Source organism: Paraburkholderia caballeronis, assembly GCF_900104845.1.
Lineage (GTDB): Bacteria > Pseudomonadota > Gammaproteobacteria > Burkholderiales > Burkholderiaceae > Paraburkholderia > Paraburkholderia caballeronis.
On the sequence record NZ_FNSR01000001.1, the window covers coordinates 2,798,372 to 3,026,900 of the forward strand.

A 228,529-nucleotide genomic window follows, 5' to 3' on the forward strand; every position below is an offset into this window, starting at 1 on the left:
GGCGTTGCGGTCGAACAGCCGCAACAGCCGGATGGCCTGGAAATAGGCAAACCGCTCGCCGTGCGCGAGCAGTTCGCCCTTCACAGAAGCGTCTGCTGCCCGAGTCTCGGCGGCCATTTGAAAAGCATCCCCGAAAGAGAGTCCTCCAGCTCGACGCGCGTATAGGAATTGATCCCCGCGTAATCGGCCAGAAAGTGTTCGAGCACGCAACCGAACAGATACAGGTCGCCGATGCCCGCGTAATAGTCCTGGCGGCACCGGATGCGGATGCACTGCCCGCGCAGCACGCCGCCGCGTCCGACGAGCCGCGTCTCCGGGCTCGCGGTGACGCTCTGGATGCCGTCGATGCGGCGCCGGTTCGCCGCCGCCGCGCCCTGCTCCTGGCGGTCGCCGTGCACGTAGAGGTTCAGCATGCCTTGCAGCGTCGGCGCGTCGGCGATCGACAGGAAGTTCAGCGACACGTGCGAGATCAGGCGCCACAGCATCGCCTCGCCGGTCGGCGGCTCCTGCGCCGGCGTGACCGGACGGATGTTCCGGAACGATAGACGGTCGGGCGACGTGCTGGTCGGCTGGCTGATGTCGCCGAGCCGCAGGCTCTCCGGCAGCGACCGGTTCGTGCAGGTGATGCGGATCGACAGCGTCTCCGGCTCCAGCGCGTCGCCCGGCGGATAGTTCAGCGACAGGAACGTCTCGTTGCCGCGCCCGACCGTCGCCTGCCGCTGCGTCGCGCGATAGCTGAGCTTCGCGCCGCGCCCGTCGTGCCGGTACAGGCCGAACGGGTAATACACCCGCTCCTGCGCCGCGCCTTGCTGGTAGCCGACGACCTGGTCGATCGAATAGACGCGGTAATGCGCGCGGTCCCGGCCCTCGGGCACCACCCGGTACTCGCTCGCGCGATGCTCGTGGCTGATCGGATCGGCCGCGTGCTCGAACAGGTTGATCGCGGGCGTCACGTTGATCATCACGCTGCCGGCGCGAATCTCCGGCATCCATTCGGGCAGCCGGTCGAGCGTGATCGACACGCTGAACGCCGTGCCGTTGCCGCGGCGCGTCCAGCCCTGCAAACCCTCGATGTCGACGAACAGGAATTTCTCCGGCTGCACGAAGAACTCCTGCAACCGCTGGTAGCCCTGGAACGCATGGCTCGGATACGGCAGCATCGCGTCGTCGAAACCGGACACGCGCAGGCAGCGCGGACCCGGCGCGAAATGCTCGCCGCCGCCGGACAGGCATACGGCCGTCACGTGATGGGTCAGCAACAGCAGCAGCCGGGTCGCGTCGCCATAACCGCCGCCGAGAAAGAGGCGCAGGCGGTCCGCCTGCCACTGCGACAGGTCGAGGCCCTGCAACGCGAAGTCGAGCACGAGCACGGGCGCGGTCCCCGCCTGGCTCTGCACGCTGACCTGCGTGAGCTGCAGCGGCTGCACGTCGAGGTCCGCGGTGGTGCGGAACCGGCACGGCGTGCCGTCCACCGGCAGCGACGCCAGTTCGGTCCCGGCCGGCACGCGCGCCGGCTCGGCGAGCGGTCCCTTCGGCGTGAACGCGATCATCGTGGACGCCGGCACCGGCCGCAGATAATGCGGAAACAGCAGGTTCGCCAGTTCCTGGACGAACTCCGGAAACTCGTCGTCGAGCTTCTGGCGGGTCAGGCCCGTGAGGAACGCCACCCCTTCGAGCAGACGCTCGACATCGGGGTCGGCCGACGTGCCGGACAGCATCGGCGCAAGCGCCGGGTTGTGCTGCGCGAATTCAACCGCCAGTCCCTTGAGCTTGTTGAGTTCGTCTTCGTAGTAGCGATTGAACATGAAACCAGCGGGACCGGGGCGGTTAATAGTGATGCGACGAGACGATCTCGACCTTGCCGCTCGACGCCACCGAAGTGGAAAGCTGCAACGGGATGTCGCGCGCGTCGACCTCCAGCCGCCCCTCCAGCGAGAAGCGGATCGACAGCACGTCGGTGCCCTCGTGACTGAGCACGACCTTCGGCGACTTGAGGCGCGGTTCGTACTTCAGCACCATGCGGCGGATCTCCTCCTCGATCTCGCGAGTGGACCCCGCCGCCATGCCGCCCGCGAGATTGGTGAAGTCCGGCACGCCGAACTGAGGATCGATCTGCACGCTGCCCTGCCTCGTGTTGAGCAGACGTTGCAGATGATCCATCACCGAGCGCACCAGGATATCGACCTGGGTCTGGTTCGTGCGGCCTTCGGCGATCTCCCAGTGGGCGATGCGTTCGAGCAGCCGACGTTCCCTCACGATATCCTCGCGCGCAGGCCGGTCAGGACTTCGGCGCGAGCCAGGAGTCCTCGGCCTCGATGCCGTCCGGATCGAACGTCCACGTGACCTTCTCGTAAGTGAACGAGATGTCCTCCATGTGGCCCATCTGCTGGTTCGCCTGCGACAGGCAGTTCGGCGTCCACGCGCGGATGTTCGTCAGGATCGCGTTCGACAGCTTCACGGTGTAGTACTTCTCTTCCGTGCCCTTCGGCGAGATGCGGTAATACTCCAGCGTCACGTCCTTCATCTGCTCGCCCGACGTCAGCGCCTGGAACAGCTTCGGCGACGACTTGTCGATTTCCTTCGTCAGCGTCATCGGCAGGTGGACGCGCTTGCCGGTCGGCAGGCCGGTCTGCGGGCTCTTCGGGATCTCGATCGTGTGATCGACCGCCTGCACGAGAATCTTCCCCTCGTGACCCTTGATCTTCGTGGACCCTTCGATCTTCCCCTGGTTCTGTCCTTCGAGGACGAGATAACACGGCATCGGCATGGTCGTTTCTCCTGCAACAGGTTGATTGTGATTCGATGCACCGTGGTCCGGTGCTCCCGCACGGCGCGGGCCGTGCGTAAAAACCATCTCGGGCAATTCATGCGAATCCCCCGCGACACCGGCGCACGTTATTTCTTGTCGAGCTTGCCGACGAGCGACAGCGTGAACGACGCGCCCATGTACTTGAAATGCGGGCGCACCTTCAGATCCACGCGATACCAGCCCGGATCGCCTTCGACGTCGGCCACGGTGATCTCGGCCTGGCGCAGCGGTCGGCGGCTGCGGACCCCTTCGGCCGGGTTGTCCATGTCGGCGACGTACTGGCGGATCCACACGTTCAGCTCGCTTTCGAGATCGCCGCGCTCCTTCCACGTGCCGATGTTCTCGCGCTGGATCACCTTGATGTAGTGCGCGAGGCGGCTCACGACGAACATATACGGCAGTTGCGTGCTGAGCTTGTAGTTAAGCTCGGCCTCCTTGCCTTCCTTGCTGTTGCCGAAGAACTTCGGCTTCTGCGCGGAATTCGCGGAGAAGAACGCCGCGTTGTCGCTGTTCTTGCGCATCGTGAGCGCGATGAAACCCTGCTCGGCCAGTTCGAACTCGCGCCGCTCGGAGATCAGCACCTCCGTCGGGATCTTGTTCTGCAACTCGCCCATCGACTCGTACGTGTACACCGGCAGATCGTTGACCGCGCCGCCGCCCTGCGGCCCGATCACGTTCGCGCACCAGCGGTAGTCGGCGAAACTCTCGGTGAGGCGCGACGCGAACGTGAACGCCGCGTTGCCCCACAGGAACTGGCCGTTGCCGCCGGACACGTCCTCGGTATAGCTGAACTTCTTCGCCGGCACCGTATCCGGGCCATACGGCACGCGCAGCAGGAAATGCGGCAGCGTGAGGCCGATGTAACGCGCGTCTTCCGTCTCGCGAAACGAGTTCCACTTCACGAACTGCGGCCCTTCGAATACCGACGACAGGTCCTTCAGGTTCGGCAACTGGTCGAACGAATCGACGCCGAAAAACTGCGGGCCCGCCGCCGCGATGAACGGCGCATGCGACATGGCCGACACGCTCGCCGCGTACTGAAGCAGCTTGATGTCCTGGCCGCCCGGCCCGAATTCGTAGTTGGCGACGATTGCGCCGAACGGCTGGCCGCCGAACTGGCCGTACTCGGCCGTGTAGAGATTCCGGTAGAGGCCCGACTTCGTGATGTCGGCCGCGTCCTGGAAATCGTCCAGCAGCTTCGACTTGCTGACGCTCAGCAACTGGAGCTTCACGTTCTCGCGGAAATTCGTGCGGTCCACGAGGAATTTCAGCGAGCGCCACGCCGATTCGAGCCGCTGGTAATCCGCGTGATGCAGGATCGCATCGACCTGCGCGCACAGCTTGCGGTCGAGGTCGGCGATCATGCCGTCCACCGTCGCCTGGGTGACGCGCTCGACGCTGCGCTGCGGTTCGAGCAGTTGCGAAATGAAGGCCTGAATGCCCTGCTTCGTGATCGAATACGCGTCGTCGCCCGGCTTGATCCGCGCCGATTCGATCAACTGGTCAAGCAGCGAGTCGCCGCCCGCTTCGGCAGGAGCGGCGGCCGCATCCTGTTGTTTTTGCTCTTCGCTCATGGATGGTCTCTCGCGCGCGATCAGTTGTTGTCCTGGATGCCGAGTTCCGACAACAGGCGTGCGCGCACGCCCTCGTCGCCGATCAGCTCCTGGACCTTCCTGCGGAAATCGGGGATGTTGCCGAGCGGCCCCTTGAGCGCTTTCAGCGCATCGCGCAGCGCGATCATCTGGCGAAGCTCCGGCACCTTGTCGACGAGCGCGTCGGGCCCGAAGTCGTCGATGGAATCGAACTTCACGTTGACCGCCAGCACCGAGTCCGGCCCGGCGCTGCTGTCCAGCCGGTTCGGCACGCTCAGGTCGAGCGACAGCTTCTGCGCCTTCAGGACGTCGTTGAAATTGTCCTTGTTGACATCGACCGGCTTCATTTCCTCGATCGGCGTATCGTCGTCGCGCAACGTGTAGTCGCCCAGCACGAGCAGCTTCAGAGGAAGTTCGACTTCGGCCTTGGCATCGCCGGTGGCCGGGCGATACACGATATTGACACGCTCCTTCGGAGCGACGGATCCATCAGAAGCCACAGTGGTTCTCCTCAAAGGAAAAAAAGCCGGAGCAGGAACAACGTCAACACAGCCCGGATCGACGCAGCGATCCCGCAGTCGATCAATCGCGAAAATCGCGAAACGGCCGCGCCCGATCACGTCTCGACTTCGAATCGCGCAGGCCCGGAAGCACCAGCAACTCGACCACGCCGAGCAGCAGCACGACAAAAATCACCAGCGCCACCAGCGCCACCAGGCAGAAGATCGCACCCATCGGGCTGCCTGCCTCGCGACGTCGAGCGCATTGCGGCGACACCGTCGACTGCTTTCCTGTCCACGCAGAGCCAGGCGGCGCAAACGTCGGTGCTGAATGGCGGCTACGTTAAGCCCATGCCAGGCGCACGTCATTACTACTTTGGTAGCGGCCTACTACTTTGGTATTAGGGCGGTCTTGCCAAAGTCCGGCATCCGGTGTTCCATACGCTCCATGAAACAGAATCCGTCCGCTCCGAATCCCGCCTGCGATTCGCTCGACGCCGAAGTCGTCGCCACCGCGATACGCGAGCATCAGCGCAACCAGCCGATCGCTTTGCTGGCGAGCGCCGGCGCGCCGGTTTTCGTGATCCTGGAAGTCGCGCCGATCGCGCCGGCCGCGATCTGGGCGAGCTGGCTCGCCGTGATGGCCGCCCAGGTGGGCGTGCGCATCCTGTTTCTGCTGATCTGGTTGCGCGAGAAACCTGGCACCCGCGCGATGGGCCGCTGGGGCCGCTGGGCGGTATGGAGCCAGTTGGCGTCGGGCATCGCGTGGGGCGGCGGGGCGGTCCTGCTCAACCCGGCCGGGGCCATGGAACAGCAGTTGTTCCTGACGCTGATCGTTTCGATGCTGGCGACGACTTCGGGCGGCGCGTTCGCGACGGTGCGCAACGCGTTTCTGGCTTTCTACCTGCCGTGCATGCTGCCGCTGCCGTTCATGCTGTTCTTCATCGGCGGCAGCGCCGGCTGGCTGACCGGCATCATGCTGCTGCTCTACTCGTTCTTCTTCGCGCGCTTTTCGCTGCGCACCAACCGCAACATGCTGGAATCCATCCGGCTGCGGCTGGAACAGACGCTGCTGGCCCAGGCACTGGCCGACCGCACCGCCATCGCGGAAACCGCCGTCGCGGACAAGTCCCGCTTCCTCGCCTCCGCCAGCCACGACCTGCGCCAACCGATGCACGCACTGACGCTGTTCGTCGAGGCGCTGAAATCCGCCGACACCGCAGCAGCGCGCGACGGCCTCGTTCACAACATCGAGCAGTCGCTGATGGCGATGGATTCGCTGTTTCTCGCGCTGCTCGACGTGTCGAAACTGGATGCGGGCGTGGTGCGGCCGTCGCTGACGGATCTGCCCGCGCAGACGTTGCTCGACCGCGTCGCGCTCAATTTCACCGGGCCGATGGCGTCGAAGGGGCTGCGCCTGACCGTGCTGCCCTCCACCGCGTGGGTGCGCGGCGATCCGGGGCTGTGCGAGCAGATGCTCAACAACCTGGTGTCCAACGCGCTGCGCTATACGCAGACCGGCGGCGTGCTGGTCGGCTGCCGGCGCGACGGCGCGGACGTGCGCTTCGTCGTGTACGACACCGGCATCGGCATCGAGGCGTCCGCGCTGAACGAAGTGTGGAAGGAGTTCGTGCAGATCGGCAACCCGGAGCGGGATCGCCGCAAGGGGCTCGGTTTGGGGCTCGCGATCGTGCGGCGCATCGCCGATTTGCTCGACGCGCCGATTTACGTGCGTTCGCAACCGTCGCGCGGCTCGGTCTTCGGGTTTTCGCTGCCCCGCGCGCGGCCCAGGGCGAACTTCGGCCCGTGCGCGCCGGTATCGGTCGACACCGTGGACACGACCGTGCTCGCCGGGTGCTTCGTCGCGGTGCTGGACGACGAAATCCACATCCGCGAGGCGATGCTGGCGCTGCTGCGCAGTTGGGGCGTGGAAGTCGCCGCCGCGCACACCTGCGCGGCGCTCGTCGAACTGCTGAACGCGGCGGGTCGCGCGCCGGACGCGCTGATCTGCGACTACCGGCTGGCCGGCGGGGCCAGCGGCATCGACGCGATACACCGCGTGCGCGACGAATTCAACGACGACATCCCCGCGCTACTGGTGACCGGCGACACCGCGGCCGACCGTCTGATCCAGGCCGAGGCCAGCGGCCTGCCGCTGCTGCACAAGCCGGTGAAGCCGCAACAACTGCGCCGCACGCTGGCGGCGATGATCCGGCAGAGGACCTACCGCGCGCCGCTAATGCCGAACTGACGGGCCTGCACCACGGCCTGGGTGCGGCTGACGACGCCGAGCACCTTGAAGATGGCGGTCACATGAACCTTGACAGTGTTTTCGGCCAGATCGAGCCGCTGCGCGATTTCCTTGTTGGAAAGCCCTTCGCACAGGCCCTGGAGCACCTGCCGCTGGCGCAGCGTGAAGCCGTGTTCGTCCTCGCGTCCGTTGGCATCGGCGGATGCCGACGCCAGACCGGCGAACGCTTCCAGCATGGAGGCCGGAATGTAGCAGCCGCCGTCGAGCACCTGCCGCAGTGCGTTCTGGAGTTCCTGCGGGCGCAGGGATTTCGGCACGAAGCCGCGCGCGCCCGCCGCGATCGCGGCTTTCGCGTCGGACGCCTGCTCCGACGCCGACACCATCGCGATGGGCGTGCTGGGCAGCAACTGGCGCAGCAGCGGGATGGCGGCGATGCCGTTCATGCGCGGCAGCGCGTAGTCGATCAGCACGAGGCGCACGACGGACGCCATCGCCACTTCCAGGGCCGACTGGACGTCGCCGACGCCGACGATGTGCGCATCCGGCATCAACCCGTGCAGCAGCGGACACAGCGCTTCGCGGAACAGCGGGTGGTCGTCGATGATGAGCAGGGTGGGTTTGGCAGGAGGAATCTTCACCACAGCATAATTTCGTGACTTTCCAGCAGTCTGTCGGACGATGGGCCTCGCGCGTCCGTTGTGGAACGCCGGCGCGCGGGCGATCGGTATGCGTAATCGTTTGCTTAACGGCAGAAGGTGGAGATACTTGAGGGAGGTGGGGTGCCAAGCGCCTCGACTCGGTGGCATTCGAGCCCACGCCCGATGCCAATCCGGCAGCGTCGGGCCTGGATGGCCAGCCGCGCAAACGCTCGGGCAAATCGCTTGCGGACAAGAGCAACGCTGACAGTGCGTTATTGGCGGCGCAAAAATTCACTATTGGTCATCATGCTATCCGCCGGGCCGTTCGTTATGCTTCGTCATCACGCGGCCGAAGCCGCGCGAGGGATGGGCCGCCGGGTTTCGCGACTGCGTCGTGCACCCCCTGCCCTACAACCGCGTCGGCCCACGCTTCGAGCGTTCGTTCAGCGCGGACACGCAGGCCTGCATCAAGGGGCGCGGAACGCTGCGTGAAGCGGAAAGCCTCGAATCGAAGATCCGGTCGATCATGCAGAACGGGTCGCGACCGGCGTACTACCTGAAGTGCGATCTCGCGAACTTCTTCGTCAGCATCGACAAGCGCGTGCGGCTCGATCTGCTGCTGGCGAAGATCCCCGAGCCGTTCTGGCGCGCGCTGACCGAGACCGCTGATGCACGATCCACGGGCCGACTTCGCCCACCGCGGCGACCCGGCGCGGATGAATCTCGTGCCTCTGCAAAAGCGCCTGCTCGGCCAGCTCGCCCATCTCGGGCTACCGATCGGCAACCTGTCGAGCCAGTTTTTCGCGAACGTCTATCTCGACGTGCCCGACCCGCACGCGAAGCACCAGTTGCGCGCGCGGCACTATGTCCGCTACGTCGACGACTTCGTGTTCCTGCACGAGTCGGCCGGCTGGCTGAACGCAGTGTTCGCCGACGTGACGGCGTTCCTGCCCGAGCGCCTCGGCCTGCAGATCAATCCGCGCAAGACGATCCTTCAGCCGATCGACCTCGGCGTCGACTTCGTCGGTCAGGTGATCAAGCCGTGGCGCCGCGAGACACGCAAGCGCACGCGCAACGAGGCGTTGGGCCGGATTGCCGCAACGCCGGCCACCGACCTGATGCAGGTCGCCAATTCCTGTTTCGGCCTGCTACGACCGGCGACCGCCAGCCATCACGATCGCGCCACGCTCGCGAATGGTCTGCGCCCGCGTGGCCATGCTGTCGATGCGGCGTTCACGAAGATCTATTGGGGCTCCGCATCGGGGGTTGACTGAAATGCGAGTCGGCCAACCTGTGAGCATGTTTCTCTGCAAACTCAAGGGCCTCGGCTTCGTCGGCAAACTCCAGGGCCCCGTCGATCTTGCGCTCTTCAGCCGGAGCAACGCCGTGATTTGTTTCGATGATCCAGTTCGTCCATCCATTCGGAGTGCGGATGGCATGGAAGACGTACTCGAAGTCACCGATGCGGAAATGATTATGGTCCACGTCGCACCCTCCAAAGTTGACTACGTAATTGGACAGTACCACAACGCTTGTCCGGTGCAATCAGACCCATCAATCCCTTCATTGCGAGACAGGCATGAGCGACGTCCCGGAACATCTGAACTGCTCGCAGGCGCGCGCTGCAGCTGTTCGCAAGCGACCAGTAGCCGCAGCGTTACCGCAGGTTTCTTCCAGGCCGACTGAGCGCGGCATCTATGCATGGATCGCTGAAGCACCCGGCAATGTCCAGGCTCCATTAGCAGATGCTGCGCGGGCCGGGCCGACGACGACGGTTCTGCTGGATGGCAGCGCATTCACGGTCGGGAGCCTGCCACTTTCGAAAGAGCACTGGCTGTATGCACCGCGCTGCGAGGAGTGGGACGAGGCGCGCGATACGACCGCCGATACACCCCATCCGATCCTAACGCACAGGCAGCGCGATGCCGTCGTCGCGGCCGTGCGCTATGCCGTGCGCGGCGCGACGATGTGCGGCAAGGAGGCGGACTTCGATCCGGATGCACTCGTTCAGAACGCTGTCTATGCGCTGTTCTAGCCGACGACGCCGCTCCCGCGCAGCAGGCGGTATCACTGGCGGACCATGCGCGCGATGCGGCACGGTGTCGGTGGCTGCGTGACACGCGGGCCGATGCGACCGATTTTCGGTATGCCTCGCTCGAAATCTACATTCCTGTTCCGAAGCGCGACCCGGATGCGACGCCCCGGCAACATGCCGAATGCGTCGATGCCGCCATCGACGCCGCCCCGCAATCCCATTCCGAAGGAACCCGTAATGCTAAATTCAAGGCACGCATCGGCAGAGAGATACCGAAGGAAGGCATGACGCGCGTCGTGTTTTCGATCCGCACATCGCGCGGCAATCGCCTTGAACTCGATGGCGTATATGACGAGACAGTGGCCTCGCGCGGCGCGTGCAGGCGAAGCACGGCGCGTACTATTTTTTTGCGCCGGCGCCGACACGCAACCCATGGACCGGCAAGATCCAGACGTGGATCCGGTTGTGCTCGATCGCCGACGGCGAGCCCGAGAGGTATTCGAAGCTCGGCGAGCGGATCGGCAACAGGAAGCTCGTCGATGGGACGATGCCCAGCCTGTGCGAGGCCTGGAAGGACCGCAAGCTGGGGCGATACAGCGATGAAGTGCAGAAGGAATACAAACGCATGGCCGATGCGATGGCGGCCGCCTTTGAGGACTACACTGTCGCGCAAGTGACGACGAAGGACTGCGCCGACTTCCTGCGCGACGACTTCAAATCGAAGCACAACACCGCGCAGAAATACGCGAACGTGTTGCGCAAGATGTTCAGGTTCGCGATCAGCGAGCGAGGCTTTGGGCAGGACAACCCGTGCGACCAGCTCGACCTGTCCGACTACCAGACGAAGCGCCGCGAGGTGCTGCCGGCGCACGACGCGATCAAGGCGATCCGCGATGCCGCGCTGATTGGGAAGGACGGTCTGCCGACGGAGTCAGGGCCGATGTCCAGTGCATCGTCGACATGTCGTACCTCGTGTGGCAACGCGCGATCGACGTGCGCACGCTCCTTGAAGCACGGATCGGCCTCACGGCAATCCGGTTCAAACCGTCGAAGAAGGCGACCAGGAGCGGCAAGGTGCTGGACGTCGAGATCACCCCACAGATCCGGGCCGTGATCGAGCGGGCCAAGGCGATCAAGAAGAAGTATCAAATCATCAGCCCGTTCCTTTTTCCGACGCAGAAAGGCGGCGCGTATTCGAAGACCTAGCTGCACTCGATGTGGCGCCGCGCGAAGGAGCGCGCCGGCGTGAGCGTCGGGATCCAGTTCAAGGACCTGCGCGCACTGGGTGCGACAGACGCCGCGAAGGCCGGCAAGGGCCGCGCAGAAATACCGACGCGCCTCGCTCACACCACTAAAAACCGCTGTACGTACGCCCAACGTTGACGCAATAGAAAAAACCCGCACAGCATTGAACTGTGCGGGTTCTATTCTGGTCGGGGCGAGAGGATTTGAACCTCCGACCACCTGCACCCCATGCAGGTACGCTACCAGGCTGCGCTACGCCCCGAAAGCGTGAGAGTATAACAGACCCTCGCGCCGTTTAGAACCGCGCCGCAGCCGCAAAAACCGCTGGCGCGCAACGCGTTCAATGTCCGAGCACATCGAGCACATGCAGCAGATCCTTGCGCAACTGATCGACGTCCACCGTCGCGGTCGTCACCGGCGTCGCGGCTTCGTCCGCCGCTTCCTGCTCCGCCGGCTCGCCGATCACCGCGCCGTGCGAATCGAGCCGGTTGCGCGCGCCGTTTATCGTGAACCCCTGCTCGTACAGCAGTTCGCGAATCCGCCGGATCAGCAGCACTTCGTGATGCTGATAGTACCGGCGGTTGCCGCGCCGCTTGACCGGCTTCAACTGCGTGAACTCCTGTTCCCAGTAACGCAGCACATGAGGCTTCACGCCGCACAGCTCGCTCACTTCACCGATCGTGAAGTAGCGCTTCGCGGGAATCGGAGGCAAGACGACCTTTTCGATTGTCGATGTCATCGCCGGTTTGCCGTCGTGGTGGTTGCGGAATCGCGCGCTGCTGCAGGGTAACGTTTGCGTTCGCGTCGAGACAACCGACGCGCATGCGCCGTATCAGCGCTCAGCGGCCGTAGCTCGCATCGGCGCCGTTCTCGACCAGCGCCTTCAGCTTCTGGCTCGCATGGAACGTGACGACCCGACGCGCGGCGATCGGAATCGCCTCACCCGTCTTCGGATTGCGGCCGGGACGCTGCGGCTTGTCGCGCAACTGGAAATTGCCGAAGCCCGACAACTTCACGCTGTCGCCGCTTTCAAGCGCATCGCGAATCACCTCGAAGAACGCCTCGACCATGTCCTTCGCCTCCCGCTTGTTGAGCCCGACATTGTCGAACAGCAGTTCCGCGAGTTCGGCTTTGGTCAGCGTGGGCGTTTCCGTCGAAGCGGCCGCCGATGCGGCCGGAAGATCGCGAGTCATGGCGCTACGCTGTGCCGCAAGAAGGGCTTCGAAATCACTCGAGTTCATTTCGTTCATCTATCTATGAAATGGCGCAATCCGGACACGTGGGCCGCATCCGGAAATCCAGCTTTACGCGAGAAACCTCGCATCATCCGCGCAAACGGGCGCCATACACTCGAGCCAGGCGATCCACCAGGGACTTGATGGCCGCATCGACCGTTTCGTCCTGAAGGGTTCCGCCAGTATCTTGCAAGGTCACCCGGAAGGCAAGGCTTTTCTCGTCTGCGCCAAGTCCGGAAGTGTTTGATTTTGCACGAAATTCATCGAAAAGTGCAACCTTTTGGACGATCCGGCACGCATCGTCCGTAAGCCCCTTTCCGATCTCGTCCAGCAGCGCCTGAACCTCGATCTTCTGGTCCACGACGAGCGCGATGTCGCGCCGCACCGGCGGGAACTTCGACACGTCGGATGGCACCGGCAGCGCACGCGCCATCAGCGCGTCGGCCTCGACTTCGAACAGGATCGGCGCATGCGGCAAGTCGTACTTCTGCATCCAGCGCGGATGCAGTTCGCCGATCCAGCCGACCGCGCGGCCATCGACTTCGACGCGCGCACTGCGTCCCGGATGCAGCGCCGGATGCTCCGCCTTCACGAAACGCGCGGCATTTGCCGCACCGAGCGGCGCGAACAACGCTTCGAGATCGCCCTTCATGTCGAAGAAATCGACCGCGCGCGTCGGCGCGCCCCACTGCTCTTCGAGCGCCGGGCCATACGCGAGCGCGCCGATCATCTTCGGCTGTGCGAAACCTTCGACGCTCATCTCGCCGGCCTTGATCGCCGGGTCATGCAGGAACACGCGGCCCGCCTCGAACACGCGGATGCGATCCGCGCGACGGTTCAGGTTGTAGCGCAGCACGTTGATGAGGCTGCCGAACAGCGTCGTGCGCATCACCGACAACTGGCTCGCGATCGGGTTCAACAGACGCACCGGCTTGTCGTTGCCCGCGAAGTCGCGCTCCCACTCTTCGTCGACGAAACTGAAGTTCACCGTCTCCGCGTAGTCGCGCGCGGCGAGCGCGTGACGGATCGCGTGAATCGAACGCTTCGTTTCGTGGGTCGCGCGCATCTCGCTCTTCGCGACGGGCGGACGCGCCGGAATCTTCTCGAAGCCGTAAATCCGCGCGACTTCTTCGATCAGGTCTTCCTCGATCTCGATGTCGAAGCGATACGGCGGCGGCGTCACGCTGAACGTGTCGCCGTCGTCGCCGGCCTGGCGCTCGAACGGCAGGCCGAGGCGCGTGAAGATCTGCGCGATCTCGTCGGCCGAAATCGCGACGCCGATGATGCGGTTTGCGCGCGCGACGCGCATCGTCACCGGCTCGCGCTTCGGCACGTTCAGCGTCTGGTCGTCGACCGGGCCGGCGCTGCCGCCGCAGATGTCGATGATGAGCTGCGAGATGCGCTCGATGTGCTCGACAGTCGTGGACCAGTCGACGCCGCGCTCGAAACGATGGCCCGCATCGGTCGAAAAATTGTAGCGGCGCGAGCGGCCGCGAATGCTGTCCGGCCACCAGAACGCGGCCTCGACATAGATGTTCTTCGTGTCGAGCGACACCGCGGTGCTGTCGCCGCCCATGATGCCGGCAAGACTCTCGATCTCGCGATCGTCGGCGATCACGCCGACCGTCCCGTCGACTTCGACGGTGTTCCCGTTCAGCAGCTTCAGCTGCTCGCCGGGGCGGCCCCAGCGCACGTCCATCGAGCCGTGGATCTTGTCGAGGTCGAACACGTGCGACGGACGGCCCAGTTCGAGCATCACGTAGTTCGAGATGTCGACGAGCGCGGAGATGCTGCGCTGGCCCGAGCGTTCGAGGCGCTCGACCATCCATTGCGGCGTCTTCGCATGCGCATCGACGCCGCGGATCACGCGGCCCGAGAAGCGGCCGCACAGATCCGGCGCGGACACCTTGACGGGCAGCTTCTCGTCGAGCGTCGGCACGACCGGCGTGAACACGGGCGCCTTCAGCGGCGCGCCGGTGATCGCGGCGGTCTCGCGCGCGACGCCGAACACCGACAGGCAGTCCGCCTTGTTCGGCGTGAGCTTGATTTCGAAGATCGTGTCGTCGAGGTTCAGCGTGCGGCGGATGTCTTCGCCGACCGGCGTGTCGTCGGGGAGAATCAGCAGGCCGCTATGGTCCTCGGACAGCTTCAGCTCGCGCGCGGAGCATAGCATCCCCTGGCTCTCGACGCCGCGCAGCTTCGACAACTTGATCGCGAACGGCGCACCGCCCTCTTCGGCCGGCGGCAGTTGCGCGCCGACGAGCGCGACCGGCACCTTGATGCCCGGCTTCACGTTCGGCGCGCCGCAGACGATGTTCAGCGTCGCGCCGGTGCCCGCATCGACCTGGCACACGTTCAGCTTGTCCGCGTCCGGGTGCTTGACGACTTCGAGCACCTTGCCGACGACGATCTTCGACGTCGGCGGCGCGGCCGGACGCAGCCCTTCGACTTCGAGGCCGGCCATCGTCAGCGCGTGCGCGAGCTCGTCGGTCGACAGTTGCGGATCGACGAAGGTTCTCAGCCAGGATTCAGGGAATAACATTTGATTTACGTTCCAGACAGGTTATGACCGTCGCGGCGGCCTGCGCGCGATGTCGCGCAGGGATTCGCGCCGCGTGCTGCTGCCGTGCGCGGGCGTCTCGAATCAGGCGAACTGGCGCAGGAAGCGCAGATCGTTTTCGAAGAAGAGACGCAGGTCCTGCACGCCGTAGCGCAGCATCGTCAGACGTTCGAGGCCGCTGCCGAAGGCGAAGCCGATGTACCGCTCCGGGTCGAGGCCCATGTTGCGGATCACGGTCGGATGCACCTGGCCCGAGCCGGAAATTTCGAGCCACTTGCCGGCGTTCTTGCCCTGCTCGAACATCATGTCGATTTCGGCGGACGGCTCGGTGAACGGGAAATACGACGGACGGAAGCGCACCTGGATGTCGTCGCGCTCGAAGAACTTCTTCAGGAAGTCGGTGTAGACGCCCTTCAGGTCCGCGAAGCTGATGTTCTCCTCGATCCACAGGCCTTCGACCTGGTTGAACATCGGCGAATGGGTCGCGTCACTGTCGACGCGGTACGTGCGGCCCGGCACGATCACCTTGATCGGCGGCGTGTGCGTGCGCGCGTAGCGCACCTGCATCGGGCTCGTGTGCGTGCGCAGCAGCAACTGCCGACCGTCCGCATCCTTGCCGTCGATGTAGAACGTGTCCTGCATCGAGCGCGCCGGATGGTTCTCCGGGCTGTTCAGCGCGGTGAAGTTGTACCAGTCGGTTTCGATCTCCGGACCGTCCGCGACGTCGAAGCCGATCGAGCCGAAGATCTGCTCGACGCGCTCCCATGTGCGCATCACGGGATGCAGGTTGCCGGACCCGGTGCCGCGGCCGGGCAGCGTGACGTCGATCGCTTCGGCCGCGAGGCGCTGGTTCAGCAGCGCGTCGGCGAGCGCCTGACGGCGCGCGTTCAGCACCGCCTCGACCTGCTGCTTCGCGACGTTGATGCGCGCGCCTTCGGTCTTGCGCGCTTCGGGATCGAGCTTGCCCAATCCCTTCAGCAGTTCGGTCAGCGCGCCGGACTTGCCGAGAAAACGCGCCTTCTCGTTTTCGAGCGTGTTGGCGTCGGAGGCCTGTGCGAAGGCGCTTTGCGCGTCGGCGACAATCTGGTCCAGATCCATTGATCCCATTTTTCAACGTCAGTGTTTGAGTCAGTGGCGGCGTCCGGAGGCGCCGCCGGAAGCGAGACACGAGAAGCACGAAGTGGCTCGACCAACAAAAACGGGGCTCGGTGAGGAGCCCCGTTTTTGTTGCAGCGTCACCGAAACGACCGGATGTTCGCTGCAACGAACCACGCAGTGCCTGAATCAGGCTGCAACGGCGGCTTTCACCTGCTTGACGATCGCAGCAAAAGCAGCCTTGTCGAACACCGCCATGTCGGCCAGCACCTTGCGGTCGAGTTCGATCGACGCCTTCTTCAGGCCGTTGATGAACACGCTGTACGTCATGTCGTGCTGACGCACCGCCGCGTTGATACGCGTGATCCACAGTGCGCGGAACACACGCTTCTTGTTGCGGCGATCGCGGTAGGCGTACTGGCCCGCGCGCATGACCGCCTGCTTGGCGATGCGATAGACGTTATTGCGACGGCCGCGGTAACCCTTGGCCAGCTTGATGATCTTCTTGTGGCGGGCCCGTGCGGTAACCCCACGTTTGACTCGAGGCATGTTTCGCTCCTTTGAGTGTGAGTTGAGGTTACGCGAACGGCAGCATTGCGCGCACGGAGTTCAGATCGGAATCATGAACAGCCGTTGCGCCGCGCAGATGACGCTTGTTCTTGGTGGTCTTCTTGGTCAGGATGTGACGCTTGAAGGCTTGACCGCGCTTGACGGTACCACCCGGACGCACCACGAAGCGCTTCGCAGCGCTCTTCTTGGTTTTCATCTTGGGCATGACAAACAACTCCATTATTTGATGGACATGGGTGTGCGGTCGGCTATGCGGATAACCGCTTCGCCCTTGAAACCGCCCTTCGAAACCCACTCCACTTGGTATCGCAGACGGCCATGCTGCCGGCCGCCGCTATCAGGAAAAACGCCCGTTTGCCGCACTCTTCGTGCCGCGCGCGGGCGCCGTTCCGGAACCTGCAATCCGCTTCGCCGGTACGGCGAAGCGCACAACCTTGTTGATCCTGCTTTGGTGATCCTGCCTCACCCGCCGTGCGTCCGCGGACGCACGGCGCGTGCTTACTTCTTTTTCTTCGGCGCGAGCACCATGATCATCTGGCGCCCTTCCATCTTCGGCATCTGCTCGACCTGGCCCACCTCTTCGAGGTCGGTGCGCAGACGTTCGAGCATCCGCATGCCGATTTCCTGGTGAGCCATTTCGCGGCCCCGGAAACGCAACGTGATCTTCGTCTTGTCGCCGTCTTCGAGGAAGCGAACGAGGTTGCGCAGTTTGACGTTGTAATCGCCGTCATCGGTACCCGGGCGGAACTTTACTTCCTTCACCTGGATGACCTTCTGTTTCAGCTTCGCCTCGTGCTGCTTCTTCGCCTCCTGGTACTTGAACTTGCCGTAGTCCATCAAGCGGCAGACCGGCGGCACCGCCTGCGGCGCAATTTCAACCAGATCGACGTCCTGTTGTTCCGACATGCGGAACGCATCGGCCAGTTTCACGATGCCCAACGGCTCGTTCTCGATTCCGACGAGACGCACCTCGGGTGCAGTAATTTCACCGTTGATGCGATGCGACTTATCAGTAGCGATGTTACGTTTCCTCTAAAGATTAAAAAAACGAGCCGCGCTGCCGCAGTGGCTTCACCTGAACGACTGCACGTCTTCGCGCAGACGCTCAACGAACGCATCGACCGGCATTACGCCCAGATCGACGCCGCCACGGGCACGCACGGCTACCGTTTGTGCATCACGCTCCTTGTCGCCGACAACCAGCAGGTACGGGACCTTTTCGAGCGTGTGCTCGCGTATTTTATAGCTAATTTTCTCATTGCGCAAATCACTCTCCACTCTAAGCCCTTGTTTTTGCAACGTTTGGGCCACAGTGGCGGCATATTCGGCCTGACTTTCGGCGATATTCATCACGACCGCCTGCATCGGCGCGAGCCAGGCGGGCATCGCACCGGCATGGTGCTCGATCAGAATGCCGAGGAAACGCTCCATCGAACCGAGGATTGCCCGGTGCAGCATGATCGGGCGGCGGCGGCTGTTGTCCTCCGCCACGTATTCGGCGCCAAGGCGCTCCGGCAGCACCATGTCGAGCTGCAGCGTGCCGCACTGCCACGAGCGGCCGAGCGCGTCCTTGATGTGGTACTCGACTTTCGGGCCGTAGAACGCGCCTTCGCCCGGCAACTCTTCCCACGTGATGCCGCAGGCCGTCAGCGCGTCGCGCAGCCCCTGCTCCGCGCGATCCCACGTTTCGTCCGTGCCCGCGCGCGAATCCGGCCGCAGCGACAGCTTCACGTCGATGTGATCGAACCCGAAATCCTTGTACACGCTCATCGCGAGCGTATTGAACGCGATCGACTCGCGGATGAACTGGTCTTCCGTGCAGAAAATGTGCGCGTCGTCCTGCACGAAGCCGCGCACGCGCATCAGCCCGTGCAGCGCGCCCGACGCTTCGTTCCGGTGGCACGAGCCGAACTCCGCGTAACGCAGCGGCAGGTCGCGATACGAACGCAAGCCGTGATTGAACACCTGCACGTGGCCCGGACAGTTCATCGGCTTGATCGCGTAGTCGCGCTTCTCCGACTCCGTCGTGAACATGTTCTCGCGATAGTTCTGCCAGTGGCCCGACGCTTCCCACAGCGAGCGGTCCATGATCATCGGCGTCTTGATCTCAAGATAGCCCGCATCGTTGATGCGGCGACGCATGTACTGCTCGACCTGCTGCCACAGCGTCCAGCCGCGCGGATGCCAGAACACCATGCCCGGCGACTCGTCCTGCATGTGGAACAGGTCGAGCTGCTTGCCGAGCTTGCGGTGGTCGCGCTTCCCGGCCTCTTCGAGCATGTGCAGGTACGCGTCCTGGTCTTCCTTCTTCGTCCAGGCCGTGCCGTAGATCCGCTGCAACTGCTCGTTCTTCGCGTCGCCGCGCCAGTACGCGCCGGCGACCTTCATCAGCTTGAAGACCTTCAGCTTGCCCGTCGACGGCACGTGCGGGCCGCGGCACAGGTCCGTGAAGCCGCCGTGCGAATACAGCTTGATTTCCTCGGCGCCCGGAATCGACTCGATGATCTCGGCCTTGTACTTCTCGCCGATGCTCTTGAAGTAATCGACCGCCTCGCCGCGCGTGACGACGCGGCGCGTCACCGGCTCGTCGCGCTTCGCGAGTTCCTGCATGCGCTTTTCGATCTTCTCCAGATCCTCGGGCGTGAACGGCCGGTTGTACGCGAAATCGTAGTAGAAGCCGTTGTCGATCACCGGCCCGATCGTCACCTGCGCTTCCGGATACAGTTCCTTCACCGCGTACGCGAGCAGGTGCGCCGTCGAGTGGCGAATGATGTCGAGTCCGTCCGGGTCCTTGTCCGTGACGATCGCGAGCGACGCGTCGCGGTCGATCAGCGTCGACGTATCGACCAGTTCGCCGTCGAGCTTGCCGCCGAGCGCGGCCTTCGCGAGTCCCGGGCCGATCGAGGCCGCGACTTCGGCGACGGTCACCGGATGATCGTACTGTCGAACCGAACCGTCGGGCAGACGTATCGAAACCATTGCTTCCTCCAAAAGTGCCGGCGACGGCACGTCGAACATCGAGTTCAGAAACTGGCCCACGCGGAACTCAGGGCAAAAGCCGAGGGGCGAAAAAAATGCGGCCCCGCTTTCGAGGGGCCGCATTCACTTTTCAAACCAGACTGCAAGGGCGAAAGAGGTCCTCGACTAGCGTCGCTCCGAAGTGGTTTCGGTGAACGTTCGCGGTGTCATAACCGTATTCGCCCTGATGCGCCGAGTGTCGGAGTATCTTTCTACTCGCTGAACCCCCGGCAGAGCCGAGGCTTCGATTTCGTTGGTAGGCTCGATTGGACTCGAACCAACGACCCCCACCATGTCAAGGTGGTGCTCTAACCAGCTGAGCTACGAGCCTAGAGAAGCCGAGAGTATAGCGAGCCTGGGAAAACCCTGCAAGCCCTTTCGAACTCCGGCGCATCGGGCCGCCGCCGTCAGCCCTTGCGCGACGCGCGCACGACGCCGGTCACCTCGCCGAGCAGCGCGCACGCGCGCTGGACCTGCGCGGAGTTCGACACCTCGACGGTGAACTGCATGTACGCGGCGTTGCGGCGCGACTGCGTCTTCACGCCGATCACGTTCATCTTCTCGCGCGCGAACACTTCGGAGATGTCGCGCAGCAGCCCCTGGCGGTCGGTCGCCTCGATCATCACGTCGACCGGATACACCGATTGACCGCGCCCGCCCAGCACGTCCGCGGACCACGTCGTCTGCAGCACGCGCTCCGGCGCGCGCTCCGCCATCCGCAGGAACGTCGGGCAGTCGGCGCGGTGGATCGACATGCCCTTGCCGCGGGTCACGAACCCGCAGATGTCGTCCGGCGGCGCCGGCCGGCAGCAGCGCGCAAGCTGCGTCAGCAGCGCGTCGACGCCGACCACCAGCACCCCGGTCGATGCGCCGTGCGCGACGCTCGCGCCGCTCGCGCGCTTTGCCAGTTGCTCGGGCGCCTGCTCCTCCGGCTCCGGCGCCGGCGCGTCGTGCAGCGCCTGCTCGACGTTGCGCAGGCTGAACTCTTCCTTGCCGACCACCGCGAACAGGTCGTCCGGCGTCCGGAAGCCGAGCTTCGCCGCAAGCTGATCGAGGTTCACCGACGTGCGGCCCTCGCGTTGCAGCGTCTTTTCGACCATCGCGCGGCCGTTCGCGATGTTCTCCTGCGACTCGATCGCGTTGAACCACGCGCGCACCTTCTGCCGCGCGCGCGGGCTGTGCAGATAACCCAGCTGCGGATTCAGCCAGTCGCGCGACGGGCCGCCCTCCTTCACCGCGACGATCTCGATCGTCTGGCCGTTCTGCAACGGCGTGTTGAGCGGCACCATCGCGCCGTCCACGCGCGCGCCGCGGCAGCGGTGCCCGAGTTCGCTGTGCAGGTGGTACGCGAAATCGACCGGCGTCGCGCCGCGCGGCAGCGCGATCACGCGCGCCTGCGGCGTCAGCACGTAGATCTGGTCGTCGTCGAGCGTCGCGTGGCGCAACTGCTCCCACGGCTGCTCGCTGTCCGATACGTCGTCCTTCCACGCGAGCAACTGGCGCAGCCACGCGATCTTCTCGTCGTAGCGGCCGGTCGCGCTGACCTGCCCGCCGTAACCGCGCGCGCCCGCTTCCTTGTAGCGCCAGTGCGCGGCGACGCCGTACTCGGCGAACTGGTGCATCTCCTGCGTGCGGATCTGCACTTCGAACGCGCGGCCGTCGTCGCCGATCACGACCGTGTGCAGCGAACGATAGCCATTCGGCTTCGGCCGCGAGATGTAGTCGTCGAACTCCTTCGGCACCGGCTGCCACAGGTTGTGCACGATGCCGAGCACGGTGTAGCAATCCTTGATGTCCGGCACGATCACGCGGAACGCGCGCACGTCGTAGAGGCGCGAGAAGTCGAGATCCTTGCCGCGCATCTTGCGCCAGATGCTGTAGATGTGCTTCGGCCGTCCGCTGACCTCGGCGTCGATGTTCGCGGCGGCCAGTTCCTGCCGCAGCCGCTCGATCGCCTGCGTCACGTACGCCTCGCGCTCGACGCGCTTCTCGTCGAGCAGCTTCGCGATCCGCTTGTACGTCTGCGGCTCCTCGAAGCGGAACGCCAGATCCTCCAGCTCCCACTTCAGCTGCCAGATGCCGAGCCGGTTCGCGAGCGGCGCGTAGATTTCGAGCGTCTCGTGCGCGATCTCCGGCGCCGGCGTGATCTTCGCGGCCGCGTAATAGCGCAGCGACTGCAGCCGCGACGCAAGCCGGATCAACACGACGCGAATGTCCTGCGCGAACGCGAGCAGCATCTTGCGCAGCGACTCGACCTGCGCGCGCCGCGCGGACTGCGCGTCGCGCGCGTCCTCGGGCGCGTTCTGCGTGACCCGCAGGCTCACGGTGCCGAGCCGCAGCAGCTTGCGCACGTCGAATACCAGCTTCGCGACTTCGTCGCCGAAGCGCGCGGCGATCGCCTTCTCCGGATCGTCCAGATGCGGCGGCACGTTGAACAGCGCCGCCGCGAGCACCGCCGGCGGATCGACGTTCAGCGTCTGCATGATCGACGCGGTGCCCTGCGCGTGGTCGATCACCGCCTCGCCGGTGGACAGGCGCGCGTCGCCCGCGTGCTCGCGCACGAACGCGAGCGCGTCGTCGAGCGACGGCAACAGGGCCGGCGGCGCGGGAACGGACGGAACGGTGTCGCTACTCATGAGGCAAGGCCCGCCGCCGAAACGGCCGGGCAACAGACGGGAAGAACGGTGGCGGCAGCGCCGTTAGCCGCGCTGCGCAGCGACGACGACGATCTCGACGAGGCACGCGGGATTCGCGAGCTTCGCCTCGACGGTCGCGCGCGGCGGCGTGGCGCCCTGCGCGACCCATCCGTCCCAGACCGCGTTCATGCCGGGGAAGTCCTTCATGTCCGCGATGTAGATCTGCACCGACAGCAGGTGCGACTTGTCGCTGTTCACTTCCGCGAGCAGGCGGTCGATGTGGCCGAGCACCTCGCGGGTCTGGCCGGCGATGTCCTGCGTCGTGTCCTCGGCGATCTGGCCCGCCAGATAGACGGTGCCGTTGTGGACAGCGATTTCCGAAAGACGCGGACCGACGTGGTGACGAATGACTGCCATGAAAACATTCCTGTTGAGGTGGGGCCGGCGGTGCGCGCGCCGGCTAATCTCATATTATGACGCGTCGGCGGGGGCGCCGTCGAAGAAACGGCGCGCGACGTCGATCTGCTCGACCGCCAGAAACGCCGGCGCATGGCCGACGCCTTCGATCTCGACGCTCGACACCCGCTGCCCCGTTTCGACCATTTTCGCGACGGTTTCGCGCGACAGCAGGTCCGATTCCGCGCCGCGCACGACCAGCACCGGTCCTTTGATCGCCGCGAACGCGCGCCACAGGAACGCCTCGCCGGCCGCATTCTGCTCGGGCGTGACTGCGGCAAAAGGCTGCGCGATGCGCGGGTCGTAGCGGAAGCGCCATGCGCCGTCGACCTCGTGCAGCAGCGGCGTGTTGATCTCGCGCCATTCGTCGGCGCTCAGCGGTCCGAACGAGCGTGCGAGTTGCGCCGCGCGGTCGATGCCGTCCTGCTGCGTCGAAAACCGCTCGTCGTTGCCGAGATAACTGCCGATGCGTTCGAGCGACACCGGCTCGATGTGCGGACCGACGTCGTTCAGCACCATCCGGCCGATCGGCGCGTCGGGCAGCCCGGCGAGCGCCATGCCGATCAGGCCGCCCATCGACGTGCCGAACCAGTCCACGCGCGCGACGCCGAGCCGCGCGATCAGCGTGACCATGTCCGCGACGTACTGCGCGATGCCGTAGCCGTTCGGATCGGCGAGCCACGACGACAGCCCGCGCCCGACGACATCCGGGCACACCACCCGATAGCGGCCCGACAGCGCGGCCGCGAGCCGGTCGAAGTCGCGGCCCGAGCGCGTGAGGCCGTGCACGCAGACGAGCACGCGCGGGTTGTCGCGCTCGCCCCATTCGGTATAGGCGACGCGGTGCAGCCCCGACGGGCTGATGCACTGGACGAACTGCTGGCGCGGGGTGCTGGAAAAAGCGGCGGACGAAGCGGCGGACGAAGCGGACGTGGCGGTCATCGTGGAGTCCTTGCAGGAGAATGCTGACGAAGGCTGACGAAGGCTGACAAAACGGCCGGTCGATTGTAAACCGCTTTGCCGCGGCGAACCGGCGGCGGCCTCCCGGCGCCACGCTGCACCCAAAAAACAAACGGGCGGGACCTGCGTCCCGCCCGCCGCCGGCGACGCATGCGGCCGGCCGCGAACGGCCGCCGCAGCGCGCGTTCGTCAGTTCACCGCGCTCACGTCGAGCGGCGCGCCGGTCTTCGCCTTGATCTCGTCAACCGTCACGCCCGGCGCCAGTTCCGTCACCTTCAGGCCCGCGTCGGTCACCTCGATCACGCCGAGGTCCGTGATGATGACGTCCACGACGCCGACGCCGGTCAGCGGCAGCGTGCACGCTTCGAGGATCTTGTGCTGGTCGCCCTTCGCGACGTGCTCCATCAGCACGACGACGCGCTTCACGCCCGCGACCAGATCCATCGCGCCGCCCATCCCCTTGATCATCTTGCCCGGGATCATCCAGTTCGCGAGGTCGCCGGTCTTGCTGACCTGCATCGCGCCGAGGATCGCGAGGTTGATGTGGCCGCCGCGGATCATCGCGAACGAGTCCGCCGACGAGAAGATCGACGAACCCGCCAGCGTCGTCACCGTCTGCTTGCCCGCGTTGATCATGTCCGCGTCGACTTCGTCGTCGGTCGGGAACGGGCCGATGCCGAGCAGGCCGTTCTCCGACTGCAGCCACACTTCGACGCCGGCCGGCACGTGGTTCGCGACCAGCGTCGGCAGGCCGATGCCGAGGTTCACGTAAAAGCCGTCCTGCAGTTCCTTCGCCGCGCGCGCGGCCATTTCGTCACGATTCCAGGCCATGGTCATTCTCCTTTCGCGCGGACGGTGCGTTGTTCGATGCGTTTTTCCGGGTGCGCATTCAGCACGATGCGCTGCACGAAGATGCCCGGCGTATGGATCTGGTCCGGATCGAGTTCGCCGTTCTCGACGATCTCCTCGACCTCCACGACCGTGATCTTGCCGGCCATCGCGCACATCGGGTTGAAGTTGCGCGCGGTGCGGCGGTAGATCAGGTTGCCCGACTTGTCCGCCTTCCATGCCTTCACGAGCGCGACGTCGGCGGTCAGCGAGTGTTCGAGCACGTAGTGGTTTTCACCGAACTGGCGGGTTTCCTTGCCTTCGGCGATCAGCGTGCCGTAGCCGGTGTTCGTGAAGAACGCCGGGATGCCCGCGCCGCCCGCGCGCAGCTTCTCCGCGAGCGTGCCCTGCGGCGTGAATTCCAGTTCGAGTTCGCCGGACAGGTATTGCCGTTCGAACTCCTTGTTCTCGCCGACGTACGACGAGATCATCTTCTTGATCTGCCGCGTTTCGAGCAGCAGGCCGAGGCCGAAGCCGTCGACGCCCGCGTTGTTGCTGATGCAGGTGATGCCCTGCACGCCCGTGTCGCGCAGCGCGGCGATCAGCGCCTCCGGAATCCCGCACAGCCCGAAGCCGCCGACGGCGAACGTCTGCCCGTCGCTGACGATGCCATCGAGCGCGGCAGCCGCGCTCCCATAGACCTTGTTCATCTGTGTGTCCCTTCCTCGTATGGAAATCCGAAACCGGTTCGGCGCGCCCGGACGGCGGACGGCTGCGGCGCGTCCCGACACGTCATTCTAGCCACCCGCCGCCGGCACTGCCGTGGCACGGGTCCGCGACGCGCCCGCGCCGTATTCCGGATGGGTGCAAAGGGTACGCTGCGCGCGCGATACGGCACAATACGCAAAACTACATAAAGTCATACCCGCATCGCCCGCCATGGCCGCACACGCTCCGCTCGACTATCAGACCGCCTTTCATCTCGCCCCCGTCGGGCTCGTGCTGTCGCGCGACCGCATCATCGAGGACTGCAACGACCAGCTCGCCGCGATCTTCCGCTGCGCGCGCGACGCGGTGATCGGCCGGTCGTTCCAGGTGCTGTATCCGTCGGCGGACGAATTCGAGCGGATCGGCGAGCGGATTCCGCCGATCATGACCGCGCACGGCAGCTATGCGGACGACCGTATCATGAAGCGCGCGGACGGAGAACTGTTCTGGTGCCACGTGACCGGCCGCTCGCTCGACCGCGCCGATCCGCACGCAGCGGGCGTCTGGACCTTCGAGGACCTGAGCGCGACGCGGCGCGTCGCGGTCGAACTGACGCCGCGCGAGCGCGAAATCGCCGCGCTGCTCGTGACCGGCAAGACCAGCAAGCAGATCGGCCGCATCCTCGACATCAGCTCGCGCACGGTCGACGTATATCGCGCGCGGCTGATGCGCAAGTACGACACCGGCAACGCAACCGAATTGATGCAGCGGCTGCTCGGCCAGTGAGCCGATGCGCCGATCCCGCGCGACGCGGCCCGCCTGGCGAGACGCGGTCAGATCTTGACGAGCGGCGCCTGTTCGATCGTCGTGCGCAGCAGGTCCGGCATCGGCACCGACTTGCCGGCCGCGTAGTCGACCCACACGCAGCGGGCGTTGCCGCGCGCATACAGCGTGTCCGGGTCGTCCGCGCGGCGCAGTTCGAAGCCCGTGTCGAAACTGCTGCGGCCGGGCTGGCCGACCGTCATCCGGCATACGATGTCGCCCGGGTAGTGCAACTGCTTGAGGAATTCCATCGACGCGTTGACGATCACCGGCCCCTGCCCTTCGCCGTTGCCGCCGCCGATTCCGACGTGCTCGAACCACGAGATGCGGACCTGTTCCATGTAGCGGAAATAGACCGTGTTGTTCACGTGGCCGAACGCGTCCATGTCGCCCCAGCGGATCGGCATCGACATCTCGAATACAGGATGGTAATCAGTCATCGAACTTCTTCTTGCGGATAAAAAAATGCGCCGAGTCTGACGTCTGACAGACAGCGAGCGGGCCGCGCCGGTCAGGCCAGCCCGAAGCCGTCGTCTGCGGCGATGACCGAGCCGTTGATGAACTGCGACTCGTCGGCGGCCAGCAGCAACAGCAGACCGTCCAGGTCCTCGGGTTTGCCGACGCGGTGGCGCGGCAGCATCGACATCAGCTTCTGCCCCTGGTCGGTCGTCCAGTGATGGTGATTGATCTCGGTGTCGATGTAGCCCGGGCAGATCGCGTTCACGTTGATCCCGTAGCGGCCCCACTCCAGCGCCATCGACTTCGTCATGTGCACGACCGCGGCCTTGCTCATCGAGTACAGGCCGATCTGCGGCAGCACGCGCAACCCCGCCATCGACGCGATGTTGATGATCCGGTACGCCGGCTTCGCGCCCCCACCGTTGCCGCGCATCATCATCCGTTTCGCGACTTCCTGCGCGACGAAAAAAGCGCCGCGCGTGTTCGTGTCGAACACGTATTCGAAGTCCGCGGGCGTCACCTCGGCGAGCTTCTGCGTGGTCGACACGCCCGAATTGTTCACGAGGATGTCGATCGTGCCGGCCTCGGTCTCCGCGTGCGCGACCGCCGAGCGGATGCTCTGGTAGTCGGTCACGTCGAGCGACACCACATGCGCGGCGCCGCCGCTCGCCTCGATCTCCGCGCGCAGTTCCTTCAGACGCTCGACGCGCCGGCTCGCGAGCACGACCTTCGCGCCCGCCTGCGACAGCACCTGTGCGAAGCGCTTGCCGAGACCGCTCGACGCGCCCGTGATCATCGCCACCTTGCCTTCCAGATTGATCGAACGGCCCATTACGGTTTTTCCTGGTTGAACCTGCAACGTAGTGCGGAAGCCGGGCATCGACGCGACGCGCTTTGCGCCCGATGCTCGCTTGAAACAGAACGACCGTGCTAATCTCTGCGTCTCGGGTTGCGGCCCGGAGGACCTTCCCGGACAATACGAACCCGAAAAAAGTATTCTAATGGCAAGAGGAGCTTTGATGACCCCCGCAAGTCTTTTGGAGCAATACGGCCCGCGCGAATCGATGGAATACGACGTGGTGATCGTCGGCGGCGGCCCGGCCGGGCTGTCGGCGGCGATCCGCCTGAAGCAGTTGGCGCAGGACAAGGGCGTCGAAATCGGCGTGTGCGTGCTGGAAAAAGGCTCGGAAATCGGGGCGCATATCCTCTCCGGCGCGGTGATGGACCCCCGCGCCATCAACGAACTCATCCCCGACTGGAAGGAAAAAGGCGCGCCGCTCACCGTGCCCGTCACCGAGGACCGCTTCCTGTTCCTGTCGGAGACCAGCGCGAAGCCCGTGCCGAACTGGGCGCTGCCGGACAACTTCAAGAACCACGGCAACTACGTCGTCAGCCTCGCGAACGTCACGCGCTGGCTGGGCCAGCAGGCCGAGGCGCTCGGCGTCGAGATCTTCCCCGGTTTTCCCGCCGCCGAAGTGCTGTACAACGATGACGGCTCCGTGAAGGGCGTCGCGACCGGCAACATGGGCATCGGCAAGGACGGTCAACCGACCGAAAACTTCCAGCTCGGCATGGAACTGCACGCGAAGTACACGCTGTTCTGCGAAGGCGCGCGCGGCCACCTCGGCCGCCAGCTGCAGGAGAAGCTGAAGCTCAACCGCGACGCGGACCCGCAGGTGTACGGCATCGGCATCAAGGAACTGTGGGAGATCGATCCGGCGAAACACCAGCCCGGCCTCGTGATCCACACCGCCGGCTGGCCGCTCGACTCGCAGACCTACGGCGGCTCGTTCCTCTATCACATCGACAACAACCAGGTGATGGTCGGCTTCGTCGTCGGCCTCGGTTATACGAATCCGTACCTGTCGCCGTTCGAGGAATTCCAGCGCTACAAGACGCATCCGGAAATCCGCAAGTTCCTCGAAGGCGGCAAGCGCGTGTCGTACGGCGCGCGCGCGATCACCGCCGGCGGGCTGATGTCGCTGCCGAAACTGGTGTTCCCGGGCGGCGCGCTGGTCGGCGACGACGCGGGGTTCCTGAACGCGTCGCGGATCAAGGGTTCGCACGCGGCGATCAAGACCGGCATGCTCGCGGCCGAAGCGGCGTTCGACGCGGTGCAGGCCGGCCGCCAGAACGACGAACTGGCCGCGTATCCGGAGGCGTTCAGACAGTCGTGGCTGCACGGCGAACTGTACCGCGCGCGCAATTTCAAGCAGTGGATGAGCAAGGGCCTGTATCTGGGCACGCTGATGGTCGGCATCGAGCAGAAGCTGCTGGGCGGCAACGTGCCGTGGACGCTGCATCACCAGCACCGCGACCACGAGATGCTGAAACCCGCGTCGCAGAGCAAGCCGATCGAGTATCCGAAGCCGGACGGCAAGCTGACGTTCGACCGGCTGTCGTCGGTGTTCATCTCGAACACGAACCACGAGGAGAACCAGCCCGCGCACCTGACGCTGAAGGACGCGAGCGTGCCGGTGGACGTGAACCTGCGCACCTATGCGGGTCCGGAGGGACGTTACTGCCCGGCCGCCGTATACGAGTTCGTGAAGAACGACGACGGCAGCGAGCGCCTCGTCATCAACGCGCAGAACTGCGTGCACTGCAAGACCTGCGATATCAAGGACCCGACGCAGAACATCGTGTGGGTCACGCCCGAGGGCGGCGGCGGGCCGAATTATCCGAACATGTGAGACTCACTCACGCCCATGAAAAAACGCCGCGTCACGCGGCGTTTTTCGTGGCGGCTCAAGCGCGCAAATTCACGCGCGCCGGCCTCATTCGTCGCTCGCCGCGATCTTGGGCGTCATCACCACGACGTCGCCGCACTGCGCGCGATGGCGCAACGCATGGTCGATCAGCACGAGCGCGAGCATCGCCTCGGCGATCGGCGTCGCGCGGATGCCAACGCACGGATCGTGGCGGCCGAACGTCTCGACAGTCGCCGCATCGCCCGCCTTGTCGATCGAGCGGCGCGGCGTGCGGATGCTCGACGTCGGCTTGATCGCGATCGACACGGTGATGTCCTGCCCGGTCGAGATGCCGCCGAGCACCCCGCCCGCGTGATTGCCGTGGAAGCCGTTCGGCGTCAGTTCGTCGCCGTGCTGCGAGCCGCGTTGCGCGACGCTCGCGAAACCCGCGCCGATCTCCACGCCCTTCACCGCGTTGATGCCCATCATCGCGTGCGCGATGTCCGCGTCGAGCCGGTCGAACAGCGGCTCGCCCCAGCCGACCGGCACACCGCTCGCGACGACGTTGATCCGCGCGCCGATCGAGTCGCCGTCCTTCCGCAATGCGTCCATGTACGCTTCGAGCTGCGGCACGACCTCCGCGTTCGGCACGAAGAACGGGTTCTCCGGCACGTGCTTCCAGTCGACGAACGGCACGTCGATCTCGCCGAGCGAGCGCATGTAGCCGCGCACCTCGACGCCGAAACGCTCGCGCAGCCACTTCTTCGCGACCGCGCCCGCCGCGACGGTCGGCGCGGTGAGCCGCGCGGACGAACGGCCGCCGCCGCGATAGTCGCGAATCCCGTACTTCTGCCAGTACGTGTAGTCCGCATGACCCGGGCGGAACGTCTCCGCGATGTTGCCGTAGTCCTTGCTGCGCTGGTCCGTGTTGCGGATCAGCAGCGCGATCGGCGTGCCGGTCGTGAGGCCTTCGAACACGCCGGACAGGATCTCGACCTGGTCGGCTTCCTGGCGCTGGGTCACGTGGCGCGACGTGCCGGGCTTGCGGCGGTCGAGTTCGAGCTGGATGTCGGCTTCGGCCAGCGACAGGCCCGGCGGGCAGCCGTCGATCACGCAGCCGATCGCGGGGCCATGGGACTCGCCGAAGGTGGTGACGGTGAAAAGCGTACCGAGCGTGTTGCCGGACATGGCGGTCGTCCAAAGTAAAACGGGGAATCCGTGATTATGCCAGTCCGGACGGGTTGCCGCGTGGCGCGGGCCGCGCGGCGGCCGTCAACGCCGCCCTATCGTCGCGCCCCGCGCAACGCCGCCACCGCCTGCTGCAACCGGTCCAGCGTCGCCGTGTCCGGATCGAGCGGCTCGCCCACCGCGAGCGTCAACCGGCTGGTCAGCCCGCGTCCCACCGCCCGCTCCAGCCCGGACGCCGCGTGCCGCGAGAACACGCTGCCCCACAGCCCGCGCAGCGCCATCGGCACGACCGGCACCGGAGAACGCTTCAGGATTTCGATCACGCCATGGCGGAACGGATTCAGTTCGCCGGTGCCGGTCAGCTTGCCCTCGGGGAAGATGCACAGCAGTTCGCCGTCCGCGAGCGCGCTCGCGCACTGGTCGTAGGCGGCCGCGAGTCGCGCCGGATCTTCGTGCGCCGGCGCAACCGGAATCGCCTTCGCATGACGGAACACCCAGCCCGCGAACGGCGTGGCGAAGATCCGGTGATCCATCACGAAGCGGATCGGCCGCGGGCTCTCGGCCATGATGACGAGCGCATCGACATAACTCACGTGGTTGCAGACCAGCACCGCCGGCCCCCGCGCCGGAATCCGCTCCGCGTGCACGACGCGGATCCGGTAGACCGTATGCACGAGCAGCCACGCGACGAAGCGCAGCAGGAATTCCGGCACCCGCGCATAGATGTACGCGGCGACCACGACGTTCAGCAGCGCGGTCGTCAGGAACAGGCCCGGAATGCCGACGCCCGCCGCGGTCAAGCCGATCGCCATCAGCGCGGACAGGATCATGAACAGCGAATTCAGGATGTTGTTCGCGGCGATGATCCGCGCGCGATGGCTCGGCTCGCTGCGGCTCTGGATCAGCGCGTACAGCGGCACGCTGTAGAAGCCGCCGAACATCGCGAGCAGGAACAGGTCCGCGAGCACGCGCCAGTGCGCGGACGTCCGCAGGAACTCGCCGACCGACAGCAGATGCCCCGCGCGCGGCAGCGCATGGCTCGCGAAAAACAGGTCGATCGCGAACACGCTGATGCCGATCGAGCCGAGCGGCACGAGGCCGATTTCGAGGCGGCGTTTCGACAGCCGCTCGCACAGCAGCGAACCGATCCCGATGCCGAGCGAGAACATCGCGAGCAGCAGCGTCACGACGTCCGCGTCGGCGGACAGCACGTCCTTCGCGAAGTTGAAGAACGACGCGAGGAACGTCGCGCCGACGAACCACAGCCACGAAATGCCGAGCAGGCTCAGGAACACGGTGCGGTCGCGATGCGCGAGCTTCAGGTTGCGCCACGTCTCGCTGACCGGGTTCCAGTTGATCGTCAGGCCCGGCTGCGACGGCGCGCACGGCGGCACGAACGACGACGCGAAGCGCCCGGCTACCGCGACCGCGATGCAGATGCCGCCGAGCCACACCGCGCCGCCCGCGGTGCCGGCGCGCGCGCCGATCCCGGCGGCCAGCCCGCCGACGATCGTGCCGACGAGAATCGCGACGAACGTGCCCATTTCGACGAGCCCGTTGCCGCCGACCAGCTCGTGCTCGTCGAGGTTCTGCGGCAGATACGCGTATTTGACCGGCCCGAACACGGTCGAATGCACGCCCATCAGGAACGTGCACGCGTACAGCAGCGGCGCGCTGTGCAGCCAGAAGCCGGCCGCGCCGACCAGCATCACCGCGATCTCGAAGGTCTTGACCCAGCGCGTCAGCAGCGCTTTGTCGTACTTGTCCGCGATCTGGCCGGACGTCGCGGAGAACAGCAGGAACGGTGCGATGAAGATCGCGGAAATCATAAACGCGGCCGTCGCCGGATCGACGCCCGAGAAGCGCGCCGCCTGGTACGTGACGAGCGACGTGAAGCCGATCTTGAACACGTTGTCGTTCATCGCGCCGAGGAACTGCGTCCAGAAGAACGGCGCGAAACGGCGCTCGCGCAGCAGCCGGAACTGCGACGGGTGCTCGCCGTCGGCGCGGGCCGCGCGGCGCGCGGCGGGAATCGGACGATCGCTCATGGAAAAAGAAAAACGGGAACTCGATGATGCGCGACCGGGCCGCGCACATGAAAAAGCGCGCCTCACGCGCGCTTTTTCTTGATCTTCGACAGCGGGCGGCCCGAGGCCGCGCCGCCGTCCGACAACGGGCTTACTGCGCTGCCGGACGCTGTTCGTCGTCTGGCCAGTCGCGAATATACGCCTTCAGCATGCGGTTCTCGAAACCCTGCTCCTCGACGACGGTCTTCGCGACGTCGTAGAACGAGATCACGCCCATCAGCGCGCGGCTGTCCATCACCGGCAGATAACGGACGTGGTGTTCGAGCATCATCCGCCGCACTTCGTTGACGTCGGTTTCCGGCGTGCAGGTGATCGGATGGTCGTCCATCACCTTGCGGATCGTCGTCGAGCCGACGCTGCCGCCGTTCGTGCGCAGCGTCAGGATGATTTCGCGGAACGTCAGCATGCCGACCAGATCGCCGTACTCCATCACCACCAGCGAGCCGATGTCGCGCTCGGCCATCGTGTTGACCGCGTCGTGCAGCGACGTATCGGGCGTGACCGTGTACAGGGCGTTGCCCTTGACCTTGAGAATGTCGCTGACGCGCATGATGTGTCTCCTGACGACGCTGGCGGGATTGTGGGAGATGGGGAAGAGAGAGATACCTGTTTTCGATCCTAGCGGAAAGGCCGACAAAAGGAAAGCGACCGGATTCGCCGCGCCGGCCCGAAAAAACAAGCGCCATCAGGGTTTATGCAGATCCCCAACGCGCGATCCGGCGGCGCTGCCGATGTTACGATGCCCGCACCACCGACCCCTTGCCGGCCCGCCGGGGCCGCGCCGCCACGATGCCCGACACCCGTTTCGACACGCTCGCGCTGCACGCGGGCGCCGCGCCCGACCCCGCGACCGGCGCCCGCGCGACGCCGATTTACCAGACCACGTCGTTCACGTTCCGCGATGCGGACCACGCGGCCGCGCTCTTCAACATGGAGCGCGCGGGCCACGTGTATTCGCGGATCTCGAACCCGACCGTCGCCGTGTTCGAGGAGCGCGTCGCCGCGCTCGAAGGCGGCGCGGGCGCGATCGGCACCGCGAGCGGCCAGGCCGCGCTGCATCTCGCGATCGCGACGCTGATGGGCGCGGGCTCGCACATCGTCGCGTCGGGCGCGCTGTACGGCGGCTCGCACAACCTGCTGAACTACACACTGCGCCGCTTCGGCATCGAAACGACGTTCGTGAAGCCGGGCGACCTCGACGCGTGGCGCGCGGCGCTGCGGCCGGATACCCGGCTGCTGTTCGGCGAGACGCTCGGCAACCCGGGCCTCGACGTGCTCGACCTCGGCGCCGTCGCACAGATCGCGCACGAGCACCGCGTGCCGCTGCTGGTCGATTCGACGTTCACGACGCCGTGGCTGCTGCGACCGTTCGATCACGGCGCGGACTTCGTGTATCACTCCGCGACGAAGTTTCTCGGCGGCCACGGGACGACGATCGGCGGCGTGCTGGTCGACGGCGGCACGTTCGACTTCGACGCGTCGGGCCGCTTTCCGGAACTGACCGAGCCGTACCAGGGTTTTCACGGAATGGTGTTCGCGGAGGAAAGCACGGTCGCGCCGTTCCTGCTGCGCGCGCGCCGCGAGGGTTTGCGCGATTTCGGCGCGTGCCTGCATCCGCAGGCCGCGTGGCAACTGCTGCAGGGGATCGAGACGCTGCCGCTGCGGATGGAGCGGCACGTCGCGAACACGCGGCGGATCGTCGAGTTTCTCGCCGCCCACGACGCGGTCGAGTCGGTCGCCTACCCGGAACTGCCGGGCCATCCGGACCACGCGCTCGCGAAGCGGCTGCTGCCGCGCGGCGCGGGCGCGGTGTTCAGCTTCGACCTGCGCGGCGACCGCACGGCGGGCCGGCGCTTCATCGAGGCGCTGTCGCTGTTCTCGCACCTCGCGAACGTCGGCGACGCGCGCTCGCTCGTGATCCACCCGGCGTCGACGACCCATTTCCGGATGGACGCCGCCGCGCTCGCGGCGGCCGGCATCGCGGAAGGGACGATCCGGCTGTCGATCGGGCTCGAAGACCCGGACGACCTGATCGACGACCTGAAGCGCGCGCTGAAGGCGTCGCAGAAGGCTTCGGCGGGCGCGCCGGCGGCGAAGCCCGCGGGCGAGGAGGCGCGATGATCGTCGAGGTCCACGGCAAACCCGTTTATGCCTACACCGGCGGCCAGCCGTTCGACCGGACGCGGCCGGTCGCGGTGTTCGTGCACGGCGCGGAGCACGATCACAGCGTATGGGGATTGCAGTCGCGCTATTTCGCGAATCACGGTTTCGGCGTGCTCGCGGTCGATTTGCCGGGCCACGTGCGCAGCGCCGGGCCGGCGCTCGCGAGCATCGGCGGACTCGCCGACTGGCTCGCGGCCCTGTTCGACGCGTTACAGGTGCCGCGCGCGTTCGTCGCCGGGCACAGCATGGGCTCGCTCGTCGCGCTGGAATTCGCCGCGCGCCATCCGCAGCGTGCGACGCGCATCGCGCTCGTCGCGACCGCGTTCCCGATGACGGTGTCGCCCGCGCTGCTCGACGCCGCCCGCGAACGCGAGCCGGACGCGATCGCGCTCGTCAACCAGTGGTCGCATTCGACGCTCGCCGCGAAGCCGTCGAGCCCCGGCCCCGGCTTCTGGCTGCGCGGCGTGAACCAGCGGCTGATGGAGCGCGTGTCCGCGCGCGGCGAGCCGCAGTTGTTCCACACCGACTTTGCCGCGTGCAACGACTACGCGGACGGCCTCGCGAGCGCGGCGAAGGTGCAATGCCCGGTGCGGCTGATCGTCGGCCGGCGCGATGCGATGACCCCGCCGCGCGCGGCGCGCGCGCTGTCGGATGCGTTCGCGGCTGCCGGCGTGCCGGTCGATACGGTGACGCTCGACGCGGGCCACGCGCTGATGACCGAGCAGCCGGACGCGACGCTCGACGCGCTGTATGCGTTTGCGACGGAACGCGGGAACGCTCGCTGAGGCGGCATAGGCGGCGAGCGTGTCGCCAGCTACTGACGGCTTGCGGCTTGCGGCTTGCGGCTTGCAGCTTGCGGGCAGCATCGACCGATGCATCCGCTGCGCCGACGCTACATGTCGGCCATTCGGCGCGATTGCACGCCCGTTCCGGTAGCCGGACAATGAAATCCATCGATTCCGCTGCCTGGCGCGACACAACGACCCGACACGCGGCAAGGAGACGACGATGAGCCAGGAGACCCGCACCGACCATTTCGCGAGCTTCTCGCAGTTCTATCCGTTCTACCTGAACGAGCACCGCCATCCGGTATCGCGGCGGCTGCACTTCATCGGCACGCTCGGCGTGATCGGCTGCGTCGCGATGGCGATCGCCACCGGCGACGGGTTATGGCTGCCGGCCGCCGTCGTCTGCGGTTACGCGTTCGCGTGGGTCGGCCATTTCGCGTTCGAGAAGAACCGTCCGGCCACGTTCCGCCATCCGGTCTACAGCCTGATGGGCGACTGGCGGATGTTCGCGGATATCTGCCGCGGGAAGATTCCGCTGTAGCGCAGCGGCGTTGGAATCTGCCGCCGGGACATCTGCCCGGCCTGCCGGCTACGCTGCCTGATGCGGCATCGACGGGCTCGCCTGCCCGTCGTCGGAAACGGCCTGCGCGAGCTGCCGCCGCGCGGCCAGCAGCGACGCGAGCGACACGGACAGCTTGTCGTTGTCGAGCGCTTCGAGCAGCGTCTGCGCGTCGACCCGGGTCGACTTCTGGTTCAGTTGATATGCGAGTTCCCGGCGGTCGATCACGAAGCGCCCGAACACGCGCGCGACCGGAATCCGCGCCGGGTTCGCGATCAGCAGGAAACGCGTCTTGCCGCCGCCGTCGGACTCCAGCCGCCCGACCAGCCCGTCGTCTTCGAGCCCCTGCAACAGCCGCGTGACGGTCGCGAGGTCGCGCCGCATCGTCCGCGCGAGATAACTCGCGGTGCAGCCCGGCCGCCCGGCGTCGCGCGCGTGGGTGAGCCGCGCGAGCAGTTCGAGCGCGTCGAGCAGGTCGCTGCCCGGAAAGCTCGGCCGGCTGAACTGGCCGGTGCGGATCTCCGGCAGCGCGGACGCGATCATCGCGCCGACCAGCGTGATGAACCAGCTCAGATACATCCACAGCAGGAACATCGGCGCGGCCGCGAACGCGCCGTACACCGCCGTGTAGGTCGGAATGCGCCGCACGTAGTAGCCGAACCCGCGCTTCGCGAGTTCGAACGCGATCGCCGCCGCGATCCCGCCGACCGCCGCGTCGCGCCACTCGACGCGGCAGTTCGGCAGGAACACGTACAGCAGCGTGAACGCGAACGCGGTCAGCGGCAGCGTCGCGGCCGCGAGCGCCCATTCGAACATCGCGGACAGGTTCTGCTCGCTCGCCAGTTGCAGCGAGCGCGTGAACAGATACGACGAGATCGACAGGCTCACGCCGATCAGGATCGGCCCGAGCGTCAGGATCGCCCAGTACACCAGCACGCGCTGCGCGAACGGCCGCGGCTTGCGCACGCGCCAGATCAGGTTGAACGCAGACTCGACCGTCATCATCGTCATCACCGACGTGACGAACAGCACGATCATCCCCATCGTCGTCAGCCCCTTCGCCTTCGACGCGAACTCGTTCAGGTATTTGAAGATCTGGCTGTTGATCTGCGCCGGCATCAGATGATCCGCGAGGAACGCCTGCAGCGACGTCTGGAACGACGCGAAGATCGGGAACGCGGTGAACAGCGCGAACGCGACCGTCGCGAGCGGCACGAGCGACAGCAGCGTCGTGAACGTGAGACTGCCCGCGACCTGCGGAATGCGGTCCTCGCCACTGCGCTCCGCCGCGAAGCGCAGCAGCCGCTTCACGGTGTCCAGATCGATTCGAACCCTCGACAACACATCCATTGGCCTGCCTTCGTCGAACGGTGCGCGCCGCATGTGCGCGCAACCCAGCCCCTATAATATCCCGTCCACCGACGCCGCCTATGAAACCCATACTCGTGCTTTATTACAGCCGCCACGGCGCGACGCGCGAACTCGCGCTCGCCATCGCGCAGGGCGTGGACAGCATCCCCGGCGCCGAGGCGCGCGTGCGCACCGTGCCGCCGGTTTCGACGGTCTGCGAAGCGACCCAGCCCGATATCCCGTCCGACGGACCGCCCTACGCGGAACTACGCGACCTCGAAGAATGCGCGGGCCTCGCGCTCGGCTCGCCGACGCGCTTCGGCAACATGGCCGCCGCGCTCAAATACTTCCTCGACGGCACGACGCCGCAATGGCTGTCCGGCGCGCTCGCGGGCAAACCCGCGTGCGTGTTCACGTCGACCGGCAGCCTGCACGGCGGCCAGGAGAGCACGCTGCTGTCGATGATGCTGCCGCTGCTCCATCACGGCATGCTGATGGTCGGCATCCCGTACACGGAAACCGCGCTGACGACCACGCAGACCGGCGGCACGCCGTACGGCGCGTCGCATTACGCGCGCGCGGACGCGGCGGGACGCGGCATCTCCGCCGACGAAAAGGCGCTCGCGTTCGCGCTCGGCGCTCGGCTCGCGCGCACCGCGGCGGCGCTCGGAGAACGGCGGCCGTGACCGGCGCGAGCGCCGACCCGACGAGCGCCGACGTGGCCGCGCGCGGCGTCGCGTCGAACCGCGCGGCCGCGCTCGGCGCGGCCGTGACGCTCGCGGCGCTCGCGCTGCTGTGCGTCGCGTGGGAATGGCGGCTCGCGCCGCTGCGTCCCGGCGGCACCGCGCTCGTGCTGAAGGCGCTGCCGCTTCTGCTCGCGCTGCCCGGCGTGCTGCGGCGGCGTGTCTATACGCTGCAATGGGCGTCGATGCTGGTGCTGCTGTACCTCGCGGAAGGCATCGTGCGCGGCATGACCGACCGCGCGCCCGGCAACCGGCTCGGCTGGATCGAGGCGGCGCTCGCGGCGGCGTTCTTCGTCTGCGCGCTCGCGTACGTCGCGCCGTTCAAGCGCGCCGCGCGTCAGACCCGGCGGCGCGGCACATGATGCGCGGGTTGCATCGCGAACGCGGATGGACCGGCGGCATGCGATGGCCGAAGCCAACCGCGTCCCCGCTCGATCGATGCCGCCACGACGCAGCAATGCCTGTTACCCCGACGCCGTCATCGAAGAAACGATCGGCATTGCAAGATCGGGCGCCCAACAGCAACGGCCTCCGCTCTCGCCCACTTCCGGCCGTCGCTGCCGCACTGCCCATGCCCGCCCCGCGCGTGCGCGCGGCGTGGCACACTGCACGCACCGCCCTGTCGCGCACCGCGCGTGGCCTTTCAGCCAGCCGTTCGCCGTCGCCGGCCCCGCTGCCGGCGACGCTCCCTACACCATGAACCAGCCCAACGACCTCCGCTCCACGCTCGAACCGTTCCTCGCCGCCTGCGCCGCCGCCATCGGCGCGCCGCACGTGCTGACCGACCCGCACGACACCGCGCCGTACCTGACCGACTGGCGTCGCCGCTACCAGGGCGCCGCGCGCGCGGTGCTGTGCCCCGCGACCACCGACGAAGTCGCGGCGCTCGTGAAACTCGCGGTCGAACACCGCGTCGCTATCGTGCCGCAAGGCGGCAACACCGGCCTCGCGGGCGGCGCGACGCCCGACACCGGCGGCCGCGAAGCCGTGCTGAGCCTGCGCCGGCTGAACCGCGTGCGCGAGATCGATCCGCACAACAACACGATCACCGTCGAAGCCGGCGTGATCCTCGCGGACGTGCAGGCGCGCGCCGCCGACGCCGGCCGGCTGTTCCCGCTGTCGCTCGCGGCGGAAGGCAGTTGCACGATCGGCGGCAACCTGGCGACGAACGCGGGCGGCACCGGCGTGCTGCGCTACGGCACGACGCGCGAATTGTGCCTCGGCGTCGAAGTCGTCACACCGCAGGGCGACGTGTGGGACGGCCTGCGCGGGCTGCGCAAGGACAACACCGGCTACGACCTGCGCGACCTCTACATCGGCGCGGAAGGCACGCTCGGCATCATCACCGCGGCCGTGATGAAGCTGCACCCGCAGCCGGCCGCGCGCGTCACCGCGCTCGCCGCGCTCGGCTCCGCGCACGCGGCGCTCGACTTCCTGTCGCTCGCGCAGCGGTTCGCCGGGCCGCTTCTGACCGGCTTCGAACTGATGTCGGATTTCTGCCTGCAACTGGTCGGCCGGCATTTCCCGCAACTGCGTTATCCGTTCGACGGCCGCCACGCGCAGATCGTGCTGCTCGAACTGTCGGACAGCGAAAGCGAGGAGCACGCGCGCGCGCTGTTCGAACGGCTGATGGAAACCGCGCTCGAAGCAGGGCTGGTCGCGGACGCGGTGGTCGCGGAAAGCCTCGCGCAGTCGCAGGCGTTCTGGAATCTGCGCGAGCACATCCCGCTCGCGCAGGCGCAGGAAGGGCTGAACGTGAAGCACGACATCGGCGTGCCGATCTCGCGGATCGGCCACTTCATCGAGGAAACCGACGCGGCGATCGCGGCCGCGGTGCCGGGCGCGCGGATGGTCACGTTCGGCCATCTCGGCGACGGCAACCTGCACTACAACGTGCAGGCGCCCGAGGGCGGCGACGCGAAGGCGTTCCTCGCGGAGAACGAGTCAACGCTGAACCGGATCGTGTACGACAGCGTGAACCGGCACCGCGGAACGATCAGCGCGGAACACGGCCTCGGGCAACTGAAGATCGACGAGGCCGCGCACTACAAGAGCGCCGTCGAACTGCAACTGATGCGCGCGCTGAAGCAGGCGCTCGATCCGCTGAACCTGATGAATCCGGGCAAGGTGCTGCGCTGAGCGCGCGGCATCGCGACGAGAGGACGACGCCTTGAAGATCCGCGTGCTGTCAGACCTGCATCTGGAAAACGACGAGCCGGACGCGATCCCGCACGCGGACGCCGATCTCGTCGTGCTCGCCGGCGACATCCACAATCACGCCCTCGGGCTGCGCTGGGCGGCGGAAACGTTCGATCCGCGGGTGCCGGTCGTATATGTGCCGGGCAATCACGAATATTACGACGGCGAGTTCGGCGCGCTGGAAACCGCGATGCGCGACGCCGCCGCGCAGACCGACCACGTGCATTTCCTGAACAACGCGGCGCTGGTCGATCCTGCTGGCCGCTGGCGCGTGCTCGGCACGACGCTGTGGGCGGACTTCGCGCTGTTCGGCGCGGACGACGCGACGCGCGGCGCGGCGATCGCGGCCGCGCGACGCGTGATGCTCGACTTTCGCGGGTTGATTCAACTGTCGTGGCCCGGCGGGCCGAACGACGCGCCGTCGCGCGACTTCGCGCCGGACGACTCGCTCGCGCTGCATGCGCAATCGCGCGCGTGGCTGGAAACGGAACTCGCGAAGCCGTTCGGCGGCAAGACGATCGTCGTCACGCACCATGCGCCGCATCGGCTGAGTCTTGCCGGGCGTTACGCGGACGACCTGGTGTCCGCGGGGTTCGTCAGCCACCTGCCGGAACTGGTGCGCGCGCCGGTCGCGCTGTGGGTGCACGGTCACACGCACACGTGCTTCGACTACGAGGCGGACGGCACGCGCGTGGTCTGCAATCCGCGCGGCTATCGGGACCGGCGCACCGGGGAGCCGGAAAATCCGGCGTTCAGCTGGACCCGGGTGGCGGAAATCTGAACGGCGGCCGGGCGGCCGCCGTCATGAACGCGCCGGAACGGTCGGAGCGGCGGTTATCCCGGCTTCAGCGGCGCGCGGCCGTGTTGTCGCGGAACGGCCGCGACCGCAGCGCAACCGGCTGCAGTTGCGCGCGGCGCATACGCAGCAGATCGCGCGACGCCGCGATGCCGATCAAGCCCATCATCACGGCGATGCCGATCATCAGATGCGTGTCCATGAATGTCCTCGGAGGTCTGGCGGAAGAAACATCGCGACGGAAGTTGCCGCGTAGTTCCGACACGTTATCAAAGCGTCCGCCGCCGAGGCGTAAGGAAGTGTTGCGGCGCACGAATCGTGTAACAGGCTGTCACGGCGAACCGCCGCGGCCTGCCGCGAACCGCACCCCGCCGCTCAGGTCCGCGCGAATTTGCGCAGCTCGGTCTGATCCGCTGCGAGCGTCGCCGGAATCTGTTCGCGCAGCAGTTCGACCCACGTGCGGATCTTCGCGTCGAGATACTGGCGCGACGGATACATCGCGTACACGTTCATCTCCTGCGACTTGTACCCCGGCAAGAGCCACACCAGTTCGCCGCTGCGCAGCCCGCTGATCGCCGAGTAGATCGGCAGCAGCCCGATGCCCATCCCCTCGCGCACCGCGACCGCGAGCGCCTCCGCGACGTTCACCTGGAACGTCGGCGCGCCCAGTTCGATCAGTTCCTCGCCGTCCGGCCCGCTGAAGCGCCACTGCGCGCTCGGGGACACCGGCGTCACCATCTGCAGGCACGTGTGGCCCACCAGGTCCGACGGCTTCTGGGGCACGCCATGCTGTTCGAGATACGCCGGCGACGCGCACGCGATGCTGAACGCGCTCGCGAGCCGCTGCGACACGAAGCCGGAATCGGGCAGATCGGTCGCGAGCACGAGCGCGACGTCGTAGCCTTCGTCGAGCAGGTCCGGCATCCGCTGCGCGAGCGTCAGCTCGACGTGCACGTCCGGATACTGCTGCTGGTAGCGGCCGACCGCCGGCACCACGTAGTGCTGACCGAAACTCGTCATCGCATGCACTTTCAGCTTGCCGGACGGGCGCGCATGCGCGTCGCCGGCCTCGGCCTCCGCCTGATCGACGTACGCGAGAATCTGCTCGCAACGCTGAAGGTAGCGCTCGCCCGCCTCGGTCAGCGCGATGCGCCGCGTCGTGCGGTTCAACAGACGGGTGCGCAGATGCGCCTCCAGATCGGAGACCGCGCGCGACGCATACGCCGTGGTCGTATTCAGATGCTGGGCAGCGCCCGTGAAGCTGCCCGCTTCCACGACACGGACAAATACACGCATGTTTTGAAGCGTATCCATAACCATCCCCTGTCAGACGGACGGATTGTTACATATTTCGCAAGACCAATTGTCTCAAAAAACGTAAGAATGCCTTGCACCTTTACTGGTTATTCGGCAATAGATCAAAAAATATAATGGCGCCCTGTGATCTATAGCCAATAAGGGAGTAAATCGTGCAGTCTCCGGTACGGCCTGGGCTTGCCGCGCTCACGGTTTTTACGCTGTCGTTGATAATCGCCGGATGCGCCAGTACCGGGGGCATCGCACCGCAGGCAAAAAGCGCCGATGCGTCGGCGCTCGATGCCGGTTCCGCGATCCGCGCCGCCAATGCGGACGCGCAATGGCCCGCCAGCGACTGGTGGCGCGGTTATGACGACCCGCAACTGAACGCGTGGATCGAAGCCGCGCAGGCCGGCAATCCGTCGCTCGCGATCGCGCAGGCGCGCGTGCGGGAGGCCCGCGCGATGGCCGGCGTCGCCGCGGCGGGCCTGCTGCCGCAGATCGGCGGCAACATGTCGATCCAGCGCCAGCACTGGTCGGACAACGTCTTCTACGGCCCCGGCCCGCTCGCCGACGCGAATACGTGGAACAACACCGCGTCGCTCGGCCTGTCGTATCACCTCGACCTGTGGGGCCAGGACAAGAACGCCGCCGAACGCGCGCTCGACGCCGCGCACGCGAGCGCCGCCGATGCGCGCGCGGCGCAACTCGAACTCGAAGTGAACGTGACGCGCGCGTACATCGACTTCGCGATGAACTACGCGCTGCTCGACATCGCGAAGCAAACGCTCGCGCAGCAGCAAAAGATACTCGCGTATGCGCAGCGACGCCTCGCGGGCGGCATCGGCACGCAGCTCGAAGTAAGCCAGGCCGAGACGCCGCTGCCCGAATACGAACGCCAGATCGACGCGCTCGACGAAGCGATCGCGCTCGGCCGGAACCAGTTGGCGGCGCTCGCCGGCAAGGGGCCGGGCGCCGGCGACACGATCACGCGCCCGCAACTCGTGCTCGCGGCGCCGGCCGGCCTGCCGTCCACGCTGCCGGCCGAGCTGATCGGCCATCGCCCGGACATCGTCGCCGCGCGCTGGACCGTCGCCGCGCAGGCGCGCGGGATCGACGTCGCGAAGGCCGAGTTCTATCCGAACGTGAACCTGCTCGCGTCGATGGGCGGCTACGCGGCCGCCGGCCCGCTGTTCCAGTTCCTGAAGTCGATGAGCGGCAGCTGGACCGGCGGCCCCGCGTTGTCGCTGCCGATCTTCGACGGCGGCCGGCTGCGCGCGCAGCTCGGCGCGCAGTCCGCCGCATACGACATCGCGGTCGACCAGTACAACCAGACCATCGTGACCGCGCTGAAGGAAATCGCGGACCAGGTGGTGCGGATGCGCTCGCTCGCGACCCAGGACGACGACGCGCACCGCTCGGTCGCCGCCGCGAAACGCAACTACGATCTCGCCGAAGAAGGTTTCCGGCGCGGCCTGACCGACTACCTCAACGTGCTCGTCGCGCAGAACCAGTTGCTGCGCGCGCAGGAAGGCGTCGCACGGATTCAGGCGGAGCGGCTGACCGCGCACGCGTCGCTCGTCGCGGCGCTCGGCGGCGGCGCGATCGATCCGTCCGCCGGCCCGACCGACGCGGAGCAGTTGCCCGCGCACGGCAAGCCGTCGCGCGCGCTGCCGCCGATGCCGGCCGCGCTGCTGGCGCCGCCGTTGCCGGACACCGCACGCTAGGGCGACGCGCATGCAAGCCTCCCCGTCCACTCCCCCGCGCACCGGCGGCGCGGCGCTCGCCGCCGCGTTTGCCGACTGGGCGCGCACCGACGGCCTCACGTGGATCTACATCGCGAAGGCGATCGGCGCGGGCCTGCTCGCGCTCGGCATCGCGATGAAGCTCGACCTGCCGCAGCCGCGCACCGCGATGACGACCGTGTTCATCGTGATGCAGCCGCAAAGCGGCATGGTGTTCGCGAAGAGCTTCTACCGGATCTGCGGCACGCTGGTCGGCCTCGTCGTGATGCTCGCGCTGATCGGCCTGTTCGCGCAGCAGCCGGAACTCTTCATCGTGTCGACCGCGCTGTGGGTCGGCATCTGCACGGCCGGCGCCGCGCGCAACCGCAACTTCCGCTCGTACGGCTTCGTGCTCGCCGGCTACACCGCCGCGCTGATCGGCATCCCGGCGTCGCAGCACCCGGACGGCGCGTTCATGTCCGCGCTCACGCGCGTCGCCGAGATCGTCGTCGGCATCCTGTGCTCGGGTTTCGTCAGCGCGGTAGTGTTTCCGCAGTACACCGGCGAGCTGATGCGTTCGACGGTGCGCCGTCGCTTCTCGTCGTTCGTCGAATACGTCGCGGCGGCGCTCGCGGGCCGCATCGACCGCTCGCGGATCGAGGCGACCAACGCGCGTTTCATCGCGGACGTCGTCGGCTTCGAGGCCGCGCGCAGCAGCGCGATCTTCGAAAGCCCGGACGCGCGGATGCGCGGCGGCCGGCTCGCGCGGCTGAACAGCGAGTTCATGTCCGCATCCACGCGCTTTCACGCGCTGCACCAGTTGATGAACCGGCTGCGCGACGCAAGCTCGTCCGCGACGATCGACGCGCTGGAGCCGTATTTCCGCGAGATCGCGCCGCTGCTCGCGAAGGGCGGCGAACCGGTGCTGACCGCCGCCGACGCCGCGCACGTGTCCGCGCAGTTGCAGGAATACCAGGCGGCGCTGCCGAAGCGCGTGCGCGCGACGCGCGCGGAACTCGAACTGCGCGCCGACGCGCGGATGCTCGACTTCGACACCGCGACCGAGCTGCTGTACCGCTTCGTGCACGAGATGTACGAATACGCGTCCACCTACGCATCGCTCGCGGTCGATTCACACGAGCGCGAACGCTGGATCGGCCGCTATCAGCCGAAGACGAACCTGTTGTCGGCCGCGGTCGCCGGCGTGCGCGCGGCGATCGTGATGACGCTGCTCGGCGCGTTCTGGATCGCGACCGCGTGGCCGAGCGGCACCAACCTCGTGCTGAACGCGGCGGCGACCTGCGCGCTCGCGTCCGCGTCGCCGTTCCCGTCGCGCACCGCCGCGCAGATGGCGGTCGGCACGATGCTCGCGTCGCTGGTCGGGATGGTGCTGACGTTCGGCGTGTTCCCGCACATCGACGGCTTCGCGATGCTCGCGCTCGCGCTCGCGCCGGCGCTCGCGTTCGGCGTGTACCTGACCACCCGGCCGCGCTACGTCGGCTACGGGATGGGCTACTGCATCTTCCTGTGCTTCCTCGCCGGCCCGGACAACCTCGTCCACTACGACCCGGGCGCGTACATGAACGACGCATTCGCGCTGGTGCTTGCGATGATCGTGTCGGCGGCCGCGTTCGCGGTGTTCCTGCCGCCGTCCACGCAGTGGATGAAGAAGCATCTGCTCGGCGACCTGCGCGGCCAGGTCGTGCAGGCGTGCCGCGCGCGGCTCGCGCGGGTGCGCAATCACTTCGAGAGCGGCACGCGCGACCTGATGTTCCAGATCAACGCGCTGTCCGCGAACGAGCCGCAACTGAAGCGCGACACGCTCGCGTGGCTCTTCTCCGTGCTCGAAGTCGGCAACGCGGTGATCGACCTGCGCGGCGAACTCGCGACGCTGCCGCCGCATCCGCGCTACGCGGCGCGCACCGCGTGGCGCGAGGCGATCGGCGCGATGCTCGACGCGGTGAGCCGGCTGTTCGCGAAGCCGGGCCGCGACCGCTATCGCCAGACGCTCGCCGCCAACGACGCGGCCACCGTCTACGTGCAGCAACTGCTGCAGAGCTTCGATCCGCCGCGCGAAGAGCGCCGCCAGTTGCAGCGGATCCTGAGCCATCTGCATTTCGTGCGCACCGCGCTGCTCGATCCGCAGTCGCCGCTGCCCGCCGCCGGCGCGCACGGCGGCCATCGCGACGGTGGACGCGGCGCCCAGCAAGGAAACCATCATGCCTCGTGACGTTGCGTTCCTCGACGCCTACATACCCGCGATCGTGCTGCTGTTCATCCTCGGCGCCGCGATCACCTGGGTGCTCGACTCGCTCCTCGCCCGCACCGGGCTGTACCGGGTCGTCTGGCACCCGTCCCTGTTCCGCGTGAGCCTGCTCGTGGTGGTGTGCTGCGTGCTCGGGCTCGCCGTTTACCGTTGATCGGATCATGACTATTCGAAACATCATTGGCTTCATCGCGACGGCGGTCATCTTCGTCGTCGCCATCCTGATCGGGCGCGTGCTGTGGATCCACTACATGGACGAGCCGTGGACCCGCGACGGCCGCGTGCGCGCCGAAGTGGTCAACATCGCGCCGGACGTGTCCGGCTACGTGGTCCAACTGCCCGTGCGCGACAACCAGTACGTGAAAAAAGGCGACCTGCTGATGCAGATCGACCCCGCGCACTACCAGATCGCCGTCGAGCAGGCCCAGGCCGCCGTCGCCGCGCGCAAGGCCGAACTGACGATGCGCCTCGACGACGCGAAGCGCCGCGCGGACATGGACAGCCTCGTCGTGTCGAAGGAAGCGCGCGAGAACGCGTCGCACACCGCGAACGCCGCGCAGGCGCAGTACGAACAGGCGCTCGCCGCGCTCGACGCGGCGAAGCTGAACCTCGACCGCACCCGCGTCGTCGCGCCGGTGGACGGCTACGTGACGAACCTGCAAGTGTTCAGGGGCGACTACGCGACGGCCGGCGCGCCGAAACTCGCGGTCGTCGACGAGCATTCGTTCTGGGTCTACGGCTACTTCGAGGAAACCAAGCTGCCGCGCGTGAAGGTCGGCGACAAGGCACAGATCCGGCTGATGAGCGGCGGCACGCTGCGCGGCCACGTCGAAAGCATCTCGCGCGGCATCTACGACCGCGACAACCCGCAGAGCCGCGAACTGCTCGCGGACGTGAACCCGACGTTCAACTGGGTGCGCCTCGCGCAGCGCGTGCCGGTGCGCATCCACATCGACGAGGTGCCGCCCGGGATGCTGCTCGCCGCCGGCATCACCTGCACCGTCGTGATCGAGCCGGGCACCTGACGCACCGCCGTCGTCGCCCTCTCCGCCCGCAAAAGGAGCGCCGTCCGCGCTCCTTTTGCCGTTTACGCGCGGCTCGCGCCGCGTCAATGCGACAGGCGGACACGCGGGAGAACCCGCGTTGTCCGCGCGCGTTGCAGTGCACTATGCTGCGGAAAACCAGAACACAGACCATCCGCCCGCACCGGAGGACGCTTCAGATGCCCAGCTACCGCGACTTTCACCGGGAGTCGATCGACGACCCGGAAGGCTTCTGGCGCCGCGAGGCGGCGCGCATCCATTGGGAGACCCCGTTCAGCGACGTGCTCGACCGCTCGAACCCGCCGTTCGCGCGCTGGTTCTGCGGCGGCCGCACGAACCTGTGCCACAACGCGGTGGACCGCCACCTCGCGGCGCGCGCGCAGCAGGACGCGCTGATCTACGTGTCGACGGAGACCGGCATCGAGCGCCGCTACACGTACGCGAGCCTGCATGCCGAAGTAAACCGGATGGCCGCCGTGATGCGCTCGCTCGGCGTGAAGCGCGGCGACCGCGTGCTGATCTATCTGCCGATGATCCCCGAAGCCGTGTTCGCGATGCTCGCGTGCGCGCGGCTCGGCGCGATCCATTCGGTGGTGTTCGGCGGCTTCGCCGCGCCGAGCCTCGCCGCCCGCATCGACGACGCGCGCCCCGCGCTGATCGTCACCGCCGACGCCGGCGCGCGCGGCGGCAAGGTGATCGACTACACGCCGCTCGTCGACGAGGCGCTCTCCCGCGCGCAGCACGCGCCCGCGCAGGTGCTGCTGATCGATCGCCAGCTTGCGCCGGAACGGTTGAAGGCGCCGTACATCGTCGATTACGAACCGCTGCGCGAACAGTATTTCGACGCGCACGTGCCGTGCGAATGGCTCGAATCGAACGAGCCGTCGTACGTCCTGTACACGTCCGGCACGACCGGCAAGCCGAAGGGCGTGCAGCGCGACGTCGGCGGTTATGCGGTCGCGCTCGCCGCGTCGATGGAATACATCTTCGAGGGCCGCCCCGGCGACGTGATGTTCACCGCGTCGGACATCGGCTGGGTGGTCGGCCACAGCTACATCATCTATGCGCCGCTGCTCGCCGGACTGACGACCGTGATGTACGAAGGCACGCCGGTGCGGCCGGACGGCGGCATCTGGTGGCGGCTCGTCGAGCAATACCGGATCAACCTGATGTTCACCGCGCCGACCGCGATCCGCGTGCTGAAGAAGCAGGACCCGGCGCTGCTGCGCGCCGCCGACCTGTCGAGCCTGCGCACGCTGTTCCTCGCCGGCGAGCCGCTCGACGAGCCGACCGCCGCGTGGATCGGCGACGCGCTCGGCAAGCCGGTCGTCGACAACTACTGGCAGACCGAGACCGGCTGGCCGATGCTCGCGATCCAGCGCGGCGTCGAGGCGCTGCCGCAGAAGCTCGGGTCGCCCGGCGTGCCGGTGTACGGCTACGACCTGCGGCTGCTCGACGAGCATACCGGCGAGCCGTGCGCGAGCGGCGACAAAGGCGTGATCGCGCTCGGCTATCCGCTGCCGCCGGGGTGCATGTCCACCGTGTGGGGCGACGATGCGCGCTTCGTGAAGACGTACTGGCAGAGCGTGCCGGGGCAGCACGTGTATTCGACGTTCGACTGGGGCGTGCAGGACGACGACGGATACGTGACGATCCTCGGCCGCACCGACGACGTGATCAACGTTGCCGGGCATCGGCTGGGGACGCGCGAGATCGAGGAGGCGCTGTCGAGTCATGCCGCCGTTGCCGAGGTGGCGGTGGTCGGGGTCAACGACGCGGTGAAGGGACAGGCGGCGATCGCGTTTGTGGTGCTGCGCGATGCCGGGGCGGTGGACGATCCGGATGCGGCGAAGAAGCTCGAAGCGGCGCTCGCGGCGACCGTCGACCGGCAACTCGGCGCGATCGCGCGACCAGCGCGCGTGCACTTCGTTTCGTCGCTGCCGAAAACGCGGTCGGGCAAGCTGCTGCGGCGGGCGATTGCGGCGCTGGCGGAAGGACGTGATCCGGGGGATCTGCCGACGATCGAAGATCCGGCGGCTTTGGTGCTGATTCGGGAGGTGGTGATGGGGCGTGGGTGAACGCGCGGGGGTGTCGCGGAAGATGCGGGCGTCGGTGCGGGAATGACCGCGCCAGCTGCGATATTTCCGGCTGATGCGGCTAACGTTTCGCTGTGAGGCGTTCTGTCGTTTCTGCGGTATGGGTTCGCTGATGGAGGTCGCGAGGCGGCCAATTTCGGACCGTTCGCGAACGTCCGTTTTCGAGTCGCGCATATCATGCGGGAAAACGATTCTGGGCGGGCTACGCTTCCTGGACTACTCTTTTGCGTGCAGATGCGCGCCTCTCTTCCATAAACCGCCCTTCGGTGCTGATCGGGCCCGGGCAAAGCGCCACTGTTTCAGGGCAGGAAGAGAATCGATGTACGGAACGAACGGCGCTGCCCTGAATGGTTGGAGTTTGTGCTATGAACGGCAAAACCCTCTTGACCAGCATGCTGTTACTGGGATTATTCTGCTCCGCGTTGCCTGCATTTTCTCAGTCATCTCCGCCAACGTCCGACACTGCAAAACAAACCGAAGCGCTGGTCGACAAAGCTGCCGCGTTAATTGACAGCAAAGGCAGGGCCGCGTTTTCCGAGTTCAGAATCAAAGGCAGCGAGTGGTTCCATGAGGATACTTATCTGTTCGTATACGACCTGAACGCAAATGTCTTGTTGAACCCGGCCTTCCCAGCCCGGGAAGGGACGAACGTCCACGGCCAGAAAGATTCGAACGGCAAGCTGTTTCATGATGCCATGATCGAGACGGCCAAAACGGCAGGATCAGGCTGGGTCGACTACATGTTCTTAAGACCAGGGCAGACTCAGCCATCGCATAAATGGACCTATGTGAAGTCAGTCACGATTAACGGAGTTCCAGGTCTGGTGGGTTCGGGCTTCTATTCGGAGTAGATTCCGGCGAGCCTCGGTTGGCCCGTGCAGATGGCACTTATCATTCGAACGTTGAACGACTGCTTTCGGCCTTCGAATTCCACGGTTTGTACTTCCGCTTAGGGACGTTCTGCGACCGCCGGCAGAGGCACATACAGTTTCCTCCTTCATCATCGCGTCCATCGGCCTCGACGACACGGCGCATGGCCCGCACACCATGCGGCGGACAGAGGCTTCGCTGAGTTTGAAACTACGATCCGGTATCCCGGCATCGAGGTAGACGATACGCCAGAAATGGCGAAAGAAACGAAGGTCTGACGCAACAGCCGGCGGGCGGTCGCTCGCCGGCCCACCTCTGCCGATCACGGCTCGCCAGGACCATGCTGTTGATGCCATCAGGAATGGCGCTAGTGGCAATACGGCTCATCGTTACCTCGTAATACCGCTCGCCGGCGCGACGCCTGGCCCCACTAAGGTCTTCAGGGGCAATCAGCGTCGATTTCCCAGACCATCGACATACGCGGTGCAATCAGCGCAGTAACCGTTAGAATTGCGGCTTTAGCGCGGAATACGCCATGTCTTTTGCCTCGCTTGGCCTGATCGATCCCTTGCTGCGTAATGTGCAGGACCTCCATTACCAGACGCCTACGCCGGTGCAGGCCAAGGCGATTCCTGCCGTGCTCAGCGGCAAGGACGTCATGGCCGCGGCACAGACCGGCACGGGCAAAACGGCGGGGTTTGCGCTGCCGCTGTTGCAACGGCTGGTGCAACACGGCCCGGCGGTGTCCAGCAACCGCGCGCGTGTTCTGGTGCTGGTGCCCACGCGTGAACTGGCCGAACAAGTGCTGCAAAGTTTCATCGGTTACGGCAAAGGCCTCGATTTACGATTCCTGGCCGCCTACGGCGGCGTGAGTATCAACCCGCAGATGATGAAGTTGCGCAAAGGCGTGGATGTGCTCGTTGCCACGCCGGGCCGTTTGCTGGATCTCCATCGCCAGAACGCAGTGCAGTTCGATCAGGTACAAACGCTGGTGCTGGATGAAGCCGACCGCATGCTGGATCTGGGCTTTGCGCGCGAACTCAACGCCGTCTTCGCAGCGTTGCCCGCCCAGCGCCAGACGCTGCTGTTCTCCGCCACGTTTACCGACGATATCCGCGCCATGGCGGCGGGCATTCTGCGCGGCCCGGTCAATATCAGCGTCAGCCCGCCCAATGCCACGGCCAGCAAGATCAGGCAGTGGGTGGTGCCGGTGGATAAAAAGAACAAGCCGGACCTCTTCATGCACCTTGTGGCTGAGAACAACTGGGAGCACGCGCTGGTGTTCGTCAAAACCCGCAAAGGCGTGGAATACCTGGCGGCCATGCTGGATGAAGCGGGTTATGCGGTCGACACCATCCACGGCGACAAACCGCAGCCCGCGCGCCTGCGTGCGCTGGAGCGCTTCAAGACGGGCGAAGTCAATATGCTGGTAGCCACCGACGTGGCTGCGCGCGGGCTCGATATCGACGACCTGCCGCTGGTGATCAATGTCGATCTGCCGATCGTGGCGCAAGACTATGTGCACCGTATTGGCCGCACCGGCCGCGCGGGCGCCAGCGGCGTGGCGGTGTCCCTGGTGTGCGCCGATGAAGCGCCGCTGCTGGCCGCGATTGAAGCGCTGATCCGGCAAACGCTGCCCCGTGAAGAAGAGCCGGGGTTTGAAGCCGAACACCGCGTGCCGCAAACCAGCGCAACGGGCGAGATTATCAAGAAACCCAAAAAACCCAAGAAGCCCAAAGTGCCGCAAGCCGCGCCGGGCGCCATGCAGATGCCCGGCAAAAAACCGCGCCCGCAAAGTAGCGAAAACAACCGCAGGCCTGCGGCGCAGCGCGCTGTCGCCGCAGGTAAAGGCACGAGCTTGTCCGGCGGCAATCCATTCAGCGTGCAAAAGCCACGCAGCAAACCCGCCAGCAAGCCTGTCGCGGGTTCACGCAAGCCAGCCGGCAAACCCGCCGGTGGTCGTGGCAAACGTCAACCCTGACTGTGAAACACGATTAATGATGATTCAATCACTCCGAGAGCAGTGGCTTTCGAAAATCCCTGGTAATGTGCTTGCGGGCCTGACTTCGGCGTTCGCCCTTGTCCCTGAATGCATCGCCTTTGCGCTGGTCGCGCAGGTGAATCCTCTGATGGGACTTTACGGCGCCTTCATAATCTGCTCGTTGACCGCCATCTTTGGCGGAAGACCCGGAATGATTTCGGGCGCCGCCGGCTCGATGGCTGTCGTCATCGTCGCGCTCGTTGTTCAGCATGGCGTCCAATACCTTCTGGCCACCGTTGTCCTGAGCGGCGCGCTGATGATGCTTTTTGGACTATTGCGTCTGGGCAAGCTGATTCGCATGGTGCCGCATCCGGTGATGATCGGATTCGTGAACGGCCTGGCCATTATCATCGCGATGGCACAACTGGAACATTTCAAGCGGACGACGCCTCAAGGCAGCGTATGGCTGCAAGGGACACCGTTATGGGTCATGTGCGCCCTGGTTGGGCTGACGATGCTGATCGTCTACCTTCTCCCCCGCATTACCAAAACTGTCCCACCGGCCCTTGTCGCCATCATCAGTGTCGGACTGCTCAGCCAGTTCATGCATTTGCCGACGCGAACCCTGGGGGACATGGCGCATATCGCGGGTGCGTTCCCGGCTTTTCATCTGCCGCAGATACCGTTCGACCTTGAGACCTTTCGGATTGTCTTTCCTTACGCGCTGCTCATGGCCGTGGTGGGTTTGCTGGAAACCCTGCTGACGTTCAATCTCACCGACGAGATTACCGAAACCCGCGGACGCCCCAATCGCGAGTGTCTCGCTCTCGGTGCGTCAAATGTCGTTTCGGGCCTGTTCGGCGGCATGGGCGGCTGCGCGATGATCGGTCAAACCATGATCAACCTGAGTTCGGGCGGACGCAGCCGTCTGTCGGGAGCGACGAGCGGCGTCATGATCCTTATGTTCATTCTCTTCCTGTCTCCGCTCATCGAGCGGATTCCATTAGCCGCGCTGGTCGGGGTTATGTTTGTTGTCGCACAGCAGACTTTTGCATGGGGATCGCTTCGGATACTCGGTAAAGTTCCGCGGAGCGACGCCCTGGTGGTCATCGCGGTGACGATTATTACCGTTTTCACCGATCTGGCGATTGCCGTACTTTGCGGCATCGTCATAGCCGCATTGAACTTCGCCTGGCAGCACGCGCGCGAAATACGCGCCGAGGTAAAAAGCAGCGATGACGGCACGCGGACCTACGCCCTGCATGGCACCTTGTTCTTCGCATCCACCGCGAATTTCCAGGAGCTTTTCCAGCCCCAAACGGATGCACAGGAAGTCATCGTCGATTGCCGACATTTGCATGTCGCGGATCACTCCGCAATCGTCGCTTTTGAGACGCTGAGGGACCGCTATCAAAAGACAGGGAAGTGTCTGCGATTTGCAAATTTATCGGCTCGCAATCGGCATATTCTCGAACGGGCTGGCGTTTCCCTGATTAACGGCTGACGCAGGCCAGGCACAAGTTGGCATACTCGTTGTGCCTTGAAAAGGATCATGCCGAACGGCCCGGAAGGGGTGCGGATTCAACCGCCGCCTTCACCGTCCCACGCCATTTCACCGCGATCCGGACGCCCGCCCATACCCCGCCAGAAACCGCTTCAAAATCCCCGTGGAATAACTACCCGCCAGTTCCGCGAGAAACGACTCGAACGAAGCACTGGCGTGCTCGTCGGCCGTATCCGAAATCGTCCGCACGACCGCGCACGGCACGTCGTACTCGTGACAAACCTGCGCGATCGCCGCCCCTTCCATCTCGACCGCCAGCGCCTCCGGCAGCAACGACCGCAGCGCCCCGACTGCCTGTGCGCTCGCGACGAACTGATCGCCGCTGATCACCAGCCCGCGATGCACGCGCGGCGTCGCCGTGTTGAACCGCGCCGCCAGCGCCGCCCCCTCTTCCGCGATGAACCGCTCGCACGCATCGGCCAGCGCGGCCGCCAGCATCGCATCCGCATCGAACCTCGCGCGCCCGAGCAACGGAATCTCGAAGCACGGAAAGAGCGGCGACGCATTCATGTCGTGCTGTAGCAGCGTGTCGCCGACCACCACGTCGCCGATCCGCACGTCCGGCCCGACGCCGCCCGCGACGCCGGTGAACACGATCGCATCGACGTCGAACGCATGGATCAGCGCGCTCGCGGTCGCGGCGGCCGCGACCTTGCCGATCCGCGCGAGCGTGACGACACACGGCGCGCCGTGCACGGTGCCGACGTGATAGTCGCGCCGGCCAAGCGTATGCGTGACGACGCCCGACCCGGCGCGCATCGCCGCGAGCAGGTCGCCCAGTTCCTCGGGCAGCGCGGCGAGCACGCCAAGCGGACGCGCGGGCGCAACAGACGGAACGTTCATCGCTGGATCTTCCCCGTATCAGTATCGGTATCGTGATCGATCGCGCGCGCGGTCACCGCGGTCACTCGACCGGCTGCAGTTTCGCGACCGCGAGCGCGAGCCACTTCTCGCCGTGCCGCTTGAAGCGGACCTGCGCCTTCGCATCGGTGCCGCTGCCTTCGAGCGCGGTGATCGTGCCTTCGCCGAACTTCGTATGGAACACCTGCTGGCCGACGCGGAAACCGGTCTCGGCCGCGCGCTGCTCGTTCGCGAACGCGGGCAGCGGCGCGGACGACTCCACGTAGCTGTCCCGGCTGGCGCCGCGATCCGGCCGCGAAAACCAGTCGCGCCCGTAACCGGCGTTGTCCGACCGCCCGCCCCAACGCGCCCCCGCCTCGACCTTCGGCGTGAGCCACTTCAGCGTTTCCTGCGGCAGTTCGTCGAAGAAGCGCGAGCGCACGTTGTAGCGCGTCTGCCCATGCAGCAGCCGGCTCTGCGCGAACGACAGATACAGCCGCTCCTTCGCGCGCGTGATCGCGACGTACATCAGCCGGCGCTCTTCTTCGAGGCCGTCCGCTTCCATCGCGCTGTTCTCGTGCGGGAACAGTCCTTCTTCGAGACCGGTGATGAACACCGCGGTGAATTCGAGCCCCTTCGCCGCATGCACGGTCATCAGTTGCACTGCATCCTGGCCCGCCTGCGCCTGGTTGTCGCCGGCTTCGAGCGACGCGTGCGACAGAAAACCCGCGAGCGGCGTCATCAGGTCGGGGTTCTGCGCGGGATCGGTGATCGCGGGCGCGTCGAGCACTTCGATCTCGCCGTCGTCGGACACGATCTCCGGCGCGGCGGTCGCGCCCGGACGCAGCGGAATCGAGCGCGCGGGCGTATCGAGCCCGTAACCCTCCTCGCTGACGAACGCGGTCGCCGCGTTCACGAGTTCCTGAAGGTTCTCCAGCCGGTCCTGCCCTTCGCGCTCGTTCTGATAGAACTCCGCGAGGCCGCTCATCCGCACCGTGTATTCGACGGTTTCCGGCAGGCTCATCTGCTGCGTCTCCGCGCGCATCCTGCCGACCAGCGTCGCGAACGCCGCGAGGCTCGATCCGGCCTTGCCCGCGACATACGGCACGGCCGCCGCCATCGAACAGTTGTAGAGACGCGCGGCGTCCGCGAGCTGTTCGAGCGAACGCGCGCCGATCCCGCGCGCCGGGAAGTTCACGACGCGCGCGAACGCGGTATCGTCGTTCGGGTTGTCGATCAGCCGCAGATACGCGAGCGCGTGCTTCACTTCCTGACGCTCGAAGAAGCGCAGGCCGCCGTACACGCGATACGGAATGCCGACGTTCACGAGCGTGTGCTCGATCGTGCGCGACTGCGCGTTGCTGCGGTAGAGCACCGCGACCTCGTTGCGCGACAGCCCGGTGTTGATCAGCGCGCGAATCTCCTCGACGATCCAGCCGGCTTCCTGCGAATCGGTCGCCGCCTCGTACACGCGCACCGGCTCGCCGTGGCCCGCGTCGGTGCGCAGGTTCTTGCCGAGCCGGTGCGCGTTGTGCTCGATCAGCCGGTTCGCGGCGTCGAGGATGTAGCCGTGCGAGCGGTAGTTCTGTTCGAGCTTGATCAGGTGCTTGACGCGAAACTCTTCTTCGAAGTCGCGCATGTTGCCGACGTTCGCGCCGCGGAACGCATAGATCGACTGGTCGTCGTCGCCGACCGCGAAGATCGCGTTGGCCGGCCCGGCGAGCATCTTCAGCCACGCGTATTGCAGCTTGTTGGTGTCCTGGAACTCGTCGACGAGGATGTCGCGAAAACGCGCCTGGTAGTGCGCGCGCAGCGGCGCGTTGTACGCGAGCAGTTCGTAGCAGCGCAGCAGCAGTTCCGCGAAATCGACGACGCCCTCGCGCTGGCACTGCTGGTCGTACGCTTCGTACAGTTCGACGAACTTGCGGTTGAAGTTGTCGGTGACGTCGACGTCCTTCGGGCGCAGCCCCTGCTCCTTCGCGTTGTTGATGAAGTATTGGAGGTTCTTCGGCGGATATTTCTCGTCGTCGACGTTCAAGCCCTTCATCAGCCGCTTGATCGCGGAAAGCTGGTCGGCGGTGTCGAGGATCTGGAACGTCTGCGGCAGGCCGGCGTCGCGGTAGTGCGCGCGCAGCATCCGGTTGCACAGCCCGTGGAAGGTGCCGATCCACATGCCGCGCGTGTCGATTGGCAGCAGCGCCTGGAGGCGCGCCATCATCTCGCGCGCGGCCTTGTTCGTGAACGTGACCGCGAGCACCGTCGCCGGCGACGCGAGCCCCTGCTGGATCAGCCACGCGATGCGCGTGATCAGCACGCGCGTCTTGCCGCTGCCGGCCCCGGCCAGGATGAGCGCCGGTTCGTTCGGCAACGTGACGGCGGCGAGTTGTTCGGGGTTCAGGTTCGCAAGCAGTTCGGGCATGGAGAGCGGGCGGTGGGCTTTCGGGGCGCGGAACGCGCGTGGACGGTCGGGTGCAGGCCGACATTATAAGTCGCGGGGAAAGGCGGCGGTTTTCGGTCCCGCGAGGCGCGGCCCGGTTCGGGCCGGGCGGCGTCGAACCAGCATCGAAGCCGCCTCGAAGCCACCTCGAAGCGGCGCAAAAGCACCGGCCGCGCGCCGCCGTCGCGGCCGCGAACGGGCCGCGGAAGCCGCCCGCCGGCACGCGCCGCGCCGCATGCGAGCGGCTTCGCGCCCCGCTTCCCCTTATAATTGAACGCTTTCCGCATCCATTTTCGGCAGATTCCACCCATGAGCGACAGCAGCAGCACGCTAGCGAAGAGCTTCGAGCCCCAGACGATCGAGGCCCAATGGGGTCCCGAGTGGGAGCGTCGCGGCTACGCCGCGGCGACCTTCACGCCGGGCCGCAACAATTTCTCGATCCAGTTGCCGCCGCCCAACGTCACGGGCACGCTGCACATGGGCCACGCGTTCAACCAGACGATCATGGACGGCCTCGCGCGTTATCACCGGATGCTCGGCGACAACACGCTGTGGGTGCCGGGCACCGACCACGCGGGCATCGCGACGCAGATCGTCGTCGAGCGCCAGCTGGACGCGCAGAAGGTCTCGCGCCACGACCTCGGCCGCGAGAAGTTCGTCGAGCGCGTGTGGGAATGGAAGCAGCAGTCCGGCTCGACGATCACGAACCAGGTCCGCCGCCTCGGCGCGTCGATCGACTGGTCGCGCGAATACTTCACGATGGACGACAGGATGTCCGCCGCCGTGCGCGACGTGTTCGTGCGCCTGTACGAACAGGGGCTCATCTATCGCGGCAAGCGCCTCGTGAACTGGGACCCGGTGCTGATGACCGCGGTGTCCGACCTCGAAGTCGCGAGCGAGGAAGAGAGCGGTTTCCTGTGGCACATCCGCTATCCGCTCGCGGACGGCTCGGGCCAGTTGACGGTCGCGACCACGCGTCCGGAAACGATGCTCGGCGACACGGCGGTGATGGTGCATCCGGAAGACGAGCGTTACGCGCACCTGATCGGCAAGACGGTGAAGCTGCCGCTGACCGGCCGCGAAATCCCGATCATCGCGGACGACTACGTGGATCGCGAATTCGGCACCGGCGTCGTGAAGGTGACGCCCGCGCACGACTTCAACGACTACCAGGTCGGCCAGCGCCACGGCCTGCCGCAGATCGAGATCCTGACGCTCGACGCGAAGATCAACGACAACGCGCCCGACAAGTATCGCGGGCTCGACCGCTTCGACGCGCGCAAGCAGGTCGTCGCGGACCTCGAAGCGCTCGGCGTGCTCGACTCGGTGCAGCCGCACAAGCTGATGGTGCCGCGCGGCGACCGCACCGGCGTCGTGATCGAGCCGATGCTGACCGACCAGTGGTTCGTCGCGATGAGCAAGCCCGCGCCCGATGCTACGTTCGGTACGTTCAACCCGGGCAAGTCGATTGCCGAAACCGCGCTCGACGTCGTGCGCAACGGCCAGATCAAATTCGTGCCGGAAAACTGGACGACGACGTACTACCAGTGGCTCGAAAACATCCAGGACTGGTGCATCTCGCGGCAACTGTGGTGGGGGCATCAGATCCCGGCCTGGTACGGCGAAAACGGCGAAATCTTCGTCGCGAAGACCGAAGACGACGCGCGCGCGCAGGCCGCCGCGAAGGGCTACACCGGCGCGCTGAAGCGCGACGACGACGTGCTCGACACGTGGTTCTCGTCGGCGCTCGTGCCGTTCTCGTCGCTCGGCTGGCCGCAGGACACGCCGGAACTCCGGCACTTCCTGCCGTCGTCGGTGCTGGTGACGGGTTTCGACATCATCTTCTTCTGGGTCGCGCGGATGGTCATGATGACCACCCACTTCACCGGCAAGGTGCCGTTCGACACGGTGTACGTGCACGGCCTCGTGCGCGACGCCGAGGGCCAGAAGATGTCGAAGAGCAAGGGCAACACGCTCGACCCGATCGACATCGTCGACGGCATCGACCTCGAAACACTGGTCGCGAAGCGCACGACCGGCCTGATGAACCCGAAGCAGGCCGCGACGATCGAGAAAAAGACCCGCAAGGAATTCCCGGAGGGCATCCCGGCATTCGGCACCGACGCGCTGCGCTTCACGATGGCGTCGATGGCCACGCTCGGCCGCAACGTGAACTTCGACCTCGCGCGCTGCGAGGGCTACCGCAACTTCTGCAACAAGCTGTGGAACGCGACCCGCTTCGTGCTGATGAACTGCGAAGGCCACGACTGCGGCTTCAGCAAGCCGGGCGCGTGCGAGCCGGGCGACTGCGGCCCGGGCGGCTACACCGACTTCTCGGCGGCCGACCGCTGGATCGTGTCGCTGCTGCAGCGGGTCGAGGCGGACGTCGCGAAGGGCTTCGCGGACTACCGTTTCGACAACGTGGCTAACGCCCTGTACAAATTCGTCTGGGACGAATATTGTGACTGGTACCTTGAACTCGCGAAGGTGCAGATCCAGAACGGCACGCCCGCGCAGCAGCGCGCGACGCGCCGCACGCTGCTGCGCGTGCTGGAAACGGTGCTGCGGCTCGCGCATCCGGTGATCCCTTTCATCACCGAGGCGCTGTGGCAGAAGGTGGCCCCGCTCACCGACCGCTACCCGCAAGGCCAGGCCGAAGGCGAAGCGTCGATCATGGTGCAACCGTACCCCATCGCGGAGCCGGGCAAGATCGACGAGTCCGCCGAACAATGGGCGACGGACCTGAAAGCGGTGATCGACGCGTGCCGGAACCTGCGCGGCGAAATGAACCTGTCGCCGGCGACGAAGGTGCCGCTGCTCGCGACCGGCAACGCCGAACGGCTGCAGACGTTCGCACCGTATGCGCAGGCGCTCGCGCGGCTGTCGGAGGTGCAGATCATCGCCGACGAGGCGGCGCTCGACGCGGCGTCGGATGGCGCGCCAATTGCTATCGTAGGAACAGACAAGCTCGTGCTGAAGGTCGAGATCGACGTCGCGGCCGAACGCGAGCGCCTGTCGAAAGAGATTGCACGGCTCACCGGCGAGGTGACGAAGTGCAACGCGAAGCTCGGCAACGAGAGCTTCGTCGCAAAGGCCCCGCCTGCTGTCGTTGAGCAGGAGCAGAGAAGGCTGGCAGAATATCAGGCCACGCTGGGCAAGCTGGCCGCGCAGCTCGCGCGGCTGCCTGCCTGACCGCCCCGCTCGGGCAATCAATGCAGTGACGCGCGGCGCATACGGGAGCGCCGCCGCGTCCCCGCCAGGATCAGGGTACAGACATGCTAAAAGTGACAAAAGCGGTATTTCCGGTTGCGGGCCTCGGCACACGCTTTCTGCCGGCGACCAAGGCGAGCCCGAAAGAGATGCTGCCTATCGTGGACAAGCCGCTGATCCAGTACGCCGTCGAGGAAGCGATGGCGGCCGGCATCACCGAGATGATCTTCGTGACCGGGCGCAGCAAGCGGGCGATCGAGGACCATTTCGACAAGTCGTACGAGATCGAGGCCGAACTGGAGGCGCGCGGCAAGGACAAGCTGCTCGAACTCGTGCGCAGCATCAAGCCGAGCCACGTGGACTGCTTCTACGTGCGCCAGCCGGAGGCCCTGGGTCTGGGCCACGCGGTGCTGTGCGCGGAGAAGCTGGTCGGCGACAACCCGTTCGCCGTGATTCTCGCGGACGACCTGCTGTACGGCCAGCCGCCGGTGATGCAGCAGATGATCGAGGTGTTCGACCACTATCACAGCTCGGTGATCGGCGTCGAGGAGATCCCGCCGGCGGAAACGCGCTCGTACGGGATCGTCGACGGCAAGGAATGGGAAGACTCGATCATCAAGCTGTCGGGCATCGTCGAGAAGCCGGCGCCGGAGGTCGCGCCGTCGAATCTCGGCGTCGTGGGCCGCTACGTGCTGAAGCCGAGGGTCTTCGAACACATCCGCGCGCTGAAGCCGGGCGCGGGCGGCGAGCTGCAACTGACCGACGCGATCCAGTCGCTGCTCGCAGACGAACAGGTGCTCGCATACAAGTACCACGGCACGCGTTTCGACTGCGGCAGCAAGCTCGGGTATCTGAAGGCGACCGTGGAATTCGCACTGCGGCATCCGGAAGTCAGCGCAGATTTCGCCGAGTATCTGCGCACCCGCTCGCCGGTGCTCGCCGGCTGACGCGCGTCGTTCGCACCGGGTTCGCGCGGCGAAGCCCGCGGCGGCACCTACAAAAAACGGCCCGCGCAATGCGGGCCGTTTTGCATGCGCGGCCCGGAACGGCCGGGCGCGCGCGGATAGGCGACGCGATGCAATGCGATGCGATGCGCGGCCGGCTCAGCGGCGGCGCATCAGGAAGACGAACGTCTTGTCCTGCTGCGAGCTTTCGACGATCTCGTTGCCGGTCTGCTTCGCGAACGCGGCGAAGTCGCGCTGCGAACCGGGGTCGGTCGCGAGCACCTTGAGGATCTGGCCGCTCTCCATGTCGGCAAGCGCCTTCTTCGCGCGCAGGATCGGCAACGGGCAGTTGAGCCCGCGCGCATCCACTTCCTTGTGAACCTGAATCTGCATTGCCGCTGGGTCCTTCTGGTGATTCCGGGATTCCGGATCACGCCCGCGCCGTCGTGCGGGCGTCGTTGTGAACGCATTGTGAACGTTTTAGCGTCGATTCTACCGCAGCCCGTCCTCACGCTCACGGCGCCGCTACAGCACGACCGCCTGCCCGCCATGCAGCGATTCGCGCAGCGCGCAGCCGATCCGCGTCGCTTCGAGCGCGTCCGCGAGCGTCGCGCCGGGCGGCTCCGGCGGCTCGCGACCGGCCGCCACGGCGGCACGCCGCGCCTGCACGGCCGCGACGAACGACTGCGCCTCGATCAGGAACGCGTCGTCGAAGCGGTCGAAGAACGTCGGCGTGCATTCGCTGCGGACGCCCGCCGCATCGTAAATCTCCACCCGATTCGCGCGCGGAATCCGGCCGACCGTCAGCGCGCCGGCCGTGCCGATCACTTCGCTCGACGTATCGTTGCCGTGCGCCATCGTCCTCGATGCGTAGAACATCGCGAGCCGGCCGCCTTCGAACTCGCAGATCGCGACGCCGTTATCGACGTCGCCCGTCTGTCGAAGCCCTTCGTGCAGCGCGATCGCGCCGGCCGCGTACACGCGCGTCGCGCGCGGCCGGCCGAGCAGCCAGCGCGCGACGTCGATGTCGTGCACCGTGCAGTCGAGAAAGATCCCGCCGGACGTCGGCGCGAAACGCACGAAAAAGCCGTCCGGATCGTTCAGGTCGCAGGTCTGCGAGCGCACGAGGAACGGCCGGCCGATCGCGCCCGCCCGCACCTTCGCGTAAGCGTCCTGATAACTCGGATCGAAGCGGCGCATGAAGCCGATCGTCACCTGAAGATGCGGATAACGCGCAGCGTCCGCCGTCACGCGCTCGCACTCAGCGACGTCGAGCGACAGCGGCTTTTCGCAGAACACGTGCTTGCCCGCGCGCAGCGCATCGACGATCTGCTGCGCGTGCAGCGCGGACGGCGTCACGAGCCACAACGCGTCGAGCGTGGCGTCCGCGACGAGCGCCGCGTAGTCGTCGTAGCGGCGCGCGCCGGGCAGCGTTTCGCGCGCCCATGCGAGGTCGGTGTCGAGCGGACTGCACACGGCCGCGAGCGTCGCGCCCGGCACGCGGTGCGCGAGGTTCAACGCGTGCCGCCGCCCGAGCCGTCCAAGGCCCGCCATTCCGACGCGCAACACCGGGGGCGCGAATGCGTCCGATGCAGCGCGGCTGTCTGTCTGCGTCATCCTCTGTCTCCCGCGGATGGGTCGTGCGAACGGTCACGGCGCAGGCCGCCCCGCCGCCCTCGCTTCATCGCCACGGCAGCGGCCTACCCCGCCGCGCCGACTTTCACCGCGCGCCCCTCGCGCCACGACAGCGCCGCGGCCTCCGCCAGTTCGAGCGCCTTCAGCCCGTCGGCGACCGTCGTGCGCACCGGCGTCCCCTGCATCACCGCCGAGTAGAAATGCTCGATCTCGTGCGCATACGCCGCGCGATACCGTTCGAGAAAAAACGCCTCCGGCACGTCCTGCGACACCGCCGTCTTCGACCACCCGACCACCTCGGTCGGCCGCACGTTCCCCGCTTGCAGCATCCCGTGGCTGCCGAGCACCTCGAAACGCTGGTCGTAGCCATACGCGGCGCGCCGCGCGGTGTTGATCTGGCACAGCCGCCCGCGTTTCGTGCGGATCGTCACGGCGGTCGAATCGATGTCGCCCGCGTCCGCGATCGCCGGGTCCGACAGGCAGCTGCCGGTCGCGTGCACGGTGTCCGCGTCGTCGTCGAGAATCCAGCGGAAGATGTCGAAGTCGTGGATCAGCATGTCCTTGAAGATGCCGCCCGAGCGCCGGATGTAATCGACCGGCGGCGCGCCCGGGTCGCGGCTCGTGACGATCAGCATCTCCGGCGTGCCGATCTCGCCCGCGTCGAGCCGCGCCTTCAGCGCCGCGAACGTCGGATCGAAGCGCCGCTGGAACCCGATCATGCAGACGACGCCCGCGCGCGCCACCGCGTCCGCGCACTGCCGCGCGCGCTCGATCGCGAGATCGACCGGCTTTTCGCAGAAGATGTGCTTGCCCGCCGCGGCCGACTTCATGATGAGTTCCGAGTGCGTGTCGGTGCTGGAGCAGATCACCGTCGCGCCGACCGACGGGTCGCCGAACGCGCCGTCCACGTCGGCCACCTGCGCGCCGTGGCGCGCCGCGAGCGCGGCGGCCGCGTCGCGGTCCACGTCGACCACGTAGCGCAGCCGCACGCCCGGCTGGCGCGCGAGATTGGCCGCGTGAATCCGGCCCATGCGTCCCGCGCCGAACACGGCGAAGTCGAGGGTCTTGCCGGCTCCTTCAGTCATCGTATCCTCCGGTATCCGTCGATTCCTCGACGTTCAGTTCGAGCCGGTACGCAAGCGCGATGAAAAGCGCCTGGCACAGGCAAAAGGTGCTGGTCAGCGAGCGGAACGCGAACGCGCTCCCCTCCTTCACGTACAGTTGCGCGTTCGCGTGGCGCGCGAGCGGCGACAGCCGGCTGTCGGTGATCACGAGCGTCTTCGCCTGATGCTGCTGCGCGACGCGCAGGCAATACTGCGTTTCCTTGCCGTACGGCGCGAAGCTGATCGCGATCACCACGTCGCCCTTTTTCACGCCGCGAATCTGCTCGTGATACATGCCGCCGAGGCCGGACACGAGATGCACGCGTTTGCGCGTGTGCTGCAACGCATAGACGATGTAGCTCGCGACCGGGAACGAGCGCCGCACGCCGATCACGTAGATGTTGTCCGCCTGTTCGAGCATCTTCACGGCCGCGTCGAACTGCGCGTCGTCGAGGCCCGCTTCGAGTTCGTCGAGCCCGCTGCGGCACGCGCCGATGAATTCGCGCGCGACCGCGCCGCCGGTGTCCGGACTCGCGTTGCCGGCCTTCTCGTCGATCAGCCGGCGGATGCGCTGCTGATAGCTGCTTGCCGACGCCCCCTGCCCCGCATACGCCTGGCGAAACACCGCCTGAAGATCGGAGAACCCCGAAAAGCCGAAACGCTGCGCGAACCGCACGACCGCCGACGGATGCACGCCGCAGCGCGTCGCGATGTCGCTCGTGCGATCCATCATCACGCTCGCGCGATTCTGCTCGATGTACGTCGCGACGCTCTTCAACTGGCGCGGCAGCGATTCGTAGTCGCGCGCGATCCGCTGCATCAGTTCGTCGACGCCTTCGACGGCGTCGGTCGTGTCATCCACCATGTCCGCTTTCCTTGCTTTTTGCTTGCCGTCGCGGCGCGGCCGCAGCGCCGCCCGACGTTGCGAATTATAGGCAGGCCCGGCCTGATTGGAACAGATTTTCCATTTTTATTCACAATGAAATTTCCATTGCACCCCCTGTGCGGATCGCCTAATCTTGTCGATGAGAGAGACGCTGCGCGGCTTTCGCGGTCGTCCCGCTCGACCCGGCTTGACCCGCTTGAATCCAATAACGACAGACCGAGAAAGGTGGAGACATGAGACATCGCAAGGGCAAGACCCTGCTCAGGAGGCTGGCCGCGGCGCTCTCGCTGGCGGCGGGAGTCGGCGCGGCGCTGGCGGCCATGCCCGCGCGCGCGGCCGATGCGCATTTCGTGCTGATCAGCCACGCGCCGGACTCCGACTCGTGGTGGAACACGATCAAGAACGCGATCCAGCAGGCCGACGACGACTTCAACGTCCAGACCGACTACCGCAATCCGCCGAACGGCGACATCGCGGACATGGCGCGCCTGATCGAACAGGCCGCCGCGCGCAACTACGACGGCGTCATCACGACGATCGCCGACTTCGACGTGCTGAAAAGCTCGATCGGCAAGGTCACCGAAAAGAAGATCCCGCTCGTCACGATCAACTCCGGCACCGAGGAGCAGAGCGAGAAACTCGGCGCGATCATGCACATCGGGCAGCCCGAATACGTGGCCGGCCACGCGGCCGGCGAGAAGGCGAAGGCGGCCGGCGTGAAGTCGTTCGTCTGCGTGAACCACCTCGCGACGAACACCGTGTCGTTCGACCGCTGCCGCGGCTTCGCGGATGCGATCGGCGTGAACTACAAGAGTTCGACGATCGATTCCGGCACGGACCCGACCGAGATCCAGGCGAAGGTCAGCGCGTATCTGCGCAACCATCCGGACACCGGCGCGATCCTGACGCTCGGCCCGGTGCCGGCCGCCGCGGCGCTGAAGGCGGTCCAGCAGATGGGGCTCGCGGGCAAGATCAACTTCTACACGTTCGACTTCTCGGACGACATCGCGAAGGCGATCCGTGCGGGCACGATCCAGTTCGCGATCGACCAGCAGCCTTATCTGCAAGGCTACATTCCGGTCGCGGTGCTCGCGATCGTGAGGAAGGAGCACACGACCGATCCGGTGAAGATCCGGCAGATTCTCGAAGCGAATCCGAAGTTCAAGCAGCGGCTCGATACGTATGGGCTTCAGCCGTCGTATGGGCCGCGCAACATTCGCTCGGGGCCGGGGTTCATCACCAAAGAGAACCTGGACAAGGTCGTGAAGTATGCGGGGCAGTATCGGTGATGCGGTGGTTGGGTGGCGGCGCGGATGGATCGAGATGCGCCGCCGCCCGGCGTGGAATGGGAGCAGGCATCGGTGTGCGAGGCGGGCGCGCCGCTGTATGGCATGGGACCGGAGCAGACGCCTCAGTGCCAACGGCCGTGCCGCTGCGCGGCATGGGACCAGAGTAAGCGCTGAAGCGCTAACTCTGGTCGACACGCTAACTCTGGTCGACCGCTTTGCATGGGACCGGAGTAAGCGCTGAAGCGCTAACTCCGGTCGACACAAGGAGACATCATGGGAATAGCCGGCAAGCATTTTCCGTCTCACGTTCACGACAACGACGCGCAATCCTCTCCCGCGTCGTCATCCGGTTCAGGCGCAAGCGACGAACGCATGCGCGGCGAATCGCGCTTCGGCCGCCTCCTCGGCCGCCCCGAATTCGCCGCCATCTCCGGCACGGTGCTGATCTTCGCGATCTTCGCCATCGGCTGGGGCGGCTCCGGCATGTTCGACCTCGACGGCATGATGAACTGGTCGCAGGTCGCGGCCTACCTCGGCATCCTCGCGGTCGGCGCGTGCCTGCTGATGATCGCCGGCGAGTTCGACCTGTCGATCGGCTCGATGATCGGCTTCTCCGGCATGATGGTCGCGATCCCGACGATGTACTTCCACTGGCCGGTCTCGCTCGCGATCCTGTTCGCGTTCGCCGCGTCGATCGCGCTCGGCGCGCTGAACGGCTACCTCGTGATGCGCACGCGGCTGCCGTCGTTCATCGTCACGCTCGCGTTCCTGTTCATCCTGCGCGGCCTCACGCTCGCGCTGTCGATCATGTTCGCGGACCGCACCATCGTATCCGGCGTCGGCGACGTCGCGCAGGCCGACTGGCTCACGAACCTGCTCTTTCACGGCGTCGCGTTCCACGACCTGTTCCGCGCGCTCGCGCATCTCGGCGTCGGCCGCTTGCTCGACAACGGCGAGCCGCTCGTGCGCGGCGTGCCGAAGGTGATCCTGTGGTGGTTCGCGCTCGTCGCGATCGGCGCGTTCGTGCTCGCGAAAACGCGTTACGGCAACTGGATCCTCGCGGTCGGCGGCGACGCGAACGCCGCGAAGAACGTCGGCGTGCCGGTCAAGCGCGTGAAGATTTCGCTCTTCATGCTGACCGCGTTCTGCGCGTGCCTGTTCGCGGTGCTCCAGGTGTGCGACATCGGCTCGGCCGCCGCCGATCGCGGCTTGCAGAAGGAGTTCGAGGCGATCATCGCGGCGGTGATCGGCGGCACGCTGCTGACGGGCGGTTACGGCTCGGTGATCGGCGCGGCGTTCGGCGCGCTGATCTTCGGCGTCGTGCAGATCGGCATCACCTACACGAGCATCGATTCGGACTGGTTCCGCGTGTTCCTCGGCCTGATGCTGCTGATGGCCGTGCTGTTCAACCACTACGTGCGCCGCCGCGTCGCGCAGTCGTAACGACAACGGGAGCCCGCCATGTCCGACACGCCCGCCACCCCGAACGACGCCGGCACGATTCTCGCGCTGGAGAACGTCAGCAAGTTCTTCGGCAAGGTGATCGCGCTGAACGGCGTCACGCTGCGCCTGAGACGCGGCGAAGTGCACTGCCTGCTCGGCGACAACGGCGCCGGCAAATCGACGCTGATAAAAACGCTCGCCGGCGTGCACGCGCCGTCGTCCGGCCAGTATCTGGTCGACGGCAAGCCGGTGCGTTTCGACTCGCCGAAAGACGCGCTCGACCTCGGCATCGCGACCGTCTATCAGGATCTGGCGCTGGTGCCGCTGCTGTCGGTCGCGCGCAACTTCTTCATGGGCCGCGAGCCGCAGAAAAAGCTGTTCGGCCTCGTCAACGTGATGGACCTCGACGCGAGCGCGCGAATCGCGCGCGACAAGCTCGCAGAGATGGGCATCCACGTGCGCGACCCGCATCAGGCGATCGGCACGATGTCCGGCGGCGAGCGCCAGTGTCTCGCGATCGCGCGGGCGATCCACTTCGGCGCGCGCGTGCTGATTCTCGACGAGCCGACCGCCGCGCTCGGCGTGAAGCAGAGCTTCAACGTGCTGAAGCTGATCCACAACGCGCGCGCCAAAGGCATCTCGGTGATCTTCATCACGCACAACGTGCATCACGCGTATCCGATCGGCGACTCGTTCACGCTGCTCAATCGCGGCCGCTCGCTCGGCACGTTCACGAAGGACACGATCAGCAAGAACGAGGTGCTCGACATGATGGCGGGCGGCGCGGAGATGCAGAAGATGATCGCCGAACTCGACGGCGCGACGATCTGAGCCGCGCGCCGGCACGCAACGACTTACCGAGGAACGTTCATGGCTTCTACCCGCAACCTCCCGCCGGACGCCGCGAGCCCGCCCGCGTCCGGCGCCGCTCCGCGCTTCGCGCCCGGCCGCAGCGTCGACGTGATCTGCCTCGGCCGCCTCGCGGTCGATCTGTACGCGCAGCAGGTCGGCGCACGGCTCGAAGACGCGGCGACGTTCGCGAAGTATCTCGGCGGCTCGTCCGCGAACATCGCGTTCGGCTGCGCGCGGCTCGGGCTTGCGTCCGCGATGCTCACGCGCGTCGGCGACGACCACATGGGCCGCTTCCTCACCGACACCCTCGCGAACGAAGGCTGCGACGTGAGCCGCGTGCGGATCGACCGCGAGCGGCTGACCGGCCTCGTGCTGCTCGGCCTGAAGGACCGCGACACGTTCCCGCTGATCTTCTATCGCGAGAACTGCGCGGACATGGCCGTCGATGAGGACGACTTCGACGAGGCGTTCATCGCGTCGTCGAAGGCGTTGCTGATCACCGGCACCCACCTGTCGACCGGACAGGTGAACCGCACGAGCCGGCGCGCGCTCGACTACGCGCGCCGCAACGGCGTGCGCACCGTGCTCGACATCGACTACCGGCCGGTGCTGTGGGGGCTGACGGCAAGAGCCGACGGCGAGACGCGCTTCATCGCGAGCGAAGGCGTGAGCGCGCATCTGCAACGGCTGCTGCCGCTGTTCGATCTCGTGATCGGCACCGAGGAGGAATTCCGGATCGCGGGCGGCCAGGACACGCTGAGCGCGTCGCTCGCGGCGGTGCGCGGCGTGACTCGTGCCACCCTCGTCGTGAAGCGCGGGCCGCTCGGCTGCCAGATCGTCGAGGGCGACGTCCCGGCGTCGCTCGACGATCTGCCGGTGCAGCGCGGCGTCGAAGTCGACGTGCTGAACGTGCTCGGCGCCGGCGACGCGTTCGCAGCCGGTTTCCTGTCCGGCTGGCTGCGCGACGCGCCGCTCGAAGACTGTGCGCGCGCCGCGAACGCGTGCGGCGCGCTCGTCGTATCGCGCCACGGCTGCGCGCCCGCGATGCCGACGCCGGCCGAACTCGACTACTTCCTGCGCGAAGCAGCCGTCGATCCCGAGCGGATGCGCCGCCCGGACCGCGACGCGACGCTCGCGCGGCTGCATCGCGTGACGCCCGCGCGCACGCGGCGCGACGAAGTGCTCGGCTTCGCGTTCGATCACCGCAATCCGTTCTTCGAACTCGCGCAGCAGACCGGCGCGGACGAAGCGCGCATCCCGCACCTGAAGAACCTGTTCGTCGAGGCGGTCGCGCAGACCGAAGCGGCGCTCGGGCTGCAAGGCCGGGTCGGCGTGCTGATCGACGACCGCTACGGCCAGGACGCGCTGAACGCCGCGAGCGGGCGCGGCTGGTGGATCGGCCGGCCGGTCGAGCTGCCGGGCTCGGTGCCGCTCGTGTTCGACCACGGCCGCTCGATCGGCACGACGCTCGCCAGCTGGCCGCTCGAACAGACGGTGAAGTGCCTCGTGCAGTTTCACCCGGATGACCCGGCCGAGTTGCGCATCGAGCAGGAAGCGCAATTGCGCGCGCTGTACGACGCGACGCAGGCGAGCGGCCACGAACTGCTGCTCGAAGTGATCCCGCCGAAACGCGACGGCCTGCCGAACGCGCCGGACACCGTGTATCGCGCGTTGAAGCGGCTGTACAACATCGGCCTCTATCCGGAGTGGTGGAAACTGGAACCGATGGATGCCGCGCAGTGGCGCGCGATCGACGCGCTGATCGCGGAGCGCGATCCGTATTGCCGCGGCGTCGTGCTGCTCGGGCTGTCCGCGCCGGTCGACCAACTCGCGGACGGCTTTCGCGCGGCGGCCGCGTCGCGCACGTGCCGCGGCTTCACGGTCGGCCGCACGATCTTTCACGAACCGGGCCACGCGTGGCTGGCGGGCCGCATCGGCGACGACGAACTGATCGCGCGCGTGCGGCGCACGTTCGAAACGCTGATCGCCGCGTGGCGCGCCGCGCACGATGCGCATCGGGCGCAGAGCGCCGACCCCGCGCGCGAGGAGAAAGCCGCATGAACCAGCGCATCGTCACCGGCGCGCACGACACGGCGGCGACGCCCGCGTCCGCCGCCGCGCACGGCCATACCGTGCGCCTCACCGCCGCGCAGGCGCTCGTCCGTTATCTGGCCGCGCAGCGCGTCGCGTCGCAGGACGGCACGAGCCGCACCGAGCCGCTGTTCGGCGGCGTGTTCGCGATCTTCGGGCACGGCAACGTCGCCGCGATGGGCGAGGCGCTGTATCAGCACCGGCACGAACTGCCGACGCTGCGCGCGCACAACGAACAAGCGATGGCGCACAGCGCGATCGCGTATGCGAAAGCGCACTTCCGCCGCCGGATGATGGCCGTCACCACGTCGATCGGCCCCGGCGCGACCAACCTCGTGACCGCCGCCGCGCTCGCGCATGTGAACCGCCTGCCGGTGCTGCTGCTGCCCGGCGACGTGTTCGTGTCGCGCGCGCCGGACCCGGTGCTGCAACAGGTCGAGGACTTTCACGACGGCGGTCTGTCCGCGAACGACGCGCTGAAGCCGGTGTCGCGCTACTTCGACCGGATCGTGCATCCGGCCCAGTTGCTGACCGCGCTGCCGCGCGCGCTGCGCGTGCTGACCGACGCCGCGCTGTGCGGGCCGGTCACGCTCGCGTTGCCGCAGGACGTGCAGGCCGCGGCCTTTGACTATCCGGTCGAGTTCTTCGCGCCGCGGCTCGTCGCGTTCCATGCCCCCGCGCCGTCGCGCGTCGAAATCGACGCCGCGCTCGCGCAGTTGCAGCGCGCGAAACGGCCGTTGATCGTCGCGGGCGGCGGCGTGCTGTATGCGCGCGCGTCCGAGACGTTGCAGGCGCTCGCGGCCTCGCGCGGGATTCCGGTCGCGGAGACCCAGGCCGGCAAGGGCTCGCTCGCGTGGGACGATCCGCTGAACGTCGGCGCGCTCGGCGTGACCGGCTCGACCGCCGCGAACGCGCTCGCGCGCGGCGCGGACTGCGTGCTCGCGGTCGGCACCCGGTTGCAGGACTTCACGACCGGCTCGAACTCGCTGTTCCCGCATGCGCGCGTGATCGGCGTCAACGCGAACGGCTTCGACGCGCTGAAGCACGGCGGCCTCGCCGTGCAGGCCGACGCGCGGCTCGCGCTCGCGGCACTCGCGGGCGAACTCGGCGGCTGGCACGCCGACGCGAACTGGACCGCCCGCGCGCTCGCACTGGCGAACGAATGGCGGACCACCGTCGAGCGCGTGACGCACGCGCCGCAGCAGCCCGACGTACTGCCGTACGACGCGGACGTGATCGGCGCGGTGCAACGCTCGGGCAGCCGTTCGGCGGACGACGACATCGTCGTCTGCGCGGCCGGCACGCTGCCCGCCGAACTGCACAAGCTGTGGCGCGCGGGCCGGCCCGGCGCGTATCACGTCGAGTACGGCTACTCGTGCATGGGCTACGAGATCGCGGGCGGCCTCGGCGCGAAACTCGCGCGGCCCGAACGCGAGGTGATCGTGATGGTCGGCGACGGCAGTTATCTGATGATGAACAGCGAGATCGCAACGTCGGTGATGCTCGGCGCGAAGCTGATCGTCGTCGTGCTCGACAACCGCGGTTACGGCTGCATCAACCGGCTTCAACAGGCGTGCGGCGGCGCGCCGTTCAACAACCTGTTCGACGACTGCGCGCAGGGGCCGCTCGGCGCGCCGCGCATCGACTTCGCCGGACACGCGCAGGCGCTCGGCGCGCAGGCCGAGCACGTCGCGAACGTCGCGGAACTCGAAACCGCGATGCAGCGCGCGCGGGCCGCGACCCGCACCTGCGTGATCGTGATCGACACCGATCCGGCGCGCACGACCGACGACGGCGGCTGGTGGTGGGAAGTCGCGGTGCCGGAAGTGTCGCCGCGCCCGGCGGTGCGCGACGCACGCGCGCTCTACGATGCGCAGCTTGCCGCGCGCGGGCGCGGCGAGCCGTTGCCGGGCGTAGCCGCGCCCGGCGACAACAGCGACGAGACCTGACCCGCCACGCCCCACGGACGACTTCGCGATGACCCCATTCGACGTACGCATCGGCATCAACCCGCTGTCGTGGATGAACGACGACCTGCCGTCGCTCGGCGGCGAAACCCCGCTCGACGTCGCGCTGACCGAGGGGCGCGCGATCGGCTACGAAGGCTTCGAACTCGGCAACAAGTTTCCGCGCGAGCCGCACGCGCTGAAGGCGCTGCTCGCGCAATACGGCCTGTCGCTGGTATCGGGCTGGTACTCGGGGCGGCTCGCGCGGCGCAGCGTCGCCGACGAAATCGCCGCCGTGGACGCGCACCTCGACCTGCTCGCGCAGAACGGCGCGACGGTGATGGTGTACGGCGAAGTGGCCGACTCGATCCAGGGCGCGCCGCGCCCGCTGTATCAGCGGCCGCGCTTCTTCGGCGACGCGCAGTGGGACGACTACGCCGCGCGCGTCGATGCGTTCGCGCGGCACACGCTGTCGCGCGGCGTGCGGCTCGCGTATCACCATCACATGGGCGCATACGTGGAGACGCCGGCTGACGTGGATCGATTGATGGCGCGCACGAGCGACGCGGTCGGCCTGCTGTTCGACACCGGCCACATCGCGTTCGCGGGCGGCGATCCGCTCGCGGTGCTCGACGCGCACGCCGCGCGGGTATGCCACGTGCACTGCAAGGACGTGCGGCCCGCGGTGCTGAAGATCGCGCGCAACCGCAACTGGAGTTTCCTCGACGCGGTGCTCGCAGGCGCGTTCACCGTGCCGGGCGACGGCGCGGTCGATTTCGCGGCCGTCATCGCGCGGCTGAAACAGCATGGCTATCGCGGCTGGCTCGTCGTCGAGGCCGAACAGGACCCGGTCGTCGCGCCGTCGTTCGAATACGCGCAGAAAGGCTATCGCACGCTGCGCGCGCTCGTCGACGCGCCGCCCGGCTCGTCACCGGATGCAACGCAGGAGGCAGCATGAGTCTCATCGTGAAGGCGTCGCGCGAAGGCCAGACGATCGCGCGCGTCACGCCCGCCAGCGCGGGCTGGCGTTATGTCGGCTTCGCCGCGTACCGGCTGGACGCCGGCGAAGTCGTGTACGTGAACGAAACCGCGCGCGAAAGCTGCATCGTCGTGCTGACCGGCGCGGTGGACGTCGAGGCCGGCGACCAGCGGTGGTCGAGCCTCGGCTCGCGCGACAGCGTGTTCGAGGACGCCGCGCCGTATGCGGTCTACCTGCCGCCCGGCGTGAAGGCGACCGTGCGCGCGTCGCGTCCGGCCGAACTCGGCGTCGCGAGCGCGCCCGCGACAGGCGCGCTGCCCGCGCGGCTGATCGAGCCGTCGCAGATGAAACGCTCGACGCGCGGCAAGAGCCTGAACACGCGTTACGTGTGCGATATCCTGCCCCAGACCGAGCCGGCCGAATCGCTGCTCGTCGTCGAGGTGCGCACGCCGTCCGGGCATGCGTCGAGTTATCCGCCGCACAAGCACGACGCGGACCGCGCGCCGCAGGAGACCGCGCTCGAAGAGACCTATTACCACCGGCTGAATCCGCCGCAGGGTTTCGCGTTCCAGCGCGTGTACACCGACGCGCGCGACCTCGACGAAACGATGGCCGTCGAAAACCATGACGTCGTGATGGTGCCGCGCGGTTATCACCCGGTCGTCGTGCCGTATGGCTACGACTCGTACTACCTGAACGTGATGGCAGGGCCGCGCCGCGAATGGCACTTCCATAACGATCCGGCGCACGAGTGGATCGTCGAGCGGGATGCGCGATCGTAATGCTGCTGGTGTGACGGCCGGCGGATGCCGGTTCGCCTGATCTTTATCGCAGAGGTTCCCCGAATCATCCATTGCCCATTCCCTACCCTCGTGGTCGCCCGTTAGTTTGGTCATCCCAAACGACCACTGAGGGATTCGGAATGTCATACCAGACGGACCCGGACGGCGTGCGCGTGGTGCTGAGCGCGCCGCAACTGGCGGCGGTACTGGCCGGCGCGTCGATCAGCCCGACGGAGATGCTTTCCAACCGGCTGTGGGGCGGGTTGCAGGTCGTCGGCGGCGTGCTGGAAATGGTCGGCGCGGGCGCGTTGTGTGTGCTGCCCGAGCCGACGATGGTCAGCAAGGCCGGCTGCATCGTGTTCGGCGTGCATGGCTCGGACACGGCCGCCGCCGGGTTGCGGCAGGTCTGGACCGCTCAGGACACGGCCACGCTGACGCAGCAAGGCGCGGCGAAGCTGGCCGAAGCAATGAGGGCCAGCCCCGATCTGGCGAACAGCATCGGGCTGTCGCTGGATATCGCGGTGCCGTTCGGCTTCGCGGGATCGATCAATGCGGCGCGCGCGACGCGGGTCGCGATGGGCCGCGTCAGTCTTGAAATGCACGAGGCGAAGGCGGGGGGCCGGGTGGGTGGGCATACGCTGCGCAAGCATGTTGGGAGGACCGAAGCTCAGTTGCGGGAGAGGCTCCGGCTTGAGCCGACGCGACGCGTGGTATCGTCCTTCACGGATATTGAGCAGGCGGAATGGGCCATATCGGAGACGATGCGTGCAAATACCTTGAGAATCAAGGCGTGGGCTAGCTCACCGACAGACAACCTGGTTTTGAATAAAGACGTTGGACGAAAGATTGGCCATGCAATAATCAGAGAATCAGGGAGACTGGTAAATTCAAGCAGGGTTGTCGTCGTTCTAAAATACGAGACCCATAACGGGATGCCATACTACATTCTTACCGCCATGCTTGATGCGCAGACCAATATCGAAACGGATTAAATGAAATACGAAAATCTGAATCAGCTCATCAGAGGTCGCTTTAATGAAGATTTCGATTTATGGGGAAACTCCATTCCAGAACTGGTTTTGTCCTTCAAAAATGGATGCCCCAGGTCCATGATTGATGCAACCGCATTCGAAATAGATCAATTCAAAACTGACAACGCCGGGAATCTGGACGCGGCTTTCGAAAGGGAATTTGGCAAACAATGCAGCCCGCCCCTATGGGGCCACACGACCGACTCGTTTCTCGAAGAATTGAAACGACTCTTAAGCGAATAGCCGATCTCCACCACACCGGCACCCTGGCCTCTGAAATCGTGAAAACCTGGTCACCCGATCAGAAGCTTTTCAGTTCGTCATGAAAAAACATGCGCTGCGGATAAGCAGCATGGGCGAAAGTGCCCGTAGAAGGCCTGGATCTGGCCAGAGATGTCCTGAAATACGGTCGGCTGACAAGCTTGATTCGCTCCCGTTTTCACGAAAATCGACCTCCTTGGAAACTCGGTGGAAGAACTGGTTGCGTCCTATACCGAAGCGATGCCGAGGAGTTACATCGACGCGATCGTATCCGACATCGATTCGTTTAAATCCGACCATGCGGAGACACTGGACGCTGAATTCCGGAAGCGGTTCGGCCGCCAGTTCGATCCCGTGTTGTGGGCTTATACGACGCTATCTTTTCTGGACGAGTTAAAACGACTCTTGAGCGATTGACCCGCTTTTCGTGACATCCAGACCGAATGAATATCGACAGATACCCCACACTTTCGAGATTTATCCAGAATTATTTTGGAGAAGACTTTGAACTATGGGGAAATACGATCGAGGAAATCTTTGCGCTATATATGAGCGAAAGCGATCCGGCAGCACGTTCGATGCTGGAACAAGACATTGACAGCTTTCGCCGCGGCCATTCCCGCGACCTCGACGCCTCCTTCAAGGCTGCCTATGGACTGGCTTTCAACCCTGTGCCGTGGGGCCACACGACCGCTTCATTTCTCGAAGAATTGAAGCGACTTTTAAGCGAATAGCCGGCCTTCGCCGCGCATTCGAACGACCATAAGCCAGGGAAGCCGCCAACCGAACCCGCGTCAGCGGCCCCCACACCCTCTCACGCCAACTGAAACTTCCCGACAAGCCGCTTCAACGCCTTGGCCTGATCGTCGAGCGAGTGCGCGGCCGCGCTCGCCTGTTCGACGAGCGCCGCGTTCTGCTGCGTGCCCGAATCCATCTGCAGCACCGCGCGGTTGATCTCCTCGATGCCGGACGTCTGCTCCAGCGACGCAGCCGAAATCTCGCCGATGATGTCCGTCACGCGTTTCACCGCGCGCACCACCTCGTCCATCGTCTGCCCGGCGTCCTGCGCGAGCGTCGAGCCGTTGCCGACGCGCTCCACCGACGCGCTGATCAGTTCCTTGATCTCGCGCGCGGCCGCCGCGCTGCGCTGCGCGAGGTTGCGCACCTCGCCCGCGACCACCGCGAACCCGCGCCCATGCTCGCCCGCGCGCGCCGATTCGACCGCCGCGTTCAGCGCAAGGATGTTGGTCTGGAACGCGATCCCTTCGATCACGCCGATGATGTCCGCGATGCTCTTCGCGCTGTCGTTGATCTGGTTCATCGTCGCAACCACGCGGCCGACCGCCTGGCCGCCCTTCTCGGCGATCTCCGACGCGTTGGTCGCGAGCTTGCTCGCCTGCGCGGCGTTGTCCGCGTTCTGGCGCACCGTCGACGTCAACTGCTCCATGCTGCTCGCGGTGCGTTCGAGCGCGCCGGCCTGATCCTCGGTGCGCTTCGACAGGTCGAGGTTGCCGGTCGAGATTTCGCCGGCCGCGGACGCGATCGCCTCCGCGCTCGCAGCGATCTCGCCGACCGTCGTGGAAAGGCCGTTCTGCATCTCGCGCAGCGCGTACAGCATGCTCGACGAGTCGCGCCGGTCCAGCGCGACCGGCTGCGCGAGGTCGCCCGCCGCGATGCGGCCGGCGATCGCCTTCGCATACGCGGGTTCGCCGCCGAGCTGCTTCGCGAGCCGGCGCACGACCCACTCGCTGACGACGAACGCGATCACGAGCAGCGCGACGGTCATCGCGGCGATCATCACGAACGACGAATGGTAGATGAACGACGACGCCTCGATCGTCGCCTGCGCGGCGGTGCCGCGTTCCGCGACGATGTGGTCGACCTGCGCTTCGAGCTTGCCGGTTTCGACGAGCAGCGACACGTCCTGCATCGCGACCTGCCAGCCCATCTGCGTGAGGTCGAGCGGCTGCGCCTTCATCAGCGTGACGAAGTCGCGCAGATGGCCGCTCCACGTCGCGATCGCGGCCGTGAAGCGTTTCTGCTGATCGGCCGCCGCCGCATCGGCCTGCGGCACGTATTTCTGCACCGTGCCCAGTTCGATGTTCAGCGCGGCGAGGCTCTTGTCGATGTCGGCGCCGAGTTCGTCGCGCTCTTTCGCGGTGGTCGCGGTGAGCAGCATCTTCTGCGCGCGGCTCGCGCGCAGCATGTGGCCGCGGACTTCCTCCGCCGCGCGGCTCGCGACGAAGCCCTGGTCGTAGATCGATTGAGTGGAAGCGTTGAGCCGGCTGATCTGCGCGAGCGAGAATGCGCCGATCGCCAGCGTGCCGACGAGCACGATCGCGAACGCGACACGCAGCAGCGCCTTGACGGACAGCCCCGCGCGCTCGCGCTTGCGCGCGGCGTTGCGACTCCGGCGTGACGGCGCCTTGGCCGTCGAAGGTGCGCTGTCGGAAACGAAACCAGCGCGTTCGCCGGCCCCAGAAATAGCTTTCATCTTGTGTAGTCCCCTGCTTGTGGCCTGGCGCGCCGGCCGACGTCCGTTGCGCGCCGCAATCCGTACCCTGCGAGAAACGCGCGGCGGCGACCCCCGTCGTGCCGACGCCCCGCATGGTCCGGTTCCCCTTCGCGCGACGCTTCGTGGGCGCGCGCTCGCGGCAATGGGCTGATTTATACACGTACAAAATGTTGCTGTCGAAATCACCGATGCGCGGTGTCGACATTTCGGTGCAAAAAAAATCCAGTCAACATAATTTCGCCCCAAAACCGGGCATCCGTGCACGCAACCCTGTCCGGTTCTCGACAAAATATGTCCGTCCGATTCGAGCAGGACACATTACACTCCCGCTCACAACTCCTATACATGACCCGTTCACGCCGTTCCGCATCCGCGCGGCCCCGCGTGACACCACTCTTTCGTACCGACAACATGGAAACGAGCCTCGACAAGGGCGCCCTCGCCGGCGCCACCCCGGCGTCCGTTGCGCCGCCGGCCGCCGCAAGCGGCATTCCGCGCACCGTCTATTCCGTTCTCGGCGCGATCAGCTTTTCGCACCTGCTGAACGACATGATCCAGTCGCTGGTCCTCGCGCTGTATCCGATGTTCAAGAGCGGCTTTTCGCTGTCGTTCGCGCAGGTCGGGCTGATCACCGCGACCTACCAGATCACCGCGTCGCTGCTGCAGCCGTTCATCGGCGTTTATACCGACAAGCGGCCGATGCCGTACTCGCTGCCGGTCGGCATGGGCTTCACGCTGTGCGGGCTGCTGCTGATGTCGGTCGCGCCGACGTTCGGAATCCTGCTCGCCGCGTCCGCGCTGATCGGCTGCGGTTCGTCGGTGTTCCATCCGGAGTCGTCGCGCGTCGCGCGGATGGCGTCGGGCGGCCGCCACGGCCTCGCGCAGTCGCTGTTCCAGGTCGGCGGCAACGCCGGCTCGGCGATCGGGCCGCTGCTCGCGGCCGCGTTCATCGTGCCGCACGGCCAGCGCAGCATCGCGTGGTTCTCGGTCGCCGCGTTCGTCGGCATCGTCGTGCTGACGCAGATCGGCCGCTGGTACCGCAGCCACCCGACGACGCGCAAGGCGCGCCCGACGGCGGAGCGCGCCGCGCTGCCGAAGCGCCGCGTCGCGCTCGCGATCGGCGTGCTGCTGCTGCTCGTGTTCTCGAAGTACTTCTACCTCGCGAGCATCAACAGCTACTTCACGTTCTATCTGATGGACCGCTTCCAGCTGCCGGTGCAGGCCGCGCAGATCCATCTGTTCCTGTTCCTCGCGGCCGTCGCGGCGGGGACCATCGTCGGCGGCCCGATCGGCGACCGCATCGGCCGCAAGTACGTGATCTGGGTGTCGATCCTCGGCGTCGCGCCGTTCACGCTGCTGCTGCCGTACGCGAACCTGTTCTGGACCGGCGTGCTCAGCATCGTGATCGGCCTCGTGCTGGCGTCCGCGTTCTCCGCGATCCTCGTGTACGCGCAGGAGCTGATTCCGGGCAAGGTCGGGATGGTCGCGGGCCTGTTCTTCGGCCTCGCGTTCGGCCTCGGCGGGATCGGCGCGGCGGCGCTCGGCCACATGGCGGACGCGACCGGCATCGCGCACGTGTACAAGGTCTGCTCGTTCCTGCCGCTGATCGGCGTGCTGACGGTGTTCCTGCCGGACGTCGAAGGCAAGCGGCTGCGGCGCGGGTGACCGGCTGGCCCGCCACGGCGGGTCGGACGACGGCCGGTTGCCTTGCGGGGCGCCGGCCGTTTTTGTTGATGGTTCGGGCGGCGGAGCTTGACGAAACGCGTGATGGCTAACGGCAGTTCCCGTCGCGTGAGGCCGTTGCTTCGTCGTCGCGGCGAGAACCGCCGCGTCGCCGCGCAGCGAACCGGCGATGGCATCGGCACCCGATCCACCAACCCGCTGCGCGCGGTCGCCCCCTTCGCCGCCGCGAAAATCACCGCGTCGCCAGGCGGTAAGCGGGCAACGACACCAGCACTCGATTCACCACCCCAAATGTGTGAAGCAGTTGCTTCTTCGGCGTCACGAAAGCCACTGGCTCACCGCGCGGCGAGCCGGCGACGACGCCCGCCTCCGATCCGCTAACCCACCCCAAGCCAGTCGCGCACGACGTCGTCGCGCGCCGCAAGCTGCGCCGGCGTGCCGTCGAACACGATCTCGCCATGCCCCATCACCGCGACGCGGTCCGCGAGGTCGTGCGCGAGCGCGAGCCGCTGCTCGATCAGCAGGACCGCGACGCCGTGCGTCCGCAGCGCGGCAAGACATTCGCCGACGCGCGCGGCCGCCTGCGCGGCGAGCCCTTCGGTCGGCTCGTCGACGATCAGCAGATCCGGATCGCCGACCAGCGCGCGGGCGAGCGCCAGCATCTGCTGCTCGCCGCCCGACAGCACGCCGGCCCGCGCCGCGCGGCGCTCGCGCAGCACCGGAAAAAGCGCATACGCGTCGTCGCGCGCGAAACGCGGCGTCCGCCGCCCGCGCGGACGCGGCGCGATACCGAGCAGCAGATTCTCGTCAACGGTCAGCGCGGGAAACACGTCGCGCGTCTCCGCGACGTAACCGATGCCGAGCCGCGCGATCTCGAACGGGCGCAGCCCGTCGAGGCAACGGCCCGCAAAACGCCGCTCGCCGCGCGCGCGGACCATCCCCATCAGCGCCTTCGCGAGCGTCGAGCGGCCCGAGCCGTTGCGGCCCGCGAGCGCGACCGTCTCACCCGCGCCGATCCGCAGATCGACGCCGTGCAGCGCCTCGCTCGCGCCGTACCATGCGCGCAGTCCGCGGATCTCGACGAGCGCGCTCATCGCCCGAACCCGCTGCCGAGATACGCGTCGCGCACCGCGTCGTTCGCGCGGATTTCAGCGGGCGCGCCGGTCGCGATCACGCGGCCCTGTACCAGCACCGACACGCGGTCCGCGAGGCCGAACACCGCGTCCATGTCGTGCTCGACCATCAGCAGCGTCCGGCCGGCCGTCGTCGCGCGGATCAGGTCGATCGCGCGCGCGGCCTCCGCGCGGTTCATCCCGGCGGTCGGCTCGTCGAGCAGCAGCGTGTGCGCGCCGCCCGCGAGCGCGAGGCCGAGGTCGAGCGCGCGTTGCTCCGCGTAACTCAACATGCCGGCCGGACTGTGCGCCGCGTGCTGCAGGCCGATCGCGGCAAGCACGTCGTTCGCGCGCGCATCGACGAGCGCCGAGCCGAACCAGCGGCGCCACGCGCGCACGCCGTCGCGGCGCGCGGCCAGCACCGCGCAGCGCAGGTTGTCGAATACCGACAGGCGCGGGAACACACTGGTCGTCTGGAAGCTGCGCGCGAGACCGCGACGGCTGATCGCGACCGGCGACAGCCGCGTCGCGTCCGCGCCGTTCAGCTCGATGCGGCCGGCGCTCGCGCGGCGCTCGCCGGCGATCAGGCTGAACAGCGTCGATTTGCCGGCGCCGTTCGGGCCGATCAGCGCGTGGCGCTCGCCGGCGCGGACTTCGAGGTCCACGCCGCGCAGCACCCATGTGTCGCCGAAACGTTTTTCGACGCCTCGGAGTTGCAATGCGGGGAGTACCGTCATTGGCGGCCCTCCGTCGCTTCGAACGCGCGCATCACGAGCACGACGCGCCGTACGGCAAACGCCGCGACGACACCGCACCCGACGAGCACCGCCGACAACACGCCCGCCACGCCGGAAGTCATCGCGGCGAAACCCGCACCCGCGTCGCCGTAGCTGTCGCCGAAGCGGACCGCATACGCCCACTGCACGGCCGGCACCAGCGCGCCCAGTGCGGCCGCGACGGCCAGCGCCGCCCATGCCCACAACGTCGCACAACGCCGCCAGCCATGCCGGGCGAGCAGTTCGCGCTGCCGCAACGCCAGGCCCGCGAGCCCGTCCGGCGCAGCCAGCACGACCACGACGAAGAACAGTCCGACATACAGCATCCATGCGCGCGTGACGCTCGCGATTCCGACGCTGAACGCCACCCACACCAGCGCGCCGAGCACCGGCCCGAGGAACGACGCCGCGCCGCCGGTGACGGTCGCGATCAGCACCGCGCCCGAGCGCGCGATGCCGACGCTCTCCGACGCCGCGAGTTCGACGTTGATCAGCGCGAGCGTGCCGGCGACACCCGCGAAGAAGCCGCTCCCGACGAGCATCGCGGCGCGCACCCGCGCGGGCGAACAGCCGAGCGCCGCCGCGCGCACCGGGTTGTCGCGCACCGCGTTCACGAGCCGCATGAACGGCGTGCGCGTCAGCGCGAACAGCGCGACGCTCGCAAGCACGCACCATGCGGCGATCACGCCATACGCTTCGCGGTCCGGGCCGAACGTCCAGCCGCCGAGCGGCGGCCCGCTCGCGCGGTCGATCGCGACGCCCGCCTCGCCGCCGAACCAGTCCGGCAACGCCCACGCGGCCGCGGCGACGAGTTCGCCGAGGCCGAGCGTAATCATCGCGAACGCGGTGCCGGCGCGGCGCGCGGCGACGAGCGCGGTCAGCGCGCCGAACACCGCGCCGCCCAGCCCGCCGACGAACGGCAGCAGCGGCAACGCGACCGGATAGTGGTTGAAGCACTGCGCGGCGACCAGCGCGCCGAGCCCGGCCGGAGCCGCATGGCCGAACGACAGCAGCCCGGTTTCGCCGAGCAGCAGGTTGTACGACAGCGCGAATACGATCATCGTCGCGGCCTGGGCGAGCGCGGCGAGCAGCCAGCCCTGCGGCGCGTGCGTGTCCGAGGCGAGCGCCGATACCAGCGGCGGCGCGCCGAGCAGCAGAACGAGGAGCGTGGCGAGCGCGGCACAACGCACGCTGGCGCGCGGCGGCGGGCGGCGAGCCGGCACGGGCGGATTACGCATCGTCGCCGCGCTGTCCGGCGAGGCCGCGCGGTCGCACCGCGAGCACCGCGACCAGCAGCAGATACGGCAACAGCGGCGCGGCCTGCGCGAGCGTCAGCGCGCCCCACGCGGGCGGCAACGCCACCCCCCCACGGGCAGCGAGACCGCCGAGCGACGCATCGCTGGCCGCCGCGAACGTCTGCGCACAGCCGACCGCCAGCGACGCGACGAACGCCCCGCCGAGCGACCCGAGCCCGCCGACGACCACCACGACGAACACGATCGAGCCGACCGACTCGGCCATCGCCGGCTCGACGACGAACAGCGGCGCGGCGACCGCGCCCGCCAGCGCCGCGAGCGCGGTGCCGAGCGCGAACACCAGCGTCAGCACGCGCGGCACGTCGTGGCCGAGCGCCTCGACCGCCTGAGGATGCGTGAGCGCCGCGCGCACGACGAGCCCCGCTTTCGAGCCGCGCAGCACGACGGCGAGCGCCGCGAGCATCGCGATCGCGACGGCCATCGCGAACGCGCGATAACGGCCGAACGTCGCGCCGCCGAGCGCGAACAGCGGACCGTCAAGCACGGCCGGCACCGGCGCGGCGAGCGGCTGGAGTCCCCACGCGAGTTTCACGAGTTCGCCGATCACGTACGCCGCGCCGAACGTCAGCAGCAGCGCGTTCAACGGTCCGCCGCGCAGCCGTACGCGCCGCAGCAGCGTGGTTTCGAACACCGCGCCCGCGACGCCGGCCGCGAGCGGCGCGAGCACCAGCGACCAGCCGAAGCCGGTGAAGCGCGCGAGCGACACGCCGAGATACGCGCCGGCCATGTAGAAGCTCGCATGCGCGAAGTTCAGCACGCCGAGCATGCTGAAGATCAGCGTGAGCCCGGCGGACAGCATGAACAGCAGCAGCCCGTAGCTGACGCCGTTCAGCGCGTCGATCGCGAATGCGTACATGGGGCGCGGCCTGCTTGCGGGTGACGGTCGATCCGTCGGGAATCGCCGGTCACGGCGACGGCGGCGCGACGACGAGCGGCGCGAGCGCCGCGCGCAACGCGTCCGGCAGCGCGGCGACCGGGCGGCGCGTCGCGCGATCGACGTACACGTGCACGAAATGCCCCTGCGCGGCCGGCTGCACGGCGTCCTCGCGAAACAGCCCGACCTCGTAGCGCACGCTCGACGTGCCGAGCCGCGCGACCCGCAGCCCCGCATCGACGCGCTCCGGGAACGCCAGCGGCTCGAAGTAGCTGCACTGCGTCTCGACGACGAGGCCGATCGTTTCGCCGTGCTCGATGTCGAGCGCGCCCGCGCGGATCAGATACTCGTTCACGACGGTGTCGAAGTAGCTGTAATAGACGACGTTGTTCACGTGGCCGTACACGTCGTTGTCCATCCAGCGGGTCGTGATCGGCAGGAAATGAGGGTAGGCGGCGCGAGGGATGACGACAGATCGGTTCATTGGAGCGGCTCCGTTGGCGATGGCAGGACGGACGGGAAAACGCGGCGCGGCGCCGGCGACACGCGCGAGCGCATCGGTGGCCGCGTTATTGCCCCGGTCGCTCGACGAACTCGAACGGCAATCCGCGGCGGCGCATCCATTCGCCGAGCGCCTGGCCGGTGCCCGCCCGCCACGGCCGCAGCTTCGCGGGCTCGACGAGCCGGTATTCGACCAGTTCGGGCGACAGCGCGATCGTGCCGGACGCCCTCACGTGATACGCGATGATCAGTTCGTTCTTGCGGATGAATTCGTACACGCCGATCAGTTCGGTGCTTTCGGCGCGCAGCGACGTCTCTTCGAGGACTTCGCGCGCGATGCCCTGCTCCGGCGTCTCGCCGTTTTCGAGGAAGCCGGTGATCAGCGCGAACATCCCTTCCTGCCACGCGGCGTTGCGGGCGAGCAGGATGCGCCCTTCGTATTCGACGATCGCCGCGACGACCGGCAGCGGATTGTCCCAATGCACGTAGCCGCAACTCGTGTCCGGACAGGCCATGCGGATACGGCCGCCTTCATGCTCGGGGTCCGTGCGCGGCGCGAGCCGCGTTGCACAGCGGGGGCAGAACTGATAGTCGCTCATCGTTGTTGTTGTGTCGTGGAAGCGCCGGCGATCGCGCCAGTCGGGAGAGCGGCTATTTTAGAGTGGTATCGGCGGATGCGTGCGGCCTCGCCTGGCGCGGGGCGGCGGGAAATTCGTCCGCGTTGCGAACGGCCGCTGCGGGTCGCGGGTGAAGATGGCAAAGCCGTTCGTTGTGCGATGGCTCGCTGCGGCGGTGGGGTCATCGGCAAGCGCCCGCCAGGGTGCCAGCGGTACGGCGTCACTCGGCCAGTCCCGATGACCTGTCGCCTGGCTAACGCCGCTTGTCACCGGACGCGTGTGGAGAGTGTCCACACCCATGCCGCCGTTGTCGGCCAGCGCGCGCAACACGTCGTCGGTGCTGTTGCGCCGGCGCGAAAACAGCGAGCCGGCGTTCGCATGGGTGATCGCGACCGGCTGCTTCGAGAACCGGATGGCTTCGAGCGTCGATCCCTGCAAACGGCGCTGCCCCGTTTTGGCGAAGCCGTTCCATCCCGCTCACCGGTTGACCGCCCCGCGAGCGACCGCGACGCGCCACACCAGCCCCACGGCTCCGGCCACCAGCGCGATCGCCGCGAGCCACAGCGACGGCGAGAACGAACCGGTCGAAGCCGCCAGCGGCGCGGCCACGAGCGGCCCGGCGATCTGGCCGACGCCGTACGCGGCGGTCGCGTAACCCATCAACCCGGCCGCGCGCTCGCCGCGCAGCAGGCGCGCCTCGCGCATCGCGAACAGCGTGATCGCGGTGAACGGCAGCCCGATCAGCACGCTGCCGAGCGAGAACCCGGCGGCGGTCGGCCAGACGATCCCCAGTCCGATGCCGGCCGCCTGCAGCACGTAACACGCGGCGAGCAGCGAGCGGTTGTCCCAGTGCAGCGGCAGCCGCGCCGCCGACAGCGCGCCGACCACCAGCGCCGCGCCGAACATCGGCCAGAACAGATCCGGCCACGCGGAGCCCGGCAGCGCATGACGGGCGATCACCGGCAGGAACGTCGCGGTGATGATGTAGCCGAAACCCGGGATCGCGTACAGCAGCACGAGCCAGAAGGCGTCCGCGCGGTTCGGATGCGCAACGGGCTGAGCGCGCGACGAGACCGCTGCGGCCTGCTTCGCGAGGTTCTTCGTTTGCGGGTCCTTTGCGCCGTGGGACAGCGCGGCCGAATCCGATCGATGTGCGGCCGGGAAGGCCGCCCCGGCCCCTGTCGAACCGGCCGCCGCGCCTGGCATCGCGGTTCCGGAGGCATTCGCAGTCGCGGCAGATGGCGGACCGTTAGTTGCACCTGGAGCGACCGACGCGATCGCAGCCGCGCCGTCCCCGAACACCGGCCACACGACCGCGACGATCGCCGCCGACACGACGCCGAACCCGATCCACCCGACCGAAGCGCCGAAACCGCCCGCGACGCCGACGAACAGCCCGGTCCCGACGATCCCGAATCCCGGCCCCGTGTAGATGACGCCGCTCCATGGCTGCGCGCCGAGTTCCGCGAGCCGCCGCAGCCCCCACTGCGACGCGAACACGAACGCCCACGCGCTGACGATGCCGCCAATGAAGCGCACGATCCCCCATACCCAGAACTGATGCGCGACGCCCATCGCGAGCGTCAGCAGCACGGTCGCCGCGAGGCTCGCGCGGACGACCTTCGCGGGCGCGATCCGCAACGCCGCACAACTGACCGCGCCGACGAAATAACCGGCGTAGTTCAGCGACGCAAGCCAGCCGCCGTGCCGCAGATCGAGTCCGCCGCCGTGCAGCATCAGCGGCAGCAGCGGCGTGAACGCGAACCGGCCGACGCCGAGCGCGACCGCCATCGCGGCCATGCACGCGAGCGCCGCCGGCCGCACGGCATGCGGGTGTGGGTGTGGGCGGCTTGCGAGCCGCATCGAAGCCCGCGACGCGAAATCGTTCATGGTCGAAAAAACACTCCGAGTTTGATCGGGATATCCGTGGAGGGTAGCCGCCCCGACCAATCACGAAAAATGAATTAAGATGAACGAATCCATCATGGAGAGAGAATCATGGATCTCGCCGCCCTGTCGATCTTCCGCGCGGTCGTCCGCGAAAACGGCGTCACGCGCGCTGCCGCGAAGCTGAACCGCGTGCAGTCGAACGTGACGACGCGGATCAAGCAGCTCGAAGAGCAGCTCGGCGTCGAGTTGTTCATCCGCGACGGCCGCCGGCTCGTGCTGACGCCGGCCGGCACCACGCTGCTGCCGTATGCGGAGCGCCTGCTCGCGCTCGCGGACGAAGCGCGCCACGCACTGAAGGCCGGCCAGCCGGCCGGCCGGCTGCGGCTCGGCACGATGGAGAGCGTCGCGGCGACGCGGCTGCCGACGGTGCTCGCGCGCTACCACCAGCAGTGGCCGGACGTGACGCTCGAACTGGAAACCGGCACGAGCGGCCGCCTGATCGACCGGGTGCGCGAGTTCGAGGTGGATGCGGCGCTGGTCGCGACGCCGCTCGACGGCCCGCCGGCCGGCCCGCTGTTCGAATTTGCGCCGATCTACCGCGAGGAACTCGTGATGCTGACGCCGCGCGGCCACAAGCCGATCCGCCGGCCGCAGGACGTCGCGCTGTCGACGCTCGTCGCGTTCGAGCGCGGCTGCTCGTACCGCAGTCATATCGAGAAGTGGTATCTGCGGCACGGCATCCGGCCGCTGCGGGTGCTGGAGCTGGGTTCGTATCACGCGATCATCGCGTGCGTCGCGGCGGGCGCGGGCGTCGCGGTCGCGCCGCGCTCGGTGCTCGCGCTGCAACGCAATTTCGACGAAGTGGCCGTGCATTCGCTCGGCGATTTCGGGATCATCGACACGCTGCTCGTGTGGCGGCGCGGACACTTCTCGCCGGCGCTCGACGCGCTGCGCGGCGCGCTGATCGAGCATGGCGGGCAGGACGTGGTGCCGGCCGCGCGCGAAACGGAACCGGCTACCGGGATCGCGCCGCACGACGGCGCGGAGAACGCGGGGCTGCAAACAGCCTGAGCGCGAACGACGCGAGGCGGGTCGCGGCTCGAAGCAGCGCTCGCACCGCCGTTCGACTGCGGCGGCCCGGCTTGGCGGCCATCGCCGCGCGCCGTGCCGTGCCGTGCAACAGCGCACGACCCGGTTCTCGCTGCCGGTCGATGCTACGAGCGAACCCAGGCCCACGAACCCGGGCAATGAACCCACATCGCAACGGTCGGCCGCCCTCCGGTAAAGCAGCAACAAAAAAGGCCGTCCGCACGACACGGACAGCCTTTCCACTAACCTACCATCACGACGCGGCGCGATCCCCTGCGCCGCAACGACCGCTTAAAGCAGCGCCTCGACCCAGCCCTTCACGCCCGCGAGCGCGGCCGGCAGGTTCGCCGGCTCGGTGCCGCCGGCCTGCGCCATGTCCGGGCGGCCGCCGCCCTTGCCGCCGACCTGCTGCGCGACGAAGTTCACGAGTTCGCCCGCCTTCACTTTCTTGCTCGCATCCGGCGTCACGCCGGCGATCAGGCTGACCTTGCCGCCGTCGACCGCCGCAAGCACGATCGCCGCGCTCTTCAGCTTGTCCTTCAGCTTGTCCACCGTCTCGCGCAGCGTCTTCACGTCCGCGCCGTCGAGCGTCGCCGCCAGCACGTGCACGCCCGCGATCTCGACCGCCTGGCCCGCGAGTTCGTCGCCCTGGCTCGACGCGAGCTTCGACTTCAGCGCGCCGAGTTCCTTTTCGAGCGACTTCAGCTGGTCCTGCACCTGCGCGATCCGCTGCGTCAGTTCGGCCGGCTGCGTCTTCAACGCGGCCGCAGCCGCGTTCAGGCGCGCGTCCAGTTCCTGCACGTAGCGCACCGCGTTGTCGCCGGTGATCGCCTCGACGCGGCGGATGCCCGCCGCGACGCCGCCTTCCATCACGATCTTGAACAGGCCGATGTCGCCGCTGCGCTGCACGTGCGTGCCGCCGCACAGCTCGCGCGAGAAACCGAGGTCCAGCACGCGCACTTCGTCGCCGTACTTCTCGCCGAACAGCGCCATCGCGCCGCCCTTCACCGCGTCGTCGAACGGCATCACGCGCACGATGCCCGGCGCGTTCGCGAGCACTTCCGCGTTCACGATCTCCTCGACGCGGCGAATCTGGTCGTCGGTCATCGGCGCGTTGTGCGCGAAGTCGAAGCGCGTCTTGTCCGGATCGACGAGCGAACCCTTCTGCTGCACGTGCGCGCCGAGCACCTCGCGCAGCGCCTTGTGCATCAGGTGCGTCGCCGAGTGGTTGCGCGCGGTGCGGGCGCGGCGCACCACGTCGATCTCCGCCTTCACGACGTCGCCGATCTTGAGCGTGCCCTGCTCCAGCGTGCCGTGATGGCCGGTCACGTCGGCCTGCACCTTCTGCGTGTCGGTCACCGCGAAACGCACGTCCGCGTTTGCGATCACGCCCTGGTCGCCGACCTGGCCGCCCGACTCCGCATAAAACGGCGTGTGGTCCAGCACGACGACCGCCTGCTGGCCGCGCGCCACCTCGTTCACCGACGAGCCGTCCACGTACAGCGCGACGACCTTCGCGTCGTCGAACACGATCTCGTCGTAGCCGTGGAACGTCGTTTTCGCGCCCGAGTATTCGAGCCCCTGCGCCATCTTGAACTTGCCCGCCGCGCGCGCCTGCTCGCGCTGACGCGCCATCGCCTCGTCGAACGCCGGTTCGTCCACCGACATGCCGCGCTCGCGGCACACGTCCGCGGTCAGGTCGAGCGGGAAGCCATAGGTGTCGTGCAGCTTGAACGCGAGTTCGCCGTCGAGCACCTTGCCGCCCTTCGTGTCGAGATCCGCCAGCGCGCCTTCGAGGATCGACATCCCATGCTCGATCGTCTCGAAGAAGCGCTCCTCTTCCTGGCGCAGCACGTCGGTCACGCGCGCCTGCGCGTCCTTCAGTTCCGGATATGCGCCGCCCATCTGCTCGACGAGGTCCGCGACCAGCTTGTGGAAAAACGCGCTCTTGCGGCCGAGCTTGTAGCCGTGGCGGATCGCGCGGCGCACGATCCGGCGCAGCACGTAGCCGCGCCCTTCGTTGCCGGGAATCACGCCATCGACGATCAGGAACGAGCACGCGCGGATGTGATCGGCGATCACCTTCAGCGAGTTGTTCGCGAGGTCGGCCACGCCGGTTTCGCGCGCGGCCGCCTTGATGAGCGCCTGGAACAGGTCGATCTCATAGTTGCTGTGCACGTGCTGCAGCACCGCCGCGATCCGCTCCAGACCCATGCCGGTGTCGACGCACGGCTTCGGCAGCGGCGTCATGTTGCCCTGCGCGTCGCGGTTGAACTGCATGAACACGAGATTCCAGATCTCGATGTAGCGGTCGCCGTCTTCTTCCGGCGATCCCGGCGGGCCGCCCCACACGTCCGGACCGTGGTCGTAGAAGATTTCCGAGCACGGGCCGCACGGACCGGTGTCCGCCATCTGCCAGAAGTTGTCCGATGCGTAGCGCGCGCCCTTGTTGTCGCCGATGCGGATGATCCGTTCGGTCGGCACGCCGACTTCCTTCGCCCAGATGTCGTACGCTTCGTCGTCTTCCTGATAGACGGTGACCCACAGCTTGTCCTTCGGCAACTGGTAGACGACGGTCAGCAGTTCCCACGCGTAGTGGATCGCGTCGCGCTTGAAGTAGTCGCCGAACGAAAAGTTGCCGAGCATCTCGAAGAACGTGTGATGGCGCGCGGTGTAACCGACGTTCTCCAGATCGTTGTGCTTGCCGCCCGCGCGCACGCTGCGCTGCGCGGTGGTCGCGCGGCCGTACGGGCGCGTCTCGGTGCCGAGGAACACGTCCTTGAACTGCACCATCCCCGAATTGGTGAAGAGCAGCGTCGGATCGTTGCCGGGAACGAGGCTCGACGACCGGACGATCGTGTGGCCCTTCGATTCGAAGAACTTGAGGAATTTCTCGCGGATTTCAGCGGCTTTCATGGCGTGCGTCAGGGACGTTCTCGTATTGGCTTGGCGGGTCGATCCGTCCGGCGTTCGGCCGGACCACCCTTCACTTCGTTCGTCGCGCCGCGGCCCGGCAGCAGGGCAGGCAACCCGCCGCAACGCGGACGATAAGCGGTTGATAATCGGCCGATTATACGGGATCGCCGCACGATCGCGGCAGGCGGCGCTTCGGGCCGAGGGTCGGCATGCGCCGGGCAGGAAATCGCCGATGCGCGCTCCACAAACGCCAACACAGAACCCCCAAACGTTCCGCAGAGCGAAACCTTGTACCGTAAATTGCGATGCCGCGCGCGGATCGCGTAAGATGGGCGACCGGCCGGCCCATAGCGGCTGCGCCGGCGACCCGACAACGATGCGAAGCGACACGGAACAACCGCCATGGGCGCACTTAGCCACATCCGCGTACTCGACCTGACCCGCGTGCTCGCGGGTCCGTGGTGCGCGCAGACCCTCGCCGACTTCGGCGCGGACGTGATCAAGATCGAGCGCCCGGACGCTGGCGACGACACCCGCCACTGGGGGCCTCCGTATCTGAAGACGCCGGACGGCGAGGACACGCGCGAGGCCGCGTATTACCTCGCGGCGAACCGCAACAAGCGCTCGGTGACCGTCGACATCGCGACGCCCGAAGGCCAGCGGATCGTCCGCGAACTGGCGGCGAAAAGCGACGTCGTGCTGGAAAACTACAAGGCCGGCCAGTTGAAGAAGTACGGGCTCGACTACGAGTCGCTGCGCGAAGTGAAACCCGACCTCGTCTACTGCTCGGTGACCGGTTTCGGGCAGACCGGGCCGTATGCGTCGCGCGCGGGTTACGACTTCATCGTGCAGGGGATCGGCGGCTTCATGAGCATCACCGGCGAGCGCGACGCGCTGCCGGGCGGCGGCCCGCAGAAGGCCGGCGTCGCGATCGCGGACCTGATGACCGGCATGTACTCGACGATCGCGGTGCTGACCGCGCTCGCGCATCGCGACCGCACCGGCGTCGGCCAGTACATCGACATGGCGCTGCTCGACGTGCAGGTCGCGATGCTCGCGAACATGAACTCGAACTACCTCGCGAGCGGCAAGCCGCCGGTCCGCTGGGGCAACGCGCATCCGAACATCGTGCCGTACCAGACGTTCCAGACGAGCGACAGCTGGATCATCGTCGCGGTCGGCAACGACGGGCAGTTCCGCAAGTTCGTCGACGCGGGCGGCCGGCCCGACCTCGCGGACGACGTACGCTTCGCGACCAATCCGGAACGCGTGCGCCATCGCGATACGCTGGTGCCGATCCTCGCGGAGATGGTCAGGACGCGCACGAAGGCCGACTGGATCGGCGCGCTCGAAGCGGCCGGCGTGCCGTGCGGGCCGATCAACGATCTGGCCGAGGTGTTCGACAACGAGCAGGTGGTCGCGCGCGGGATGCAGGTGGATCTGCCGCATCCGTCCGGCGCGACGGTGAAGCTCGTGCGCAACCCGATCCGGATGACGGAGACGCCGCCGCGCGTCGAAAGCCATCCGCCGACGCTCGGCGAGCACACCGACGCGGTGCTGCGCGACGTGCTCGGCTTCAGCGACGCGCAGATCGCGGAACTGCGCGAGCGGCGCGCGATCTGATCGAACCTTGTCCGTGCTCACGAACCGGCGGGTTGACCGCCGGTTCGTGGTTGGCTCTCCCACCCGCGATCTAACGCCGAGCCACAACGCCTGCCGGCGATATCGCCGCGCGCGGCCTGATAAAACTCAGCCGCCCGTTCCTGACCGGTCGCCCCGCCCCAACGAAGCGAGCCACGCCAGCCCCTGCGGCCAGTCGCCCAAGCCGCTGTCCGCATTGATGTGGCCGCGCGCGCCGAGGTTCTCCCAGCCGCTGCCCCATGCGCTCGCGCAACGCTGCGCGAACGCGACCCCGCCATACGGATCGTCGCTGCTCGCGACGACGATGCTCGCGAACGGCAGCGTGTCCAGCGGCACCGCGCCGTAACCAGTCGCAGTCGCCGGGAACTGCGGACCGTCCGGGTCCGGCACCGCGACCAGCAGCGCGCCGTCCACCTTCGCGATCTGCTCGCGAGCGCCGTCGCGCAACGCCCAGCAGGCGATCGTCAGGCATCCGAGGCTGTGCGCGGCCAGCAGCACGCGGCCGTTCGCAGCCGCGACCGCCGCGTCGAGCGCGCGGCACCACGCGTCGCGGTCCGGGTGAAGCCAGTCCGGCATCCGCACGCGGCGAAAGTCCGCGTGCAACGCTTCCCAGCGCGTCTGCCAATGGCCTTCGCCCGAATCGAGATACCCCGGCACCACCAGCACGCTGCGTTCGTTCATCGCTTCGCTTCCTTCATGTCGTCTTGCCCGCGGAGGTCCCACAGATGCCGCGGTGCGTTGCCCCACGCCGCGCGAGGGCTGCCCGGGCGGATCGCGTCAGGTAGAATGGACCCCATCTGTCGGGCGCGCAGCGCGCCCGCGAACGATTTTCCCCTTTTCGCATGAATACCGAACGCAACGACGCGCCCGCGGCATCCAATTTCATCCGCAACATCATCGACGACGACAACCGCTCCGGCAAGTGGGGTTCGCGCGTCGAAACGCGCTTCCCGCCGGAGCCGAACGGTTATCTGCACATCGGCCACGCGAAGAGCATCTGCCTGAACTTCGGCATCGCGAAGAGTTATGGCGGCGTGTGCCACCTGCGCTTCGACGACACGAACCCGGAGAAGGAAAGCGTCGAATACGTCGAGTCGATCATCGACGCGGTGAAGTGGCTCGGCTTCGAGTGGAAGAAGGACGACCGCGACTATCTGTTCTACGCGAGCGACTACTACGACAAGCTGTACGCGTTCGCGGAACTGCTGATCCAGCGCGGCAAGGCGTATGTCGACAGCCAGACCGCCGACGAGATGCGCGCGAACCGAGGCTCGCTGACCGAGCCGGGCAAGCCGTCGCCGTATCGCGACCGTTCGCCGGAAGAGAACCTCGACCTGTTCCGCCGGATGAAGGCGGGCGAGTTCGATGAAGGCGCGCACGTGCTGCGCGCGAAGATCGACATGGGTTCGCCGAACATCAACATGCGCGACCCGGTGATCTACCGGATCCGCTTCGCGCATCACTACCGGACCGGCGATACGTGGTGCGTGTACCCGATGTACGACTACACGCACTGCATCTCGGACGCGCTCGAAAACATCACCCACTCGCTGTGCACGCTGGAGTTCGAGGACCATCGCCCGCTGTACGACTGGGTGCTGAACGAACTCGCGGACGCCGGCGTGTTCACGCGGCCACTGCCGCAGCAGATCGAGTTTTCGCGGCTGAACCTCACGTACGCGATCACCAGCAAGCGCAAGCTGCTGCAACTGGTGACCGAAGGCCACGTCGACGGCTGGGACGATCCGCGGATGCCGACCATCGTCGGCCTGCGCCGCCGCGGCTTCACGGCGGAAGGCATCCAGTTGTTCTGCGAGCGCATCGGCGTGACGAAGGTCGATTCGTGGATCGACATGAGCGTGTTCGAAGGCGCGCTGCGCGACGACCTCGACGACAAGGCGCCGCGCACGGCCGCGGTGCTCGATCCGCTGAAGCTCGTCATCGACAACTTCCCGGAAGGCCACACGGAGGAATGCAGCGCGCCGGTCCATCCGCATCATCCGGAACGCGGCCTGCGCACGTTCCCGATCTCGCGCGAACTGTGGATCGAGCGCGACGATTTCACCGAGACGCCGCCGAAGGGCTTTTTCCGGCTGTTCCCGGGCAACAAGGTGCGGCTGCGCTATGGCTATGTGATCGAGTGCACCGGCGCGGACAAGGACGAGAACGGCAACGTGATCGCGGTCCACTGCAACTACTATCCGGACAGCAAGTCGGGCACCGACGGCGCGAACAACTACAAGGTGAAGGGCAACATCCACTGGGTCAGCGCGGCGACTGCGTGCCCGGCCGAAGTGCGGCTGTACGACCGCCTGTTCCGCGAACCGCAGCCGGATGCCGGCGGCCGCAACTACCTTGAGGCGCTGAATCCGGATTCGAAGCGCATCGTGCAGGCGTATCTGGAACCGGGCGCGCGCGACGCGGCGGCGGAAGACCGCTATCAGTTCGAACGGCACGGCTACTTCGTCGCGGATCGCGTCGATTCGAAGCCGGGCAAGCCGGTGTTCAACCGGATCGTCGGCCTGCGCGACAGTTGGGGTAAATAAGCGCCTCGCCGCTTCGCCGCCAGAATGAAAACGCCCGCGTGCCATACACGCGGGCGTTTCTGCATTCAGAGCCGGCGATGCAGGTCCGCGAGCGACAGCGTCGTCTGGAACAGCCGCGCAAGGCTGCGGCTCGCGTACTGATCCACTTCGACGGGCAACGTCCAGCGGTACGCGTCCATCTCGGGAATCATCACGCCGTCGCCATGGCGCGGGAACAACGACGTGCACGTGCAGCGCGACAGGTCCAGTTCGTCGCCGGCCGCGCGCGCGGCGAACAGGTACAGATCCTTGTCGCGCCGGTACACGAAGCGGCCGAGATCGACGAGCCGCGATTCACTGAGCAGCAGCCCGGTCTCCTCGACCATCTCGCGCAGCGCGGCCTGGATTTCGGTCTCGCCGTCCTCGCCCTGCCCCTTCGGGATGTCCCAGTGATTCGTGCCGGTCGCATGCGCGAGCAATACGCGGCCTTCGGAATCGAGCAGCACGATGCCGCACGACACGATCTTGTCCTTCACCATCCGCGCGCTCCCGCCGCCTCCCGGTTCAGCTTCCGCGTTCAATGCGTCCTCTGGAAGACCCGTTCGCCGCTGCCTTCGCTGCAGAAACGCGGACGCAGCGTCATCGACTGTCCGCGGGCGCTCTGCACGACGGTCGTGTCGCGGCCAGTGCGGTTGCCGTCGTGCGTGGTGTGATCCGGCGTGACCGTCGCGTCGACGCGCCTCCCGCGACGCCGCCCTTCGCTCGACCACTGCGCCGCTTCGCCGTCCGCCTTCCGGTCCAGCGCGCCGCGCAGCACCTTCGGCAGCGCGTCATGGTCCTGCCGCTGCATCGCCGCGACCGGGGTGTCGCGCAGAAAGGAGAGATTCACCGCCTGCGCGGCACTCGCGCTCGCGGACCGCCGCACGGCAGCCGTCACATGGAGCGCGGCTCGGGTTCGCATCGTCTGCATCGGGCATTCTCCGTCGCGGGATGTCGGGTCAACGCTGAGTCGTCGCTGAGAATAGCACGATGCCCGCCGGCGGCTTTTGCCGCGCGGACCGCCGGAAAACGACAGGGCCGGCCGTCGGCATAACGAGGGCCGGCCCTGCTTCACGCCGCGTCGAGGTCCGTCAATGCGCGGCCGGTTGCCAGCCGTCGGTCAGCGTGTTGAGGAACGCGAGCACGTCCTTGATCTCCGCATCGCTGAACACCGGCGCGTCGCCGGGCTTGCGGTCGAACGGCGGATCGGTGTTCAGGTTCGCCCAGTAGCGGCGCGGCAGGTCGTCGAACTTGCGCACCTTGCCGCCGACCACCGGATAGAACTCCGACGGGTTCGTGTCGCGCCGCGCATAGAAGCGCAGCACGTCGTCGAGCGAGTGATAGATGCCGTTGTGGAAGAACGACTTCTTCAGCGCGACGTTGCGCAGCGTCGGCGTGCGGAACAGCCCGCAGTATTCGTCCTCCTTGCGGTCGGTGCGCTCGGGACCGCACACGCCGAGGTCGAAGAACTTCGGATCACGGTTCGCGGCGATCGCGTGATTGCGCGGCACGCCGATCGCGATCAGCCCGAAATCGCTGAACTGCGGCGGCGCGCCGGTCTTCGTCGGCTGACTGATGTGGCAGCTCGCGCAGTTGCCCTTCGTCTCGTCGTTGAAAAGCTGCAGACCGTGCAGTTCCGCGTCGGTGAGTTTCGCCTTGCCGTCGAGCCATGCGTCGTACTTGCTCGTGTACGGCTCGAACACCTGCGGCGTCTGCTCGAACGCTTCGAGCGACTGCAGCACGGCCTTGAAGGTCGCGTCGTCGTTGTCGAATACCGCGCTGCCGAACGTCTTGCGGAACTCGTCCGCATACGGCGCCGCGCGCACGGCCGCCGCGACCTTGCCCGGCGTGCTGCCCATCTCGAACGACGACAGGATCGGGATGCGCGCCTGATCCGACGCGCGGTTCACGCGGCCGTCCCACGTGAGGCCGCCGGTCGGGCCGGCATCGACGCTTTCGTCGCCGTCGTCGTCGGAGTCGTGATAGTGCAGCGTGAACTGCGGCACGGAACGCAGATACATCAGCGTCGGCACCGCACGCAGCCCCTGGCGATGCAGGTCGCCGCCGCCGAGCTGCACGGACAGCGCATTCGCCGGCGTAAACGCGTTGCCCGGACTATGACAGGAAGCACACGACAGCTTTCCCGATCCTGACAGCGACGGGTCGACGAACATCTGCTTGCCGAGCGCCGTCATGTGACGCACGGCCTCGAACACTTCCGCGCGGCTCTGGCCGCCGACCTGCGTCGGCGGCTGCGCGAGCCCGTGTTGCGGATCTGGCGCAACACCCGCGGCCGACGCCGGCGCTGCCTGCGCCGCCGGCAAAACCCCGTCACTGCGGCCGTCACAGCCCATCAGCACCAGCGCCGCGCATAGCGCCGCCAGTCCCATCGCCTTTCTTGCGTCACCCCGCACCGTCATGATTTTGCGCTTTCGATGTTTTGAGAACGGGCTGAGGTTATGACGCAAGTGTGTCAACTCAATGACGAATAACCTTCCAATAAATATTCAACTTCCCGACGTTTTATCTGACTTCTTAAGCGCAACGTAATTTATTACACAGTCCTGTCAAATTGCGCAGCGAAACTTCGCTCCGCCAGTCACCTGTAAGGCGGCGGGTTTCCCACAGCGAAAGAGAGAGATGAGACCGATGAAGAAAAAACTGATCCACGCGACGCCGATCGCCGTCGCGGCCGCGGCGCTGGCGCTGTCCGGTTGCGGCGGCAACGACGACAACCCTCGCCCCAGCATCTCGACGATCAAGAACATCGTCGTGATCTATGCGGAAAACCGCAGCTTCGACAATCTGTACGGCACGTTCCCGGGTGCGAACGGCCTGCAGAACGCAACCGCCGCGAGCAAGCTGCAGCTCGACCGCAGCGGTCAGCCGCTCGCGACGCTGCCGGTCGCCTGGGGTGGCCTCACGCAGCCGAAGCAGAGCGTGACCGTGACCGAGGCGCAGACGGCCAACATGCCGAACCAGCCGTTCTCGATCAACGATCCCGCCGGCCTGAACGTGCCGCTCAACATCGCGACGCGCGACCTGTATCACCGCTTCTACGAGAACCAGATGCAGATCGACGGCGGCAAGAACGACATGTTCGTCGCATGGGCCGATTCGGGTGGTCTCGTGATGGGCAACTACATCACGAACGCCGACACGCTGCCGCTGTGGAAGGTCGCGCAGAAGTACACGCTCGCCGACAACTTCTTCATGGGCGCGTTCGGCGGCTCGTTCCTGAACCACCAGTGGCTGGTCTGCGCGTGCACGCCGACGTTCCCGAACGCGCTCAACATGAACGCGAAGACCTCCGTGTCGGCGGTCGAGAACGACGGCACGTCGCTGACGCTCGACCCGACCTCGCCGGCTTCGGCGATGGACGGCAAGCCGCTGTTCAAGAACTCGGGCAACCTGACGCCTGACCTGTACGCGGTGAACACGATGCAGCCGCCGTACCAGCCGAGCGGCAACGCGCCGGCGGACGGCGGCGATACGGCGCTGGCCGATCCGAACCCGGCCGCCGGCACGACGCTGCCGCCGCAGACGGCGACCCACATCGGCGACCTGCTGGACAAGGCGAACGTGTCGTGGGCATGGTACGGCGGCGCATGGGGCGCGGCGGTCGCGGCGCGCCAGAGCGGTCAGTGGACTTCGGTGACGGCGGGCAACCTGACCGTGCCGAACTTCCAGACGCACCACCAGCCGTTCAACTACTTCGCGGATCTCGCGCCGGGCACGGAAGCGCGCGCGAAGCACCTGCTCGACGGCGGCATGGACGGTTCGGAGTTCATCAAGGCGATCGACGCGGGCACGCTGCCGCAGGTCGCGTTCTACAAGCCGCAGGGCAACCTGAACGAGCACGCGGGTTACACCGACGTCGAGTCGGGCGACCAGCACATCGCGGAGGTGATCTCGCACCTGGAGAAGAGCCCGCAGTGGAAGAACATGGTCGTGGTCGTCACGTACGACGAGAACGGCGGCTTCTGGGATCACGTGTCGCCGCCGAAGGGCGACCGCTGGGGTCCGGGCTCGCGGATTCCGGCGCTGGTGGTGTCGCCGCTCGCGAAGAAGGGTTTCGTCGATCACACGCAGTACGACACGACGTCGATCCTGCGCCTGATCACCCGCCGCTTCTCGCTGCCGATGCTGCCGGGTCTGACGAACCGCGACGAGAAGCTGAAGGCCAACGGCGCGCAGCCGATGGGCGATCTGACTAACGCGCTGGATATTGCGCTTTGAGGGTGAGGTAGCAGGTTCGCGGTGCGCCTTGGGGGGGGTGCCGTTTTGAGGGCAGCCTTCGGGCTGCCTTTTTTGCTTTTGCTTTGGACGCGCGCCTGACGGGAATCGCAGTGAGGCGCCTGTCGATCGGCTGCGACTCGACTACCCTATAGTATGGCCCTGCGCGTTGCCGGCATCGCTGGCGTCCCCTACCTTTCGCAAGGCCGGCTTGTGGCTCGGCCGAATGGCGGCTTTCTTTGGAGAGACGGGATGGAGGATAACGCGGCGCCCCTGACCGACGAACTGGCAAATCTGCTTGAGCGGGTGAAGCCGTTTGCCGAACGAACGTGTTCGATCTGCGGGTTCCGCGGCTATTTCGGGAATTGCGGCCGTCCGCCGAGAATCGATGCCCTTTGCCCGGCGTGCGGGTCGATGGAGAGGCACCGGCTGTTCTGGTTGTGGTACGCGAAAAACGACGACAAGCTGCTCGCGCCGGTTTTGCATTTCGCGCCCGAGGCCATTCTTGAGCGTGAATTCAGGAAGAAATCCGGCTCCATGCCAGGCGCTTACAGAACGGCGGATCTATACGGCGTAGCCGACCTCAAGCTCGATATCGAAGCCATCGACGTCGAGAGCGAAAGCGTCGGGACAGTGATCTGCAATCACGTGCTCGAACACGTCGACGACCGATTGGCGCTCGCGGAGATTCACCGGATACTCATGAACCACGGCGTACTCATCGCGTCCGTGCCGCTCATCGAAGGATGGGAACAGACCTACGAGAACGATGCGGTAACGACAGACGCGCAGCGCGACCTCCACTTCGGGCAGGCCGATCACGTTCGATACTACGGCCGTGATTTCAGGGATCGGTTGTCGGAGGCGGGCTTCGTTTTTGAAGAAGTAACAGCGGACGGAGCCAGCGTGGTGGAATTTGGACTGCTTCGCGGCGAGAAATTTTTTATCTGCCGAAAGGCGGAAACGGAGCAACACCATCGGGACGCCGGGCTGGTTACCAGGCTAAAACGCTGGCTGCGCAGCAGGGCATGGTGACCACGAACGTCGTGCAGGTGGGCGAATGCCAGCCGTCCGACGATGCAGGAACTGGCGCGGCAGGAGGGACTCGAACCCGAAGCGCGCGAACGCGCGACTGGAATACAGCCGCTGTGAGCAGTCGCGGTTCGTGATGCCGCCTCGAATCAAACGTGCCGCGAGCGGCCTGCAGCGGCATGCGTCGGGTGGGGGCATCGAATCTCTGGCGTTTCGCAAGACGGAAAACCGACCGTTCCCTCACGCAGACAAAAAATCGTCCGATAGACGCCTCCCGGAAATCAAATAGGAAATCAAACGCTGAAACCCTTATCCAGCATGGCTTTGCTGGATCTTTGAATTCCGTTTGATTAACGAGCGCTGCAACAGCCTTTAACATGGAGCATCGCGCCGAGCCGCCGCGGCTTCGACGATGAGGCGAAAGCTCGTCGAATCAAATCGAGGCACGGTAGCGGCTAAGCTGGTATCACTTCATCGGCGGCTTGCCGGCCGCCGCGAGCTTTGCGTCGAGAGCTGCGCGCCGCTGACGCGCCTTCTCTGGCTGAACATAGAAGAAGTCAAAAAGCTCTTCCAGTACGTCGAGGTTCCACTCCGCCTCTTCTGGCTCGACCGGCAAGATCTGACCGGTACTCGTATCCTTCATTGGATGCGCCGCGAAATTTCCGATATTGCGAATAGCATCAATGTTCTCAGCGACGCCGGTGGGCAACTTCCCGGAATCGATCACCGCTTGAATCGCCTCGGCTAGGTTGTATTGCGTGTACCCGTGCTCGCGCAGGATCGTCTGAAGACACCGGCGACTAAGCGCCGCTGAGGCCTTCGAGCTAGCTTGAATCGTGGCGCTTGCTTCTTAATAGTCTTCAGCGACATGCGACGGCACTTCTGCCGGCGCTGGCGGCCGGCCAGTCGAGGCGGGATAGGCCATGAATGGAAGGATTTCCGGCTTTGAGCCCTTACTCGCATCGAGAAAAACGATTGCCTCTTTGCACGATGGGCATGTCATGTAAGCCGCAGTCCAATACCGACCGCCAATTTGCTCGTGCCGCGTACCGCCGCCCGCAATGCCATACGTATTCAGGCAATCAGACGAAAATCCAGCGTGGATCTCCACCAAGCAATGCGGACACTTCATTTTTGTCGCCCCCGGGAGCTTGTTTTTCGGAAAGAAAATCCTGCAGCAGCCTTCCAAAAAATTCAACCGCGTCCGAAGCGTTGGTGTCGTATCGATCGCGGGTAAACGCTACTCGTTGATTGGCTGCGATTCCTTCTACATTAATTCAGCAGCACAACTATAACCGGAGGTGGCAATGGCTACGGGTAAAAAGGATGCGTCACTGGCAAGCAAGCAGCTGTCAAACAAGAAGAGCACGCCGGCACAGAAGTCCGTTGCAGGTTCCGATCTGAGTCAAGCAAAAAAATCTAAACCTGCTCCAGCAAAGAAAAAGTGAGATTTCCAGGGGGATTGACGAAATCGGGTTACACGGGGGTTACACGCGCGTCTGATAGCAAAAAGCCCGGCTGGCAAAACCGGGCTAATTGCTTGAATTCATTGGCGCGGCAGGAGGGACTCGAACCCCCGCCCCTCGGCTTAGAAGGCCGATGCTCTATCCAGCTGAGCTACTGCCGCGCGATGCATACGCGCGCCATCGCGACGCGCGCCCCGCCGGGCGGCGCGCAAAAGCGCACCGCAACGGGCGCTGGATTATACCGCGATCGGCCGGACCGCTTAAGCCGCCGGCGGCTGGTGCAGCATGAACCAGCCGAGGCACAGCGCGCCCGCGATCACGCAGTACACGCCGAACGACGCAAGCCGTCCGCGCCCTTCGAAATAACGCATCAGGAACCGCACGCTGAGCCACGCGGCGATGCCGGTCAGCACCCCGCCGACGAGCGCCGTCGTCAACTGGTCGCGCGCATGGAACAGCTTCGGCAGTTCGAGCACGCCGGCCGCGAAGATGATCGGCGTGCCGAGCAGGAACGAAAACTCCGCGGCCTTTTCCGCGGTCAGCCCGGCCGCGTTGCCCGCGATCATCGTCAGGCCGCTGCGCGAAAAGCCGGGGATCAGCGCGCCGATCTGCGCGAGGCCGACGAAAAACGCCTGCCGGAACGTGAGCTTCTCGGGCGCGCGATGCGCGCGCGAGCGTTGCAGCCGGTCGCCGAACCACAGCAATACGCCGTTCACGATCAGCGCGAACGCAACGATGCGCAGGTCGTGAAAAAGCGCTTCGAGCCGCTTTTCGAGCACGAGGCCGACGATCCCGGCCGGAATCGTGCCGATGATCAGCGCCCACATCATGTGGCCTTCGTCGTTGCGGCGGCCGCCGAGCGACGCGAAGAAGCCGCGGATCAGCGCAACCCAGCGTTCGCGGAAGTACCACAGCAGCGCGACCGCCGTACCGAGATGCAGCGCGACGAGGAACGGCAGCAGCTGCGGCGCATGCTTGTCGATGTGCATGCCGAACAGCGCCGGAACGAGCAGCGTGTGACCAAGGCTGCTGACCGGAAACAGTTCGGTGACGCCTTGCAGCACGCTCAGAAAAAGCAGGAACCAGAGACTCACGCGGAATCCTCGTAATGGGTGGACATGGCGCCGGACCGCCGCGGGGCGGAGCGTCGAAGCGCACCGATTATGCCTGGGCCGATTTGCAGCGCCAAGCGCCGAAGCGGTTTTGTCAAAAAAATTACCGTGCCGCAACAAAGTGGCATGGAACGGGGAAACGGCGCGAAGTCCGCGAGCACGACCGCCGCCCGCGCATCGGACGATGCGCGGCGGATAGACAGGATTCGGGAAGGGAGACTGCCGGGACGCGGTGAGCGCGGAGAACCTAACGCTTCACGCGATGAAAGAAGTAGGCGCTGCTGCCGACGAACAGGCCGAAAAGCGTCAGTCCCATCGCCATTGCCAGATCCATGATGCCTCCCGTGCGGAACGACGCCGTCCGCGGATCGCGGCAGACGATGCGCGAATTATCCGCCGTTCTGTGCGCCGGCCAACACTCGCGCTTTCCCGACGAAGGGTTTTCACGCATCGGAAAGCAGCGCACAATCCGCCTGCTGCGCTGTCCGTCTTTCGCTCGCCGCGGCGCGACGCGCGGACGCCGGCGCCCTACTGACTCTCTCGTGCACGACGCCATGGATTCACTTCCCCAGCAGGACCTCCTCGATCTCTCGTTCGGCCCTTCGACGCTGCGCCTCGCTCCGTGGGCCGGCGGCCGGCTGATGTCGTGGCACGTCGACGGCGACGCGGTCATCTACTGGCCGGAGCACGCGAACTGGGACGAGCCGGGACGCGTGCGCGGCGGCAATCCGCTGCTGTTTCCGTTTCTCGCGCGTCATCGCGTCGACGGTGAACTCGGCCGCTGGCGCGACGCGGAGGGCGTGATCCGCGACATGCCGATGCACGGCTTCGCACGCGACCTGCCGTTCGAGGCGAAGGTCGACGACGACGGCCGTGGCGTGCGGATGACGCTCGTCGATACGCCGCAGACGCAGGCGAGTTATCCGTTCAATTTCCGTTTCGACGCGATGTACCGGCTCGTCGAGGAGCGCACGCTCGAAGTCGAGCTGACCACGACGAACACCGGCACGGTCGCGCTGCCGTGGTATGCGGGCCATCACTTCTACTTCGCGCTGCCTCACGCGCTGCGCGGCGAGACGACGGTGGCACTGCCGCCGACCGTGCGCCGGCATCAGCTGCCGGACGGCAGGATCAGCGATCCGGAGCCGGGCGAGCCGCACTACGCGCTCGACGACCCGCGCATCTACGACCGCTTTCATTGCCTCGAACGGACGCCGCCCGCCGAGCCGGTGCGGATGGTCACGCCGGCGCTGAAGCGCGTCATCACGATCGACCTCGATCGGCCGGGCTCGGTGCCCTGGTACGCGGTGACGACGTGGACCGAGAAGCCGGAATCCGACTTCCACTGCGTCGAGCCGTGGCTCGGGCTGCCGGACGCGATCCACAACGGCCTCGGTCTGCGCTGGCTCGCGCCGGGCGCGACCGAAAGCGCGATATTGCGCATCGCCGTCGGATCGACGGACTGACTGCCGGACTGGCAACCGGCTGACCGCGGGGCGCATCGACGCGCGCGGTGCGACATGCCGCGCGCCACCGGTGCCGATCGGGACCGCTCGACAAGCCTTCGGCGCGCGCGCCGGGTTGCGCTGTCGCACATGCACAACCGGGCAAGCGTTTGCTGCAACGCAGAACGGCTAAAATCAGACGTTTTCCTGTGCCGCCGTCCCGGAGCGAATTACCGGACCGGCGGCCGGTAGCGTACTGCGAGGTTCAAGTTGGCAAAAACAATCGGACGGGGAATCGGGCGGCTCGCGTGTGCGGCGCTCATCGCGTTGCTCGCGGCGTGCGGATCGGCGCCGGTCGGCCCCGGCTACTATCGCGTCGAACGCGGCGACACGCTCAGCAAGATCGCGCGCAGCAACCGGCAGTCGGTGCAGAGCATCGTCCGCTGGAACAATCTGTCGAACCCCGACGCGATCGAAGTCGGTCAGGTGCTGCGCGTCGCGCCGCCGGCAGGGACAGTCAGCGCGACCGCGACGCCCCGCCCGGCGCCGCGCGGCAGCGCGCCGCCGTCCAGCGCGCGCGAACCGGCGGTCGCGGATACGCCCGCGCCGGGCGGCGCTCCGGCGACGTCGATTTCGCTCATATGGCCGACGAAAGGCCAGGTGGTCCGCAATTTCGACGGACGCAATTCGAAGGGCATCGACATCGTGAACGCCGCGGGGACGCCGGTCGTCGCGGCGGCGGGCGGCACCGTCGTCTATGCGGGCAACGGCCTGCGCGGCTACGGCAACCTGCTGATCGTCAAGCACAACGCGGACTACCTGACCGCGTATGCGCACAATCGCGCGCTGTTCGTAAAGGAAGGCGAAGCGGTGTCACAAGGGCAGAAGATCGCCGAGATGGGCGATACGGACAACGATCGCGTGATGCTGCATTTCGAGTTGCGCTACCAGGGACGCTCGGTCGATCCCGCGCGCGATCTTCCTGCGCGTTAAACATTCGACGCCCGATCGACGGACGAAAAAAAAGCCCGGCGTGAGCCGGGCTAACGGGGGTTCGGCGCATATCGGCAAAGGACCGGTTTACCATGCGCCGAATCGAAATCTATCAATACCGATACCCGCGTGCAATCTTTTAATTAGCGCCAAAATGTGACGCGGCGCACGGATTAATCGGGATACGCAAATGGACTCTACTATTGGACACGCTTTGACCGGCATTTAATGCGGTTTTAGCGCTCAGCGCAGAGTTTTAGATGCTGGCGGCAACGATCCGCCGATCGCGAGATCTCCCTGGCCAGCCGGGGAGCGGTGATGCTACCAGTGAAACGACGCACTGGTTTGTGCCGGATCTGTCTGGACAGGATGCACCAACAGGATTTTCCTCGCGCGGTTTTGTGGGGAAGCGCACCTATTACGTCCATACTCGGCGACAGCCGGACGTATTTTGACGGCCATTAATCCCGACGTTATCCGGAAAGCCGTTATTTAAAACGTATTAATATTATTGAACCCGACTGTCGAGATCGCTATCAATGTCGGCACGGCATCGGTTCGCGCGGCTGACGCCCGGTCGATGGTTTATAGTATCGGCCGCTGACCGATTCCCCACGACCATGACTTCTAGCGACGCGAACCCCAGCGCGCTCTACGCCAAACTGCTTGGCGAGACCGCGAAGATCGACTGGCAGGATCTCGAACGTTTTTTTGCGCAGGGCAAGCTGCTGTCCGTCGCCCGCGACCTCGATCTCGTCAGCGTCGCGGAAGCGATCGCCGGCGACGACAAGGATCTCGTGACACGCTGGCTCGCGTCCGGCCTGGTGGAACGCATGCCGGCCGAAACGGCCGCCGGCTACGCCAATCGCAAACCGGAGCTTTGGGCGGTCGTCGTGTCGCCGTGGATCTGCGTGCAGGAACGTAGTTGAGCAGGCGCCTCGCGACCGCACCGGCAGGCTGGCATCGACGCGTGTTGCAGCTTGCGTTTCCGATCGTCCTCGCGAACCTGACCCAGCCGATTCTTGGCGCCGTCGATACAGCCGTCGCCGGCCATCTGCATAGCGCCGCCGACCTCGGCGGCGTCGCGTTGGGCGGCCTGTTCTTCAACTTCGTGTTCTGGGGTTTCGGCTTCCTGCGAATGGGCACGACGGGGCTCGTCGCGCAGGCGTTCGGCGCCGCCGACCCGAACGCATTACGCGCGAACGTGGTCCGCGCGCTGCTGCTCGCGTTCGCGATCGGCGCGGTCGTGCTCGTCGTGCAGACGCCGTTGATCCACTATGCGCTCGCCGCGATCGGCGGCAGCGACGAGGTGCAGCGCAATGCCCGTGTTTACAGCGCCGCGCGGATCGGTTCGGCGCCGTTCGCGCTCGCGAACTACGTGGTGCTCGGGTATCTGCTCGGCACGCAGAGGGTCCGCATCGCATTGGCGACGCAGGTGTTCGTCAACGCGGTGAACGTCGTTGCCGTGCTCGTCTACGTGTATGTGTTCGGGTGGGGCATCGCCGGCATCGGCGCGGCGACCGCTACCGCCGATACGCTCGGTTTCGTGTTCGGCGCGGGGGTACTGTGGTATGCGAGGCCGCGCGGACTATCGCCTCTGCGATTGGCGACGGTTGTCGATCCCGCTGCGCTGAAGCAGTTGGTCGCGATCAATCGGGACATTTTCCTGCGCACGATGTGCCTGCTCGGTTCGTTCGGATGGTTCGCCCATCTCGGCGCCCGGCAGGGCGACGCGATCCTCGCCGCGAATGCGCTGCTGCTGAACTTCCAGACGTTCATGGCATATGGACTGGACGGCTTCGCGCATGCAGCGGAGGCGCTGGTCGGCGCGGCGATCGGCGCGCGCAACCGCGATGCGTTTCAGCACGCGGTCAGGGTGACGATGTTCTGGTCGGTTATCGGGGCGGCCGCTTTTACGATCGTCTATTGGGTCGGCGGAGCATGGATCATCGACCGGCTCACCGATCAGGAGCCCGTTCGTACCGCGGCACGAACGTTCCTGCCGTGGGCCGCACTGTCGCCGGTAGTGTCGGTGTGGGGCTTCCTGCTCGACGGCGTGTTCATCGGCGCGACGCGCACGCGCGAACTGATGCAGGCGATGGCCGTGTCGCTCGGCGTCTTTCTGGTCGCGTCGTGGCTGCTAGTTGCGCCGTTCGCGAATCACGGGCTGTGGGCTGCACTACTCGTGTTCATGGCATCGCGCGGACTTGCGCTGTCCCCGCTGTTGCCGCGCATCGCGGCGGCGATCCGGGTTCCGGCGGCAGGTATGCAGTAAGCGCTTCGCGATTAGCGAGACGGCTGATCGTCCAACATCGTCGGCGGGCGGTCGTCGGTCGGCACGCCGTGATAGTCGGGCGGATCCTGCGGCGGGGAATGATGGCGCGACGCGCTGGAATCGGCGGCGCATCCGCTCACCAAGGCCGCAATCGCGGCGGCAAACAACATTCTTTTCATCAAGCGGGCTCGTTGAGTAGTTTCGGGCGATTTCGCGTCCACGCCTCTCGCGTGTCCTAAGATAGGAGCGTGGCTGCAACCGAAGGAGGCTGCCATGGATTCGGAAACAATTGCGGGCCTGGCCGGCCTTGGCGTCGGACTACTGGTTCTGATCGGACTATCGGTGTTCGAATCGCGACAGTACCGGCGAGAACATGGCGGCGAAGGAATGATGCATCACTGGCTGGCCGAGCATCACGTCTTCGAGCGCATCCGACGCAAGCATTGATCTTCGGACCTGAACCGCAGAACATCCCTGTTTTACAGGTCCCGGTCGTTTGTCTGCCGGAGTGTTTGCTTTTTCGCCCGCCCCCTCTGCGCGAGCAGGGATGCTGTGTCTGAGACAAGGCTGTGAGGTCGGTTTTTTCGTGCGTAAACGCCGAACCCCGACCCTCCGTTGGGTGGAGAGGCCGGGGTATCGGGGACAGCATGAGGAGCCTGACGATTACCTACTTTCACACGGGCAATCCGCACTATCATCGGCGTGGAGTCGTTTCACGGTCCTGTTCGGGATGGGAAGGGGTGGGACCGACTCGCTATGGTCATCAGGCATGACGGGTTGCTGCGTCGCGGTTTGGGGTCGCGCCACAGCCAATCTGGAAGAAGCGTAAAGAGTGGGGGTTGTGATGTTCTGCACAACACGTTCTCAACTTGCGGCGCATCCCGCTGGGGGATGGGTCCGGCCGGGTGCTGAGGCACCGGCCATGACCGACACACCTGTTATAGGATCAAGCCTTACGGGCAATTAGTATCAGTTAGCTTAACGCATTACTGCGCTTCCACACCTGACCTATCAACGTCCTGGTCTTGAACGACCCTTCAAGGGGCTCGAAGCCCCGGGGAAGTCTCATCTTGAGGCGAGTTTCCCGCTTAGATGCTTTCAGCGGTTATCTCTTCCGAACATAGCTACCCGGCGATGCCACTGGCGTGACAACCGGTACACCAGAGGTTCGTCCACTCCGGTCCTCTCGTACTAGGAGCAGGCCCCCTCAAACTTCCAGCGCCCACGGCAGATAGGGACCAAACTGTCTCACGACGTTTTAAACCCAGCTCACGTACCTCTTTAAATGGCGAACAGCCATACCCTTGGGACCGGCTACAGCCCCAGGATGAGATGAGCCGACATCGAGGTGCCAAACACCGCCGTCGATATGAACTCTTGGGCGGTATCAGCCTGTTATCCCCAGAGTACCTTTTATCCGTTGAGCGATGGCCCTTCCATACAGAACCACCGGATCACTATGACCTGCTTTCGCACCTGCTCGACTTGTCAGTCTCGCAGTCAAGCACGCTTATGCCATTGCACTATCAGCACGATTTCCGACCGTACCTAGCGTACCTTCGTACTCCTCCGTTACCCTTTGGGAGGAGACCGCCCCAGTCAAACTGCCTGCCATGCACTGTCCCCGATCCGGATAACGGACCAAGGTTAGAACCTCAAACAGATCAGGGTGGTATTTCAAGGACGGCTCCACGACAACTGGCGTTGCCGCTTCACAGCCTCCCACCTATCCTACACAAACCGGTTCAAAGTCCAATGCAAAGCTGCAGTAAAGGTTCATGGGGTCTTTCCGTCTAGCCGCGGGGAGATTGCATCATCACAAACACTTCAACTTCGCTGAGTCTCGGGAGGAGACAGTGTGGCCATCGTTACGCCATTCGTGCAGGTCGGAACTTACCCGACAAGGAATTTCGCTACCTTAGGACCGTTATAGTTACGGCCGCCGTTTACCGGGACTTCAATCAAGAGCTTGCACCCCATCATTTAATCTTCCGGCACCGGGCAGGCGTCACACCCTATACGTCCACTTTCGTGTTTGCAGAGTGCTGTGTTTTTATTAAACAGTCGCAGCCACCAGTTTATTGCAACCCCTTCACCCTCACGGCGCGAGCCGCTCAAGCTACAGGGGCGTACCTTATCCCGAAGTTACGGTACCAATTTGCCGAGTTCCTTCTCCCGAGTTCTCTCAAGCGCCTTAGAATACTCATCTCGCCCACCTGTGTCGGTTTGCGGTACGGTCACTGTGAAACTGAAGCTTAGAGGCTTTTCCTGGAACCCCTTCCGATTGCTTCGCTCCCGAAGGAGCTCGCGCCACACCCTTGAATTCCGTACCCGGATTTGCCAGGGTACCTTCTCCAATGCAGCGACCGGGACTTCCAACACCCGGACAACCTTCCGCGATCCGTCCCCCCATCGCATTTCACAATGGTGCAGAAATATTAATCTGCTTCCCATCAGCTACGCATTTCTGCCTCGCCTTAGGGGCCGACTCACCCTACGCCGATGAACGTTGCGTAGGAAACCTTGGGCTTACGGCGAGGGGGCCTTTCACCCCCTTTATCGCTACTCATGTCAGCATTCGCACTTCCGATACCTCCAGCACACTTTCCAGTGCACCTTCGCAGGCTTACGGAACGCTCTCCTACCATGCGTGCAAGCACGCATCCGCAGCTTCGGTAACTGGCTTAGCCCCGTTACATCTTCCGCGCAGGACGACTCGATCAGTGAGCTATTACGCTTTCTTTAAAGGGTGGCTGCTTCTAAGCCAACCTCCTGACTGTTTTTGCCTTCCCACTTCGTTTCCCACTTAGCCAATTTTAGGGACCTTAGCTGGCGGTCTGGGTTGTTTCCCTCTTGACACCGGACGTTAGCACCCGATGTCTGTCTCCCGTGATTGCACTCTTCGGTATTCGGAGTTTGCTATGGCGAAGTAATCCGCAATGGACCCTTCAACCATGACAGTGCTCTACCCCCGAAGGTGATACACGAGGCACTACCTAAATAGTTTTCGGAGAGAACCAGCTATTTCCAGGTTTGTTTAGCCTTTCACCCCTATCCACAGCTCATCCCCTAACTTTTCAACGTTAGTGGGTTCGGCCCTCCAGCACGTGTTACCGTGCCTTCAGCCTGGCCATGGATAGATCACCTGGTTTCGGGTCTACACCCAGCGACTGGACGCCCTGTTCGGACTCGCTTTCGCTACGCCTGCCCTATACGGTTAAGCTCGCCACTGAATGTAAGTCGCTGACCCATTATACAAAAGGTACGCCGTCACCCCTTGCGAGGCTCCGACTGTTTGTATGCATGCGGTTTCAGGATCTGTTTCACTCCCCTCCCGGGGTTCTTTTCGCCTTTCCCTCACGGTACTGGTTCACTATCGGTCGATCACGAGTATTTAGCCTTGGAGGATGGTCCCCCCATCTTCAGACAGGATTTCACGTGTCCCGCCCTACTTGTCGCATACCTAGTTCTTCCATGCCGTTTTCGTCTACAGGGCTATCACCTGCTATGGCCGCACTTTCCAGAGCGTTCGACTAACGGTACAGATAAAGAATGCAGGCTGATCCCATTTCGCTCGCCACTACTCTGGGAATCTCGGTTGATTTCTGTTCCTGCGGCTACTTAGATGTTTCAGTTCGCCGCGTTCGCTTCACATGGCCTATGTATTCAGCCATGGATACTCCATTCGGAGTGGGTTTCCCCATTCGGACATCTCCGGATCAAAGCTTGTTTGCCAGCTCCCCGGAGCTTTTCGCAGGCTACCGCGTCCTTCATCGCCTGTGATCGCCAAGGCATCCACCACATGCACTTGTTCGCTTGACCCTATAACGGGTGGGCCTCTTTCGAAGCCGCTCCGCTACAGGTTGAGTTTTAGCGTTGTGCCGTATTCCAATCCGTCTTGCGACGGCCTTGAGATACATCGATACAATCACAACCCTGATTCTCTACTCACACCCATCTCTAAGTGCTTTCGATGAATCTCTTTACTACTTCTTCCTGATTGTTAAAGAACGACAGCCGATAATCAGCTGACTGGCTCAGTCGCCAATGCGCAATGCCCTGAACAGGACACTGTGCACTGATGACTGATGGACAGACCTTGGTGGAGGCAGACGGGATCGAACCGACGACCCCCTGCTTGCAAAGCAGGTGCTCTCCCAGCTGAGCTATGCCCCCCGTGTCTTGCGTACACACGCGGGAGACTGTGGCTCGCACCCTCCGGACCAGGATGGTGGGTCTGGCTGGATTCGAACCAGCGACCCCCGCCTTATCAAGACGGTGCTCTAACCGACTGAGCTACAGACCCCCGGGTCTGTCCTTCTCTCTACAGCCGACAAGTGTGAGCGCTCTGACACGTGAACCGCGCATAGCTCTGGAAAGGAGGTGATCCAGCCGCACCTTCCGATACGGCTACCTTGTTACGACTTCACCCCAGTCATGAATCCTGCCGTGGTGACCGTCCTCCTTGCGGTTAGACTAGCCACTTCTGGCAAAACCCACTCCCATGGTGTGACGGGCGGTGTGTACAAGACCCGGGAACGTATTCACCGCGGCATGCTGATCCGCGATTACTAGCGATTCCAGCTTCACGCAGTCGAGTTGCAGACTGCGATCCGGACTACGATCGGTTTTCTGGGATTGGCTCCCCCTCGCGGGTTGGCGACCCTCTGTTCCGACCATTGTATGACGTGTGAAGCCCTACCCATAAGGGCCATGAGGACTTGACGTCATCCCCACCTTCCTCCGGTTTGTCACCGGCAGTCTCCCTGGAGTGCTCTTGCGTAGCAACTAGGGACAAGGGTTGCGCTCGTTGCGGGACTTAACCCAACATCTCACGACACGAGCTGACGACAGCCATGCAGCACCTGTGTTACGGCTCCCTTTCGGGCACCCCCGGCTCTCACCAGGGTTCCGTACATGTCAAGGGTAGGTAAGGTTTTTCGCGTTGCATCGAATTAATCCACATCATCCACCGCTTGTGCGGGTCCCCGTCAATTCCTTTGAGTTTTAATCTTGCGACCGTACTCCCCAGGCGGTCAACTTCACGCGTTAGCTACGTTACTAAGGAAATGAATCCCCAACAACCAGTTGACATCGTTTAGGGCGTGGACTACCAGGGTATCTAATCCTGTTTGCTCCCCACGCTTTCGTGCATGAGCGTCAGTATTGGCCCAGGGGGCTGCCTTCGCCATCGGTGTTCCTCCACATCTCTACGCATTTCACTGCTACACGTGGAATTCCACCCCCCTCTGCCATACTCCAGCGATGCAGTCACCAATGCAGTTCCCAGGTTAAGCCCGGGGATTTCACATCGGTCTTACATCACCGCCTGCGCACGCTTTACGCCCAGTAATTCCGATTAACGCTCGCACCCTACGTATTACCGCGGCTGCTGGCACGTAGTTAGCCGGTGCTTATTCTTCCGGTACCGTCATCCACCCCCGGTATTAGCAGGGATGATTTCTTTCCGGACAAAAGTGCTTTACAACCCGAAGGCCTTCTTCACACACGCGGCATTGCTGGATCAGGGTTGCCCCCATTGTCCAAAATTCCCCACTGCTGCCTCCCGTAGGAGTCTGGGCCGTGTCTCAGTCCCAGTGTGGCTGGTCGTCCTCTCAGACCAGCTACGGATCGTCGGCTTGGTAGGCCTTTACCCCACCAACTACCTAATCCGCCATCGGCCGCCCCGTTAGCGCGAGGCCTTTCGGTCCCCCGCTTTCATCCACAGATCGTATGCGGTATTAATCCGGCTTTCGCCGGGCTATCCCCCACTAATGGACACGTTCCGATGTATTACTCACCCGTTCGCCACTCGCCGCCAGGGTTGCCCCCGCGCTGCCGTTCGACTTGCATGTGTAAGGCATGCCGCCAGCGTTCAATCTGAGCCAGGATCAAACTCTTCAGTTCAAACCTGTTACTGTCTTTCGGTTCCAGTGATCTCTCACCGGAGCCGGTCGCTCACTCAAAGTGCTGACAGATTCCACCCCCGTTTCTCAACGGGCGTGAAACCCACCTTTACTTTCGTGCGAGCGCCTTGCTGCTGATACTTTTGCTGCACCCCCTCCCGAAGGAGAGGATGTCGCGCAGTCCGCATCGAGCGCCCACACTTATCGGCTGTAAATTTTTAAAGATCGCGTCACACTCAACCCCGGAAAACCACTCACTACCCGGCGTTTCGTGCGTTGCTGCGTCAGCAGCAGAGAAACGAGATTATGCAGACCGTTCAGCTATCCGTCAACAGGTTTTTTTACTTCCCTCAACCCGTCACGCTCACCGCTCCTGCGTCCGCAAAGGCCTCTACATAAGGCCTTCCCGTCTCCCCGCATCCCCTTGCGGAAATGCGAAAGACCGCGATTCTAGACACCGCCGCCCCTTCGTGCAAGCGGTTTTTGAACGGCCCCATCGGCACCACATGCTTGTGCATTAGCGCAGGGACGGCCCCTATCCGCGCCGCTTTGCGTCCATAAGCGATGCTGCATCCGGAACGGACTAAAATAGCGAGTTCACCGAATCTCAACTCCCGGATTTATGCGCTCGCGAATCGCCAAACGCCTTCCCCCTGACGCCGACAAACTGGTCGGTCTGTCGCTCGCCCTGTTCGCTTCGGGCAGCCGCACCGAAGACCGCTTCTGGGAGGCGAAGCTCGACGCGCTTCTCGCCAGGATCGTGCGCAACGGCAACCAGACGACGCTCGACGCGGCGCTCGACCACTTGCAGCAGAACCATCCGGATGCCTACGGCGCACTCGCCGACATGGCCGAAACGCATAGCGAGTCGTTCGTCCTCGAGCACCAGGGTCAGCCCTACGAGGCGCTGCTGGTCGCCGCGCCGGTGCTCGCATGGACGCGTTACGTGATCCCCTCCGGCCCGCTGAAGACCGACGCGGCCGACGCGCTGCGCGCGCATCTGCAGGCCCACGTGCTCGCAAACGGCACGCACGTCGCGATGGCGCCGTATCTGTACAGCATCGACCAGTTGCCGCGTCATCACGTCGAAACGTGGCGGCTCGCGCAGCAGCTCGCCCAGGCCGCGCTGGGCGGCGGCAACGCGAAGATCAGCACCGGCGAGCTGCCCGAAACGTCGCCGATCCTCGCCGACCCGCGCTTCCTGCTCGCGGTCGTCGCCGCCCCGACCGGCGCGCCGCTATTCCGCTGGCAGGAAGAAGAGCACGGCGCCCGCATCGAGCGCGGCCAGTGCCTCGAACAGTGGGCGAACCAGGGCGGCGCGAACCTCGCGCTCGTGATGCCCGGCTGCGAATTCGAATGCCTGCTGCCGGACGCGTACTACTCCGCATGCCGCGACGCCGACGAACGCGTGCGTCCGCACACGATCCGCACCGCGGTGCGCTATCTGCTCGACACGATCGGCGGCGCCGCGCAGGACCTGCGCGCGGTCGTCGCCGGATTCGGCGAGCGCCGCATCGACGAATACCGGATCGGCTTCACGCGGCGCGGCAGCAACGACGTGCTGTATGGCGTGGTCTGGCCGCTCTACGGCCGCGAGAACGGCGACGCGGAGATCGACGAGGAACCGCCGGAGGAAAATTCCAGCGAAGGCCCGCTCGAAGAGATCGTCGCACTGCTGAAGGAAACCGGCGTCACCGAAATTCGCCGTCACGCGGGCCGCTTCGAGCCCGAGTATTGCGACGACTGCGGCGTCCCACTGTATGCCGATCCGCTAGGGGAAATCGTGCATGCGGAAATGCCTGAGGACGCCGAGCCGGTGCAGCCGCACTTTCATTGATTCCTACGACGCCGTCGTACCGTCCCGCCGCAGAGCGGGATTTTTTTGGCCTATGTCCTATACCGTCTGGACAGGCCGCCCTTCTCCGGGCTTTTTGCCATCATGATGCGGATGGCTCGTGCGGCGACGTCTGCGCCGCACGAGCGAGGCAGGACCATCTTCACAAACCATGATGAGAGGAGGGCAGGTTATGCGGTTCGCAATTCTCAATCCGGACGCCGAACGCCGTGACGGGCTGAAGGCGCTCTTGCGGCAAATCGACCGGCGCGCGCGCTTCAACGAAGCATCCGATTGGCGCGGCGCCGATCGCGCGATGCAACGTTTCCCCACCAGCCTGCTGGTGATCGACTGGCACGACGGCATCCGCCCCGGCGAACTGCGCGCCTTCACGACGAAACATCCGGACGTGCCGGTCGCCGTGCTGGTGGACAACGCATCGACGCCCGCCCTCGTGCGCGAACTGCTCGGCGAAGGCGCGCACGGCGTGATCCGCCGCACTACCGACTCGCCGCTGATCGTCAAGCTCCTCGAAGTCACGCTGCTCGGCGGGAGTCACGTGCCGGCCGACGTGCTGCATCCGGTAGCGCCACCCGTGCCTCCGCCGAGGCGCTTCGGCGCATCCGCCCGCCCCGCGCGCAAACCGCTGTTGACGAGCACGCTGTCGCCGCGTCAACAGCAGATCATGCGCTGCGTCCACATGGGCAGCACGAACAAGATGATCGCGCGCACGCTCGGCATCAGCGAAGGCACCGTGAAGATCCATCTCGCCAGCATCTTCCAGCAGCTCGGCGCACCGAACCGCGCGGCCGCGGTCGCCATCTACAATGGCTGGCTGTCGAGCCAGTTGCAAGTGCTGCACGCGCAATGGGATCATCCGCCGAAGCCGGAGCACGGCCAGCGCGGCCCGGTGCCGTTGCGGCGCCGCGGCACTCCGGCGTTCCGCTATCCGTTGCGGGCAGACGACACCGCCAACGCGTTACCGGTCGCGGCCGAACCGACGCCGCCGTTCGGCGAGCCCGAGCCGGCGGGCGACTAACGCGCGGATGCGCACGCGGCGGAACCTGCCGCAGGGGAGCGCCGGCACGCCACGTGCGTACACGTTTTATCGCCCAACGAGTAATATGAAGCACATGGGGTTCCTCTATACGCCGCTTCCGCTGTGGGTCGCCATCGGTGGCTGGATTGCCGCCGCGGGGCTGCTCGCGCTCGCGTTATGGCGCAACCCCTTCAAACGCCTCCAGGATGCGACGCTGCAGCACGTGTGGCTCGCGATCATCGTCGCGGTCGCAGTGCTGTGGGCCAGCAACGCATGGCTGGAAGACGGCACCGTGCTGCATCTGCTCGGCGCGACGCTCGTGGTCACGCTGTTCGACTGGGCGCTCGCGCTGGTCGCAATGGCCGCGGTCGTCGTGCTCGCGGCGCTCGTGTTCGACTCGCCGTGGGACGGCATCGCGCTGACGTTCCTCGTGTTCGGCGCATTTCCGGTCGGCGTGTCGGCGCTGCTGCAGCGCGCATGCATCGCGTGGCTGCCGCGCAACCTGCTGATGTTCATCGTCGGGCAAGGCTTCGTGTCGCCGGCGATCGCGGTGTCCGCCGCCGCGTATCTTGCGCTCGGCATGCATGTCGAGCTGACCGGCGGGTCGATGCTCGCCGTGCCCGCCGGTTATGCGTTCAGCGTATTCCTGCTCGCGACCGGCGAAGCCTGGTTCACCGGCATGGCTACCGCGCTGATCGCCGTCTATCGTCCCGCATGGGTCACGACCTATGACGTGCGGCGCTACCGGCTCGGCGGCCCGCGAACCTGACACCGCCGACAGCAAGCCGCCCGCTCCAGCGCCCGATCCGGGCCGTTCTTGCCGCCCCCTCGCGATATCCGCCTCTGACGCGGCCCACGTCGCGCACGAAATAATGCCATCCGGATTGAACTCATCACGGTGACACGGCCTCTTACTAAGCCGAACGCTTAATACCCCTCCTCCCGACAGATGGACCGCAACAAAGCAATCCACCGGTCGCTGACAGCGGCCGGCCGCGCCGTCGCATGCGCCACGAGTTTCCTGCTCGCCTCCGCGTTGCCCGCCTTCGCCGCCCAGCTCGACCAGCACAACGACCTCGTCAGCACGTACATCACGCAGATGCACGCCGATCCGCTCGTCGCGGACTGCGCCGCGCACGGCAACTTCGTCGCCGGCACGTCGAGCGTGCTCGACCATGTCGAATTCCGTCCCGAATCGTTCGACAGCACGCACGCGACGATCACGCCATGGAACGATTCGTTCGACGAAGGCAAGCAGCGCGTCAAAGTCGATACGGTCGTCTCCGTCGACGGCGTCGGCATCCCGCAGAACAGCAACGATCCGCCGCTCGACCTGAAATTCCGCTGCGGCTACGTCGGCAGCCAGATGCTCGCGTTCAGCTGGAACGACCCGGTCCCGCCGGCTCGCGCGCGCAGCGAGAGCGCGCCGGCCGCGCGCGGCGGCGCAGCGGTGCGCGGTCGGCATCATGCGGCCGGCGGCAAGGTCAAGAAGAACGCCGCGGGCAAGGGCACGAAAAAAGCGGTGACCGGCAAGGGCGCGCGCAAGCCGTCGTCAGGTGCGTCGAGCGGCAAGAGCAGGAGCCTCGCGACCAAAGCCACCGTCAAGAAGTCGACGAAAAAAGCCGCACCCGCGAAGAAGAAGTCCTGACCATCGTCGCCCGCCCGAAAAGCCGGTGCAACTGAAACGCACACGGCGGCGCCGGCTCGAACCGCGGGCCGCCTCAAACGACAAGGGGGAAACGGCCGATGCCGTTTCCCCCTTGTTTCGTCTCCGGTCGCCGCGCGATGCGCGGCGCGTCGACGCCGCTACGCGAACGTGTCGACGTGATGCAGGATCGCCTGCAGCATCGCGGCCCCCAGCGCCGCGCTTCGCTCGCCGCTCCAGCCAACCCGCTCGTCCGGCAGGTTCGCGTTGTCCTTGAACGGCATCTCCAGCGTCAGCGACAGGCAGCCGAACTCGTTGCCGATGTACTTCGACGCAAGCTTCAGCGCATCCTCGCGATAACGGCTCGCCGCGTACCCGTGCACGTCCTGGAAGTCCGGGCTCGCGACCTTGAACGCGTCGATGAACGCCTTCTGCTCGCGCCCCTGCTGTTCGGTAAAACCCGGCAGCATCTCGGAGCCCGCGACGAACACATACGGCAGCCCTTCGTCGCCGTGAATGTCGAAGAACAGGTCGCAGCCGGTCGCGTGAATCGCGTCGCGCACCGCGAGCACTTCCGGGCTGCGCTGCACGTCCGGCCCCATCCATTCGCGGTTCAGGTTCGCGCCCGCCGCATTGGTGCGCAGATTGCCGTGCACGCTGCCGTCCGGATTCATGTTCGGCACGATATGGAACACCACGTTGTCGTAGAGCCGGCGCGCAACCGGATCGCCGGCCCAGTCGCCCCAGCCGGCGAGCCGCTTCACGAGCCCCTCGACGAACCACTCGGCCATCGTCTCGCCCGGATGCTGGCGCGCGATGATCCACACGTTCTTCTTCGGCGCGCCGTCCTCCAGCATGCCGAGCGTCAGCAACGTCATCGGCCGTCCTTCGACCGTGCGGCCCAGTTCGGTCAGCGTCGCGTGCGGCAACTGCTGCACCGCGCCGGCGAATGCCGCGTGGCGCTCCTCGCTGTACGGCTCGAAGTACGCGTAGTAGATGCTGTCGAACTCCGGCGTGTGGTCGATCGTCAGCGCGCGGCCGTCGTACGACGTCGGCACGCGAAACCAGTTCACGCGGTCGTAGCTCGCGACCGCCCGGTAGTCGCGCCAGCCGTCCGGGAATGCACACGCGGACGCATTCTCGAACGTCATCACGCAACGCTCGTCGCGCGCGCCGGTCAGCCGGAAATAGAACCACTGCGCGAACTCGGCCTGACTGTCCTTGCGCACGCGCAGCCGGATGTCGTGGGCGCGCTCGCACGACAGCACGTCGATCGCGCCCGCGTCGAAATTGCTGGTGATCGAAAGCGTCATCGGAAACTCCTCGTCAATCGGCCACGCGCCGACGGAACACATAGGTCGAGTCGTTCGACGCGTCGGCGTCGAACGCATACCCTTCCGCGTCGAAGCCCTTCAGCGCCTCCGGCTCCGCAATCCGGTTCTCGACCGCATAACGCGCCATCAAACCGCGCGCGCGCTTCGCATGGAAGCTGATGATCTTGTAGCGACCGCCCTTCCAGTCCTCGAACACCGGCGTGACGACCGGCGCATCGAGCCGCTTCGGCTTGACCGCCTTGAAGTATTCGTTCGAGGCGCAGTTGACCAGCACGCGCGACGCCTTCGCGTTGTGTTCGAACTGCGCGTTCAGCGCGTGCGTGATGCGCTCGCCCCAGAACGCGTACAGATCCTTGCCGCGCGCGTTCTCGAAGCGCGTGCCCATTTCGAGCCGGTACGGCTGCAGCAGATCGAGCGGCCGCAGCAGTCCGTACAGCCCGGACAGCACGCGCACGTGCTGCTGCGCGTAGTCGAGATCCGTCGCGGACAGGGACTTCGCATCGAAGCCTTCGTACACGTCGCCGTTGAACGCAAGCACCGCCTGCTTCGCGTTCTTTTTGCTGAAGCGCGGCGACCAGTCCGCGTAACGCTGGAAATTCAGCCGCGCGAGCGGATCGGAAATGCTCATCAACACCGCGATCTGCTGCGGCGACAGACGGCGCAGACCGTCGATCAGCTCGGCTGCGTCGTCGACGAAAGCGGGAATCGTGTGGGTGTCGATGTGTGCCGGGGTGTCATAGTCGAGCGATTTGGCCGGCGACAGAACGATTATCATAGAGGCTCGCAGGCACGCCCGAAGGTAAGTCCCGCTGGAGAATCCAGCGGACGTCGTGCCCGATGTTCAGAGGTTCAAAGGCGAAAGCCCGATTGTAGCGAATGTCACGAATGACCGGTTTCGATGCCCAGCCGCCCGCACTGCCCGTCGTGCTCGATTCGAACGTGTGGATCGACATCCTCGTGTTCGACGATCCGCACACGCGGCCGATCCTCGCCGCGCTCGAACGCGGCGCGCTGCGTGCGCTGATCGACGCGCGCTGTCTCGGCGAACTCGCGTACGTGCTCGACTATCCGCAGTTCGTGCAGCGGCGCGTCGACAAGGCCGCCGCGCTCGCGACGGTCGCGCGGCTCGCGCAGCAGATCGAGCCGCCCGCCGCCGCACCCGACGCGAAACCGCTGCCGCAATGCAAGGACCGCGACGACCAGAAGTTCCTCGAACTCGCGCACGCGGGCGGCGCCGCATGGCTCGTGTCGAAAGACCGCGCGGTGCTGAAGCTCGCGAAGCGGATCGCGCGCGACTTCGGCTTCCGGATCGCGGAGCCTGCGCCGTTCGTCGCGGCCTGCGCGCTGACGGCCGCCGAACCCGCGACCGCCGCATGACGGCGGCGCGCGCTTCTGCGCGGTAAAGCACTCCGAAGCACGGCAAATCTGCCATCCACAGCAACGCAACCCCCTTCCCCAACCTCACCACGCCCTAAAAAAGCGCCGCCGAAACACCGCGCCCCCACCGCCGATGCGGCCCGCCCGCGAACTCCGGTGCAGAATTGCCTACAATCAGGCTTTCCGTTCCGATCCGCACACCGCCCCATCGCGCCATGAATGCACCGCATCCGCAGCACGACACGCCGCACCGCCCGCTTACGCCGTCGTTCCCGTCCCGTCTGCCGGACGTCGGCACGACGATCTTCACCGTGATGAGCGCCCTCGCGACCGAAAAAGGCGCGGTCAACCTGGGCCAGGGATTTCCCGACTTCGGCTGCGACCCGCGCATCGCCGACGCGGTCGCGCAGGCCATGCGCGACGGCCACAACCAGTATCCGCCGATGGCCGGCGTGCCCGCGCTGCGCGACGCGATCGCCGGCAAGATCGCGAATCTGTACGGCCGCCGCTACGATGCGAACACCGAAATCACCGTGACCGCCGGCGCGACCCAGGCGCTGCTGACCGCGATCCTGTGCGCGGTGCACCCGGGCGACGAGGTGATCGTCGTCGAGCCGACCTACGACAGTTATCTGCCGTCGATCGAACTCGCGGGCGGCAAGCCGGTGTTCGTCACGCTCGAAGCGCCGGACTACGCGATTCCGTTCGACCGCCTCGCCGCCGCGATCACGCCGAAAACGCGGCTGCTGCTGATCAACACGCCGCACAATCCGACCGGCCGCGTGTGGAGCGCGCAGGACATGCAGCGGCTTCAGGAGATCGTGCGCGACACCAACGTGCTGATCCTGTCCGACGAGGTCTACGAGCACATGGTGTACGACGGCGCGCCGCACGAAAGCGTCGCGCGTTATCCGGACCTCGCCGCGCGCAGTTTCATCGTGTCGAGCTTCGGCAAGACCTATCACGTGACCGGCTGGAAGGTCGGTTACGTCGCCGCGCCCGCGCCGCTCACCGCCGAGTTCCGCAAGGTCCACCAGTTCAACGTGTTCACCGTGAACACGCCGATGCAGGTCGGCCTCGCGCAGTATCTGCAGGACCCGAGGCCGTATCTCGACCTGCCCGCGTTCTATCAGCAAAAGCGCGACTACTTCCGCGCGGGCCTCGCGAACACGCGCTTCCGGCTGCTGCCGTGCGAAGGCACGTATTTCCAGAGCGTCGATTATTCGGCGATCAGCGACATGCCCGAGGCCGAGTTCTCGAAGTGGCTGACGACCGAGATCGGCGTCGCCGCGATTCCGGTGTCCGCGTTCTATCACGAGCCGCACGAGTCGGGCGTCGTGCGCTTCTGTTTCGCGAAGCAGGAAAAGACGCTCGCGACCGCGCTCGACCGGCTCGCGCGGCTCTGACCGGCGCGAGGCGCGCGATGAGGCGGCGAACGGCCTCGCGTCCCTCTTCATCGCGCGACGTCGCGGCGCGCCATGCGCGCGCCGCCAGTCATCCCCCGCCTCACCCCATTCCCGTTTTCCCGAAACGCGCGCGATGTCGTCCGCACATCCATCGCCTCGCGCGCATCTCAGAAATGCACGGTCGTGCTATTGTAGTGCCACTCAGGAGACGCCCCGCCCCATGACTGCCCGTCAGTACCTCATCGACACCCTCGGCATCGTCGGCGCCGGCGCAATGGGCCGCGGCATCGCGCAGATCGCCGCGCAGGCCGGCATCGCGGTCAGGCTGCACGATGCGAACCCGCAGGCCGTCGCCGCCGCGCATGCGTATCTCGCGGACACGTTCGCGAAGCTGGTCGCGAAAGGCAAGCTCGACGAAACCGCCGCGAACGCGGCGCTCGCACGCGTAACCGGCGTCCACGCGATCGGCGAACTCGCCGGCTGCGGCCTCGTGATCGAAGCGATCGTCGAGAACCTCGACGCGAAACGCGCGCTGTTCCGCGAACTGGAAACCGTCGTCGTCGGCCATTGCATACTCGCGTCCAACACGTCGTCGCTGTCGATCACCGCGATCGCCGCCGCGTGCACCGACCCGTCGCGCGTCGTCGGTTATCACTTCTTCAACCCGGTGCCGCTGATGAAGGTCGTCGAGGTGATCGACGGGCTGCGCGGCGACCCGGCGGCCGGCGATGCGCTGATGGACGTGTCGCGCCGGATGGGCCACACGCCGGTGCGCGCGAAGGACATGCCCGGCTTCATCGTGAATCACGCGGGCCGCGGGATGAACACCGAAGGGCTGCGCGTCGTCGGCGAAGGCGTCGCGAGTTTCGCGGACGTCGACCGCATCATGCGCGAACAGGCCGGCTTCCGGCTCGGCCCGTTCGAACTGCTCGACCTGACCGCGCTCGACGTCTCGCATCCGGTGATGGAGTCGATCTATCACCAGTTCTACGAAGAGCCGCGCTTCACGCCGTCGCCGATCACCGGCACGCGGCTCGCGGGCGGACTGCTCGGCCGCAAGAGCGGCGAGGGCTTCTATCGCTACGCAAACGGCAAGCCGCAGATTCCCGACGAGCCGCCCGCGCCAGCGACGCTGCCCGCGCGCGTCTGGGTGAGCCGCCGCGATCCGCGCGCGCGCGACGCGGTGCTCGCGCTCGCCGCGCAGGCCGGCGTGCCGGTCGACGACGGCGCGACGCCGGCCGCCGACGCGCTGCTCGTCGTCACGCCGCTCGGCCTCGACGCGACGGCCGCCGCGCTCGACGAACAACTCGACGCGCGCCGCGTCGTCGCGCTCGACACGCTGTTCCCGCTCGACGTCGCCAGGCGCCGCACGCTGATGACGACGCCGGCGACGACCCGCGCCGCGCGCGACGCGGGCCACACGCTGTTCGCGGCGGACGGCGTGCCGGTCACGGTGATCCGCGATTCGACCGGCTTCGTCGCGCAGCGGATCGTCGCGACGATCGTCAACATCGGCTGCGACATCGCGCAACGGCGGATCGCGTCGCCGCAGGACATCGACCTCGCGGTCACGCTCGGCCTCGGTTATCCGCACGGCCCGCTCGCGCTCGGCGACCAGCTCGGCGCGTCCACGATCCTGACGATCCTGCGCAACATCCACGCGACGCTCGGCGACCCGCGCTACCGGCCGTCGCCGTGGCTCGCGCGCCGCGCGCAGCTCGGCCTGTCTCTCACCCAACCCGATGCAACCGACCTGAACGAGGAACCGCAATGAGCGCCGAACTCCTGAGCGAGCGCCCCGAGGGCCACGAATCGACGCTCGTGCTGACGCTGTCGAACCCCGGCGCGCGCAACGCGCTGCACCCGGACATGTACGCGGCCGGCATCGAGGCGATCGATGCGGCCGAGCGCGACCCGTCGCTGCGCGCGATCGTGCTGACCGGCGCGGACGGTTTCTTCTGCGCGGGCGGCAACCTGAACCGGCTGCTCGAAAACCGCGCCAAAGACCCGTCCGTGCAAGCCGAAAGCATCGACATGCTGGCCGGCTGGATCACCGCACTGCGCGAATCGAGGAAACCGGTGATCGCCGCCGTCGAAGGCGCGGCGGCCGGCGCGGGTTTCTCGCTCGCGCTCGCGGCCGACCTGCTGATCGCCGCCGACGACGCGAAATTCGTGATGTCGTATGCGCGCGTCGGCCTGACGCCGGACGGCGGCGGCTCGTGGTTCCTCTCCCGCGCGCTGCCGCGCGCGCTCGCGGCCGAACTGATGTTCGAAGGCAAGCCGGTCGGCGCGCCGCGCCTTGCCGAACTCGGCGTCGTGAACCGCGTCGCGAAGCACGGCGACGCGCTCGACGCCGCGCTCGCCTGGGCCGACGACCTCGCGAAGATCTCGCCGAATTCGGTCGCCCGGATCAAGGGGCTCGTGAACGTCGCGAACGAGCAGCCGCTCGCCGCGCATCTGGTCGCGGAGCGCGACAGCTTCGTCGCGTCGCTGCATCACCGCGACGGGCTCGAAGGGATCACCGCGTTCCTCGAAAAGCGCCCGCCGGTGTATCGCTAAACCCGCCACCGCACGAGCCACCACACGAGCCACCGAACGAGCCGCACGATGAGCGAATTCCAGTTGCCTGCGCGCCGCCGCATCTTCCTGATGCGGCACGGCGACGTCACGTACTTCGACGACTCGGGCCGCGCGATCGACCCGGACACCGTGCCGCTGAACGAGCACGGCCGCGAGCAGGCGAGCGCCGCGGGCCGGGCGTTCGCCGCGCAGGACATCCGCTTCGACCGCGTGATCGTCAGCGGCCTGCGGCGCACCGTCGAGACCGCGGAGCGCGTGCTCGAAGAGACCCGCCAGATCGTCGAGATGGAAGTGCAGCCCGCGTGGCAGGAGATTCGCGGCGGCCGTCTCGGCGCGATTCCGGCCGAGCAGATGGAGAACGCGTTCCTGCGCGTGTTCGACGGCGTGGTGCCGGAAAGCACGCAGTTCCTCGGCGGCGAGACCATCGGCGAGTTGCTCGACCGCGTGCTGCCGCAGATGGATGCGCTGCGCGCCGATCCGTCGTGGGACACCGTGCTGCTGGTGCTGCACGGCGGCGTGAACCGCGCGCTCCTGTCCCACGCGATCACGGCCGGCGGGCGCGCGTTTTTCGGCCATCTCGCGCAGGCGACCGGCTGCATCAACGCGCTCGACGTCGGCGCGGCGCCGCACGACTGGGTGGTCCGCGCGCTCAATCACGCACCGCCGTCGCCGCTGCATCGCGACGTGCGCAACACGACGATGGAAATGCTGTACGCGCAATACGTCCGCTACCGCCCACGCAACTAGCGCGACGCCCCACCACGGAGGAGACAATGGCGCAAGCCACCCCGCAAGGAGACACCCCACCCGCCCCGCAGACCGACTACTCGGCGTTCGAGGGCACCCGGCCGGTCACCGGCGCGCAGCGTTTCGACACCGACGCGCTCGCCGCGTGGCTTTCGGCGCACGTCGACGGTTTCGCCGGCCCGCTCGCGGTCGAGCAGTTCGCGGGCGGCCAGTCGAACCCCACGTTCAAGCTCGTCACGCCGTCGCGCACGTGGGTGATGCGCGCGAAACCCGGACCGAAGGCGAAGCTGCTGCCGTCCGCGCATGCGATCGAGCGCGAGTACCGCGTGATGGACGCGCTAGCGGCAACCGACGTGCCGGTCGCGAAGATGGCCGCGCTGTGCGACGACGAAACCGTGATCGGCCGCGCGTTCTACGTGATGGAGTTCGTCGAGGGCCGCGTGCTGTGGGACCAGGCGCTGCCCGGCATGACGCGCGACGAGCGCGCGGCGATCTACGACGAGATGAACCGCGTGATCGCGGCGCTGCATGACGTGTCGCCGGCCGACGTCGGCCTCGCCGACTACGGCAAGCCCGGCAACTACTTCACGCGGCAGATCGACCGCTGGAGCCGCCAGTACCAGGCGTCCGAGACCGAACCGATCGACGCGATGCACCGGCTGATCGAATGGCTGCCGCAGCACGTGCCGGCCGACGACGGCGCGCGCGTGTCGGTCGTCCACGGCGACTTCCGGCTCGACAACCTGATCTTCCATCCGACCGAGCCGCGCGTGCTCGCGGTGCTCGACTGGGAACTGTCGACACTCGGCGACCCGCTCGCGGACTTCGCGTACCACTGCATGGCGTGGCACGTCGATCCCACGCAGTTTCGCGGCATCGCGGGTCTCGACTGGCACGCGCTCGGCATTCCGGACGAAGCGGCCTATGTCGCGCGCTACTGCGAGCGCACCGGCCTCGCGATCCGCGGCGACTGGAACTTCTATCTCGCATACAACATGTTCCGGATCGCGGCGATCCTGCAAGGGATCATGAAGCGCGTCGCCGACGGCACCGCGTCGAGCGCGCAGGCGCTCGACGCCGGCCACCGCGCGAAGCCGATGGCCGAACTCGCGTGGCGCTATGCGCAGAAGGTCCGCTGACGCCCTTTTCCGAACCGCTCACTATCACGCCCCATCCCTAGCGAGGCAGACAGATGAACTTCGATTACACCCCGAAAGTGCAGGCGCTGCGCGAGAAGCTGCTCGCGTTCTTCGACGAACACATCTATCCGAACGAGGCGACGTTCGCCGCCGAGGTCGCGCGCAACCGCGCGAACGGCAACGCATGGGTGCCGACCGGCATCATCGAGACGCTGAAGGAGAAGGCGCGCGCGGCGGGCCTGTGGAACCTGTTCCTGCCCGCATCCGAACGCGGCGCGGGTCTGACGAACCTCGAATACGCGCCGCTGTGCGAGATCATGGGCCGCGTGCCGTGGGCGCCCGAGGTGTTCAACTGCAATGCGCCGGACACCGGCAACATGGAGACGATCGAACGCTACGGCACCGACGCGCAGAAGCGCCAGTGGCTCGAACCGCTGCTGCAAGGGCAGATCCGCTCCGCGTTCCTGATGACCGAGCCGGAAGTCGCGTCGTCGGATGCGACCAACATCCAGACGCGGATCGCGCGCGACGGCGACGACTACGTGATCAACGGCCGCAAGTGGTGGTCGTCGGGCGCGGGCGATCCGCGCTGCGCGGTGTACATCGTGATGGGCAAGACCGATCCCGATGCGCCGCGCCACACGCAGCAGTCGATGATCCTCGTGCCGTCCGACGCCGCCGGCATCGCCGTGCGCCGGCCGCTGACGGTGTTCGGCTACGACGACGCGCCGCACGGCCACATGGAGATCACGCTCGAAAACGTGCGCGTGCCGGCGTCGAACATCCTGCTCGGCGAGGGACGCGGCTTCGAGATCGCGCAGGGACGTCTCGGGCCGGGCCGCATCCACCACTGCATGCGGCTGATCGGCCTCGCGGAGCGCGCGCTGGAACTGATGGCGAAACGCGCCCTGTCGCGCGTCGCGTTCGGCAAGCCGGTCGCGGCGCAGACCGTCACGCAGGAGCGCATCGCCGAGGCGCGCTGCATGATCGAGCAGGCGCGGCTGCTGACGCTGAAAACCGCGTACATGATGGACACCGTCGGCAACAAGGGCGCGCGCGGCGAGATCGCGATGATCAAGGTGGTCGCGCCGAACATGGCGTGCCAGGTGATCGACTGGGCGATGCAGGTGCACGGCGCGGCCGGGATGAGCGACGATTTCCCGCTCGCTTATGCGTACACGTCGGCGCGGACGCTGCGGTTCGCGGACGGGCCGGATGAAGTGCATCGCAATGCGATCGCGAAGCTCGAACTCGCGCGCTATCTGGATGCGGACGCGGCGGCGCGGGTCGAACTGCCGGTCACGCGGTCGTAGCGAGGGTACCGAAGACGGGCGGCCCGCTTGCTGGCAGCGGGCCGGTTCCGTGCGATGCCCCGCAACGAAGCGATGCTGACTACAGCTGCGCTTCGATGGCGGCCTTGTCGATCACCGACCAGACCTGCGCGATCTTCCGTTCACGAAACGTATAAAACACGTTCTCCGCGAAGGAGATTCGCCGGCCGCCGATCGCGAGGCCGAGAAAACGGCCGCTGGGCCGGCAATCGAACGCGAGCCGGCTCGCGACGAAAGGCGGCTCGGTCACCAGCAACCCGATCACGAAACGCAGGTCCGGTATCTCGCGCACGTCCCGTTCCAGCATGTCCCGATAGCCTTGCAGGCCGATCGGCCTGCCGTTGTGGATGACGTCGCCGGCGACGAACCGGCCGAGCGACGGCCAGTCCCGTTCGTTCAGGCAGTCCAGGTAATCGCGGTAAATGCGGCTCAGGCTCGGCTCGCTCATGATGGGCTCCCGCCGTCTCACGGCTCGGATCAACCGTGATCGTAGACCCGAAGCGAACGGCGTGCAGGCCGCCGGAATCCCCTTCTCCATCGCCCCATCGACGGCAAGTCACGGAACAGTCACTCTGGGTGGCTACCGTGAATCTCGGTACGCGGGCCTCGGCCGCGCGCCGCCCGATCCGCCCGATGAGCCCGGCAAGCCGAAGCGAACGCGCGCGAGCGCCGCCCGACGGCGCGGCGACAGGACCACGGCAACGAACGCTGGAGCTTCCCGCAATGAACGCGACACCCGAAACAGCAAGCGACGTTTCCTGGCCGCCCCGGCTCGCGCAGGTGAAACACGAAGTCGAAGCGTTGCGGCATGCGGCCCTCGCGGCGGAACAGGAATTCAGCGCCGAGATCGCATCGACGGCTCCGACGCTGCGCGACAGCGCCGTCAACCTCGCCCACTACCTCGCGGTGCGCCGCCACGACCTGCGCGCCCTTCAGGACGAGCTGGCGCGCCTCGGGCTCAGTTCGCTCGGACGCATGGAGGCGCACGTGATGGCGTCGCTTCAGGCCGTGCTGCGGGTGCTGCATGCGCTGCTGGGCGAGCCGGCGCCGGCCGACGTCGTCGACGATTCGCCGGTCACGTTCGACAGCGGCCCGGCGCTGCTCGCGCTGCACACGAAAGCGATCCTCGGTCTCGCGCCGCACGGACGCGAAACCCGCATCATGGTCACGATGCCCGGCGAGGCGGCCGATGCGCCGGATCTGATCCGGAAGCTGCTCGATGCCGGCATGGGAATCATGCGAATCAATTGCGCGCACGATTCGGCGCCGGTCTGGGAACGGATGGTCGGGCATCTGCGCGACGCGGAGCGCGCGTCGGGCAAGCGGTGCCGGGTGTCGGTCGATCTCGCCGGCCCGAAGCTGCGCACCGGTCCGATCGCCCCCGGACCGGCCGTCGTCAAGCTGCGGCCGGTCCGCAATGCCGTCGGGCAGGTGACCGAACCCGCCCGCGTGCGGCTGGTCGCCGGCAGCGGTCAACCCGACGCGAAAGTGCCCGCGATCCCCGTCGAACCGGCGCTCGTCGACAACGCCAAAGCCGGCGACACCCTCGTTTTCGCCGACGCGCGCGGCCGCAAGCGGGTGCTTCGCGTCACGGAGGTCCGTTCGGGCGAGTGCCGGTGCGAGACCGCCAAATCGGCCTACCTCGTGCCCGGCACGAGCCTTGCGTTGCGGCGCAAGCGAACGTCGATCGCGCACGGCGAAGTGGGCGCGCTGCCCACGGTCGAACAGTGGATCGCATTGCACGTGGGCGACACGCTGGACGTCGTGTGCGGCGACACCCCCGGTCGCGATGCGATCCACGACGGCGCGGGGCGGGTGGCCGAACCGGCCTTCATTTCGTGCGCGCTGGCCGAAGTGTTCAGCGGCGCGCGCGCCGGCCAGCCGATCCTGTTCGACGACGGCAAGATCCACGGCGTGATAACCGACGTCGCCGCCGACCGGCTGCGGGTGGAGATCACCGGGGCCGCAGGAGGCGCGGCGAAACTCCGGTCCGAAAAGGGCATCAACCTGCCGGACTCGGAACTGCCGCTACCGGCCCTGACGACAAAGGACATCGACGACCTCGCGTTCGTCGCGAAGCACGCGGACGCGGTCGCGATGTCGTTCGTGCAGCGGCCGGAAGACATCGACGACCTGCTGCGCGAGATCGGCGAACTCGACGCGCAACAACTCGGCATCGTGCTGAAGATCGAAACGAAAACCGCGTTCACGCGGCTGCCGGATCTGTTGTTCAGCGCGATGCGGCATGCGCCGGTCGCGGTGATGATCGCGCGCGGCGATCTCGGCGTGGAGGTCGGCTTCGAGCGGCTGTCCGAGGTGCAGGAGGAGATGCTGTGGCTGTGCGAGGCGGCGCACGTGCCGGTCATCTGGGCCACGCAGGTGCTCGAATCGCTGGCGAAAGGCGGCATGCCGTCACGCGCGGAAGTCAGCGATGCGGCGATGGGCAGCCGCGCCGAATGCGTGATGCTGAACAAGGGGCCTTATATCCTCGAAACGCTCGGATTCCTGACGGACGTGCTCGGCCGGATCGAGGAGCATCATCACAAAAAAACGCCGCGCCTGCGCAAGCTGCGGGTGGCCAGCGGTCATGCGTCGGCGGAGTGACGCAACAACGCGAAGACGGTCGGATACGAGCCCGCCCCTAGCCCGCCTCGACCCGGTTGCGCCCCGACTGCTTCGCCCGATAAAGCGCCCGGTCCGCGCGTTTCATCAGCGTATCGACGTCGCGCTCCCCGGCGTCGCGCGTGACCACGCCGATGCTGACGGTGAACGGAATCGGCTTCAGATGCCACTCGTGCGCGAAGTCCTGCTGCTCGATGCGCCGCCGCAGCGTTTCCGCGATCGTATGCGCGAGCCCCGCATCCGCGCCGGGCAGCGCCGCGACGAACTCCTCGCCGCCCCAGCGCGCGAACAGATTCGCTTCGTGCGTCATCGACATCCCGACTTTCGCGAGCACGCGCAGCACTTCGTCGCCCGCATCGTGACCATGGCTGTCGTTGATGTTCTTGAAGAAGTCGATGTCGAGAATGAACACGGACAGAACGTCGTCGGTGCCGAGCACGTTGTCGATGAACGCCAGAAACTCGCGGCGGTTCGGCAGGCCGGTCAGCGCATCGGTGACGGCCTGCTTCTTCAGCAGTTCCATCTGCCGCGCGCGATCGGTGATGTCGCGGACGACCGCCGTGAATTCGGTCACCCCGTTCACGTCGATCTTCGCGATCGCGATTTCGACCGGAATGATCGAGCCGTCGCGATGCTGTCCGTACACGCTGTTGCTCTCGTCCATGCGCGGCGGCGTCGTCTGCCGCAGTTCGGTCAGCGTCGAATCCGCGAACTGCTGCACGTTCCGCGCGTGGTGCGCGCGAAACTGTTCCGGCAGCAGCATTTCGACCGGCCGCCCCAGCACCTCGGCCGCCGTATAACCGAACAGATTCTGCGCGGCGCGATTGAACAACGTGATGTGGTGCCGCTGATCGATCGCGACGATCGCGTCATACGCCGAATCCACCACCGCGCGATAACGCGATGCGCTGACGTCGGGTTCGCGCGTCTGCGACGTTGCCGGTGCGATGGGGAAGCCCGTCACGAACACGGTCGCATCGTTCGCACGCGCGGCCGGCTTGAGCGACACGCGCCACCGCTGCGCGCCGTCGCAAAAGTCGCACGTCCGCGCGCCGCCGGACGTCAGGCATTCGTCGAGCTTTTCCCGCAACGCAAGCCGCGCATTCTCTGGAACCAGCGCATCGAACGGAATCGGAAAGGTCGGCTTGTCCGCATGCACGGCGCCAGTCATCTGGAAAAAAGCATCGTTGCACGCGGTGACGACAAGCGCGCCGCGCTCGTCGCGCCCGACGACGGCGATGCTTTCCGCGAACTCGTTCGGGTTGTTGGGCCAATCGGACATGGTCTCACCTTGCGGGAGCATTACACTGCGCCGGTTCAGTATGCTGGGAACCATTGTTGCATAACAGTCTGACGGTATTCGCAGCACCGGGCTATTTCGCCTATACGGCCAGGCTGGATCAGCAGATGCCGGACCCGCATCCGCAATCGCGCGGATCAGCGGCGCGCCCTCACCCTTCCACGAAGATCGCCATGACCTTCCTGCACGTCGCGTTGAACGGCGATCGGCGACGACGCAGTTGCATCGGTGCAAGCGGGCGCTGATTCGATCCACGGCAGGTTCACCACGGCTACGACGGCTCGTGCCGGGCCGTGAACCGGCGCGCGCTCGCGCCCGGGCATGGCATCAGAACCGGGATGGAAGACGTGACGGCGCGGCCGGACGGCCGCGCGGCGCGAGAGCAATGCCGAACGGGTCGAAGCCGCCAGATCGTTGATCGCGAATCCCGTCTCGCATGACTGAACGGCTGCGTCGGCATGGTCCGCCATCCGCATCGCGGGACCGGGACAAGCCGTCCCGCCGCAGCCAACCCCCAGCCCGCTACCGATAGTTCACGAAGTTGATGATGTCGTTCAGGAACCACGGCAGGATCAGTTGCGTATCGGGGTAGCGGGTGCCGACGCTGAGCCGCGGCGGTCTCGACGCGGCGTCGCCGGTGTGCAGGATGTAGGTATCCGTATCGTCCGGCCCCGGCCGCGCGGCCTGATAGTCGGCGGGCGGCCGCGACGGCGCGCAGCCGGCGAAAACGAACACGACGAGGACCGCGGCAACACGAAAAGACTTCATGACGGTGAGTTCCCGAAACGTGACGTGACCTGAGCGCATCGTTACACAGAGTCGACCCGGTCGCGCGCTGCGCCGCCCTCGTCCGCCGGTTTCGGCCACTCGCCGAACTGCAGCGCCGCAAGCTGCGCATAGAGCGGCGAACTGCGCAGCAGCTCGGCGTGACGCCCCTGCGCGACGATGCGGCCCTGCTCCATCACGACGATGCGGTCGGCCTGCTGCACGGTCGCGAGACGATGCGCGATGACGAGCGTCGTGCGGTTCTGCGCGGCGTTGTCGAGCGCCGTCTGCACGAGCCGTTCGCTGGCCGCGTCGAGCGCGCTGGTGGCTTCGTCGAGCAGCAGGATCGGCGGATTCTTGAGGATCGCGCGCGCGATCGCGATGCGCTGGCGCTGCCCGCCGGACAGCCGCACGCCGCGCTCGCCGAGAAACGTGTCGTAACCTTCCGGAAGCGCGTCGATGAAGCCGTCGGCCGCGGCCATCGCGGCGGCGCGCCGCACCTGCTCCAGCGTGGCGTCGGGCGTGCCGTAGCGGATGTTGTCGAGCACGCTGCCCGAAAAGATCACCGACTCCTGCAATACGACGCCGATCGCGTGGCGCAGATCCGCGAACGACGCCTGCCGCGTCGAAACGCCGTTGATTACGATGTCGCCCGCCTGCGGGTCGTAGAAGCGCATCAGCAACTGGAACACGGTGGTCTTGCCCGCGCCGGACGGCCCGACCAGCGCGACGTGCTCGCCCTCGCGCACGTCGAGCGAAAAGCCGGCCAGCGCGGCGATGCCGGGCCGGGACGGATACGAAAAACTCACGCCGTCGAAGCGGATGCCGTCACCGCGCGCGGGCAGCGGCACGGTGCTCGCCGCTTCGACCACCGGCGAGCGCGAGGCCAGCAGTTGCAGCAACCGCTCGGTCGCGCCGGCGGCCCGCTGCAGGTCGCCCCATACTTCGGCCACCGCGCCGACGGCGCCCGCCGTGAACACTGCGTAAAGGATGAACTGCGACAGTTGCCCCGCCGTCATGCGCCCGGCCAGCACCGCCTGCGCGCCGAGCCACAGCACGAACACGATCGCGGCGAACACCAGCACGATCACCACGGCGGTCAGCCATGCCCGCGCGCGGATGCGCGTCAACGCGGTGTCGAACGCGGCTTCGACCGCATTGCCGAAGCGCCGCGCCTCGAAGGTTTCCTGCGTGTACGACTGCACGGTCGGCATCGCGTTGAGCACTTCGCCGGCCAACGCGCTCGCGTTCGCGACCTTGTCCTGGCTCGCGCGCGACAGCCGCCGCACGCGCCGCCCGAACAGCACGATCGGCGCGACCACCACGACCAGCGTCGCGATGATGTAGCCGGACAGCACCGGACTCGTCACGACCAGCATCCCGACGCCGCCGGTCATCAGGAAGAAGTTGCGCAGCCCGAGCGACAGGCTCGTGCCGACCACGGTCTGGATCAGCGTGGTGTCGGTGGTGAGCCGCGACAGCACCTCGCCGGTCTGCGCGGTCTCGAAGAACTGCGGACTCATCCGCATCACGTGGTCGTAGACCGACCGGCGCAGATCGGCCGTCACGCGCTCGCCGAGCCACGACACGAGATAAAAGCGCAGCGCGGTCGTGCCGGCCAGCACCAGCGAAACGATGAACAGCGCGACGAAATAACGGTCGATGTGGGTGCGGTCGCCGCTCGCGAAACCGCGGTCGATCAGGTATTTGAACGCGACCGGCAGCGCGAGCGTCGCGCCCGCCGACGTCACGAGCGCGGCGAACGCGAGCGCCCAGCGCCCCGCATACGGCCGCAGGAACGGGAACAGCGCGAACAGCGGGCCGATGCGTTTGGCGGGGGTGGCGGGCGCGGCCGCCGTGGCAGCGGACGACGCGGATGCAACATCAGGCATGGAGATTCCCGGGCCGGTCGAAATGGGTTGATTGTGCCAGTCCCGCGATCCGGAGGCCGGTCGCAGGCGGGGGGCGGCGCGGGTCGGCCGCCGTCATGCGAAGCGGTCCTCTCCCGACGCCGCCTGTTCCCGCGGCGGCCGCCGGCGCGCCAGCCGCGCGGCGGCTTCCAGCACCGACACGCCGGCCGGCGTGAGCGCCGGCCGACGCAGCTCGCCGGACGGTCCGCCGGACAGCGGTTCGAACGAGATCAGCCGGCAGCCGAGCAGCGTGTCGAGTTCGATGCGCGTCATGTCGATCTGGTCCGGCGCGTGGCGGACCAGCATCAACGTAGCCAGTTCATGAGGGCTCAACATGGTCATTTCCGTGGACTCCATGGAGGGCATGCGGTTGCGGTCGATGCGGGCGGCGCATGCGCCGCCGCTGCGTGACCGCATCGGCATGGAACGGTGTCCGGCGCGCGGACACGGCTGAACGGTTCGCGCGGAGCTAACGCACCCGAACGAGCGTGACCGCATGCTCGGGGCACGCCGACACGCACAACCCGCACGCGCGGCACGCATCGGCGCGCGGCGCATACGCGACCTTCATCCCGTGCACGCGCAGCCTGAACCGGTGCAGCGGCCCGAGCTTCCGATAGTCCGCCGGGTCGATGCGGCGGATGTCGAACACGTTCTCCGGACAGACGATCGCGCAGTCGGCTTTCCCCTCGCAGCGCGCGAAATCGACGGACGGCGCGATCACGCCGGGCGGCTGCCTGCAGACCGCATCGCGGGTCATGCGCCGCGCTCCCCGTTCGGGCGCGAGTCCGGCTGCGCGTTCGAATTCGAATCATGCGCGGCCGCGTCGCGGAGCCGGTCGCGCTCCTCCTGCGTCATCCGCTGCCAGCGCTGCCATTGCCGGCGGTCGCGGCAGCCGCCATGCCCGCGGAATCCGCCGAACAGGATGCGGCTCAGCACCAGCAGCCCGATCGCACGCGGATAGTCGATCGCATGCGCGCCGACGACGAGGTCGGGCACGATCCAGTTCCACAACCTCATGACGATCGCGCCGAGCACGGCGATGACCACCACCAGCAGCAGCGCCTTCGCAAAAAATTTCCGGCGACATCTCATACGCTTCTCCTTCGGTTCATATCCCGAACCCGTCGTATGCCGACCGCAGGCGCTCGCGCAGATGCAGCACGGCGTAGCGCTTGCGGCCCAGCAATGTGTTGATGCTCGTCCCCGTGGACTCCGCCATTTCCTTGAAGCTGCGGCCGTCGAGTTCGTGCGCGATGAAAATCTCGCGCTGGTTCGCGGGCAGTTCGTCGAGCGCGGCGCGCAGCGCATCGAGCAGCGCCGCGCGCGCATACGCGGCCTCCGGCCCGGCGTCGGGCGACGGCAGCGCGAGGTCGAGCCGGTATTCGCCGTCGGCGGCATCGGGCAGCGGCGCTTCCCTGCGCTTGCGGAAGCGGTCGACGATCCGGTTTCTCGCGACGCGAAACAGCCACGCGCCGACCTGCTCGATCGGGTCCGGCAGCCGGTACGCTTCGACCAGTTCCTCGAACACGTCCTGAAGGATGTCGTCGGCCTCGTCCTGATCGATGACCCGGCGGCGGATGAAATTGCGCAGCCTCGGGCGCTCGCGCGCGACGGTGTCGGCGATTTCGCGATCCTGCGCGGTCAGCGGGCTCGGGGTGGGCGGCGGTTCCATACCCGTGTTGACGATCCGGGAAGGAAAATATTGTGGCGCGGGCGGCCACGCCGCCGGATTTTATTTATCGGGCGCGCGGGAAGAGGGTTCAGCAGACGGCTACAGCACGCCGGACTTCCACACCATCTGCGCGGCAGCGGCCAGCACGAACAGCAGCACCACGATCCGGAAGGCCGTCGGCGGCAGCTTGTCCCGCACCGGCCGCACCAGCAGGATGCCGGCCACGACCGGAATGCTCGCCGCCGCCGAGATCAGCAGGTCGCTCGCGCTCGCATGATTGCCGCTGCCGCCGAACGCGGCGATCAGCGTGACGATCGACACCACCAGGATGATCGCGATCTGCTTCGTGAAGGTCTTGCCCGTCGCGCCGGTCGCGATCAGATACATCGCGAGCAGCGGCCCCGGAATCGACGCGATGCTCTCCATCAACGCCGCGCCGAAACCCAGCACGAAGCCGACCGGCTTCACCCACGCGGGCGACAGCGTCAGACGGGGCGACGCGAGCAGCAGCAGCGACGCGACGATCAGAAACGCGCCGGCGACGGCCTGCGCGCGATGCGGCGCGAGCGAAACCAGCACCACCACGCCGACGATGTTGCCCAGCACCGTGCCGACGAGCGGCGCCGCGATCCGGCGCACCGTCTCGCGCATCTGGCCGCCTTCGAGCGCCTGCGGAAGGTTGCCGAGAATGATCGGCATCGACAGCAACAGCACGGCCTGCTTGATCGGCAGGAACTGGCTCAGGATCGGCATCGCGACCAGCGGCACGCCGATGCTGACGATGCCCTTCACCATCCCGCCGAGCACGAGCGCGGCGACGAGGCCGAGCAGTTGATGCGAACTGAGCGCATGCAGGCTGGACGCGAGCATGCCTTGCGAAAGGTCGAGATCGAACATGGTGTGATGGGCGCTTCGGTCCCCGGCGTGGGGCTCGTTTTTTGAAATCTTCTGCTTCTGTGCGAAGCGAAGCGGGGGCGAACGTCGTTTTGGGCTGCTACCGATGACGGATACGGCAGCGGCCGCTTCGGCGCGGTTCGGTTTCCGGTGGTCCGGGCGAGAGTGTGCCACATCGCGCGACATGGCGATGGCGCAGCCCTGAGACTTCGCCGGCCGGGGCGCGGCGGCCCGATAGCCGCTTTCCGACGGCTCAAAAGAAAAGGCGCCGCCCGCCACCGCGAGCGACGCCCGGTTCGATCCGCTGTCAGCGGTCCGGAATCAGAAGTAATGCCGCGTCAGGAACTCCGCGACACAGGCCGGCCGGTCGCCGCCGTCGCGCTCCAGCGTCACGTTCCACAGCACCTGGATGCCGCCGTCGCCCGCATCGCCGGCTTCGGCGACTTCGAACCGCGCGCGCACCCGCGCGCCGACCGGCACCGGCGACGTGAACCGCACGCGGTTCAGCCCGTAGTTCACGCCCATCCGCTGACGGATCTGCACGGTCTGCGCGAGCAGCACCGGTATCAGCGATAGCGTCAGGAAGCCGTGCGCGACCGGGCCGCCGAACGGCGACTCGCGGCGCGCGCGCTCCGCATCGACGTGGATCCATTGATGATCGCCGGTCGCATCCGCGAAACCATGCACGCTCGCTTCCGACACGTCGCGCCAGCCGCTGACGAGCGGCTGGGCGCCGACCAGCGCGCGCAGCGCGTCCGCGTCGCCGATCGACGTCAACGCGCCCGCGCTCATGCGGCACCGCCCGGATGACGCAGCCCGAACAGCGCCTTCGAGCGCACAGTGATGACCGTCTCGCCGTGCTGGTTCACGCCCTGCCATTGCGTCTCGACGATCCCGCGATCCGGCTTGCTCGCGGACACCCGCTTGCCGAGGATCACGTTCGTCATCGTCAGCGTGTCGCCGACGCGCACCGGCCTGTGCCAGCGAATCTCGTCGACGCCCGGCGAGCCGAGCGACGTCGAACCCTTCAGCACGTTGCGCACGAGCATCCCCATCATCACCGAACACGTGTGCCAGCCGCTCGCGGCGAGCCCGCCGAAAATCGACGCAACGCCCGCCGCCTCGTCCACGTGGAACGGCTGCGGATCGAACTCCGACGCGAACCGCACGATCTCGTCGCGCGTGAACGTATGCGAGCCGACCTCGTAAGCCTTGCCCACTTCCAGATCTTCGTAACTCACACCCATTGAATCCTCCCGTCGCGGCGAACCGGCGTCACGCGGCCGCCTGCGCAAAGCCGGGCAAGCCGGCGAAACGTTCCAGATGATGATCGACGTCGCCGAGCGTCGTGTCGATGATCGCGAGCCGCTTGAACAGATGCGCGGCCGCGACCTCGTTCGTGACGCCCATTCCGCCGTGCAGCTGCACCGCCTGCTGGCCGACGTAACGCGACGCCTGGCCGACGCGCACCTTCGCGGCCGACACCGCGCGGCGGCGCTCGTCCGGCCGCTCGCTACTGTAGCGTGCGGCCGCGAGATAGGTGAGCGAGCGCGCCTGCTCCGCGTGGATCAGCATGTCGGCCATCCGGTGCTGCAACGCCTGGAAACGCGCGATCGGCACGCCGAACTGCTGGCGCGTCTTCGTGTATTCGACGCTCGCGTGGTTCAGCGCGTCGAGCGCGCCGACCGCTTCCGCGCACAACAGCAGCGCGCCGTAGTCCGCGATGCGCTCCCACGTGAGCGCGCCGGTCTCGGCCCCGCCGAGACGGCGCGCGGGCGTCGCGTCGAACGTCAGCGTCGCCGCGCGCTGGCCGTCGATGGTCCGGTAGCCGGTCACGCCTGCGCCGTGCGCATCGCGCGCGACGACGAACAGCGCGACGTCGCCGTTCAGGCGCGCCGGCACGATCCAGTAGTCGGCCTGCGCGCCGTGCTGCACGACCGACTTCGCGCCGGACAGCACGAAACCGTCGCCATGCGGCGTCGCCACGGTGTCGATCGCGAACAGGTCGTAACGCGCGTGCGGCTCGTGGAACGCGACGGCCAGCCGGGCCTCGCCCTGCGCGACGCGTTCGAGCAGTTGCGCGTTGTCCGGCTGCGCCGGACCCGCGAGCTTCAGCGCCTCGACGCCGACCGCCGTCGCCCAGTACGGCTCGACGACCAATGCGCGGCCGAGTTCCTGCATCACGACCAGCAGGTCGAACGGACCGCCGTCGAAACCGCCCTGATCGGCCGGCACCGGCAGCGCGGTCAGGCCGAGTTCGGCGAACGCGCGCCAGTGCGCGGCGGATACGCCATCGGGCGTCGCGACGATCGCCTGGCGCGCGTCGAACGCATAGTTGCGGTCCAGATAACGACGCAGCGCGTCGGCCAGTTGCTGCTGCTCATCGGTGAAGTTGAAGTCCATGCGCCGCTCCTCAAAGGCCGAGCATCATCTGCGCGATGATGTTCTTCTGGATTTCGTTCGAGCCGCCGTAGATCGACGTCTTGCGGTAGTTGAAGTAATACGCGGCGAGCGGCGCGGCGTCGTCGTCGCCGCTCGCCGCATGGTCGTGCTCGCCTTCGAGGAACGGCACGTCGAACGGCGCGGCGAGCGGCCCGATCGCATCGACCATCAATTCGGTGAGCGCCTGCTGCACCTCGGTGCCCTTGATCTTCAGCATCGACGCTTCCGGACCGGGGCCGCGCCCGCCCGCTTCGTTCGCGACGACGCGCAACACCGTCACTTCGAGCGCCATCAATTCGATTTCGAGCGACGCGACGCGCGCGGCGAACAGCGGATCGTGCAGCAGCGGCCTGCCGTTCTTCTTTTCCCGCAACGCGATCTGCTTCAGGAACGCGAGTTCGCGCTTCGACTGGCCGACCCGCGCGATACCGGTGCGCTCGTGACCGAGCAGATATTTCGCGTAGGTCCAGCCGCGGTTCTCGTCGCCGACGAGGTTTTCGACCGGCACCTTCACGTCCTCGAAGAATACTTCGTTGACCTCGTGGTCCTCGTCGAGGGTGATGATCGGACGCACGGTGATGCCGGGCGTCTTCATGTCGATCAGCAGGAACGAGATGCCCTCCTGCTTCTTCGCGGCGGGATCGGTGCGCACGAGGCAGAACATCATGTCCGCGTGCTGGCCGAGCGTGGTCCACGTCTTCTGGCCGTTCACGACGTAGTGGTCGCCGTGGCGCTCCGCGCGCGCGCGCAGCGACGCGAGATCGGAACCCGAACCCGGTTCCGAGTAGCCCTGGCACCACCAGTCGTCGCCGGCCAGAATGCGCGGCAGGTAGTAGCGTTTCTGCGCGTCGTTGCCGTACTTCATCAGCACCGGCGCGACCATCGACACGCCGAACGGCAGCACCGGCGGCGCGCCGATCCGCGCGCACTCCTCGTCCCAGATATGGCGCTGCGTCGCGTCCCAGCCGGGGCCGCCGTACTCGACGGGCCACGCGGGCGCGGACCAGCCGCGCGCGCCGAGCAGCTTGTGCCAGCGCGCGAGATCGTCGCGGGTCAGTCGTTTGTGGTTGAGAACCTTGTCGCTCAGCTCGGCGGGCACGTTGGCCGCGAGCCAGGCGCGGATGTCGGCGCGAAATGCGTCGTCAGCGGCGGAATAATCCAGATCCATGCGCGGTTGTCTCCTCGCCGCGGCCAGCAGCCGCCGCGACAGACGGACCGCTTATTGCAGCGGACCCTTCAGCGCGGCGGGAACGGGCAGCGGCATCACGTCGATGCCTTCTTCGACGAGGGCTCGCGCATCGTCCGCCGAAGCCACTCCGCGGATGTTGCGCGCCGGCGCTTCGTTGTAGTGAATGCGCCGGGCTTCCTCGACGAAACGGTCGCCCACGTTCTCGGTCTTTTCCAGTACCTCGCGTATCACGCGCATCGCGTGCGCCTGCCACAACGCGGCGTCCTGCGGTGCGGGCTTGTCGCCCGCGCCGGACAGGTTGAGCCGAGGCGCGGAAGGCAGACGGTTCACTTCGGTCGCACCGCAAACCGGGCATTCGACCAGCTTGCGCGACAACTGCGATTCGAATTCTTCGGCCGAAGCGAACCAGCCTTCAAACCGGTGACCGTCCGGGCACTGTAAATCGAGGACCTTCATGTGGAATCGGGGCTTGCGTGTGAGTTTAGCGCAATCTGCGAATTTGTGAACGATCGTTCGAAAAATTTGCGCGTGCCGACTTTATGCGGCGCGACCGCGATTGTAGCGCCGTGCGCGAAGCGCCGCTGACGCGTCAAAAGAGGTGTCCAGATGCGACGACGGCGGCTCAACGAGCCGCCGTCCTTTACCCGCCGCGCGTCGTTACGCCTATGCCTGCGCCGGTTCGCCGAGCGGCCACGCGCCGGACAACACCTTCTCCAGCCAGAACGTGCCGATCACCGTCTTCACGTCGCTGATCCTGCCGGTGCGCACCCATTCGATCAGGTCCGACGGCGTCGCAGTGAACACTTCGAGGAACTCGCCTTCGTCGAGCTTCGCGTCGCCAGCGGTCAGCCCGCGCGCGAGATAGATGTCGATGAACTCGGTCGAATACGAGATCACCGGATGGATGCGCGTCAGGAAGAAATATTCGCGCGCGGTGTAGCCGGTTTCCTCGCGCAGCTCGCGTTTCGCGCACGCGAGCGTGCCTTCGGCCGGATCGAGCTTGCCGGCGGGAAACTCGGTCATCACGCGGCCGAGCGGATAACGGAACTGGCTTTCCATCAGCACGCGGCCGTCGTCGAACAGCGGGATCACCATCACCGCGCCCGGATGCTGCACGTACTCGCGCGTTGCGTGCTTGCCGTCCGGCAGTTCGATCACGTCGCGCTTCAAGGTCAGGAAATTGCCGCGGTATGGCGTCGAGGTCTCGATGCACTTCTCGGTGAGCGCGGCGTCGTGATCCGGAATTTCAGCAGCCATGTTCGCCTCTGAGGAACTGCGGTGGGTGTCACCGAAGCGGTGATGACCAAAGGTGCCGGCCGCGTGTCACGCGACGCGGCGCTTGACCAGATATTGCCAGGCGAAGCCCGGAAACGCGAACACGACGAACAGGCTGAACGTGATCGCGTAGAACTGCCAGCCCTGCTCGAAACGGTTGCCGGCTTGCGCTTCGAGCAGGAAGCCGAACGCGCCGACGACGAAATACAGCACGATCAGTTCGGCGATGCGCCACCACGCGCTTTTCTTCTGCGCGCGCAGCGGCACGACGCCGAACAGCCGCTGGTTCGCGAACGGCAGGTTCGCGCCCACGAGCGCCAGCAGCACGATGAACCAGCCCGCCGCCGACATGCTTACAGCGGCAGCGTATGGGTGACGGCCTGCAGGCACAGCGTCATCAGCGGACCCGGCACGATGCCGAGCACCAGCACCGCGACGCCGTTCAGCGTAAGCAGCGCGCGGTTGCACGCATGGCCTTCGATCGGCGCGGTGTCCAGCGGCGCATCGAAGTACATCAGCTTCACGATGCGCAGGTAGTAGAACGCGCCGAACAGCGACGTGATCACCGCGAGCACCGCGAGCCACGTGAGGCCCGCGTTCATCGTCGCTTCGAGCACCGCGAGCTTCGCGTAGAAGCCGACCGTCGGCGGGATGCCGGCGAGCGAGAACATGATGATCATCATCACGAACGCGAACACCGGGCTGCGCTGGTTCAGCCCCTTGAGGTCGTCGAGCGTCTCCGCCTCGAAGTCGCGCCGCGCGAGCAGCATCACGACGCCGAAGGCGCCGAGCGTCGTGATCAGGTACACGATGCTGTAGAACATCGCCGAGCTGTACGCGCTCGCGGCCGACGCCGCCTTGCCGTCCACGATGCCGGCGACGAGGCCGAGCAGCACGAAACCCATGTTCGAGATCGCCGAGTACGCGAGCATCCGCTTCACGTTGCGCTGGACGATACCGGTGATGTTGCCGACGATCAGCGACAGCGCCGCGAGAATGATCAGCATCTGCTGCCAGTCCACCGCGAGCGGCAAGAGGCCCATCACGAGGAACCGCACCGCCCACGCGAACGCGGCGACCTTCGGTCCGCCGCCGGTCAGCAGCGTCATCGCGGTCGGCGCGCCCTGATAGACGTCGGGCACCCACATGTGGAACGGCACCGCGCCCATCTTGAACGCGACGCCGGCGACGACGAACACCACGCCGAACAGCAGCACCACGTCGTTGATGTGGCCGGATGCGATCGCCTTCAGCACTTCGTCCAGTTCGAGCGCGCCGGTCGCGCCGTACAGCATCGAGATGCCGTACAGCAGGAAACCGGACGCGAGCGCGCCGAGCACGTAGTACTTCATCGCCGCCTCGTTCGACTGCGTCGCATCGCGGCGCAGCGCGATCACGGCGTACAGCGACAGCGACATCAGTTCGAGGCCGAGGTACAGCGTGAGGAAGTTGTTGCCGGAGATCATCACGATCTGGCCGAGCAGCGAGAACATCCCGAGCAGGAAGAACTCGCCGCGGAACAGGTCGCGGTCCTCCAGATACTTGCGCGAGTACACGATCGACACCGCATACCCGAGCGACACCACCGCCTTCATCGCGCTCGCGAACGGATCGACGACGTACATCCGCGAGAAGTAGTAGTACACGTGCGGATCGAACGCCTGAACCGCAAACCAGATGCCGGCCACCACTGTGGAAAGCAACGCGATGAAATAGGTCGTGCGCCGGCCGGCCGGTCCGGCGAACGTGTCGTTGAGCCACGCGACGACGACGGCGGCCATCACCAGCGCGTCGGGCAGCAGGGAGTTCATAGTGGTGTAGGTCATGGTTTCCTGGTACTCCAGCCGGTGTTACGGGGACACCGGCAGCTTCGACTGCGCGACGTGGGTGAGGAGGTTATCCACGGAAACGTGCATCACGTCGGTAAAGGGCTTCGGATAGATGCCCATGAAGAGCGTCAGCAGCGCAAGCACCGCCAGCATCAGGTACTCGCGGCAGTTGATGTCCTTCAGTTCGCGCACATGGTCGTTGGCGATCGCGCCGAAGTACACGCGCTTGTACATCCACAGCGTGTACGCCGCGCCGAGAATCAGCGTGAACGCCGCGCCGAATGCGATCCAGAAGTTGAACTGCACCGCCGCGAGGATCACCATGAATTCGCCGACGAAACCGGACGTGCCCGGCAGCCCGCAGTTCGCCATCGAGAACAGCATCGCGAGCGCCGCGAACTTCGGCATCGTGTTCACGACGCCGCCGTAGTCCGAGATCTGGCGCGAGTGCATCCGGTCGTACAGCACGCCGATGCACAGGAACATCGCGCCCGACACGAAGCCGTGCGAGATCATCTGGATGATCGCGCCTTCCATGCCGAGCTGGCCGAACATGAAGAAACCGAGCGTGACGAAGCCCATGTGCGCGATCGACGAATACGCGACCAGCTTCTTCATGTCCGACTGCACCATCGCGACGAGGCCGATGTAGATCACCGCGATCAGCGACAGCGTGATGATGACCGGCGCGAGGAAGTGGCTTGCGTCCGGCGCGATCGGCAGCGAGAAGCGCAGGAAGCCGTATGCGCCGAGCTTCAGCATGATCGCCGCCAGCACGACCGAGCCGCCGGTCGGCGCCTCGACGTGCGCGTCCGGCAGCCACGTGTGCACCGGCCACATCGGCACCTTCACCGCGAACGCGAGGAAAAACGCGATGAACAGCAGGATCTGCGGCGTCATCGGGATCTTCGCGGCCTGCCACGTCGCGAGGTCGAACGTATGCGTGTCCGTGTACAGGTACAGCAGCGCGACCAGCATCAGCAGCGAGCCGGCCAGCGTGTAAAGGAAGAACTTGAACGCCGCGTACACGCGGTTCGGGCCGCCCCACACCCCGATGATGATGTACATCGGGATCAGCGTGGCCTCGAAGAACACGTAGAACAGCAGGCCGTCGGCCGCGCAGAACACGCCGATCATCAACCCGGACAGGATCAGGAAGGCCGCCATGTACTGCGCGACGTTCTTCGTGATCACCTCCCAGCCGGCGATCACGACGATCACCGTGATCAGCGCGGTGAGCACGACGAGCCACATCGACAGGCCGTCGACGCCGAGGTGGTACGTAATGTTGAAACGCTCGATCCAGACCGACTTCTCGACAAACTGGAGATCGGCGGTGCTGGCGTCGAAACCCGACACCAGCGGTAGCGTCACGAGAAAACCAAGCACCGAACCGACTAACGACAGCCACCGGGCCGTCGCCGGGTTCCTGTCGGAACCCACTGCAAGAACAAGAGCGCCGAATACGATCGGCAACCAGATTGCAATACTGAGAATCGGAGTTGTGTGCATGCGTTTCCCTCGCCTTATTTGCCGCCGAGCGTTACAAACAGGGTCAGGAGCCCCAGCATCCCGATGATCATCGCGAACGCGTAGTGATAGATGTAGCCGGATTGCAGGAAGCGGATCACGCCCGCAAACCAGCCGATGAACTTCGCGCTGCCGTTGACCACGCCGTCGATGACCACGACGTCGCCCTCTTTCCACAGACCACGGCCGATCGCAAGCGCGCCCCGCGCGAAGACGATTTCGTTGATCTTGTCGATGTAATAGGCGTTCGACAGCAGCTTGTGGACCGGCGCGAACGTGCGCTGCACGGTAGCCGGCAGATCGGGACGCAACATGTAGAAGAACCACGCGACGACGACGCCAGCGAGCGCGAGCCACACCGGCAGGCCCGCGACCGAGTGGACGCCCATCGCGGCCCAGCCGGAGAACTCCTCGGCCATTTCGCCGAGCGCCGGGTGGTTCGCGCCGATGAAGATCACCTTGTCGGACGCGACGCCGTTCTGGAAGAAGCTACCGTACAGCAGCGGCCCGACCGCGATCGCGCCGGCGATCACCGAGGGAATCGCGAGCAGCACGAGCGGCACCCAGATCACCCACGGCGATTCGTGCGGCACGTGTACGTGATGATGGTCGTCGTGACCGCCGTGATGGGCCGCCGCTTCGGCGCCCATCGGCGACTCCGGATGCTTCGGCTTGCGGAAGCGCTCTTCGCCGTGGAACACGAGGAAGTACATGCGGAACGAGTACAGCGCCGTGACGAACACGCTCGCGACGACCGCGAAGTACGCGAAACCCGAGCCCGGCAGATGCGACAGCTTCACCGCGTCAATGATCGAGTCTTTCGAGTAGAAGCCGGAGAAGAACGGCGTGCCGATCAGCGCGAGCGAGCCGATCAGCGACGTGATCCAGGTGATCGGCATGTATTTACGCAGGCCGCCCATGTTGCGCATGTCCTGGTCGTGATGCATGCCGATGATGACCGAACCCGCGCCGAGGAACAGCAGCGCCTTGAAGAACGCGTGCGTCATCAGGTGGAAGATCGCGACCGGGTAGGCGGACACGCCGAGCGCGACGGTCATGTAGCCGAGCTGCGACAGCGTCGAGTACGCGACCACGCGCTTGATGTCGTTCTGCACGATGCCGAGGAAACCCATGAACAGCGCGGTGATCGCGCCGATCACGACGATGAACGACAGCGCCGCTTCGGACAGTTCGAAGAGCGGCGACATCCGCGCGACCATGAAGATGCCGGCCGTCACCATCGTCGCCGCGTGGATCAGCGCGGAGATCGGCGTCGGGCCTTCCATCGAGTCGGGCAGCCACACGTGCAGCGGGAACTGCGCGGACTTGCCCATCGCGCCGATGAAGAGGCAGATGCACGCGACCGTCAGCAGGTTCCACTGCGTGCCGGGGAACGTCAGCGACGCGAGTTCGTGGCCCTTCGCGAACACGTCGTTGTAGTTCAGCGAGCCGCCGTACGCGAGCAGCAGACCGATCCCGAGCAGGAAGCCGAAGTCGCCGACGCGGTTCACGAGGAACGCCTTCATGTTCGCGTAGATCGCGCTCTCACGCTGGAAGTAGAAGCCGATCAGCAGGTACGACACGAGGCCCACCGCTTCCCAGCCGAAGAACAGCTGCAGGAAGTTGTTGCTCATCACGAGCATCAGCATCGAGAACGTGAAGAGGGCGATGTACGAGAAGAAACGCTCGTAGCCGTCGTCGTCCGCCATGTAGCCGATCGTGTAGATGTGCACCATCAGCGACACGAAGGTCACGACGCACATCATCAGCGCGGTCAGCGAGTCGACGAGGAAACCGACCTCGAATTTCAGTCCGCCGACGGACATCCACTCGTACACGGTCGCGTTGAAACTCGCGCCGCCGAGCACGTTGAAGAACGTGATCACGGACAGCACCAGCGCGACGGCGACGCCGAGTATCGTGACCGAGTGCGCGCCTTTGCGCCCGATCGTCTTGCCGAACAGCCCGGCAATAAGGGAACCGGCGAGCGGCGCGAGCGGGATCGCCAGCAACAGGTTTTCGTTCAATGTCGTTGCCATAACAGCCTACCCTCAGGTTAACCTTTGAGCTGATCCAGATCCTCGACATTGATCGTGTCGAGGCTGCGGAACAGGGTTACCAGAATTGCCAGACCGATCGCCGCTTCGGCTGCCGCAACGGTCAGCACGAAGAAAACGAATATCTGGCCATGTGCGTCGCCCAGGTAATGGGAGAACGCGACAAAGTTGGTGTTCACCGCAAGCAGCATCAGTTCGATCGCCATCAGGATGATGATGACGTTGCGGCGGTTCAGAAAAATGCCGACGATCGAGATCGCAAACAGGATCGCGCCGAGCACGAGGTAATGGGCAAGGGTCAACATGGATTCTTCTCCTCCCCGGTTCAGCGGTTCGCGCCGGGGGCGGTTTCGTTCGTGGCCGGCTCCGCGGGCGCTTCCGGTTCTTCCTTCACGGCCTGCATCTTCACGATGCGCACGCGGTCCTCGCGGCGGACGTGGACCTGCTTCGACACGTTCTGCTTCTTGCTGTCCTTCGGCTCGCGCACGGTCAGCGCGATCGCCGCGATGATCGCGACCAGCAGGATCAGGCCGGCGACCTCGAACGCGAAGATGTAGTCGGTGTAGATGATCTTGCCGATCAGGTGCGTGTTCGACATCGCGTTCGCGGCGGCGGCCGACGTGTCGTGCACCGGCGTCGTGGTGCCGCCGAAGCCGTGCCACAGGATCAGCGCGGTCTCGACCACGATGATCGCGCCGACCACCGTCGCCATCGGCACGAAGCGTTTGAAGTCGCGGCTCAGCACGTCGACGTTGATGTCCAGCATCATCACGACGAACAGGAACAGCACCATCACCGCGCCGACGTAGACGAGCACCAGCAGGATCGCGAGAAATTCCGCTTCCAGCAGCATCCAGATCGCGGCCGCATTGAAGAACGCGAGCACGAGGAACAGCGCGGACGCGACGGGGTTCCGCGAGGTGATCACCTTCAGCCCTGACAGCACCAGCAGCAGCGCGAAGATGTAGAACAGTACGGTCGTGAATTCCATGATTACCGGTTCGTCGTTAGGCCATCGTGAAGCGGGTCGCGCAACGTTGACTGGCGGCCAGACCAGCCCTCGCCGCGCCGCGGCCGGCCCGGACCGCGGGCCGATGCAGCGTCAAACTGAAACTCAACGGTACGGTGCATCCGCTGCCTTGTTCGCCGCGATCTGCGCTTCGTAGCGGTCGCCGACGGCCAGCAGCATGTCTTTCGTGAAATACAGGTCGCCCCGCTTTTCACCGTGATATTCGAGGATGTGCGTCTCGACGATCGAATCGACCGGGCAGCTTTCCTCGCAGAAACCGCAGAAGATGCACTTGGTCAGGTCGATGTCGTAACGCGTCGTGCGGCGCGTGTTGTCCGCGCGCACGTCCGACTCGATCGTGATCGCGAGCGCCGGACACACGGCCTCGCACAACTTGCACGCGATGCAGCGCTCTTCGCCGTTTTCGTAACGACGCAGCGCGTGCAGGCCGCGAAAGCGCGGCGACATCGGCGTCTTTTCCTCCGGGAACTGCACGGTGACCTTGCGCTTGAACGCATAGCGTCCGGTCAGCGCGAGTCCCTTCAGCAGTTCCGTCAGGAAGAACGTCTTGAAGAAATTCTGGATAGCGTTCATGGTCTCTCGCCCTTCCTTATTTCCAGATACTCAGCGGCGACATGTACCAGAAGCCGATGACCACCAGCCACACGACGCACACCGGAATGAACACCTTCCAGCCGAGACGCATGATCTGGTCATAGCGGTAGCGCGGGAACGTCGCGCGCGCCCAGATGAACACCGACAGCAGGAAGAACACCTTCAGCACGAGCCAGAACACGCCCGGGATGAACGACAGGAAGCCGAACGGCGCGCTCCAGCCGCCGAGGAACAGCACCGAGGCGAGCGCCGAGATCACGATCATGTTGATGTACTCGGCGAGGAAGAACAGCGCGAAGCCCATCCCCGAGTAGTCGATCATGTGACCGGCGACGATTTCCGACTCCCCTTCCACCACGTCGAACGGGTGGCGGTTCGTTTCGGCGATGCCCGAGATGAAGTACACGACGAACATCGGCAGCAGCGGCAGCCAGTTCCACGACAGGAAGTTGAGGCCCCAGCCCGCGAAGATGCCGCGCTCCTGCGATTCGACGATGCCCGACAGGTTCAGCGTGCCGGACACCATCAGCACGACGACGAGCGCGAAGCCCATCGCGATTTCGTACGACACCATCTGCGCGGCGGCGCGCATCGCGCCGAGGAACGCGTATTTCGAGTTCGACGCCCAGCCCGCGAGAATCACGCCGTACACGCCGATCGACGAGATCGCCATCACGTACAGCAGCCCCGCGTTGATGTCGCCGAGCACCGCGCCCGCCTGGAACGGGATCACCGCCCACACGGCGAACGCCGGCACGACCACCATGATCGGCGCGATCATGTAGATCCAGCGGCTCGCCTGCGCGGGCTGGATCACTTCCTTCAGCAGCAGCTTCAGCACGTCGGCGATCGGCTGCAGCAGGCCGGCCGGACCGACGCGGTTCGGGCCGAGCCGCACGTGCATCCAGCCGATCAGCTTGCGCTCCCACAGGATCAGGTACGCGACGCACAGCAGGATCACCACCGCGACGACGAGAATGCGCACCAGCGCCCAGACCGTGGGCCATGCCACGCCGAGTAGCTGGCTGCCGCCTGCATTGATCGTATCGAACAAGCTCATTTACGCCTTCTCCACCAGCAGTTCACCGAACAGGCTGCCGAGCGCCGCGCCGACCGGCGTCGCCGCCGACACGCGCACCGCCGTCGGCGCAAGATTCGCATCGCGCACGGCCGGCGCGGTCGCCGACAGGTCGCCCTGGCGCACGCGCACCGCGTCGCCGTTCTTCAAACCCAGCTGGTCGAACAGCGCGGCCGGCAGGCCGATCGTGTTCGCGGCGCGGGCCGCCATCGTCAGCTGCAGCGATTCCGCGCGGCGCACGACCGGGTCGGCGTGGTAGATCGGCACGTCGGCGACGCGCTCGAAGCGGCCTTCCGCCGCCTTCGCGAGCGTGCCGCGCGTGAGCGGCGCACCGGCCTTGTTCGACAGGCGCGCGTCGAGGCTGCCGTCGCCGAGCGCCTTGCGGCGCACTTCGTCGGCGGTGTCGTAGTCGAAGCCCGGCGCGTTCAGCAGCGTGCCGAGCACGCGCAGCACCTTCCACGCAGGGCGCGTCTCGCCGAGCGGGCGCACGACGCCGTTGAACGTCTGCACGGTGCCTTCCGCGTTCACGAGCGTGCCGGACGTCTCGGTGAACGGCGCGACCGGCAGCAGCACGTCCGCGTAGTCGAGGCCGGTCTTGAACGGCGACAGCACCGCGACCATTTCGGCGTGGCCGAGCGCGGCGCGCGCGGCGGCCGGGTTCGCGGTATCGAATTCCGGTTCGACGTTCAGCAGCAGATAACCCTTGCGCGGCTGCTCGAACGCCTCGCGCGCGTTCAGGCCGTCGCGGCCCGGCAGCGTGTCGGCCAGATAACCGCCGACCGTGTTGCCCGCTTCGGTCAGGAACCCGAGCGTCGCGCCGGTGGTTTCGGCGATCCATTCAGCCGCCGCATGCACGCGCGAGAAGTCCGGATGCTGGACCGCCGAGTTGCCGAGCAGCACGTAGCGGCGCTCGCCGCTCGCGAGCGACGCGGCGACCTGCTTCGCGGCGTCCGACGCCTGCGCGCCTGCGAACGCGTCCGGCAGCGCGACGCCGCGCGCCTGCGCGACCGCGGCCGCGATGCCGGCGAGTTCGTCGAGCCACGCGGACGGCGCGGCGACGATGCGCTGCGAATTCGGGATCAGCGAGTTGTCGGCCGTGGCCTGCAGCATCGTGATCTGCGCGCCGCCCTTCGCGGCCTGGCGCAGACGCGCGGCGAACAGCGGATGGTCGCGGCGCAGGAACGAGCCGATCACGAACGCGGCGTCCGCGTACGACAGGTCGGCGATCTTCGTGCCGAGCCACGGCGCGCCGGTCACCGGCGCGGAAAAGTCGCTCTGGCGCAGGCGGAAATCGACGTTCGGCGTGCCGATCGCGTTCGCGAGCTGCTTGAGCAGGAACAGTTCCTCGACGGTCGCGTGCGGGCTCGCGAGCGCGGCGATCGCGCTTTCGCCGTGCTGGTCGCTGATGCCCTTGATGCCCTTCACCACGTAGTCGAGCGCCGTCTGCCAGTCCGTCTCGATCCACTCGCCGCCCTGCTTGATCATCGGCTGCGTGAGACGGTCTTCGGCGTTCAGCCCTTCATACGAGAAGCGGTCCTTGTCCGAGATCCAGCATTCGTTGATCGCTTCGTTCTCGAACGGCAACACGCGCATCACGCGGTTGTTCTTCACCTGCACGACGAGGTTCGCGCCGGTCGAATCGTGCGGGCTCACCGACTTGCGGCGCGACAGCTCCCACGTCCGCGCGGAAAAGCGGAACGGCTTGCTCGTCAGCGCGCCGACCGGGCACAGGTCGATCATGTTGCCGGAGAGTTCCGAATCGACGGTCTTGCCGACGAACGACGTGATCTCCGAATGCTCGCCGCGGCCGAGCATGCCCAGCTCCATCACACCGGCGATCTCGTCGCCGAAGCGCACGCAGCGCGTGCAGTGGATGCAGCGCGACATCTCTTCCATCGAGATCAGCGGGCCGACGTTCTTGTGGAACACGACGCGCTTCTCTTCGCTGTAGCGCGACGCCGACTTGCCGTAGCCGACCGCGAGATCCTGCAGCTGACACTCGCCGCCCTGGTCGCAAATCGGACAGTCGAGCGGGTGATTGATCAGCAGGAACTCCATCACGGCTTGCTGTCCCTTCACCGCCTTGTCGGACATCGTGCGCACGACCATGCCGGCCGACACCGGCGTCGCGCACGCGGGCACGGCCTTCGGCATCTTCTCGACATCGACGAGACACATCCGGCAGTTGGCCGCGATCGACAGCTTCTTGTGATAGCAGAAGTGAGGAATGTACGTGTCGACCTTCGTCGCAGCCTGGATCACCATGCTGCCTTCGGGCACCTCGACCTTCTTGCCGTCTATTTCAAGTTCAACCATGATGGTTAATCGTCCCTAACCTGTTACCGCTCAGTGGTTCGCCGGTTCACCTGCCGCGCCGCCATGCAGACCCATGCGCGCGCGGCACGTCTCACGCGGCAACCGTTTCCGACGCCGCGTGCGAGCCGGCATGATCGCCGGTGAGGCAACGCTTGTTGGCGACGTGATATTCGAATTCGTCCCAGTAGTGCTTGAGCATCCCGCGCACCGGCATCGCGGCCGCGTCGCCGAGCGCGCAGATCGTGCGGCCCATGATGTTCTCCGCGACCGAGTTCAGCAGGTCCAGGTCTTCCTTGCGGCCGAGGCCGTGTTCGATGCGATGGACGACGCGGTACAGCCAGCCGGTGCCTTCGCGGCACGGCGTGCACTGGCCGCACGACTCCTCGTAGTAGAAGTACGACAGACGCAGCAGCGAGCGGACCATGCAGCGCGTGTCGTTCATCACGATCACCGCGCCGGAGCCGAGCATCGACCCCTGCTTCGCGATCGAGTCGTAGTCCATGTCGGTCTGCATCATCAGGTCGCCCGGAATCACCGGCGCCGACGAGCCGCCCGGAATCACCGCCTTCAGCTTCCTGCCGCCGCGCATGCCGCCCGCGAGTTCGAGCAGCGTCGCGAACGGCGTGCCGAGCGGCACTTCGTAATTGCCCGGACGCTCGACGTCGCCCGACACCGAGAAGATCTTCGTGCCGCCGTTGTTCGGCTTGCCGAGTTCGAGGTAGGTCTGCGGACCGACCGTCAGGATGAACGGCACCGCGGCGAACGTCTCGGTGTTGTTGATCGTGGTCGGCTTGCCGTACACGCCGAAGCTCGCCGGGAACGGCGGCTTGAAGCGCGGCTGGCCCTTCTTGCCTTCGAGCGATTCGAGCAGCGCGGTTTCCTCGCCGCAGATGTACGCGCCATAACCGTGGTGCGCGTTCAGCTCGAAGCTGAAGTCCGTGCCGAGGATGTTCTGGCCCATGTAGCCCGCCGCGCGCGCTTCATCGAGCGCCGCTTCGAAGCGGCGGAACACTTCCCAGATCTCGCCGTGGATGTAGTTGTAGCCGGCGGTGATGCCCATCGCGTACGCGCCGATCGTCATGCCCTCGATCACCGCGTGCGGGTTCCAGCGCAGGATGTCGCGATCCTTGAACGTGCCCGGCTCGCCTTCATCCGAATTGCAGACGAGGTACTTCTGGCCCGGAAACTGACGCGGCATGAAGCTCCACTTCAGGCCGGTCGGAAAACCCGCGCCGCCGCGGCCGCGCAAACCCGACGCCTTGATGTCGGCGATCACCTGCTCGGGCGGAATCTTCTCTTCGAGAATGCGGCGCAGCTGCTTGTAGCCGCCGCGCGCAACGTAGTCTTCCAGATGCCAGTTGTCGCCGTTCAGGCCGGCGAGAATCAGCGGTTTGATGTGACGGTCGTGCAGGGAAGTCATTTCGAAAGCTCCTCCAGCAGCTGGTCGATCTTCTCGCGGCTCATGAAGCTGCACATGCGGTGATTGTTCACGAGCAGCACCGGCGCGTCGCCGCACGACCCCATGCATTCGCCCTCTTTCAGGGTGAAGCGGCCGTCAGGCGTGGTCTCGCCGAAGTCGATGCCGAGTTTCTGCTTCAGGTATTCGGCGGCGCTTTCCGCGCCGCCGTCCGGGCCAAGCTGGCACGGCAGATTCGTGCAGAGCGTGATCTTGTACTGGCCGACGGGGCTCGTCTCGAACATCGTGTAGAAGGTCGCGACCTCCTGCACGGCGACAGGCGGCATGCCGAGATAGTCGGCGACGAACTGCATCAGTTCGGGCGACAGCCAGCGATGCTCTTCCTGGGCGACGGCCAATGCCGCCATCACGGCGGACTGCTTCTGATCGGCGGGGTACTTCGCGATCGCACGATCGATTTCTTTCAGGCCTTCAGCTGAGATCATTTTCAGACACGACTCTTTCAATTCCTACCGAACGAAAACCTGTCGCGCATCGAGCGTTGCTGCTTGTGCTGCTTGTTGCGACAGACGTGGCGTTCCCGGCATGCGGTGCGGCGCGCGTGCACTTGAGCACCGCGCGCCGTTGCGCCGGCGCCGCTAGCGGTCGATTTCGCCGAACACGATGTCCTGCGTGCCGATGATCGTCACCGCGTCGGCAATCATGTGGCCGCGCGCCATTTCGTCGAGCGCGGACAGGTGTGCGTAGCCCGGCGCCCTGATCTTCAGACGATACGGCTTGTTCGCGCCATCCGACACCAGGTAGATACCGAACTCGCCCTTCGGATGCTCGACGGCTGCATACGCTTCGCCCTCGGGTACATGGAAGCCTTCCGTAAAGAGCTTGAAATGGTGAATCAGCTCTTCCATGTTCGACTTCATGTTCACCCGCGACGGCGGCGCGATCTTGTGATTGTCGATCATCACCGGGCCGGGATTCTTCCTCAGCCACTCAATGCACTGTTTCGCGATCCGCGTCGACTGGCGCATTTCTTCGACGCGCACCAGATAACGGTCGTAGCAGTCGCCGTTCACGCCGACCGGAATGTCGAAGTCCATCTGGTCATAGACTTCGTACGGCTGCTTCTTGCGCAGGTCCCACTCGATGCCCGAGCCGCGCAGCATTGCGCCGGTCAGGCCGAGTTGCAGCGCGCGTTCGGGGCTCACGACGCCGATCCCGACGAGGCGCTGCTTCCAGATCCGGTTGTCGGTGAGCAGCGTTTCGTACTCGTCGACGCAGTTCGGGAAACGCGTGAAGAAGTCGTCGATGAAATCCAGCACCGAGCCCTGGCGCGCGTCGTTCATCCTCGCGATCGCCTTCTCGTTGTGGATCTTCGACGCCTTGTATTGCGGCATTGCGTCAGGCAGATCGCGATAGACGCCGCCCGGACGGTAGTACGCGGCGTGCATCCGCGCGCCCGACACCGCCTCGTAGATGTCCATCAGGTCTTCGCGCTCGCGGAACGCGTACAGGAACACCGCCATCGCGCCGACGTCGAGCGCGTGCGAGCCGATCCACATCAGGTGGTTCAGCACGCGCGTGATCTCGTCGAACAGCACGCGGATGTACTTCGCGCGAACCGGCGGCTCGATGCCGAGCAGCTTCTCGATCGCGAGCACGTAACCGTGCTCGTTGACCATCATCGACACGTAGTCGAGACGGTCCATGTACGGCACCGACTGGATGAAGGTCTTGCTCTCGGCGAGCTTCTCGGTCGCCCGATGCAGCAGACCGATGTGCGGGTCCGCGCGCTGGATCACTTCCCCGTCGAGTTCGAGCACGAGGCGCAGCACGCCGTGCGCTGCCGGGTGCTGCGGGCCGAAATTGAGCGTGTAGTTTTTGATCTCTGACATGCGACCCTCTCAGTGTTTCCTCAGACCGCCGTAGCGGTCCTCGCGAATCACGCGAGGCGTGATTTCACGCGGCTCGATCGTGACCGGCTGATAGACGACGCGCTTCTGCTCCGGGTCGTAGCGCATTTCGACGTAACCCGACACCGGGAAGTCCTTGCGGAACGGGTGGCCGATGAAGCCGTAGTCGGTCAGGATGCGGCGCAGGTCCGGGTGGCCTTCGAACACGATGCCGAAGAGGTCGAACGCTTCGCGCTCGTACCAGTTCGCCGAGTTCCAGATGTCGACGAGCGACGGCACGATCGGCACGCCGTCGTCCGGCGCGAACACGCGCAGACGCACGCGCCAGTTGTTCGCCAGCGACAGCAGCTGCGACACCGCGGCGAAGCGCGGACCTTCCCACGCACCGTCGCCGTACGTCTGGTAATCGACGCCGCACAGGTCGATCAACTGCTCGAAGCGCAGCGCGGGATTATCGCGCAGGTCTTTTGCGACGCCGAGGAGATCGCCCGCTTTCACGACCAGCGTCAATTCGCCGAGCGCCTCGGTCAGGCTCACGATGCGCGCACCGAGGGCCGTTTCGAGGTTCGCTTTCAGGGTCTCGAGTTTGCTTGCCATATTGTGGGGGAAGGCGCGTGGCCTTTATTGACGGGCGATGGTGCTGGTGCGGCGGATTTTCGCCTGCAGCTGGATGACCCCGTAGACCAGGGCCTCCGCGGTCGGCGGACAGCCCGGCACGTAGACGTCGACCGGCACGATGCGATCGCAGCCGCGCACGACCGAGTACGAGTAGTGGTAATAACCGCCGCCGTTCGCGCACGAACCCATCGAGATCACCCAGCGCGGTTCGGCCATCTGGTCGTAGACCTTGCGCAGCGCGGGCGCCATCTTGTTGCACAGCGTGCCGGCGACGATCATCACGTCCGACTGGCGCGGACTGGGACGGAACACCACGCCGAAGCGGTCGAGGTCGTAGCGGGCCGCGCCCGCGTGCATCATCTCGACCGCGCAACACGCCAGACCGAACGTCATCGGCCACAGCGAGCCGGTGCGCGTCCAGTTGATCAGCTTGTCAGCCGTGGTGGTGACAAAGCCTTCCTTCAAGACCCCTTCGATACTCATGTGTTTTCTACTCCAGACGGGCGACCAGCCGTGTCGCCCATGCTAACCGGCGATTAACCCGTCATTCCCAGTCGAGACCACCTTTCTTCCAGATGTAGGCAAAGCCCAGCAGGAATTCGAGCAGAAAGATCATCATCGCGAGAAAGCCGCTCCATCCGATATCGCGCAGGGCGACGCCCCACGGGAACAGAAAAGCCGTCTCAAGGTCGAAGATGATGAAGAGGATGGCCACGAGGTAGTAGCGCACGTCGAACTTCATGCGCGCGTCTTCGAACGCTTCGAAGCCGCACTCGTACGGCGAATTCTTTTCGCTGTTCGGCCGGTTCGGACCGAGGATCTTGCCGATGCTGACCAGCGCTATGCCCAAACCGGTGCCCACGAGGAGGAACAACAAGACGGGGAAATAGGCTGCGAGGTTCAAGACTATCCTCAATCGGTTGGTTCTGGGTTCCGCAGGAACTTGTTACGCTCCGCGGCAGTTACTTCACACTTCGCGCTGCGAACAATAAACAAACACGACGTCAGAAGCAAAAAATGCCAGCCGAAGCTGAAGCAAGCGGCTGGCATTAAGATAACATTGGTGCCGACGGCGAGACTCGAACTCGCACAGCTTTCGCCACTACCCCCTCAAGATAGCGTGTCTACCAATTTCACCACGTCGGCACTGTCTGCAATCCGGGAAAACAATTTATTGAAACCCGCGAATCGCTTCAAGACTTGAATTCTAACCCGGCCACGCGGTTTGTTCAACGCACAAAAAGCGTTTTGTTTGAAAATTTTATTTCGGCACATCCTGGCCCGGACCGCTTGCGGCCGCAGCCGGCGAAGCCGCCACAGCAGGCGATGCCGCCGCAGGCACCGCCGCTGCAGCCGGAGCCGCAACGGGTGCTGGCGTTGCTGCACCGAGCACGCCAGCCGAAGGCTTCGCATGATACGAACCGAGGTAGGTCAGCGCAAGCGTCGATACGAAAAAGACCGTTGCAAGGACCGCCGTGGTGCGCGACAGGAAGTTCGCGGAACCGGTCGCGCCGAAGAGGCTGCCCGACGCGCCGCTGCCGAACGCCGCGCCCATGTCCGCGCCCTTGCCGTGCTGAAGCAGCACGAGGCCGATCACCCCGAGCGCCGACAGCAACTGGACCACGATAATCAACGTTTTCAAATACAGCATCACACTCACCTGAGTCCTTGTTAAGCACGCGACCCCGAAGCGGGCATATCGCGCGCACGAAGCCTCGCGCCGGATCGCGAGAGGCTTTAGCTCGCGGAATCCGCGACCGCCGCAGCGGCCGCGCAGATCGCGAGAAAATCCGCATCCTTCAGCGACGCACCGCCGATCAGCCCGCCATCGATGTCGGGCTGACGGAACAGTTCGACCGCATTGTCAGGCTTCACGCTGCCGCCATACAGCAGCGGCACGTCCGCCACCTGCGCACCCTTTGCCGCGAGACGCTCGCGCAGGAACGCATGCACCTCCTGCGCCTGCTCCGACGTCGCACTCTTGCCGGTGCCGATCGCCCACACCGGCTCGTACGCGACGACGATGCGCGCAGCGTCGTCCGCCGACAGCACCGCGAGCACCGCGTCGAGCTGCGCGCCGACGACGTCGCGCGTCGCATCCGCTTCGCGCTGCTCCAGCGTCTCGCCGACGCACACGATCGGCGTCAGCCCCGCGGCAAGCGCGCGCTGCGTCTTCGTCGCGACGAGTTCCGGGCTTTCACCGTGGTAAGCCCGCCGCTCGGAGTGACCGACGATCGCATACGCCGCGCCGAATTCGGCGACCATTTCGGCCGCGACTTCCCCGGTGTATGCGCCCTGTTCGTGCGCGGACACGTCCTGCGCGCCCCACGCGACCGGGCTGCCGTCGAGCAGCGCCTGCGCCTGCGGCAGATAAGGGAACGGCACGCAGACGCCGACGCGCACGTCCTGCGGCAACGCCCGCGCACCCTGCGCGACGTGTTGCAGCAGCACGGCGTTGCCGGCAAGGCGGCCATGCATTTTCCAGTTACCGACTACCAGCGCGGGGCGTTGATTCGACATGTGCTCCAGGTGCCGTTTAAAGCGGACGCAAAACGCGCAATTTTACTTCGCGAAAGCGAAGCGGGTCAAACCGGCCCGCTTCGCACACAGGGACGCCGTCAAGCCGCCGCGGTCCAGTCGAGCACGATCTTGCCGATGTGTTCGCTGCTTTCCATCAGCGCGTGCGCGTCGGCCGCTTGCGCGGCCGGGAACACGCGGTACAGGACCGGCTTCACGCGCCCGTCCTCGATCAGCGGCCATACGCGCGCCTTCAGTTCGGCCGCGATCCGCGCCTTGAACTCGACCGGGCGCGCGCGCAGCGTCGAACCGGTGACGGTCAGCCGCCGCCGCATGATCTCGCCGAGATTCACCTCGGCCTTCGAGCCGCCGAGCGTCGCGATCATCACGATGCGCCCGCCGTCCGCGAGCGCCGACAATTCGCGCGGCAGATAACCGCCGCCGACCATGTCGAGAATCACGTCGACGCCGCGGTCGTTCGTCAGCGCCTTCACGACCTCGACGAAGTCCTCGCTGCGATAATTGATCGCGCGGTCCGCGCCCAGCTCTTCGCACGCGCGGCACTTGTCGTCGGTGCCGGCCGTCGCGAACACGCGAAAACCGAGCGCATGCGCGATCTGGATCGCGGTCACGCCGATCCCGCTCGATCCGCCCTGCACCAGCAGCGTCTCGTTCGGGCCGCCTTCGCCCGCGCCGAGCGCGGCGCGCTGGAACACGTTGCTCCAGACCGTGAAGAACGTCTCGGGGAGCGACGCCGCCTCGATATCGGACAGCCCCGCCGGCACCGGCAGGCACTGCGCGAGCGGCGCGGCCGCGTACTCCGCGTAACCGCCGCCCGCGATCAGCGCACACACGCGGTCGCCGATCTTCAGCCCGAACGGGTTCTGCTTCGGATCGATCGCGCCGCCGACGATCTCGCCCGCGACTTCCAGCCCCGGCAGATCCGACGCACCCGGCGGCGGCGCATACGAGCCCTTGCGCTGGAACACGTCCGGACGGTTCACGCCCGATGCCGCCACCTTGATCAGCACCTCGCCGGCCTTCGGTTCGGGCGTCGGCCGTTCGGCCAGCTTCAGCACGTCCGGCGCACCGAATTCGGTAATCTCGATTGCCTTCATCTGCGTCTCCCAGGTCTGGATGGCATCGGACTCGCGGCACGCCGCAAACCCGGTGCGATCCATCCTGTATGAAAAACGGCCGGCGCGCCTGCGGCGCTGCCGGCCGTTGCTGCTTACCGCATTACTGCTGCGGCTCGCCGTTCGAGGTCGCCTCGTTCAGCAGCGCCTTCGCGGACAGGCGCACGCGGCCCTTTTCGTCCGTCTGGATCACCTTGACCTTCACCTGCTGGCCTTCCTTCAGATAGTCGTTGATGTCCTTGATGCGCTCGTTCGCGATCTCGGAGATGTGCAGCAGACCATCCTTGCCCGGCAGCAGGTTCACGATCGCGCCGAAATCCAGCAGCTTGAGAATCGTGCCTTCGTACACCTGACCCACTTCGACTTCGGCGGTGATGTTCTCGATACGCTTCTTCGCCTCGGCCATCCCTTCGCTCGACGTGCTCGCGATCGTCACGACGCCGTCGTCCGAAATGTCGATCGTCGTGCCGGTCTCTTCGGTCAGCGCGCGGATCACCGAACCACCCTTGCCGATCACGTCGCGGATCTTCTCCGGATTGATCTTGACGGTGATCATGCGCGGCGCGAACTCCGACAGTTCCGTGTTCGTGCCCGGCACCGCGCTCGTCATCTTGCCGAGGATGTGCATGCGGCCTTCCTTCGCCTGCGCGAGCGCGACCTGCATGATTTCCTTCGTGATGCCCTGGATCTTGATGTCCATCTGCAGCGCCGTGACGCCGTCGGCCGTGCCCGCGACCTTGAAGTCCATGTCGCCGAGGTGGTCCTCGTCGCCGAGGATGTCGGTCAACACCGCGAACTTGTTGCCTTCGAGGATCAGGCCCATCGCGATGCCCGCGACGTGCGCCTTCATCGGCACGCCGGCGTCCATCAGCGCGAGGCAGCCGCCGCACACCGACGCCATCGACGACGAACCGTTCGACTCGGTGATTTCCGACACGACGCGGATCGAGTAGCCGAATTCGTCGGCGCTCGGCAGGCACGCGACCAGCGCGCGCTTCGCGAGACGGCCGTGGCCGATTTCACGACGCTTCGGCGAGCCGACGCGGCCCGTTTCGCCGGTCGCGAACGGGGGCATGTTGTAGTGGAGCATGAAGCGGTCGCGGTACTCGCCTTCGAGCGCGTCGATGATCTGCTCGTCGCCCTTCGTGCCGAGCGTCGCGACGACCAGCGCCTGCGTCTCGCCGCGCGTGAAGAGCGCCGAGCCGTGCGTGCGCGGCAGCACGCCGGTGCGGATCTCGATCGGGCGCACCGTGCGCGTGTCGCGGCCGTCGATGCGCGGCTCGCCGTTCAGGATCTGCGAACGGACGATCTTCGCTTCGAGGTCGAACAGGATGTTGCCGACGGTCGCCTTGTCGGCCGCCGCGCTGCCCGTTGCCGCCGCTTCGGCTTCGAGCTTCGCGGACGTCGCCGCGTACACTTCCTTCAGCTTCGTCGAACGCTGCTGCTTGTCGCGCAGTTGATACGCGGCGAGCAGTTCGTTCTGCGCGATGTCGGTCACGCGCGCGATCAGCGCCTCGTTCTTCGGCGCCGGCTGCCAGTCCCACTCCGGCTTGCCGCCTTCGCGCACCAGTTCATGGATCGCGTCGATCGCGACCTGCATCTGCTCGTGGCCGAACACGACCGCGCCGAGCATCACGTCTTCCGGCAGCTGGTCGGCTTCCGACTCGACCATCAGCACCGCGCGCTCCGTGCCCGCGACGACGAGGTCGAGGCGCGAAGCCTTGATCTGCGAGCGGGTCGGGTTCAGCACGTACTCGCTGTTGATGTAGGCCACGCGAGCCGCGCCGACCGGGCCGTTGAACGGCAGACCCGAGATGGCCAGCGCCGCCGACGCGCCGATCAGCGCGGGGATGTCGGCCGGGATTTCCGGGTTGATCGACAGCACGTGCACGACGACCTGCACTTCGTTGTAGAAGCCTTCCGGGAACAGCGGACGCAGCGGACGGTCGATGAGGCGCGAGATCAGCGTCTCGCCTTCGGACGGACGGCCTTCGCGACGGAAGAAGCCACCGGGGATCTTGCCGGCCGAATAGGTCTTTTCGATGTAGTCGACGGTCAGCGGAAAGAAGTCCTGGCCCGGCTTCGCCGTTTTCGCGCCGACGACGGTCGCGAGCACGACGGTGTCCTCGACGTCGACCAGCACGGCGCCGCCCGCCTGACGGGCGATCTCACCGGTTTCGAGGCGCACGTTGTGCTGGCCCCACTTGAATTCCTTCACCACTTTATTGAACATGGTCATGGTCACTCCTTACCTTACTCATTGCATTGTTATGTCGCGCGTCCGGTTGCGCTGCGAAGCGCCCCGGACGACGCGGCAAGTCCCGGACCGGGGCCGCGCGGATAGAGGAGTGTTATGCCATTCCAGCGGATCGCACGGACGCGCGGCGAACGCTGCGGCGCGTCCGTGCGATCCGCTGGAATGACACAAAGCTCTGCCCTCGAAGCCCCGACCGTGCTTGTACTGCGTGCTGCTTGCCGGGCGGCGCGCGTCGCACGAAGCGCGCCGTTCAAAAACAAAATGCCTGTATCAGCGGAACTGACACAGGCATCTTTCTGAAAGACCTGCCGGTTACTTGCGCAGACCCAGCTTTTCGATCAGTGCGCGATAACGGTCAGCGTCCTTGCCCTTCAGGTAGTCGAGCAGCTTGCGACGACGGCTCACCATGCGCAGCAGGCCGCGGCGGCTGTGGTGGTCCTTCCCGTGGGCCTTGAAGTGAACGGTCAGTTCGTTGATGCGGGACGTGAGCAGCGCCACCTGGACTTCGGGGGAACCCGTGTCATTGGTGCCACGCGCGAATTGCGCGACGACGTCGGACTTCTTGATATCTGCTACGGACATTTGAGTTTCCTTTAAAACAAACGGGCGGTCACGGAAGAAAGGCCGTGCCGTGGGGTTACAACGAGTCGCGTATTGTAGCACAGTCGATTGGGGCCGCGAACCGGGTGGGATGGGCGCGTCGCAGGGGCCGGTCAGACTCCTTTCGGCAACGCCCGTACCTCGCGGCACGACGGTTCGACAGCCCCAGTTACGGCCGCTTCATCCGGCACACCGTCGCCGGCGCGGTGCGTTCCGCCGGCAGCGCTAGCACCGTGCGGAATCCGTAGCCGGAACCCTCGTTGTCGAACCGCACGCGAGGCGTACCCGCCTTGTCCATCTGCATCACGTACAGCGGCTGGATCACCTGATGATCGTCCGCGCGCATCTGCATCGGATGGAAGCCGTTGTCGAAGCGCATCCCCTCCAGCGCCCGCGCAACGGCGTCCGGCTGCGCGCTGCCCGCCTTCGCGATCGCCTGCGCGAGCATCTCGACGAGCATTTCCATCCGCAGCACCGGATAGTCGTCGCGCGCTTCGGGAAAGCGCGCGCGATACGCCGCGTACCATGCGTCCGACGCCGCGCCGCCCGCGTTCGGGTGCCAGTCGGCAACCGCGTACACGCGCTTCACGCCCGCCTCGCCGAGCGCGGCCGGCGCGCCGAGGCTGTTGCCGTAGAACGTGTAGAACTTCGTGTCGAGCCCCTGCTCGCGCGCGGCCTTCACGAGCAGCGTCAGGTCGCTGCCCCAGTTGCCGGTGATCACCGCGTCGGCGCCCGCCGCGCGGATCTTCGCGAGGTACGGCGCGAAATCCTTCACGCGGCCGATCGGGTGGAATTCGTCGCCGACCACCGCGATGTCAGGCCGTTTCGCCGCGAGCGCCCCGCGCGCGAGCGCGCTGACGTCGTGGCCGAAGCTGTAATCCTGGTTCAGCAGATAGACCTTCTTCACCGACGGATCGGCGGCGATCACGTCCGCGAGCGCGTCCATCCGCATCCCGGCGTGCGCGTCGAAGCGGAAGTGCCAGAAGCTGCAGCCCGCGTTGGTCAGCGCCGGATCGTCGGCCGAATAGTTCAGGAACAGTTCGCGGTTGTCCGGCTCGCGCGCGTTCTGCCGGTCGATCGCGGTGACGAGCGCCGCCGCGACCGCCGAACTGTTGCCTTGCAGCACGAAGCCGATCCGGCGATCGGCGGCCGCGCGCAGTTGCACGAGCGCCGCCTCGGTGCTGCCCTTGCTGTCGAGCACGACCAGTTCCAGCGGATGACGGCCGTCCGGCAGCGCGACGCCGCCGCGCGCGTTGACCCGCTCGACGCCGAAGCGCAGGTTCCGCTCGACCGCCGCGCCGGCGTCCGCGAACGGCCCGGACATCCCTTCGATCAGCGCGAGCCGGATCGGCGCGCCCGTTGCCTGCGCCGCACCGGCCGCGGCCCGCGCCGCACCGCCCGGCGCGGCGGCCATCGCCACGGCCGCCAGCAGCGCCGCCGCTCCCCTCTTCCATCGCGCGTACACCGTCCGCGTCCTCCGCAATTCGTTCGAAGCGCGGATCATAGGCCGCGACGCGGCGCGCGGGCAAGCGCCGCACGAGTGTTTTACGGGCTTGCGTGTCAAAATGGCGGCTCGACGAAAACGGCGCGCCCCGCCTCCGCGCCATCGGGAGACTTCATGCTGAACCGACTCACAGCCGCTTTCTCTGCACGCCTGTCGATCGCGCGCCGCACCGCGCGCGGCGCACTCGTCGCCTGCGCCGGCGCGCTCGCGCTCGCCGGCTGCGTGCAGCCGTGGCAGCAGTTCCAGGCCGGCGACGACGCGTCGTCGGTGATCGCTCGCTTCGGGCCGCCGCGCGAGGTGTACAACCTGCCGGACGGCGGCAAGCGGCTGATGTGGCCGACGCAGCCGCTCGGCGAGACGACCGTCGCCGCCGACATCGACGCGTCCGGCAAGGTCGTCAACGTGCGCCAGGTGCTGCAGCCGCTGGAGTTCTATCGTGCGGAGATCGGCAAGTGGACGCAAACCGACGTGCTGGTGAACTTCGGCCGCCCGGTCGAAACGTCGTATTTCCCGCTGATGAAAAAACAGGTGTGGACCTATCGCTATCAGGAGGACGGCGTCTGGTACATGCTGTACAGCTTCTACTTCGACAACGACGGCATCCTGCGGATGACGCAGAAGACGCCCGATCCGCTGCACGATCCGGATCGCCGCTCGCTGTTCTGATCCGACGCGCGGCGGCGCTCAAACAAAACCCCCGTGCTCTCGCGAGCATGGGGGTTTTTCATTGCAGCTACGGCTACGGCCGCGTCGCCCGACGAAGCGTCGGCACGACCCATGGCCGCCGCCGACGTTACGAACGCTGCGGGTTCAGCTTGTCCGTGCCCGAATACAGCTTGTTCAGCGCCGAGATGTAAGCCTTCGCCGATGCCGCGACGATGTCCGGATCGGTGCCGACGCCGTTCACGATGCGGCCGGCCTTCGACAGCCGCACCGTCACCTCGCCCTGCGCCTGCGTGCCGGTCGTGATCGCGTTCACCGAGTACAGCAGCAGTTCGGAGCCGCTGCCGACCTCGGTTTCGATCGCGTTCAGCGTCGCGTCGACCGGGCCGTTGCCCGCCGCCTCGCCGGTCACTTCGCCGCCGTCCACCGAGAACACGATGCGCGCGTGCGGACGCTCGCCGGTCTCCGAGTGCTGCGACAGCGACACGAACTTGTAGTGCTCCTTCTCCTGCGCTTCCGCCGACTCCTCGGTGACGATCGCGATGATGTCCTCGTCGAAGATTTCCGCCTTGCGGTCGGCCAGTTCCTTGAAGCGCGCGAACGCGTTGTTCAGTTCGGTCTCGCTGTCGAGCGAGATGCCGAGTTCCTGCAGACGCTGCTTGAACGCGTTGCGGCCCGACAGCTTGCCGAGCACGATCTTGTTCGCGGACCAGCCCACGTCTTCCGCGCGCATGATCTCGTAGGTGTCGCGCGCCTTCAGCACGCCGTCCTGGTGGATGCCGGACGCATGCGCGAACGCATTCGCGCCGACCACCGCCTTGTTCGGCTGCACGACGAAGCCGGTGATCTGCGACACGAGCTTCGACGCCGGCACGATCTGCGTCGTGTCGATGCCGAGGTCGAGGCCGAAATAGTCCTTGCGCGTGCGCACCGCCATCACGATTTCTTCGAGCGACGTGTTGCCCGCACGCTCGCCGAGACCGTTGATCGTACATTCGACCTGGCGCGCGCCGCCGATCTGCACGCCGGCGAGCGAGTTCGCGACCGCCATCCCGAGGTCGTTATGGCAGTGCACGGAGAACACCGCCTTGTCCGAGTTCGGGATGCGCTCGCGCAGCGTCTTCACGAGGTTGCCGTACAGTTCCGGCACGCCGTAGCCGACCGTGTCCGCGATGTTGATCGTCGTCGCGCCTTCGGCGATCACCGCTTCGAGCACGCGGCACAGGAAGTCCATGTCCGAGCGGCTGCCGTCTTCCGGCGAAAACTCGACGTCGTTCGTGAACTTGCGCGCGAAGCGCACCGCGAGCTTCGCCTGCTCGAACACCTGGTCCGGCGTCATCCGCAGCTTCTTTTCCATGTGCAGCGGCGACGTCGCGATGAACGTGTGGATGCGGAAGTGGTCCGCCGGCTTCAGCGCGTCGGCCGCGCGCTGGATGTCCTTGTCGTTCGCGCGCGCAAGCGAGCAAACCGTGCTGTCCTTGATGATCGAAGCGATCGTGTTGATCGCGTCGAAGTCGCCGTTCGAGCTGGCCGCGAAGCCGGCCTCGATCACGTCGACCTTCATCCGCTCCAGTTGTTTTGCGATGCGGATTTTTTCTTCCTTCGTCATCGACGCGCCGGGCGACTGCTCGCCGTCACGCAACGTCGTGTCGAAAATGATCAGCTTGTCTGCCATGTCGGATCTCCAGGGGGACTCGTTCAGATTGTAGATACGGAATTCGGGTGTTCGCGCCACCGTTGGCGACGCTGGAACAACGAACGAGGCAGACGGAGGGCGAGACGGGTCAGCGCGGCAGGCGCGCTAGCGCTAGCACGCGTAGCGGCGCGCCGGCTTGCAGGGAAAGGAGGGGGAACGTGAAAGTTGCCATGCCGGCGACTATAGCCGGATTCCGCCGATAGTGCAATCGGAGGCGGCCCGGGGCGGCGGGCCGGCGCGACGTGATGCATTCGGTGGCGCGACAGCCCGATGACGGCGGTGAAACGGGACAGGCAAGCAGAAAAAACGGCAAGACGGCCGCGGCATCGGCGCCCGCGCGGCGGGACAACCGATCCACGCACCGCCCCGCCGCGAATTACCTTTCGCGCGGCAACGAACGCGCCGGATTCCCGCGCCCGCGCATCGCCTGGTACGCCCAGAACACGTAGCCGGACAGCCCGTACAGCACGAACAGCCCGAACAGCATCAGCGGCGGATCGGACGACACCAGCACGAACGCGACGACCACCAGCAGCGTCGCCGCGAACGGCACCCGATGGCGCACGTCGAGCGCCTTGCCGCTATAGAACGGCGCGTTCGACACCATCGTGACGCCCGCGTAGATCGTCAGCACGAACGCGACCCACGGCAGCCACACGAGCTTCACCGGCACGCGGTTGTCGGTCGCGAGCCAGACGAAACCGGCGATCAGCGCGGCCGCGGCCGGGCTCGGCATCCCCTGGAAAAACCGCTTGTCGACGACGCCGATGTTCGTGTTGAAGCGCGCGAGCCGCAGCGCCGCGCCCGAGCAGTAGACGAACGCCGCGAGCCAGCCCCAGCGGCCGAGATCCTTCAGCACCCACTCGTAGATCACGAGCGCCGGCGCAACGCCGAACGACACCATGTCCGACAGGCTGTCGAACTGCTCGCCGAACGCGCTTTGCGTATGGGTCATCCGCGCGACGCGGCCGTCCATTCCGTCGAGCACCATCGCGACGAAGATCGCAATTGCCGCGATCTCGAAGCGCACGTTCATCGCCTGCACGACCGCGAAGAAGCCGCAGAACAGCGCGGCGGTCGTGAACGCGTTCGGCAGCAGGTAGATGCCGCGTTTCTTAAGGAACTGCTGACGCGCCGCGCGGCGGCCGGCGTCCACCGCGACCGGCGCGTCCTGCACGGACTTGTTGCGACGGAACGGCCGCGGCAACGGTGCGCCGGCGGGGTTGCGGGGACGACGCGATTTGAATCCGGCCATCGGGACACGCTCCTTATGCCGTTTGCGTTTGCAGTTCAGCGAGGATCGTCGAGGAAGCGGACACCTTCTCGCCGATCGACACGCGCGGCCGGCTGCCGACCGGCAGATACACGTCAACGCGCGAGCCGAAGCGGATGAAGCCGTAACGCTGGCCGCGCGACACCGGCTCGCCGGCGCGCACGTAACACAGGATGCGGCGCGCGATGAGGCCGGCGATCTGCACCGACGTGACGACGGTGCCGTCCGCCAGCGTGATGACGACCGCGTTGCGCTCGTTCTCGGTCGACGCCTTGTCGACCGCCGCGTTCAGGTACGCGCCCGGGAAATACTCGACCTTCGACACCGCGCCGTCGACCGGCGAGCGTTGCGAATGCACGTTGAACACGTTCATGAACACGCTGATCTTCAGCGCCTCGCGGTTCGCATACGGATCGTGCGCGGTCTCGACCGCGACGATGCGCCCGTCGGCCGGGCACAGCACCGCGTTCGCCTGGGTCGGGATCGGCCGCGGCGGGTCGCGGAAGAACTGCACGACGAAGATCAGGATGAGCCAGAACGGCCACGCAAGCCCGAATCCCGCGACGGCGTGAATCAGCAAGGCCACGACGGCCGCGATCGCGATGAACGGCCAGCCTTCGCGCGCGATGATCGGATGAGGATAATTCATGGTGGCTTCGCTATTCTTGTAAAACCGTAGGATAGCAAAAGCCGCCCAGGGTTCATCACGCCTGGGCGGCCTTTGTCCGATGTATCGACAAGCCCCTGCGGCGCCGCGCGGCGGCACGAAGCCGCGCGCGGACCGCGACGGGTGCGTCGGCTTAGTTCTTCGACTGGTCGACGAGCTTGTTCTTCGCGATCCACGGCATCATCGCGCGCAGCTTCGCACCGACCGTCTCGATCTGGTGCTCGGCCGTCAGGCGGCGGCGCGACTGCAGCGTCGGCGCGCCGGCCTTGTTCTCCAGAATGAAGCTCTTCGCGTATTCGCCGGTCTGGATGTCCTTCAGCACGTCCTTCATCACCTTCTTCGTTTCGTCGGTGATGATGCGCGGACCCGTCACGTACTCGCCGTACTCGGCGTTGTTCGAGATCGAGTAGTTCATGTTCGCGATGCCGCCTTCGTAGATCAGGTCGACGATCAGCTTCAGTTCGTGCAGGCACTCGAAGTACGCCATTTCCGGCGCGTAACCCGCTTCGACCAGCGTTTCGAAACCGGCCTTGATCAGGTCGACGGTGCCGCCGCACAGCACGGCCTGCTCTCCGAACAGGTCGGTTTCGGTTTCTTCACGGAAGTTCGTTTCGATGATGCCCGCACGGCCGCCGCCGTTCGCCGCCGCGTACGACAGCGCGATGTCGCGCGCCGCGCCCGACTTGTCCTGCGCAACCGCGATCAGGTGCGGCACGCCGCCGCCCTGCGAGTACGTGCCGCGCACCGTGTGGCCCGGCGCCTTCGGCGCGATCATGATGACGTCGAGGTCCGCGCGCGGGATCACCTGGCCATAGTGCACGTTGAAGCCGTGCGCGAACGCGAGCGCCGCGCCGTTCTTGATGTTCGCGTGCACTTCCTTCGCGTACACGTCGGCGATCTGCTCGTCCGGCAGCAGCATCATCACGACGTCGGCGTTCTTCACCGCTTCGGCGACTTCCTTGACCGGCAGGCCGGCGTTCTCGGCCTTGCTCCACGATGCGCCGCCCTTACGCAGGCCGACCGTCACGTTGACGCCGCTGTCCTTCAGGTTCAGCGCGTGCGCGTGGCCCTGCGAGCCGTAGCCGATGATCGTGACCTGCTTGCCTTTGATGAGGGAGAGGTCGGCGTCCTTGTCGTAGAAAACTTTCATGTCTATTCCTTCGCGTGTATTCAAAGATTCGGTACTGCTTGTCCGTTTGCTGCGCCCGACGCGGGCGCGTCGCGCCGCGTCGGGAGAAAGTCCGGTGATTTGCCGGCGATCGACGCCGGGCGTTACACCTTCAGGATGCGCTCGCCGCGCCCGATCCCCGAACTGCCCGTGCGGACGGTTTCGAGAATCGCGGTGGCGTCGAGCGCCTCGATGAACGCGTCGAGCTTGTCGCTCGCACCCGTCAGTTCGATCGTGTAGGTTTTTTCGGTGACGTCGATGATGTGGCCGCGGAAGATGTCCGCCATCCGCTTCATCTCCTCCCTTTCCTTGCCGACCGCCCTTACCTTGATCAGCATCAGCTCGCGCTCGGTGTGGGCGCCCTCGGTCAGGTCCACCACTTTCACCACCTCGATCAGGCGGTTCAGATGCTTCGTGATCTGTTCGATCACGTCGTCGGAGCCGATGGTAACGATGGTCATGCGCGACAGCGAACGGTCTTCGGTCGGCGCCACCGTCAAGGTTTCGATGTTGTAGCCGCGTGCGGAAAAGAGCCCGACCACGCGCGACAGCGCGCCCGGCTCGTTTTCCAGCAGAACGGAAATGATGTGCTTCATGATGTTTCCCGCGATTTATCCAGAGTGAGCATGGCGACCGCGCCGCCTCGCGAACCCGCGCGCCCTTCGTGAAGGCGCACGTCGCGCGAAGCGCGTCGCGGCGCCGTTACAGGTCTTCCGAGCCGAGCAGCATCTCGGTGATGCCCTTGCCGGCCTGAACCATCGGCCAGACGTTTTCGGTCGGGTCGGTCTGGAAATCGAGGAACACCGTGCGGTCCTTCAGTCGCAGCGCTTCCTTCAGCGCGGGTTCGACGTCAGCGGTCTTTTCGATGCGCATGCCGACGTGGCCGTACGCCTCCGCGAGCTTCACGAAGTCGGGCAGCGCGTCCATGTACGAATGCGAATAACGCTTGCTGTATTCGATCTGCTGCCACTGGCGGACCATGCCGAGATAGCGGTTGTTCAGCGAGATGATCTTGACCGGCGTGTCGTACTGCTTGCAGGTCGACAGCTCCTGAATGCACATCTGGATCGAGCCTTCGCCGGTGATGCAGACGACGTCGTCGTCCGGGTGCGCCATCTTCACGCCCATCGCCGCCGGCAGGCCGAAGCCCATCGTGCCGAGGCCGCCGGAATTGATCCAGCGGCGCGGCTGGTTGAAGCGGTAGAACTGCGCGGCCCACATCTGATGCTGGCCGACGTCCGAGCACACGTAAGCGTTGCCGCCCGTCAGCTCCCACAGCTTCTCGACCACGTATTGCGGCTTGATGATCTCGGAGCCGCGGTCGAACTTCAGGCAGTTCTTCTCGCGCCAGCCTTCGATGTCGTTCCACCATGCGGCGAGCGCGTCGGTGTCCGGGCCATGCTCCGCGTGCTGCAACTGCTCGATCAGTTCCTTCAGCACTTCCTTCACGTCGCCGACGATCGGAATGTCGACCTTCACTCGCTTGGAAATCGAAGACGGATCGATGTCGATGTGGATGATCTTGCGCGGACGCGATGCGAAGTGCTCGGGGTCGCCGATCACGCGGTCGTCGAAGCGCGCGCCGATCGCGATCAGCACGTCGCAGTGCTGCATCGCCATGTTCGCTTCGTAGGTGCCGTGCATGCCGAGCATGCCGAGGAACTTGCGGTCGCTCGCGCGATAACCGCCGAGGCCCATCAGCGTGTTCGTCACCGGATAACCGAGCAGGTCCGCGAACTGGTTCAGCTCGCGCGCCGCGTCGGCGAGGATGATGCCGCCGCCGGTGTAGATGTACGGGCGCTTCGCCGACAGCAGCAGCGACACCGCCTTGCGGATCTGGCCGGAGTGGCCCTTCGTGACCGGGTTGTACGAACGCAGCGAAACGTGCTTGATCGGCTCGTACGCGCACGGCGTCTTCGACACGTCCTTCGGAATGTCGATCAGCACCGGGCCGGGACGGCCGGTGCGCGCGATGTAGAACGCCTTCTTGACGGTGGCCGCGAGGTCGCGCACGTCCTTCACGAGGAAGTTGTGCTTCACGCACGGACGCGTGATGCCGACCGTGTCGCACTCCTGGAACGCATCCTGGCCGATCGCGGCGGTAGGCACCTGGCCGCTGATCACGACCATCGGGATCGAGTCCATGTATGCGGTCGCGATGCCGGTCACCGCGTTGGTGACGCCAGGGCCGGAGGTCACGAGGCACACGCCGACGTTGCCGGTCGAGCGCGCATACGCGTCCGCCGCGTGGACCGCGGCCTGCTCGTGACGCACCAGCACGTGCTGGATCTTGTCCTGCTTGTAAAGCTCGTCGTAAATGTAGAGTACCGAGCCGCCGGGATAACCCCAGATGAATTCGACCTGTTCGTCGGCAAGCGCCTTCATCAGCACCGTGGCGCCGATGGAGCGGTTGGCAGAGCCGGTATCAGTATCGGAATCGCTGGAAGCGGGGGGAACCGACGTGGAGAATTCCGCGCTGGGCATGTTCATCATTCACCTTTCGAATTTTCGGCAAAAAATTGATCGGGTGCTCTCTGCCGGGCTTGTGGCTCGGGTTCAAGCGGCGCGTCCAGTTGACAGGCGGGCTTCTTGGGCCGCGCCTCAATTGAGACAGTCACTTTATGTTGCGAACCGCCGACAATAGCGGTTCCGGGCCAAACGGTCAAGTCGGACGTGTCCGACAAACGGGTGCCGGGCAGGCCGAAACGCCGGGTGCGCCATGACCGGAACGGCGCGCGGCCGTCGCCCGCTACCCTGGTTGCGCAAAAATTTGCTAGCATCCGCGAGTTTTACGACATTTTTCGAACGATTACGCGTACGCTGGCTGCGGCGCCCTGCACCGGATGGCATCAGACAAGGAACTCTCCGACTTCCTCGCGGGCGTCGAGAGACGCGCGTTCAAGCAGACGGTCTACGCCGTGAGGGACGACGACGCCTCGCTCGACATCGTGCAGGACGCGATGATCAAGCTCGCCGAAAAATACGGAGACCGCCCCGCCGCCGAGTTGCCGCTTTTGTTTCAGCGTATTCTCCAGAATACGATGCACGACTTCTTCCGCAGGCAGAAGGTGCGCAACACGTGGGTCAGCCTGTTCTCGTCGCTCGGCGGCGCCGACGACGACGAATTCGACCCGCTCGAAACGTTCGAGGCCGAACAGGGCACGGCCGGCTCGGAGAGCAGCGAGCAGCAGCTCGAACGCGAGCAGGTGCTGAATCTGATCGACGCGGAAATCCAGAAATTACCGGCACGTCAACGGGAGGCGTTTCTGATGCGTTACTGGGAAGATATGGATGTCGCCGAGACTGCCGCCGCGATGGGCTGCTCCGAAGGCAGCGTGAAAACGCACTGCTCCCGGGCCACTCACACGCTTGCCCAGGCGCTCAAGGCTAAAGGAATCACGCTATGAGCACCGCTCTCGAAACCAACGAAAAAGAGTTCGTGCGGGAACTGCGACGCGCGCTCGACGAGAGCGCCGCCAGCCTCCCCGCTCCCGCCAGGGATCGCCTCGCCGCCGCACGCCACGCCGCGCTCGCCCGTAAAAAGGCCGAGCCGCAGTTCGTGCGCGTCGCCGCGCCGTCGTTCGCCGCCGCGGGCATGCCGGGCGGCATCGGCATGGCGCCCGACCTGCCGCGCCGCCGCCGCGCGCGGCTTGCGCGGTTCGCGCTGGCATGGCCGCTCGCCGCGCTGGTCGCAGGCCTTTTCGCGATCGCGTACGTCGAAGACCAGCAGCGCACCGCCGAACTGGCCGACATCGACGCAGCGATGCTGAGCGACGACCTCCCGCTCACCGCGTACCTCGATCACGGTTTCAACGCCTATCTTTCGCGCGCGCACTGACCGGAGGCCTGTGGGGTGAGTTACAAGCGCGGCCTCGCCGTCGTCATCGGATGTGTGGTCGCGGCGGCGGTGTCGCTCGCGGCCACGTGGCCGCGCTTTCATCCCGCCGCTCCGGCCGGCGCGATCGTCAGCGCCGGCATTCCCGCAAAAGCGCCGCCCGGCCCCTCCATCGTTGCCGACTTCGGCCCGCTGCCGAACCGCGACAATCCGCTGTCGTGGGCGCGCCTGACCGATTCGCAGCGCGCGGCGCTCGCGCCGTTCGCGACCGAGTGGGACCAGTTCAGCGACCAGCGCCGGCGCAAATGGCTGCGGATCGCGTCGCGCTATCCGAAGATGTCGGCCGACGCGCAGAAGCGCCTGCACGAGCGGATGACGGAATGGGTGCTGATGACGCCCGAGCAGCGGCGCGTCGCGCGCGAGAACTATCAGGTGTCGAAGGACCTGCCCGCGCAGGCGCGCAAGAAGGCGTGGACCGCGTACCAGCAGCTGTCCGACGAACAGAAGGCGCGGCTCGCCGCGAGCGAGCGCCGTCGGCGGCCCACCGTCGTCAGCGTGCCGCCGACCGGCAAGAGCGAGATGCGCGACATCGACCGCCTCGTCAACGAACGCGAACGCGCGGCCGCGCAGCATGCGCCGGGCGGCGCATCGACGCCGAACGCGGCCGCCAGCACGCCGGCGACCGGCAGCGTCGCCCCTGCGACGCCCGCGCCCGTCACGCCGATCCTGCTGCCCGACTCGCCGACCTACAAGGGTTCGTGAAGCAGGGTTCGTAAAACAGCGCTCGTCAGGCCGGCTTCCGCGGACGCGTTAGCAGGTATCCTTGCGGACGTGTCCGTCCTTCGTCCACCGCCCGGCCCGTGACCGAATCCGAACCCGTCCCTCCCGCCGAACCCGCCGCGCCGCAGCCCGCCACGATCCGCCGCCGGCTCGCGGCGTTCGTCTACGAAAGCGTGCTGCTGTTCGGCGTCGTGTTCGTCGCCGGTCTCGTGTTCAGCATCGCGATGCAGCAGCGCAACGGCCTCGCGCATCACAACCTGATGACCGCGTGGATCGCCGTCGTCGTCGGCGTGTATTTCGTCGGCCTGTGGCATCGCGGCGGCCAGACGCTGCCGATGAAAACCTGGCGGCTGCGCGTCGTCGGACCGCGCGGCAGTCCGCCGTCGATCGGCCGCGCGACGCTCCGCTACGTCGCCGCGTGGCTGTGGTTCCTGCCGCCGCTCGCGCTGCATCCGCTGCTGAACCTGCCGCTGCCGCAGACGCTCGCGGCAACGGCCGTCTGGTTCGCGCTATGGGCCGCGAGCGCGTCGCTCGGCCGCGAGCGGCAGTTCCCGCACGACCGGATCGCCGGCACCCGCGTGGTCGTCGTGCCGCGCTGACATCAACGCGTCACCCGGCGTCGCGGCGACAAACCGCACGCCGCGCGGCCCGCGCCGCACGCGCGGCCATCCGCATCCGGCCGCCTCGCGCACAGCGCCGACGCGGCCGCGCACGCGAACCCGCGGCGCAGTAACAAGACTTTCTCGTGACTGTCACGGCGTCGTCACGCCCCCATGGCGGAATGCGCGTATTGCAACCCGCCGCGTGAGCCACATGGCCTCGAAGACGTCCGCGACCTCCCTCTTCCGGCAAACGACCGGCCCGGGCACCGATCCCGTCGGGTTTCATCCCGGTCCGAACCTCTCTTCGCTGACGCCGCCGCTCGACACCGATTCGCCTTCCCCCGCCCCCCAGGACGACGACCACCCCGCCCCGCACCGCTACCGCACGATCTGGCTGTCCGACATCCATCTCGGCTCCAGCGGCTGCCAGGCGAACTACCTGCTCGACTTCCTGCGCCACAACGAATCCGAGTACCTGTACCTCGTCGGCGACATCATCGACGGCTGGCAGTTGAAGAAAGGCTGGTACTGGCCGCAGGCGCACAACGACGTCGTGCAGAAGATCCTGCGCAAGGCGCGCAAGGGCACCCAGGTGGTGTACATCCCGGGCAATCACGACGAGGCCGCGCGGCAGTTCTGCAATCTCGCGTTCGGCGACATCCACGTGCGCGAGGAAGCGTTCCACACGACGCTCGCCGGCAAGCGCCTGTGGGTCGTGCACGGCGACCTGTTCGACGGCGTGATCCAGCACGCGAAGTGGCTCGCGTACCTCGGCGACTCCGCGTACACGCTGATCCTCGTGCTGAACCGCTGGTTCAACCGCATCCGCAGCCGGCTCGGCTTCCAGTACTGGTCGCTGTCGCAGTACCTGAAGCATCAGGTGAAGAACGCCGTGAACTTCATCTCGTCGTTCGAGCGCGTGATGACCGACGAAGCGCGCCGCCGCGGCTGCGACGGCGTCGTCTGCGGGCATATCCACAAGGCCGAGATCCGCGACATCGACGGCCTCATGTACTGCAACGACGGCGACTGGGTCGAAAGCCTGTCCGCGCTCGTCGAGACTTTCGAAGGCGAACTGCGCGTCGTGTACTGGACGGTCATGCAGTCGCCGCAGGTCCAGGGCGCGACGCGCAAGGCGCGCGTCAGCGCATGAGCGACGGCGGCCCGCGCCGCCGCCTCCACGAGCCGCGGCAACGCGGCTGCAACGCGGTCGGGACGACCGTACCGACCGACCAGAGGGCCGAGCACCGATGAAAGTAATGATCGTGACCGATGCATGGGAGCCGCAGGTCAACGGCGTAGTGCGCACGCTCAAGAACACGACGCGCGAGCTGACCGCGCTCGGCCATCAGGTCGATCTGCTGACGCCGCTCGAATTCCGCACGATGCCGTGCCCGACGTATCCGGAGATCCGGCTGTCGCTGTTTCCGAAGCGTCATCTGCGCCGGCGCATCGACGAATTCGCGCCCGACGCGCTGCACATCGCGACCGAAGGCCCGCTCGGGCTCGCCGCGCGCGCCTATGCGCTGCAGCACGGGCTGCCGTTCACGACCGCGTATCACACGCGTTTTCCGGAGTACGTCGAGGCGCGTTTCGGCATCCCGCTCGCGGCGACCTACCGGTTCCTGCACTGGTTCCACAAGCGCTCGCTCGCGGTGATGGCGCCGACGCCGGTCGTAAAGACCGACCTCGAAAAATTCGGCTTCACGAACGTCGTGCTGTGGACCCGCGGCGTCGATCTCGACATCTTCGAGCCGATGGACTCGAAGGTGCTGAACACCGCCCGGCCGATCTTCCTGTACGTCGGCCGCGTCGCGGTCGAGAAGAACGTCGAGGCGTTCCTCAAACTCGACCTGCCGGGCTCCAAGTGGGTCGCCGGCGAAGGCCCGGCGCTCGCCGAACTGAAGTCGCGTTATCCGCAGGTCAACTATCTCGGCGTGCTGAGCCAGCCCGAACTCGCGAAGGTCTATGCGGCCGCCGACGTGTTCGTGTTCCCGAGCCGCACCGACACCTTCGGCCTCGTGCTGCTCGAAGCCCTCGCGTGCGGCACGCCGGTCGCCGCGTACCCGGTCACCGGCCCGGTCGACGTGCTCGCCGACGGCGGCGCGGGCGCGATGAACGAGGACCTGCGCGAAGCGTGTCTGGAGGCGCTGAAGATCGACCGCGCGACCGCGCGCGCCTGGGCCGAGCGCTACTCGTGGCGCGCGGCGTCCGAGCAGTTCGCGTCGCATCTGAAGCCGCGCGCGCATCATCCGCTGCAGGAATCCAGCGCGGCCGCGTGACCCCGTCAGGCCCGACGGACGCCCGCAATGCACCGGCCCTCGCCGATCCGCCCCGCCGACCGCGCCGCCCCGCCGGTCGGCGCCTCGAAACCGGACGCCGTGCCGGCGTGCGATACTGAACGGCTACCGCGTACAGCCATGCCGCATCGTTCACCTTCCCCGTCCCAGGCCGCCCGCTCCGCCGCCGTGCCGAAGCCATCCATCGCGCATCCGTCCGCGCCACGCGTGGCGCACGCCGATCCGGACGAGCACGCCGAGTACGACGAACACGCCGAGCCGGCCCACGCGCACGAGCCGCTCGGCCCCGACGATCCGCTCGCGCCGCTGCCGTTCAACCCGTACAAGGGCAATCGCGGGCTCACGCGCGCATGGCACGCGCTGAAGAATTCGCTCGCGGGTTTTCGCACCGCGATCCGCGAGGAAAGCGCGTTTCGCCAGGAGCTGACGCTCGCGGCGATCCTGCTGCCCATCGGCATCCTCGTGCCGGTCGAGCCGGTCGCGCGCGTGCTGCTGCTCGGCTCGGTGCTGCTCGTGCTGATCGTCGAGCTGCTCAATTCGAGCGTCGAGGCCGCGATCGACCGCATCTCGCTCGAACGCCACGAGCTGTCGCGACGCGCGAAGGACTTCGGCAGCGCGGCGGTGATGATCGCGCTGCTCGTCTGCGTGATGACGTGGCTGCTGATCCTCGTGCCGGCGTTCGGGCCGCCGCTGCTGCACTGGCTGCGCTCGCAGTAGCGGTAAGCGCCGCCGAAGTCCCGAAACAGGCGGGCGCGCGGCCCGCAGCGGCAGCGTTCCACGCGAACGCGCGGTTTATAATCGAACGACAGTCAAAAAAGACCAACCGCGTCCGGGCAGTCAACGCGAAGCAGCACGCTGCCGCTCTCGCGCGCGGCCCGGCACTTTCAGGGCCGGACGACATGGAAGCCAAACCTCCCCGCCGCACACGCGAACGGATCCTCGAACTGTCGTTGAAGCTGTTCAACGAGATCGGCGAGCCCAACGTCACGACCACGACGATCGCCGAGGAAATGGAAATCAGTCCAGGCAACCTGTACTACCACTTCCGCAACAAAGACGACATTATCAACAGCATCTTCAGCCAGTTCGAGCAGGAGATCAGCAAGCGGCTGCGCTTTCCGGACGACCATCGCGCGACGATCGACGAGATGTGGTCGTATCTGCAATACATGATCGACTTCACGTGGCGCTACCGCTTCCTGTATCGCGACCTGAACGACCTGCTCGCGCGCAACCGCACGCTGGAGATGCACTTCAAGCAGATCATCAGCCACAAGGTGCATTTCGCGCAGCAGTTCTGCGAGCAACTGGTCGAGGACGGCCAGATGGTCGCGACGCCCGACGAGATCCGCGTGATCGCGACGAACATCGGCGTGATCGCCACCTACTGGCTGTCGTACCAGTTCGTGATGAACCCGCGCAAGTACAACGAGCAGGAAGCAATCCGCACGGAACTGCATCAGGTGAGCGTGCAGATCGTGTCGGTGATGGCGCCGTTCCTGCGCGACCGCTCGCGCGAGCTGTTCGACGACCTCGTGTCGGGCAAGCGGCCGTTGCGGGAGTTCTACGATTACCTGCCGCCGCGCGACGGCGCCGGCGGCGCGACCAACCCAACCGGCGACGCGCCCGCGCGCGGCGCCGCCACGAAGGATATTCGCGAATGAAAGCTGTCTGTGTGTACTGCGGCTCGTCGATGGGCGCGAGTCCCGTTTATGCGGAAGCCGCGAAGGCGTTCGGCCGCGCGCTCGTCGCCGCGAACCTCGGGCTCGTGTACGGCGGCGGCAAGGTCGGCCTGATGGGCGTGATCGCCGACGAAGTAATGGCCGCCGGCGGCCGCGCGATCGGCGTGATCCCCGAGCTGCTGGTCGACAAGGAAGTCGGCCACAACGGGCTGTCGGAGCTGCACGTCGTGCCCGACATGCACCACCGCAAGAAGATGATGGCCGACCTGTCCGACGCGTTCGTCGCGCTGCCCGGCGGCGCGGGCACCCTCGAAGAGCTGTTCGAGGTGTACACGTGGGCGCAGCTTGGCTATCACCACAAGCCGGTCGCGGTGCTGAACATCGACGGCTTCTACGATCCGCTGATTTCGCTGCTCACGCACACGGTCAGCGAGGGTTTCATGCGTCAGACCTACTTCGACCTGCTGCAGATCGACACCGACCCGGCGAAGCTGATCGGCAAGCTGCAAAGCTACCGGCCGCCCGCGAAGGACAAGTGGTCGGAAATGCGCGACTCGGTCTGAGCGACCCGGTCTGAGGCGGTCCGCATCGAATCGTCCGGCGCGCGGGGCGCGTCTTCCATTCGTCCGTTCCACGTTCTCCTGAAGGGAATTCCGATGAGCAAGGTTGTCCTGATCACCGGCGCGAGCCGCGGCATCGGCCGCGCGACCGCGCGGCTGCTCGGCGCGCGCGGCTGGACCGTCGGCGTCAATTACCAGCACAACGAGCCGGCCGCCGACGAGACCGCCGCCGAAGTGGGCCGCGCCGGCGGCCGCGCGCGCGTGCTGCGCGGCGACGTCGCGAACGAGGCTGACGTGATCGCGATGTTCGATGCGCTCGAAAGCGCGTACGGGCGCATCGACGCGCTCGTCAACAACGCGGGGATCGTCGCGCCGTCGATGGCGATCGCCGACATGAGCGCGGAACGGCTGAAGCGGATGTTCGACGTGAACGTGTACGGCGCGTTCCTGTGCGCGCGCGAGGCGGCGCGGCGGATGTCGAAGGACCGCGGCGGCGACGGCGGCTCGATCGTCAACGTGTCGTCGGCGGCCGCGCGGCTCGGCTCGCCGAACGAATACGTCGATTACGCGAGTTCGAAAGGCGCGATCGACACGATGACGATCGGGCTCGCGAAGGAACTCGGCCCGCAGGGCATCCGCGTGAACGCGGTGCGGCCCGGCCTCATCGACACCGAGATCCATGCGAGCGGCGGCCGGCCCGAACGCGCGGCGGTGCTCGGCGCGCAGACGCCGCTCGGCCGGCCCGGCGCGGCCGACGAAGTCGCGGAAGCGATCGTCTGGCTGTTGAGCGACGCGGCGTCGTACGTGGCCGGCGCGCTCATCGACGTGAGCGGCGGCCGCTAGGCACGCCCGCCGCGTCGCGCGGCACGTTTCCGAACGACGTTCAGAACGACGACCCGGGCTCGCGCAGGAACGCGAGTTCGGCGTCCGTCGATACGCGGCCCAGCACCGCGTTCCGATGCGGATAACGGCCGAAGCGCCCGATCACCTTCGCGTGCCGCAGCGCGTAATCGTGGAAACCCCCGACGTCCCCGCTACCCGGCTCGCGCGCGAGTTCGCCGAAGAGCCGCAGCGATTCGCGCTGCGCGTCCGCCGATTCCGCGTGCTCGAACGGCAGGTACGCAAACACCCGATGGAAAAGCGTCGGCAACTGCCGGTCCGCGCCGCTCCCGACAAGCTGCTGCGCAAGGCCGAGCGCCTTCGCGTCGCCGGCGAACGCGAGCGCGGTGCCGCGATGACAGTTGCGCGAGAACTGGTCGAGCACGATCACCAGCGCGAGCGTACCGGCCGGCGTCGCGGTCCAGCCGTCGAGCGCGCCGGCCCGCGCCGCTTCGAGCAGCGCGCCGGCCCGCGCCGCTTCGAGCAGCGCGCCGAAACGGTCGCGCAGGTTCGTGTCGAACGCTTCGTCCTTCTTGAACCACATCTTGCGCTTGCGGCCGTAGTCGGCCGAGCCGGGTTCGCCGAACCAGAAGTCGAGCACGTCCCGCGCACGCGGATCGACTGCGTCGCGGTCGAGCGGGTACGGGCTGTCGCCTGGCGTGGCGCGGGTCGTTGTCAACGGAAGCCTCCCCCTGCTGCGTGATGCCGCCCGCCGTGAACGGCGAAGCGGCGGCGCGCCGAATCGCGGTCAACCGTTGCGGTTGCGCATCCAGTCGGCGGTCTCGAAGAACGAATGCAGCAGCCGTTCGCGCAGCGGCTCGGGCAGGCCGACGTCCTCCATCGCCCACGCCATGCAGCGCAGCCACTGGTCGCGCTCCGACGACGCGATCGCATACGGCAGGTGCCGCGCGCGCAGCCGCGGATGGCCGAAGCGGCTGATGTAGTGGTCGGGGCCGCCGAGCCAGCCGCACAGGAACCAGAACAGCTTGTCGCGCGAGCCGTCGAGCGTCGGCGGATGCAGCGCGCGAAGGCCCGTGAATTCGGCTTCGAGGTCCATCAGGTCGTAGAAGCGGTCAACGAGTTCGCGTACGCGCGCCTCGCCGCCGACAAGTTCGAAGGCCGTCGGCTGTTGCGGCGCTTCGTCGGCTGGATCGGTCATAAAGTCGGTGAATGCGGGAAACGGAAGGCGGCCGGCATACGCAACGACGCGCCGGCCGCCGGATCGCCGATTTTCGCACAGGTGCCGAGGCGGCATTCAGGGGATGGATCAAACGCGGATGCGGCGCGCGAAAGAAGCGGGCGTTGGGGCGCGGGCGCGAAACGGGATCGTCGCGACGGCCGGCGCATGCAGGTGCCGCCGCGCACCTGCATGCTTCGCGGTCCGGCCGCCGCCGTTCGCCGAGCTACGCTACGCGTCCCGCAACGACTGCAACGCCGGCCGCATCAGCACGTGCCGCAGGCTGATCCACCCGCCGACACCCGCACACACGATGCCGCCCGCGATCCCGGCCGGCAGCAGCCACGGATTGAACGCGAGGTGGAAGTCGAACACGCGCGTCGCGAGCACCCAGCCGATCAGCTGCGCGCCGATCGCCGCCATCAGCCCCGCGAGCGCGCCGACCGCGACGAACTCCGCGACCTGCACCGCGCGCACCTGCCGGTGCGACGCGCCGAGCGCGCGCAGCAGCGCGGATTCGCGCATCCGCTCGTCGCGGGTGCCGGCGAGCGCCGCGTACAGCACCAGCACGCCGGCCGCGAGCGTGAACAGGAACAGGAACTGCACCGCGCCGATCACCTGCTCCAGCACGCGCTGGATCTGCGCGAGGATCGGCGCAATGTCGATCGCGGTCACGTTCGGATACTTCGCGACGAGGCCGTCAACCGTGTCGCGCTGCGCGCCCGGCAGATGGAAGCTCGTGATGAACGTCGCCGGGAAGTCGCGCAGCAGCGGGGGCGGCATCAGCACGAAGAAGTTCACCTTGAACGACCCCCAGTCGAGCTTGCGCACGCTCGTCACCGGCGCCTCCACTTCGAGCCCTGCCACGTCGAAGCGCAGCACGTCGCCCGGCTGCACGCCGATGATCTTCGCGAGCCCCTGCTCGATCGACAGTTGCGGCTCGGCCGAATCGCCGTACCAGCGGCCCGCGGCGATCAGGTTGTCCGCCGGCAGGTCGGTCGTGTACGACAGGTTGAATTCGCGATCGACGAGCCGCCGCGCGTCCTCGGTCTTGTAGTTGTCCGGGTTCACCGGCTTGCCGTTGATCGACACGAGCCGGCCGCGCACCATCGGCGCGAGGTCGGCGTCCGCGATCCCGTGCGCGCGCAGATACGCGCCGACCGCGCCGCGCTGCTCCGGCTGGATGTCGATCAGGAATTCGTTCGGCGCGTCGGGCGGCGTCGACTTGCGCCAGCCGTCGACCAGGTCGTTGCGCGTCATCGCGATCAGCAGCAGGCACATCAGCCCGATGCCGAGCGCGGTGATCTGCAACGCGCTCGCGCCCGGCCGCCGCTCCAGCGACGCGAACGCATAACGCCAGCCGATGCCCGCGCGGACCTGTCCGCCGAAGCGCTCGCTGCGCGCGATCCGCGCCGCGCCCCACAACGCGAGCCGCGCGAGGCCGGCGAACACCAGCAGCCCGGCCGCGAAACCACCCGCGACGATGCCGCCGAGCTTCAGTTCGCCCGCCGCGAGCACCAGCAGCGCGGCGAACAGCACGATGCCGACGCCATACGCGGCCCACGCGGTGCGGCCTTCGTCGCCCCACTCGCGGCGCAGCACGCGCACCGGCGGCACGTGCGTCAGCGGCAGCAGCGGCGGCAGCGCGAAACCGAGCAGCAGCACGAGGCCGGCGGCGATCCCTTCGACGGCCGGCAGCGGCCCCGGATACGGCAGCGCGACGTCGATCAGGCTGCCGAGCAGCGCGAGCAGCGCCAGATGCCCCGCATACCCGAGCGCGACGCCGACCGCGCCGCCGGCGATCCCGAGCCCCGCGAACTCCAGCACGAACAGCGCGCGCAGCGTGCGCTGGCTCGCGCCGAGGCAGCGCAGCGACGCGCAGCCGTCGAGATGCCGGCGCGTGTAGCGATGCGCGGCCATCGCGATCGCGACGGCCGCGAGCAGTGCGGTCAACAGCGACACGAGCGTCAGGAAGTGACGCGCGCGGTCGATCGTCTGGCGCACCTGCGGCTGGCCGTCCTGCAGCGATTCGAACGCGACGCCGCGCATCTTGCCGCCATCGACCTGCGTGTGCGCGAACGCCGCGAAGTTCGCGACGGCCGGATCGGCGCCCGCGACCAGCAGCCGGTACGTGACGCGGCTGCCGTAAGCGATGAGGCCGGTGGACGGGAGTTCGTCCGCGCGCATCATCAGCCGCGGCGAGAAGTTCACGAACGAGAAACCGCGATCGAGTTCGCGCGTGATGACCGCGCCGATCGTCAGCGTGCGCGTGCCGACCTTCACGGTGTCGCCGACGCGCAGCTTCAACGCGCCGAGCAGTTCGTCGTCGACCCACGCGGTGCCGGGCGGCGGAATGCCTTGCGCGACGCGATCCGGCGCACCGGGCGACGCCGCGATCCGCAGTTCGCCGCGCAGCGGATAACCGTCCGAGACCGCCTTGATCGCGGCGAGGCGGGTGGGCGTTTGCGGGTCGCCGGGCTGCGTCTGCGCGGTTTGCGGCGGCGAAGCCGGCGTCCCCGCGCTCACCATGCTCGGGAAAATCGCGGTCGTCGCGGTGCGCAGCCCTTGCGCGCGTGCTTCGTTCGCGAACAGCGGATCGACCGGATGATCGGCGCGGACGATGAAGTCGGCGGCGATCATCCGCCGCGCATCGCGCTCCAGTCCGCGTTGCAGCCGGTCAGCGAGGAAACCGACGCTCGCGAGCGCCGCGACCGCGAGCACCAGCGCGAGCAGCAGCATCGTGAGTTCGCCCGCGCGCCAGTCGCGCGCGGTCATCCGCAGGGAGAGCCGCACGAGGTGCGGCCAGTCGGTGCGCGCCGGCTTCGGCGCGATGAACGGGCGGTTGGGGGTGGCGCGGCTCAATCGTGACGGCTCCGCAGCGAGCCGAAGCGCGACACCATGTGCGTCGCCATTCCGCGGAAGCCGCCCTGCACGCCGCGCCACAGGCGCGGCAGCGCCCACGCGGCGACCAGCAGGAAACACGCGAGCAGGATCAGGAACAGGAACGGCACGAACAGCGCGAGCAGCACGCCGACGAACGTGATGCCGTCCTCCGCGCCCGACGTGACGACGTTCGATACCGGCTCCGGCGACAGGTTGATCAGCGCGCGCGTGCCGGCCTTCGCGAGATGCGCGGTGCCGGCGAGCGTGCCGCCCGCGAGCGCGGCGACGGTCAGCAGCGCCGGATCGGCGTGGCCGAGCGAACCGGCCGCGAGCAGCGCGCCGGCCGGGATGCGGATGAACGTGTGCAGCGCGTCCCACAGCGAGTCGAACGCGGGGATCTTGTCGGCGAGGAATTCGAGGATCGTCAGCGCGGCGGCGACGCCGATCACCCATGGCGACGCGAGGAACGACAGCGTATCCGGCAGATGGATCGCGCCGACGCGTTGCAGCACGCCGACGATCAGCACGGTCAGGTAAAGACGCAGACCGCTGCCCCACGACAGGCCCGCTGCTAGCGAAAGTGGTTCCATGGCTGCCTCCTCGCGCGGGGCGCCGCCCAAGGCGGGCGTCCTGCCGCGGCCCGTGCAGGCCGCGCTCCGGGTGCGTCGGCCCGCGTCGCGTTCGCGGCGCGGAGTAGTTGGGGTGATGACGGTTCCATTATAGCCACGGCCGCTGCACCGCCGCAGCAAGGTGTCGCATTGCATTGAGCGGCAGTGGGCGGCGGATCGGCGTGTGGCGCAGGAGATTCGCGGCCGCCTCGCGCGGCGCGCGATTTCTCGCGCCGCCGAGCCCGCGCCGTAGTCCTTACGATCCGTAATGCGCGTGGCCGCGCGCGGCTACTGCGCGCCGACGAGCCGGTAGCCGACGCCCGTCTCGGTCACGATGAACTCGGGCTGCGCCGCATCGCGCTCCAGCTTCTGCCGCAGATGCGCCATGTAGATCCGCAGATAGTGGCTGCTTTCGACGTGCGACGGCCCCCACACCTCGCGCAGCAGTTGCCGGTGCGTGAGCACGCGGCCCGCGTCGCGCACCAGCGCCGCGAGCAGCCGGTATTCGATCGGCGTCAGATGCACCGGTTCGCCGTCGCGCGTCACGCGCCGCAGCGCGAGATCGACCATCACGCCGCCGAAACCGACCTGCGGCGCGTCGCCCGCTCCGCCGCGATTGCGCCGCCGCAGATGCGCACGAATCCGCGCGAGCAGTTCCGACACGCCGAACGGCTTCGTCAGGTAATCGTCGGCGCCCGCGTCGAGCGCGGCGACCTTCTCGCTTTCCTGGGTGCGCGCGGACAGCACGATTACCGGCAGGTCGCTCCAGCCGCGCAGTTCGCGGATCACGTCGAGGCCGTCGGTGTCCGGCAGCCCGAGATCGACGATCACGAGGTCCGGCTTGCGCGTCGCCGCCTCGACGAGCCCCTGCTTGCCGGTCGCCGCCTCGAACACGCTCATCCCCTCCCCTTCGAGCGACACGCGCACGAAACGGCGAATCTGCTTCTCGTCTTCGATCAGGACTACCGCGACGCTGGGATCACTCATGGGCGGGTTTCGGTGCGGGGACGTCGGGAGCGTTGGCGGGGTCGACTGGATCGTCCGCGACATCGAGCGGCAATGGCGGCGGCGTGCCGACCGGCAGCGTGAACCAGAACGACGCGCCTTCGGCACGCCCGTCGGCCGCGCCAATGCTGGCCGCGCCGACGCCGGCCGCGCCGATTGTACCGCCGTGCGCGTCGACGATCGCGCGGCAGATCGCGAGCCCGAGCCCGATGCCGGGCTGCGCCGACTCCGCGTCGCCGCGCGTGAACTTGTCGAACACCCGCGCCTCCATGCCGGGCGGCAGCCCCGGCCCGCGATCGTCGATCGCGACCCGCACGAACGCGCGGCCGTCGTCGTCCACGACGCGCCGCGCGCCGATCTCGACCGGCGTGCCGGGCGGCGTGTACTTCGCCGCGTTCTCCAGCAGGTTCGCGAACAGCCGCTCCATCAGCACCGCGTCGACGTTCAGCAGCGGCAACCCCGGTTCGAGCGCGACGCGCACCGGATGCGCCGCGAGCACGCGCCGGCACGCGGCGAGCGCCGCGCCGACCGTCTCTTCGAGCGGCGTCCACTGCCGGTTCAGCTTCACGCTGCCCGACTGCAGCCGCGCCATGTCGAGCAGGTTCGTGACGATGCCGGTCATCCTCAGCGCCTCTTCGTGGATCGCGTCCACGAGTTCGCCGGTCTGCTCGTCGGCGTCGGCATCCGCATCGGCGCCCGCGGCCGGGTTCGCTCCCGCCTTCGCGGCGTCGCGCGTGCGCGCGAGCATCGACGCGAAACCGACGATCGTCGTCAGCGGCGTGCGCAGGTCGTGCGAGATCGCGGACAGCAGCGAGTTGCGCAGCCGCTCGGACTCGATGCCGACGAGCGCGTCGCGCGCGACGTCCACGTAATGCACGCGCTCCAGCGCGAGCGCGATCTGCGCGGCGAACGCATCGAGCATCCGCTGCTGCCCGGGCTCCGGCCGTTCGCGGCCGTCGCGCCCTTCCCGCACTAGCACCGCGAGCACGCCGCGCGCGCGCACCGGCGCGTTCAGCGGCACGTAGCGCGCGGCCGCGGCCGGCAGCACATCGGTGCCGGGGCCGGCCGGCAGCCGCCGGTCGTACACCCACTGCCCGATGTCGAGATCGAGTTGCCGCGCGTCGAGCGCGGTCCGCGGATCGGCTTCGACGGCCGCCGGCCGCACGCGGTCGTCCGCATCCGGCAACAGGATCGCGACCCGCGCGCCGAACACGTCGCTCACGTGACGGCTGCCGGTCGCGACGATCTGCTCGACCGTCAGCACGGCCGCGAGGTCGCGCGCCATCGCGTACATCGCGCCGGTGCGCTGCTCGCGCCGCTGCGCGACGCTCGCCTCGCGGCGCAGGCTCGACGTCAGGTGGCTGATCACGAGCGACGTCAGCAGCATGCCGGCGAACGTCAGCAGGTACTGCGTATCGGACACCGTCAGCGACAGCGTCGGCGGCACGAAGAAAAAATCGAACGCGGCGACGCTCGCGAACGACAGCAGCACGCCCGGCCCGCGCCCGAGCTTCGCGGCCGCGAAGATCACGCCGAGCAGGTACAGCATCACGAGGTTCGTCAGGTCGATGCGGCCGCTCAACCGGCTTGCGACCAGCGTGACACCCGCGCAGATCGCGAGCGCCCACGCGTAGGCGCGCAGCGGCGAGCGGCGCGGGGCCGGCGCGCGTCCGCCGCCTGCGCCGCCGTTCGCGGGGCCAGCGTCGGCCGAACCGTGCGCCGACGCGCGCATCACCCGGATCAGATCGACGTCGCCGGCGTGTTGCGCGACGCGCTCGCCGAACGGTCTTCGCCAGCGCGCGAGGCCCGCGCGCGCCGCGCCGCCGACGACCAGCCTCGACACGCCGCGCAGCCGCGCATAACCGCCGAGCGTCGCAGCCGCGTCGTCGCCGGCGAGTCTCGTCGCTTCCGCACCGAGTCCGGCCGCGAGCTTCAGCGCGGCGAGCGCGGACTCGCGCCGCGCGCCGGACCGGCGTTGCAGCTTCGGCGTTTCGACGTGGACCGCATACCAGCGGGCGCCGAGACTCGCCGCGAGCCGCGCGGCCTCGCGCACCACGGCTTCGGCGTCCGGCCCCGGTCCGATGCAGGCCAGCAACCGCTCGCGAACCTGCGACGGCGGGCTGGAACGATGCCCGTCCTTCGCCGCACCGTTGCGGTCCGCGAGCCGCCGCAATGCGAGTTCGCGCAACGCGATCAGGTTGCCTTTGCTGAAGAACGGCTGGGGCAACGACGGCTGCCGGTCACGCAGCCGGCCCAGCAGTTCGTCCGGCGCGAGTTCGACGAGCGTCACCTCGTCGGCGTCGTCGAACAGCCGGTCGGGGACGGTCTCGTTCACGCGGACCCCGGCGATCCGGCCGACCCCGTCCGCGAGGCTTTCGAGGTGCTGCACGTTCAGCGTCGTGTACACGTCGATGCCCGCGTCGAGCAGCGCGCGCACGTCGTGCCAGCGTTTGGGATGCCGCGAGCCGGGTGGGTTCGAATGCGCGAGTTCGTCGACGACGATCAACTGCGGGCGGCGCGCGAGCGCCGCGTCGAGATCGAATTCCGTGAACGTGCCGCCGCGGTGGTCGAGCGGCGCGGGCGGCAGCAAGTCGAGGCCGTCGAGCAGCGCGGCGGTTTCGTCGCGCCGATGCGTTTCGACGCTGCCGACGACGACGTCCACGCGCTCCTGCGCGCGTCGCCGCGCGGCGCGCAGCATCGCGGAGGTCTTGCCGACGCCCGCCGCCGCGCCGAAGAAGATCGTCAGCCGGCCGCGACGGCGCGCGCCGGCGTGGGCGTGTTGCGGCTGCGCATCAGGGAGATCGTCGGGATCGGGGGCGTTCATGCGGTGCGTGGAATCGCGGAGCATGCCGCGCCGCGTTGCCCGCGATCGTCGCATTGTGGCGAGCGGATGGCAAACGCGCGCTGCCGTTTGCCATCCGCTCGAAGCGGGTCGATCGAACGGGACGGCATGACCGCCCGCGCCTCCAGCCACGCGCGCCGCGAACCTCGCCGCGCGCGTTCCCGGTGAACTACGGCAGCAGGATCGTCGAGCCGGTCGTGCGCCGCCCTTCGAGATCCGCATGCGCGGTCGCGACGTCCTCCAGCGGATACCGTTGATTGATCGACGTCTTCACCTTGCCGGACGCGATCACGTCGAACAGTTCCGCCGACATCGCCTCATAGTCGTCGCGCTTCGCGATGTACGTGAACAGCGTCGGCCGCGTGAAAAACAGCGACCCGCGTCCCGCGAACTCCGACGAGTCGATCGGCGGCAGCGGCCCCGACGCGTTGCCGAAGCTCACGAACATCCCGAGCGGCGCGAGACAGTTGAGCGACTTCACATACGTGTCCTTGCCGATCGAGTCGTACACGACCGGCACGCCCGCGCCGTTCGTGATCTCGCGCACGCGCGCGGTGAAGTCCTCGCGCGTGTAGACGATCGGGTAATCGCAGCCGTGCGCCTTCGCGATCTGCGCCTTGTCGTCCGAACCGACCGTGCCGATCACCGTCGCGCCGAGCGCCTTCGCCCACTGGCACACCAGCAGCCCGACGCCGCCGGCCGCCGCCTGGATCAGGATCGTGTCGCCCGGCTTCACGCGGTACGTGCGGCGCAGCAGGTATTGCGCGGTGAGCCCCTGCAGCATCACCGACGCGGCCGCCTCGTCCGAAATCGCGTCCGGCAGCTTCACCACCTGCGCGGCCTTCAGCACGCGCTCCTGCGCATACGCGCCCGGCGGCCGCGCGACGTACGCGACGCGGTCGCCGGCCTTCAGCGCGGTGACGCCCGCGCCGACCGCCGTCACCTCGCCGGCGGCCTCCGAGCCGAGACCGGCCGGCAGCGGCTGCGGGTACAGGCCGTTGCGGAAATACACGTCGAGGTAGTTGAGCCCGACCGCGGTCTGCCGGATGCGGATCTCGCCCTCGCCCGGATCGCCCACGTCGACGTCGACCCACCTCATGACCTCCGGGCCGCCGGTCCGGTCGTAACGGATTGCCTTGCTCACATCGTGTCTCCTTGAAAACGCCGCGCCCGCACGCTCAGATCGTGGCGTCGAGGCGCAGCTTCAGTACGTCGAGAATCATCCGCGCGGTCGAGATGTTCGTCGCGCACGGCACGTTGTGCACGTCGCACGCGCGCACGAGCGCGTTGATGTCCGGCTCGTGCGGCTGCGGCGTCATCGGGTCGCGCAGGAAGATCACCATGTCGACCTCGCCCTCGGCGAGCCGCGCGCCGATCTGCAGGTCGCCGCCGTGCGGGCCGGACAGCATCCGCTCGACCGTCAGGCCGTGCACCGCGGCGATCCGCGCGCCGGTCGTGCCGGTCGCGATCAGTTCACAGCGGCGCAGCGTGTCGGCGTATTCGCCCGCCAGCGTGACGATGTCGTCCTTCTTGTGGTCGTGCGCGATCAGCGCGACGCGGGTCGGCATGAAACGGTGCTCCGTGGTTCGTTGGCTCGATGGAAAGACGACATCAGTAGGTGCCCGGATAGGCGCCGCCGTCGATCAGCCAGTTCTGGCCGGTGATGTAACCCGCATGCACGCTGCACAGGAACGCACACGCGCGGCCGAATTCGTCGGGCGTGCCGAAGCGGCCCGCCGGGATCGACTTGACCCGCCGCGCGCGCGCCTCGTCCTCGGAAATGTTGTTCGCCTTCGCCTGCGCGACGATCGTCGCGGCGATCCGGTCGGTGTCGAACGAGCCCGGCAGCAGGTTGTTCAGCGTGACGCCGGTCGGCGCGAGCTGCCGCGCGATGCCCGCGACGAAGCCGGTCAGCCCCGAGCGCGCGCCGTTCGACAGCCCGAGCACGTCGATCGGCGCCTTCACCGACGAACTCGTGATGTTCACGATGCGCCCGAAACCGCGCGCGATCATCCCGTCGACAGTCGCCTTGATCAGCTCGATCGGCGTCAGCATGTTGCCCTCGACCGCGCGCAGCCAGTCGTCGTGCGTGTAGCTGCGGAAGTCGCCGGGCGGCGGCCCGCCTGCATTGTTCACGAGGATGTCCGGCTCGCCGCACGCGGCCAGCGCGGCCGCGCGGCCCTCGGGCGTGGTGATGTCGCACGCGACCGTCTTCACGGTGACGCCGGTTTTGCTGCGAATCTCGTCGGCGGTCTTCTCCAGCGTGTCCGCGGTGCGCGCGACGATCGTCAGATTCACGCCTTCCGCGGCGAGCGCCTCGGCGCAGCCGCGCCCGAGTCCCTTGCTTGCCGCGCAGACGAGCGCGTTGCGTCCTGCGATGCCCATGTCCATCGTTTGGTGTCCTTTTGCGTTGCGTAACCTTGTCGTGTCGGCGGCGCGTTCCGACGCCCGCGCCGTCCGCTCCCCGATTCTAGAAGAATCGCGCGGCGGCCGCCGGACGCGGCCTGCGGATACGAGGCGCGCTCCACGTGACGCGGCCGCGTTTCGCGGCCAGCGCGCGCGGCAGTTCCCGTATACTTTCGGCTGTCACGCGGCCCGCCGAGCTGCGCGAGCCGCGCGATCCGTCGGACTTCCGATCCTCGTTGCACGGCCGCGCCGCGCACCGCCGCCGGCCGCGCCGGGCAAACGCCCCGCCGCGCCGGCCGGGCCGCCCTCCGATCCCTCTTGTCGCCGTCGTGCGCCCCGTCATGAAACAGGACAGCCGTTTTCCGAATCTCTTCATCCTCGATCACCCGCTGATCCAGCACAAGCTCACCCACATGCGCGACAAGGACACCTCGACGCGCACGTTCCGCGAGCTGCTGCGCGAGATCACGCTGCTGATGGGCTACGAGATCACCCGCGACCTGCCGGTCACGACGCGCCGCGTGACGACGCCGCTCGTCGAGTTCGACGCGCCGGTGATCGCCGGCAAGAAGCTCGCGATCGTGCCGGTGCTGCGCGCCGGCGTCGGCATGTCGGACGGGCTGCTCGAACTGATCCCGTCGGCGCGGGTCGGCCACATCGGCGTGTACCGCGACGACGACCACCGGCCGGTCGAATACCTGGTGCGGCTGCCCGACCTGGAGGACCGCACGTTCATCCTGTGCGATCCGATGGTCGCGACCGGCAACTCGGCCGTGCACGCGATCGACGTGCTGAAGCGGCGCGGCGTCGGCGGCGACCGGATCATGTTCCTCGCGCTCGTCGCGGCCCCCGAGGGCGTCGAGGTGTTCCAGAACGCGCATCCGGACGTGAAGCTGTTCGTCGCGTCGCTGGACACGCGGCTGAACGAACATGCGTACATCGAACCGGGCCTCGGCGACGCAGGCGACCGGCTGTTCGGCACGAAAAACTGAGCGTTTCGCTTCGGCGGACGGGCGGCTGCTTCGCTCGATTGGGCCGGTTCGCCCGGCGGAAGGGGTCGCTGCGATGCGTGGCTGCGCGACTGGTTCGCGTGGCTTCTCCCGCGCTTTTCGCTCGTGCCTTCCGACCGCGCCGAACGCCCGCGCCTTCCACGTGGGCCGGACAGCCGCGCTCGTCGCACGCGCCGGACAACCGGATCGCCCGCCGCCCCCGTCCGTCCCCTGGCCGATCGGACCATCGTGCGGCCGGCCAGGCCCCGCCCCGCCGCACGCCCGTCGAACGCCCGTCGAACGCCCGTCGAAGCCGCCGCCAGCCCGGACCGCAGCCCGTAACGCGCGGCCCGCCGCGCAGCTCGCGTCGCACCGCAGCCCAAGGCCGCGCGGTTCCGCCGTGATAAAATTCACGTCCGCCTGAATGGGCGCCGAAACGGCGTCCCCGGCCCGCGTCGCGTGGCAATACGGGCTTACGGACCTGCGGCAAGCTGCGGGGCCTGCGCCGCGCGCAGTGTCGGCCAGCCGCCCGACGCAACCGCGCGAACGGGACGCGCGGAACGCACCAGACGCACAGGACGCGCGGGAAACCCAGGACACGCGCCGGACGAACCGGCATCCCGGCAGGCAGGCGGACAAGACATTCCAGGATTCAGCGGCGCAACGGCTGGCGCATCGGGCGACCTACGCGCCGCCGGGTCCGCGATCGCAACGACATTGCACTATGCGTGCGCCCTCGCCGGCGCGCGCGACGGAGAAAAGGTATGGCGGGTCATTCGAAATGGGCCAACATCAAGCATAAGAAGGCGGCTGCCGACGCGAAGCGCGGCAAGGTCTGGACGCGGCTCATCAAGGAAATCCAGGTCGCCGCGCGCCTCGGCGGCGGCGAAATCGACTCGAACCCGCGCCTGCGGCTCGCCGTCGACAAGGCCTACGACGCCAACATGCCGAAGGACAACATCAACCGCGCGATCCAGCGCGGCGTCGGCGGCGTGGACGGCGCGAACTACGAGGAAATCCGCTACGAAGGCTACGGCATCGGCGGCGCGGCGGTCATCGTCGACACGATGACCGACAACCGCACCCGCACCGTCGCGGAAGTGCGCCATGCGTTCTCGAAGTTCGGCGGCAACATGGGCACCGACGGCTCGGTGTCGTTCATGTTCGATCACGTCGGCCAGTTCCTGTTCGCGCCCGGCACGCCGGAAGACAAGCTGATGGAAGCCGCGCTCGAAGCGGGCGCGGACGACGTCGTCACGAACGACGACGGCAGCATCGAGGTGGTCTGCCCGCCAAACGATTTCGCGACGGTGAAAGCCGCGCTCGAAGCCGCGGGTTTCAAGGCGGAACTCGCGGAAGTCACGATGAAGCCGCAGACTGAAGTCGAATTCACCGGCGACGATGCAGCGAAGATGCAGAAGCTGCTCGACGCGCTGGAGAATCTCGATGACGTGCAGGAGGTGTACACGAACGCGTCGATCGCCGACGAGTGACGCGTTTTCGCGCGCGGCGCAGAGTACGCGCCGCGCGCTGACTGGCTGCTTGCTGGTTCGCGCGGCGGGTCGCGCGGGTCCGGCGGGGCGAAGCTGCCCGCCGGCGACCGCGCGCCGCGCGATGCGGCGGCGGATGCGAGGGCATCGGCCGCTACCGTTTTTCTGGTCTTTCGGGGATTTACATGAAGTTACTCGTCGTCGGTTCTGGCGGCCGTGAACATGCGCTCGCGTGGAAGCTCGCGCAGGCGCCGCGCGTACAGCTCGTCTATGTCGCGCCGGGCAATGGCGGCACCGCGCAGGACGAACGGCTCGCGAACGTCGACATCACGGACATCGGCGAACTCGCCGACTTCGCCGAGCGCGAGCAGGTCGCGTTCACCGTGGTCGGGCCGGAAGCGCCGCTCGCAGCCGGCATCGTGAACCTGTTCCGCTCGCGCGGCCTGAAGGTGTTCGGCCCGACGAAGGAAGCAGCGCAGCTCGAAAGCTCGAAAGACTTCGCGAAGGCGTTCATGAAGCGGCACGGCATTCCGACCGCCGCGTACGAGACGTTCTCCGACGCAGCCGCCGCGCACGCGTACATCGACGCGCAAGGCGCGCCGATCGTCATCAAGGCCGACGGCCTCGCGGCCGGCAAGGGCGTGGTCGTCGCGACGACGCTCGAAGAGGCGCACGCGGCCGTCGACATGATGCTCGCGGACAACAAGCTCGGCGACGCCGGCGCGCGCGTCGTGATCGAGGAGTTCCTCGCCGGCGAGGAAGCGAGCTTCATCGTGATGGTCGACGGCAAGCACGTGCTCGCGCTCGCGTCGAGCCAGGACCACAAGCGGCTGCTCGACGGCGACCGCGGCCCGAACACCGGCGGCATGGGCGCGTACTCGCCCGCGCCGATCGTCACGCCGCAGCTGCACGCGCGCGTGATGCGCGAGATCGTCCTGCCGACCGTCAGCGGGATGGAGAAGGAAGGCATCCGCTACACCGGTTTCCTGTACGCGGGCCTGATGATCGACGCGCAGGGCAACCCGAAGACGCTCGAATTCAACTGCCGGATGGGCGACCCGGAAACGCAGCCGATCATGGCGCGGCTGAAGGGCGACTTCTCGAAGGTCTTCGAGCACGCGATCGCCGGCACGCTGAACACCGTCGAACTCGAATGGGACCGCCGCACCGCGCTCGGCGTCGTGCTGGCCGCGCACAACTATCCGGACGCGCCGCGCAAGGGCGACCGGATCAGCGAGATCCCGGCCGAGACCGCGGACGCCGTCACGTTCCACGCGGGCACGACGCTCGTCGACGGCAAGCTGACGACGTCGGGCGGCCGCGTGCTGTGCGTGGTCGGCCTCGCGGACTCGGTGCGCAGCGCGCAGTCGATCGCCTACGAGACGGTGAACCAGATCTCGTTCGACGGGATGCAGTATCGCCACGACATCGGCTATCGCGCGGTCAGCCGCAAGCAGCCGAACTGACGCGCGGGACGCAGGCGGACGGCGGCGGGCCGGCAACGGTCCGCCGCCGCTTTTGTGCAGACGCGCCGGCGTGCGTCCGGCCGGACATGGAGCGGACCCGCGCCGAAGCCGGCGGCCGCCGCGCAATCCGCAGCCGGACCGGGAGCACGGTGGCGTAGTTCCGCTCGGGCGACACGTTCCGGCCCCGCCGTCGTATGGCGGCGGATCGGCGCTACACTCCCGCTATGTCACGCTTTTGTCCCGCGCGGCCGCCGCGCGCGGATGAACCCGCAGAGAACCCACCCGCGCCGCCGCAGGCGACGCGCCCACCTCACCGATGATCGATTCGACTCACGACAGCGCGACCGTCCGCGCATGGCTTCAGGGGCTGCAAACGCGGATCGCCGATGCGCTCGGCGCATTCGACGGCACGCCGCTCGCGACCGACGAGTGGCAGCGCGCGCCCGGCGAAAAACTGCGCGGCGGCGGCTGCACGCGGATCCTCGAAAACGGCGGTTTCTTCGAACGCGCGGGCATCGGCTTCTCCGACGTCGCCGGCGACGCGCTGCCGCCGTCCGCGAGCGCCGTGCGCCCGCAGCTCGCGGGGCGCGGCTTCGAGGCGATGGGCGTGTCGCTCGTGCTGCATCCGCGCAACCCGTACTGCCCGACCGTGCACATGAACGTGCGCCTGCTCGTCGCGACGAAGGCCGGCGAGCCGCCGGTGTTCTGGTTCGGCGGCGGAATGGACCTGACGCCGTATTACGGCTTCGAGGACGACGCGCGCCACTTTCACCGCGTGTGCCGCGACGCGCTCGCGCCATACGGCGACGACCTGTATCCGCGCTTCAAGCGCTGGTGCGACGACTACTTCTTCCTGAAGCATCGCAACGAGGCGCGCGGGATCGGCGGCATCTTCTTCGACGACTTCTCCGAACCCGGTTTCGAGAAGTCGTTCGCGATGGTGAAGAGCGTCGGCGACGCGTTCCTGAACGCGTATCTGCCGATCGTCGAGAAGCGCCGCGACACCCCGTACGGCGACGCCGAGCGCGCGTTCCAGTCGTACCGGCGCGGCCGTTACGTCGAGTTCAACCTGGTCTGGGACCGCGGCACGCTGTTCGGCCTGCAAAGCGGCGGGCGCAGCGAGTCGATCCTGATGTCGATGCCGCCCGGCGCGAGCTGGCGCTACGACTGGCAGCCGCAGCCCGGCACGCCGGAAGCGCGCCTGTACACCGACTTCCTGCCCGTGCGCGACTGGGCCTGACATCGTGACGCGCCCTTCTTCCCCTTCCCGTCCGGACGCGCCGCCCGCGCCCGTCACGCGCCGCGTCGGCCTGCTCGGCGGCACGTTCGACCCGATCCACAACGGCCATCTCGCGCTCGCGAGGCGCTTCGCGCAACTGCTCGACCTGACCGACCTCGTGCTGCTGCCGGCCGGCCAGCCGTGGCAGAAGCCGGAGGTGTCCGCGGCGGAGCACCGGCTCGCGATGACGCGCGCGGCGGCCGCATCGCTGTCGCTGCCGGGCGTCGCGGTCAGCGTCGACACCGACGAGATCGACCACGACGGCCCGACCTACACCGTCGAGACGCTGCGCCGCTGGCGCGCGCGCAACGGCCACGACGCATCGCTGACGCTGCTGATGGGCGCGGACCAGCTCGTGCATCTCGACACGTGGCACGAATGGCGCGAGCTGTTCACCTACGCGCACATCGGCGCGGCGAGCCGGCCCGGCTTCGACCTGGCGTCGGTGCCGGCCGACGTCGCCGCCGAAATCGCGCCGCGCCGCGCCGACGCGGCCGCGCTGCGTTCGAGCGCGCACGGCCATCTGCTGCTCGACGACGCGCTCGCGCTCGACGTCTCCGCGACCGACATCCGGCGCCAGATCCGCGCGTGCGTCGCGCAGCATCGCTCAGGCGACGCGCACGGAACCGACGCCGCCGATCACGTTCCCGCGGCCGTGTGGGACTATATTCTTCAACATCATCTGTACCACGGGTAATCATGGATATCCGCAAACTGCAACGCACCATCGTCGACGCTCTCGAAGACGTAAAGGCCCAGGACATCAAGGTGTTCAACACGAGCCACCTGACCGAACTGTTCGATCGCGTGATCGTCGCGAGCGGCACGTCGAACCGGCAAACCAAGGCGCTCGCGTCCAGCGTGCGCGAGAAGGTGAAGGAAGCCGGCGGCGACATCATCAGCACCGAAGGCGAGGACATCGGCGAATGGGTGCTGGTCGATTGCGGCGACGCGGTCGTCCACATCCTTCAGCCCGCGCTGCGCCAGTACTACAACCTCGAAGAAATCTGGGGCGACAAGCCGGTGCGCGTGAAGCTCGCGACGGGCAGCCGCTTCGGCGGCGCACAACCGTCCGAGCCGCTCGACGACGAAGAGGACGAGGACGACGCGCCGGTGGCGAAGCCGGTCGCAAAATCGGCTGTGAAGCCGGCTGCAAAGTCGGCAGTGAAGCCGGCCGCGAAGTCGGCGGCAAGACCGGTCGCAAGGCCCGCCGCGAAAACCGCGCGCAAAACCGCCGCGCGCCGCAGCACCAGCAAGTGAGCCGCGCCGTTCGCGCGTCGCTGCGATGAAGCTCCACATCGTCGCCGTCGGCCACCGGATGCCCGACTGGATCGCCGCCGGCTTCGACGAATACACGAAGCGGATGCCGCCCGAACTGCGGATCGAGCTTCGCGAGATCAAGCCCGAGCAACGTTCGTCGGGCCGCTCCGCGGAAAGCGTGATGGCAGCCGAGCGCCAGCGCATCGAGGCCGCGCTGCCGAAGCAGGCGCGCATCGTCGCGCTCGACGAACGCGGCAAGGACTGGACCACGATGCAGCTCGCGAACGCGCTGCCCGACTGGCAGCAGGACAGCCGCGACGTCGCGTTCCTGATCGGCGGCGCGGACGGGCTCGACCCGCAGTTGAAGGCGCGCGCCGACCTGCTGCTGCGTCTGTCGAGCCTCACGCTGCCGCACGCAATGGTCCGCGTGCTGCTCGCCGAGCAGTTGTATCGCGCGTGGACCATCACGCAGAATCATCCGTATCATCGCGTCTGATCGTGGACCGGCATCCGGCGCGGCGATGGCCGCCGCGCCCGGCGCCGGGTCCGGCTCGTTGCGCGCGGCCGCGCCGCGCAGCGCGGGACCGGCCATCAAGCCCGCCGGCCCCGATGCCGTCAACCCGTACGGATTCCTCTCTCTTTCCCGTTTTTCCCGCTTTTTCCCGCTTCCCTCCGAGACCCATCGATGCCGTCGCCCTACCCGTTCGTCTATCTCGCCTCGCAAAGCCCGCGCCGCCAGGAGCTGCTGCAACAGCTCGGCGTGCGTTTCGAACTGCTGCTGCCGCGTCCGGACGAGGACGCCGAGGCGCTCGAAGCGGTGCTGCCGGACGAGGCGGCGGCCGACTACGTGATGCGCGTCAGCGTCGCGAAAGCCGTCGCCGCGCGCAGGCGCCTCGAAGCGGGCGGCCACGCGAATGCGCCGATCCTGACCGCCGACACGACGGTAACGATCGACGGCCGCATTCTCGGCAAGCCGCTCGATACCGCCGACGCGGTCGCGATGCTCGCGAGCCTGCGCGGACGCGAACACGAAGTGCTGACCGCCGTCGCGGTCGTCGACGCGGACGGCGCGCTGCTGCCCGCCGCGCTGTCACGCTCGCGGGTGCGCTTCGCCGCTGCGGGCGACGCCGCGCTCGCGCGCTACGTCGCGAGCGGCGAGCCGTTCGGCAAGGCCGGCGCATACGGCATCCAGGGCCGAGCGGCAGAGTTCGTCGAACGAATCGACGGGTCCTATTCGGGTATCATGGGTTTGCCTCTGTTTGAATCCGCCGCCCTGCTGCGCGCGGCCGGCATCGACTTCTAGAACAACACCATGAACGAAGAAATCCTGATCAACGTCACGCCGCAGGAGACGCGCGTCGCGCTGGTGCAGCAAGGTGCAGTGCAGGAGCTTCATGTCGAGCGCACGCTGTCGCGCGGACGCGTCGGCAACATCTATCTCGGCAAGGTCGTGCGCGTGCTGCCGGGCATGCAGTCCGCATTCATCGACATCGGGCTCGAACGCGCCGCGTTCCTGCACGTCGCCGACATCTGGCATCCGCGCATTCCGGGCGAAACGCATCAGCCGGTCGCGCACGCGCCGATCGAAAAGACCGTGTTCGAAGGCCAGACGCTGATGGTCCAGGTCATCAAGGACCCGATCGGCACGAAGGGCGCGCGGCTGTCGACGCAGGCGAGCATCGCCGGGCGCACGCTCGTCTATCTGCCGCAGGAGCCGCACATCGGCATCTCGCAGAAGATCGAGAGCGAAGCCGAGCGCGAGGCCGTGCGCGCGCGGCTGACCGCCGTGCTGCCCGCCGACGAGAAAGGCGGCTACATCGTGCGCACGATCGCCGAAGACGCGACGAGCGAGGAACTCGCGGCCGACGTCGCGTATCTGCGCAAGACGTGGGCGACGATCGTCGCGCAGGCGCAGCGTATGCCTGCGACGAGCCTGCTGTACCAGGACCTGAACCTCGCGCAGCGCGTGCTGCGCGACTTCGTGAACGACGAGACGACGCGCATCCAGGTCGATTCGCGCGAAACGTTCCAGAAGCTGTCCGAGTTCGCGACCGAGTTCACGCCGGCCGTGCGGCCGTTGCTGCATCACTACACCGGCGAACGGCCGCTGTTCGACCTGTACAGCATCGAGACCGAGATCCAGCGCGCGTTGTCGCGGCGCGTCGATCTGAAGTCCGGCGGCTACCTCGTGATCGACCAGACCGAGGCGATGACGACGATCGACGTGAACACCGGCGGTTATGTCGGCGCGCGCAACTTCGACGACACGATCTTCAAGACGAATCTCGAAGCCGCGCATACGATCGCGCGTCAACTGCGGCTGCGCAATCTAGGCGGCGTCATCATCATCGACTTCATCGACATGGAGAACGTCGAGCATCGCGACCAGGTGCTCGGCGAACTGAAGAAGGCGCTCTCGCGCGACCGCACGCGCGTGACCGTGAACGGCTTCTCCCAGCTCGGCCTCGTCGAGATGACGCGCAAGCGCACGCGCGAATCGCTCGCGCATGTGCTGTGCGAGCCGTGTCCGATATGCCAGGGCAAGGGGCAGGTGAAGACTGCGCGGACCGTCTGTTACGACGTGCTGCGCGAGATCCTGCGCGAGTCGCGGCAGTTCAATCCGCGCGAGTTTCGCGTGGTCGCCTCGCAACACGTGATCGACCTGTTTCTCGAAGAGGAGTCGCAGCATCTCGCGATGCTGATCGACTTCATCGGCAAGCCGGTGTCGTTGCAGGTCGAGTCGAATCTGAGCCAGGAGCAGTACGACATCGTGCTGATGTGATCGCGCGCGTCAGCGCGTGACGCCGCATGCGGACCAAAGCCGACCTTCGAAGGTCGGCTTTTTCTTTGAGGCATCGGTGCGGGCGGAAGCGGCGCCTCGCGATCTCCGATGCAGCCGGCCTCGATCAAAAAGCGCCCGGGGCCGAGGCCCGGGGCGAAGCCATCGGCACGCCGATGGCGGAGGTATCGGTACTGCATGGCGACGCGCCGGTGTCGTCAGCCGTCATTCGATGAGGGACGACGATGGTCCGCTGCCATGACGATCATGCGTTCCGGCGCGCCGGCCAGCCGCGCCGCGTGCTCGCGACAGGCGGCGACGGCGGCGCGGTTCATCGCGGCTTAGTGGCCGTACATCGCGTTCCAGTCCGAGGCCGACACGCGCGGCGCGGCCGAACCGCCCTGCGACGAGCCGGTTGCGACGCCGCCGTAGGCCGTGTTGCCGTTCGCCGCGGCCACGCGCGCTTCGGCGGCCTGAATGCCTTCCGGATAGTGCGTGTTGTCGCCGTCGCCGACGCGGTAGCCGGCCTTTTCGAGTTGCGCGAGTTCGGCGCGAACCTGTGCGCGGGTAACCGGCGCGTTCGACTGCGCGAACGAAGCGAGCGGAGCGGAAATGGCGACTGCGACGACAACGGCTTGAATCAGGGACTTCATGGTGGCTTACCTCCAGGTTGTGCATTCGGTCCGGAACCGGTTGGCCCGTGACCGATGTACGCAGTCTAGGAGGATCGGCGTTCAGGGTTAACCCCTACGATTTCAAAAGACAGTTCCTGGGGGTGGAAGAATGTTGTGGAACTCAACCCAATGCACGCTTCAGCCTGGACTTCAGCAATGCGCGCTTGAGCCGCCAGTCCGTCTGCGGCTCGCCCACGGCATCCGAACCTTCGATCTTCTGTCCGCGACGCAGATAAAAACGATCGAACGTCGCCTGCGTGATGCCCCACTTGTTGAGGAACTGGCGCCGCCCGTCGTTCTTCACGATCTTGCCGGTGCTCTTCTGCTGAAAGTGATAAACGAGGCTGTCGCCGACGCCAACGAAGGTCCGGCAGCCGGCGTCCCACAACTTCATCGAGAAGTCGTTGTCGCTGCTCATGCCCGGACTCAGTTCGCTGCTGTAACCGCCGACCTTGATCCACCAGTCGCGATGCACGAGTGTCGGCGGCCACGTCGCGCCCCGCCAATCCGAACGCGCCAGGGACGGCGCTGCGGCGACGAGATCGTCCGCACGGAACTGCGCGGCATCGCGACCGAAGTCTCCGACGACGACGCATGGATTGCCCGTATCGACCGGCTCGATCATCGTGCCCGACAACATGAAGAGGTCCGACGGCATCTGCGCCATGCGGCGCGCGAGTGCATCGTCCCAGCCCGGGCAGCAGTACATGTCGTCGTTCATGTAGACGACGTAATCGCGCGTGGCCCGCGCGGCGGCAAGATTGACCGCATGACAAATCCCGATGTTGCCGGGCGACGCGGTGTGCTCGATGCGCTGCTCGCGCACCCATGCGAGCGTGCCGTCCGAGCCGTCGTTCACGTGGACGATGATCTGATGCGGCTGCGTCGAATGGCGCTGCAGGCTGGCGATCACCAGTTGCAGGTACGGCAGGTTATTCCAGGTCGGAATGATGATCGAGAACATCGCGGAATCGAATGACGAGGGTGTCAGATTGTACCGTTCCATGGCCGGCGAATCGCCGCCGAAGCGGCTGCCTGGTCCGAACCCGCGAAGAAAAAGCCGCCCATGGCAGCGGTCGATTCGTGCCAGTCAACCCTGCGCACGGTTCATGCAGAGCGTTTCGGAGAAGCCGCCCGGCGGCCGGTTATAATGCCCCTCGCCTCCCATATCACGAAAAGTGACAGAACACGCCTGCCGCGGGTCGTGCCGCCTCAAGGCCGAGTCAACGTATCTTTGCCCATGATTCATTCGCCCCGTCTGACCTGGACCGTCGGCATCCTGCTGTTTCTTGCCCCGGCGGTCAATCTCATGTGGCGCGGCGGAACCGGTTACTGCTTCTTCGCGCTGCTCCTGATGTCGCTCGTCATCGCGTTCACTCACGGGCGCGGCAAGTCCTGGTTCGAGCCGCTGTGCAGCTATCGCTGGTATGCGATCGGGATGACCGCGTTCCTCGCCGCGATCGTCGTACAGCAACTGGTGGACGGCTACTGGAAACCCCGCCAGTTCGATGCGCTGTCGCGCTTCACGCTCGCCCTGCCGATCTTCGTGATGCTGTGCCGGATACCGTCGCGGCAATTGCGCTCGATCGGATGGGGCTGCGCGGTCGGCGCGCTCGCGGTCGGCGTCTGGGCGGTGATCGACCGGCCGGCCGGCGGCTGGACCGACGCGACGCGCCTGAACAACGACTACACGAACGCGATCCCGTTCGGCGACACGGCGCTGCTGCTCGCGTTCCTGTCCGTCTTCACGTTCGGCTGGGATCGGCGTCGCAGCCGGATCGCCCTGGCGATCAAACTGCTCGCGCTGCTGGCCGGCGGGTTCGTGTCCTATCTGTCGGGCACACGCGGCGGCTGGCTCGCGATCCCGGTGTTCGTGATCCTGCTCGGCGCGCAGTACCGCTGGTTTTCCCATCCGAAGCGCATCGCGGTCACCGCGGCCATCCTGCTCGCGTGCGCCGCCGCGCTGCTCTCCACCGAGCGCATGCAGCACCGGCTCGCGGCGGCATCGTCGGATCTCACGCTGCTTCAGCGCGGCGACGAGGACACGTCGGTCGGCTTGCGCCTGCAACTGTGGCAGGCATCGCTGCGGCTCTTCAGCGGGCATCCGGTATACGGCGTCGGCAAAGGCCGGCTCGTCGACGCGCTCGGCGATCTCGCGCGGCATGGCGTCGCGAACCCGCAGATCGTGAACGAACGCGCGCACAGCGATTTTTTCTCGACGATCGCCGAAACCGGCACGATCGGCACGATATGCCTGCTGCTGTTCTATTTCGGCAACTCGGTGTACTTCTGGCGTCACCGCCGCGCGAAGGATCCTGATACGCGCACGGCCGCATATAGCGGTCTTGCGGTGTCGTCGAGCACGATCGTGTTCGGGCTGACGATCGACGTGCTCGTGCCGATCATGGTGACCGCGCTGCTCGCGCTGCTCAGCACGGCGTTTCTTGCGATGATCGAAGCGCGCCGGCGCGAACTGGACGCGGCGGCGAATCCGCGCGTCGACGCGCGGTAGCGACCCGCTAACGCGCGCGTTGCGGACCCGCCCTTACGACGACGCCATCAGCCGGTACAACGCATGCACGTGCGCATCGACGCCCGGATCGTAGACAAGGCTGCCGCAAGGGTCCGCGAGCCTCGCCGAACCGGCTCGCACGCGCGCCAGCGCCTCATGCACCGCGCGGTCGAAATCGCCGTCCATCTGCCGTGAAAAGACGATCTTCGCGGGATCGGCAACGGCTTCGGCCGACCCGACGTTATCCGCGATGACGAGCGGCGTGCCGCACATCACCGATTCGACGCCGACCAGCCCGAACGGCTCGTACACCGACGCGACGACCGTAAAATCCGCGGCAGCGAACAGGTTCTGGATGTCCCGGCAATAACCGGCATACCGGATCGTGTCGCCGGTCCTCGGCACCGGCCGGCCGGCCACCACGAGGCAGACCGGCAGATCGGTGTGCAGGAAGAACCGCTCCAGCAGGTCATACCCCTTGCGCTCGTGGCTCGTCGAGGAGAAGACGAACACCACGCGGTCGTCCGGAAGACCGAAGCGCCGCCGCGCGTCCGTACGCGCGGCGGAGTCGAGCGGCCGAAAGCGACCGGTGTCGACCGGCGGGTACAGCACGTCGATCCGATCCTCGGGTATCCGATAGAAGCGTTGCAGTTCGCGGCTCATCAACTGCGAGTGCGCGACGATCCGGCGCGCCTGCGTGTAGGTCTTGCGTTCGAGTTCGATCTGCCACGCATCGCTGCGACGGATCGCCTTGCCCGCGGCTTCGAGCGAGCCGGGATGCGTGCCGCCGCACAGCGCGACGTCCGCATACGGCGAATGATTGATCGCGAACACGCACTGCGGACGATGCCGCCTCAGCCTGCGTGCAAGCCGCCAGTTGAACGCGAGGTTGCGCAGCTTGCGCGGCGCCCAACGCACGTCGAGCGGCTGCGCATCGATCCAGCCGGCTTCTTCCATCGAGCGGTCGATCTCGCGGGCGAACAGCGTCGGCCGCAGACCCATGCGATGGAAGCCGGCGATCAGGTCGCGCGTGTAGCGCTCCGCGCCGCCGCTATTCTTCGGCGCCTGGGCGGTGAGCGCCAGGTCGGTGAGCGGAAGCGCCGCGTTCGGCTCGCGCATGATCGAATCGGACAAGGGCGGCTCTCTATCGGAAGTATGAGTCGGCGCATGGCGCACAGGCAGGCCAGCGCCGACGCCTGATGCGGATTGGACCGCGAACAACGCGGGATTGTAAAGGAACCGCATGGGCATCGACACCGATTACAATCAGCGCTCCCCGAACCGGTCGCTCCGCGATGAACACCCGCTCCCCTTCCGACGCCGCCCCCGCGAGGACCTCGCTCCCCGAACCCCGGACCGCCGATGCGGCAAGCGGCGACCGCCCGCTCGTGTCGATGCTGCTGATCGCGTACAACCAGGAGCGAACGGTGGCGGAGGCGGTGCGCGGCGCACTTGCGCAGTCGTGGCAACCGTTCGAACTCATCGTGTCCGACGACTGCTCGGCCGATGACACGTATGCGGCAATCGAAGCGGCAGTGCGGGACTATCGCGGCCCGCATCGCGTGGTGACACGCCGCAACGAGCGAAACGAAGGCATCAGCGCGCACCTGTCGCGGCTCGCGGGTCTCGCGCAAGGCGAACTGCTGTTCGTCGCGGCGGGCGACGACGTATCGGCGCCCGAACGCTGCGCGCGGGTCGTCGAATACTGGCTGGCTCATGGACGCCGCTTCGACCTGATCGCGACCGATCTGGCGGATATGGACGACGCGGGCGTCGTGCACGAGCGGATCGCGCCGGATACCCTCGACGCGTATCGAAACTTCGACGACTGGGCCGCGAAACGGCCGTATGTGGTGGGCGCCGCGCACACGTGGTCGCGGCGGCTCTTCGAACGCTTCGGCCCGATGCTGCCCGGCGCGGCGGCCGAAGACCAGGTGATGACGTTCCGCGCGATCGTGTCGGGCGGCGCGTCGAGCCTGCACGAACCGCTGGTGCGTTATCGCCGCGGCGGGCTCTCGCGCAAGCGCCGCTATCGCTCGGTCGCGGAGTTCATCGGACGCCAGCGGCAAAGCAACCGCTACTCACTGGCGGAAGCGCGGCAGTTGCAGCACGACGCGGACATCGCCGGCTTCGGCGAAAGAATGCGCGCGGCGCTGGCCTCGAAGCTCGCACGCGAGCAGTTCATCGATGCGATGTTCAGTGCGCCGGGCCTCGGCGCGCGCGCAGCGCTCGTCACGCGCAGCCGCGGCATCGCGGCGGGACTCAAGGTCCGGATGTTCCTGTACACGACCTGCCCCGCCCTCTATGCGCCGCTGCTCTGGGCGAAACGCACCTTCAGGAAGTGACCGGCGCGGCCCGTCCGCGCCGTCGTTCGGGTCGGCTCACGCCGCGCTCTGCTGAAACTGGATCCGATGCAGATGCGCGTACAACCCATCCTGCTCCAGCAGTTGCCGGTGGCTGCCGCGCTCGACGATGCGCCCCGCCTCCATCACCAGGATGCGGTCCGCGCGCTCGATCGTCGACAGCCGGTGCGCGATCACGAGCGTCGTGCGCCCCGCCATCAGCGTCTCCAGCGCGGCCTGCACGTGGCGCTCCGACTCCGAGTCGAGCGCCGACGTCGCCTCGTCGAGGATCAGGATCGGCGCGTCCTTGTAGATCGCGCGCGCGATCGCGAGGCGCTGCCGCTGGCCGCCCGACAGCTTCATCCCGTTATCGCCGATCAGCGTGTCGATGCCTTCGGGCAGCGCCGCGATCGTGTCCCACAGGTTCGCCGCGCGCAGCGCGTGCTCGACGCGCGCGCGGTCCGGCGGCTGTCCGTACGCGACGTTGCTCGCGACGGTGTCGTTGAACAGCGTCACGTCCTGGCTCACCATCGCGATCTGGCTGCGCAGCGCATGGAGGTCGTATTCCGGCAACGCGACGCCGTCGACGAGAATCTCGCCGTCCGACGGATCGAAAAAGCGCGGCAGCAGGTTCACAAGCGTCGTCTTGCCGCTGCCCGACGGCCCCGCGAGCGCGACCATCTCGCCCGGCGCGACCTTGAACGACACGCGCTCCAGGATCGACCGCGTGCCGGCGCCGTACTCGAACGACACGTCGCGGAACTCGATCTCGCCGCGCGCGCGGTCGAGCGGCTTGCCGCCGCCGGCAGGCTCGGCCGGCTCGTCGATCAGCCCGAAAATCAGTTCGGCGGCCGTCATCCCGCGCTGCAGCGGCTGGTTCACGTCGATCAGGTGCTTCAGCGGCGAGATCACGAGCAGCATCGACGTGACGAACGCGACAAAGCCGCCGACCGTCGTCTGGTCGTTCGACGCCTGCACGACCGCGATCGTCACGACGATCGCGAGCGCGATCGACGCGAGGAACTGCGTGAGCGGCTGCGCGAGGCCGCCGGAGATCGTCATCCGCATCTGGTAGCCGCGCAGCCGGCGGCTCATCTCCGCGAAGCGGCCCATCTCGTACGGCTCGCCGTTGTGCACCTTCACGACCTTGTAGCCGCCGACGGTCTCCTCGACCACGTACGACAGCTCGTTCGTCAGCATCTGGTGCTCGCGGTTCAGCCGCCGCAGCCGCCGGTTGATCTTGCTGACGAGCCAGCCGATGCCCGGCAGCAGCACCGCGACGATCAGCGTGAGCCGCCAGTTCAGGATGAACAGATAACCGAGCAGGAACAGCACCGTCAGCGAATCGCGCACGAGCGTGACCATCACGCCCATCAGCACGTTCAGGATCTGGTTCACCTCGAACACGATCGCGTTGATCACGGTGCTCGCGGTCTCGCGCTGGAAAAAACCGACGCTCGCGTGGATCATCCGGTCGAACATCTTGAGCCGCAGTTCGAGCAGGATCTTGTTCGACACGTACTGCAGCAGGTAGCCGGACGAGTATTGCGCGACGCCGCGCACGAGCGCGAGGCCGATGATCGCGAGCGGCACGAGCCATTTCGCGAGCGGGCTGCCGGCGCTGCCGAAACCGTGGTCGAGCAGCGGCTTGAGCAGCGCCGGGATGCCGGCCTCGGTCGCGGCGACGAACGCCATCGCGATGATGCCGCCGATCAACGCACCGAGGAGCGGCTTCACATACGGCCACAACCGGCGTCCGATAACGCCGGCGGACGACGCGGTGCCGGAGCCGGCCGGCTTGCTTAACGTGGACTTCTGGGTCAAGGAATCCTCTGGAAACGCGATGACGGACGTCCGTCCGGCGGCCGGACGGAAAAACAGGGTACCGCATTGTAAACGTTCGGCCGTGGCGGGTCCGATACGTCCGATACACGTCTGGTACGGACCGGGGACGCGGCCGGGCACGCGCGCTGCGCCGGCGACCGATGGCCCGATGCGGGCGTCGCGTCGCATCGCAAACGTCCGGCGCCGCACAGGCGGCTGTGTATACTTGCGCGACACTTCATCGGGCCGAAGCCCGCCACTTCCCCAGCGCAGCATGAACCACACCACGCTCGGCGTCGCCCTGATCACCCGCAACGCCGCCGCCCGGCTCGCCGACTGCCTCGACGCGCTGTCGTTCGCCGACGAGGTCGTCGTGATCGACAGCGGCAGCACCGACGGCACCGCCGACATCGCCCGCGCGCACGGCGCGCGCGTGATCGTGCAGACCGACTGGCCGGGCTTCGGCCCGCAGAAGAACCGCGCGCTCGACGCGCTCGGCACGGACTGGGTGCTGTCGATCGATGCGGACGAAGTGGTGTCGCCGGAACTGGCGGCGGCGATCCGCGCGGCGATCGCCGCGCCGCAGGCCGACGTCTATGCGGTGGACCGGCTGTCGAACTTCTGCGGCGCGTGGGTCCGGCACAGCGGCTGGCATCCTGACTGGATTCCGCGCCTGTTCAGGCGCGGCGTGGCCCGCTTCTCGGACGACCTCGTGCACGAGCGGCTCGTGTTCGAGGGCGCGGCGCGGCGGCTGACCGGCAAGCTGCTGCACTACTCGTACGACGACTACGCCGCGGTGCTGCGCAAGCTCGATGCGTATTCGACCGCCGGCGCGCAGCAGCGCGCGGCGGCCGGTCAGCGGGGAAGTTTCGGCAAGGCGATCGCGCGCGGCGCGTGGGCGTTCGTGCGCACGTACTGGCTGCGCGGCGGGTTCCTCGACGGCCGCGCGGGCTTCATGATCGCGGTGTTCAACGCGGAGACGGTCTACTACCGGTTCCTGAAGCTCGCGTTGCTGAACAAACACAACGGCAACGCGCGCGGCCCGCGCTGAAGCGCCGGCGCGGCCCGCGCCTGCGTCCTCAGTACACGATCTCGATCGAGCTGCCGGCGAACTCGCCGCGCAGCGCGGCGAGCAGATCGTCGGTCGGCTTCACCCGCCACGCATCGCCGAGCCGCACCTCGCCTTCCGCGCGGTCGTTGCGATAGACGATCTGCACCGCAAGCCCGTTCGGGATCACCGGCTGCGCACGCTCGCGGTCGCGGCCGTAACCGCCGCCGCCGTCCCGCCCGCCGCGCGACGGCGTCTGCGCGACCGGCGCCGGCAGCGTGTCGTCCGGCTTCGCACGAAACGCTTCGAGCACGCTGCGCAGCGTCTGCGCATTCGCGTTGCCGTTCATCTGCACCTTCACCGCCTGCGCATAACGGCTGCGCGCGCGTTCGAGGTCCATCACGGTATCGACGGTGAAGCGGATGCCGCCGGTAAACGCGTCGTTGCGCGCCTGCCCCTGCACGACCAGCAGTTCGTCTTCCTTGAACAGTTGCCGGTGCGCCTCGTACTGCTCGTTGAACACGGTCACTTCGCACTGGCCGGTGCCGTCGTCGAGCAGCGCGATCAGCATCTTGCCGCGCTGGGTCATCTGCGTGCGCAGCGACGCGATCACGCCGGCGACCAGCTTGTCGCGCCCTTCCTTCAGGTCGCCGATCTTCTGCCGCACGAAGCGGCGCACTTCGTCCTTGTACGCGTCGAACAGGTGGCCCGACAGATAGAAGCCGAGCGCGCCCTTCTCCTCCTGCAGCTTGCGCTTCTCCGGCCACGCCGGCTCGCCCACGAGTTCGTGCGCCGCGAGCGGCGCGTCGCCCATGTCGAACAGGCCCGCCTGCATCGCGTTCGCGCTCGCCTGCTCGGCGGCTTCCATCGCGAGCGGCACCGACGCGAGCAGTTGCGCGCGGTTCTCGTGCAGCGTATCGAACGCGCCCGCGCGGATCATCGCCTCGACGGTGCGGCGGTTCACGATCCGCCGGTCGATCCGCTCGCAGAAGTCGAACAGGTCCTTGAACGGGCCGTCCTCGCGCGCGCGCAGGATCTCTTCGATCGCGTTCTGGCCGCTGCCCTTGATCGCGCCGAGGCCGTAGCGGATCGTCCGCGAACGGGGTTTTTTCTCGCCCGCGCCGGCTTCCGCGACCGGCTCGAAGCGGTACGCGGACCGGTTGATGTCCGGCGGCAGCACCTGCATGCCGTTCGCGATGCAGTCCTCGAACAGGATCTTCACCTTGTCGGTGTCGTCCATCGCGAGCGACATGTTGGCCGCCATGAATTCGGCCGGATGGTGCGCCTTCAGCCACGCGGTGTAGTACGCGAGCAGCGCGTACGCGGCCGCGTGCGACTTGTTGAAGCCGTAGCCCGCGAACTTCTCCATCAGGTCGAAAATCTCGTCGGACTTCTCGCGTGACAGACCGTTCTTCGCCGCGCCCTCCGCGAAGATCTCGCGGTGCTGCGCCATTTCCTCGGGCTTCTTCTTGCCCATCGCACGGCGCAGCAAATCGGCGCCGCCGAGCGAGTAGCCGCCGATGATCTGCGCCATCTGCATCACCTGCTCCTGATAGACCATGATGCCGTAGGTCTCTTTCAGGACCGGCTCGACGCGCGGATCCGGATACTCGACGATTTCGCGCCCGTGCTTGCGCGCGCAGAAGCTCGGAATCAGGTCCATCGGACCCGGGCGGTACAGCGCGACGAGCGCGATGATGTCCTCGAAGCGGTCCGGCTGCGCGTCCTTCAGCATACCCTGCATGCCGCGGCTTTCCAGCTGGAACACGGCGACGGTGTTCGCTTTCTTCAGGATCGAGAACGACGCGGGGTCGTCGAGCGGCACCTGCATCAGCGACCAGTCCTGCTTCGACGGATCGAGCATCCGGATGTAGCGCTCGGCCCAGTCGAGGATCGTCAGCGTGGTGAGGCCCAGAAAGTCGAACTTCACGAGGCCGACAGCTTCGACGTCGTCCTTGTCGTACTGGCTGACGACGCCGCTTTCGTCGCCCTGCGTGTACAGCGGGCAGAAATCGGTCAGCTTGCCGGGCGCGATCAGCACGCCGCCCGCGTGCATCCCGACGTTGCGCGTGAGCCCTTCGACGAGCTGCGCGAGGTCGAGCAGTTGATGCACCTCGTCCTCGTTGTCGTAACGCTCCTGCAGCAGCGGCTCTTCCTTCATCGCGTCCGCGATCGTCACGTGCTTGCCCGGCTTGAACGGGATCAGCTTCGCGACGCCGTCGGTGAAGTTGTAGCCGAGGTCGAGCACGCGGCCGATGTCGCGCACCGCCGCCTTCGCCGCCATCGTGCCGAACGTCGCGATCTGCGACACCGCGTCCGCGCCGTACTTGTCCTTCACGTACTGGATCACGCGGTCGCGGCCGTGCTGGCAGAAGTCGATGTCGAAGTCGGGCATCGACACGCGTTCCGGATTCAGGAACCGCTCGAACAGCAGGTTGTAGCGCAGCGGATCGAGGTCGGTGATGCCGAGCGCGTAAGCGACGAGCGAACCCGCGCCGGAGCCCCGGCCCGGACCGACCGGCACGCCGTTGTTCTTGGCCCAGTTGATGAAGTCCGCGACGATCAGGAAGTAGCCCGGAAAGCCCATCTTGATGATCGTGCCGCACTCGAATTCGAGCCGCTCGTAATAACGCGCGCGTTCGCGGTCGCGCTCCGCTTCGTCCGGGTACAACTGCACGAGGCGCTTTTCCAGGCCCTCCTTCGACAGTTGCACCAGGTAGTCGTCGAGCGACAAGCCATCGGGCGTCGGAAAGAGCGGCAGCTTCGGCTTGCCGAGTTCGAGCGTCAGGTTGCAGCGTTTCGCGATTTCGACGGTGTTCGCGATCGCGGACGGGATGTCGGCGAACGCCGCGACCATCTCGTCCTGGGTGCGAAACCGCTGCGCGGTCGTGAAGCGTTTCTGCCGGCGCGGATTCGCGAGGATGTCGCCTTCCGAGATGCACACGCGCGCCTCGTGCGCGGTGAACTCTTCGTCGGTCATGAACTGCATCGGGTGCGTCGCGACGACCGGCAGCTTCAGCTTCGCGGCCAGCGCGACCGCCTGCTGCACGTAAGCCTCGCCGCCCGGCTGACCGCAGCGTTGCAGCTCGATGTAGAAGCCGTTCGGGAACACCTTCGCCCAACGCCCGGCATGGCGCTTCGCCGCCTCGTCGTTGCCGGCGGCGAACGCAAGCCCGATGTCGCCCTGCTGCGCGCCGGACAGCGCGAGCAGCCCTTCGGCAAGCCCCGCTTCGAGCCACGCGGCATCGACTTCCGCGCGGCCGCGATACTGGTTCGTGAGCCACGCCTTCGTCAGCAGTTCGCACAGATTCAGATACCCGCGCCGGTCCTTCACGAGCAGCAACAGCCGCGCAGGCTTGTCGCGATCGTCGTGGTTCGTGATCCACACGTCGCAGCCGGCGATGGGTTTGACCCCTTTGCCGCGGGCTTCCTTGTAGAACCGGACGAGGCCGAACGCATTGCCGAGGTCGGTGAGCGCGAGCGCGCCCTGGCCGTCGCTGGCCGCCGCCTTGACGACGTCGTCGAGGCGCACGATGCCATCGGCAATCGAGAATTCGGAGTGAACGCGAAGATGGACGAAGCGGGGATCTGACATGGGCGTCATTGTAACTCCACCGATCCGCGAATTCCGGCAACGCGCGGCGCGGATGCGGCACGTCGGCCATCCGGCCAGGGGCCGCGGCCATGCGTCGATCATGCTCGCCGTGGCACGCCGCGAACGGACCGCGCGGGTGGCGCAAAGCCGGGTTGAGGGATAATGCGGGATTGCGCCCGCGCCGCGAAGCCGGCCCGCGAACGCGTCCACTCCGTTCAAGAAGTCATGCAAATCCTGAATCTCTCCGCCTACCGGTTCGTGACGCTCGACAAGACCGTCGAATGGCGTCCGCTGCTGCTCGAACGCTGCCGCGCGCTCGACCTGCGCGGCACGATCCTGCTCGCGCCGGAAGGCATCAACCTGTTCGTCGCCGGCACGATCGAAACCGTGCGCGCGTTCATCGACTACCTGCGCCACGACCCGCTGTTCGAAGGCCGGTTCGCGGACCTCCAGTTCAAGGAAAGCCTGTCGGAGAACCGGCCGTTCAACCGGATGCTCGTGCGCCTGAAGCGCGAGATCATCACGATGAAGAAACCCGCGATCCGCCCCGAGGAAGGCCGCGCGCCGTCGGTCGCGCCGCGCACGCTGAAGGCATGGCTCGACCGCGGCCACGACGACGAAGGCCGCCCGGTCGTGATGCTCGACACGCGCAACGCGTTCGAAGTGGACGTCGGCACGTTCGACCGCACGCTGGACTACCGCATCGATAAATTCAGCGAATTTCCGGCCGTGATCGAGGCGCACCGCGCGGACCTCGAAGGCAAGACGGTCGTGTCGTTCTGCACCGGCGGCATCCGCTGCGAGAAGGCCGCGATCCACATGAAGGAAGTCGGCATCGACCACGTGTATCAGCTCGAAGGCGGCATCCTGAAGTATTTCGAGGAAGTCGGCGGCGCGCACTATCACGGCGACTGCTTCGTGTTCGATCAGCGCACCGCGCTGAATCCGCAACTCGAACCGACCGCCACCGTGCAGTGCTTCGCGTGCCGCGCGGTCGTCACGCCGCACGAGCAGCAGTCGCCGCTGTACGTCGCGGGCCAGAGCTGCCCCGCGTGCCATCCGCAGCGCGCGGAACGCGCGGCGACCGAAGCCGGCAACGCGGCGGACGCGCACGCCGCGTGAACATGCGCCTGAGCGGGCGCTCGAACGTGAGCTCGAACGTGAGCTTGAACGTGAGCTTGAACGTGCGCTTGAGTCCACCTTACCGCGGCCGCTTCGCGCCGTCGCCGACCGGGCCGCTGCACTTCGGCTCGCTGGTGTCGGCGCTCGCGAGTTACCTCGATGCGCGCGCGCATGAAGGCGCATGGCTCGTGCGGATCGAGGACATCGACGGACCGCGCACGGTCCCCGGCGCGGCCGACGACATTCTCGCGACGCTCGCGCGCTTCGGCATGCACGCGGACGAGCCGCCCGAATGGCAGAGCCGCCGCATCGACCGCTATCGCGCGGCGCTGGACCGGTTGACGGCGGACGGCCACGTGTATCCGTGCGGCTGCACGCGCAAGGAAATCGCGGATTCGCAACTGCACGCGCACCAGCGCAATACCACGCTGATCTATCCGGGCACCTGCCGCAACGGGCTGCACGGCAAGCCGCCGCGCGCGTGGCGGCTGCGCGTGCCGGATGGCGACGCCGCGCTGATCCGCTTCGACGACCGCTGGCAGGGGCCGCAGCAGCAGGATCTCGCGACCGAGGTCGGCGACTTCGTGCTGCTGCGCGCGGACGGGCAATGGGCGTATCAGCTGGCGGTCGTCGTCGACGACGCCGCGGCCGGCATCACGCACGTGGTGCGCGGCGCGGATCTGCTCGACTCGACCGCGCGGCAGATCTGGCTGCAACGCTGTCTCGGCGCGCCGACGCCCGCGTGGATGCACGTGCCGGTCGTCACGAACGCACACGGAGAAAAACTCAGCAAGCAGAACGGCGCGCAGCCGCTGGATGCGTCGCGGCCGCTCGACGCGCTGGTCGCCGCCGCGCGGCATCTCGGGCTCGAACTGCGCGACGACGGACCCGCGTCGCTGGATGCGTTTTATGCGGATGCGACGCACGCGTGGACGCGCAGGCTCACGCGGTTGTCGGCGGGCTGACCGGCGCTGACGGTGCGCGGCCGCCCGCGCAGGTCGGCTGCGACGGCGATGAAACGCGCCCCTCTCGCGTCGGCTACCGCCCATTACCGGTCGAGCCTGGAACCACCGCGCCACAACGAACGACACCGGCGCATCAAAACAAAACGGCGTGCCGCCGAAGCGCGCACGCCGTTGAATCGCCCCCGTCAGCCGCGCGACCCGCGGCGACGAAGCAATCCGGTCAGGACGACGAAGACGTCTTGCGCGGCATCCCGAACCCGCCGAGCAGCGCGGCGAGCGGCTGCTTCGACTGCGGCTTCTGCGGCGCGGACGCCGGTTTCTCGTCCGCCTCTTTCGCGGCCGGCGACGGCTCGTAAGGCTTCAGGAAGAAGTCGTCGACCGGCGGCGTCTGCCGGTGGTGCGGCCGGTCGAACGACGGCGAGCGCCGATGGCCGCGCTCGCCGCGCGCCTCGTGGCTGTCGCGCTCGCGACGGCCGCCGCCGCTCGTGCTGCGGCTTTCGTGATGATGCGCGACCGGCACGTCGACGGTCAGGCGCTGCACGTCGAGCGGCCGCTTGATCAGCTTTTCGATGTCCGCGAGCTGCTTCTTCTCGTTCGGGCTGCACAGCGACAGCGCGTCGCCGGACGCGCCCGCGCGGCCGGTGCGGCCGATCCGGTGCACGTAGTCCTCGGCGTTGAACGGCAGATCGAAATTGATGACAGCCGGCAGTTCCACGATGTCGAGGCCGCGCGCGGCGACGTCGGTCGCGACGAGCGCCTCGATCTCGCCGCGCTTGAACGCGTCGAGCGCCTGCATCCGCTCGCCCTGGGTGCGGTCGCCGTGGATCGCGGTCGCGACGACGCCGCTCTTCTCCAGTTGCCGCGCGAGCCGGCTCGCGCCGATCTTGCTGTTGCAGAACACGATCACCTGCTTGAGCCCGCGGTCGCGGATCAGTTGCACGACCGCGCCGGTCTTGTCGCCTTCCGCGACTTCGTAGACGACCTGGGTGACGTTCGTCGCGGTCGAGTTGCTGCGCGCGACCTCGATCGTCAGCGGATTGCGCAGGTAGGTCGACGCGAGCTTCTTGATTTCCGGCGAGAACGTCGCGGAGAACAGCAGCGTCTGACGCTCCTTCGGCAGCAGGTTCAGGATCCGCTGCAGGTCCGGCAGGAAGCCCATGTCGAGCATCCGGTCGGCCTCGTCGAGCACCAGCATCTGCACCTGGCCGAGATTCGCGGTCTTCTGCTGCACGTGGTCGAGCAGGCGGCCCGGCGTCGCGATCAGGATCTCGACGCCGCGCCGCAGTTCCGCCGACTGCGGATTCATGTCGACGCCGCCGAACACCACCGTGCTGCGCAGCGGCGTGTGCTGCGCGTACAGGCGCACGTTCGCGGCGACCTGGTCGGCGAGTTCGCGGGTCGGCGTGAGGATCAGCGCGCGCACCGGATGGCGCGCCGGCGACGCGCTCGTGCTCGCGGACGGCAGCAGCCGCTGGATGATCGGCAGCGAGAAGCTCGCGGTCTTGCCGGTGCCGGTCTGCGCGGCGCCCATCACGTCGCGGCCGGTGAGCACGACCGGAATCGCCTGCGCCTGAATCGGCGTCGGCGTCGTGTAGCCCTGTTCCCGGATCGCCTTCAGGATGTCGGGGGCAAGGCCAAACTGATCGAAGGTCGCAGTGCTGGGCGTGACGGCTGTGTCGGACATGGTGGCTTCGCTATAAAGGCGCGCTTGCGCGGCGGCGCTGACGCGCCGCATGGCGGCCCGATCGGGGACTGCCCGTCAGGTCGCAGATGCAGTAACGCCGGAGGAACGACGCCGGCGTACGGACGGGGCGTCGGGATTGCCGATCGGCGGCAGGATCGCGCGGATGCGCCGCCCCGGGCATTCGGCGCCGCGCGGCCGCACTGGAAAGGCAGGCCGGCGCCGAGCCGCCGAAAGCGCAGCATTGTAGCACCTTGGCACAAATACCCATGGACAGCGCGCCGGCCTGTCTCTTCCGCGCCGCGCGGCCGCCCCGGCGGTATCGGCGCGGGTCTCGCCACGAGTCTCGCCCCGATTCGCGCCGGGGTTGCCCTCACCACCCCCGTCACCACGTCTCGCGTACGACCATCAGGCGCGGCTCCGTCATGTCCTCGATCGCATAGCGCACGCCCTCGCGCCCGAGTCCCGAATCCTTCACGCCGCCGTACGGCATGTTGTCCACGCGGAACGACGGCACGTCGTTGATCACGACGCCGCCGACCACCAGTTCGTCCCACGCGCGATGCGCGTGCGCGAGCGAATCGGTGAACACGCCGGCCTGCAGGCCGAAGTCGCTGTCGTTGACGGTCGCGAGCGCGGCGCCGAAGTCGTCGAAGCGTTCGAGGATCGCGACCGGCCCGAACGCCTCGCGGCGATACAGGTCGGTATCGCGGCCGACGTTCTCCAGCAGCGTCGCCTCGAACATCGCGCGCTCGACGTGGCCGCCCGCTACGATCTTCGCGCCCGCCTTCACCGCCGCGTCCATCCAGCCGGCGAGCCGGCGCGCCTCCGCTTCGGAGATCATCGGGCCGACGAAGGTCTTTTCGTCCTTCGGGTCGCCCATCTTCAGCGACTTCGTTTTCGCGACGAACTTTTCGCGCAGCGCGTCGTACAGCGACGCGTGCACGAGCACCCGCTGCACGCCGATGCAGCTCTGCCCGGACTGGTAAAACGCGCCGAACGCGAGCCGGTCCACCACGTAGTCGAGCCTGTCGCGCTGGTCCGCGTCGACGATCGCGGCCGCGTTGCCGCCGAGTTCGAGGATCACCTTCTTCTTGCCGGCCTTCTTCTTCAGGTCCCAGCCGACCGCCGGCGAGCCGGTGAACGACAGCAGCCGGAACCGCTCGTCGGTCGTGAACAGGTCCGCGCCGTCGCGATGCGCGGGCAGCACCGAGAACGCGCCCTTCGGCAGATCGGTTTCCGCGAGCACTTCCGCGATGATGAGCGCGCCGACCGGCGTGCGGCTCGCCGGCTTCAGCACGAACGGCACGCCGGCCGCGAGCGCGGGCGCGACCTTGTGCGCGGCGAGGTTCAGCGGGAAGTTGAACGGCGAGATGAACGAGCACGGGCCGATCGGCACGCGCTTCACGTAACCGCGATAACCCTTCGCGCGCGCGGAGATTTCGAGGTTCACGATCTCGCCGTCGATGCGCACCGCCTCCTCGGCGGCGACCTTGAACGTGTCGATCAGCCTCGACACCTCGCCGCGCGAATCGTTGATCGGCTTGCCGGCCTCGATGCACAGCGCCATCGCCATTTCGTCGAAACGCTCGCGAAAACGCGCGACGCAGTGCTCGATCACCGCCTGGCGGCGAAACGGCGGGAACGCGCGCAGCGCAGGCTGTGCCGCGTCGGCGGCGGCGATCGCGCGGTCGATTGCCGGGGCGTCCGCGAGCGCGACGCGCGTCGCGACCTCGCCGGTGTATTTGTCGGTGACTTCGAGATCGGTGTTCGCGGCGACAGGCTCGTTCGCGAGGTAATACGGATACGTCGGCTTCAGCATCGCAGATCCTCCTGGAAGCGCGGCGCGGCGTCGGCGCGGTGTGGCGTCGCCGCTCGCGGGATGCCGTCCGGGGTAGCAACGCGCGAACCCGGCGCGGGTCGCGGCGGCGCTGTCGGAGAAACGTAAGCGGACCGGTGCCGCCCAGCCATGCGCGGCTTCGACGCAGGATGAGGCGGACGCTTCCCGGCCGGTGCCGACAGCGTACGCCGATGCGATGAACGGCGCGCGACAGCGCGCCGGCGCCTTGGGAGCAAAAGGGAGCGGTTGTGGACGCGCGTTCAGCGCATGATCGTCGCGCAGCCGGCGACGACCGGCTGCGCATTCTCGCCGGCCATCGCGTCGTACAGGTCCGCGCGCGGCCCTTTTGTCCACCACGTGTAGCGGTCCGCCTGATAGCGGACGCCGGATCCGGAAACCGTCGCGACGAGCAGCGGGTTGCGACCGCCCACCGGCACGAGCGCGAAACTCTGCCCGTTCGTCGCGTTCAGGTACGTGACGCGGAACGTCTTGCCGTTCGCGCACGTGTAGCGGTACGTGTGGCGCGACTGCAACTGGATTTCGCGCATCACCGACGCGGCCGCGTGCGCGGGCGAAACCACGCCGGCCAGCGCACAGATCAACGCGGCGCTCAGCGCCGCGCGCGCCACCGCGAACCGTCTTTCGTTCATTGCGTTCTCCCGCTGTTGCCGCATGCCGGACGCGGCGGGTGCGTCACGGATCGATCACGTCCGCGCATGCGTCGGTCGGCGCGGCCGCGACATGGCCGACGACCGGCACGATCTTCAGTCCCGCGGACGCGACCCGGCACGGCGCGGCCGCGAGACCGCAGCCGGACAGCGCCGCGCCGCACAGCGCGACCACGAGCCACCGCGCGATCGACCGGCCGCGCGAGCGGGCATTCGGCGAGTTCGTCATCGTGTCACCCCGGCGAAGGATTGGAAGCCGCCGGAACCGCATCCGCCGGTCCCGGCCGCCGCCATTGCGTCGCATAACCGCTGCATGGCCGCCCGCCCCTCGTCATTTCGCCGCATCGCCCGCCACCGGACGCACCGCCGACGCCGACTGGCGCGCGCGCTCGCGCGCCTCGTCCACGTTCGCGCCGGCCGCGAGCGCGACGCCCATCCGCCGCTTCACGAAGCTCTCCGGCTTGCCGAACAGCCGCAGGTCGGATTCCGGCACCGCGAGCGCCTGTGCGACGCCCTCGAACGCGATCCCGCGCGCGTCGACGCCGCCGTAGATCACCGCCGACGCGCCCGGCTTGCGCAGCGCCGTATCGACCGGCAGGCCGAGGATCGCGCGCGCATGCAGTTCGAACTCGGACAGACGCTGCGTGCACAGCGTGACGAGCCCGGTGTCGTGCGGACGCGGGCTCACTTCGGAGAACCACACGTCGTCGCCGCGCACGAACAGCTCGACGCCGAACAGGCCGCGCCCGCCGAGCGCCGCCGTCACCTTGTGCGCGACGTCGCGCGCGCGCTCCAGCGCGAGCGCGCTCATCGGCTGCGGCTGCCACGATTCGACGTAGTCGCCGTCCACCTGGCGATGGCCGATCGGGTCGCAGAACGAGGTCGCGACTTCGCCGGTCGCCGGGTCGATCGCGCGCACGGTCAGCTGCGTGATCTCGTAGTCGAAGTGGATGAACCCCTCGACGATCACGCGGCCGCGATTCACGCGCCCGCCCGCCAGCGCATACTGCCACGCGGCCTCGACGTCGGTCTCGCTCTTCAGCACCGACTGCCCCTTGCCCGACGACGACATCACCGGCTTCACGACGCACGGATAACCGACCTTCGCGATGCCCGCGCGCAGTTCGTCGAGCGAATCCGCGAACGCGTACGGCGACGTCGGCAGGCCGAGTTCCTCGGCCGCGAGACGGCGGATGCCTTCGCGGTTCATCGTCAGCTGCGCGGCGCGCGCGGTCGGGATCACTTCCGCGACGCCCTCGCTCTCGACGGCGGCCAGCGCATCGGTCGCGATCGCCTCGATCTCGGGCACGACGAGATGCGGACGCTCGGCGTCGATCAGCGCGCGCAGCGCGAGCGGGTCGGTCATGTCGATCACGTGCGCGCGGTGCGCGACCTGCTGGCCAGGCGCGTTCTCGTAACGGTCGACCGCGATCACTTCGACGCCGAGCCGCTGCAGCGCGATGATCACTTCCTTGCCGAGTTCGCCGGCGCCGAGCAGCATCACCCGGGTGGCCGACGGGGAAAGCGGCGTGCCGATGCGAGGGGCGGTCTGCATGATGTCTCCAGAATGAAAAAGCTGCACGAAACGAAAGAGCGCCGATGTTAACACGCAGGTGCGCCGCATCGACGTGTGCGCGGGCCGCAGCACGCCTGCATTGCGCGAGCGCGTGCGGCGGCCGGTGCGCCGACGTTTTGGCTCGCGCGCGGCCCCACTACTGCGTTACCCTTACGCCTTCGCCGATTTACGAGGAACGATGCGATGTCCGCTCGCACCCGCTTGCTCACCCCCGCGCGTTCGATCGCGTCGCGCGCCGCGTCCCGCCTCGCGCCGCTGGCCGCGCTCGTCACGCTGACCGCGCTGCTCGCCGCGTGCGCGCTGCCGGTCCACACGGACGGGTCCGCCGCGCCGGCCGATCCGTTCAACCCGGCCGCGACGCAACTGCTCGACAACACGCAATGGACGCTGACCGGCTGGCAGCACGCGGACGGCACGGCCCGCGCGGTGCCGTCCGGCGATGCCGGCGCGCAGCCGCTGACGCTCGACCTGTCCACCGCGACCGGCCAGCGTCACGCGAGCGGCTTTTCCGGCTGCAACCGGTTCATGGGCAGCTATACGCTGAAGGATGGCCTGCTGTCGTTCGGCATGCTCGCCGGCACCCGGATGGCGTGCGTCGGGCCGGGCGGCGACATCGAGCCCGCGTTCCTCGACGCGCTCGCGCACATCGCACGCAGCGGCGTGCAGTGGCGCGAGCCGCGCGAACTGCAACTGGTGCTCGAAAACGGCGACCGCCTGACGTTCACGCAGCGCAAGCCGTGAGTGTCCTGCTGTCGGGCAGCCGCGTCGAGACCCGGCGCGGCTGCCTTTTTTGTTACGCCCGTTGTTACGCCCATTGTTATCCGCGTGGTTGACCACGCGATTGACCGCGTTGTTACCTGTGTCGTTGCCCGCGCGCGATGCGTCGGCGCGCAGCGACGGCGGCGCGCCGGTTTCGGCGGCCGGCTCCCGGGGCCGACCTTCGGAGGCCGCGCGTCACCGGTTACACTCGGCGGGTCGCAAACCCTTTTGATCCTTGATTTCCGGCATGCACACGGTAGTTCTCGGCTGGTTCGGCGCATCGGCCGTCTGGTTCCTCCCTCTCGTCTGGCGACTCGTCAGGTCCGTGCTGCCCGGCGGCGCGGGGCTGCGCGGGCCGGGCACGATCCGGTTATGGCTCGGCTTCGTCGGCGTGCTCGTCGCGAGCTGCGCGCTGGAGGCGGCGCTGATCGACATCGCCGGCGTCAACGCGTTCGGGCATCTCGTCGCGGGCGGGCTGGCGAAGCTCGCGGGACACATCGCCGCGCCGGTGGCGATGGCGGTGCTGTTCGTCGCCGCGCTGCCGTGGCTGCTCGACTTCCGCTGGCGCGGTGTGCTGGCCTGGGCCGACCTGTCGCTCGGGCTGGGGCTCGGCATCGGCCCGGGACGCGGCGACGACGACACGCCGCGCGAAGAGCGCCGCAGCCGGCGCGCGCAGGCGGCCGAGACGCCGCTGCCGCAGACGACGCTATCCGCGACGAACGGCGCGCAGCCGCGCCGCGGCGAACGCTGGACGCGGCCGACCGTGTGGCGGCCGCCGGCGACGACGACGGTGCAGCGTGGGACGGCGGCGGGTGGCGGTTCGGCGGCGGGCGCGATGGCCGCCGCAGGGACGGCGCAAGGCGCGACGCCTGCGGGCGGGTTCGCCGCCGGTCCCGCTGTATCGCGGGCCGAACCGAAGTTCAGCGGTTCGTCGGTGGCGGGTCGTGCGGGTGAATCGGCTTTGTCGATGCCGTCGCGGACGGCCGAGCCTGGCGGGGCGATGCCGCTACGCTCGTCTCGCATGGCTGAACCGGCAGGCGCCGGGATGGCCGCGCCTGCGCGCGCGTCCGAACCCGTTATGTCACCGCCGGCGGCAATGCCAAAGCCGCCTGCACCCTCCGACGCGTCCGGCGAATGGACACGCACCGAACCCGTTGCGCCGGCGGAGTGGCTTCGCAATACGCCTTCGGGATCGCGTTCGTCTGCGACGTCACAAGGCAGCGGCGCCGCCGCAGCCGATGCGCGCGCGCGCTCCACGACTTCCGCCGCGCGGCGCATGCCGGCCGGCATCGACAACGCCGAGTCATGGCGCACGGCCACCTCCGCTCGCAACGTGCCGCCCGTCCCCGCCGCCGGCGTCGTGCGGCCGCCGCTGCATGCGTCGTCGTCGGCGGTCGCGGCGGCGGCCGTCGTCGCCCAGCACGGTTTTGCGACGCCTTCCGGATCGGCCGGCCACGCGCAGCCGTTCGGCGCGACGGCGCGCGGTCGCGGCGGTCCGCCGCCGGTAGCCGGCAGCACCGCGGCGCGCGCCGCCGCCGCCGCGCCGGCAGCGCGGACGGTCAAACCGCCTCGGCCGTATGTCTGGACGCCGCGTAGTCCGCAAGCGCCGGCGCATGCGCAATCGTCGAGCGCCTCGCCAGTGGCTGCGGGCAGCAGCAGCGCGCCGGCGTTTTCCCGGCCGGCGGCGGCGTCGAACGACGAGCCGCCACGGACGCCTACGTCGGAAAACGTCGCCGCGACGCTGCGCGCGATCGAGGAGAACGCCGCGCGGTGGACGGCACTCGCCGGCGCAAATCCCGCGCGGCGTGCCGGGATGGGCAATGCGGAGCCGCCGCTGGAGAACGGCGCGGTCGATGGGGCTTCTTCTTCCTACGCGATCGGCGCGGACTCCGTCGCGGTCAATGACGGTCCTCCCGATGTTGTGAGCGCGGTTTCGTCGGTCGCGCCGGATGCGGCCTCCGATGGATCGGCCGCCTTGGCTGAAACTCCCCCTGCCCTGCCGGAAGCGCCGCTCACTCCGAAGCCGGCCGCCCCCATTCAGCCCGTGCGTGACAACGACGGTACAACCGGGCGTGCCAGTGCGAGCGATGGATGGCCCGCTGCCGAAAACGGCCTCGCGCCGTGGGTCCTGCTCGATGACAATGAGCCCGCCGGAACGCCATCGGCTGCGTTCGATGTCGAACCAGTTGCTTCCGTCGAAACGACACGTTCGGCCGAACCTTTGGATGCGGTCGCGCCTGACGATGCGTTGCCGTTCACGGACGCGTTGCCGTCGGCGGCCTTGGCATGGCAGCCCGACGTCGTGCAACTTTCGCAAGCCGGTGAGTCGTCGTTGCCTGACGACACCACGCGACACCCGATCGATCTCGCATCGGACGAGCCGCTCACGCCTGCGCATGATGAATCCGATGCGGCCGACCGGCCTTCGGCATCGGCCGTGTCAGTTGCCGCTTCCGCTCTCGCCGCAGACGCAATCGTTTCGCCCGCGATGGCCGCAGATCTTCCGGACACGCCCGCGAATCTGTCTACAGCGGAAATAGTCGCCGTTCCTCACGCGGATTCATCGGCGGCAGCGGGGGCCGCTGCACCGGCAGTCGCGACGACGACAGATACGGAGCTGCCGTCTGTGGCAGCCGCTGTGCTCGCAGCTGTCCCGGCGACGGGGGCCGCTCCAGTCGCAGCCATGGCGGCATCACCGCTGCCAGGGGAAGCGACACCGCTCGTAACGCCCTCTGCGGCAATCGATACGCTTCGATCCGCTACCGCAGATTCAGGAATCAGCACCGACGCACGCGTTGAGGAAACGTCCGCGCAAACAACCGCCTCGCCTACGGACAACGCGCATTCGTTTGATCCTGCGCCGCCCGCACCGCAGGAAGCCGCGCGAGCCGAGCCTCCGGTAACGCTCGCCCCGCACGACACGGCAACCGGCACGCCGACGGTCGCAGCATCAACGTCGCCGGCACAACCGGACGCGACCGATCCGACGCCGTCGCCGGAATCGCTCGCGCATTCGTCATCGCCTTCCACGCCGCGAGCAGAAGCGCCTGGATCGGCAGCGACGACGCCTGCCGCAAGCGCATCGCAGCGACCCATCCTGGCCGCACCTTCGGCAACGCCGCTGCTGACGCTCGCGTCAATGCCTGTGTCGCCGCCATCCGTCGCCGCGTCGTTGCCGGCTCATCCGGAACCTGCGACCGCTGCCGCAGCCCTGCCCCCATCCTTGCCGGCGACGACGCACGCGGCACAACCGCCTTCCGCGTCCGAAGAGGCATCCGCGTCCACCAACTCGTCGCAACAGCCGCACGTACCGGCGACGCCGTCTGCGAACACAGCAACACAGCCGCCGTTCGTCGCCGCAACGCCCACGCCAGCAGCAGACCCCGTCGCTCAGCAGCCGAACATATCGGCAACGGCAACGCTCGCGGCAAACCCGGCAGCACAGCAGCCGTCCGCAACCGCGACGCCCGCGCCCGCAGCAGATCCGATCGCACAACAACCGTCGGCAGCATCACCCTCCGCGGTCGCGAACGTGATCGCAGAACAACCGCCCACAACCGCGACACCCGGCTCTGAACCAGGCGAACCAACGCCAGCCCCCGCCGAAGCCGCCCCGCGCCCCGTCGTCCGCGGCCATGCGCCGACGACCTTCGAGTTCCGCCCGCCCGCGGCCTCCGCGGTCGAACTGCCGGGCCTCGACCTGCTGGACCGCGCCTCGTCCGAAATCGAGCCGATCTCCGAAGAAAAGCTCGCGCAGACCGGCCAGCTGATCGAACAGCGCCTGCAGGAATTCAAGGTGCCGGTCGCGGTCGTCGGCGCGTCGGCCGGGCCGGTGATCACGCGCTTCGAGATCGAGCCCGCGCTCGGCGTGCGCGGCAGCCAGATCGTCGGGTTGATGAAGGACCTGTCGCGCGGCCTCGGCCTCACGTCGATCCGCGTCGTCGAGACGATCCCCGGAAAGACCTGCATGGGCCTCGAACTGCCGAACGCGCGCCGCCAGATGATCCGCCTGTCCGAGATCCTCGAATCCGGCCCGTACCAGCGCTCCCCGTCGAAGCTGACGATCGCGATGGGCAAGGACATCGTCGGCCTGCCGGTCGTCACCGATCTCGCGAAGGCGCCGCACATGCTGGTCGCCGGCACGACCGGCTCCGGCAAGTCGGTCGCGATCAACGCGATGATCCTGTCGCTGCTGTACAAGGCGACGCCCGCGGAAGTGCGGCTCATCATGATCGACCCGAAGATGCTCGAACTGTCCGTGTACGAGGGCATTCCGCATCTGCTCGCGCCGGTCGTCACCGACATGAAGCTCGCCGCGAACGCGCTCAACTGGTGTGTCGGCGAGATGGAGAAGCGCTACCGGCTGATGTCGGCGGTCGGCGTGCGCAACCTCGCGGGCTTCAACCAGAAGATCCGGGACGCGCAGGCGCACGAGAAGAAGATCGGCAACCCGTTCTCGCTGACGCCGGACGACCCGGAACCGTTGTCCACGCTGCCGATGATCGTCGTCGTGATCGACGAGCTGGCCGACCTGATGATGGTCGCCGGCAAGAAGATCGAGGAACTGATCGCTCGGCTCGCGCAGAAGGCGCGCGCGGCCGGCATCCATCTGATCCTCGCGACGCAGCGGCCGTCCGTCGACGTGATCACCGGGCTCATCAAGGCGAACATTCCGACGCGCGTCGCGTTCCAGGTGTCGTCGAAGATCGACTCGCGCACGATCCTCGACCAGATGGGCGCGGAATCGCTGCTCGGCCAGGGCGACATGCTGTTCCTGCCGCCCGGCACCGGTTATCCGCAGCGCGTGCACGGCGCGTTCGTCGCGGACGAGGAAGTGCACAGCGTCGTCGAGTATCTGAAGCAGTTCGGCGAGCCGGAGTACATCGAAGGCATCCTCGACGGCCCGGCGACGGAAGGCGCGCAACAGGACCTGTTCGGCGAGACGCCGGACGCCGAGGCCGACCCGCTGTACGACGAAGCGGTTGCGTTCGTCGTGCGCACGCGGCGCGCGTCGATTTCGTCGGTGCAGCGGCAGTTGCGGATCGGCTATAACCGCGCGGCGCGGCTCGTCGAGCAGATGGAGGCGGCGGGACTCGTGTCGCCGATGGGGATCAACGGGAGTCGCGAAGTGCTGGCGCCGGGGGCGGCGGAGTAGGTGCGGGGGTGGCGGCTGTCGGTGCGTCGACGCCGCCGATCGGCGAGCACTCGCGCTGCGCCTCGCAACACCTGCCGATGCATCGCCCGGACGATACCAGCGATAGCCCGATGCGGTTCGCGAGATCCGGGCTGGCCATCGTCGGCTCGGGCACGACGCACCATACACCCGCGCCGGGCATTTCCAGCACGCCGCCCACCCCCTGCAATCCACCGCGGACAGAGCCGGTTCGACAGCCTCTCAGCGGGATTGAGCGACGCGCACGCCATCCCGATCGCTAACCCGTGCCACGTGAAATGCTGACTGCGACCACGCAAACGCGATACGGGCGATGGATGATTCTCCCGATCCATCGAGCGTTTCCCCCGCCCGCGTTATGCCGAAACAGCCGTGCCAGAAACGGAAAAGGCCGGGGCCCGTTCATCACGGCCCCAGCCTTCGCCAGGAACACCCAGCCTTCAACCGTCGCGCTCAGGAAGGCGATACGAACTTGAAATCCACCGGCGACCCGATATCGATCCGCTTCGGGTCCGTGCCGAGCAGCCCGGTCTGCGGATCGCGCCGGAACACATACGCGGTGTCGCTGTTCTGATTGCCGACGATCAGCCAACGGCCGGTCGGATCGATCGCGAACTCGCGCGGCGACTTGCCGAGGCTCGACTGCCGTCCGACGCGCTTCAACCGCCCGCTATCCGCATCGACCGCGAAGATCGAGATGTCGTTCGCATCGCCGCGGTTCGACACGTACAGGAAGCGACCGTCCGGCGACAGGTGCAGCGCCGACCCGCCGACCGCCCCCTTGAAACCCGGCTCCGCGAGCGGCTCGACCTGTTCTTCGGCCAGCTTGCCGTCGCGATAACGAAACACGGTGACGGTCGCGGCCAGTTCGCTCGTCAGATACGCATGCCGTCCGTCGCCGCTGAACAGCAGATGCCGCGGCCCGCTGCCCGCCTTCAGCGCGGTTTCGACCGCATCGGTCGGCGACACCGGCCCGTTGTCCCCATCCGGCGCGTAGCGATACGCATACAGCCGGTCGGTGCCGAGGTCCTGCGCGAACAGATACCGGCCGTCCGGCGAGAACACCGTCGAATGCACGTGCGCGCCGTCCTGCCGTCCCTTCACCGGACCGCTGCCTTCGTGATGGGCGGTCAGCGCCGCGTCGCCGAGCGAGCCGTCCTGCCGGATCGGCAGCGCGGCGAAGCTGCCGCCAGGATCGGCCGCGACCGAATAGTTCGCGACGAACAGATAACGGCCGTCCGGCGACAGACTCAGATAGCATGGGTCGTTGCCCTGCGCGGACACCTGGTTCACGAACGTCAGCTGCCCGGCCTGCGGATCAAAGCGGAACGCGCTGACGTTGCCGCGCTGCGTCGCCGGGCCGTTGTCGCCGGGCAGTTCGTTGACCGCGTACACATGGCGGTTGTCGCGGCTAACGACGAGCCACGACGGGTTCACGGTCTTCGCGACGGAAACGGGCGTCGCGTCGCCGGTCCTCGTATCGAAGCGGTACACGTACAGCCCTTCGCTTTTCCCGCCGGTATAGGTGCCGACGATCATGTCGTACACGCCGTCCCGGGGCATGGCCGGAGACGGGGACTGCGCGAACGCGTGCGCGGCGGCGACCGAAGCCATGATGGCAAGACCCTTGATGAGCAGGTTGAACGGATGACGCTGACGCGCGACGGTGGACGCGACGCCGTTCGCGTCATTCGCGCCGTCAGGCACGCCGCGTGCAGACCGGCAGTTTCGGAACATGTCGACCTCCTTGCGATAAACGGGAACGGCCGGCACCGCAACGCCCGTGCCGGCACGCCGCGCGCACCCGCCACGCCCGCCGGGCGGATTGGGTTCGTCGTTGTGAAGGTACGGCACGCAGTATAAAAGGTTGCGTCCGGAACGCGCGCATCGGCGCGCGGGCCGGCCGCCCCGTCACCTCGGGAGCCATGATGAACATCACCCTCGGATTCGGCCCGCTCGCATCGCTGATCGCCGGCATTCTGATCCTCGTCGTGCCGCGACTGCTGAACTACATCGTCGCGTTATACCTGATCATCATCGGGCTGATCGGCATCTT

At 66.9% G+C, this 228,529-nt stretch carries 205 protein-coding genes, 6 tRNA genes, 3 rRNA genes and 1 pseudogene (2 of these 215 cut by a window edge); 87 read left to right on the plus strand and 128 right to left on the minus strand.

Annotated elements, in window-relative coordinates:
* The 7 genes from tssG to BLV92_RS32040 form a co-directional block, all read right to left on the minus strand.
* Positions 1-117, minus strand: the start of a protein-coding gene (gene tssG / locus BLV92_RS12455; RefSeq protein WP_090545317.1) for a type VI secretion system baseplate subunit TssG. 867 nt of this gene lie to the left of the window's left edge; only the first 117 of its 984 coding nucleotides appear in the window; it begins with the start codon at positions 115-117; its stop codon lies off the left edge, out of view.
* Positions 81-1,805 carry a type VI secretion system baseplate subunit TssF gene (gene tssF, locus BLV92_RS12460; RefSeq protein WP_090545319.1) on the minus strand — a complete coding sequence of 575 codons (1,725 nt, stop codon included), beginning with the start codon at positions 1,803-1,805 and terminating at the stop codon, positions 81-83. The genes tssG and tssF overlap by 37 nt, the downstream gene beginning before the upstream one ends.
* Positions 1,806-1,827: 22 nt before the next feature.
* Entirely contained in the window at positions 1,828-2,256 is a 429-nt protein-coding gene (gene tssE, locus BLV92_RS12465) for a type VI secretion system baseplate subunit TssE (RefSeq protein WP_090545321.1), read from the minus strand.
* A gap of 22 nt (positions 2,257-2,278) precedes the next feature.
* On the minus strand, positions 2,279-2,767 hold the full coding sequence (locus tag BLV92_RS12470; protein WP_090545323.1) for an Hcp family type VI secretion system effector: 489 nt from the start codon (positions 2,765-2,767) through the stop codon (positions 2,279-2,281).
* A 128-nt stretch (positions 2,768-2,895) separates the two neighbouring features.
* The gene (gene tssC, locus BLV92_RS12475) at positions 2,896-4,383 is read right to left on the minus strand and encodes a type VI secretion system contractile sheath large subunit (RefSeq protein ID WP_090545325.1); all 1,488 of its coding nucleotides are present in this window, start codon (positions 4,381-4,383) and stop codon (positions 2,896-2,898) included.
* A 20-nt stretch (positions 4,384-4,403) separates the two neighbouring features.
* Positions 4,404-4,901, minus strand: a complete 498-nt coding sequence (tssB, locus tag BLV92_RS12480) for a type VI secretion system contractile sheath small subunit (RefSeq protein WP_090545327.1) — start codon at positions 4,899-4,901, stop codon at positions 4,404-4,406.
* Positions 4,902-4,983: 82 nt separating this feature from the next.
* Entirely contained in the window at positions 4,984-5,136 is a 153-nt protein-coding gene (locus tag BLV92_RS32040; protein ID WP_167627044.1) for a hypothetical protein, read from the minus strand.
* Positions 5,137-5,349: 213 nt separating this feature from the next.
* Here BLV92_RS32040 and BLV92_RS12485 point away from each other — a divergent pair, with 213 nt between their 5' ends.
* Positions 5,350-7,152, plus strand: coding sequence for an ATP-binding response regulator (locus BLV92_RS12485; RefSeq protein WP_167627046.1), 1,803 nt, complete (start codon positions 5,350-5,352; stop codon positions 7,150-7,152).
* Here the strand turns inward: BLV92_RS12485 and BLV92_RS12490 are convergent.
* A complete protein-coding gene (locus BLV92_RS12490; RefSeq protein ID WP_166676981.1) occupies positions 7,125-7,793 on the minus strand; it encodes a response regulator in 669 nt (222 codons plus the stop codon). The genes BLV92_RS12485 and BLV92_RS12490 overlap by 28 nt on opposite strands.
* 665 nt (positions 7,794-8,458) lie before the next feature.
* Between BLV92_RS12490 and BLV92_RS33030 the strand changes: the two genes are divergently transcribed.
* The 4 genes from BLV92_RS33030 (at position 8,459) to BLV92_RS32905 (ending at position 11,031) form a co-directional block, all read left to right on the plus strand.
* Positions 8,459-9,064, plus strand: a complete 606-nt coding sequence (locus BLV92_RS33030) for an RNA-directed DNA polymerase (protein ID WP_309147459.1) — start codon at positions 8,459-8,461, stop codon at positions 9,062-9,064.
* A gap of 305 nt (positions 9,065-9,369) precedes the next feature.
* Positions 9,370-9,825: a hypothetical protein gene (locus BLV92_RS31540; protein ID WP_143040681.1), complete on the plus strand. Its 456-nt coding sequence runs from the start codon at positions 9,370-9,372 to the stop codon at positions 9,823-9,825.
* A 376-nt stretch (positions 9,826-10,201) separates the two neighbouring features.
* Complete coding sequence (locus BLV92_RS31545; protein WP_143040682.1) at positions 10,202-10,939, plus strand: hypothetical protein; 738 nt, start codon at positions 10,202-10,204, stop codon at positions 10,937-10,939.
* Complete coding sequence (locus BLV92_RS32905) at positions 10,900-11,031, plus strand: hypothetical protein (protein WP_256216318.1); 132 nt, start codon at positions 10,900-10,902, stop codon at positions 11,029-11,031. The genes BLV92_RS31545 and BLV92_RS32905 overlap by 40 nt, the downstream gene beginning before the upstream one ends.
* A 224-nt stretch (positions 11,032-11,255) precedes the next feature.
* Here BLV92_RS32905 and BLV92_RS12510 read toward each other — a convergent pair.
* From BLV92_RS12510 to BLV92_RS12585, 15 genes are all read right to left on the minus strand, one after another.
* A tRNA-Pro gene (locus tag BLV92_RS12510) sits at positions 11,256-11,332 on the minus strand.
* A 78-nt stretch (positions 11,333-11,410) separates the two neighbouring features.
* Positions 11,411-11,809 (minus strand): MerR family transcriptional regulator, encoded by a 399-nt coding sequence (locus BLV92_RS12515; RefSeq protein WP_090545334.1) that lies wholly within the window; start codon positions 11,807-11,809, stop codon positions 11,411-11,413.
* A 100-nt stretch (positions 11,810-11,909) separates the two neighbouring features.
* Positions 11,910-12,320 (minus strand): integration host factor subunit alpha, encoded by a 411-nt coding sequence (locus BLV92_RS12520; RefSeq protein WP_090545336.1) that lies wholly within the window; start codon positions 12,318-12,320, stop codon positions 11,910-11,912.
* Positions 12,321-12,393: 73 nt separating this feature from the next.
* Positions 12,394-14,847, minus strand: coding sequence for a phenylalanine--tRNA ligase subunit beta (gene pheT / locus BLV92_RS12525; protein WP_090545338.1), 2,454 nt, complete (start codon positions 14,845-14,847; stop codon positions 12,394-12,396).
* Between the two features lie 102 nt (positions 14,848-14,949).
* Positions 14,950-15,963, minus strand: coding sequence for a phenylalanine--tRNA ligase subunit alpha (gene pheS, locus BLV92_RS12530; RefSeq protein WP_167627048.1), 1,014 nt, complete (start codon positions 15,961-15,963; stop codon positions 14,950-14,952).
* Between the two features lie 186 nt (positions 15,964-16,149).
* Positions 16,150-16,509 carry a 50S ribosomal protein L20 gene (rplT, locus tag BLV92_RS12535; RefSeq protein ID WP_007585475.1) on the minus strand — a complete coding sequence of 120 codons (360 nt, stop codon included), beginning with the start codon at positions 16,507-16,509 and terminating at the stop codon, positions 16,150-16,152.
* Positions 16,510-16,537: 28 nt separating this feature from the next.
* A complete protein-coding gene (rpmI, locus tag BLV92_RS12540) occupies positions 16,538-16,735 on the minus strand; it encodes a 50S ribosomal protein L35 (protein ID WP_004191477.1) in 198 nt (65 codons plus the stop codon).
* Positions 16,736-17,028: 293 nt separating this feature from the next.
* Positions 17,029-17,550 carry a translation initiation factor IF-3 gene (infC, locus tag BLV92_RS12545; RefSeq protein ID WP_090545341.1) on the minus strand — a complete coding sequence of 174 codons (522 nt, stop codon included), beginning with the start codon at positions 17,548-17,550 and terminating at the stop codon, positions 17,029-17,031.
* Positions 17,551-17,601: 51 nt separating this feature from the next.
* Positions 17,602-19,509 carry a threonine--tRNA ligase gene (gene thrS / locus BLV92_RS12550; RefSeq protein WP_090545343.1) on the minus strand — a complete coding sequence of 636 codons (1,908 nt, stop codon included), beginning with the start codon at positions 19,507-19,509 and terminating at the stop codon, positions 17,602-17,604.
* A gap of 293 nt (positions 19,510-19,802) precedes the next feature.
* Positions 19,803-19,879, minus strand: a tRNA-Val gene (locus tag BLV92_RS12560).
* A gap of 76 nt (positions 19,880-19,955) precedes the next feature.
* Positions 19,956-22,184 carry a RelA/SpoT family protein gene (locus tag BLV92_RS12565; RefSeq protein WP_090545345.1) on the minus strand — a complete coding sequence of 743 codons (2,229 nt, stop codon included), beginning with the start codon at positions 22,182-22,184 and terminating at the stop codon, positions 19,956-19,958.
* Positions 22,185-22,247: 63 nt separating this feature from the next.
* Positions 22,248-22,601 (minus strand): RidA family protein, encoded by a 354-nt coding sequence (locus BLV92_RS12570; protein WP_090545347.1) that lies wholly within the window; start codon positions 22,599-22,601, stop codon positions 22,248-22,250.
* A gap of 54 nt (positions 22,602-22,655) precedes the next feature.
* The gene (locus tag BLV92_RS12575) at positions 22,656-23,582 is read right to left on the minus strand and encodes an alpha/beta fold hydrolase (RefSeq protein WP_090545349.1); all 927 of its coding nucleotides are present in this window, start codon (positions 23,580-23,582) and stop codon (positions 22,656-22,658) included.
* A 207-nt stretch (positions 23,583-23,789) separates the two neighbouring features.
* Positions 23,790-24,431, minus strand: a complete 642-nt coding sequence (locus tag BLV92_RS12580) for a CoA transferase subunit B (RefSeq protein ID WP_090545351.1) — start codon at positions 24,429-24,431, stop codon at positions 23,790-23,792.
* A 2-nt stretch (positions 24,432-24,433) separates the two neighbouring features.
* Entirely contained in the window at positions 24,434-25,138 is a 705-nt protein-coding gene (locus BLV92_RS12585; protein ID WP_090545353.1) for a CoA transferase subunit A, read from the minus strand.
* 229 nt (positions 25,139-25,367) lie between these two features.
* On the opposite strand from BLV92_RS12585, the gene BLV92_RS12590 reads away from it, so the two are divergent.
* Positions 25,368-25,922: a PAS and helix-turn-helix domain-containing protein gene (locus BLV92_RS12590; RefSeq protein ID WP_090545355.1), complete on the plus strand. Its 555-nt coding sequence runs from the start codon at positions 25,368-25,370 to the stop codon at positions 25,920-25,922.
* Between the two features lie 47 nt (positions 25,923-25,969).
* On the opposite strand, the gene BLV92_RS12595 is transcribed toward BLV92_RS12590, so the two are convergent.
* On the minus strand, positions 25,970-26,398 hold the full coding sequence (locus BLV92_RS12595) for an acyl-CoA thioesterase (RefSeq protein ID WP_090545357.1): 429 nt from the start codon (positions 26,396-26,398) through the stop codon (positions 25,970-25,972).
* 71 nt (positions 26,399-26,469) lie between these two features.
* Positions 26,470-27,249 carry an SDR family oxidoreductase gene (locus BLV92_RS12600; RefSeq protein ID WP_090545359.1) on the minus strand — a complete coding sequence of 260 codons (780 nt, stop codon included), beginning with the start codon at positions 27,247-27,249 and terminating at the stop codon, positions 26,470-26,472.
* Positions 27,250-27,436: 187 nt separating this feature from the next.
* Between BLV92_RS12600 and BLV92_RS12605 the strand changes: the two genes are divergently transcribed.
* Complete coding sequence (locus tag BLV92_RS12605) at positions 27,437-29,110, plus strand: electron transfer flavoprotein-ubiquinone oxidoreductase (RefSeq protein WP_090545361.1); 1,674 nt, start codon at positions 27,437-27,439, stop codon at positions 29,108-29,110.
* Positions 29,111-29,194: 84 nt separating this feature from the next.
* Here BLV92_RS12605 and aroC read toward each other — a convergent pair whose 3' ends face one another.
* The 3 genes from aroC to BLV92_RS12620 form a co-directional block, all read right to left on the minus strand.
* Positions 29,195-30,295, minus strand: coding sequence for a chorismate synthase (aroC, locus tag BLV92_RS12610; protein WP_090545363.1), 1,101 nt, complete (start codon positions 30,293-30,295; stop codon positions 29,195-29,197).
* Between the two features lie 95 nt (positions 30,296-30,390).
* A complete protein-coding gene (locus tag BLV92_RS12615) occupies positions 30,391-32,343 on the minus strand; it encodes an MFS transporter (protein ID WP_090545365.1) in 1,953 nt (650 codons plus the stop codon).
* 130 nt (positions 32,344-32,473) lie between these two features.
* On the minus strand, positions 32,474-32,932 hold the full coding sequence (locus tag BLV92_RS12620; RefSeq protein ID WP_090545367.1) for a CBS domain-containing protein: 459 nt from the start codon (positions 32,930-32,932) through the stop codon (positions 32,474-32,476).
* A 239-nt stretch (positions 32,933-33,171) separates the two neighbouring features.
* Here BLV92_RS12620 and BLV92_RS12625 point away from each other — a divergent pair, with 239 nt between their 5' ends.
* The 3 genes from BLV92_RS12625 to BLV92_RS12635 all read left to right on the plus strand — a co-directional run bounded on the left by BLV92_RS12625 (position 33,172) and on the right by BLV92_RS12635 (position 35,874).
* The gene (locus tag BLV92_RS12625) at positions 33,172-34,503 is read left to right on the plus strand and encodes an O-acetylhomoserine aminocarboxypropyltransferase (protein ID WP_090545369.1); all 1,332 of its coding nucleotides are present in this window, start codon (positions 33,172-33,174) and stop codon (positions 34,501-34,503) included.
* Positions 34,500-35,330 carry an alpha/beta fold hydrolase gene (locus tag BLV92_RS12630; RefSeq protein ID WP_090545370.1) on the plus strand — a complete coding sequence of 277 codons (831 nt, stop codon included), beginning with the start codon at positions 34,500-34,502 and terminating at the stop codon, positions 35,328-35,330. The genes BLV92_RS12625 and BLV92_RS12630 overlap by 4 nt, the downstream gene beginning before the upstream one ends.
* A 223-nt stretch (positions 35,331-35,553) precedes the next feature.
* Positions 35,554-35,874, plus strand: a complete 321-nt coding sequence (locus tag BLV92_RS12635; RefSeq protein ID WP_090545372.1) for an Mpo1-like protein — start codon at positions 35,554-35,556, stop codon at positions 35,872-35,874.
* Positions 35,875-35,922: 48 nt separating this feature from the next.
* Here the strand turns inward: BLV92_RS12635 and BLV92_RS12640 are convergent, their stop codons facing one another.
* Positions 35,923-37,242, minus strand: a complete 1,320-nt coding sequence (locus BLV92_RS12640) for a YihY family inner membrane protein (protein WP_177197988.1) — start codon at positions 37,240-37,242, stop codon at positions 35,923-35,925.
* An 80-nt stretch (positions 37,243-37,322) separates the two neighbouring features.
* On the opposite strand from BLV92_RS12640, the gene wrbA reads away from it, so the two are divergent.
* The 4 genes from wrbA (at position 37,323) to BLV92_RS12660 (ending at position 40,965) form a co-directional block, all read left to right on the plus strand.
* Positions 37,323-37,928 (plus strand): NAD(P)H:quinone oxidoreductase, encoded by a 606-nt coding sequence (gene wrbA, locus BLV92_RS12645; protein ID WP_090545373.1) that lies wholly within the window; start codon positions 37,323-37,325, stop codon positions 37,926-37,928.
* Complete coding sequence (locus BLV92_RS12650; protein WP_177197987.1) at positions 37,925-38,347, plus strand: DUF2069 domain-containing protein; 423 nt, start codon at positions 37,925-37,927, stop codon at positions 38,345-38,347. Before wrbA ends, BLV92_RS12650 begins: the two co-directional genes overlap by 4 nt.
* A 334-nt stretch (positions 38,348-38,681) precedes the next feature.
* Positions 38,682-40,124, plus strand: coding sequence for an FAD-binding oxidoreductase (locus tag BLV92_RS12655; RefSeq protein ID WP_090545375.1), 1,443 nt, complete (start codon positions 38,682-38,684; stop codon positions 40,122-40,124).
* A gap of 31 nt (positions 40,125-40,155) precedes the next feature.
* Positions 40,156-40,965 carry a metallophosphoesterase gene (locus BLV92_RS12660; RefSeq protein WP_090545377.1) on the plus strand — a complete coding sequence of 270 codons (810 nt, stop codon included), beginning with the start codon at positions 40,156-40,158 and terminating at the stop codon, positions 40,963-40,965.
* A 64-nt stretch (positions 40,966-41,029) separates the two neighbouring features.
* On the opposite strand, the gene BLV92_RS32045 is transcribed toward BLV92_RS12660, so the two are convergent.
* Positions 41,030-41,182 carry a hypothetical protein gene (locus BLV92_RS32045; RefSeq protein ID WP_166677080.1) on the minus strand — a complete coding sequence of 51 codons (153 nt, stop codon included), beginning with the start codon at positions 41,180-41,182 and terminating at the stop codon, positions 41,030-41,032.
* 173 nt (positions 41,183-41,355) lie between these two features.
* On the minus strand, positions 41,356-42,294 hold the full coding sequence (locus BLV92_RS12665; protein ID WP_090545379.1) for a LysR family transcriptional regulator: 939 nt from the start codon (positions 42,292-42,294) through the stop codon (positions 41,356-41,358).
* A 155-nt stretch (positions 42,295-42,449) separates the two neighbouring features.
* Between BLV92_RS12665 and BLV92_RS12670 the strand changes: the two genes are divergently transcribed.
* The 8 genes from BLV92_RS12670 to BLV92_RS12710 all read left to right on the plus strand — a co-directional run bounded on the left by BLV92_RS12670 (position 42,450) and on the right by BLV92_RS12710 (position 53,760).
* Positions 42,450-44,003, plus strand: coding sequence for an efflux transporter outer membrane subunit (locus BLV92_RS12670; RefSeq protein WP_090545381.1), 1,554 nt, complete (start codon positions 42,450-42,452; stop codon positions 44,001-44,003).
* Between the two features lie 10 nt (positions 44,004-44,013).
* Complete coding sequence (locus tag BLV92_RS12675; protein ID WP_090545384.1) at positions 44,014-46,230, plus strand: FUSC family protein; 2,217 nt, start codon at positions 44,014-44,016, stop codon at positions 46,228-46,230.
* A complete protein-coding gene (locus BLV92_RS12680) occupies positions 46,217-46,420 on the plus strand; it encodes a DUF1656 domain-containing protein (protein ID WP_177197989.1) in 204 nt (67 codons plus the stop codon). The genes BLV92_RS12675 and BLV92_RS12680 overlap by 14 nt, the downstream gene beginning before the upstream one ends.
* Before the next feature lie 7 nt (positions 46,421-46,427).
* A complete protein-coding gene (locus tag BLV92_RS12685; protein WP_090545387.1) occupies positions 46,428-47,291 on the plus strand; it encodes an efflux RND transporter periplasmic adaptor subunit in 864 nt (287 codons plus the stop codon).
* Between the two features lie 197 nt (positions 47,292-47,488).
* Complete coding sequence (locus BLV92_RS12690; RefSeq protein WP_090545388.1) at positions 47,489-49,387, plus strand: propionate--CoA ligase; 1,899 nt, start codon at positions 47,489-47,491, stop codon at positions 49,385-49,387.
* A gap of 383 nt (positions 49,388-49,770) precedes the next feature.
* Positions 49,771-50,256, plus strand: a complete 486-nt coding sequence (locus BLV92_RS12695; RefSeq protein ID WP_090545390.1) for a cache domain-containing protein — start codon at positions 49,771-49,773, stop codon at positions 50,254-50,256.
* 554 nt (positions 50,257-50,810) lie between these two features.
* A complete protein-coding gene (locus tag BLV92_RS12705; protein ID WP_090545392.1) occupies positions 50,811-52,256 on the plus strand; it encodes a DEAD/DEAH box helicase in 1,446 nt (481 codons plus the stop codon).
* Between the two features lie 16 nt (positions 52,257-52,272).
* Positions 52,273-53,760 carry a SulP family inorganic anion transporter gene (locus tag BLV92_RS12710; protein ID WP_090545394.1) on the plus strand — a complete coding sequence of 496 codons (1,488 nt, stop codon included), beginning with the start codon at positions 52,273-52,275 and terminating at the stop codon, positions 53,758-53,760.
* Positions 53,761-53,868: 108 nt separating this feature from the next.
* Here the strand turns inward: BLV92_RS12710 and BLV92_RS12715 are convergent, their stop codons facing one another.
* Entirely contained in the window at positions 53,869-54,663 is a 795-nt protein-coding gene (locus BLV92_RS12715) for a 5'-methylthioadenosine/adenosylhomocysteine nucleosidase (protein WP_090545396.1), read from the minus strand.
* A gap of 61 nt (positions 54,664-54,724) precedes the next feature.
* On the minus strand, positions 54,725-57,079 hold the full coding sequence (locus BLV92_RS12720; RefSeq protein ID WP_090545398.1) for a UvrD-helicase domain-containing protein: 2,355 nt from the start codon (positions 57,077-57,079) through the stop codon (positions 54,725-54,727).
* Positions 57,080-57,406: 327 nt separating this feature from the next.
* Here BLV92_RS12720 and BLV92_RS12725 point away from each other — a divergent pair, with 327 nt between their 5' ends.
* Positions 57,407-60,289 (plus strand): valine--tRNA ligase, encoded by a 2,883-nt coding sequence (locus BLV92_RS12725; RefSeq protein ID WP_090545400.1) that lies wholly within the window; start codon positions 57,407-57,409, stop codon positions 60,287-60,289.
* An 83-nt stretch (positions 60,290-60,372) separates the two neighbouring features.
* Positions 60,373-61,254, plus strand: a complete 882-nt coding sequence (galU, locus tag BLV92_RS12730; RefSeq protein ID WP_090545401.1) for a UTP--glucose-1-phosphate uridylyltransferase GalU — start codon at positions 60,373-60,375, stop codon at positions 61,252-61,254.
* A 156-nt stretch (positions 61,255-61,410) separates the two neighbouring features.
* On the opposite strand, the gene BLV92_RS12735 is transcribed toward galU, so the two are convergent.
* From BLV92_RS12735 to BLV92_RS12750, 4 genes are all read right to left on the minus strand, one after another.
* Positions 61,411-61,638: a sulfurtransferase TusA family protein gene (locus tag BLV92_RS12735; protein ID WP_028208042.1), complete on the minus strand. Its 228-nt coding sequence runs from the start codon at positions 61,636-61,638 to the stop codon at positions 61,411-61,413.
* Positions 61,639-61,776: 138 nt separating this feature from the next.
* On the minus strand, positions 61,777-62,868 hold the full coding sequence (locus BLV92_RS12740) for a Gfo/Idh/MocA family protein (RefSeq protein WP_090545404.1): 1,092 nt from the start codon (positions 62,866-62,868) through the stop codon (positions 61,777-61,779).
* Between the two features lie 83 nt (positions 62,869-62,951).
* Positions 62,952-63,971, minus strand: a complete 1,020-nt coding sequence (iolG, locus tag BLV92_RS12745) for an inositol 2-dehydrogenase (protein WP_090545405.1) — start codon at positions 63,969-63,971, stop codon at positions 62,952-62,954.
* Positions 63,964-64,854 (minus strand): MurR/RpiR family transcriptional regulator, encoded by an 891-nt coding sequence (locus BLV92_RS12750; RefSeq protein ID WP_090545407.1) that lies wholly within the window; start codon positions 64,852-64,854, stop codon positions 63,964-63,966. Before BLV92_RS12750 ends, iolG begins: the two co-directional genes overlap by 8 nt.
* A gap of 254 nt (positions 64,855-65,108) precedes the next feature.
* On the opposite strand from BLV92_RS12750, the gene BLV92_RS12755 reads away from it, so the two are divergent.
* The 11 genes from BLV92_RS12755 to BLV92_RS12805 all read left to right on the plus strand — a co-directional run bounded on the left by BLV92_RS12755 (position 65,109) and on the right by BLV92_RS12805 (position 76,283).
* The gene (locus BLV92_RS12755; protein WP_090545409.1) at positions 65,109-66,164 is read left to right on the plus strand and encodes a sugar ABC transporter substrate-binding protein; all 1,056 of its coding nucleotides are present in this window, start codon (positions 65,109-65,111) and stop codon (positions 66,162-66,164) included.
* Between the two features lie 273 nt (positions 66,165-66,437).
* Positions 66,438-67,607: an ABC transporter permease gene (locus BLV92_RS12760; RefSeq protein WP_090545411.1), complete on the plus strand. Its 1,170-nt coding sequence runs from the start codon at positions 66,438-66,440 to the stop codon at positions 67,605-67,607.
* 18 nt (positions 67,608-67,625) lie between these two features.
* A complete protein-coding gene (locus BLV92_RS12765) occupies positions 67,626-68,438 on the plus strand; it encodes an ATP-binding cassette domain-containing protein (RefSeq protein WP_090545413.1) in 813 nt (270 codons plus the stop codon).
* 39 nt (positions 68,439-68,477) lie between these two features.
* Positions 68,478-70,520 carry a bifunctional 5-dehydro-2-deoxygluconokinase/5-dehydro-2-deoxyphosphogluconate aldolase gene (locus BLV92_RS12770; protein WP_090545415.1) on the plus strand — a complete coding sequence of 681 codons (2,043 nt, stop codon included), beginning with the start codon at positions 68,478-68,480 and terminating at the stop codon, positions 70,518-70,520.
* The gene (gene iolD / locus BLV92_RS12775) at positions 70,517-72,499 is read left to right on the plus strand and encodes a 3D-(3,5/4)-trihydroxycyclohexane-1,2-dione acylhydrolase (decyclizing) (protein ID WP_090545417.1); all 1,983 of its coding nucleotides are present in this window, start codon (positions 70,517-70,519) and stop codon (positions 72,497-72,499) included. The genes BLV92_RS12770 and iolD overlap by 4 nt, the downstream gene beginning before the upstream one ends.
* Positions 72,500-72,527: 28 nt before the next feature.
* Positions 72,528-73,454 carry a myo-inosose-2 dehydratase gene (gene iolE / locus BLV92_RS12780; protein ID WP_090545419.1) on the plus strand — a complete coding sequence of 309 codons (927 nt, stop codon included), beginning with the start codon at positions 72,528-72,530 and terminating at the stop codon, positions 73,452-73,454.
* Positions 73,451-74,257 carry a 5-deoxy-glucuronate isomerase gene (gene iolB, locus BLV92_RS12785; protein WP_090545421.1) on the plus strand — a complete coding sequence of 269 codons (807 nt, stop codon included), beginning with the start codon at positions 73,451-73,453 and terminating at the stop codon, positions 74,255-74,257. Before iolE ends, iolB begins: the two co-directional genes overlap by 4 nt.
* A 140-nt stretch (positions 74,258-74,397) precedes the next feature.
* On the plus strand, positions 74,398-75,249 hold the full coding sequence (locus BLV92_RS12790) for an RNase A-like domain-containing protein (RefSeq protein ID WP_090545422.1): 852 nt from the start codon (positions 74,398-74,400) through the stop codon (positions 75,247-75,249).
* Complete coding sequence (locus BLV92_RS12795; protein WP_090545424.1) at positions 75,250-75,531, plus strand: contact-dependent growth inhibition system immunity protein; 282 nt, start codon at positions 75,250-75,252, stop codon at positions 75,529-75,531.
* Between the two features lie 225 nt (positions 75,532-75,756).
* On the plus strand, positions 75,757-75,966 hold the full coding sequence (locus tag BLV92_RS32050; RefSeq protein WP_244283790.1) for a contact-dependent growth inhibition system immunity protein: 210 nt from the start codon (positions 75,757-75,759) through the stop codon (positions 75,964-75,966).
* Positions 75,967-75,992: 26 nt separating this feature from the next.
* Complete coding sequence (locus tag BLV92_RS12805) at positions 75,993-76,283, plus strand: contact-dependent growth inhibition system immunity protein (RefSeq protein ID WP_090545426.1); 291 nt, start codon at positions 75,993-75,995, stop codon at positions 76,281-76,283.
* An 80-nt stretch (positions 76,284-76,363) separates the two neighbouring features.
* Here the strand turns inward: BLV92_RS12805 and BLV92_RS12810 are convergent, their stop codons facing one another.
* The gene (locus BLV92_RS12810; protein WP_090545428.1) at positions 76,364-78,043 is read right to left on the minus strand and encodes a methyl-accepting chemotaxis protein; all 1,680 of its coding nucleotides are present in this window, start codon (positions 78,041-78,043) and stop codon (positions 76,364-76,366) included.
* Between the two features lie 432 nt (positions 78,044-78,475).
* On the opposite strand from BLV92_RS12810, the gene BLV92_RS12815 reads away from it, so the two are divergent.
* Complete coding sequence (locus BLV92_RS12815) at positions 78,476-79,729, plus strand: MFS transporter (protein ID WP_090545430.1); 1,254 nt, start codon at positions 78,476-78,478, stop codon at positions 79,727-79,729.
* Positions 79,730-80,124: 395 nt separating this feature from the next.
* Here the strand turns inward: BLV92_RS12815 and BLV92_RS12820 are convergent, their stop codons facing one another.
* The 8 genes from BLV92_RS12820 to BLV92_RS12855 all read right to left on the minus strand — a co-directional run bounded on the left by BLV92_RS12820 (position 80,125) and on the right by BLV92_RS12855 (position 86,833).
* Entirely contained in the window at positions 80,125-80,841 is a 717-nt protein-coding gene (locus tag BLV92_RS12820) for an ABC transporter ATP-binding protein (RefSeq protein WP_090545432.1), read from the minus strand.
* The gene (locus tag BLV92_RS12825; protein ID WP_090545434.1) at positions 80,838-81,596 is read right to left on the minus strand and encodes an ABC transporter ATP-binding protein; all 759 of its coding nucleotides are present in this window, start codon (positions 81,594-81,596) and stop codon (positions 80,838-80,840) included. The genes BLV92_RS12820 and BLV92_RS12825 overlap by 4 nt, the downstream gene beginning before the upstream one ends.
* Entirely contained in the window at positions 81,593-82,873 is a 1,281-nt protein-coding gene (locus BLV92_RS12830; protein ID WP_090545436.1) for a branched-chain amino acid ABC transporter permease, read from the minus strand. The genes BLV92_RS12825 and BLV92_RS12830 overlap by 4 nt, the downstream gene beginning before the upstream one ends.
* Positions 82,866-83,807, minus strand: coding sequence for a branched-chain amino acid ABC transporter permease (locus tag BLV92_RS12835; RefSeq protein WP_090545438.1), 942 nt, complete (start codon positions 83,805-83,807; stop codon positions 82,866-82,868). The genes BLV92_RS12830 and BLV92_RS12835 overlap by 8 nt, the downstream gene beginning before the upstream one ends.
* 49 nt (positions 83,808-83,856) lie before the next feature.
* A complete protein-coding gene (locus BLV92_RS12840; protein ID WP_090545440.1) occupies positions 83,857-84,309 on the minus strand; it encodes an acyl-CoA thioesterase in 453 nt (150 codons plus the stop codon).
* A gap of 85 nt (positions 84,310-84,394) precedes the next feature.
* Complete coding sequence (locus tag BLV92_RS12845) at positions 84,395-84,925, minus strand: NUDIX hydrolase (protein ID WP_090545442.1); 531 nt, start codon at positions 84,923-84,925, stop codon at positions 84,395-84,397.
* A 57-nt stretch (positions 84,926-84,982) separates the two neighbouring features.
* Positions 84,983-85,381 carry a membrane dipeptidase gene (locus BLV92_RS12850; protein ID WP_090545444.1) on the minus strand — a complete coding sequence of 133 codons (399 nt, stop codon included), beginning with the start codon at positions 85,379-85,381 and terminating at the stop codon, positions 84,983-84,985.
* A 39-nt stretch (positions 85,382-85,420) separates the two neighbouring features.
* Positions 85,421-86,833: a YbfB/YjiJ family MFS transporter gene (locus BLV92_RS12855; protein ID WP_177197986.1), complete on the minus strand. Its 1,413-nt coding sequence runs from the start codon at positions 86,831-86,833 to the stop codon at positions 85,421-85,423.
* Positions 86,834-86,941: 108 nt separating this feature from the next.
* Here BLV92_RS12855 and BLV92_RS12860 point away from each other — a divergent pair, with 108 nt between their 5' ends.
* A complete protein-coding gene (locus BLV92_RS12860; RefSeq protein ID WP_090545446.1) occupies positions 86,942-87,904 on the plus strand; it encodes a LysR family transcriptional regulator in 963 nt (320 codons plus the stop codon).
* A 309-nt stretch (positions 87,905-88,213) separates the two neighbouring features.
* Here BLV92_RS12860 and alaS read toward each other — a convergent pair whose 3' ends face one another.
* On the minus strand, positions 88,214-90,838 hold the full coding sequence (alaS, locus tag BLV92_RS12865; protein WP_090545449.1) for an alanine--tRNA ligase: 2,625 nt from the start codon (positions 90,836-90,838) through the stop codon (positions 88,214-88,216).
* A gap of 402 nt (positions 90,839-91,240) precedes the next feature.
* Here alaS and BLV92_RS12870 point away from each other — a divergent pair, with 402 nt between their 5' ends.
* Positions 91,241-92,461 (plus strand): CaiB/BaiF CoA transferase family protein, encoded by a 1,221-nt coding sequence (locus BLV92_RS12870; RefSeq protein ID WP_090545451.1) that lies wholly within the window; start codon positions 91,241-91,243, stop codon positions 92,459-92,461.
* 126 nt (positions 92,462-92,587) lie between these two features.
* Here BLV92_RS12870 and BLV92_RS12875 read toward each other — a convergent pair whose 3' ends face one another.
* Complete coding sequence (locus BLV92_RS12875; RefSeq protein ID WP_090545453.1) at positions 92,588-93,160, minus strand: RBBP9/YdeN family alpha/beta hydrolase; 573 nt, start codon at positions 93,158-93,160, stop codon at positions 92,588-92,590.
* A gap of 161 nt (positions 93,161-93,321) precedes the next feature.
* Between BLV92_RS12875 and BLV92_RS12880 the strand changes: the two genes are divergently transcribed.
* Positions 93,322-95,025, plus strand: coding sequence for a glutamine--tRNA ligase/YqeY domain fusion protein (locus tag BLV92_RS12880; RefSeq protein ID WP_090545455.1), 1,704 nt, complete (start codon positions 93,322-93,324; stop codon positions 95,023-95,025).
* A gap of 65 nt (positions 95,026-95,090) precedes the next feature.
* Here BLV92_RS12880 and BLV92_RS12885 read toward each other — a convergent pair whose 3' ends face one another.
* From BLV92_RS12885 to BLV92_RS12895, 3 genes are all read right to left on the minus strand, one after another.
* On the minus strand, positions 95,091-95,543 hold the full coding sequence (locus BLV92_RS12885; RefSeq protein WP_090545457.1) for an NUDIX domain-containing protein: 453 nt from the start codon (positions 95,541-95,543) through the stop codon (positions 95,091-95,093).
* Positions 95,544-95,581: 38 nt separating this feature from the next.
* Positions 95,582-95,893, minus strand: coding sequence for a hypothetical protein (locus BLV92_RS12890; RefSeq protein WP_244283791.1), 312 nt, complete (start codon positions 95,891-95,893; stop codon positions 95,582-95,584).
* A 241-nt stretch (positions 95,894-96,134) separates the two neighbouring features.
* The gene (locus BLV92_RS12895) at positions 96,135-97,463 is read right to left on the minus strand and encodes a cytochrome-c peroxidase (RefSeq protein WP_090545460.1); all 1,329 of its coding nucleotides are present in this window, start codon (positions 97,461-97,463) and stop codon (positions 96,135-96,137) included.
* A gap of 229 nt (positions 97,464-97,692) precedes the next feature.
* Between BLV92_RS12895 and BLV92_RS12900 the strand changes: the two genes are divergently transcribed.
* Together BLV92_RS12900 and BLV92_RS12905 are read left to right on the plus strand one after the other, a co-directional pair.
* A complete protein-coding gene (locus BLV92_RS12900; protein WP_090545462.1) occupies positions 97,693-99,282 on the plus strand; it encodes an acid phosphatase in 1,590 nt (529 codons plus the stop codon).
* A gap of 249 nt (positions 99,283-99,531) precedes the next feature.
* Positions 99,532-100,314: a methyltransferase domain-containing protein gene (locus BLV92_RS12905; RefSeq protein WP_167627052.1), complete on the plus strand. Its 783-nt coding sequence runs from the start codon at positions 99,532-99,534 to the stop codon at positions 100,312-100,314.
* A gap of 463 nt (positions 100,315-100,777) precedes the next feature.
* Here BLV92_RS12905 and BLV92_RS12910 read toward each other — a convergent pair.
* Positions 100,778-101,149 (minus strand): annotated as a pseudogene (locus BLV92_RS12910) (DUF4145 domain-containing protein); the annotation flags it as partial.
* Positions 101,150-101,618: 469 nt separating this feature from the next.
* On the opposite strand from BLV92_RS12910, the gene BLV92_RS32055 reads away from it, so the two are divergent.
* Positions 101,619-101,759, plus strand: a complete 141-nt coding sequence (locus BLV92_RS32055) for a hypothetical protein (protein WP_167627054.1) — start codon at positions 101,619-101,621, stop codon at positions 101,757-101,759.
* A 102-nt stretch (positions 101,760-101,861) separates the two neighbouring features.
* Here BLV92_RS32055 and BLV92_RS12915 read toward each other — a convergent pair.
* From BLV92_RS12915 to BLV92_RS31550, 3 genes are all read right to left on the minus strand, one after another.
* Positions 101,862-101,938 (minus strand) — tRNA-Arg (locus BLV92_RS12915).
* 99 nt (positions 101,939-102,037) lie between these two features.
* The gene (locus tag BLV92_RS12920) at positions 102,038-102,871 is read right to left on the minus strand and encodes an undecaprenyl-diphosphate phosphatase (RefSeq protein WP_090545466.1); all 834 of its coding nucleotides are present in this window, start codon (positions 102,869-102,871) and stop codon (positions 102,038-102,040) included.
* 265 nt (positions 102,872-103,136) lie between these two features.
* Entirely contained in the window at positions 103,137-103,340 is a 204-nt protein-coding gene (locus BLV92_RS31550; RefSeq protein WP_134046949.1) for a hypothetical protein, read from the minus strand.
* A gap of 103 nt (positions 103,341-103,443) precedes the next feature.
* On the opposite strand from BLV92_RS31550, the gene BLV92_RS12925 reads away from it, so the two are divergent.
* The 4 genes from BLV92_RS12925 to BLV92_RS12940 all read left to right on the plus strand — a co-directional run bounded on the left by BLV92_RS12925 (position 103,444) and on the right by BLV92_RS12940 (position 107,602).
* Positions 103,444-104,355, plus strand: a complete 912-nt coding sequence (locus BLV92_RS12925) for an aldose epimerase family protein (protein ID WP_090545468.1) — start codon at positions 103,444-103,446, stop codon at positions 104,353-104,355.
* Positions 104,356-104,604: 249 nt separating this feature from the next.
* Positions 104,605-105,327, plus strand: coding sequence for a peptidoglycan DD-metalloendopeptidase family protein (locus BLV92_RS12930; RefSeq protein WP_090545469.1), 723 nt, complete (start codon positions 104,605-104,607; stop codon positions 105,325-105,327).
* A gap of 620 nt (positions 105,328-105,947) precedes the next feature.
* Positions 105,948-106,256, plus strand: a complete 309-nt coding sequence (locus BLV92_RS12935) for a DUF2288 domain-containing protein (protein ID WP_090545471.1) — start codon at positions 105,948-105,950, stop codon at positions 106,254-106,256.
* On the plus strand, positions 106,253-107,602 hold the full coding sequence (locus tag BLV92_RS12940; RefSeq protein WP_090545473.1) for an MATE family efflux transporter: 1,350 nt from the start codon (positions 106,253-106,255) through the stop codon (positions 107,600-107,602). Before BLV92_RS12935 ends, BLV92_RS12940 begins: the two co-directional genes overlap by 4 nt.
* 11 nt (positions 107,603-107,613) lie before the next feature.
* Here the strand turns inward: BLV92_RS12940 and BLV92_RS32060 are convergent, their stop codons facing one another.
* Positions 107,614-107,781, minus strand: coding sequence for a membrane lipoprotein lipid attachment site-containing protein (locus tag BLV92_RS32060; RefSeq protein ID WP_090545475.1), 168 nt, complete (start codon positions 107,779-107,781; stop codon positions 107,614-107,616).
* 94 nt (positions 107,782-107,875) lie between these two features.
* On the opposite strand from BLV92_RS32060, the gene BLV92_RS32065 reads away from it, so the two are divergent.
* Entirely contained in the window at positions 107,876-108,049 is a 174-nt protein-coding gene (locus BLV92_RS32065) for a hypothetical protein (RefSeq protein WP_166677006.1), read from the plus strand.
* A 207-nt stretch (positions 108,050-108,256) separates the two neighbouring features.
* Here BLV92_RS32065 and rrf read toward each other — a convergent pair.
* From rrf to BLV92_RS12970, 5 genes are all read right to left on the minus strand, one after another.
* Positions 108,257-108,370 (minus strand): 5S ribosomal RNA (gene rrf / locus BLV92_RS12950).
* A 174-nt stretch (positions 108,371-108,544) separates the two neighbouring features.
* Positions 108,545-111,424, minus strand: a 23S ribosomal RNA gene (locus BLV92_RS12955).
* Positions 111,425-111,702: 278 nt separating this feature from the next.
* Positions 111,703-111,778: transfer RNA gene (locus BLV92_RS12960), tRNA-Ala, on the minus strand.
* Between the two features lie 53 nt (positions 111,779-111,831).
* Positions 111,832-111,908 (minus strand) — tRNA-Ile (locus BLV92_RS12965).
* A gap of 70 nt (positions 111,909-111,978) precedes the next feature.
* Positions 111,979-113,509 (minus strand): 16S ribosomal RNA (locus BLV92_RS12970).
* Together the 16S, 23S and 5S rRNA genes with 2 tRNA genes alongside form the textbook arrangement of a ribosomal RNA operon.
* 621 nt (positions 113,510-114,130) lie before the next feature.
* Here BLV92_RS12970 and BLV92_RS12975 point away from each other — a divergent pair.
* The 4 genes from BLV92_RS12975 (at position 114,131) to BLV92_RS12990 (ending at position 118,029) form a co-directional block, all read left to right on the plus strand.
* Complete coding sequence (locus tag BLV92_RS12975) at positions 114,131-115,345, plus strand: DUF2863 family protein (RefSeq protein WP_090545477.1); 1,215 nt, start codon at positions 114,131-114,133, stop codon at positions 115,343-115,345.
* A gap of 190 nt (positions 115,346-115,535) precedes the next feature.
* Positions 115,536-116,381: a helix-turn-helix transcriptional regulator gene (locus BLV92_RS12980; RefSeq protein ID WP_090545479.1), complete on the plus strand. Its 846-nt coding sequence runs from the start codon at positions 115,536-115,538 to the stop codon at positions 116,379-116,381.
* A 94-nt stretch (positions 116,382-116,475) separates the two neighbouring features.
* Positions 116,476-117,150: an energy-coupling factor ABC transporter permease gene (locus BLV92_RS12985; protein ID WP_090545481.1), complete on the plus strand. Its 675-nt coding sequence runs from the start codon at positions 116,476-116,478 to the stop codon at positions 117,148-117,150.
* Positions 117,151-117,330: 180 nt separating this feature from the next.
* Positions 117,331-118,029, plus strand: coding sequence for a BspC domain-containing protein (locus BLV92_RS12990; RefSeq protein ID WP_090545483.1), 699 nt, complete (start codon positions 117,331-117,333; stop codon positions 118,027-118,029).
* 158 nt (positions 118,030-118,187) lie between these two features.
* Here the strand turns inward: BLV92_RS12990 and BLV92_RS12995 are convergent, their stop codons facing one another.
* Together BLV92_RS12995 and yaaA are read right to left on the minus strand one after the other, a co-directional pair.
* A complete protein-coding gene (locus tag BLV92_RS12995) occupies positions 118,188-119,339 on the minus strand; it encodes a M14 family metallopeptidase (protein WP_090547042.1) in 1,152 nt (383 codons plus the stop codon).
* Between the two features lie 13 nt (positions 119,340-119,352).
* Positions 119,353-120,135 carry a peroxide stress protein YaaA gene (yaaA, locus tag BLV92_RS13000; protein ID WP_090545485.1) on the minus strand — a complete coding sequence of 261 codons (783 nt, stop codon included), beginning with the start codon at positions 120,133-120,135 and terminating at the stop codon, positions 119,353-119,355.
* Positions 120,136-120,245: 110 nt separating this feature from the next.
* Between yaaA and BLV92_RS13005 the strand changes: the two genes are divergently transcribed.
* The 7 genes from BLV92_RS13005 (at position 120,246) to BLV92_RS13035 (ending at position 127,922) form a co-directional block, all read left to right on the plus strand.
* The gene (locus BLV92_RS13005) at positions 120,246-120,737 is read left to right on the plus strand and encodes a putative toxin-antitoxin system toxin component, PIN family (protein ID WP_090545488.1); all 492 of its coding nucleotides are present in this window, start codon (positions 120,246-120,248) and stop codon (positions 120,735-120,737) included.
* Positions 120,738-120,952: 215 nt separating this feature from the next.
* On the plus strand, positions 120,953-122,143 hold the full coding sequence (locus BLV92_RS13010; RefSeq protein WP_090545489.1) for a pyridoxal phosphate-dependent aminotransferase: 1,191 nt from the start codon (positions 120,953-120,955) through the stop codon (positions 122,141-122,143).
* Between the two features lie 220 nt (positions 122,144-122,363).
* On the plus strand, positions 122,364-123,917 hold the full coding sequence (locus BLV92_RS13015; protein WP_090545492.1) for a 3-hydroxyacyl-CoA dehydrogenase: 1,554 nt from the start codon (positions 122,364-122,366) through the stop codon (positions 123,915-123,917).
* Positions 123,914-124,702, plus strand: coding sequence for an oxepin-CoA hydrolase, alternative type (locus BLV92_RS13020; RefSeq protein WP_090545494.1), 789 nt, complete (start codon positions 123,914-123,916; stop codon positions 124,700-124,702). The genes BLV92_RS13015 and BLV92_RS13020 overlap by 4 nt, the downstream gene beginning before the upstream one ends.
* Positions 124,703-124,750: 48 nt before the next feature.
* The gene (locus BLV92_RS13025) at positions 124,751-125,470 is read left to right on the plus strand and encodes a histidine phosphatase family protein (protein WP_090545495.1); all 720 of its coding nucleotides are present in this window, start codon (positions 124,751-124,753) and stop codon (positions 125,468-125,470) included.
* 26 nt (positions 125,471-125,496) lie between these two features.
* Complete coding sequence (locus BLV92_RS13030; RefSeq protein WP_090545497.1) at positions 125,497-126,609, plus strand: phosphotransferase; 1,113 nt, start codon at positions 125,497-125,499, stop codon at positions 126,607-126,609.
* A 53-nt stretch (positions 126,610-126,662) separates the two neighbouring features.
* Positions 126,663-127,922 (plus strand): acyl-CoA dehydrogenase family protein, encoded by a 1,260-nt coding sequence (locus BLV92_RS13035; protein WP_090545499.1) that lies wholly within the window; start codon positions 126,663-126,665, stop codon positions 127,920-127,922.
* Positions 127,923-128,001: 79 nt separating this feature from the next.
* Here the strand turns inward: BLV92_RS13035 and BLV92_RS13040 are convergent, their stop codons facing one another.
* Positions 128,002-128,388 (minus strand): ester cyclase, encoded by a 387-nt coding sequence (locus BLV92_RS13040; RefSeq protein WP_090545501.1) that lies wholly within the window; start codon positions 128,386-128,388, stop codon positions 128,002-128,004.
* A 275-nt stretch (positions 128,389-128,663) separates the two neighbouring features.
* On the opposite strand from BLV92_RS13040, the gene BLV92_RS13045 reads away from it, so the two are divergent.
* Entirely contained in the window at positions 128,664-130,544 is a 1,881-nt protein-coding gene (locus tag BLV92_RS13045) for a pyruvate kinase (RefSeq protein WP_090545503.1), read from the plus strand.
* Between the two features lie 37 nt (positions 130,545-130,581).
* Here BLV92_RS13045 and BLV92_RS13050 read toward each other — a convergent pair whose 3' ends face one another.
* The 37 genes from BLV92_RS13050 to BLV92_RS13230 all read right to left on the minus strand — a co-directional run bounded on the left by BLV92_RS13050 (position 130,582) and on the right by BLV92_RS13230 (position 164,315).
* A complete protein-coding gene (locus BLV92_RS13050) occupies positions 130,582-131,844 on the minus strand; it encodes a sensor domain-containing diguanylate cyclase (RefSeq protein WP_090545505.1) in 1,263 nt (420 codons plus the stop codon).
* A 155-nt stretch (positions 131,845-131,999) separates the two neighbouring features.
* Positions 132,000-132,332 (minus strand): hypothetical protein, encoded by a 333-nt coding sequence (locus BLV92_RS32070; protein ID WP_167627055.1) that lies wholly within the window; start codon positions 132,330-132,332, stop codon positions 132,000-132,002.
* A 52-nt stretch (positions 132,333-132,384) separates the two neighbouring features.
* The gene (locus tag BLV92_RS13060; protein WP_090547044.1) at positions 132,385-132,630 is read right to left on the minus strand and encodes a hypothetical protein; all 246 of its coding nucleotides are present in this window, start codon (positions 132,628-132,630) and stop codon (positions 132,385-132,387) included.
* A gap of 41 nt (positions 132,631-132,671) precedes the next feature.
* Positions 132,672-134,519, minus strand: a complete 1,848-nt coding sequence (locus BLV92_RS13065) for an ABC transporter transmembrane domain-containing protein (protein ID WP_090545506.1) — start codon at positions 134,517-134,519, stop codon at positions 132,672-132,674.
* A 93-nt stretch (positions 134,520-134,612) separates the two neighbouring features.
* Positions 134,613-134,873: a hypothetical protein gene (locus BLV92_RS13070; RefSeq protein ID WP_090545508.1), complete on the minus strand. Its 261-nt coding sequence runs from the start codon at positions 134,871-134,873 to the stop codon at positions 134,613-134,615.
* A 133-nt stretch (positions 134,874-135,006) separates the two neighbouring features.
* On the minus strand, positions 135,007-135,297 hold the full coding sequence (locus BLV92_RS13075; RefSeq protein WP_090545510.1) for a 4Fe-4S binding protein: 291 nt from the start codon (positions 135,295-135,297) through the stop codon (positions 135,007-135,009).
* Positions 135,294-135,632, minus strand: coding sequence for a hypothetical protein (locus tag BLV92_RS13080; RefSeq protein ID WP_090545512.1), 339 nt, complete (start codon positions 135,630-135,632; stop codon positions 135,294-135,296). Before BLV92_RS13080 ends, BLV92_RS13075 begins: the two co-directional genes overlap by 4 nt.
* 16 nt (positions 135,633-135,648) lie before the next feature.
* Entirely contained in the window at positions 135,649-136,212 is a 564-nt protein-coding gene (locus tag BLV92_RS13085; RefSeq protein WP_090545514.1) for an RNA polymerase sigma factor, read from the minus strand.
* A gap of 99 nt (positions 136,213-136,311) precedes the next feature.
* Entirely contained in the window at positions 136,312-137,109 is a 798-nt protein-coding gene (locus BLV92_RS13090) for a sulfite exporter TauE/SafE family protein (RefSeq protein WP_090545517.1), read from the minus strand.
* 318 nt (positions 137,110-137,427) lie between these two features.
* A complete protein-coding gene (locus BLV92_RS13095; protein ID WP_090545519.1) occupies positions 137,428-137,898 on the minus strand; it encodes a MaoC family dehydratase in 471 nt (156 codons plus the stop codon).
* The gene (locus BLV92_RS13100) at positions 137,895-138,353 is read right to left on the minus strand and encodes a MaoC family dehydratase (protein ID WP_090545521.1); all 459 of its coding nucleotides are present in this window, start codon (positions 138,351-138,353) and stop codon (positions 137,895-137,897) included. Before BLV92_RS13100 ends, BLV92_RS13095 begins: the two co-directional genes overlap by 4 nt.
* Before the next feature lie 28 nt (positions 138,354-138,381).
* Positions 138,382-139,509, minus strand: a complete 1,128-nt coding sequence (locus BLV92_RS13105) for an acyl-CoA dehydrogenase family protein (protein ID WP_090545523.1) — start codon at positions 139,507-139,509, stop codon at positions 138,382-138,384.
* A gap of 10 nt (positions 139,510-139,519) precedes the next feature.
* Complete coding sequence (locus tag BLV92_RS13110; RefSeq protein ID WP_090545525.1) at positions 139,520-140,716, minus strand: acyl-CoA dehydrogenase family protein; 1,197 nt, start codon at positions 140,714-140,716, stop codon at positions 139,520-139,522.
* 51 nt (positions 140,717-140,767) lie between these two features.
* Complete coding sequence (locus BLV92_RS13115; protein WP_090545527.1) at positions 140,768-141,193, minus strand: DUF1178 family protein; 426 nt, start codon at positions 141,191-141,193, stop codon at positions 140,768-140,770.
* Positions 141,194-141,400: 207 nt separating this feature from the next.
* Positions 141,401-141,994: an NUDIX domain-containing protein gene (locus BLV92_RS13120; protein ID WP_090545530.1), complete on the minus strand. Its 594-nt coding sequence runs from the start codon at positions 141,992-141,994 to the stop codon at positions 141,401-141,403.
* Positions 141,995-142,060: 66 nt separating this feature from the next.
* Positions 142,061-142,363, minus strand: coding sequence for a DUF2818 family protein (locus BLV92_RS13125; protein ID WP_090545532.1), 303 nt, complete (start codon positions 142,361-142,363; stop codon positions 142,061-142,063).
* A gap of 2 nt (positions 142,364-142,365) precedes the next feature.
* Complete coding sequence (gene nuoN / locus BLV92_RS13130; protein ID WP_090545533.1) at positions 142,366-143,823, minus strand: NADH-quinone oxidoreductase subunit NuoN; 1,458 nt, start codon at positions 143,821-143,823, stop codon at positions 142,366-142,368.
* Positions 143,824-143,862: 39 nt separating this feature from the next.
* Positions 143,863-145,353, minus strand: a complete 1,491-nt coding sequence (locus BLV92_RS13135; protein WP_090545535.1) for an NADH-quinone oxidoreductase subunit M — start codon at positions 145,351-145,353, stop codon at positions 143,863-143,865.
* A gap of 14 nt (positions 145,354-145,367) precedes the next feature.
* Positions 145,368-147,410: an NADH-quinone oxidoreductase subunit L gene (gene nuoL / locus BLV92_RS13140; RefSeq protein WP_090545537.1), complete on the minus strand. Its 2,043-nt coding sequence runs from the start codon at positions 147,408-147,410 to the stop codon at positions 145,368-145,370.
* A gap of 17 nt (positions 147,411-147,427) precedes the next feature.
* Complete coding sequence (gene nuoK, locus BLV92_RS13145; protein ID WP_090545539.1) at positions 147,428-147,733, minus strand: NADH-quinone oxidoreductase subunit NuoK; 306 nt, start codon at positions 147,731-147,733, stop codon at positions 147,428-147,430.
* Between the two features lie 20 nt (positions 147,734-147,753).
* Entirely contained in the window at positions 147,754-148,419 is a 666-nt protein-coding gene (locus BLV92_RS13150; RefSeq protein WP_090545541.1) for an NADH-quinone oxidoreductase subunit J, read from the minus strand.
* 123 nt (positions 148,420-148,542) lie between these two features.
* Positions 148,543-149,031 carry an NADH-quinone oxidoreductase subunit NuoI gene (gene nuoI, locus BLV92_RS13155; protein ID WP_090545543.1) on the minus strand — a complete coding sequence of 163 codons (489 nt, stop codon included), beginning with the start codon at positions 149,029-149,031 and terminating at the stop codon, positions 148,543-148,545.
* Positions 149,032-149,047: 16 nt separating this feature from the next.
* Positions 149,048-150,112 carry an NADH-quinone oxidoreductase subunit NuoH gene (gene nuoH, locus BLV92_RS13160; RefSeq protein WP_090545545.1) on the minus strand — a complete coding sequence of 355 codons (1,065 nt, stop codon included), beginning with the start codon at positions 150,110-150,112 and terminating at the stop codon, positions 149,048-149,050.
* Positions 150,113-152,446 carry an NADH-quinone oxidoreductase subunit NuoG gene (nuoG, locus tag BLV92_RS13165; RefSeq protein ID WP_090545547.1) on the minus strand — a complete coding sequence of 778 codons (2,334 nt, stop codon included), beginning with the start codon at positions 152,444-152,446 and terminating at the stop codon, positions 150,113-150,115.
* 91 nt (positions 152,447-152,537) lie between these two features.
* Positions 152,538-153,866 carry an NADH-quinone oxidoreductase subunit NuoF gene (gene nuoF, locus BLV92_RS13170; RefSeq protein ID WP_090545548.1) on the minus strand — a complete coding sequence of 443 codons (1,329 nt, stop codon included), beginning with the start codon at positions 153,864-153,866 and terminating at the stop codon, positions 152,538-152,540.
* Entirely contained in the window at positions 153,863-154,348 is a 486-nt protein-coding gene (nuoE, locus tag BLV92_RS13175; RefSeq protein WP_090545549.1) for an NADH-quinone oxidoreductase subunit NuoE, read from the minus strand. The genes nuoF and nuoE overlap by 4 nt, the downstream gene beginning before the upstream one ends.
* Before the next feature lie 153 nt (positions 154,349-154,501).
* Positions 154,502-155,755 (minus strand): NADH-quinone oxidoreductase subunit D, encoded by a 1,254-nt coding sequence (locus BLV92_RS13180; RefSeq protein WP_090545551.1) that lies wholly within the window; start codon positions 155,753-155,755, stop codon positions 154,502-154,504.
* 9 nt (positions 155,756-155,764) lie between these two features.
* A complete protein-coding gene (locus BLV92_RS13185; protein WP_090545553.1) occupies positions 155,765-156,370 on the minus strand; it encodes an NADH-quinone oxidoreductase subunit C in 606 nt (201 codons plus the stop codon).
* 24 nt (positions 156,371-156,394) lie between these two features.
* Positions 156,395-156,874 carry a NuoB/complex I 20 kDa subunit family protein gene (locus BLV92_RS13190; RefSeq protein ID WP_027819582.1) on the minus strand — a complete coding sequence of 160 codons (480 nt, stop codon included), beginning with the start codon at positions 156,872-156,874 and terminating at the stop codon, positions 156,395-156,397.
* 61 nt (positions 156,875-156,935) lie between these two features.
* Positions 156,936-157,295, minus strand: a complete 360-nt coding sequence (locus tag BLV92_RS13195; protein ID WP_090545555.1) for an NADH-quinone oxidoreductase subunit A — start codon at positions 157,293-157,295, stop codon at positions 156,936-156,938.
* Between the two features lie 157 nt (positions 157,296-157,452).
* Positions 157,453-157,537 (minus strand) — tRNA-Leu (locus BLV92_RS13200).
* 115 nt (positions 157,538-157,652) lie between these two features.
* Entirely contained in the window at positions 157,653-158,042 is a 390-nt protein-coding gene (gene secG / locus BLV92_RS13205; RefSeq protein WP_090545557.1) for a preprotein translocase subunit SecG, read from the minus strand.
* An 86-nt stretch (positions 158,043-158,128) separates the two neighbouring features.
* The gene (gene tpiA, locus BLV92_RS13210) at positions 158,129-158,911 is read right to left on the minus strand and encodes a triose-phosphate isomerase (RefSeq protein ID WP_090545559.1); all 783 of its coding nucleotides are present in this window, start codon (positions 158,909-158,911) and stop codon (positions 158,129-158,131) included.
* 98 nt (positions 158,912-159,009) lie between these two features.
* Complete coding sequence (locus BLV92_RS13215) at positions 159,010-160,026, minus strand: NAD(P)H-quinone oxidoreductase (protein WP_090547046.1); 1,017 nt, start codon at positions 160,024-160,026, stop codon at positions 159,010-159,012.
* A 121-nt stretch (positions 160,027-160,147) separates the two neighbouring features.
* Positions 160,148-162,283, minus strand: coding sequence for a polyribonucleotide nucleotidyltransferase (gene pnp, locus BLV92_RS13220; RefSeq protein WP_090545561.1), 2,136 nt, complete (start codon positions 162,281-162,283; stop codon positions 160,148-160,150).
* A 330-nt stretch (positions 162,284-162,613) separates the two neighbouring features.
* Positions 162,614-162,883, minus strand: a complete 270-nt coding sequence (rpsO, locus tag BLV92_RS13225; protein WP_090545565.1) for a 30S ribosomal protein S15 — start codon at positions 162,881-162,883, stop codon at positions 162,614-162,616.
* A gap of 187 nt (positions 162,884-163,070) precedes the next feature.
* A complete protein-coding gene (locus BLV92_RS13230; RefSeq protein WP_373681884.1) occupies positions 163,071-164,315 on the minus strand; it encodes a branched-chain amino acid ABC transporter substrate-binding protein in 1,245 nt (414 codons plus the stop codon).
* A gap of 204 nt (positions 164,316-164,519) precedes the next feature.
* On the opposite strand from BLV92_RS13230, the gene BLV92_RS13235 reads away from it, so the two are divergent.
* Positions 164,520-165,071: a hypothetical protein gene (locus tag BLV92_RS13235; RefSeq protein ID WP_243843996.1), complete on the plus strand. Its 552-nt coding sequence runs from the start codon at positions 164,520-164,522 to the stop codon at positions 165,069-165,071.
* A gap of 127 nt (positions 165,072-165,198) precedes the next feature.
* Here BLV92_RS13235 and BLV92_RS13240 read toward each other — a convergent pair whose 3' ends face one another.
* The 6 genes from BLV92_RS13240 to BLV92_RS13265 form a co-directional block, all read right to left on the minus strand.
* Positions 165,199-166,743, minus strand: coding sequence for a 2-isopropylmalate synthase (locus BLV92_RS13240; RefSeq protein WP_090545569.1), 1,545 nt, complete (start codon positions 166,741-166,743; stop codon positions 165,199-165,201).
* A gap of 397 nt (positions 166,744-167,140) precedes the next feature.
* On the minus strand, positions 167,141-168,019 hold the full coding sequence (pssA, locus tag BLV92_RS13245; protein WP_090545571.1) for a CDP-diacylglycerol--serine O-phosphatidyltransferase: 879 nt from the start codon (positions 168,017-168,019) through the stop codon (positions 167,141-167,143).
* Positions 168,020-168,032: 13 nt separating this feature from the next.
* Entirely contained in the window at positions 168,033-168,686 is a 654-nt protein-coding gene (locus BLV92_RS13250) for a phosphatidylserine decarboxylase (protein WP_090545573.1), read from the minus strand.
* A 151-nt stretch (positions 168,687-168,837) separates the two neighbouring features.
* A complete protein-coding gene (gene ilvC, locus BLV92_RS13255; protein WP_090545575.1) occupies positions 168,838-169,854 on the minus strand; it encodes a ketol-acid reductoisomerase in 1,017 nt (338 codons plus the stop codon).
* A gap of 122 nt (positions 169,855-169,976) precedes the next feature.
* A complete protein-coding gene (ilvN, locus tag BLV92_RS13260) occupies positions 169,977-170,468 on the minus strand; it encodes an acetolactate synthase small subunit (protein WP_090545577.1) in 492 nt (163 codons plus the stop codon).
* 106 nt (positions 170,469-170,574) lie between these two features.
* Positions 170,575-172,362, minus strand: a complete 1,788-nt coding sequence (locus BLV92_RS13265; protein WP_090547050.1) for an acetolactate synthase 3 catalytic subunit — start codon at positions 172,360-172,362, stop codon at positions 170,575-170,577.
* 353 nt (positions 172,363-172,715) lie between these two features.
* Between BLV92_RS13265 and BLV92_RS13270 the strand changes: the two genes are divergently transcribed.
* The 10 genes from BLV92_RS13270 to BLV92_RS13315 all read left to right on the plus strand — a co-directional run bounded on the left by BLV92_RS13270 (position 172,716) and on the right by BLV92_RS13315 (position 180,474).
* Positions 172,716-173,279 carry an RNA polymerase sigma factor gene (locus tag BLV92_RS13270; RefSeq protein ID WP_090545579.1) on the plus strand — a complete coding sequence of 188 codons (564 nt, stop codon included), beginning with the start codon at positions 172,716-172,718 and terminating at the stop codon, positions 173,277-173,279.
* A complete protein-coding gene (locus BLV92_RS13275; RefSeq protein WP_090545581.1) occupies positions 173,276-173,710 on the plus strand; it encodes a DUF3619 family protein in 435 nt (144 codons plus the stop codon). The genes BLV92_RS13270 and BLV92_RS13275 overlap by 4 nt, the downstream gene beginning before the upstream one ends.
* Before the next feature lie 15 nt (positions 173,711-173,725).
* On the plus strand, positions 173,726-174,469 hold the full coding sequence (locus BLV92_RS13280; RefSeq protein ID WP_090545583.1) for a DUF3106 domain-containing protein: 744 nt from the start codon (positions 173,726-173,728) through the stop codon (positions 174,467-174,469).
* Between the two features lie 98 nt (positions 174,470-174,567).
* Positions 174,568-175,086, plus strand: a complete 519-nt coding sequence (locus BLV92_RS13285) for an RDD family protein (protein WP_090545585.1) — start codon at positions 174,568-174,570, stop codon at positions 175,084-175,086.
* 214 nt (positions 175,087-175,300) lie between these two features.
* A complete protein-coding gene (locus BLV92_RS13290; protein WP_090545587.1) occupies positions 175,301-176,242 on the plus strand; it encodes a UDP-2,3-diacylglucosamine diphosphatase in 942 nt (313 codons plus the stop codon).
* Positions 176,243-176,339: 97 nt separating this feature from the next.
* Positions 176,340-177,371: a glycosyltransferase family 4 protein gene (locus BLV92_RS13295; protein WP_090545589.1), complete on the plus strand. Its 1,032-nt coding sequence runs from the start codon at positions 176,340-176,342 to the stop codon at positions 177,369-177,371.
* A gap of 138 nt (positions 177,372-177,509) precedes the next feature.
* Positions 177,510-178,106: a diacylglycerol kinase gene (locus BLV92_RS13300; RefSeq protein WP_244283792.1), complete on the plus strand. Its 597-nt coding sequence runs from the start codon at positions 177,510-177,512 to the stop codon at positions 178,104-178,106.
* Positions 178,107-178,288: 182 nt separating this feature from the next.
* Entirely contained in the window at positions 178,289-179,053 is a 765-nt protein-coding gene (locus BLV92_RS13305; RefSeq protein WP_090545593.1) for a TetR/AcrR family transcriptional regulator, read from the plus strand.
* Positions 179,050-179,634, plus strand: coding sequence for an LOG family protein (locus BLV92_RS13310; RefSeq protein ID WP_090545596.1), 585 nt, complete (start codon positions 179,050-179,052; stop codon positions 179,632-179,634). The genes BLV92_RS13305 and BLV92_RS13310 overlap by 4 nt, the downstream gene beginning before the upstream one ends.
* A 93-nt stretch (positions 179,635-179,727) precedes the next feature.
* Positions 179,728-180,474, plus strand: coding sequence for an SDR family oxidoreductase (locus tag BLV92_RS13315; protein WP_090545598.1), 747 nt, complete (start codon positions 179,728-179,730; stop codon positions 180,472-180,474).
* A gap of 40 nt (positions 180,475-180,514) precedes the next feature.
* On the opposite strand, the gene BLV92_RS13320 is transcribed toward BLV92_RS13315, so the two are convergent.
* From BLV92_RS13320 to BLV92_RS13360, 9 genes are all read right to left on the minus strand, one after another.
* Positions 180,515-181,189, minus strand: a complete 675-nt coding sequence (locus BLV92_RS13320; protein WP_090545600.1) for a DUF924 family protein — start codon at positions 181,187-181,189, stop codon at positions 180,515-180,517.
* A 69-nt stretch (positions 181,190-181,258) separates the two neighbouring features.
* Positions 181,259-181,669, minus strand: coding sequence for a group II truncated hemoglobin (locus BLV92_RS13325; RefSeq protein ID WP_090545602.1), 411 nt, complete (start codon positions 181,667-181,669; stop codon positions 181,259-181,261).
* A gap of 249 nt (positions 181,670-181,918) precedes the next feature.
* On the minus strand, positions 181,919-184,462 hold the full coding sequence (locus tag BLV92_RS13330) for an ABC transporter permease (protein WP_090547052.1): 2,544 nt from the start codon (positions 184,460-184,462) through the stop codon (positions 181,919-181,921).
* 83 nt (positions 184,463-184,545) lie between these two features.
* The gene (locus BLV92_RS13335) at positions 184,546-185,160 is read right to left on the minus strand and encodes a DUF4126 domain-containing protein (RefSeq protein ID WP_090545604.1); all 615 of its coding nucleotides are present in this window, start codon (positions 185,158-185,160) and stop codon (positions 184,546-184,548) included.
* 306 nt (positions 185,161-185,466) lie between these two features.
* Complete coding sequence (gene kdpE, locus BLV92_RS13340) at positions 185,467-186,165, minus strand: two-component system response regulator KdpE (protein ID WP_090545606.1); 699 nt, start codon at positions 186,163-186,165, stop codon at positions 185,467-185,469.
* A complete protein-coding gene (locus BLV92_RS13345; RefSeq protein ID WP_090547053.1) occupies positions 186,158-189,007 on the minus strand; it encodes a sensor histidine kinase in 2,850 nt (949 codons plus the stop codon). The genes kdpE and BLV92_RS13345 overlap by 8 nt, the downstream gene beginning before the upstream one ends.
* 187 nt (positions 189,008-189,194) lie before the next feature.
* Positions 189,195-190,169 (minus strand): quinone oxidoreductase family protein, encoded by a 975-nt coding sequence (locus tag BLV92_RS13350; protein ID WP_090545608.1) that lies wholly within the window; start codon positions 190,167-190,169, stop codon positions 189,195-189,197.
* Positions 190,170-190,203: 34 nt separating this feature from the next.
* Positions 190,204-190,593, minus strand: coding sequence for a methylglyoxal synthase (locus tag BLV92_RS13355; protein WP_090545611.1), 390 nt, complete (start codon positions 190,591-190,593; stop codon positions 190,204-190,206).
* Positions 190,594-190,636: 43 nt separating this feature from the next.
* Positions 190,637-191,416 (minus strand): SDR family oxidoreductase, encoded by a 780-nt coding sequence (locus BLV92_RS13360; RefSeq protein WP_090545613.1) that lies wholly within the window; start codon positions 191,414-191,416, stop codon positions 190,637-190,639.
* 356 nt (positions 191,417-191,772) lie between these two features.
* Between BLV92_RS13360 and upp the strand changes: the two genes are divergently transcribed.
* The 9 genes from upp to rng all read left to right on the plus strand — a co-directional run bounded on the left by upp (position 191,773) and on the right by rng (position 200,697).
* The gene (gene upp / locus BLV92_RS13365) at positions 191,773-192,423 is read left to right on the plus strand and encodes a uracil phosphoribosyltransferase (RefSeq protein WP_090545615.1); all 651 of its coding nucleotides are present in this window, start codon (positions 191,773-191,775) and stop codon (positions 192,421-192,423) included.
* 761 nt (positions 192,424-193,184) lie between these two features.
* A complete protein-coding gene (locus BLV92_RS13370) occupies positions 193,185-193,913 on the plus strand; it encodes a YebC/PmpR family DNA-binding transcriptional regulator (protein WP_090545617.1) in 729 nt (242 codons plus the stop codon).
* Between the two features lie 182 nt (positions 193,914-194,095).
* Positions 194,096-195,376, plus strand: a complete 1,281-nt coding sequence (purD, locus tag BLV92_RS13375) for a phosphoribosylamine--glycine ligase (RefSeq protein ID WP_090545619.1) — start codon at positions 194,096-194,098, stop codon at positions 195,374-195,376.
* A gap of 316 nt (positions 195,377-195,692) precedes the next feature.
* Positions 195,693-196,616, plus strand: coding sequence for an oxygen-dependent coproporphyrinogen oxidase (gene hemF / locus BLV92_RS13380; protein WP_090545621.1), 924 nt, complete (start codon positions 195,693-195,695; stop codon positions 196,614-196,616).
* A gap of 1 nt (position 196,617) precedes the next feature.
* Positions 196,618-197,352: a nicotinate-nucleotide adenylyltransferase gene (locus BLV92_RS13385; protein WP_090545623.1), complete on the plus strand. Its 735-nt coding sequence runs from the start codon at positions 196,618-196,620 to the stop codon at positions 197,350-197,352.
* Positions 197,353-197,354: 2 nt separating this feature from the next.
* Complete coding sequence (rsfS, locus tag BLV92_RS13390; protein WP_090545625.1) at positions 197,355-197,915, plus strand: ribosome silencing factor; 561 nt, start codon at positions 197,355-197,357, stop codon at positions 197,913-197,915.
* A 25-nt stretch (positions 197,916-197,940) separates the two neighbouring features.
* Positions 197,941-198,411, plus strand: a complete 471-nt coding sequence (gene rlmH / locus BLV92_RS13395; RefSeq protein ID WP_090545627.1) for a 23S rRNA (pseudouridine(1915)-N(3))-methyltransferase RlmH — start codon at positions 197,941-197,943, stop codon at positions 198,409-198,411.
* A 189-nt stretch (positions 198,412-198,600) separates the two neighbouring features.
* On the plus strand, positions 198,601-199,218 hold the full coding sequence (locus BLV92_RS13400) for a Maf family protein (RefSeq protein WP_090545629.1): 618 nt from the start codon (positions 198,601-198,603) through the stop codon (positions 199,216-199,218).
* 9 nt (positions 199,219-199,227) lie between these two features.
* Complete coding sequence (gene rng / locus BLV92_RS13405; RefSeq protein ID WP_090545630.1) at positions 199,228-200,697, plus strand: ribonuclease G; 1,470 nt, start codon at positions 199,228-199,230, stop codon at positions 200,695-200,697.
* Positions 200,698-201,035: 338 nt separating this feature from the next.
* On the opposite strand, the gene BLV92_RS13410 is transcribed toward rng, so the two are convergent.
* Entirely contained in the window at positions 201,036-201,347 is a 312-nt protein-coding gene (locus BLV92_RS13410; protein WP_090545632.1) for a DUF4148 domain-containing protein, read from the minus strand.
* A 142-nt stretch (positions 201,348-201,489) separates the two neighbouring features.
* Entirely contained in the window at positions 201,490-202,332 is an 843-nt protein-coding gene (locus tag BLV92_RS13415; RefSeq protein ID WP_090545633.1) for a glycosyltransferase family 2 protein, read from the minus strand.
* A 276-nt stretch (positions 202,333-202,608) separates the two neighbouring features.
* Between BLV92_RS13415 and BLV92_RS13420 the strand changes: the two genes are divergently transcribed.
* On the plus strand, positions 202,609-203,880 hold the full coding sequence (locus BLV92_RS13420) for an O-antigen ligase family protein (RefSeq protein ID WP_090545635.1): 1,272 nt from the start codon (positions 202,609-202,611) through the stop codon (positions 203,878-203,880).
* A gap of 33 nt (positions 203,881-203,913) precedes the next feature.
* On the opposite strand, the gene BLV92_RS13425 is transcribed toward BLV92_RS13420, so the two are convergent.
* Entirely contained in the window at positions 203,914-204,999 is a 1,086-nt protein-coding gene (locus tag BLV92_RS13425) for a glycosyltransferase (protein ID WP_090547055.1), read from the minus strand.
* A gap of 176 nt (positions 205,000-205,175) precedes the next feature.
* Between BLV92_RS13425 and BLV92_RS13430 the strand changes: the two genes are divergently transcribed.
* Complete coding sequence (locus tag BLV92_RS13430) at positions 205,176-206,225, plus strand: glycosyltransferase family 2 protein (protein ID WP_090545637.1); 1,050 nt, start codon at positions 205,176-205,178, stop codon at positions 206,223-206,225.
* Between the two features lie 36 nt (positions 206,226-206,261).
* Here BLV92_RS13430 and msbA read toward each other — a convergent pair whose 3' ends face one another.
* Positions 206,262-208,046 (minus strand): lipid A export permease/ATP-binding protein MsbA, encoded by a 1,785-nt coding sequence (gene msbA, locus BLV92_RS13435; RefSeq protein ID WP_090545639.1) that lies wholly within the window; start codon positions 208,044-208,046, stop codon positions 206,262-206,264.
* A gap of 274 nt (positions 208,047-208,320) precedes the next feature.
* On the opposite strand from msbA, the gene BLV92_RS13440 reads away from it, so the two are divergent.
* Complete coding sequence (locus tag BLV92_RS13440; protein ID WP_090545641.1) at positions 208,321-209,097, plus strand: glycosyltransferase family 2 protein; 777 nt, start codon at positions 208,321-208,323, stop codon at positions 209,095-209,097.
* Between the two features lie 28 nt (positions 209,098-209,125).
* Here the strand turns inward: BLV92_RS13440 and dnaE are convergent, their stop codons facing one another.
* On the minus strand, positions 209,126-212,698 hold the full coding sequence (dnaE, locus tag BLV92_RS13445; protein ID WP_090545643.1) for a DNA polymerase III subunit alpha: 3,573 nt from the start codon (positions 212,696-212,698) through the stop codon (positions 209,126-209,128).
* Between the two features lie 216 nt (positions 212,699-212,914).
* Here dnaE and BLV92_RS13450 point away from each other — a divergent pair, with 216 nt between their 5' ends.
* Positions 212,915-213,811, plus strand: a complete 897-nt coding sequence (locus BLV92_RS13450; protein WP_090545645.1) for a sulfurtransferase — start codon at positions 212,915-212,917, stop codon at positions 213,809-213,811.
* Positions 213,812-213,879: 68 nt separating this feature from the next.
* On the plus strand, positions 213,880-214,776 hold the full coding sequence (gene gluQRS / locus BLV92_RS13455; protein ID WP_244283794.1) for a tRNA glutamyl-Q(34) synthetase GluQRS: 897 nt from the start codon (positions 213,880-213,882) through the stop codon (positions 214,774-214,776).
* Between the two features lie 220 nt (positions 214,777-214,996).
* Here the strand turns inward: gluQRS and BLV92_RS13460 are convergent, their stop codons facing one another.
* The 5 genes from BLV92_RS13460 to purT all read right to left on the minus strand — a co-directional run bounded on the left by BLV92_RS13460 (position 214,997) and on the right by purT (position 220,520).
* Entirely contained in the window at positions 214,997-216,460 is a 1,464-nt protein-coding gene (locus BLV92_RS13460; protein ID WP_090547059.1) for a DEAD/DEAH box helicase, read from the minus strand.
* 382 nt (positions 216,461-216,842) lie between these two features.
* The gene (locus BLV92_RS13465; protein WP_090545647.1) at positions 216,843-218,279 is read right to left on the minus strand and encodes an aldehyde dehydrogenase family protein; all 1,437 of its coding nucleotides are present in this window, start codon (positions 218,277-218,279) and stop codon (positions 216,843-216,845) included.
* 278 nt (positions 218,280-218,557) lie between these two features.
* Positions 218,558-218,947 (minus strand): MliC family protein, encoded by a 390-nt coding sequence (locus BLV92_RS13470; RefSeq protein ID WP_090547061.1) that lies wholly within the window; start codon positions 218,945-218,947, stop codon positions 218,558-218,560.
* 43 nt (positions 218,948-218,990) lie between these two features.
* Positions 218,991-219,194, minus strand: coding sequence for a DUF6726 family protein (locus BLV92_RS13475; RefSeq protein ID WP_090545649.1), 204 nt, complete (start codon positions 219,192-219,194; stop codon positions 218,991-218,993).
* A 102-nt stretch (positions 219,195-219,296) separates the two neighbouring features.
* On the minus strand, positions 219,297-220,520 hold the full coding sequence (gene purT / locus BLV92_RS13480) for a formate-dependent phosphoribosylglycinamide formyltransferase (protein ID WP_090545651.1): 1,224 nt from the start codon (positions 220,518-220,520) through the stop codon (positions 219,297-219,299).
* 204 nt (positions 220,521-220,724) lie between these two features.
* Between purT and BLV92_RS13485 the strand changes: the two genes are divergently transcribed.
* A complete protein-coding gene (locus BLV92_RS13485; protein WP_090545653.1) occupies positions 220,725-221,282 on the plus strand; it encodes an META domain-containing protein in 558 nt (185 codons plus the stop codon).
* 213 nt (positions 221,283-221,495) lie between these two features.
* Here BLV92_RS13485 and BLV92_RS32570 read toward each other — a convergent pair whose 3' ends face one another.
* Positions 221,496-223,121, minus strand: coding sequence for a hypothetical protein (locus tag BLV92_RS32570; protein ID WP_244283831.1), 1,626 nt, complete (start codon positions 223,119-223,121; stop codon positions 221,496-221,498).
* A gap of 1,711 nt (positions 223,122-224,832) precedes the next feature.
* Here BLV92_RS32570 and BLV92_RS33080 point away from each other — a divergent pair.
* Complete coding sequence (locus BLV92_RS33080; protein WP_425287924.1) at positions 224,833-226,455, plus strand: DNA translocase FtsK; 1,623 nt, start codon at positions 224,833-224,835, stop codon at positions 226,453-226,455.
* A 471-nt stretch (positions 226,456-226,926) separates the two neighbouring features.
* On the opposite strand, the gene BLV92_RS13495 is transcribed toward BLV92_RS33080, so the two are convergent.
* The gene (locus BLV92_RS13495) at positions 226,927-228,210 is read right to left on the minus strand and encodes a lactonase family protein (RefSeq protein WP_373681882.1); all 1,284 of its coding nucleotides are present in this window, start codon (positions 228,208-228,210) and stop codon (positions 226,927-226,929) included.
* Positions 228,211-228,401: 191 nt separating this feature from the next.
* Between BLV92_RS13495 and BLV92_RS13500 the strand changes: the two genes are divergently transcribed.
* Positions 228,402-228,529, plus strand: the 5' portion of a protein-coding gene (locus BLV92_RS13500; protein WP_090547064.1) for a DUF3096 domain-containing protein. It continues 25 nt past the right edge of the window; the window shows 128 of its 153 coding nt (coding positions 1-128); it begins with the start codon at positions 228,402-228,404; its stop codon lies off the right edge, out of view.

Excerpts from the sequence above, each read along its gene's own strand:
- BLV92_RS12655 (WP_090545375.1), top strand. The coding sequence starts at position 38,682 with ATGAACCAGCCCAACGACCTCCGCTCCACGCTCGAACCGTTCCTCGCC.
- BLV92_RS13030 (WP_090545497.1), top strand. The coding sequence starts at position 125,497 with ATGGCGCAAGCCACCCCGCAAGGAGACACCCCACCCGCCCCGCAGACC.
- BLV92_RS12935 (WP_090545471.1), top strand. The coding sequence starts at position 105,948 with ATGACTTCTAGCGACGCGAACCCCAGCGCGCTCTACGCCAAACTGCTT.
- rpmI (WP_004191477.1), bottom strand. The coding sequence starts at position 16,735 with ATGCCCAAGATGAAAACCAAGAAGAGCGCTGCGAAGCGCTTCGTGGTG.
- BLV92_RS12570 (WP_090545347.1), bottom strand. The coding sequence starts at position 22,601 with ATGGCAGTCATTCGTCACCACGTCGGTCCGCGTCTTTCGGAAATCGCT.
- BLV92_RS13020 (WP_090545494.1), top strand. The coding sequence starts at position 123,914 with ATGAGCGCCGAACTCCTGAGCGAGCGCCCCGAGGGCCACGAATCGACG.
- BLV92_RS12905 (WP_167627052.1), top strand. The coding sequence starts at position 99,532 with ATGGAGGATAACGCGGCGCCCCTGACCGACGAACTGGCAAATCTGCTT.
- tpiA (WP_090545559.1), bottom strand. The coding sequence starts at position 158,911 with ATGTCGAATCAACGCCCCGCGCTGGTAGTCGGTAACTGGAAAATGCAT.
- BLV92_RS12760 (WP_090545411.1), top strand. The coding sequence starts at position 66,438 with ATGGGAATAGCCGGCAAGCATTTTCCGTCTCACGTTCACGACAACGAC.
- nuoL (WP_090545537.1), bottom strand. The coding sequence starts at position 147,410 with ATGGCAACGACATTGAACGAAAACCTGTTGCTGGCGATCCCGCTCGCG.
- BLV92_RS13335 (WP_090545604.1), bottom strand. The coding sequence starts at position 185,160 with ATGGAACCACTTTCGCTAGCAGCGGGCCTGTCGTGGGGCAGCGGTCTG.
- BLV92_RS12830 (WP_090545436.1), bottom strand. The coding sequence starts at position 82,873 with ATGCGTAATCCGCCCGTGCCGGCTCGCCGCCCGCCGCCGCGCGCCAGC.
- BLV92_RS12840 (WP_090545440.1), bottom strand. The coding sequence starts at position 84,309 with ATGAACCGATCTGTCGTCATCCCTCGCGCCGCCTACCCTCATTTCCTG.
- BLV92_RS12835 (WP_090545438.1), bottom strand. The coding sequence starts at position 83,807 with ATGTACGCATTCGCGATCGACGCGCTGAACGGCGTCAGCTACGGGCTG.
- BLV92_RS13270 (WP_090545579.1), top strand. The coding sequence starts at position 172,716 with ATGGCATCAGACAAGGAACTCTCCGACTTCCTCGCGGGCGTCGAGAGA.
- BLV92_RS12900 (WP_090545462.1), top strand. The coding sequence starts at position 97,693 with ATGAAGAAAAAACTGATCCACGCGACGCCGATCGCCGTCGCGGCCGCG.
- BLV92_RS32045 (WP_166677080.1), bottom strand. The coding sequence starts at position 41,182 with ATGGACACGCATCTGATGATCGGCATCGCCGTGATGATGGGCTTGATC.
- BLV92_RS13065 (WP_090545506.1), bottom strand. The coding sequence starts at position 134,519 with ATGCCTGATGTTGCATCCGCGTCGTCCGCTGCCACGGCGGCCGCGCCC.
- BLV92_RS12710 (WP_090545394.1), top strand. The coding sequence starts at position 52,273 with ATGATGATTCAATCACTCCGAGAGCAGTGGCTTTCGAAAATCCCTGGT.
- BLV92_RS32070 (WP_167627055.1), bottom strand. The coding sequence starts at position 132,332 with ATGGCGGACCATGCCGACGCAGCCGTTCAGTCATGCGAGACGGGATTC.
- BLV92_RS13180 (WP_090545551.1), bottom strand. The coding sequence starts at position 155,755 with ATGTCAGAGATCAAAAACTACACGCTCAATTTCGGCCCGCAGCACCCG.
- BLV92_RS12755 (WP_090545409.1), top strand. The coding sequence starts at position 65,109 with ATGAGACATCGCAAGGGCAAGACCCTGCTCAGGAGGCTGGCCGCGGCG.
- BLV92_RS12870 (WP_090545451.1), top strand. The coding sequence starts at position 91,241 with ATGGGCGCACTTAGCCACATCCGCGTACTCGACCTGACCCGCGTGCTC.
- pheS (WP_167627048.1), bottom strand. The coding sequence starts at position 15,963 with ATGGATCTGGACCAGATTGTCGCCGACGCGCAAAGCGCCTTCGCACAG.
- BLV92_RS32060 (WP_090545475.1), bottom strand. The coding sequence starts at position 107,781 with ATGAAAAGAATGTTGTTTGCCGCCGCGATTGCGGCCTTGGTGAGCGGA.
- BLV92_RS12790 (WP_090545422.1), top strand. The coding sequence starts at position 74,398 with ATGTCATACCAGACGGACCCGGACGGCGTGCGCGTGGTGCTGAGCGCG.
- BLV92_RS12825 (WP_090545434.1), bottom strand. The coding sequence starts at position 81,596 with ATGACGGTACTCCCCGCATTGCAACTCCGAGGCGTCGAAAAACGTTTC.
- BLV92_RS12770 (WP_090545415.1), top strand. The coding sequence starts at position 68,478 with ATGGCTTCTACCCGCAACCTCCCGCCGGACGCCGCGAGCCCGCCCGCG.
- BLV92_RS13415 (WP_090545633.1), bottom strand. The coding sequence starts at position 202,332 with ATGTTCTCGATCATCATTCCGACCTGGAATAACCTGCCGTACCTGCAA.
- BLV92_RS13190 (WP_027819582.1), bottom strand. The coding sequence starts at position 156,874 with ATGAGTATCGAAGGGGTCTTGAAGGAAGGCTTTGTCACCACCACGGCT.
- BLV92_RS12715 (WP_090545396.1), bottom strand. The coding sequence starts at position 54,663 with ATGAACGTTCCGTCTGTTGCGCCCGCGCGTCCGCTTGGCGTGCTCGCC.
- BLV92_RS13095 (WP_090545519.1), bottom strand. The coding sequence starts at position 137,898 with ATGAGCGCGGGCGCGTTGACGTCGATCGGCGACGCGGACGCGCTGCGC.
- BLV92_RS12725 (WP_090545400.1), top strand. The coding sequence starts at position 57,407 with ATGAGCGACAGCAGCAGCACGCTAGCGAAGAGCTTCGAGCCCCAGACG.
- BLV92_RS13430 (WP_090545637.1), top strand. The coding sequence starts at position 205,176 with ATGAACACCCGCTCCCCTTCCGACGCCGCCCCCGCGAGGACCTCGCTC.
- BLV92_RS13185 (WP_090545553.1), bottom strand. The coding sequence starts at position 156,370 with ATGGCAAGCAAACTCGAGACCCTGAAAGCGAACCTCGAAACGGCCCTC.
- BLV92_RS12675 (WP_090545384.1), top strand. The coding sequence starts at position 44,014 with ATGCAAGCCTCCCCGTCCACTCCCCCGCGCACCGGCGGCGCGGCGCTC.
- BLV92_RS31550 (WP_134046949.1), bottom strand. The coding sequence starts at position 103,340 with ATGCGTGAAAACCCTTCGTCGGGAAAGCGCGAGTGTTGGCCGGCGCAC.
- BLV92_RS12815 (WP_090545430.1), top strand. The coding sequence starts at position 78,476 with ATGGAAACGAGCCTCGACAAGGGCGCCCTCGCCGGCGCCACCCCGGCG.
- BLV92_RS32055 (WP_167627054.1), top strand. The coding sequence starts at position 101,619 with ATGGCTACGGGTAAAAAGGATGCGTCACTGGCAAGCAAGCAGCTGTCA.
- BLV92_RS12805 (WP_090545426.1), top strand. The coding sequence starts at position 75,993 with ATGAATATCGACAGATACCCCACACTTTCGAGATTTATCCAGAATTAT.
- BLV92_RS13440 (WP_090545641.1), top strand. The coding sequence starts at position 208,321 with ATGAACCACACCACGCTCGGCGTCGCCCTGATCACCCGCAACGCCGCC.
- BLV92_RS33030 (WP_309147459.1), top strand. The coding sequence starts at position 8,459 with ATGCACGATCCACGGGCCGACTTCGCCCACCGCGGCGACCCGGCGCGG.
- BLV92_RS13315 (WP_090545598.1), top strand. The coding sequence starts at position 179,728 with ATGAGCAAGGTTGTCCTGATCACCGGCGCGAGCCGCGGCATCGGCCGC.
- BLV92_RS13085 (WP_090545514.1), bottom strand. The coding sequence starts at position 136,212 with ATGGAACCGCCGCCCACCCCGAGCCCGCTGACCGCGCAGGATCGCGAA.
- BLV92_RS32065 (WP_166677006.1), top strand. The coding sequence starts at position 107,876 with ATGGATTCGGAAACAATTGCGGGCCTGGCCGGCCTTGGCGTCGGACTA.
- BLV92_RS13370 (WP_090545617.1), top strand. The coding sequence starts at position 193,185 with ATGGCGGGTCATTCGAAATGGGCCAACATCAAGCATAAGAAGGCGGCT.
- BLV92_RS12630 (WP_090545370.1), top strand. The coding sequence starts at position 34,500 with ATGATCGTCGAGGTCCACGGCAAACCCGTTTATGCCTACACCGGCGGC.
- BLV92_RS13305 (WP_090545593.1), top strand. The coding sequence starts at position 178,289 with ATGGAAGCCAAACCTCCCCGCCGCACACGCGAACGGATCCTCGAACTG.
- BLV92_RS13050 (WP_090545505.1), bottom strand. The coding sequence starts at position 131,844 with ATGTCCGATTGGCCCAACAACCCGAACGAGTTCGCGGAAAGCATCGCC.
- BLV92_RS12625 (WP_090545369.1), top strand. The coding sequence starts at position 33,172 with ATGCCCGACACCCGTTTCGACACGCTCGCGCTGCACGCGGGCGCCGCG.
- BLV92_RS12820 (WP_090545432.1), bottom strand. The coding sequence starts at position 80,841 with ATGAGCGCGCTCGTCGAGATCCGCGGACTGCGCGCATGGTACGGCGCG.
- BLV92_RS12740 (WP_090545404.1), bottom strand. The coding sequence starts at position 62,868 with ATGACGCAGACAGACAGCCGCGCTGCATCGGACGCATTCGCGCCCCCG.
- BLV92_RS12855 (WP_177197986.1), bottom strand. The coding sequence starts at position 86,833 with ATGAACGATTTCGCGTCGCGGGCTTCGATGCGGCTCGCAAGCCGCCCA.
- BLV92_RS13465 (WP_090545647.1), bottom strand. The coding sequence starts at position 218,279 with ATGCTGAAGCCGACGTATCCGTATTACCTCGCGAACGAGCCTGTCGCC.
- BLV92_RS31540 (WP_143040681.1), top strand. The coding sequence starts at position 9,370 with ATGAGCGACGTCCCGGAACATCTGAACTGCTCGCAGGCGCGCGCTGCA.
- BLV92_RS13080 (WP_090545512.1), bottom strand. The coding sequence starts at position 135,632 with ATGAGATGTCGCCGGAAATTTTTTGCGAAGGCGCTGCTGCTGGTGGTG.
- BLV92_RS13460 (WP_090547059.1), bottom strand. The coding sequence starts at position 216,460 with ATGTCCGACACAGCCGTCACGCCCAGCACTGCGACCTTCGATCAGTTT.
- BLV92_RS12980 (WP_090545479.1), top strand. The coding sequence starts at position 115,536 with ATGCGGTTCGCAATTCTCAATCCGGACGCCGAACGCCGTGACGGGCTG.
- tssF (WP_090545319.1), bottom strand. The coding sequence starts at position 1,805 with ATGTTCAATCGCTACTACGAAGACGAACTCAACAAGCTCAAGGGACTG.
- tssC (WP_090545325.1), bottom strand. The coding sequence starts at position 4,383 with ATGAGCGAAGAGCAAAAACAACAGGATGCGGCCGCCGCTCCTGCCGAA.
- BLV92_RS13040 (WP_090545501.1), bottom strand. The coding sequence starts at position 128,388 with ATGAGCGAGCCGAGCCTGAGCCGCATTTACCGCGATTACCTGGACTGC.
- yaaA (WP_090545485.1), bottom strand. The coding sequence starts at position 120,135 with ATGATAATCGTTCTGTCGCCGGCCAAATCGCTCGACTATGACACCCCG.
- rpsO (WP_090545565.1), bottom strand. The coding sequence starts at position 162,883 with ATGTCCGTAGCAGATATCAAGAAGTCCGACGTCGTCGCGCAATTCGCG.
- BLV92_RS12485 (WP_167627046.1), top strand. The coding sequence starts at position 5,350 with ATGAAACAGAATCCGTCCGCTCCGAATCCCGCCTGCGATTCGCTCGAC.
- BLV92_RS13450 (WP_090545645.1), top strand. The coding sequence starts at position 212,915 with ATGCAAATCCTGAATCTCTCCGCCTACCGGTTCGTGACGCTCGACAAG.
- ilvN (WP_090545577.1), bottom strand. The coding sequence starts at position 170,468 with ATGAAGCACATCATTTCCGTTCTGCTGGAAAACGAGCCGGGCGCGCTG.
- BLV92_RS12975 (WP_090545477.1), top strand. The coding sequence starts at position 114,131 with ATGCGCTCGCGAATCGCCAAACGCCTTCCCCCTGACGCCGACAAACTG.
- BLV92_RS12860 (WP_090545446.1), top strand. The coding sequence starts at position 86,942 with ATGGATCTCGCCGCCCTGTCGATCTTCCGCGCGGTCGTCCGCGAAAAC.
- BLV92_RS12665 (WP_090545379.1), bottom strand. The coding sequence starts at position 42,294 with ATGGATACGCTTCAAAACATGCGTGTATTTGTCCGTGTCGTGGAAGCG.
- pheT (WP_090545338.1), bottom strand. The coding sequence starts at position 14,847 with ATGTTATTCCCTGAATCCTGGCTGAGAACCTTCGTCGATCCGCAACTG.
- BLV92_RS13025 (WP_090545495.1), top strand. The coding sequence starts at position 124,751 with ATGAGCGAATTCCAGTTGCCTGCGCGCCGCCGCATCTTCCTGATGCGG.
- BLV92_RS13235 (WP_243843996.1), top strand. The coding sequence starts at position 164,520 with ATGCTGAACCGACTCACAGCCGCTTTCTCTGCACGCCTGTCGATCGCG.
- BLV92_RS12990 (WP_090545483.1), top strand. The coding sequence starts at position 117,331 with ATGGACCGCAACAAAGCAATCCACCGGTCGCTGACAGCGGCCGGCCGC.
- dnaE (WP_090545643.1), bottom strand. The coding sequence starts at position 212,698 with ATGACGCCCATGTCAGATCCCCGCTTCGTCCATCTTCGCGTTCACTCC.
- iolB (WP_090545421.1), top strand. The coding sequence starts at position 73,451 with ATGAGTCTCATCGTGAAGGCGTCGCGCGAAGGCCAGACGATCGCGCGC.
- BLV92_RS12720 (WP_090545398.1), bottom strand. The coding sequence starts at position 57,079 with ATGCCCGAACTGCTTGCGAACCTGAACCCCGAACAACTCGCCGCCGTC.
- BLV92_RS12595 (WP_090545357.1), bottom strand. The coding sequence starts at position 26,398 with ATGACTGATTACCATCCTGTATTCGAGATGTCGATGCCGATCCGCTGG.
- BLV92_RS13410 (WP_090545632.1), bottom strand. The coding sequence starts at position 201,347 with ATGAAGTCCCTGATTCAAGCCGTTGTCGTCGCAGTCGCCATTTCCGCT.
- ilvC (WP_090545575.1), bottom strand. The coding sequence starts at position 169,854 with ATGAAAGTTTTCTACGACAAGGACGCCGACCTCTCCCTCATCAAAGGC.
- BLV92_RS12590 (WP_090545355.1), top strand. The coding sequence starts at position 25,368 with ATGGCCGCACACGCTCCGCTCGACTATCAGACCGCCTTTCATCTCGCC.
- iolE (WP_090545419.1), top strand. The coding sequence starts at position 72,528 with ATGACCCCATTCGACGTACGCATCGGCATCAACCCGCTGTCGTGGATG.
- purD (WP_090545619.1), top strand. The coding sequence starts at position 194,096 with ATGAAGTTACTCGTCGTCGGTTCTGGCGGCCGTGAACATGCGCTCGCG.
- BLV92_RS12985 (WP_090545481.1), top strand. The coding sequence starts at position 116,476 with ATGGGGTTCCTCTATACGCCGCTTCCGCTGTGGGTCGCCATCGGTGGC.
- BLV92_RS12640 (WP_177197988.1), bottom strand. The coding sequence starts at position 37,242 with ATGGATGTGTTGTCGAGGGTTCGAATCGATCTGGACACCGTGAAGCGG.
- BLV92_RS13120 (WP_090545530.1), bottom strand. The coding sequence starts at position 141,994 with ATGGCTGCTGAAATTCCGGATCACGACGCCGCGCTCACCGAGAAGTGC.
- BLV92_RS12635 (WP_090545372.1), top strand. The coding sequence starts at position 35,554 with ATGAGCCAGGAGACCCGCACCGACCATTTCGCGAGCTTCTCGCAGTTC.
- BLV92_RS12620 (WP_090545367.1), bottom strand. The coding sequence starts at position 32,932 with ATGCGCGTCAGCGACATTCTCAAGGTCAAGGGCAACGCCCTGTACACG.
- BLV92_RS13115 (WP_090545527.1), bottom strand. The coding sequence starts at position 141,193 with ATGAAGGTCCTCGATTTACAGTGCCCGGACGGTCACCGGTTTGAAGGC.
- BLV92_RS12885 (WP_090545457.1), bottom strand. The coding sequence starts at position 95,543 with ATGGTGAAGGACAAGATCGTGTCGTGCGGCATCGTGCTGCTCGATTCC.
- BLV92_RS13060 (WP_090547044.1), bottom strand. The coding sequence starts at position 132,630 with ATGAAGTCTTTTCGTGTTGCCGCGGTCCTCGTCGTGTTCGTTTTCGCC.
- BLV92_RS13330 (WP_090547052.1), bottom strand. The coding sequence starts at position 184,462 with ATGACCGCGCGCGACTGGCGCGCGGGCGAACTCACGATGCTGCTGCTC.
- alaS (WP_090545449.1), bottom strand. The coding sequence starts at position 90,838 with ATGAAAGCCGCTGAAATCCGCGAGAAATTCCTCAAGTTCTTCGAATCG.
- BLV92_RS13485 (WP_090545653.1), top strand. The coding sequence starts at position 220,725 with ATGTCCGCTCGCACCCGCTTGCTCACCCCCGCGCGTTCGATCGCGTCG.
- BLV92_RS13010 (WP_090545489.1), top strand. The coding sequence starts at position 120,953 with ATGAATGCACCGCATCCGCAGCACGACACGCCGCACCGCCCGCTTACG.
- BLV92_RS13045 (WP_090545503.1), top strand. The coding sequence starts at position 128,664 with ATGAACGCGACACCCGAAACAGCAAGCGACGTTTCCTGGCCGCCCCGG.
- BLV92_RS13300 (WP_244283792.1), top strand. The coding sequence starts at position 177,510 with ATGCCGCATCGTTCACCTTCCCCGTCCCAGGCCGCCCGCTCCGCCGCC.
- iolD (WP_090545417.1), top strand. The coding sequence starts at position 70,517 with ATGAACCAGCGCATCGTCACCGGCGCGCACGACACGGCGGCGACGCCC.
- nuoI (WP_090545543.1), bottom strand. The coding sequence starts at position 149,031 with ATGAACGCTATCCAGAATTTCTTCAAGACGTTCTTCCTGACGGAACTG.
- BLV92_RS13100 (WP_090545521.1), bottom strand. The coding sequence starts at position 138,353 with ATGGGTGTGAGTTACGAAGATCTGGAAGTGGGCAAGGCTTACGAGGTC.
- thrS (WP_090545343.1), bottom strand. The coding sequence starts at position 19,509 with ATGGTTTCGATACGTCTGCCCGACGGTTCGGTTCGACAGTACGATCAT.
- purT (WP_090545651.1), bottom strand. The coding sequence starts at position 220,520 with ATGCAGACCGCCCCTCGCATCGGCACGCCGCTTTCCCCGTCGGCCACC.
- BLV92_RS13290 (WP_090545587.1), top strand. The coding sequence starts at position 175,301 with ATGGCCTCGAAGACGTCCGCGACCTCCCTCTTCCGGCAAACGACCGGC.
- BLV92_RS13310 (WP_090545596.1), top strand. The coding sequence starts at position 179,050 with ATGAAAGCTGTCTGTGTGTACTGCGGCTCGTCGATGGGCGCGAGTCCC.
- upp (WP_090545615.1), top strand. The coding sequence starts at position 191,773 with ATGAAACAGGACAGCCGTTTTCCGAATCTCTTCATCCTCGATCACCCG.
- BLV92_RS13240 (WP_090545569.1), bottom strand. The coding sequence starts at position 166,743 with ATGGCAGACAAGCTGATCATTTTCGACACGACGTTGCGTGACGGCGAG.
- nuoG (WP_090545547.1), bottom strand. The coding sequence starts at position 152,446 with ATGGTTGAACTTGAAATAGACGGCAAGAAGGTCGAGGTGCCCGAAGGC.
- BLV92_RS13475 (WP_090545649.1), bottom strand. The coding sequence starts at position 219,194 with ATGACGAACTCGCCGAATGCCCGCTCGCGCGGCCGGTCGATCGCGCGG.
- galU (WP_090545401.1), top strand. The coding sequence starts at position 60,373 with ATGCTAAAAGTGACAAAAGCGGTATTTCCGGTTGCGGGCCTCGGCACA.
- hemF (WP_090545621.1), top strand. The coding sequence starts at position 195,693 with ATGATCGATTCGACTCACGACAGCGCGACCGTCCGCGCATGGCTTCAG.
- BLV92_RS13355 (WP_090545611.1), bottom strand. The coding sequence starts at position 190,593 with ATGCCGACCCGCGTCGCGCTGATCGCGCACGACCACAAGAAGGACGAC.
- BLV92_RS12615 (WP_090545365.1), bottom strand. The coding sequence starts at position 32,343 with ATGAGCGATCGTCCGATTCCCGCCGCGCGCCGCGCGGCCCGCGCCGAC.
- BLV92_RS12880 (WP_090545455.1), top strand. The coding sequence starts at position 93,322 with ATGAATACCGAACGCAACGACGCGCCCGCGGCATCCAATTTCATCCGC.
- BLV92_RS13425 (WP_090547055.1), bottom strand. The coding sequence starts at position 204,999 with ATGCGCGAGCCGAACGCGGCGCTTCCGCTCACCGACCTGGCGCTCACC.
- BLV92_RS12810 (WP_090545428.1), bottom strand. The coding sequence starts at position 78,043 with ATGAAAGCTATTTCTGGGGCCGGCGAACGCGCTGGTTTCGTTTCCGAC.
- BLV92_RS13070 (WP_090545508.1), bottom strand. The coding sequence starts at position 134,873 with ATGTTGAGCCCTCATGAACTGGCTACGTTGATGCTGGTCCGCCACGCG.
- BLV92_RS13230 (WP_373681884.1), bottom strand. The coding sequence starts at position 164,315 with ATGGCCGCCGCGCCGGGCGGTGCGGCGCGGGCCGCGGCCGGTGCGGCG.
- BLV92_RS32040 (WP_167627044.1), bottom strand. The coding sequence starts at position 5,136 with ATGGGTGCGATCTTCTGCCTGGTGGCGCTGGTGGCGCTGGTGATTTTT.
- pnp (WP_090545561.1), bottom strand. The coding sequence starts at position 162,283 with ATGACCATGTTCAATAAAGTGGTGAAGGAATTCAAGTGGGGCCAGCAC.
- BLV92_RS13295 (WP_090545589.1), top strand. The coding sequence starts at position 176,340 with ATGAAAGTAATGATCGTGACCGATGCATGGGAGCCGCAGGTCAACGGC.
- BLV92_RS12470 (WP_090545323.1), bottom strand. The coding sequence starts at position 2,767 with ATGCCGATGCCGTGTTATCTCGTCCTCGAAGGACAGAACCAGGGGAAG.
- BLV92_RS12765 (WP_090545413.1), top strand. The coding sequence starts at position 67,626 with ATGTCCGACACGCCCGCCACCCCGAACGACGCCGGCACGATTCTCGCG.
- BLV92_RS12750 (WP_090545407.1), bottom strand. The coding sequence starts at position 64,854 with ATGGTGGATGACACGACCGACGCCGTCGAAGGCGTCGACGAACTGATG.
- BLV92_RS12575 (WP_090545349.1), bottom strand. The coding sequence starts at position 23,582 with ATGACCGCCACGTCCGCTTCGTCCGCCGCTTCGTCCGCCGCTTTTTCC.
- BLV92_RS12845 (WP_090545442.1), bottom strand. The coding sequence starts at position 84,925 with ATGAGCGACTATCAGTTCTGCCCCCGCTGTGCAACGCGGCTCGCGCCG.
- BLV92_RS13075 (WP_090545510.1), bottom strand. The coding sequence starts at position 135,297 with ATGACCCGCGATGCGGTCTGCAGGCAGCCGCCCGGCGTGATCGCGCCG.
- BLV92_RS13325 (WP_090545602.1), bottom strand. The coding sequence starts at position 181,669 with ATGACCGATCCAGCCGACGAAGCGCCGCAACAGCCGACGGCCTTCGAA.
- BLV92_RS12705 (WP_090545392.1), top strand. The coding sequence starts at position 50,811 with ATGTCTTTTGCCTCGCTTGGCCTGATCGATCCCTTGCTGCGTAATGTG.
- BLV92_RS12925 (WP_090545468.1), top strand. The coding sequence starts at position 103,444 with ATGGATTCACTTCCCCAGCAGGACCTCCTCGATCTCTCGTTCGGCCCT.
- BLV92_RS12580 (WP_090545351.1), bottom strand. The coding sequence starts at position 24,431 with ATGGCCTGGAATCGTGACGAAATGGCCGCGCGCGCGGCGAAGGAACTG.
- BLV92_RS13090 (WP_090545517.1), bottom strand. The coding sequence starts at position 137,109 with ATGTTCGATCTCGACCTTTCGCAAGGCATGCTCGCGTCCAGCCTGCAT.
- nuoK (WP_090545539.1), bottom strand. The coding sequence starts at position 147,733 with ATGTTGACCCTTGCCCATTACCTCGTGCTCGGCGCGATCCTGTTTGCG.
- nuoN (WP_090545533.1), bottom strand. The coding sequence starts at position 143,823 with ATGAACTCCCTGCTGCCCGACGCGCTGGTGATGGCCGCCGTCGTCGTC.
- BLV92_RS13470 (WP_090547061.1), bottom strand. The coding sequence starts at position 218,947 with ATGAACGAAAGACGGTTCGCGGTGGCGCGCGCGGCGCTGAGCGCCGCG.
- BLV92_RS13125 (WP_090545532.1), bottom strand. The coding sequence starts at position 142,363 with ATGTCGGCGGCGGGCTGGTTCATCGTGCTGCTGGCGCTCGTGGGCGCG.
- BLV92_RS13275 (WP_090545581.1), top strand. The coding sequence starts at position 173,276 with ATGAGCACCGCTCTCGAAACCAACGAAAAAGAGTTCGTGCGGGAACTG.
- BLV92_RS13015 (WP_090545492.1), top strand. The coding sequence starts at position 122,364 with ATGACTGCCCGTCAGTACCTCATCGACACCCTCGGCATCGTCGGCGCC.
- BLV92_RS12515 (WP_090545334.1), bottom strand. The coding sequence starts at position 11,809 with ATGACATCGACAATCGAAAAGGTCGTCTTGCCTCCGATTCCCGCGAAG.
- BLV92_RS13035 (WP_090545499.1), top strand. The coding sequence starts at position 126,663 with ATGAACTTCGATTACACCCCGAAAGTGCAGGCGCTGCGCGAGAAGCTG.
- kdpE (WP_090545606.1), bottom strand. The coding sequence starts at position 186,165 with ATGAGTGATCCCAGCGTCGCGGTAGTCCTGATCGAAGACGAGAAGCAG.
- BLV92_RS12695 (WP_090545390.1), top strand. The coding sequence starts at position 49,771 with ATGAACGGCAAAACCCTCTTGACCAGCATGCTGTTACTGGGATTATTC.
- nuoH (WP_090545545.1), bottom strand. The coding sequence starts at position 150,112 with ATGAGCTTGTTCGATACGATCAATGCAGGCGGCAGCCAGCTACTCGGC.
- rsfS (WP_090545625.1), top strand. The coding sequence starts at position 197,355 with ATGGATATCCGCAAACTGCAACGCACCATCGTCGACGCTCTCGAAGAC.
- iolG (WP_090545405.1), bottom strand. The coding sequence starts at position 63,971 with ATGACTGAAGGAGCCGGCAAGACCCTCGACTTCGCCGTGTTCGGCGCG.
- rlmH (WP_090545627.1), top strand. The coding sequence starts at position 197,941 with ATGAAGCTCCACATCGTCGCCGTCGGCCACCGGATGCCCGACTGGATC.
- BLV92_RS13005 (WP_090545488.1), top strand. The coding sequence starts at position 120,246 with ATGACCGGTTTCGATGCCCAGCCGCCCGCACTGCCCGTCGTGCTCGAT.
- BLV92_RS12690 (WP_090545388.1), top strand. The coding sequence starts at position 47,489 with ATGCCCAGCTACCGCGACTTTCACCGGGAGTCGATCGACGACCCGGAA.
- BLV92_RS12585 (WP_090545353.1), bottom strand. The coding sequence starts at position 25,138 with ATGAACAAGGTCTATGGGAGCGCGGCTGCCGCGCTCGATGGCATCGTC.
- pssA (WP_090545571.1), bottom strand. The coding sequence starts at position 168,019 with ATGGCCGGATTCAAATCGCGTCGTCCCCGCAACCCCGCCGGCGCACCG.
- BLV92_RS13400 (WP_090545629.1), top strand. The coding sequence starts at position 198,601 with ATGCCGTCGCCCTACCCGTTCGTCTATCTCGCCTCGCAAAGCCCGCGC.
- wrbA (WP_090545373.1), top strand. The coding sequence starts at position 37,323 with ATGAAACCCATACTCGTGCTTTATTACAGCCGCCACGGCGCGACGCGC.
- BLV92_RS12605 (WP_090545361.1), top strand. The coding sequence starts at position 27,437 with ATGACCCCCGCAAGTCTTTTGGAGCAATACGGCCCGCGCGAATCGATG.
- BLV92_RS13345 (WP_090547053.1), bottom strand. The coding sequence starts at position 189,007 with ATGAACGCCCCCGATCCCGACGATCTCCCTGATGCGCAGCCGCAACAC.
- nuoE (WP_090545549.1), bottom strand. The coding sequence starts at position 154,348 with ATGATCTCAGCTGAAGGCCTGAAAGAAATCGATCGTGCGATCGCGAAG.
- BLV92_RS13360 (WP_090545613.1), bottom strand. The coding sequence starts at position 191,416 with ATGGACATGGGCATCGCAGGACGCAACGCGCTCGTCTGCGCGGCAAGC.
- BLV92_RS13215 (WP_090547046.1), bottom strand. The coding sequence starts at position 160,026 with ATGAAGGCAATCGAGATTACCGAATTCGGTGCGCCGGACGTGCTGAAG.
- BLV92_RS12600 (WP_090545359.1), bottom strand. The coding sequence starts at position 27,249 with ATGGGCCGTTCGATCAATCTGGAAGGCAAGGTGGCGATGATCACGGGC.
- secG (WP_090545557.1), bottom strand. The coding sequence starts at position 158,042 with ATGCTGTATTTGAAAACGTTGATTATCGTGGTCCAGTTGCTGTCGGCG.
- BLV92_RS12995 (WP_090547042.1), bottom strand. The coding sequence starts at position 119,339 with ATGACGCTTTCGATCACCAGCAATTTCGACGCGGGCGCGATCGACGTG.
- BLV92_RS12795 (WP_090545424.1), top strand. The coding sequence starts at position 75,250 with ATGAAATACGAAAATCTGAATCAGCTCATCAGAGGTCGCTTTAATGAA.
- BLV92_RS12520 (WP_090545336.1), bottom strand. The coding sequence starts at position 12,320 with ATGAACGAAATGAACTCGAGTGATTTCGAAGCCCTTCTTGCGGCACAG.
- nuoF (WP_090545548.1), bottom strand. The coding sequence starts at position 153,866 with ATGACTTCCCTGCACGACCGTCACATCAAACCGCTGATTCTCGCCGGC.
- BLV92_RS12565 (WP_090545345.1), bottom strand. The coding sequence starts at position 22,184 with ATGAGTAGCGACACCGTTCCGTCCGTTCCCGCGCCGCCGGCCCTGTTG.
- BLV92_RS12685 (WP_090545387.1), top strand. The coding sequence starts at position 46,428 with ATGACTATTCGAAACATCATTGGCTTCATCGCGACGGCGGTCATCTTC.
- BLV92_RS13150 (WP_090545541.1), bottom strand. The coding sequence starts at position 148,419 with ATGGAATTCACGACCGTACTGTTCTACATCTTCGCGCTGCTGCTGGTG.
- aroC (WP_090545363.1), bottom strand. The coding sequence starts at position 30,295 with ATGTCCGGCAACACGCTCGGTACGCTTTTCACCGTCACCACCTTCGGC.
- BLV92_RS13420 (WP_090545635.1), top strand. The coding sequence starts at position 202,609 with ATGATTCATTCGCCCCGTCTGACCTGGACCGTCGGCATCCTGCTGTTT.
- BLV92_RS13495 (WP_373681882.1), bottom strand. The coding sequence starts at position 228,210 with ATGTTCCGAAACTGCCGGTCTGCACGCGGCGTGCCTGACGGCGCGAAT.
- BLV92_RS12875 (WP_090545453.1), bottom strand. The coding sequence starts at position 93,160 with ATGAACGAACGCAGCGTGCTGGTGGTGCCGGGGTATCTCGATTCGGGC.
- BLV92_RS13250 (WP_090545573.1), bottom strand. The coding sequence starts at position 168,686 with ATGAATTATCCTCATCCGATCATCGCGCGCGAAGGCTGGCCGTTCATC.
- BLV92_RS12895 (WP_090545460.1), bottom strand. The coding sequence starts at position 97,463 with ATGACGGTGCGGGGTGACGCAAGAAAGGCGATGGGACTGGCGGCGCTA.
- BLV92_RS13105 (WP_090545523.1), bottom strand. The coding sequence starts at position 139,509 with ATGGACTTCAACTTCACCGATGAGCAGCAGCAACTGGCCGACGCGCTG.
- BLV92_RS13110 (WP_090545525.1), bottom strand. The coding sequence starts at position 140,716 with ATGGATCTGGATTATTCCGCCGCTGACGACGCATTTCGCGCCGACATC.
- BLV92_RS13265 (WP_090547050.1), bottom strand. The coding sequence starts at position 172,362 with ATGAACATGCCCAGCGCGGAATTCTCCACGTCGGTTCCCCCCGCTTCC.
- rplT (WP_007585475.1), bottom strand. The coding sequence starts at position 16,509 with ATGCCTCGAGTCAAACGTGGGGTTACCGCACGGGCCCGCCACAAGAAG.
- rng (WP_090545630.1), top strand. The coding sequence starts at position 199,228 with ATGAACGAAGAAATCCTGATCAACGTCACGCCGCAGGAGACGCGCGTC.
- BLV92_RS13135 (WP_090545535.1), bottom strand. The coding sequence starts at position 145,353 with ATGCACACAACTCCGATTCTCAGTATTGCAATCTGGTTGCCGATCGTA.